The sequence below is a fragment of the Variovorax sp. RTB1 genome, assembly GCF_035018765.1.
Taxonomy (GTDB): Bacteria; Pseudomonadota; Gammaproteobacteria; order Burkholderiales; family Burkholderiaceae_C; genus Variovorax.
The window spans coordinates 1-167161 of sequence record NZ_JASJXG010000007.1 but is presented as its reverse complement, the minus strand read 5'-3'; the positions used below and the strand labels follow the sequence as shown (position 1 = coordinate 167161).

Annotated in this window: 148 protein-coding genes and 2 tRNA genes; 80 read left to right on the top strand and 70 right to left on the bottom strand. The window is 63.7% G+C overall.

The window, feature by feature from the left end:
- From QN397_RS07665 to QN397_RS07595, 15 genes are all read right to left on the bottom strand, one after another.
- Positions 1-1510: xanthine dehydrogenase family protein molybdopterin-binding subunit (locus QN397_RS07665; RefSeq protein ID WP_323500558.1), on the bottom strand; the 1510-nt coding region annotated here is incomplete at its 3' end.
- A gap of 4 nt (positions 1511-1514) precedes the next feature.
- On the bottom strand, positions 1515-2459 hold the full coding sequence (locus QN397_RS07660) for a xanthine dehydrogenase family protein subunit M (protein WP_323495461.1): 945 nt from the start codon (positions 2457-2459) through the stop codon (positions 1515-1517).
- A complete protein-coding gene (gene paoA / locus QN397_RS07655; protein ID WP_323495460.1) occupies positions 2456-3115 on the bottom strand; it encodes an aldehyde dehydrogenase iron-sulfur subunit PaoA in 660 nt (219 codons plus the stop codon). The genes QN397_RS07660 and paoA overlap by 4 nt, the downstream gene beginning before the upstream one ends.
- A 32-nt stretch (positions 3116-3147) precedes the next feature.
- On the bottom strand, positions 3148-3336 hold the full coding sequence (locus tag QN397_RS07650) for a hypothetical protein (RefSeq protein ID WP_323495459.1): 189 nt from the start codon (positions 3334-3336) through the stop codon (positions 3148-3150).
- Positions 3337-3520: 184 nt separating this feature from the next.
- Positions 3521-3613: transfer RNA gene (locus QN397_RS07645), tRNA-Sec, on the bottom strand.
- Between the two features lie 24 nt (positions 3614-3637).
- On the bottom strand, positions 3638-5647 hold the full coding sequence (gene selB / locus QN397_RS07640; protein WP_323495458.1) for a selenocysteine-specific translation elongation factor: 2010 nt from the start codon (positions 5645-5647) through the stop codon (positions 3638-3640).
- 16 nt (positions 5648-5663) lie between these two features.
- A complete protein-coding gene (locus tag QN397_RS07635) occupies positions 5664-6860 on the bottom strand; it encodes a ferritin-like domain-containing protein (RefSeq protein WP_323495457.1) in 1197 nt (398 codons plus the stop codon).
- The gene (locus QN397_RS07630; protein WP_323495456.1) at positions 6826-7689 is read right to left on the bottom strand and encodes a phosphate/phosphite/phosphonate ABC transporter substrate-binding protein; all 864 of its coding nucleotides are present in this window, start codon (positions 7687-7689) and stop codon (positions 6826-6828) included. The genes QN397_RS07635 and QN397_RS07630 overlap by 35 nt, the downstream gene beginning before the upstream one ends.
- Positions 7690-7718: 29 nt before the next feature.
- Positions 7719-8846, bottom strand: coding sequence for an acyl-CoA dehydrogenase family protein (locus QN397_RS07625; RefSeq protein WP_323500557.1), 1128 nt, complete (start codon positions 8844-8846; stop codon positions 7719-7721).
- Positions 8847-8871: 25 nt separating this feature from the next.
- Positions 8872-10332 carry an L-seryl-tRNA(Sec) selenium transferase gene (gene selA, locus QN397_RS07620; RefSeq protein ID WP_323495454.1) on the bottom strand — a complete coding sequence of 487 codons (1461 nt, stop codon included), beginning with the start codon at positions 10330-10332 and terminating at the stop codon, positions 8872-8874.
- The gene (gene fdhE / locus QN397_RS07615) at positions 10332-11381 is read right to left on the bottom strand and encodes a formate dehydrogenase accessory protein FdhE (protein ID WP_323495453.1); all 1050 of its coding nucleotides are present in this window, start codon (positions 11379-11381) and stop codon (positions 10332-10334) included. The genes selA and fdhE overlap by 1 nt, the downstream gene beginning before the upstream one ends.
- A gap of 13 nt (positions 11382-11394) precedes the next feature.
- The gene (locus QN397_RS07610; RefSeq protein ID WP_323500556.1) at positions 11395-12024 is read right to left on the bottom strand and encodes a formate dehydrogenase subunit gamma; all 630 of its coding nucleotides are present in this window, start codon (positions 12022-12024) and stop codon (positions 11395-11397) included.
- 10 nt (positions 12025-12034) lie between these two features.
- Positions 12035-13036, bottom strand: a complete 1002-nt coding sequence (gene fdxH / locus QN397_RS07605; RefSeq protein ID WP_323495451.1) for a formate dehydrogenase subunit beta — start codon at positions 13034-13036, stop codon at positions 12035-12037.
- 3 nt (positions 13037-13039) lie between these two features.
- Entirely contained in the window at positions 13040-16114 is a 3075-nt protein-coding gene (gene fdnG, locus QN397_RS07600) for a formate dehydrogenase-N subunit alpha (protein WP_323495450.1), read from the bottom strand.
- A gap of 93 nt (positions 16115-16207) precedes the next feature.
- Positions 16208-16519 carry a hypothetical protein gene (locus tag QN397_RS07595; protein WP_323495449.1) on the bottom strand — a complete coding sequence of 104 codons (312 nt, stop codon included), beginning with the start codon at positions 16517-16519 and terminating at the stop codon, positions 16208-16210.
- 103 nt (positions 16520-16622) lie between these two features.
- Between QN397_RS07595 and QN397_RS07590 the strand changes: the two genes are divergently transcribed.
- From QN397_RS07590 to QN397_RS07580, 3 genes are read left to right on the top strand one after another with little or no spacing between them, the layout of a single operon-like run.
- Complete coding sequence (locus QN397_RS07590) at positions 16623-19139, top strand: ABC transporter permease (protein WP_323500555.1); 2517 nt, start codon at positions 16623-16625, stop codon at positions 19137-19139.
- A gap of 43 nt (positions 19140-19182) precedes the next feature.
- Positions 19183-19608 carry a group II truncated hemoglobin gene (locus QN397_RS07585; protein WP_323495447.1) on the top strand — a complete coding sequence of 142 codons (426 nt, stop codon included), beginning with the start codon at positions 19183-19185 and terminating at the stop codon, positions 19606-19608.
- Positions 19609-19640: 32 nt separating this feature from the next.
- Positions 19641-20873 (top strand): NAD(P)/FAD-dependent oxidoreductase, encoded by a 1233-nt coding sequence (locus tag QN397_RS07580; protein ID WP_323495562.1) that lies wholly within the window; start codon positions 19641-19643, stop codon positions 20871-20873.
- Positions 20874-20893: 20 nt separating this feature from the next.
- Here QN397_RS07580 and QN397_RS07575 read toward each other — a convergent pair whose 3' ends face one another.
- Together QN397_RS07575 and radC are read right to left on the bottom strand one after the other, a co-directional pair.
- Positions 20894-21574, bottom strand: coding sequence for a Smr/MutS family protein (locus tag QN397_RS07575; protein WP_323495446.1), 681 nt, complete (start codon positions 21572-21574; stop codon positions 20894-20896).
- Positions 21574-22251 carry a RadC family protein gene (radC, locus tag QN397_RS07570; protein WP_323495445.1) on the bottom strand — a complete coding sequence of 226 codons (678 nt, stop codon included), beginning with the start codon at positions 22249-22251 and terminating at the stop codon, positions 21574-21576. The genes QN397_RS07575 and radC overlap by 1 nt, the downstream gene beginning before the upstream one ends.
- A 95-nt stretch (positions 22252-22346) precedes the next feature.
- Here radC and QN397_RS07565 point away from each other — a divergent pair, with 95 nt between their 5' ends.
- From QN397_RS07565 to mobV, 8 genes are all read left to right on the top strand, one after another.
- Positions 22347-22829 (top strand): FKBP-type peptidyl-prolyl cis-trans isomerase, encoded by a 483-nt coding sequence (locus QN397_RS07565; protein ID WP_323495561.1) that lies wholly within the window; start codon positions 22347-22349, stop codon positions 22827-22829.
- 5 nt (positions 22830-22834) lie between these two features.
- Entirely contained in the window at positions 22835-23800 is a 966-nt protein-coding gene (gene ispH / locus QN397_RS07560; RefSeq protein WP_323495560.1) for a 4-hydroxy-3-methylbut-2-enyl diphosphate reductase, read from the top strand.
- A gap of 11 nt (positions 23801-23811) precedes the next feature.
- Complete coding sequence (locus QN397_RS07555) at positions 23812-24759, top strand: threonine/serine dehydratase (RefSeq protein ID WP_323500559.1); 948 nt, start codon at positions 23812-23814, stop codon at positions 24757-24759.
- A 52-nt stretch (positions 24760-24811) separates the two neighbouring features.
- Positions 24812-26155, top strand: a complete 1344-nt coding sequence (gene serS / locus QN397_RS07550; protein ID WP_323495444.1) for a serine--tRNA ligase — start codon at positions 24812-24814, stop codon at positions 26153-26155.
- Positions 26156-26170: 15 nt separating this feature from the next.
- Positions 26171-26258, top strand: a tRNA-Ser gene (locus QN397_RS07545).
- A gap of 77 nt (positions 26259-26335) precedes the next feature.
- Positions 26336-27544, top strand: coding sequence for a phage integrase SAM-like domain-containing protein (locus tag QN397_RS07540; protein ID WP_323500554.1), 1209 nt, complete (start codon positions 26336-26338; stop codon positions 27542-27544).
- Between the two features lie 48 nt (positions 27545-27592).
- Entirely contained in the window at positions 27593-27913 is a 321-nt protein-coding gene (locus QN397_RS07535) for a hypothetical protein (RefSeq protein ID WP_323500553.1), read from the top strand.
- A gap of 274 nt (positions 27914-28187) precedes the next feature.
- Positions 28188-29186 (top strand): MobV family relaxase, encoded by a 999-nt coding sequence (gene mobV / locus QN397_RS07530; RefSeq protein WP_323500552.1) that lies wholly within the window; start codon positions 28188-28190, stop codon positions 29184-29186.
- Between the two features lie 1357 nt (positions 29187-30543).
- Here mobV and QN397_RS07525 read toward each other — a convergent pair.
- Positions 30544-30798 (bottom strand): hypothetical protein, encoded by a 255-nt coding sequence (locus tag QN397_RS07525; RefSeq protein WP_323500551.1) that lies wholly within the window; start codon positions 30796-30798, stop codon positions 30544-30546.
- A gap of 441 nt (positions 30799-31239) precedes the next feature.
- On the opposite strand from QN397_RS07525, the gene shkS reads away from it, so the two are divergent.
- The gene (gene shkS, locus QN397_RS07520) at positions 31240-32676 is read left to right on the top strand and encodes a surface-behavior sensor histidine kinase ShkS (protein WP_323495443.1); all 1437 of its coding nucleotides are present in this window, start codon (positions 31240-31242) and stop codon (positions 32674-32676) included.
- A 51-nt stretch (positions 32677-32727) separates the two neighbouring features.
- On the opposite strand, the gene QN397_RS07515 is transcribed toward shkS, so the two are convergent.
- The 8 genes from QN397_RS07515 to QN397_RS07480 form a co-directional block, all read right to left on the bottom strand.
- Positions 32728-33324 (bottom strand): LuxR C-terminal-related transcriptional regulator, encoded by a 597-nt coding sequence (locus QN397_RS07515; RefSeq protein WP_187054667.1) that lies wholly within the window; start codon positions 33322-33324, stop codon positions 32728-32730.
- Positions 33325-33392: 68 nt separating this feature from the next.
- Positions 33393-34736 (bottom strand): tryptophan--tRNA ligase, encoded by a 1344-nt coding sequence (locus QN397_RS07510; protein ID WP_323495442.1) that lies wholly within the window; start codon positions 34734-34736, stop codon positions 33393-33395.
- Between the two features lie 17 nt (positions 34737-34753).
- Positions 34754-35425 (bottom strand): site-2 protease family protein, encoded by a 672-nt coding sequence (locus QN397_RS07505; RefSeq protein ID WP_323495441.1) that lies wholly within the window; start codon positions 35423-35425, stop codon positions 34754-34756.
- A gap of 57 nt (positions 35426-35482) precedes the next feature.
- Positions 35483-36118 carry an L-threonylcarbamoyladenylate synthase gene (locus QN397_RS07500; RefSeq protein ID WP_187054670.1) on the bottom strand — a complete coding sequence of 212 codons (636 nt, stop codon included), beginning with the start codon at positions 36116-36118 and terminating at the stop codon, positions 35483-35485.
- A 59-nt stretch (positions 36119-36177) separates the two neighbouring features.
- Complete coding sequence (locus QN397_RS07495; protein ID WP_323495558.1) at positions 36178-37035, bottom strand: DMT family transporter; 858 nt, start codon at positions 37033-37035, stop codon at positions 36178-36180.
- A gap of 68 nt (positions 37036-37103) precedes the next feature.
- Entirely contained in the window at positions 37104-37958 is an 855-nt protein-coding gene (locus QN397_RS07490) for a 3',5'-nucleoside bisphosphate phosphatase (RefSeq protein ID WP_323495440.1), read from the bottom strand.
- Positions 37959-38013: 55 nt separating this feature from the next.
- Positions 38014-39075 (bottom strand): transporter, encoded by a 1062-nt coding sequence (locus QN397_RS07485; protein ID WP_323495439.1) that lies wholly within the window; start codon positions 39073-39075, stop codon positions 38014-38016.
- Positions 39072-40712: an inorganic phosphate transporter gene (locus QN397_RS07480; protein ID WP_323495438.1), complete on the bottom strand. Its 1641-nt coding sequence runs from the start codon at positions 40710-40712 to the stop codon at positions 39072-39074. Before QN397_RS07480 ends, QN397_RS07485 begins: the two co-directional genes overlap by 4 nt.
- Positions 40713-40821: 109 nt before the next feature.
- Here QN397_RS07480 and QN397_RS07475 point away from each other — a divergent pair, with 109 nt between their 5' ends.
- The 19 genes from QN397_RS07475 (at position 40822) to QN397_RS07385 (ending at position 60244) form a co-directional block, all read left to right on the top strand.
- Entirely contained in the window at positions 40822-41820 is a 999-nt protein-coding gene (locus tag QN397_RS07475) for a tripartite tricarboxylate transporter substrate binding protein (protein ID WP_323495437.1), read from the top strand.
- A 7-nt stretch (positions 41821-41827) separates the two neighbouring features.
- On the top strand, positions 41828-42229 hold the full coding sequence (locus QN397_RS07470; protein WP_323495436.1) for a hypothetical protein: 402 nt from the start codon (positions 41828-41830) through the stop codon (positions 42227-42229).
- A gap of 15 nt (positions 42230-42244) precedes the next feature.
- The gene (locus QN397_RS07465) at positions 42245-43231 is read left to right on the top strand and encodes a D-2-hydroxyacid dehydrogenase family protein (protein ID WP_323495435.1); all 987 of its coding nucleotides are present in this window, start codon (positions 42245-42247) and stop codon (positions 43229-43231) included.
- A gap of 30 nt (positions 43232-43261) precedes the next feature.
- Positions 43262-44344 carry a PHB depolymerase family esterase gene (locus tag QN397_RS07460; protein ID WP_323495434.1) on the top strand — a complete coding sequence of 361 codons (1083 nt, stop codon included), beginning with the start codon at positions 43262-43264 and terminating at the stop codon, positions 44342-44344.
- 109 nt (positions 44345-44453) lie between these two features.
- Entirely contained in the window at positions 44454-45722 is a 1269-nt protein-coding gene (gene urtA / locus QN397_RS07455; RefSeq protein ID WP_323495433.1) for an urea ABC transporter substrate-binding protein, read from the top strand.
- Positions 45723-45849: 127 nt separating this feature from the next.
- A complete protein-coding gene (gene urtB / locus QN397_RS07450) occupies positions 45850-47412 on the top strand; it encodes an urea ABC transporter permease subunit UrtB (RefSeq protein WP_323495557.1) in 1563 nt (520 codons plus the stop codon).
- A complete protein-coding gene (urtC, locus tag QN397_RS07445; RefSeq protein WP_323495432.1) occupies positions 47409-48587 on the top strand; it encodes an urea ABC transporter permease subunit UrtC in 1179 nt (392 codons plus the stop codon). The genes urtB and urtC overlap by 4 nt, the downstream gene beginning before the upstream one ends.
- Positions 48584-49459 (top strand): urea ABC transporter ATP-binding protein UrtD, encoded by an 876-nt coding sequence (urtD, locus tag QN397_RS07440; protein ID WP_323495431.1) that lies wholly within the window; start codon positions 48584-48586, stop codon positions 49457-49459. The genes urtC and urtD overlap by 4 nt, the downstream gene beginning before the upstream one ends.
- Before the next feature lie 13 nt (positions 49460-49472).
- The gene (urtE, locus tag QN397_RS07435; RefSeq protein ID WP_323500550.1) at positions 49473-50165 is read left to right on the top strand and encodes an urea ABC transporter ATP-binding subunit UrtE; all 693 of its coding nucleotides are present in this window, start codon (positions 49473-49475) and stop codon (positions 50163-50165) included.
- A gap of 122 nt (positions 50166-50287) precedes the next feature.
- A complete protein-coding gene (locus tag QN397_RS07430) occupies positions 50288-51502 on the top strand; it encodes an MFS transporter (RefSeq protein WP_323495556.1) in 1215 nt (404 codons plus the stop codon).
- Positions 51503-51664: 162 nt separating this feature from the next.
- A complete protein-coding gene (locus QN397_RS07425; protein ID WP_323495429.1) occupies positions 51665-52567 on the top strand; it encodes a prohibitin family protein in 903 nt (300 codons plus the stop codon).
- Positions 52568-52622: 55 nt separating this feature from the next.
- Positions 52623-53633: an aldo/keto reductase gene (locus tag QN397_RS07420; RefSeq protein ID WP_323495428.1), complete on the top strand. Its 1011-nt coding sequence runs from the start codon at positions 52623-52625 to the stop codon at positions 53631-53633.
- Positions 53634-53715: 82 nt separating this feature from the next.
- Positions 53716-54324 (top strand): chemotaxis protein CheB, encoded by a 609-nt coding sequence (locus tag QN397_RS07415; RefSeq protein ID WP_323495427.1) that lies wholly within the window; start codon positions 53716-53718, stop codon positions 54322-54324.
- Between the two features lie 349 nt (positions 54325-54673).
- Positions 54674-55357, top strand: a complete 684-nt coding sequence (locus QN397_RS07410) for an SDR family oxidoreductase (protein WP_323495426.1) — start codon at positions 54674-54676, stop codon at positions 55355-55357.
- Between the two features lie 183 nt (positions 55358-55540).
- Positions 55541-56581, top strand: a complete 1041-nt coding sequence (locus tag QN397_RS07405) for a VTT domain-containing protein (protein WP_323500549.1) — start codon at positions 55541-55543, stop codon at positions 56579-56581.
- Positions 56582-56602: 21 nt separating this feature from the next.
- Entirely contained in the window at positions 56603-57847 is a 1245-nt protein-coding gene (locus QN397_RS07400; protein WP_323495424.1) for an MFS transporter, read from the top strand.
- Between the two features lie 27 nt (positions 57848-57874).
- The gene (locus QN397_RS07395; RefSeq protein ID WP_323495423.1) at positions 57875-58198 is read left to right on the top strand and encodes a hypothetical protein; all 324 of its coding nucleotides are present in this window, start codon (positions 57875-57877) and stop codon (positions 58196-58198) included.
- 67 nt (positions 58199-58265) lie between these two features.
- Positions 58266-59522 (top strand): helix-turn-helix domain-containing protein, encoded by a 1257-nt coding sequence (locus tag QN397_RS07390; RefSeq protein WP_323495422.1) that lies wholly within the window; start codon positions 58266-58268, stop codon positions 59520-59522.
- 47 nt (positions 59523-59569) lie between these two features.
- A complete protein-coding gene (locus QN397_RS07385; RefSeq protein WP_323495421.1) occupies positions 59570-60244 on the top strand; it encodes a hypothetical protein in 675 nt (224 codons plus the stop codon).
- 31 nt (positions 60245-60275) lie between these two features.
- Here the strand turns inward: QN397_RS07385 and QN397_RS07380 are convergent, their stop codons facing one another.
- Positions 60276-61838 (bottom strand): long-chain fatty acid--CoA ligase, encoded by a 1563-nt coding sequence (locus QN397_RS07380; RefSeq protein WP_323500548.1) that lies wholly within the window; start codon positions 61836-61838, stop codon positions 60276-60278.
- Positions 61839-61936: 98 nt separating this feature from the next.
- Between QN397_RS07380 and QN397_RS07375 the strand changes: the two genes are divergently transcribed.
- A complete protein-coding gene (locus QN397_RS07375) occupies positions 61937-62551 on the top strand; it encodes a DUF938 domain-containing protein (RefSeq protein WP_323495419.1) in 615 nt (204 codons plus the stop codon).
- Between the two features lie 28 nt (positions 62552-62579).
- Positions 62580-62801 carry a hypothetical protein gene (locus tag QN397_RS07370; RefSeq protein ID WP_323495418.1) on the top strand — a complete coding sequence of 74 codons (222 nt, stop codon included), beginning with the start codon at positions 62580-62582 and terminating at the stop codon, positions 62799-62801.
- A gap of 19 nt (positions 62802-62820) precedes the next feature.
- Here the strand turns inward: QN397_RS07370 and katG are convergent, their stop codons facing one another.
- From katG to QN397_RS07350, 4 genes are all read right to left on the bottom strand, one after another.
- Positions 62821-65067 carry a catalase/peroxidase HPI gene (gene katG / locus QN397_RS07365; protein WP_323495417.1) on the bottom strand — a complete coding sequence of 749 codons (2247 nt, stop codon included), beginning with the start codon at positions 65065-65067 and terminating at the stop codon, positions 62821-62823.
- A gap of 74 nt (positions 65068-65141) precedes the next feature.
- The gene (locus QN397_RS07360) at positions 65142-66149 is read right to left on the bottom strand and encodes a succinylglutamate desuccinylase/aspartoacylase domain-containing protein (RefSeq protein ID WP_323495416.1); all 1008 of its coding nucleotides are present in this window, start codon (positions 66147-66149) and stop codon (positions 65142-65144) included.
- 69 nt (positions 66150-66218) lie between these two features.
- Positions 66219-66776: a hypothetical protein gene (locus QN397_RS07355; protein ID WP_323495415.1), complete on the bottom strand. Its 558-nt coding sequence runs from the start codon at positions 66774-66776 to the stop codon at positions 66219-66221.
- Entirely contained in the window at positions 66773-67741 is a 969-nt protein-coding gene (locus QN397_RS07350) for a DUF3829 domain-containing protein (protein ID WP_323495414.1), read from the bottom strand. Before QN397_RS07350 ends, QN397_RS07355 begins: the two co-directional genes overlap by 4 nt.
- Before the next feature lie 155 nt (positions 67742-67896).
- Between QN397_RS07350 and QN397_RS07345 the strand changes: the two genes are divergently transcribed.
- Entirely contained in the window at positions 67897-68661 is a 765-nt protein-coding gene (locus tag QN397_RS07345; protein WP_323495413.1) for a hypothetical protein, read from the top strand.
- A 77-nt stretch (positions 68662-68738) separates the two neighbouring features.
- Here the strand turns inward: QN397_RS07345 and QN397_RS07340 are convergent, their stop codons facing one another.
- Positions 68739-69569, bottom strand: coding sequence for an urease accessory protein UreD (locus QN397_RS07340; protein WP_323495412.1), 831 nt, complete (start codon positions 69567-69569; stop codon positions 68739-68741).
- Between the two features lie 28 nt (positions 69570-69597).
- Positions 69598-70113, bottom strand: a complete 516-nt coding sequence (locus QN397_RS07335) for a nucleoside deaminase (protein ID WP_323495411.1) — start codon at positions 70111-70113, stop codon at positions 69598-69600.
- 153 nt (positions 70114-70266) lie between these two features.
- Here QN397_RS07335 and QN397_RS07330 point away from each other — a divergent pair, with 153 nt between their 5' ends.
- Both QN397_RS07330 and QN397_RS07325 read left to right on the top strand, forming a co-directional pair.
- Positions 70267-70875, top strand: a complete 609-nt coding sequence (locus tag QN397_RS07330; protein WP_323495410.1) for a sulfite oxidase-like oxidoreductase — start codon at positions 70267-70269, stop codon at positions 70873-70875.
- Complete coding sequence (locus QN397_RS07325; RefSeq protein WP_323495409.1) at positions 70875-71630, top strand: ferredoxin reductase; 756 nt, start codon at positions 70875-70877, stop codon at positions 71628-71630. Before QN397_RS07330 ends, QN397_RS07325 begins: the two co-directional genes overlap by 1 nt.
- Positions 71631-71648: 18 nt before the next feature.
- Here QN397_RS07325 and QN397_RS07320 read toward each other — a convergent pair whose 3' ends face one another.
- The 8 genes from QN397_RS07320 to gcl form a co-directional block, all read right to left on the bottom strand.
- Positions 71649-72143: a nucleoside deaminase gene (locus QN397_RS07320; RefSeq protein ID WP_323495408.1), complete on the bottom strand. Its 495-nt coding sequence runs from the start codon at positions 72141-72143 to the stop codon at positions 71649-71651.
- A gap of 18 nt (positions 72144-72161) precedes the next feature.
- Positions 72162-72932 carry an ABC transporter permease gene (locus tag QN397_RS07315; protein WP_323495555.1) on the bottom strand — a complete coding sequence of 257 codons (771 nt, stop codon included), beginning with the start codon at positions 72930-72932 and terminating at the stop codon, positions 72162-72164.
- Positions 72932-73816 (bottom strand): ABC transporter ATP-binding protein, encoded by an 885-nt coding sequence (locus QN397_RS07310; RefSeq protein WP_416352133.1) that lies wholly within the window; start codon positions 73814-73816, stop codon positions 72932-72934. The genes QN397_RS07315 and QN397_RS07310 overlap by 1 nt, the downstream gene beginning before the upstream one ends.
- Positions 73813-74841, bottom strand: a complete 1029-nt coding sequence (locus QN397_RS07305) for an ABC transporter substrate-binding protein (RefSeq protein ID WP_323495407.1) — start codon at positions 74839-74841, stop codon at positions 73813-73815. Before QN397_RS07305 ends, QN397_RS07310 begins: the two co-directional genes overlap by 4 nt.
- Before the next feature lie 93 nt (positions 74842-74934).
- Positions 74935-77235: an NADP-dependent malic enzyme gene (locus tag QN397_RS07300; protein WP_323495406.1), complete on the bottom strand. Its 2301-nt coding sequence runs from the start codon at positions 77233-77235 to the stop codon at positions 74935-74937.
- A gap of 99 nt (positions 77236-77334) precedes the next feature.
- A complete protein-coding gene (locus QN397_RS07295) occupies positions 77335-78669 on the bottom strand; it encodes a cytosine deaminase (protein WP_323495405.1) in 1335 nt (444 codons plus the stop codon).
- Positions 78670-78752: 83 nt separating this feature from the next.
- Positions 78753-79589, bottom strand: coding sequence for a 2-hydroxy-3-oxopropionate reductase (locus tag QN397_RS07290; protein ID WP_323500547.1), 837 nt, complete (start codon positions 79587-79589; stop codon positions 78753-78755).
- A gap of 11 nt (positions 79590-79600) precedes the next feature.
- The gene (gene gcl / locus QN397_RS07285; RefSeq protein ID WP_323495403.1) at positions 79601-81394 is read right to left on the bottom strand and encodes a glyoxylate carboligase; all 1794 of its coding nucleotides are present in this window, start codon (positions 81392-81394) and stop codon (positions 79601-79603) included.
- A 119-nt stretch (positions 81395-81513) separates the two neighbouring features.
- Between gcl and QN397_RS07280 the strand changes: the two genes are divergently transcribed.
- Entirely contained in the window at positions 81514-82425 is a 912-nt protein-coding gene (locus tag QN397_RS07280) for a LysR family transcriptional regulator (protein WP_323495402.1), read from the top strand.
- A 325-nt stretch (positions 82426-82750) separates the two neighbouring features.
- Here the strand turns inward: QN397_RS07280 and QN397_RS07275 are convergent, their stop codons facing one another.
- The gene (locus QN397_RS07275; protein ID WP_323495401.1) at positions 82751-82975 is read right to left on the bottom strand and encodes a hypothetical protein; all 225 of its coding nucleotides are present in this window, start codon (positions 82973-82975) and stop codon (positions 82751-82753) included.
- Between the two features lie 113 nt (positions 82976-83088).
- Positions 83089-84162: an AI-2E family transporter gene (locus QN397_RS07270; protein ID WP_323495400.1), complete on the bottom strand. Its 1074-nt coding sequence runs from the start codon at positions 84160-84162 to the stop codon at positions 83089-83091.
- A 179-nt stretch (positions 84163-84341) separates the two neighbouring features.
- Between QN397_RS07270 and QN397_RS07265 the strand changes: the two genes are divergently transcribed.
- On the top strand, positions 84342-85154 hold the full coding sequence (locus QN397_RS07265) for a fumarylacetoacetate hydrolase family protein (protein ID WP_323495399.1): 813 nt from the start codon (positions 84342-84344) through the stop codon (positions 85152-85154).
- Positions 85155-85165: 11 nt separating this feature from the next.
- On the opposite strand, the gene QN397_RS07260 is transcribed toward QN397_RS07265, so the two are convergent.
- A complete protein-coding gene (locus QN397_RS07260) occupies positions 85166-86665 on the bottom strand; it encodes a nucleobase:cation symporter-2 family protein (RefSeq protein WP_323495398.1) in 1500 nt (499 codons plus the stop codon).
- Between the two features lie 248 nt (positions 86666-86913).
- Here QN397_RS07260 and QN397_RS07255 point away from each other — a divergent pair, with 248 nt between their 5' ends.
- Positions 86914-87231 carry a DUF3606 domain-containing protein gene (locus tag QN397_RS07255; RefSeq protein WP_323495397.1) on the top strand — a complete coding sequence of 106 codons (318 nt, stop codon included), beginning with the start codon at positions 86914-86916 and terminating at the stop codon, positions 87229-87231.
- Positions 87232-87274: 43 nt separating this feature from the next.
- Here the strand turns inward: QN397_RS07255 and QN397_RS07250 are convergent, their stop codons facing one another.
- The 5 genes from QN397_RS07250 to QN397_RS07230 form a co-directional block, all read right to left on the bottom strand.
- Entirely contained in the window at positions 87275-88885 is a 1611-nt protein-coding gene (locus QN397_RS07250) for a phospholipase D family protein (RefSeq protein ID WP_323500546.1), read from the bottom strand.
- Positions 88886-88948: 63 nt separating this feature from the next.
- Positions 88949-90181, bottom strand: coding sequence for a M20 family metallopeptidase (locus tag QN397_RS07245; RefSeq protein ID WP_323495395.1), 1233 nt, complete (start codon positions 90179-90181; stop codon positions 88949-88951).
- Between the two features lie 14 nt (positions 90182-90195).
- Complete coding sequence (gene uraD / locus QN397_RS07240) at positions 90196-91974, bottom strand: 2-oxo-4-hydroxy-4-carboxy-5-ureidoimidazoline decarboxylase (RefSeq protein WP_323495394.1); 1779 nt, start codon at positions 91972-91974, stop codon at positions 90196-90198.
- A 1-nt stretch (position 91975) separates the two neighbouring features.
- Positions 91976-92893, bottom strand: a complete 918-nt coding sequence (gene puuE / locus QN397_RS07235) for an allantoinase PuuE (protein ID WP_323495553.1) — start codon at positions 92891-92893, stop codon at positions 91976-91978.
- Between the two features lie 115 nt (positions 92894-93008).
- Positions 93009-93689: a GntR family transcriptional regulator gene (locus QN397_RS07230; RefSeq protein ID WP_416352132.1), complete on the bottom strand. Its 681-nt coding sequence runs from the start codon at positions 93687-93689 to the stop codon at positions 93009-93011.
- A gap of 80 nt (positions 93690-93769) precedes the next feature.
- Between QN397_RS07230 and uraH the strand changes: the two genes are divergently transcribed.
- Positions 93770-94120: a hydroxyisourate hydrolase gene (gene uraH / locus QN397_RS07225; protein ID WP_323495393.1), complete on the top strand. Its 351-nt coding sequence runs from the start codon at positions 93770-93772 to the stop codon at positions 94118-94120.
- Between the two features lie 27 nt (positions 94121-94147).
- Here uraH and QN397_RS07220 read toward each other — a convergent pair whose 3' ends face one another.
- Positions 94148-94642 carry a hypothetical protein gene (locus QN397_RS07220; protein ID WP_323495551.1) on the bottom strand — a complete coding sequence of 165 codons (495 nt, stop codon included), beginning with the start codon at positions 94640-94642 and terminating at the stop codon, positions 94148-94150.
- A 140-nt stretch (positions 94643-94782) separates the two neighbouring features.
- Here QN397_RS07220 and xdhC point away from each other — a divergent pair, with 140 nt between their 5' ends.
- Both xdhC and QN397_RS07210 read left to right on the top strand, forming a co-directional pair.
- Complete coding sequence (xdhC, locus tag QN397_RS07215) at positions 94783-95589, top strand: xanthine dehydrogenase accessory protein XdhC (RefSeq protein ID WP_323495392.1); 807 nt, start codon at positions 94783-94785, stop codon at positions 95587-95589.
- 185 nt (positions 95590-95774) lie between these two features.
- A complete protein-coding gene (locus QN397_RS07210) occupies positions 95775-96980 on the top strand; it encodes a urate hydroxylase PuuD (protein ID WP_323495391.1) in 1206 nt (401 codons plus the stop codon).
- A 111-nt stretch (positions 96981-97091) separates the two neighbouring features.
- Here the strand turns inward: QN397_RS07210 and QN397_RS07205 are convergent, their stop codons facing one another.
- The 8 genes from QN397_RS07205 to QN397_RS07170 form a co-directional block, all read right to left on the bottom strand.
- Positions 97092-98621, bottom strand: coding sequence for a malonyl-CoA synthase (locus QN397_RS07205; protein WP_323500545.1), 1530 nt, complete (start codon positions 98619-98621; stop codon positions 97092-97094).
- Between the two features lie 23 nt (positions 98622-98644).
- Positions 98645-100006, bottom strand: a complete 1362-nt coding sequence (locus QN397_RS07200; RefSeq protein ID WP_323495388.1) for a TRAP transporter large permease — start codon at positions 100004-100006, stop codon at positions 98645-98647.
- Positions 100003-100599, bottom strand: a complete 597-nt coding sequence (locus QN397_RS07195) for a TRAP transporter small permease (protein ID WP_416352131.1) — start codon at positions 100597-100599, stop codon at positions 100003-100005. The genes QN397_RS07200 and QN397_RS07195 overlap by 4 nt, the downstream gene beginning before the upstream one ends.
- On the bottom strand, positions 100596-101621 hold the full coding sequence (gene dctP / locus QN397_RS07190; RefSeq protein WP_416352130.1) for a TRAP transporter substrate-binding protein DctP: 1026 nt from the start codon (positions 101619-101621) through the stop codon (positions 100596-100598). The genes QN397_RS07195 and dctP overlap by 4 nt, the downstream gene beginning before the upstream one ends.
- Before the next feature lie 40 nt (positions 101622-101661).
- Entirely contained in the window at positions 101662-103113 is a 1452-nt protein-coding gene (locus QN397_RS07185; RefSeq protein ID WP_323495387.1) for a malonyl-CoA decarboxylase, read from the bottom strand.
- Positions 103110-103778 (bottom strand): GntR family transcriptional regulator, encoded by a 669-nt coding sequence (locus QN397_RS07180; protein ID WP_323495386.1) that lies wholly within the window; start codon positions 103776-103778, stop codon positions 103110-103112. Before QN397_RS07180 ends, QN397_RS07185 begins: the two co-directional genes overlap by 4 nt.
- A gap of 204 nt (positions 103779-103982) precedes the next feature.
- Positions 103983-104231, bottom strand: coding sequence for a hypothetical protein (locus QN397_RS07175; RefSeq protein WP_323495385.1), 249 nt, complete (start codon positions 104229-104231; stop codon positions 103983-103985).
- A 225-nt stretch (positions 104232-104456) separates the two neighbouring features.
- Positions 104457-105173: a GntR family transcriptional regulator gene (locus tag QN397_RS07170; protein WP_323495384.1), complete on the bottom strand. Its 717-nt coding sequence runs from the start codon at positions 105171-105173 to the stop codon at positions 104457-104459.
- A gap of 21 nt (positions 105174-105194) precedes the next feature.
- On the opposite strand from QN397_RS07170, the gene QN397_RS07165 reads away from it, so the two are divergent.
- The 4 genes from QN397_RS07165 to QN397_RS07150 all read left to right on the top strand — a co-directional run bounded on the left by QN397_RS07165 (position 105195) and on the right by QN397_RS07150 (position 109233).
- The gene (locus QN397_RS07165; protein WP_416352129.1) at positions 105195-106001 is read left to right on the top strand and encodes an enoyl-CoA hydratase/isomerase family protein; all 807 of its coding nucleotides are present in this window, start codon (positions 105195-105197) and stop codon (positions 105999-106001) included.
- 75 nt (positions 106002-106076) lie between these two features.
- Positions 106077-107462 (top strand): MFS transporter, encoded by a 1386-nt coding sequence (locus tag QN397_RS07160; protein WP_323500544.1) that lies wholly within the window; start codon positions 106077-106079, stop codon positions 107460-107462.
- A gap of 36 nt (positions 107463-107498) precedes the next feature.
- On the top strand, positions 107499-109004 hold the full coding sequence (locus QN397_RS07155) for an aldehyde dehydrogenase (protein ID WP_323495382.1): 1506 nt from the start codon (positions 107499-107501) through the stop codon (positions 109002-109004).
- Between the two features lie 40 nt (positions 109005-109044).
- Positions 109045-109233, top strand: a complete 189-nt coding sequence (locus QN397_RS07150; protein ID WP_323500543.1) for a hypothetical protein — start codon at positions 109045-109047, stop codon at positions 109231-109233.
- Positions 109234-109470: 237 nt separating this feature from the next.
- Here QN397_RS07150 and QN397_RS07145 read toward each other — a convergent pair whose 3' ends face one another.
- Positions 109471-110868: an 8-oxoguanine deaminase gene (locus QN397_RS07145; protein ID WP_323495380.1), complete on the bottom strand. Its 1398-nt coding sequence runs from the start codon at positions 110866-110868 to the stop codon at positions 109471-109473.
- 33 nt (positions 110869-110901) lie between these two features.
- On the opposite strand from QN397_RS07145, the gene QN397_RS07140 reads away from it, so the two are divergent.
- The 4 genes from QN397_RS07140 (at position 110902) to QN397_RS07125 (ending at position 114820) form a co-directional block, all read left to right on the top strand.
- Positions 110902-112248, top strand: coding sequence for a glycerate kinase (locus QN397_RS07140; protein WP_323495379.1), 1347 nt, complete (start codon positions 110902-110904; stop codon positions 112246-112248).
- Positions 112245-112736, top strand: a complete 492-nt coding sequence (locus QN397_RS07135) for a low molecular weight protein-tyrosine-phosphatase (RefSeq protein ID WP_187050900.1) — start codon at positions 112245-112247, stop codon at positions 112734-112736. Before QN397_RS07140 ends, QN397_RS07135 begins: the two co-directional genes overlap by 4 nt.
- A 98-nt stretch (positions 112737-112834) precedes the next feature.
- On the top strand, positions 112835-113656 hold the full coding sequence (locus QN397_RS07130; protein WP_323495378.1) for a class I SAM-dependent methyltransferase: 822 nt from the start codon (positions 112835-112837) through the stop codon (positions 113654-113656).
- 126 nt (positions 113657-113782) lie between these two features.
- Entirely contained in the window at positions 113783-114820 is a 1038-nt protein-coding gene (locus tag QN397_RS07125; protein WP_323495377.1) for a VWA domain-containing protein, read from the top strand.
- Between the two features lie 31 nt (positions 114821-114851).
- Here QN397_RS07125 and QN397_RS07120 read toward each other — a convergent pair whose 3' ends face one another.
- Genes QN397_RS07120 through QN397_RS07110 form a run of 3 tightly spaced genes read right to left on the bottom strand, consistent with a single transcriptional unit; the run spans position 114852 to position 117618 of the window.
- Complete coding sequence (locus QN397_RS07120) at positions 114852-115523, bottom strand: DUF1345 domain-containing protein (RefSeq protein ID WP_323495376.1); 672 nt, start codon at positions 115521-115523, stop codon at positions 114852-114854.
- Positions 115520-116938 (bottom strand): sensor histidine kinase, encoded by a 1419-nt coding sequence (locus QN397_RS07115; RefSeq protein WP_323495375.1) that lies wholly within the window; start codon positions 116936-116938, stop codon positions 115520-115522. The genes QN397_RS07120 and QN397_RS07115 overlap by 4 nt, the downstream gene beginning before the upstream one ends.
- On the bottom strand, positions 116935-117618 hold the full coding sequence (locus tag QN397_RS07110; protein ID WP_323500542.1) for a response regulator transcription factor: 684 nt from the start codon (positions 117616-117618) through the stop codon (positions 116935-116937). The genes QN397_RS07115 and QN397_RS07110 overlap by 4 nt, the downstream gene beginning before the upstream one ends.
- 90 nt (positions 117619-117708) lie before the next feature.
- Here QN397_RS07110 and QN397_RS07105 point away from each other — a divergent pair, with 90 nt between their 5' ends.
- The 3 genes from QN397_RS07105 to QN397_RS07095 are packed head-to-tail and all read left to right on the top strand — an operon-like array spanning position 117709 to position 123534.
- The gene (locus tag QN397_RS07105) at positions 117709-118935 is read left to right on the top strand and encodes an efflux RND transporter periplasmic adaptor subunit (RefSeq protein ID WP_323495373.1); all 1227 of its coding nucleotides are present in this window, start codon (positions 117709-117711) and stop codon (positions 118933-118935) included.
- Positions 118925-122116: a CusA/CzcA family heavy metal efflux RND transporter gene (locus QN397_RS07100; RefSeq protein WP_323495372.1), complete on the top strand. Its 3192-nt coding sequence runs from the start codon at positions 118925-118927 to the stop codon at positions 122114-122116. The genes QN397_RS07105 and QN397_RS07100 overlap by 11 nt, the downstream gene beginning before the upstream one ends.
- Positions 122113-123534 (top strand): efflux transporter outer membrane subunit, encoded by a 1422-nt coding sequence (locus tag QN397_RS07095; protein WP_323500541.1) that lies wholly within the window; start codon positions 122113-122115, stop codon positions 123532-123534. Before QN397_RS07100 ends, QN397_RS07095 begins: the two co-directional genes overlap by 4 nt.
- A gap of 75 nt (positions 123535-123609) precedes the next feature.
- Here QN397_RS07095 and QN397_RS07090 read toward each other — a convergent pair whose 3' ends face one another.
- The 3 genes from QN397_RS07090 to QN397_RS07080 are packed head-to-tail and all read right to left on the bottom strand — an operon-like array spanning position 123610 to position 126494.
- Positions 123610-124911, bottom strand: coding sequence for a TRAP transporter large permease (locus tag QN397_RS07090; protein ID WP_187050907.1), 1302 nt, complete (start codon positions 124909-124911; stop codon positions 123610-123612).
- Positions 124908-125456: a TRAP transporter small permease gene (locus QN397_RS07085; protein WP_261802234.1), complete on the bottom strand. Its 549-nt coding sequence runs from the start codon at positions 125454-125456 to the stop codon at positions 124908-124910. Before QN397_RS07085 ends, QN397_RS07090 begins: the two co-directional genes overlap by 4 nt.
- Before the next feature lie 3 nt (positions 125457-125459).
- Positions 125460-126494, bottom strand: a complete 1035-nt coding sequence (locus QN397_RS07080; protein ID WP_323495370.1) for a TRAP transporter substrate-binding protein — start codon at positions 126492-126494, stop codon at positions 125460-125462.
- Positions 126495-126654: 160 nt separating this feature from the next.
- Between QN397_RS07080 and QN397_RS07075 the strand changes: the two genes are divergently transcribed.
- The 3 genes from QN397_RS07075 to QN397_RS07065 all read left to right on the top strand — a co-directional run bounded on the left by QN397_RS07075 (position 126655) and on the right by QN397_RS07065 (position 131208).
- Positions 126655-127458 (top strand): SDR family NAD(P)-dependent oxidoreductase, encoded by an 804-nt coding sequence (locus QN397_RS07075; protein ID WP_416352136.1) that lies wholly within the window; start codon positions 126655-126657, stop codon positions 127456-127458.
- A gap of 170 nt (positions 127459-127628) precedes the next feature.
- Positions 127629-130064 (top strand): catalase, encoded by a 2436-nt coding sequence (locus tag QN397_RS07070; protein ID WP_323495368.1) that lies wholly within the window; start codon positions 127629-127631, stop codon positions 130062-130064.
- 163 nt (positions 130065-130227) lie between these two features.
- A complete protein-coding gene (locus tag QN397_RS07065) occupies positions 130228-131208 on the top strand; it encodes a PA2169 family four-helix-bundle protein (RefSeq protein ID WP_323495367.1) in 981 nt (326 codons plus the stop codon).
- 51 nt (positions 131209-131259) lie between these two features.
- On the opposite strand, the gene QN397_RS07060 is transcribed toward QN397_RS07065, so the two are convergent.
- Both QN397_RS07060 and QN397_RS07055 read right to left on the bottom strand, forming a co-directional pair.
- Complete coding sequence (locus QN397_RS07060; RefSeq protein ID WP_416352315.1) at positions 131260-132510, bottom strand: DUF2252 family protein; 1251 nt, start codon at positions 132508-132510, stop codon at positions 131260-131262.
- A 195-nt stretch (positions 132511-132705) separates the two neighbouring features.
- The gene (locus QN397_RS07055) at positions 132706-135219 is read right to left on the bottom strand and encodes an AI-2E family transporter (protein ID WP_323500539.1); all 2514 of its coding nucleotides are present in this window, start codon (positions 135217-135219) and stop codon (positions 132706-132708) included.
- 306 nt (positions 135220-135525) lie between these two features.
- Here QN397_RS07055 and QN397_RS07050 point away from each other — a divergent pair, with 306 nt between their 5' ends.
- Complete coding sequence (locus QN397_RS07050) at positions 135526-136827, top strand: phospholipase D-like domain-containing protein (RefSeq protein WP_323495364.1); 1302 nt, start codon at positions 135526-135528, stop codon at positions 136825-136827.
- 74 nt (positions 136828-136901) lie between these two features.
- Here the strand turns inward: QN397_RS07050 and QN397_RS07045 are convergent, their stop codons facing one another.
- Positions 136902-137159, bottom strand: coding sequence for a hypothetical protein (locus tag QN397_RS07045; protein ID WP_323500538.1), 258 nt, complete (start codon positions 137157-137159; stop codon positions 136902-136904).
- Positions 137160-137261: 102 nt separating this feature from the next.
- Positions 137262-138338, bottom strand: coding sequence for a LacI family DNA-binding transcriptional regulator (locus QN397_RS07040; RefSeq protein ID WP_323495362.1), 1077 nt, complete (start codon positions 138336-138338; stop codon positions 137262-137264).
- A 124-nt stretch (positions 138339-138462) separates the two neighbouring features.
- Between QN397_RS07040 and QN397_RS07035 the strand changes: the two genes are divergently transcribed.
- Genes QN397_RS07035 through QN397_RS07010 form a run of 6 tightly spaced genes read left to right on the top strand, consistent with a single transcriptional unit; the run spans position 138463 to position 145863 of the window.
- The gene (locus QN397_RS07035; RefSeq protein ID WP_323500537.1) at positions 138463-139482 is read left to right on the top strand and encodes a TRAP transporter substrate-binding protein; all 1020 of its coding nucleotides are present in this window, start codon (positions 138463-138465) and stop codon (positions 139480-139482) included.
- An 8-nt stretch (positions 139483-139490) separates the two neighbouring features.
- Entirely contained in the window at positions 139491-141389 is a 1899-nt protein-coding gene (locus QN397_RS07030; RefSeq protein ID WP_323500536.1) for a TRAP transporter large permease subunit, read from the top strand.
- 26 nt (positions 141390-141415) lie between these two features.
- Entirely contained in the window at positions 141416-141955 is a 540-nt protein-coding gene (locus QN397_RS07025) for a VOC family protein (protein WP_323500535.1), read from the top strand.
- 5 nt (positions 141956-141960) lie between these two features.
- Positions 141961-143232, top strand: coding sequence for a ribulose-bisphosphate carboxylase large subunit family protein (locus tag QN397_RS07020; protein ID WP_323500534.1), 1272 nt, complete (start codon positions 141961-141963; stop codon positions 143230-143232).
- 2 nt (positions 143233-143234) lie between these two features.
- Entirely contained in the window at positions 143235-144554 is a 1320-nt protein-coding gene (locus QN397_RS07015; RefSeq protein WP_323500533.1) for a four-carbon acid sugar kinase family protein, read from the top strand.
- A gap of 55 nt (positions 144555-144609) precedes the next feature.
- Positions 144610-145863 carry a divalent metal cation transporter gene (locus QN397_RS07010; RefSeq protein ID WP_323495357.1) on the top strand — a complete coding sequence of 418 codons (1254 nt, stop codon included), beginning with the start codon at positions 144610-144612 and terminating at the stop codon, positions 145861-145863.
- 227 nt (positions 145864-146090) lie between these two features.
- On the opposite strand, the gene QN397_RS07005 is transcribed toward QN397_RS07010, so the two are convergent.
- The gene (locus tag QN397_RS07005) at positions 146091-146552 is read right to left on the bottom strand and encodes a DUF4188 domain-containing protein (protein WP_315971413.1); all 462 of its coding nucleotides are present in this window, start codon (positions 146550-146552) and stop codon (positions 146091-146093) included.
- A 430-nt stretch (positions 146553-146982) separates the two neighbouring features.
- Between QN397_RS07005 and QN397_RS07000 the strand changes: the two genes are divergently transcribed.
- The 17 genes from QN397_RS07000 (at position 146983) to QN397_RS06920 (ending at position 167071) form a co-directional block, all read left to right on the top strand.
- Positions 146983-147426, top strand: a complete 444-nt coding sequence (locus QN397_RS07000) for a hypothetical protein (protein ID WP_323500532.1) — start codon at positions 146983-146985, stop codon at positions 147424-147426.
- A 106-nt stretch (positions 147427-147532) separates the two neighbouring features.
- A complete protein-coding gene (locus QN397_RS06995; protein WP_323495354.1) occupies positions 147533-147889 on the top strand; it encodes a DUF302 domain-containing protein in 357 nt (118 codons plus the stop codon).
- 229 nt (positions 147890-148118) lie between these two features.
- Positions 148119-149777: a xanthine dehydrogenase small subunit gene (gene xdhA, locus QN397_RS06990; protein WP_323500531.1), complete on the top strand. Its 1659-nt coding sequence runs from the start codon at positions 148119-148121 to the stop codon at positions 149775-149777.
- Complete coding sequence (gene xdhB, locus QN397_RS06985) at positions 149774-152221, top strand: xanthine dehydrogenase molybdopterin binding subunit (RefSeq protein ID WP_323500530.1); 2448 nt, start codon at positions 149774-149776, stop codon at positions 152219-152221. The genes xdhA and xdhB overlap by 4 nt, the downstream gene beginning before the upstream one ends.
- A gap of 81 nt (positions 152222-152302) precedes the next feature.
- Positions 152303-153304 (top strand): LysR family transcriptional regulator, encoded by a 1002-nt coding sequence (locus QN397_RS06980; protein ID WP_323495351.1) that lies wholly within the window; start codon positions 152303-152305, stop codon positions 153302-153304.
- Positions 153301-154875 (top strand): ABC transporter ATP-binding protein, encoded by a 1575-nt coding sequence (locus QN397_RS06975; protein WP_323500529.1) that lies wholly within the window; start codon positions 153301-153303, stop codon positions 154873-154875. The genes QN397_RS06980 and QN397_RS06975 overlap by 4 nt, the downstream gene beginning before the upstream one ends.
- Entirely contained in the window at positions 154868-156031 is a 1164-nt protein-coding gene (locus QN397_RS06970) for an ABC transporter permease (protein WP_187050919.1), read from the top strand. Before QN397_RS06975 ends, QN397_RS06970 begins: the two co-directional genes overlap by 8 nt.
- The gene (locus QN397_RS06965) at positions 156031-156951 is read left to right on the top strand and encodes an ABC transporter permease (protein ID WP_323500528.1); all 921 of its coding nucleotides are present in this window, start codon (positions 156031-156033) and stop codon (positions 156949-156951) included. Before QN397_RS06970 ends, QN397_RS06965 begins: the two co-directional genes overlap by 1 nt.
- 76 nt (positions 156952-157027) lie before the next feature.
- A complete protein-coding gene (locus QN397_RS06960; RefSeq protein ID WP_323500527.1) occupies positions 157028-158197 on the top strand; it encodes a BMP family ABC transporter substrate-binding protein in 1170 nt (389 codons plus the stop codon).
- A 142-nt stretch (positions 158198-158339) separates the two neighbouring features.
- Positions 158340-159014, top strand: coding sequence for a hypothetical protein (locus tag QN397_RS06955; RefSeq protein ID WP_323500526.1), 675 nt, complete (start codon positions 158340-158342; stop codon positions 159012-159014).
- 79 nt (positions 159015-159093) lie between these two features.
- Positions 159094-160290 carry an MFS transporter gene (locus QN397_RS06950; protein ID WP_323500525.1) on the top strand — a complete coding sequence of 399 codons (1197 nt, stop codon included), beginning with the start codon at positions 159094-159096 and terminating at the stop codon, positions 160288-160290.
- 46 nt (positions 160291-160336) lie between these two features.
- Positions 160337-161392 carry an adenosine deaminase gene (locus tag QN397_RS06945; protein WP_323500524.1) on the top strand — a complete coding sequence of 352 codons (1056 nt, stop codon included), beginning with the start codon at positions 160337-160339 and terminating at the stop codon, positions 161390-161392.
- A 124-nt stretch (positions 161393-161516) separates the two neighbouring features.
- A complete protein-coding gene (locus tag QN397_RS06940; protein WP_323500523.1) occupies positions 161517-162626 on the top strand; it encodes a BMP family ABC transporter substrate-binding protein in 1110 nt (369 codons plus the stop codon).
- An 81-nt stretch (positions 162627-162707) separates the two neighbouring features.
- Positions 162708-164657: an acyl-CoA synthetase gene (locus tag QN397_RS06935; protein ID WP_323500522.1), complete on the top strand. Its 1950-nt coding sequence runs from the start codon at positions 162708-162710 to the stop codon at positions 164655-164657.
- Between the two features lie 80 nt (positions 164658-164737).
- Positions 164738-166027, top strand: coding sequence for a guanine deaminase (gene guaD, locus QN397_RS06930; protein WP_323500521.1), 1290 nt, complete (start codon positions 164738-164740; stop codon positions 166025-166027).
- A gap of 68 nt (positions 166028-166095) precedes the next feature.
- Entirely contained in the window at positions 166096-166662 is a 567-nt protein-coding gene (gene dcd, locus QN397_RS06925) for a dCTP deaminase (RefSeq protein WP_187050927.1), read from the top strand.
- A 172-nt stretch (positions 166663-166834) separates the two neighbouring features.
- A complete protein-coding gene (locus tag QN397_RS06920; RefSeq protein ID WP_323500520.1) occupies positions 166835-167071 on the top strand; it encodes a hypothetical protein in 237 nt (78 codons plus the stop codon).
- Positions 167072-167161: the final 90 nt, after the last annotated feature.

Sequence of the window (167161 nt, the reverse complement as noted above, 5' to 3'; positions counted from 1 at the left end):
ACACCGGAAAGTCCGAGTCGCCCAGCCGCACCACCACCTGTTCGAGCGGGACGCCGAGCAGCTCCGCCGCAGTCTGCGCAATGACCGTGTAGCTGCCGGTGCCGATGTCCGTCATGTCGGTCGAGATCGTGACCACTCCCTTGCCGTCCAGCGACGCGCGCGCCGCCGAGTTCATGGTCATGTTGCCGCGGAACGCGCTGGCCATGCCCATGCCGACCAGCCATCGGCCGTCGCGCACCTGGCCCGGCGTGGCACGCCGTTGCTCCCAGCCGAAGCGCTGCGACCCGATGCGCAGGCAGCCAATGAGGTCGCGGTGCGAGAACGCACGGCCGGGCTTCTCGGGATCGACCTGGGTGTCGTTCGCGATGCGCAGCGCCACCGGGTCCATCTTCAGGCGCTCCGCCAGCTCGTCCATGGCGATTTCGAGCGCCATCAATCCAGGCGCCTCGCCAGGTGCGCGCATTGCGTTGCCTTCGGGCAAATCGAGCGTGGCGAGACGGTGGGATGTGATGCGGTTGTCAGCCGCGTAGAGTTGGCGCGTCTGCATCGCGGCGGTTTCGGGCTGACCGCCGGGCAGGTCACCGGACCAGCTCTCGTGCGAGATCGCGACCAGCTTGCCGTCGTTACCGGCGCCCAGCTGGATGCGCTGGATCGTCGCGGGGCGATGGGTCGTGTTGTTGGGAATTTGCGGACGCGCGAGCGCCACCTTGACCGGTCGGCCGGCCACGCGTGCCGCCAGCGCCGCCATGACGACGTCGCTGCGAATCCACAGCTTGGAGCCGAAGCCGCCACCGACATAGCTCGACACGACACGGACGTCCGCCGGCTGCAGGCCGAGCACTTCCGCCAAGTCGCGCCTCGCCCAGGCGATCATCTGATTCGAGGTCCACACCGTGAGCTTGCCCTCCTGCCAAGACGCGATGCTGGCGAACGGCTCCATCGCCGAGTGGCTCTGGTTGGGCGTGGTGTAAGTCTGGTCGACCTTCACGGGGGCGTTCGCGAAGGCCTCGGCGAAATTGCCGACGGCAGTGTCCGGCGGGTCGTCCATCTTCGGCTTCACGGCCGAGGCACGTTCTTTGGCCAGGTCGAAGCGGCCTTCGAGACGGTCGTACTCGACCACGATGAGCTGCGTGGCCGCTCTGGCCTGCTCGAACGTCGAGGCCACCACGATGGCCACCGCCTGATCGAAGTGATCGATCTCGGGCCCCGCCATCAGTTTGGCGGTGATGGCCTTGGCCTTGTTGACCTTGCCGGCGTTCTCATGGGTGACCACGGCGATCACGCCGGGTGCCGCGCGCGCGGCGCTGGTGTCGAGGCGCCGAATGCGCCCCTTGGCGATGGCAGCACCGAGGATGACGCCGTAAGCCTGGTTGGGCACCACGTCGTGCCGCTCATAGGCGTAGGGCGCGGTGCCGGTGGTTTTCAGTGGGCCGTCGATACGGTCGTACGGTTTACCGACCACCTTGAGACGGTCGATCGGATTGCGGGTCGCGGGTTGATCGAACTTCATGATTTCAACTCCTCGCTTCCGCCAGCACCGAAGCCAGCGTGCGTTCCACCAGCAGCGGCTTGAACGCGTTGTGTTCACTGGTGCGTGCGCCTGCGAGCGTGACGCGCGCAATCGACGCAGCATCGGCCTGCGACTCCGCTGCCTCGACGCGCCACGGCTTGGGTGCCAGACCGCCATAGGCGAAGCGCCCCCGCCCATCGGGCTGGACCACCGCCGCCACCGAGATCAGCGCAAACGCATACGACGCGCGATCGCGCACCTTGCGGTAAATGTGCTTGCCGCCCAACGGCGCCGGCAGCGTTACTGAGGTGATCATTTCGTCGCGCGCGAGGGTGTTTTCGACCTGTGGCGTGGTGCCGGGCAGGCGATAGAAATCGGCGATCGAAATCGCGCGTCGCGTGCCGTCGGCCAGCACCGTTTCCACCGAGGCGTCGAGCAGGCGCATGGCGACTGCCATGTCGCTCGGATGCGTTGCGATGCACTGGTCGCTGGTCGACAAGATCGCCAGGTTGCGATCGAAGCCGCCTATCGCAGAGCAGCCAGAGCCCGGCTGGCGCTTGTTGCAAGGCTTGGTCGTGTCGTAGAAATAGGGGCAGCGCGTGCGTTGCAGCAGGTTGCCTGCGGTCGTCGCCTTGTTGCGCAACTGGCCCGAGGCGCCTGACATCAAAGCGCGACTGAGCACGGCGTAGTCGGCACGCACGCGCGGGTGTGCAGCAAGGTCGGTGTTGCGTACGAGCGCGCCGATACGCAACCCGCCGCCTTGCATGTCTTCGACCTGGCCCAGGTTCAGGCGGTTGATGTCGATGAGGTGCGTCGGAGTTTCGATCTGCAGCTTCATCAGGTCGAGCAGGTTGGTGCCGCCTGCAATGAGCCTGGCGCCGGGCGTATTGGCCAGCGACGCGGCCGCACCGGCGGGCGTCGAGGCCCGCTCGAAAGTGAACTGCTTCATGCGGCGTCTCCGGCGACTTCCTGGATGGCGTCGAGGATGTTGGCGTAGGCGCCACAGCGGCAGATGTTGCCGCTCATGCGCTCGCGTATTTCTTCCGGCGTGGCCCGTTGAATGGCGCTGATGTCGACGCTCACGTGGCTCGGTATGCCGGCCTTGATTTCCTGCAGCGTGCCGACTGCAGAGCAGATCTGGCCCGGCGTGCAGTAGCCGCACTGGAAGCCGTCGTGCTTGATGAAAGCAGCCTGCATCGGGTGCAGCTTGCCGGGCGTTCCCAACCCTTCAATCGTTGTGATCTCGTCGCCGTCGTGCAGCGCGGCCAGCGTGAGGCAACTGTTGATGCGCCGACCATTGACCAGCACAGTGCAGGCACCGCATTGACCGTGGTCGCATCCTTTTTTGGAGCCGGTGAGATGGAGGTGTTCTCGCAGCGTGTCCAGCAAGGTGGTGCGGGTGTCGAGGTCGAGGGCGTGGCTCTGGCCGTTGACTTTGAGTTCGATGGGCATCATGGGCAGGGGTCCCGCGCCTTTGGGTGCAGATGTTTCGACCGTTTGCGCACGGCTTGCCGCAATGGGCAGCACTGCGCCAGCGGCAGTGGCCATGCCGCTCGCGAGTACGTCACGCCTGCGGACTTCGTAAGAGTCTGGTTGTATCGACATCGTGGGTTTGACGGATGGTTACCGGTCTGGTCTCAAGGCGCCTCTTCGGGCGCCTGGTGGGGAATGACGTCTTCGGGGCTGGGCGAGTTCTGTCCGCCTTCGGACTTCACGGTGCCCTCTTCGAGGTGCAGCTCAGCAATCTTTTCCTGGGCCTCGTGTCTCGCTTGCTCAAGCAGCGATTCGTTATCGAGCGCGTCGGGGGACGGTGATGTTGCAGTCATGGGGATTCCTTGCGTGGGGCAGGCAACTAGGTGCCCGAGGTATGGAAGTTGGAAGCGTTGCCGACCTTTTCGTCAGAACGATCCAAAGCACCTTGCCTCGGCACCGCGCCGTGCCGCGTCGGACTTGACGCCGAGCACTGGTGCTCCGGCAACAGGAGACGCTACCGTCTCGCTGGACCGAGGGCGGAAGGGAGAGGGAGTCGAACCCTCCCGGCGACGCGTGGCGCCACCCACCGGGTTTGAAGCCCGGCCGCCCCACCAGGGACGATTCCCTTCCATGTCTTGTTGCTCATGGAACGATTCATGTCGACGACGACGACGACGCAGCAGGCTTGCTGCTGCCCGACGCACCGAACATCACGGTATCGGGCCGCAGCAAATGCACATCCTTGACGCGTCGCGTATAGCCGACGCGGTCGAAAAATTCGAGCAGCTGTATCGCGCGCTTGCGACCGAGGCCGGTCGCGTCTCTGAAGCTTGCGGCTTGCAGCCCCTCCGGTAACGCGAGGCAGTCGCGTGCCAGTGCGGCCAGCCGCTCGATGGTCGCCGCTGGATAGTACAAGTCCTTGACCACCTGGAATGTCAGACCGCGCCGCGCCAGGCTGGCGAGGGTTTGGCGCACGACCGCATCCGATGCGCCGCAGCCTTTGGCGAGGTCGCGCACCCAGGCGGGATCGAAGCCGCCGTCTGCAAGCACGGGCAACAGCTTTTGGCCCAGCCGCTCTTCGGTGGCGCTGAGCACGGCCGCATGCGCGGGCAGATGCAGCCAGTGGCCGCTGCGTGCCAATGCGCCGTGGTCGAGCAGCGCTTCGATGGCGTGCAGCCACAACGCATCGCCGGTGCGTGGTGCGGCAAGTCGCTTGAGGCGGCGCGGGTCGGGGCCGACCTCTTCGGGCGATGTGGCGTGGAATTCTGCGAGGCGGTCGGTGATGCGCTGTTGCAGCGCAGCGAAGTGCGTGCCGGCGATGAGTGAGCCGGTGTTCAGAGCGCTTGCAGTCGATGCGCCGGCCAGCCGCACGGCATCGGCTGGCAACGGCAACGCCACATCTGGCTGCAGCGCGAGCGCACGCGTCACGCGGTCTGCATCGATGCCGAGTGGGGCGCTGGCGAGGAGCGCCGCCACGAGCGCGGCGCGCTCGTCCAGCGCCCACGCTGCCAGCGCGTGCAGGCGCTCCGGCGTTCGTCGATAGCGCACGGGCGCAAAGGGATCGAGCACGCGCACGCCTGCGATGGTTCGCACTGCGGATGCGTCGCGCAGCACGCCGCGGTCGCCGTGCCATGCGGTCATCGGTTCGCGCAGCACGAGTTGCGCGAGCGCGGTGTCGCCGGGTGCCAGCACATCGCGGTCGAGCAATGCGACCGAAGCCATCACGTCGCTGGTGCCGAGGTGCGTGTGCACGGTCGTGCCGGAGCGCAGTGCGTGCGCCTCGCCGGGCCACAACGTGAGCTGCACGTCGATGCGATCGGTGCTCAGCGCGATGCCGGGCGCGCACACCCACTGGCCGCGATGGACCTCTTCTTTGGCAACGCCGGCCAGCGCGAGGGCGCAACGCTGACCGACATGCGCGGACTCGGCTTGCTCGTTCTGCGCGTGGATGCCGCGCACGCGCACCTTGCGCTCGCCGGGGACGAGGATGAGTTCGTCGCCTATGTTTACCCGGCCTGCCATGACGGAGCCGGTGACGACGGTGCCAACGCCGGGGAGGGTGAAGGAGCGGTCTACTGCGAGGCGGAAGGCTTGGGCATCGTTGGATGCTTGCCCCCATTCCTGCCTTCGCCCGGGAAGGGAAGGAGCAAGACGGACTGCCTCCGCGACCAGGTGGTTGCGCAGGGCATCTATGCCTTCGCCGGTCGTTGCCGACAGCGCGAAGCCCGGCGCGCCTGCGAGCGAGGTGTCGGCGAGCAGGGCATCGATGTCGGCGCGCACCTGTGCCACGCGCACGTCGCGTTCGGCGGCATCGATGCGATCGATCTTCGTGATGACGACAGTCCCTCGTTGCAGGCCGAGCAACGCGACCACGGCCAGGTGCTCGCGCGTTTGCGGCATCACGCCGTCGTCGGCCGCCACCACCAGCAAGGCGTGGTCGACGCCGGTGGCGCCGGCCAGCATGGTGTGCAGCAGGCGCTCGTGGCCAGGCACGTCGACGAAGCCCAGGGACACGTCATCGGCAGTGCGCAGGTACGCGTAGCCCAGCTCGATAGAGATGCCGCGCCGCTTCTCTTCCGGCAGCCGGTCGGTGTCGACACCGGTGAGCGCGCGGACCAGCGTCGTCTTGCCGTGGTCGATGTGACCTGCGGTGCCGATGATCATGACGCGCGCCTGGCCATCACATGAAGTTGCGCGTGTGCATGTCAGCCAGGCGATCTGCTTCTGCACGCTCGAAGCCCAACCGCCCGAGCCGCGCACGCCGGCCGGCAGACATCTCGCGCTTGAGTTGCTGCACCGCCTCGTGCCCGCGCGCGATGGCCGGCACCGTGAGCTCGCCGGCGGCCAGCAGCACCAGCGCATCGAACACTTCTTCGTTCAGGCCTGCGGTATTGGCAAGCGCGTCGTAGCGCTGCTCGATCGCATTGCGCAAACGGAGCTGGTAGTCGGGCTCCTCGGCCAGCCGGTACTCCAAGTGCGCCATGCCGAAGGCCACGTGCCGCGCCTCGTCGCGCGCCGCCAGCCGGGCGATCTGCCGCGTCACCGGATCGGGCGCGTGCACATGCAGGAAGTTCAGCAGGTTGATGAAGCTGCCTTCACCGAGCACCGACAGCAGGAAGGTCGCGATCGAGAAATCCGGCGCCTCGAAGAGCGACTGCAAGCTGGCCTGGCCGCCCGCGGTCGACAACCCAGGCTTGCCGCCGCGCAAGGCCACGCGGCGCGTGAACACTTCGATGTGGCGCGCCTCGTCGGCGCACTGCAGCGCCAGCAGTTGCAGCACTTCGCGGTAGTGCGGATGGATCTGGCCGAGGTGCCGCGCCGGCACCAGCAGCGCGGCGTTCTCGTTTTCGATCAGGTACGTCATGACCTGCACCACGGCTGCTTCGACGGGGGGCGGCAGGTCGAACGGTGCGTCCCAATCGACGGCAGTGGCCGGATCCCATTGCGCTGCGGCGGCTTGCGCGTAGAGCGCGCCGGCGGTCTCTGCCCACAGCTCGTTGCGGCGATGCAGCGTGAAGGCGAAGGGCGGGCTACCGGCCTCGACCGTGGCTCCGCGTGCGGCCAGACCCCAGCCAGCGAGGGCGTCTTCGGCCGGCGCGTCGCTCGCAGACTGCGCGCCATGCCAGCGCCCTTCGGCGTGCGATGCGCGTGTCAACAGCGCCTGCGTTGCGCCGGACTCGCCCTTGTCGAAGCGCACGCCGTGCCCTTGCTGCCGGCACCATGCTTCCAGGTGAATGTCCCACGCCGGCGCCGTGCCTTGCACACGCAGTTCGCCGCTCGCAGGCACCTCGGCCAGCGCACGGCGGATGAGCAGCAGGGCGCCTTGTTCGAGCCCGAGCGACTCAATATCGATAGTCGGTGTTGAGGATGCGGCCATCTTGGCTGTAGAACTTTTCGTTGTCGACGGCGCGTTCGAGTTGTGCGTAGCCAGTGGTGCGGCCGGTGCGCCATTCGCGCAGGCCTTCGAGTTCGAGCAGCGGGCGCACCAGCGGATCGTCCCAGCGCATCGACAGCAGCAGCGTCACGAAGTGTTCGATCTGGCGTTCCGGCGCGCCGGGGCTGGTCGTGAAGTTGCAATGGTCGAAGGGCGCGGTGCTCGCGATGATGCGTGTGCTGCCGGCGGGCAGCGTGCCGTCGAGGCCGAAGGCCAGGTGGTTACCCGCGATGAGGCAGCACGCATCGACCTCGTGGGCCATCAACGCGCGTGCCGCATCCCGTTCGCCGCCGATGTGGTCGCCATGCTTGCCCCCGAGCACGTCGAAGATCCTGAGCGTGAAATCGTCGCGCTGGATCAGGCCTTCTTCGGTCCGCAGATGGTCCAGTGGAATGAGCGTGGCCTGGGGTGAATCGAGCGCGCCTGCGCCGATCGTCTTGTCGCGCAGGTCGGATGCTTTCTCGATGTCGCTGTCGGCGCGCACGACGATCACCGAGCGCAGGTCGATGTCGGTGTCGCGCATCGCGACCGACTTCACCTGCAGCCCCCTGCTGCGCGCGATGCGGTCGGCCCGCACCCACGCGAGCGGCGAGTTCCACGCGAGGTGGATCGAGCCATCGAACTGCGCCTCGACCTGTCGTTCGTAGTTCGAATACAGCACGTAGTCGAAGGGCAGGCCGTGCGCGATGAAGAAGGCCTTGAAGCCTTCCCAGATGGTGACGACCTTGGGCGCATAGGCGACTGCGCCCATCACCAGAGTTTGTTCTGACATGCGGTGTTCTTTCAGTAATTGGTCGATGTTCAGAACAGCGGCAGGCCGGTGATGGCCTTGCCGATGAAGTCGTACAGCACGTCGGATGTCGGCGCCATCACGCTCGATGCGCGTGCATCGCGGAACAGGCGTTCGATGCCGGCTTCCTTGCGAAAGGCGGCGCCACCGCACACGCGCATCGCGATGTCGGTCACTTCGAGCGCGGTCTCGGCGGCAGCGGCCTTGACTTCGAGCACGCGCAGCATGGTGTCGGCGCCGCCGGCACCGATGGCGGCCACCGTGTCGTCCAGCAGCGCCTGCGCCATGTCGGTCTTGATGCGGCCGCGTGCCAGGTAGGCGCGGATGGTCGGCAGGTCGGCCAGCGAGCTGTCGAGATGCAGGTGGCGCGTCTGGCTCACATGGCCGATGGCGCGCGACATGGCGCCTTCCATCAGGCCGACGGAGCACGCCGCGGCGAGCGAGGTGAACCACGGCAGCACGACGCCCATCATGGTGTCGAAACCCTTGCCGTCTTCGCCCAACTGATCGGTCGCCGCGACGCGGACGCCCTCGGCGGTGACAGGCGTCGAGGCGTTGCCGCGCAAGCCGAGTCCGTCGAACTTGAAGGGCTGGCTCAAGCCCTTTGCTTTGGCCTCGACGTACCAGAGCGTGCTGGCGCCTTCGGCCGCGAGCGGCTTGCTCGACCACACATAGCTGTCGGCTTCGAAGGCCGATGTGACCCAACTCTTGCGCGCGTCGAGCACCACAGCGTCGCCCTGGTCGCCACTGTCGAGCCGTGCGGTGCCGGTGGGCGCCCAGAAGTGGCTGCGCGAATCGGCTTCGGAGAAAGCCAGCGTGCTGAGATGCTTGCCCGCGGCGATGGCCTTGCGCACCGACTCGTTGCCCTGTTGCTCGATGACCGCCGTCGCGCAGTAGTGCATGCAGACGACCATCGCCGTCGAAGGGCAGGTCTGCGCGATGCGCGACACCATCTGCACTGCTTCTGCAAGGCCCTTGCCCATGCCACCCACGCTGGTCGCGGAGACGAGTCCGAGCAGGCCCGCACTGCCCAAAGCCCGGATCACCTCGCGCGGAAAGCGGCCCTCGGTGTCGGTGCGCTGGGCCAGTGGCGCCAGGGTGTCGGCGAGGATGGGGGTAAGCAGGTCGAGATGGGACATGGGATGAGTCAGGCGGAAGTGGGGTCTATTGCAGCCGCTCGCGCAGGGCGGGCAACTGGTCGACGAAGGGCGCGCTGTTTTCGAGGCACCGCAGGTCGAGCAACAGCCGATCATCTGCGATGCGGCCGATCACCGGCAGCGGCAGGCTGCGCAGCGCGGTCGCCAGCGCATCGAGCGCGGTGCCGATGCCTTTCTTCGACGTGCCCGCAGGTGCCAGCGCAAGACCGGCGGAAGGCAGGCGTTCGACCGGCAATGAGCCGGAACCGATCTGGCCGAGCAGTTCGACCACCTCGACGGTGAAGCGCGGGCTGACCGCGTCCGCCACCGCCCCTCGAACCGCATGCGCCAGTGCACGGATGGTGTCGGCCGGCCGCGTCAGCAGGCGCAGCGTCGGCAGGTCTTGTGCCAGCCGCTCTGGCCGCAGGTAGAGCATGAGAGTCGCTTCGAGCGCAGCCATCGGCAGCTTGCTCATGCGGAGCGCGCGCTTCATTGGGTACTTGCGGATGCGGCCGACAGCCTCTTTGCTGCCGACGATCAAGCCCGCCTGCGGACCACCGAGCAGCTTGTCGCCGGAGAAGGTGACGACATCGCAGCCGGCCGCCAGCATCTCTTGCGGCAACGGCTCGCGCGGCAAGCCGTAGTGCGCAAGATCGATGAGCGAGCCGCTGCCCAGATCGGTGGCGAGCGGCACGCCGCGCGCATGGGCGATGGGCGCCAGCACGGCTTCGTCGACTGTCGCGGTGAAGCCTTGCACCATGTAATTGCTGGTGTGCACCTTCATCACGAGTGCGGTGCGGTCGTTGATGGCGTGCTCGTAGTCGGCGGGATGGGTGCGGTTGGTGGTGCCGACCTCGACCATGCGCGCGCCGGCGCTCGCCATCACGTCCGGCATGCGAAAGGCGCCGCCGATCTCGACCAGCTCACCGCGCGAGACGATGACTTCGCTCCTGTCGGGCGTTGCGCCTGCCAGCGCCGCGATGGTCAGCAGCACGGCCGCCGCGTTGTTGTTGACGACCGTCGCAGCCTCTGCGCCGGTGATCGTGCAGAGCAGTTCCTCGACGATCGAATCGCGATCGCCACGGCCACCGGACGCCAGGTCGTATTCGAGATTGTTGGGAGACGTCATGAGCTTCAGCATGTGCTGCAGCGCTGCGTCGGCCAGCAGAGCACGACCGAAGTTGGTATGGATGACGATGCCGGTGAGATTGAGCACGGCCTGCATGCGCGGTGCGAGGCGTTTTCGCACGCGAGCGGTCAACGCATCGGCGACGGCTTCGGGCTTTACTGCATCTGCTTGCAACGTACCGGCAACTGCTTGCGCACGCAAACCATCCAGCAGCGCACGCGCTTCCTTCACCACCAGCGTGTGACCGTGTTCGCGGAGCAAAGCGCTTGCCGTGGCACCGCGCAACAGCAAGTCGACCGAGGGCAGATCCTGGGGCCTTGCCTTCGAGCCGTGGACCACGGACTCTTCGGGCGCGGCCATCAGCCGCCTCCGCCGTCGTGGTCTGGCGGACTCGGCTCAGGGTCGCCGAAGAGCAGCATCAGGTTGTGGCCGCTGCGCTCGAAACCGGCTTCGGACACAAGCAAGTCCAGCGCGACGCTGGCGAGGTCGTCGGCGACGGGTTCGACCTCGGGGTCTTTCTCCATCGAGACCTGCTTCAGGTAATGGCCGCAGGTGTCGCAGCACTCGGCCTTGACGGCGCCCGCTTTTGCGCCCGGCAACCCAGCGGTGGCCCGCGGCGCAGCGCCTTGTTCGACCGCCAGCTCCTGGTAATGGATGCCTTCGGTACTCTCGCAATGCGTGCACTTGATGCGAACGAAATGCCACTGCGTGCTGCACAACGAACAGTGCAGATAGCGAAAGCCGGAGTCTTCAGCGCCGATGCGCGTGATGCTCGTGGTCGGCACGCTGCCGCAGCACGGGCATTCGGTCGCGGGCTCGGTTTGGCCGAAGACGCGTTCGCCGTGCGTGTCGGCAGTCAGCATTGCCAGCTGTGCCCAGTACGTCTGCAGGCCGGCAGCGATCAACGGTGCCGTCGCCAGATCGAGCCCTAAGGTGATGCGACGCGACAAGTGATCGGCCTGGTGCTCGATCCAAGGGTCGGGGCTGGCGAGCAACCGGTCGACGGTGTCGCGCGCCGGCCCCGCGGTCAGTCGCTCTCTGAACACGCCGAGCAGCCGCCGCAGGCCATCTCGCCAAACCGGATCGCGCGGCCAGCCGAAGGCCGGCATCGGCGGCTTCAAGGCTTTGGCGGCGGCCTGGCAGGCTTCGGTATCCGGCAGTGCGACCGCCGGGTAGTTTTGCAGCACCTCGTGCTGTGCCGTTGCCAGGTCTGCGATGAAGATCAGGTACTCGCGCATCGGGTGCGACGCGGCGAGCTGACGCAGCCGAAGCTGCCGGTCAGAGAACAGATTGAGGCGCTCGGGCAGGCGCACGAACGGCATTTGCCGCCCGGCCTGCAAGGCGATTTCTTCAGCACTCAGAACCCGAATATTGCGAACAGGGGGAGCGTTGCCGGTATTGCTTGTCATCGGAGCCGATTATTCACGGCTTGTCAGTCCCGGTCATTTCGCGGTGCCACAGCGGGTGATTGAGCTTGGCCCACGCTTCGGTCACCGTGCCGCGCGTCATCGCCCGCATCGTGCCCTTGACCCAGATCGCTGCGTAGATGTGAGTGATGACCGACAGGATCAGCACGATGGCCGAGAACGCGTGCACCAGCACCGCGATGCGCCGCAGGGTGATCGGAAAGAAGCCGACGAACCAGGGGCTCCAGAAAATGAAGCCGGTGAGAAACAGCAGCACCAGGCTGACCCCGAAGGCCCAGAACACCAGCTTTTGCCCGGCGTTGTATTTCCCGACCGGCGGCATCTTGGACTTGTCGCCCTTCAACATGCTCGGCGCGTTCTTCATCCACTCGCCATCGACGCGATTCAGCACGTTGTCGCGCCACACCGTGAAGAACAGGAAGGCGAAGCCCAGGACCATCGCGACGCCCATGAACGGGTGCAGCACACGCGTCCACGGACCGCCGCCGAACAGTCCGCTCAGGAAGAACAGGCTGGGGTGAAAGAAGGCCAGCCCCGAGAGGGCTGCGGCGACGAACATCATCGCGACGAACCAATGGTTCAGCCGGGTCGAGTCCGGGTAGCGGCGCAGGTAGCGAATCGTCATGGCGTGCTCCTTATTCCACAGGCGGCACATCGGCGCGCGAAGACGGACCAGACCTTGCCAGCGCAATGCGTGCCGCATCGTTAGGCGGTGGCGGCGGCCCTTCGATGATCTCCACGTCACCGCTGGCGTCGCCGTCGATGCCGGCTTTTTCTTTCGGCTCGATCGGCCCGACCTTCATGTAGTGGAAGAAGCTGCCGACCACCGCGCCGGCCATCGCCAGCACCGCCAGTGGCTTGGCCACACCCTTCCACAACGAGACGAACGGGCTGATGTGCGGGTCTTTCGGCAGGCCGCTGTAAAGGCCCGGCCGGTCGGCATGCTGCAGCACATACATGACGTGCGTGCCACCCACGCCGGCCGGGTCGTATACGCCCGCGTTGGCAAAGCCGCGCTCCTTGAGGTCGACGATGCGCTCGTCCGCGTACTCGTGCATCGCTTCCTTGGTGCCGAAGTGAATCGCACCGGTCGGGCAGGCCTTGACGCACGCCGGCTCCAGGCCCACGCCCACGCGGTCGGAACACAACGAACACTTGTAGGCTTTGTTATCGCCCTTGCTTATGCGTGGCACGTCGAAAGGGCAGCCCGTGACGCAGTTGCCGCAGCCGACGCAATGCTCGCTGATGAAGTCGACGATGCCGTTGCTGTATTTGACGATCGCGCCCGGTGAAGGGCAGGACTTCAGGCAACCGGGGTCTTCGCAATGCATGCAGCCGTCCTTGCGGATCAGCCATTCGAGCTTGCCGGGTTCGGGCTCGACTTCGGCAAAGCGCATCACGGTCCACGAGGCGGGCGTCAGGTCGTTCGGGTTGTTATAGCTGCCGACGTTTTCACCGATCTCGTCGCGCAGATCGTTCCATTCCATGCACGCGACCTGACAGGCCTTGCAGCCGATGCAGGTCGATACGTCGATGAGCTTGGCAACCTCCATCACGGCCGGACGATGCCGCACGTCGGGCGAAGGTTGTGTAGTGGCCGAACGGGCCGCGATGTCCAGAGTTTGAAGTGAGGACATGGATTAAGCCTTCTCGATGTTCACGGTAAACGACTTGTACTCAGGCGTCTGCGTGTTGGCATCCCCCACGAACGGAGTCAGCGTATTGACCAGATAGCCCGGCTTGGCCAGACCCACGAAGCCCCAGTGGTTCGGCATACCGACCGTGTGCACGGTGCGTCCGTCGACTTGCAAGCCGGGAATGCGCTTGGTCACGAGTGCCACCGCCTTGATGAAGCCACGCTTGCTGCTGACCTTGACGACATCGCCGTTGGCAATACCCTTGTCCTTCGCCAGCTCCTCACCAATCTCGACGAACTGCTGCGGCTGGATGATGGCCGAGGTGCGGACGTGCTTGGTCCATTGCTGAAAGTGCTCTGTCAGGCGGTAGCTGGTTGCCACATACGGGAAGTCCTTCGGCACGCCGAGGCGTTCCAGGTCGCCCTTGAAGATGCGTGCCGCAGGGTTGGCGCGTGCCACCTTGCTGTTCGGATGCATCAGGTTGTTGACCAGCGGCGACTCGAAAGGTTCGTAGTGCTCGGGCAATGGACCCTCGGCCAGGCCGGTCGGGGCAAAGAGTCGAGCCACGCCTTCGGCATTCATGATGAACGGACGCACTGCGTCGACTGCAAGCGGATCGGCATCCGGACGAATGTCAGGAATGTCGGAGCCCGACCATTTCTTGCCGTCCCAGCTGATCAATCCGCGCTTGGCAATCCACGGCTTGCCGGTGGCTGGATCGGCCCCGGCCGCGTTGTACAAAATGCGCCGGTTGGCAGGCCATGCCCACGCCCAGTTCAGCGCCTGGCCGATGCCGTACGGGTCGGCGTTGTCGCGCCGCGCCATCTGGTTGCCGGCCTGCGTCCATGCACCGGAATAAATCCAGCAGCCGCTGGCGGTGCTGCCGTCGTCCCGCAGCAGTCCGAAGCCTGGAAGCTGCTCGCCAGCTTTGGCCAGCACCTTGGTGGAATCGGCCGGGTCCACGAGGTCGGTTAATGCCTTGCCGTTGTATTCCATCGCAACCTCTTGCGCGGAGGGGGCGGACGGAATCTTGTAGTTCCAGGTCAGGTTGACGATCGGGTCAGGGAAGGCACCGCCATCCTTGACATAGGCCTGCCGCAACTTGTTGTAGATGCCGGCCACGATGTCGAGGTCACCCTTCGCCTCGCCAGGTCCTTCGGCGCCTTTCAGGTGCCATTGAAGCCAGCGACTCGAATTCGTGAGCGACCCTTCTTCTTCGGCGAAGCAGTTCGCCGGCAGACGGAACACGGTGGTCTGGATCTCGGCCGTCTTGACATCGTTGAACTCGCCGTAGTTCTTCCAGAATTCGCTGGTTTCGGTAATCAGCGGATCGATCGTCACGAGGAACTTGAGCTTGGACAACCCCGCGATGATTTTTGTTTTGTCAGGCAAGGCGCCAACAGGGTTGAAGCCCTGACAGATGTACCCGTTGATCTTGCCCTGGCTCATCAATTCGAAAGCCTGCAACACGTCGTACAACTTATCGATCTTGGGCAGGTAGTGAAAAGCCCAGTCGTTCTGCGCTGTCGCGGCATTGCCCCACCACGCCTTTTGCATGCTGACGAAGAACTTGGGATAGTTCTGCCAGTAGCTCATCTGGTTCGGGCGCAAGGGCTTGAGTGAGCGGCTCTTGTAGTAGACGTCGAGTGTCTGCTCGGAGTCGCGTGCCAGCGACATGTAGCCCGGAAGCGAGTTCGACAGCAGGCCCAGATCGGTCAGGCCCTGGATGTTGCTGTGGCCACGCAGCGCATTCATGCCACCACCCGAGGCGCCGATGTTGCCCAGCAGCAGTTGCATGATGGCCGCGGTGCGGATCATCTGCGTGCCCTGGCTGTGCTGTGTCCAACCTAGCGCGTACAGCACCGTCATGGTCCTGTCGGTGGTGCTGGTGCTGGCGATGTACTCGCACACCTTCAGGAATTTGTCTTGCGGTGTACCGGTGATGCGGCTCACCAGTTCTGGCGTGTAGCGCGAGAAATGACGCTTCATGACCTGCAGCACGCACTGCGGGTCCTGCATGGTCATATCGACTTTCGCCATGCCGGTGTCGTCGAGTGCATAGCCCCACGACTTCGCATCGTAGGTGCGCTTTTCTGCGTTGTAGCCGCTGAAGATACCTTCCTCGAACTTGTAGTCCGGCCCAACGATGAACGGCGCGTTGGTGTAGTTGCGAACGTACTCGGTTTGAATCTTGTTGTTGCTCAACAGGAAGTTCAGCACACCGGCCAGAAACGCGATGTCCGAGCCGGCACGTACGGGTGCGTAGTAGTCGGCTACGGCGGCCGAGCGCGTGAAGCGCGGGTCGACCACCACCAGCTTTGCCTTGTTCTGTTTCTTGGCTTCAATGACCCACTTGAAACCGCAGGGATGCGCCTCCGCAGCGTTGCCACCCATGATCAGCACCACATCCGCATTCTGGATGTCTTGCCAATGGTTGGTCATTGCACCTCGTCCGAACGTCGGGGCCAGACTGGCCACCGTAGGTCCGTGTCAAACGCGTGCCTGGTTATCGAAGACGAGCATCCCCGTGGAGCGGAATGCTTTGTGCGTCAGGTACCCGGTTTCGTTGGACGAGGCCGATGCACACAGCATGCCGGTGGTGGTCCAGCGGTTGACGGTCTTGCCTTCGGCGTTGGTCGGCTGGAAGTTGGCGTCGCGATCGGCCTTCAGCAAAGTTGCAATTTGCTCGAAAGCGCTGTCCCAGCTGATGCGCTTCCATTCATTGCTGCCGGGTTCGCGCATCTCCGGATACTTAAGCCGACTGGGGCTGTGCACGAAGTCGAGCAGGCCCGCGCCCTTGGGGCACAGCGTGCCGCGGTTGACCGGGTGGTCCGGGTCGCCCTCGATATGCAGGATCGCCGGGATCACGTTCTTGGCCTTGTCGCCCAGGCTGTACATGATGATGCCGCAACCCACCGAGCAATACGGGCAGGTATTGCGCGTTTCGGTGGTGCGGGCCAGCTTGAAGTTGCGTGCCTCGGCCAGTGCGGCCGTCGGCGAAAAACCAAGGGCGACCAAGCTGGAACCGACCAGCCCGGCACTGCTGACACGGAAGAAGTGGCGGCGATTCATGTCCATGAGGCTGCCTTTTTGAACGGTGCGTTTTTCATCGGGGTTCTACTTATTCGAAAAGAGTTGGAAACGTAATCAGGGTCTGCGCAGTGGAGGATGTCACTTGGCCTTGCCATCTCCCCCGGTCGGCGCAGCAGCGCCGCCGTTACCCGAAGTGGCAGCCTGGCCAGATGTCATCCCGCCAATGGCGGTGCCGCCTTCGGACGGTCCTTTGTGTGGCGAGGTGGAATCGACTTTATCGCCCGATCCAGCAGGAACGATGCCGGCAGGGTATTCGCCGGAACGCGTGCTCCCCGAGGCGCTGGTCGGCAGCGGCGGCGTCGAAGGTTTCCTGTCGCAGGCGACCAAAGCCAGAAGCGCCACCAGACCCAGGGTCGTGGCGAATGCTTTGCAGAGATGACGTGGGCTCAAGCTTGACTCCTTTTCAAATTAGTCTAGCAATGGAACAAAGTCCTTGCACCGTGGCATCACCCTACAGACAAATTCCGCCGGCCACGTCGGCTATCGTCGCCAGATGAACGCTTCTTTTCGCCTTGGCTGGCGCACCCTCTGGCGCGATTTGCGCGCGGGCGAACTGCGCCTTTTGATCGTCGCCGTGCTGCTCGCGGTCGCGGCGCTCACCGCCGTCGGGTTCTTTGCCGATCGGCTCAAGGGTGGTTTGCAGCGCGATGCGCGGCAGTTGCTCGGCGGCGATGCGGTGCTGGCCAGCGACAACCCGACGCCACCCGCCTTCGTCGAGCGTGCAAAAGCGTTGGGCCTGCAAGCGGCCGGCACTTATGGCTTTCCGACCATGGCGCGCGCCAGCGATGGCCAAGGCGGCGCCAGCAAGCTGGTCGCGTTGAAAGCTGTCGAGGCCGGCTATCCGTTACGAGGCCGCCTGCAAACCTCGGTCACGGCCGAAGGCGCCGGCGAGCCGACACGTGACATCCCCGCACCCGGCGACGTGTGGGTCGATGCGTCGCTGCTTGAATCGCTCGGCTTGAAGGTCGGCGACATGATGTTGCTGGGCGACACGCAATTGAAGATCGCGCGCATCGTCGTGCTCGAGCCCGACCGGGGCGCCGGCTTCATGAGCTTCGCGCCGCGCGTGATGCTGAACCAGGCCGACGTCGCCCGCACCGGGCTCGTGCAGCCGGCCAGCCGCATCAACTACCGATTTGCCGTGGCGGGCGATGCGGCGGCGGTCAAGTCGTTCAGCGACTTCACCGACGCGACGTTGAAGAAGGGCGAGCTGCGTGGCGCACGGCTCGACTCGTTCGAAACTGGCCGGCCCGAAATGCGGCAGACACTCGACCGCGCCGAAAAGTTCCTGAACCTCGTGGCACTGCTTGCCGCGTTGCTGTCGGCCGTGGCCGTGGCGCTCGCGGCGCGCGGCTTCGCAGCCAGCCATCTCGACGACTGCGCCATGCTGCGGGTGCTCGGGCAGAGCCAGCGCACCATCGCCATGGCGTACGCATTCGAGTTTCTGATCATCGGTCTGGTGGCGAGCGGGCTCGGCGTTGCGATCGGCTTCGGCGTGCACTACGTCTTCGTCGCGCTGCTCGCCGGACTGGTCGATGCGTCGCTGCCGGCGGCCACGTTATGGCCCGTCGCTTTCGGCTTCGGCATGGGCTTGACTCTGCTGTTCGCCTTCGGCCTGCCCCCTGTGTTGCAGCTTGCCAAGGTGCCCCCGCTGCGGGTGATCCGGCGCGATGTCGGCGGCCTCAAGCCGGCGTCGATCGCAGTGCTCACCGTCGGCGTGCTGGGCTTCGCTGCGCTGCTGCTCGCCGCCAGCAGCGACATCAAGCTCGGGCTCATCGCAGTCGGCGGTTTTGCTGCAGCGGTCGCGTTGTTCGCGGCGTTTAGCTGGCTTGCGGTCAAGGTCTTGCGACGCAGTGTCAACGAGACCACGGCCCCACGCTGGCTGGTGCTGGCGACGCGGCAGATCTCGGCGCGCCCCGTGTACGCCGTGGTGCAGGTCAGTGCGCTGGCCGTCGGACTGCTCGCGCTCATCTTGCTGGTGCTGCTGCGCACCGACCTCGTCTCGAGCTGGCGCAAGGCAACGCCGCCCGATGCGCCCAACCGCTTCGTCATCAACGTGATGCCCGAGCAGAGCGACCCGTTCCAGAAGTCGCTGCGCGATGCGGGCGTGTCCAAGTTCGACTGGTACCCGATGATTCGCGGGCGCCTGATCGCGATCAACGACAAGCCGATCGCGCCCGACGACTATGCCGACGACCGCGCCAAGCGACTGGTCGATCGCGAGTTCAACCTCAGCAACAGCGCCGACGCACCGGCGCACAACACCATCACCTCCGGCAAGTGGACGCCCGATGCCAAGGGTGAGATCAGCGTCGAAGAAGGCCTGGCTGAAACGCTCGGGCTGAAGCTCGGCGACACCCTGCGCTTCGATGTCGGCGGCATCCCGAGCGATGCGCGCATCACCTCGCTGCGCAAGGTCGACTGGGGCTCGCTGCACGCCAACTTCTTCGTCATGTACACGGTCGCGACGCTGCCCGATGTGCCGGCGACTTACCTCGCCGCGTTCCGTGCGCCGCCGGTCAAGGGCTTCGACAACGCGTTGGTGCGCAGCTACCCCAACATCACCAACGTCGACATGAGCGCGACCATCGCGCAGGTGCAGCGCGTGCTCGACCAGGTCATCAGCGCGGTCGAGTTCTTGTTCGGCTTCACGTTGGCAGCCGGGCTCGTCGTGCTGTTCGCTGCGGTGACTGCGACGCGCGAAGAGCGGGCGCGCGAGTTCGCGGTGATGCGCGCGGTCGGTGCACGCGCCAGCTTGCTGCGGCAAGTGCAGCGGGCCGAGCTGATCGGCGTCGGCTTGCTGGCCGGACTGCTCGCCAGCATCGTGGCGTCGGCCATCGGGTGGGCGCTGGCGCGCTACGTCTTCGAGTTCACCTGGACCGCGTCGCCGCTGGTGCCGCTGGGCGGCGCGTTGACAGGTGCGGTGCTGGCGCTGGCGGCCGGTTGGTGGGGACTGCGCGAAGTGCTGCGTCGGCCGGTAGTGGAGACATTGCGCCGCGCGGCTGAATGACACCGTCGAACACCGTTAAACGGTGACGACGACAATCGGCCCCATGCAGATTGAAGAAAAACCCAAGTTCGACTCACCCTTCGAGTGGATCGGCGGTGAAGAAAAAGTTAAGGCGCTGGTCGACCGTTTCTACGACCTGATGGAGATCGAGCCCGCCTATGCAGTGCTGCGCGCGGTCCACGGCAACACGCTCGACAACGCGCGCCAGCGGCTCTTCTGGTTCCTGTGCGGATGGCTCGGCGGACCGCAGCATTACACCGACCGGTTCGGTAACCCGATGCTGCGTGCGCGGCACCTGCCGCAGAGCATCGGGGGCCACAGCATCGGCATCAAGGAGCGCGACCAGTGGCTCGCGTGCATGGACCAGGCGATGGGTGAGACGGGTGTCGACGAAGCGCTGCGGGAGCGGCTGCGCGACTCCTTTTTCAAGACCGCGGACTGGATGCGTAACAGGGGAGAGGCGGTGTGAGTGGCATGAACGAAATGAACAACGTGAACAAAATGAACGACATCGTGATCATCGGCGGCGGTCACGCGGCGGCGCAGCTGTGCGCTTCGCTGGTCGAGGCCGGGCAGGGCGCCCGTGTGCATCTGGTGTGCGAGGAGCCTTGCGAGCCGTATCACCGGCCGCCGTTGTCCAAGGCATTCCTGAAAAGCGCTGAAGAAACGACGCAGCCGCACAAGGCCGCTGACTGGTATCGCGAGGCGGGCATCACGTTGCATCTCGGCAATGAGGCCACGGCGATCGACCGCGCTGCGCACACCGTCACGCTGCGCTCAGGCGCCGTACTGCCGTGGGAACGACTGGTGCTCGCGACGGGCACGCGTGCGCGTCGTCTATCCGGCTTGCCCGATGGCCTTGCCAATGTCGCGACGCTGCGGGCGGCCGACGAGGCGCATCGCCTGCGCACGCAGCTCGCGTCGGCGCAGCACGTCATCGTGCTCGGCGGCGGCTTCATCGGACTCGAAGTGGCGGCCACTGCCAAGGCGATGGGCAAGACGGTCCGCGTTGTCGAAGCCGCGCCTCGGCTGATGGGCCGCGCCGTCTCGCCCGAGTTGTCGGCGCATGTGCTGGCGGTGCATCGCGCGGCCGACATCGACATCGTTTTGAACGCCAAGGTTGGCGGTTTCGAAATCTCTGGAGACCGCCTGCAGTCGATCGAGATCGATGGCGTCAAGGTGGCGGTCGACCTGCTGCTGCTCGGCATCGGTGCGGTGCCCGAAACCACCTTGGCCGAGGCGGCCGGACTGGAATGCGCCGACGGCATCGTGGTCGACGCGCACATGCAGACCAGCGACGCGGCGGTGCTGGCGATCGGCGACTGCACGCGCTTTCCGGACCGGCGCGCCGGCCGTGCGCTGCGGCTCGAATCGGTCGCCAACGCGAACGAGCAGGCACGCACCGCGGCCGCCACGCTCACTGGCGCGCCGCGGCCGCACGATGCGTTGCCGTGGTTCTGGTCGGAGCAGGGCGGAATGCGATTGCAGATGGTCGGGCTGGTGCCGGACGAGAGCACACCGGGTCAGGTTACGGTGCGGAGGCCAGGTCCAGGCGCTAACCCCAACGCCTTCTCGCTGTTCCATTACGTCGATGGCCAACTGGTGTGCGTCGAGTCGGCCAACGCGCCGGTCGATCACATGATGAGCCGCAAGCTGATGGAGGCGCAGCGCAACCCCGAGCCGGCGGCGGTGGCCGATGTGGCGGTGCCGTTGAAATCGCTTCTGGGTAGCTGACCGGCATTGCGCCGACAGCGCTACTGGCGTCCCACCGGCGCCAGCAGCACCACCAGCGCGCCGGCGCCGCCTTCGGCCGGCTTGGCCTGCACGAAGGCCAGCACCTCGATCTTCTGGATCAGCCAGCGCTGCGTCTTGGTCTTGAGAACCGGCATCTTGCCGGGCGAGCCAAGCCCTTTGCCATGCACGACGCGCACGCAACGGATCCCTTGACGGTGCGAGGTGCGGATGAAGGCGCCGAGCGCCTCACGCGCTTCGTCGCTTCGCAGTCCATGCAGGTCGCACTGTCGCTGGATCGCCCACTCGCCTGCACGCAGCTTGCGCGTGACGTCGGTACCGATGCCGGGGCGGCGAAAGCTCATCGCGTCGTCGACATCGAGCAGCGTGGTGACGTCGAATTCGTCGCTGATCGACTCGCGCATCACGCGTTGTTCGTCGAGCTGATGTTGGTATGGAATGGGCGCCGGTGGCTCGGGCGTTAGCACCACAGACGCTTTGCGCCGCAGCGGTTCGGTGGCGCCTATAGCGCGGCTGAACAGGTCTTTTTCCGCGGCGCGTTTTTTCTCGACAGCGAGTCGCAGCGCGTCGGCGGCGGCCTCGCGTTCACGCTCCGTCGCCAGCGTTTGCTGAATCTGCTTCAGATCGGCGAGTGAGCGCAGGCCCGCAGGTGATTTGCCGGAATCCGGTTTGACGCGTGCCATCAGATCAATCCTTTTTCTGCCATCGACAGGGTCTGGCCCGCCGCGACGATCACATGATCGAGCACGCGGACATCGACCAGCGCCAGCGCCGCTTTCAATGTCTGTGTTAGCGACTCGTCCGCGCGCGATGGCTCGACGCTGCCGCTCGGATGGTTGTGCGCCAGCACCACGGCCGCGGCGTGATGGTGCAGTGCGCGGATGACGACCTCGCGCGGGTAGACGCTGGTTTGCGTCAGCGTGCCGCGGAACAGTTCTTCGAGCGCGATCAACCGGTGTTGCGCGTCGAGGAACAACGCTGCGAAAACTTCATGTGGCCGCGATGCGATGTGCAGTTGCAGGTAGTGCTTGACGGCGTCCGGCGAGTCGAACACCGCCCGCTCTTTCAGCCGCTCGGCCATGGCGCGGCGCGCGAGTTCGAGCACGGCGGTGAGCTCGGCGCGCTTCGCCGGTCCACCGAGACCCTTGATCTTTTTCAGGTCGTCCAGGCTGGTGTTGAGCAGGCCGGCGAGGCCGCCGAAGGTGTCGAGCAGTTCCTGCGACAACTGGAGCACGTTCTTGCCGACCATGCCGGTGCGCAGCAGCAGCGCCAGCAATTCAACGTCGCCTAGCGCACCGGCGCCGCGAGCAAGCAGCTTCTCGCGCGGGCGGGCGTCGGCGGGGAGGTCCTTGAAGGCCATGCAGGCAGTCGGTGAGGGAATTGGGCGCGGAACTGGAGCCTGCGAGCCCGGCTCCCTAAAATGAGGGCCAGTTTATCGGGACACCCATTTTGTCTTTGCCTCCCACCGCCGTTTCTGCCGCCGCCCCCCACGTTACCGCGCCTGTCGTGAATGCGGGCTCGTTCCTCACCCTGCATTACCGGCTCGCCGGTCCGGCGGGCGACGTCATCAACACCTTCGCGGACAAACCAGCGACGCTGTCGCTCGGCAACGGCGAGCTGTCACCCGCGATGGAAGCACGGCTGATCGGACTTGAAGAAGGCGCGCATGACACCTTCCAGCTACCCGCCGGTGAAGCTTTCGGCGACCGCAATCTCGAGATGCAGCAGTGGGTCGCCAAGACGTTGCTCGCCAAAATGGGCGACCCCGACGAGCGCTATGCGGTCGGCGATGTGGTCCAGTTTCCGACGCCCGATGGCACCGGAAGCTACGCCGGTGCGGTGATCGAGTCGAACGCGACGGCGGTGCGCTTCGACTTCAACCATCCGCTGGCCGGACAGCCCGTGACCTTCGAAGTGCAGCTGATCGGCGTGCTGTGACCGAAGTGAAAACGCTCGACGAAATCGTGTTGGCCGAGCCACGCGGCTTTTGCGCAGGGGTCGACCGCGCCATCGAAATCGTGGAGCGCGCCCTGGCCAAGTTCGGTGCGCCGATCTATGTGCGCCACGAGATCGTGCACAACACCTACGTGGTGAACGAGCTCAAGTCGAAGGGCGCGATCTTCATCGAAGACCTGGCCGATGTGCCGCCGGGCTCGACGCTGGTGTTCAGCGCGCACGGTGTCAGCAAGGCGGTGCAGCAAGAGGCCCGCGCGCGGGGCTTCGACATCTTCGACGCGACCTGCCCGCTCGTCACCAAGGTGCACGTCGAGGTCGCCAAGCTCGCCAAGGAGGGCTACGAATTCATCATGATCGGCCACAAGGGGCATCCTGAAGTCGAGGGCACGATGGGCCAGCTCACGGGCGGCATCCATCTTGTCGAAGACGTCGCCGATGTGGCGACCGTGCGGCCGGCACAGAGCGAAAAACTGGCCGTCGTCACGCAGACGACCCTGAGCGTGGACGACGCGGCCGAGATCGCCGCCGCCGTACGCGCGCGCTTTCCGAAGGTGCGCGAGCCCAAGCAGCAGGACATCTGCTACGCGACGCAAAACCGGCAGGACGCGATCAAGATCATGAGCCCGCAAGTCGACTTGGTGATCGTCGTCGGCAGCCCGACCAGCTCGAACAGCAATCGGTTGCGCGAACTGGCGCAGCGCCTGGGCACCGAGAGCTACATGGTCGATTCGGCGGACGAACTTCAGCCCGCATGGTTCGAAGGCAAGAGTCGCATCGGGATCACGGCCGGCGCTTCTGCGCCGGAGATTCTGGTGACGGAAGTGATCGATCGCGTGAAGGCGCTCGGAGCGGTGTCGGTGCGCAAGATGGACGGGATCGTGGAGACGGTCAAGTTCCCGCTGCCGAAGGGGCTTCGGCTCGCTGGCCAATCTTCACCAGGGCATATCTCGTGAGCACGACAGCGATCGACTGGCGCCGCGAGATCGAAGACGCGGCGCAACGGCTGCACGCGCGTGCCGGGCACTTCCTGCTTCAGACCCCGCTGTGGAAACTGCCGGCTTCGGCCGTTGGCTTGGTAGCACCTGGTGCCGAGGTCTGGTTGAAGCTTGAACACCTGCAGGTCAGCGGCAGCTTCAAGGCGCGCGGCATGATGAACCGGCTGCTGGCCAACGACATTCCGGCCAGCGGCGTGGTGGTCGCATCGGGGGGTAACGCAGGCATCGCGACGGCGGCAGCAGCGCGTGCGTTGGGCGTGCGCTGTGAGGTGTTTTTGCCCGGTGTTTCGCCCGAAGCCAAGCGCGCCCGGTTGCGTGACTTGGGTGCGGAAGTGGTCGTGGTCGGCGAGATTTACCCGGATGCGCTGGCCGCCTGCATCGCGCGCCAAAAGGAAACCGGTGCGCTGTTGACCCACGCCTACGACCAACCCGAAGTGGTGGCCGGTGCCGGCACGCTGGGCCGCGAAATCGAAGCGCAGGGCGGCTTGCCCGATTCGGTTCTGGTGAGCGTCGGTGGCGGTGGGCTGATCGGCGGGCTGGCGGCCTGGTTCGAGCAGCGCAGCCGCGTGGTCGCGATCGAACCCGAACACGCGCCGACGCTGTTCCGTGCCCGTGAAGCCGGCGAGCCGGTCGATGTGGAAGTTGGCGGTATCGCTGCCGATTCGCTCGGTGCCAAGCGCATCGGCGCGCTGTCGTGGGACATCACGCAGCGCCAGGTACGCGATGCGCTGCTGCTGCCGGACGATGCGATTCGCGCGGCGCAGCGATGGATGTGGAAAGAGATGAAGCTGGCGGTCGAGCCGGCGGCGGCGTTGCCGCTGGCGGCGCTGCAAACCGGCGCATACCGTGTGCGCGACGGCGAAAGCGTCTGCCTGATCGTCTGCGGCGCCAATGTCGATCCGGCCACGCTGGCGTGACCGCGTGCGTCGGCTGACTTGAGCTGTGGTCGTCGCCACCTAAAATCGGTGGATGCTCGACATCACCCTGCTCCGCAAGGACCTCCCCTCGGTCGTTGCCCGACTCGAAACCCGCAAAGCCAATCAGACCTTTCTCGACGTTCATGCCTTCACAGCGCTGGAGGCTGAACGCAAGATCCTTCAGGTCCGAACCGAAGAGTTGCAGGCACGGCGCAATACGCTCAACAAGCAGATCGGCCCACTGAAAGCCAAGGGCGAATCTGTCGACGCATTGATGACCGAGGTCAATGCGCTCAAGGCCGAGCAAGAGGCGCAAGGCGGTCGCCTCGAAGCCATCCAGCCGGAACTGCAGGCGCTGTTGCTGGCAGTGCCCAACTTGCCGCATGCCAGCGTGCCGGTCGGCACCGACGAGCACGGCAATGTCGAAGTGCGTCGTTGGGCGCCGCAAGGCGGTGCCGGCGCCGCGGCCACGCGGCTCGGCTTCGAAGCGAAAGACCATGTCGACCTGGGTGAACCGCTCGGGCTCGACTTCGAGATGGGCACCAAGCTAGCTGGTTCGCGCTTCAGCGTGTTGAAAGGGCCGATCGCCCGGCTGCATCGCGCGCTCGCACAGTTCATGCTCGACATGCAGACAGAGAAACACGGCTACACGGAATGCTATGTGCCGTACATCGTCAACGCGGCATCGCTCAGCGGCACCGGCCAGTTGCCCAAGTTCGAAGGCGACCTCTTCGCCGCTAAAAAGGGCGGGCAAGACGGCGAGCCGGTGCCGGACAACCAGGCGCTCTACCTCATTCCTACCAGCGAAGTTCCGCTGACCAACTTCGTGCGCGACGAGGTCGTGGCCGAGTCGACGTTGCCGATCAAGCTGACCGCGCACTCGCCGTGCTTTCGCTCCGAAGCCGGCAGCGCCGGGCGCGACACGCGCGGCATGATCCGGCAGCACCAGTTCGACAAGGTCGAGATGGTGCAGATCACGCACCCCGATCGCAGCTACGAAGCGCTCGAAGCCATGACCGGCCATGCCGAGGCGGTGCTGCAGGCGCTGGAGTTGCCGTACCGCGTGGTGCTGTTGTGCACCGGCGACATGGGCTTTGGTTCCAGCAAGACCTACGACCTGGAAGTCTGGTTGCCGGCGCAGGACACGTACCGCGAGATCAGTTCGGTCTCCAACTGCGAAGCTTTTCAGGCGCGCCGATTGCAAGCGCGGTTCAAGAACGCGCAAGGCAAGAACGAACTCGTGCACACGCTCAACGGCTCTGGGCTTGCGGTCGGACGCACGCTGGTCGCGGTGCTCGAAAATCATCAGAACGCCGATGGGTCCATCACCGTGCCGCGAGCGTTGCATCCTTACCTCGGAGGGCTCGAAATGCTCCGAGCCTCTGCTAGAATCTGAGGCTCGACAGCGACCGGAGAGGTGGCAGAGTGGTCGAATGTACCTGACTCGAAATCAGGCGTACGGAAACGTACCGAGGGTTCGAATCCCTCCCTCTCCTCCAAACGCCCTAAGTCCATGATTTTTAAGGACTTTTAGCGAAAGCAGAATCGAGACTGGCAGCACTTCTGGTAACAGCCAGTGCTCAATCTTCCAGTCTACCTGCGGGGCAATACCTACTACCTTCACACCCGTGTGCTGGGTAAACAGGTCAAGAAATCCTTGGGAACCAGCGACAAGAAAACTGCCATGATGTTGGCGGGCCAACTTCTTGCGCAGATTTTTCCGATGGTCATTCGCCGATATGAAATTGATCTGCATCGCGGGGTCCTCAAGTCCGATGGACCCGAGGATCACGCCCGGATGCTCGTGGCACTGGAAACCTTGGGCAAGCTCAGTCCCCACGCCCCCAGCCCCCCCGGGGGCCCTTTAAAAGCAAGGGTGGGGCTACGCCTGCCTGAAGTCGTGGAGAAATTTTTCCAGCTTAAAAAGCAGTTGCGACCCGCCACAGTCCTTGCATATAAAAACACCTGCAATGAGTTCGCCGGGTTCATTAATAACCCGATGGTGGACGAAATTGACATCAGCGATGTCACCCGATACCAAGACCACCTGGCTAAATTCAACACAACACGGACCATCGACAACAAGATCGGCGTGCTGAATTCGGTGTTCAATTTCGCCAAAAAACAGGGTTATTATTTCAAGGACAACCCGGCGGCTGGCCGAAAGTTGATGACTAACCAGCAAAGAGCCAAGGGTGGTTTTGCCATTTTTGAGGTCGAAGACCTTCAAAAAGTCTTCGGCTCCGAGTTCCAGAACTGGAAGAAAAAAGATCCAGACTTCTATTATGTGTGTCTGCTGGCCTTGATTTCCGGTTGCCGGGTGTCTGAAATAACCAGCTTGCTGGCCGAGAATTTGAGGCTGACGCCCGTTCATCACATCAAAATTAAGGACTCAAAAACCCAGGCGGGCGTGCGAAGTGTGCCAATTCCCCAAATATTTATGGAAGAATTGCGAGAATTTTATAAACAAAAAACTGGAAAAGAGCAGATTTTTAAGTACAAGCTGCGACTTGGAAAAGGTTCAGGAACTGCGGTGGGGCAAAAATTCGGAAGACATTTGGACAAGATTGGAATTGAAAACGACCAGCTTGTGTTCCATTCCTTGCGAAAATTCTTCAACGATTTCTGCATGAAAAACGATATTGCCTTCGAGCCGAGGTGCCAAGTTATGGGCCACGAGATCGATAATGTGAACGTTGGAATTTACACAAATGAATTTTCGATAGAACAGTTGGAGAAAATTTTCCCGCCGGTGCAAAAGAAAATTTTGTCCCTGATCCCTTGACTTGACTTAATTTCGCTATATCTTAGGCTCTAAAAAAAGGAGCCAGATATGCTTGAAAATCTAAAAATAACCGATATGATAACGGCCGCCGAGCGGTCGAAACTTTGGTTGTTGTTGCAAAAAATATATTTCACAACTCACTCAGGGCAGATTTTGATGATTGAAGTAAACCAAGTTTTCTCCGTAGTGCTTAATATTTATGAACCAAAAGAGATGGATGATGTTGGTGTGCCAACAAAATTTCAGCCGATTATTCTCATAATGTATATTAATGGTGCAGTCGACAAGCTTCCGGCAACACCTGAGAATACTGCAATGGCACTTCAACTCCTCAAAGAGCTAAACACCAAAACGGGTTTAAAAAGATAAGAGTAACACCTGAGCAGATTAGACGAAAGCGGGAGCTTTCGCAAACGCTGGGCTTCAAGAAGGCCGAGCAGTAAAAAATTGAGCCATCGAAAGATGGCTTTTTTTTATGCTCGGAAGGCTGTTGGCTGTTTTGTAATTGTGCGAAGCACCGAACCCGAACGTAGTGAGGACCTTTTTCGTAGAAAAAGGTGTAGTGAGTTACACCTTTTTGGTGTAAGGCTTGAAAAGAGAGAAAAACACGCTTAAATAAAGAGAGCAAGAGTCAAGGGGTCCCATGCACAGCATAATAAGAACAAAAAAACACAAGTCAATAGCGAGCTTGAAAACCCGGGAAAATCACACCTATCGAAGAATAGACACACCCAACGCCGATCCAGAAAAGTCGAAGAAAAATAAATTGCTCTTTGGTCAAACTGATTATGCAACTGGGCTAGAAAATTTTCTCGACGACTACAAAAAAGAGAAACACATTCGAAAAGATGGAGTGCTGGCGGTCGAGTATTTGTTGACAGCCAGCCCGGAATTTTTTGATACCGGTCCAAAAAATGAGCGGGATGATCGACTAAAAAAATGGTGTGATTCTCAAATCGACTTCATGAAAAAGAAACACGGAGAAAAAAATATTCTCTGCATGTACCTTCACCTGGACGAAAAGACACCTCACATCGAAACCTTTGTTGTCCCAATCGACTCAAAAGGCAAACTGAATTGCAAGTATTTTCTAGGCGGCAAAAACAAACTCAGAGAACTTCAAACCGATTACGCCCTACACAATGCATCCTTTGACTTAAAACGCGGTCTGACAGGCTCCAAGGCAACTCATGTCCAAGTTCAGAAATTTTACGAGCAGATCAAGAGCAAATCAAAAGTCACGAACGATGATTTGATGAAGGCGGTCAAAATAGAAACTCCTTCAATCTCGGAAAGACTAGATCCGACGGTTTTTCTTGCAGTCCAACAGAAAAAAATCTTTGAGCGAATCACAAAATTATTCGCTGGTACTGTCTACGAAAACAAGTTGATAGCCCAAGCCAAGAAAATTCTTTGGGATTGGAAACGATCTGAGGACGACGCCCGAAAAGTCAAATACAAGCTTGAGATTGAAAAGGAAGTACTACAGGAAAAAATCAACAGGCAGGTAAAGTCTATATTGATGCTCGACTCTCTGAAAACTGAGAACAAGGATTTGCAAAAACACGTGAACAATATTGAGGTAGAAAATCAGTTGCTCAAAAATAAATTGTCGCCCAAACCCAAAACGCTTGACATTTAGCCTGAATCTGCGAATATAAAAAGGCAAGGATTGACGTACATTGCAAAATGACGACAACGAAAAAGCCACCTAACAAGGTGGCTTTTTTAATGGCATTGACAGAATCGGAATTTTTTAATTAACTATGAGTGTTGATAGGCAATCTACGTCGATCCTTGCAGATCCCCGGCTTTTGCCTATCCAGTAAGTTCTTCGGACTAGTTGGTAGAGTGGAAAGTCAGCAAAAACAAATTTATCCCACCTCTCAGAGCGCTGCAAGCCCAACACCCGAATAAAAGATTACAGACAAAAGGCCGCATACAAATAAACAAAAGTGCGGACCGAAGAGACTAAAGCGGTAACTGTGCGCAGTCTCACCCAAGCTAGAGCTAACGGGGCACAGGTGGTGTAAATACCATGAATAGCAAAAAGGCGAGAGATTTACCTTCTTTCCTCAGGCGTATGGCAACGGAGATTTAATAGCTCTGCAACCTACCAGAAAAGCCCCCAAATCCGTTTTTTAGCGGGTTAGGGTGAGCTATTCCAGGCTTCGGCCAGAAGACTGGAATAGCAAAGAGGGATATCGATCCTGAATTACAGCTAAATCTATGGGCGAAGCACTGATACTGCAAAGCAGTGGCTGTTAATGTAGCGAAGCGAAATAAATGGACGGCGGCCCAAAATTTGACTTTTTGAACTTCAGTTAATGAACCTTATTGCAACAAAACTAATATCGAAATCTATTGAGGCCGCATTTTTCGAGGCGGGTAAAATATACTTGGAAAATCCAGAAGCACTTGAGCAAATTAATGTGGCCTTATGCCGTGTCACATCTGATTTGCAAGGGCTAATTGACAATCAAAGTCACGAGGATGCAGAATATGTTGATTGTCTGCAATCCTCTTAAAGGCTCATTAATCAAGCCAGCTTTTTTGCATTTTTGTTTTTTATGCCTATAAATGTCAATAGGGTCTTGATTTTCTGGGTGGGAATTAAAACTTTACCTCTAACTCCAGATTTTCCAGCTTTTCGGTTAAAGCATTTAAATTACCATGGAGTGTCTGTGCTCGTTGGTCTGCATGGGATGCTGCCACTCCAGACATAGCTTCGTTGCTCACTGCTGTGGCAATATTTCTGTGGAGTTGTGCGGCTTGGAGCCGAAGCCCATTGACTATGTCATCTGACATTTTTTCTCGCTATGGCGTCGTATGGAACTTGACAAATCGATTTGTGCTAGTTTACTAAGAGCATGATTGAATTAATTCCAGTGCTCCTTCAGCAAGCCTCTTTTGCGCTGTGGGAGATTTACTTTTTAATCGCATTGCCCTTTTGCGTGGGCTTGTATTTGGGAATCGCATACGGAAAAATGAAATAACTGTCATTGGGCACCTGCCCATACCAACAGTATAATAAATGGCGCAAGGAACGCTAATATCCACCACACAAACATTCTTTTGGGCCCGAATGCTGATTCATGGACTTTTTGGCCAATCCAAGATCCGAGGAGCGAATAGATAACTATTCCTCCTATAAAATTCCAAGCGGGAATGTTTTGGAAGTATTCAAACCTATGCGCGATTAACCATGCGATTACGGCGCCCGCAAGCGATGCACCAAATGCAATACGGTTCATTCCTCGTCCTTCCTTCTTTGGATTCTTTCAAGATGCGCGCAAGCATGATATGCTACTGGTAGCAAGTGTGGTATCGAATCTGCTACCACTTTTCGTTAACCGTGTTGCCAAGTGGTTGATTATGCTGGAGATTTCGGGATATGAAAATCTATCCCTCCCTCTCCTCCAGCGATGGATTGCTAAAGCCCCGCCAGCCGGGGCTTTTTTGCGTCTGTTCTGCGGTTAAGAGTTGCGCCGGTGCGACGCTGTCGGGGAAACTTTCGGTGACAATGTAGGACCCCTCGACCGCCAACGGCAGGCAAGTCGCGAGGCGCACAGGTCGGGGAAACCTACAAGGCATGCGGGGTTCAGCTTGATTCGTGACTGCTTCGCTCTCTTTCAGGGGCCCCTTTGTCGAAGGGGCTTTTTTGTAGACCCCGCGGCGGGGTGCCATTCGGAAACATGAAGGGCAATTCTTCCTTCGCCGGCCTGGGCAATTCGTCCTTCGCCAGCCTCACGCCGGCGCCAGCCTCGGCCGATGAAGCAGAACCGTGGGTCCGCGGTGAGCTGATCCGAAGTTTGATGCGGGCATCCCGCGGCTCGCATTTTCTGGCTGCCGCACTGCTGCCTGCCATGATCGGGTTGAGCTGGGGCTACGTGCCGCTGTGGCAACTGATGGTGTGGCTGGCCATCGGGGTCGCCGCCACCTGCTGCCGCGTCTGGGGCGAACAGGTCTACACGCGCCGCTATGCCGATCGCGACTCCGACGGGCAGCAGCGGTTTGTCGAGAAATATCACTTTCTCTGGAGCATCAGCGCCTTTGCCTGGGGCCTGTCGATCCTGATCTTTTTCGAGCGCACGCCGCTCATCAACCAGTTCATGAGCTGGCTGATCGTGGCCGGGGTGGCGACGTTTCCGCTCAACGGGCTGGCACTGCACCCGCCATTGCTCAAGCGCTACGTCAACACGCTCTTCATCACGATGCTTGCAGCGGTGCTGTTCCGCGTCGTCGAGATGAATTTCGAGAAACCGCATTTCAACTACGGCTTTCTGTTGCTGCCGATGCTGCATTGGTGGCTGCTGCTGCGCGCCGGCCGGCGCATCCACGAGACGGCCCGCAACAGCTTCGAACTGCTCTTTCATAACCACATACTGATTGCCTCGCTGACCCAGCAACGGCAGGCCGCCGTGTCGGCCGTGGCCATGAAAAACCGTTTCCTGGCGAGCGCGGCGCACGACATGCGGCAGCCCGTGCTGGCGCTGTCTCTCTACGCCGACTGGCTCCGCAACGAGCCGGAGCTGGTGCAGGAGATCGCGCCGAAGATCGTCCGTGCCACGCATGCGGTCAACGCGCTGTTCGATTCGCTGTTCGACCTGGCGCGCATCGATTCCGGCCAGGTGCGGCTGCACATCGAGCGGGTCGATGTCGGCCAACTGCTGCACGACCTGGAGCTGCAGTACCGGCCGGTGGCAGAGGCCAAAGGCTTGAAGTTCCAAGTGCACATTGCCAAGGGCACGGTACTGACCGACCCCATTCGCGTGCGCCGGATGATCGGCAATCTGATTGCCAACGCCATCAAGTACACCGTCGAGGGGGGCGTGCTGCTGGCGTCGCGGCAAACACGCGACGGCCTCCGGGTCGAGGTGTGGGATACCGGCATCGGCATCGCGCGCGAACATCTGCGCGACGTGTTCCTGGAGTTCTACAAGGTGGCCGACCATGCCGGCACGTCCGATGGTTTCGGCCTCGGACTCGCCATCGTGGCTCGCCTGTCGCACGCGCTAGGCCATCCGGTGAGCGTGCGATCGCGGCTCGGACGCGGCAGCGTGTTTCGGGTTGCATTGCACGACGCCGATGAATCGCAGGCGCAATCCCGGGTCAGTTCTGCGGTCGGCTGATAAACCCCTGGTTGGGGGGTCCTGGAGTTAGCCGGAAGGCTAACCAGTCAATCAGCCGGACAGCAAACCGTTGGTCCGTGCGTAATGCAGCGCCTGCGTACGGCTCTTCACGCCGAGTCGCCGGAACAGACGCCACAGATGCACCTTGACGGTGTGTTCGCTGATTTCGAGCTCAGACGCGATGTCGCGATTGCTCATGCCCTTGTCGAGCATGGCGATGAGCTGCGTCTGGCGCTTCGACAACTTGCTGTTGGCGGCTGCCGCAGGCTCTTCGACATCCGAGTCGGCCATCAAGAGACCGCGCAGGGCGGCCGTCAATTCGGCGGAACTGGCTGACTTTTCGATGTACTGGTCGGCACCCGCTTCGATGCAGGCTTCTTCCATGTCTGCAGCAGGCGAGGCCGAGTACACGGCGATCGGCACATCCGGATAGGTCTGCTTGACCGCGATCACGCCGGAAACACCGGTCGTGTCGGGCAATTTGAGGTCGAGGCAAAACAGGCCGGGCGTACCGTGCTGCTTGACTGCGTTGGCGAGCTTGTCGAGGCGCTCGAGTTCCACGATGTTCTCGGCTGGCCGCAGGCGCCGCAGCACCATGACGATGGCGTCGCGCATCAAGGGGTGATCATCGATGACGTAAATGCTCATGTTTTGCTTTCGTTTGTGCGCAACTTATATATTGACTGTTGCTAGGCGCGCGAATCTCTCCCTTTACTTCAGCTCGCCTGACCGGCGAGTTCCTCCAGCGCAGCCATCACGGCGCGCCGCCCGTCATTGTCGACCGGTTCCAGCTGTTCTGCGAGCGCAGCGAGTGCTTCATTCGGTTGGTATTGCAGTGCCCCGATGGCGCGTCCGGCTTCTTGCGGCGACTGAAAGCCACGGCTTTGCAGCAGCGTGTCGTTGTGGGTATCGAGCAGCTTGAAATAAAAGAGTCCGTCGCGCTCGCGGTATTGCTTGAAGGTCGGCTTGCCCGTCTTGCCCGTCTTGCCACCCTTGCCGGCTTTCTTGCCGACACCCGCATCCTGACCGCCCAGGCTGGCAAGGCTGCGCAGCCCGACAGCGTGGCGCAGCGTCGCCATGAAAGGACGAGAAAGTTCGCGGGCCTTGTCGGCACCGATCAGCAAGGTGCGCTCGATTTGCGCGGGGTCATTCATCAACGCTTCGTAGCGCTCGCGAAGCGGCGTCAGTTCTCGGTCGATCCGCTCGAAGACCATTTGCTTGGCGTCGCCCCAGCCGATACCTTCGACGTAGGCCTTGCGCATTGCGGCTGTCTCGTCGGCAGTCGCGAACGCCTGAAAAATCTGGAACAGGGCCGAGCCCTCGGTCTCCTTCGGCTCGCCCGGCGCGCGCGAGTCGGTCACGATACCGCCGATGAGTTTTTGCAGCTGAGCTCGCGGCGAGAACAGCGGAATGGTGTTGTCGTAGCTCTTGCTCATCTTGCGGCCGTCGAGGCCGGGCAAGGTGGCAACCGCGTCGTCGACCTCGGCTTCGGGCAACACGAAATGCTCGCCGTACGAGTGATTGAAGCGCTGCGCGATGTCGCGCGCCATTTCGATGTGCTGGATCTGGTCGCGCCCAACCGGCACCTTGTGCGCATTGAACATCAATATGTCCGCGCCCATCAGCACCGGGTACATGAAGAGGCCCGCGGTGACGTCCGCATCCGGGTCTTCACCCTTGGCGATGTTTTTGTCGACGGACGCTTTGTACGCGTGCGCACGGTTCAGGATGCCTTTGCCGGTGACGCAGGTCAGCAGCCAGGTGAGTTCCGGAATCTCGGGGATGTCGGATTGGCGGTAGAAGACAACGCGCTCGGGGTCGAGCCCGCAGGCCAACCAGCTGGCAGCAATTTCAAGCGTCGAACGCTGGATGCGCGCCGGGTCATCGATCTTGATGAGGGCGTGGTAGTCCGCCATGAAATAAAAGCTCTGCACATCGGCGCGCTGGCTGAAGCGCACCGACGGCCGCACCAGGCCGGCGTAGTTGCCGAGATGCGGCGTGCCCGATGTGGTGATGCCGGTCAGAAACCGGGTTGCTTTGGGAGGTGTGGATGAAGCCATGTCGAATAGGGCTTGAGTCAACGCAGCAGTGCCGTCAGTGGCGAAATCAGCAGGTCGATGACGTGGTAGCCGACCGCCATGAGCGGGCTGAGCCAGTATTTGCTGACGACGCCTGCAAGCACGAGCGCCATCACGATGAAAAAGCCATAGGGTTCGATGCGCGCCAAAAACGCCTGGGCTTGTCCGCGCGGCAGCAGGCCGGCGAGCACGCGGCCACCATCGAGCGGCGGTAGCGGAAAAAGGTTGAAAGCACACATCACCAGATTGACGAGCACGCCGCCCTTCGCCATCTTGATGAAGAACGGCTCGCTGACACCGGTCGCGATGAGGCCGACGAAGACCAGCGCCCAGAGGATCGCCTGGATGAAGTTCGAGCCCGGCCCGGCGAGTGCGACCCAGATCATGTCGCGCTTGGGGTTGCGCAGATTGCCGAAGTTGACCGGCACCGGCTTGGCGTAGCCGAACAGGAACGCGCCCGAGGTCGCGAAGTACAGCATCAACGGCATCAGGATCGTGCCGATCGGGTCGATGTGCTTGAACGGGTTGAGGGTCACCCGGCCCATCACGTAGGCCGTGTTGTCGCCGAAGTGCCGGGCCACGTAGCCGTGGGCCGCCTCATGCACTGTGATCGCGAAGAGCACGGGCAACGCGTAGATGAGGATGCTTTGAATCAGGTTGGGAATGTCCACCGGTTCGATTGTCTCAGACGAAAGTGGGGAGGCTCTTCGTGACCGCCGGCAATCAGGTCACAACCCCAGCAGCGCGAGCGAGCCGCGGCCCATGCGGATCACGACCGGGTCGTCGCCGGTACCCATCGGCGTCAGGTCGACCACGGTGGTCGGCTCGGACGGGCAGGCGCCAGCGTCGATGACGGCGCCGAGCTGCTTTTCGAAGCGCTCGCGAATCGTCTGCGCGTCATTCAGCGCCTCGGTCTCGCCGGGGGGGATCAGCGTGGTCGCGAGCAGCGGCGCGCCGTGCAGCGTGAGCAGCTCGCTCAGCACCTTGTGATCCGGTACGCGCAGGCCGATGGTCTTGCGCTGCGGATGGCTGACGCGCCGCGGTACTTCCTTTGTCGCTTCGAGCAGAAAGGTATACGGGCCGGGTGTCGCCGCTTTCAACAGCCGGTACTGCTTGTTGTCGACGCGGGCGTAATGCGACACCTCGCTCAGGTCGCGACATAGCAGGGTGAGGTGGTGCTTCTCGTCGACCTGCCGGATGCGGCGCAACTGGTCGACCGCGTCCTTGTCGTCGAGGTGGCAGGCCAGCGCGTAGCTGGAGTCGGTCGGCACGGCGACGATTTCGCCGCGCGCGAGCAAAGCAACCGCCTGCTTCAGCAGTCGTTGTTGCGGGTTTTCAGGATGCACTTCAAAAAACTGGGCCATGGCAATCGATCAGGTTCGCGGGCTCGAGGTGAGCAGATTCAAAAACAGGTTGAGCAGGTTCAGCCCTCGGCAGGCTCGATGGGCAAGCGCCGCTCTTTGACGGTCAGCCAGGCGCCGGCCGCGCCGCATACAGCGATCAGCCCGATGCCCGCCAGCGACGCAATGTCCGGCACGTGCGAGAACATCAGCCAGCCGCCGAGCATCGCAAAGCCGATCTGTGCGTAGAGGTACGGGGTGAGCGTCGATGCGGCTGCGCGCTGGTACGCCAGGATGAGCAAAAAATGGCCGACCGTGCCCATGAACCCCATCAGGCACAGCAGCGCCCACCAGTGCCACGAGGGCAGCGCCGTCCAGACGAAGGGCAGGGCGCACGACGCGATCAGCGTGCCGACCCAGCCGGTATAGAAATGCATGGTGAGCGGATTCTCGGTCTGCGCCAGCTTGCTCGTCAGCAACTGGAACCATGCGTTGGTCAGCACCAGCCCCATCGGCAACAAGATCGCCCAGCTGAAGCTGCTGCCACCCGGGCGCAGGATGACCAGCGTGCCAAGGAAGCCGCCACATACCAGCGTCCAGCGCAGCGGAGACACACGCTCTTTGAAGATCGTGGCGGCCAGCAGTGTGATGACCAGCGGCGCGATCAACACGATGGAGGTGAACTCCGGCAGCGGCATGTAGCGCAGGCTGAAAAAAGCGAAAAGGCTGGTCGTCAGCAGCAAAGCGCCGCGCAGCACGTGGTACCTGGGGTGTGCCGTGGCCAGCAAGGATGTCCCATAGACCGGCAGCAACACAGCTGTCGTCGCGACCGCCTGGAAGGCATAGCGAAACCACACGCCCATGATGATCGGCACCGCGCCGACCGAAATCTTGGTGGCGGTGTCGAGCGTCGAAAAGCAGGCCACTGCCAAAACCACCATGCCAATACCGGCCAGGATGCGTTCGGATTCGAGATCGCGCGCGCCCCGCTCCGCTGGCTGCACCGCGCTCACTGAATGCGGTTTTCGAGCAGTTCCCAGACCGGCGTGAGTTTGCCGGGCAGCCAGGGGAGCTTGCCGAGGTCCATGTGACTTTCGTCGGGGCTATGGAAGTCGCTGCCGCGCGATGCCGCAAAGCCGAATTCAAGTGCCTTGTCGGCGTACTCGACGTACTCGGCCGGCGTGTGGCTCCCGGTAACGACCTCGATCGCCTTGCCGCCGTGCGCCTGGAATTCGAGGAATAGCGCGTACTCCTCGTTGGCGGTGAACTTGTAGCGACCCGGATGCGCGATCACAGCGATGCCCTTGGCGTCGGTGATCCAGCGGATCGCGTCCTTGAGCGTGGCCCAGCGGTGCGGCACGTAGCCCGGCTTGCCCTCGGTCAGGTATTTGCGAAAGACCTCGTAGGTGTCTTTGCAAACGCCGCTTTCGACCAGGAACCGCGCGAAGTGCGTGCGCGAAATCAATTCAGGGTTGCCGACGAAAGTGAGTGCGCCTTCGTAGGCACCCTTGATGCCGACCTTGGCCAGCCCCTCGGACATTTCCATGGCCCGCTTGCCGCGACCGCCGCGCGTGTCGTAAAGGCCCTGACTGATGGCGGCGTCGTCCGGGTCGAAGCCGAGCCCGACGATGTGCACCGTTTCATTCGCGAAGGTGACGGAGATCTCGGTGCCCGTCAGATAGCGCATGCCATTTTCGCGGGCCGCAGCAGCGGCGCGGTGCTGGCCGCCGACTTCGTCATGGTCGGTGAGCGCCCACAGCTCGACGCCGTTCGCCGCTGCGCGGGCAGCAAGGGCCTCCGGCGTCAATGTGCCGTCGGAAACCACGGAATGGCAATGCAGATCGGCGTTCAGGATGTTTTGCACGCTCTAATTTTATGCCTTGCATCCCGCACGCGCAGGACCTGCCGCAAACGCCCCGCTAGCGTCCCTTCTTCTTGCGGAAAGCCAGCCGCGCCGCCACCGCGGTGAAGCTCATGATGAGCGCCACCACGATCCAGAAGCCGTGCTTGTGTTCGGCCAGCGGAATGCCGCCGACGTTCATGCCGAAGAGGCCCGCCATGATGTTGATCGGCAGCGCCAGCACCGTGACCACCGTCAGCACGAAGAGGCTGCGGTTGTTGTCTTCATTGACGTTGGCGGCGATCTCCTCCTGCAGCAGCTTGATGCGCTCCTGCAGCGCCTGCATGTCGCGCAGTACGACCGAGAACTCTTCAGTCGAACCGCGCAGCTCCTGCGCATCGGCTTCGGCCATCCAGCTGGGCGGGTTCTGCAGCAAGCGGAAAAGCGCTGCCGGCTCGGGTGCGAGCAGGCGTTGCAGGCGCACCAGCATCCGGCGCAGCCCGCCGAGCCGCGCGCGCTTGTTGTCGAGACGCGCGGCCAGCAGGTCGTCCTCTATCGCGTCGATGCGCGATGTCGCGTCGCGCACGATGTGCACCAGCACGTCGGCCTGGGCACGCAGCAGGTGTTCGAGCATTTCGGTGCTCGACCGCGGCGCGTCGCCAGCGTTCACAGCCGTGCGCAGGGCATCGACCGAGCGCAGCGGCTGGGTGCGCGCCGTCACCACGAGCCGCGGGCCGACGCTGATCCACAGCGTGGAGATGTCCGACGGCTCGAAGCTGAACTCGAAGTGCACGTCGTTGATGACGGCGATGAGCGCATCGTCGGCGCGCTCGATGCGGGTCGACGGCAGGCCTTCGTGCAACGTCTCGAAGAAGGTGTCGGAGAGCTGCGCGTGCCGACGGAGCCAGCGCTCGGCCTGGGCATGGCTCAGGTTGAAGTGCAGCCAGAGATAACTTTTGTCGTGGCCTGCAATTCCGGCTGCATCCGTCTGGGCCAGGTAGGCGGCAGCCGCTGCAGAGTCGAGCGGGCGCACCGGCTGCGGTGCCTCGGCATCGAACAGATAGCCGCAGATCAGCCCGGCTTCGTCACCGCCATAGGACGCTGCGACCCCGCCATTCACCGCACCGCTCGCCGCGCTCAAAAGATGTGCGTGAAGAGCCAGTACAACGAGCCTGACAGCAGCATCGCCACCGGCAAGGTCAGCACCCACGCCATCGCCAAGTTACGCAGTGTCGACATCTGCAGGCCGGAGCCGTTGGCCACCATCGAACCCGCCACGCCGGAAGACAGCACGTGCGTGGTCGACACCGGCAGCCCGTACATGTCGGCGGCGCCGATGGTCACCATCGCGACCAGTTCGGCCGAAGCACCTTGCGCATAGCTCAGGTGCGTCTTGCCGATCTTCTCTCCGACGGTGACCACGATGCGCTTCCAGCCGATCATGGTGCCGAGGCCCAGAGCGATCGCGACGGCGACCTTGACCCACAGCGGAATGAACTTGGTGGCGTCGTCGATTTCCTTGCGAAACTCGCCAACCTTGGCCGTGGTGTCGGTATCGAAATGCGCCGCGTCGCTCTTGCCTAGATGGCGCAGCGCTTCCGACGCGAGGTACATGTCGTTTCGCACGTTGGCCACGGCCTCTGCCGGCACGCCAGCGAGCGAGCCGTGTTCCTTCACCTGCTGTGCGATGCTGCCGGCTGTCGCGCCGAGTGCAGGCACGACCGATGCATTGAACTCGCGTGTGCGCACGTAGGTCGACAGCACTTCGCGTGCCGCCGCAGGCCGCAGCGCAGGCAGCGATGCAACCGCCGATGCATTGCGGTTCAGCGCGCTTTGCGCGCTTTCTGCGACCGCGACGAAGCGTACCGTTTGATCTGTCGGCATCGAGCGATTGAGCGCGTACGCCATCGGCACCGTGCCGACGAGGATCAGCATGATCAGCCCCATGCCTTTTTGCCCATCATTGGAGCCGTGCGCGAACGACACGCCGGTGCAGGTAAGGATCAACAGACCGCGAATCCACCAGGGCGGAGGAGCCTCGCCGCGTGGCTCCTCGTAGAGTGCGCGGTTCTTGACGAAGGCGCGCAGCGCGAGCAACAGCAAGGCCGCGCAGCCGAAGCCGACGAGCGGCGACAGCAGCAGCGAATAGCCGATCTTCACGGCTTGCGGCCAGTCCACGCCACTGGTTCCGTCGCGCCCGTGCATCAGCGCATTGGCAACGCCGACACCGATGATCGAGCCGATCAACGTGTGCGAAGAAGACGCCGGCAAACCGAGCCACCAAGTGCCGAGGTTCCACATGATGGCGGCGATCAGCAGTGCGAACACCATCGCGAAGCCGGCGCCCGAGCCCACCTGCAGGATGAGCTCGACCGGCAGCAGCGAGATGATGCCGAAAGCCACCGCACCGCTCGATACCAGCACGCCCAGAAAATTGAAGAAGCCCGACCAGACGACTGCGAAATTCGGCGGTAACGAGTGCGTGTAGATCACCGTGGCTACTGCGTTGGCCGTGTCGTGAAAACCGTTGACGAACTCGAAGCCCAGCGCCACCAGCAGGGCGACACCAAGCAGGATGTACGGCACCCAGGTCGTGGTCTGTGCGCTGGCCGCGCGTACGTCGGTCGTCAGGCTCCACGCGGTGTACAAGAGCCCGGCGGCGAGCAAGCCCGCGAAGACGATCAGGGTGACCGGGCCGGGCTTGGCGTCGAGCTTTGGCCGTTGCGCCGGCTTCGGATGTACCGGAAGATTCGCGTCGGAAGCCGCAAGGGTGTTCATGGCGTTTTTTTTTGATGTTGGAGTAACCCCGCGCATCGTGGGCGCTGCCGATGACAGGCATGTGTCAGTTGTGGCAAGGTGGCGGTCGATCAAACAAGGGACTTTCCAAATGATTCAGCGCCGCGTATTCGCCACCGCCTTGCCGACATTCGCCGCCGCCGTTGCCGCCGCTGCGCTACTGCCCAGCCTTGCGCTGGCACAGGCGCCGCCCTGGCCCACCAAACAATCGATCAGGATCATTTCGCCCTATGCGCCGGGCGGCACCACCGACGTGCTGGCGCGTCTGCTCGCGCAGCCGCTGCAGCAAAAGCTGGGGCAGACCGTCATCGTCGAAAACAAGGGTGGTGCGGGCGGCAACGTCGGCACCGACTACGTCGCGAAGGCCGCGCCCGATGGCTACACGCTGCTGCTGGCCGCCAGCGGGCCGATCGTGATTTCGCCTTCGCTCTACGCGAAGATCCCGTACGACTCGATCAAGGACTTCACCTTCGTCGCGCCGATCGCCAACGCATCGTTCGTGGTGCTGGCCAATCCGGCGTCGGGTATCACGTCCATCAAGGACCTGATCGCGCGCGCCAAGAAGGGTGAAAAGATCAACTTCGCCTCGGCCGGCTCGGGCACGCCGCAGCACATCATCGGAGAGATGTTCAACCAGGCGGCCGGCATCAAGATGCAGCACATTCCCTACAAGGGCTCGGGCCCGGCGATGAACGATCTGCTGGCCGGCCAGGTGCCGATCTCGTTCGAGAACCCGGTGCCCGCCATGCCTCACGTCAAGGCTGGCAAGGTCAAGGTGCTGGCCAGCACCGGTGCGGTTCGGTCCGCGGCTTTCCCCGACATCCCGACCGTGGCCGAACTCGGCCTGCCGGGCTTCGATGCCAAGCCGTGGTACGGCCTCATGGCGCCGGCTGGCCTGGATCCGGCCATCGCGAAGAAGCTCAACGATGCGGTCCGTGAAGCGCTCTCCAGCACCGAGATGAAGGCCCGCCTTTTCACGCTCGGTGCCGAGCCGATGGCCATGACGACGCCGGAGTTCCAGGCCTTCGCGGAAAAGGATCGCGACAAGTGGACCAAGGTCGTGAAGACCTCAGGCGCCACGCCTGACTGACGCCTTGATGCCGGCGCTCACTGCCGTACAGATCGTTGCGATCGCTCTGCAGTACACGCCGCCCCATGCGGTGTGTGCTTGCGGTGCGCTGCACTGCCCCGGTTGGGAAAGCCTGCCCGCCACCTTCGACGCGTCTTTGCTGCGGCTCGTGGGACGGACCAACGATCGCGATCCGTACGACGAGCCGACGCTCGAAGAACACCATCCGCAAGGCACCCGCTACGACGCGGCCGATGCACCGATCGCGCTCGGCCACTTTCCCTACAACCGCTGCGAGGTCTGGCAGTGCGTTTGTTGCGGGCGACCATTGCTTCGCTACACCGAATACGGCGGCTACTACGTCGACCAGCGCATACGCGAGCTGATTGGCGCGCTCGTGGTCGACACCGCCGCCACCCAAGACCGATAGAGAACCAGAGACTTGATGCCGAACCGCCCCCTCATCGTGCTGCTCGACGATTGCGAACACGCCGCCCGACGGCTGGCCGACTGGAGCGCGATCGAGGCGTTGGCCGAACTGCGCATTTGCCATGCGCCGTTGCGCGGCGATGCGCTGCGCGAAGCCGTGCAAGACGCTGATTGCCTGCTGCTGATGCGCGACCGCACGCCCGTCGATGCGGCGCTGCTCGACGCCATGCCCAAGCTCAAGTACCTGGCCTTCACCGGCACGCGCAACAACGCGATCGACCTGGCTGCGCTGCAGCGACGCGGCGTGCCGGTGGGCTTTACCGAATGGGGTCCGTCCAAGGAGAGCACCTGCGAACTGACGTGGGCGCTCATCTTGGCGGCCATCAAGCGGCTGCCGCAAGCCGTGCAGGCCTTGCAAGGCGGGCAATGGCGCGATGGCGGCGTATTGGGCCAGGTGCTGCACGGCGAACGACTGGGCCTGGTCGGCCTCGGCGAGATCGGCGGTCGCGTCGCGCGCGTTGCCAAGGCTTTCGGCATGGACGTGGTGACCTGGAGCCCGCGCATGACGCCCGAACGCGCGGCCGAACAGGGCGTGCGTGCCGTGCCGCTCGACGAGCTCGTGCAAACGTCGAAGGTCGTGAGCCTGCATCTGGTGATGACCGACGCGACGCGACAGTTGTTCGATGCGGTGCGCTTCGCGCAGATGCGGCCCGATGCGATCTTCGTCAACACCTCGCGCGCGGGGCTGGCCGACGAATCCGCGCTGGTCGCCGCCTTGCAGGCCGGGCGACCGGGCGTTGCCGCACTCGACGTGTACGCGCGTGAGCCGCTGGATGCCGACCATCCGTTGCGCGCGTTGCCCAACGCGCTGTTGTCGCCGCACCTCGGCTTCGTTTCGCAGCCGGTTTTCGAACGGTTTTATGCGGACTTGGCCGAAGGCGTCCTGGCCTGGCTGCGCGGCGATGCGATCCCGCGTTGCATGCCGGGAACGTCTGGCGGCTGACAGCGTCATCTGAGCCGTGCACACTGCGCCATGGCCCGCCGCAGCTCCATCAGCTCCCTGACGTCTTCGCTTACGTCTTCATTCACGCGCGCCTATCAGCGCAACCTGCGCGCGCTCACCAAAGCCGCGCTCAAAGCAGGGACGAAGGCCACGATCAAGACCGGCAAGCGTGCGGTCAGCGAAGTGCAGCGCGCGGCAGTCAAGCAACTGAAGCCGCCACCCGGCAAGGGCGACTGGCTCGCCGGCATGGCGCTCGGCCCCGGCGGCGCGCGGCGCTATCACCTGTTTCGCCCATCGGACCTCGACCTCGCACCGGGCGAGAAGCTCCCACTGATGGTCATGCTGCATGGCTGCGGCCAGACCGGACGCGACTTCGCTGCCATTACTCGCATGAATGCGCTGGCCACCCGCCATCGCTTTCTCGTGCTCTACCCCGAGCAAGACAGGCTCCACCATCCGCAAGGCTGCTGGAACTGGTACGAGACCCGCTCGGGCAAGTCGGCCGCCGAAGCCGCAACGCTGATGGCGGCGGTCGATCAGGTCTGCGTGCTGTATGCGGCCGACCGCGCGCGCGTCGCGGTCGCTGGGCTCTCTGCCGGTGCCGGCATGGCGGCGCTGCTGGCCACGCACTATCCCGCGCGCTTTCAGGCGGTGGTCATGCACTCCGGCGTGGCGCCCGGTGCGGCGCGGTCGTCCGCAACGGCACTGGGCGCGATGCGCGGGCGGCACGTACCTCCCATGCCGGTCACGGCGGTCGGCAAGGCAATGGGCGCCGCCGCCGCGATGACGACGCTCCCGCCCTTGCTCATCCTGCACGGCGACCGCGATGTCGTCGTGTCTTCGAGCAATGCCGGCAGCGCCGCTGCGGTGTGGGCCGCAGCCACCGGTGCAGTGCCTGCCGCGTCACGCCGACTGCAGCGCGGGCGGCGGCATCCGATGCGCGTGACCGACTTCAAGCTGCGCGGCAAGACCAGCGTCACGTTGTGCGAGATCGCCGGCCTGGGTCACGCGTGGAGCGGTGGCGCTGCGCGCCTGGCCTTCAGCGACCCGGCGGGTCCGGATGCGACGCGGATGGCGTGGGCCTTTGCGGCGCGGCAGTTCGCCCGCGCCTGATCTCGTACGCCACCCGGCGTATTTGTAGGAGACGACCTCGTCAGCACACTCCGTCCATCGACAGCGAAGGTGCTGGCGACAAGTTCAATACAACCGGAGAAGGATGCACATGCAACGTCGTTTCACACTCAAGGCACTTACCGCCAGCGTCGCTTTCGCGGCACTGGGCGTGGCCCCTGCTTTCGCAGCCGACACCATCAAGGTCGGCATCCTGCACTCCCTTTCGGGCACGATGGCGATCTCCGAAACGGCGCTGAAGGACATGGCGCTGATGACGATCGAAGAGATCAACAAAAAGGGCGGCGTGATGGGCAAGCAGCTCGAGCCCGTGATCGTCGACCCGGCTTCCAACTGGCCGCTGTTCGCTGAAAAGACCAAGCAGCTGCTGGGTCAGGACAAGGTCGCCGTGATCTTCGGCTGCTGGACCTCGGTGTCGCGCAAGTCAGTGTTGCCGGTGATCGAAGAGCAGAACGGCCTCTTGTTCTACCCCGTGCAATACGAGGGCGAAGAGCTCTCCAAGAACGTGTTCTACACGGGTGCAGCGCCTAACCAGCAAGCCATTCCCGCTGTCGAGTATTTGATGAGCAAGGCCGGCGGCGGCGCCAAGCGCTTCGTGCTGCTGGGCACCGACTACGTCTACCCGCGCACCACCAACAAGATCCTGCGCGCCTTCCTGAAGAGCAAGGGTGTGAAGGACTCGGACATCGACGAGAAGTACACGCCGTTCGGCCACAGCGACTATCAAACCATCGTTGCCGACATCAAGAAGTTCTCTCAAGGCGGCAAGACGGCCGTGATCTCGACGATCAACGGTGACTCCAACGTGCCGTTCTATAAGGAACTCGGCAACGCCGGCCTGAAGGCCAAGGACGTGCCGGTCGTCGCCTTCTCGGTAGGCGAAGAAGAGCTGCGCGGCGTGGACACCAAGCCACTCGTCGGCCACCTTGCTGCATGGAACTACTTTATGTCGGTCAAGAACCCGACCAACACCGCCTGGATCAAGACGTGGAGCGACTACGCCAAGGCGAAGAAGCTGCCGGGTCAGATGGACAAGCCTTTGACCAACGATCCGATGGAAGCCACCTACGTCGGCATCAACATGTGGAAGCAGGCCGTCGAGAAGGCCAAGTCGACCGACACCGACAAGGTCATTGCCGCCATGGCCGGCCAGACCTTCAAGGCACCGGACGGCTTCACCGTCGAAATGGACCCGAAGAACCATCACCTGCACAAGCCGGTGTTCATCGGTGAAATCAAGGCCGACGGCCAGTTCGGTGTGGTGTGGAAAACGCCGGCGCCAGTCAAGGCGCAGCCCTGGAGCCCGTTCATCGAAGGCAACGACAAAAAGCCTGACCAACCAGCAGGGAAATCCTCTTAACTTTCGCTCGCCTCGTTCAAGTGACCTGTTTTGGGCTCGATCTTTTCTTGGGGGATCGGGCCCTGTTTTATTTGAGGATGATGTGAATACAGCCCCGCGCCGAATCTTGCATGCCGCTTTCGCCGCGCTGCTTCTGGTGTCCGCACATGCGCATGCATTGACCGCAGACGAAGCCAAGGCCATCGCCACCGGCGAGACCGAAGACCGCGTTGCCGCGCTCAACAAGGCCGTCGCCACTGCCGACGACAAGACGATTGCCTTCATCCAGGCGCTGACCGACGATGCCGTCAGGGTCACCGAAGACAAGGTCTTCGTGATGAAGGACCAGAACGGAGACGTAAAGGGCTACGACCCGGTCACCGGTGCCGAGCTCAAGGTGCCCGACACGGCCGAAGACGTGGTCAACAACAACCTGATGCGCGGCGCCCTCGACGCTGCGAAATCGATGCTCACCCTGATGAGCAGCAAGGACGAGGCGGTGCGCCTCGAAGCCGCCAACGCGCTGCTCAAAGATCCGGACGAGTCGCGTATTCCGATGGTCGAGAAGGTGCTGGCCGGCGAGACCAACACCGCCATCAAGGCCAAGCTCGAACTGGTGCGCGCGGCCTCGCTGCTCAACAGCGCCGATGCCGCCAAGCGCATCGCCGCTGCGGCCGCGTTGTCCGAAAGCAAGAACCCCGACACCAAGCTGCTGCTGAACGAACGCCTGACCGACGAGAGCGACCCGACCGTCAAGGCGGCGCTGCAAAAAGCCATTGCCAGCATCGACGGCGCGCTGGTGTGGGGCGACCGCATCAACGCAGTGTTCAGCGGCATCAGCCTCGGCTCGGTGCTGTTGCTGGCCGCACTCGGCCTTGCCATCACCTACGGCCTGATGGGCGTCATCAACATGGCCCACGGCGAGCTGATGATGATCGGCGCCTACGCCACCTACATGATGCAGGGGCTGTTTCAGCGCTACCTGCCGGAGTCGTGGTTCGGCGGCTATCTGGTCGCTGCGATCCCGGTTTCGTTTCTGGCGTCGGCGCTGGTCGGCGCCATCCTCGAACGCGGCGTCATTCGCTTCCTCTACGGCCGACCGCTCGAAACATTGCTCGCCACCTGGGGCATCAGCCTGATGCTGCAGCAGCTGGTGCGCACGCTGTTCGGCGCACAGAACGTCGGCGTCGAAAACCCCTCATGGATGAGCGGTGGCTTCACCATGCTCGGCAACGTCGCGCTGCCCTGGAACCGCATCTGCATCATCGTCTTCGCGGTACTGGTGTTGCTGGCGATGGGCTGGCTCATCGGCAAGACACGACTCGGTTTGTTCGTGCGCGGCGTTACGCAGAACCGACCGATCGCCTCGTGCATGGGCGTCAACACGGCGCGGATCGACACCTACGCGTTCGCGCTCGGTTCGGGCATCGCAGGACTGGCGGGCTGTGCGCTCAGTCAGATCGGCAACGTCGGTCCTGACCTCGGCCAAAGCTACATCGTCGACTCCTTCATGGTGGTCGTGATGGGTGGCGTCGGGCAACTGGCCGGCACGGTGTACGCGGCGCTCGGCCTCGGCATCCTGAACAAGTTCATCGAAGGCTGGGCCGGCGCGGTGCTCGCAAAGATATGCGTGCTCGTCTTCCTCATCATCTTCATCCAGAAGCGGCCCCAGGGCATCTTCGCGATCAAGGGCCGGAGTGCAGAAGCATGACCAATATCAGCAAAGTCAAACTCCCCGCCAAGGGCCCGCTGATGAGCGGCAAAGGCTGGACGATTTTCTTCATCGCGCTGATCGTTATTTGCGCGGTGGCACCGGTGCTCAACATCGTCGTGCCGGACGGCAGCCCGCTGCACATGAGCGATTACGCGGTGGCACTGGTCGGCAAGATCATGTGCTACGCGATCTGCGCGCTGGCGATGGATTTGGTCTGGGGATACACCGGCATCCTGTCGCTCGGGCACGGGCTGTTCTTTGCGCTCGGCGGCTACATGATGGGCATGTACCTGATGCGCCAGATCGGCCGCGACGGCAACTACAAGAGCGACCTGCCGGACTTCATGGTGTTCCTCGACTGGAAGGAACTGCCGTGGCACTGGACCTTCAGCGGCAGCTTTATCGCGACGCTGATCCTCATCGTGCTGGTGCCTGGTCTGATCGCGCTGGTGTTCGGCTTCTTCGCCTTCCGTTCGCGCATCAAGGGCGTGTACTTTTCGATCATTACGCAGGCGCTGACCTTCGCGGCACTGCTGCTCTTCTTTCGCAACGAGACGGGCTTCGGCGGCAACAACGGCTTCACCGACTTCAAGCGCATCCTGGGTATTCCGCTTGCCACGCAAGAGATGCGCATGACGATCTTCGCGCTCACCGGCATCACGTTGCTGCTGTTCTTTTTGTTCTCGAAGTGGCTCATCGGAAGCAAGTTCGGCCGTGTGCTGCAGGCCATTCGCGATGCCGAAACGCGCGTGATGTTCTCGGGCTACAACCCACTGCCCTACAAGCTCACCATCTGGGTCATCTCGGCCATCATGTGCGGCGTGGCGGGCGCGTTGTACGTGCCGCAGGTCGGCATCATCAACCCCGGTGAAATGAGCACGGCCAACTCGATCGAGATCGCCATCTGGGCCGCAGTGGGCGGCCGCGCGACGCTCATCGGGCCGATCATCGGCGCCTTCATCGTCAACGGCGCAAAGAGCTGGCTGACGGTCGCGTACCCGGAGTACTGGCTGTACTTCCTCGGCGCTATCTTCATTGCAGTGACGCTCTTCTTGCCGGACGGCATCGTCGGGTTGGTCAAGAAATTGTGGAAGCGCGACAACGCGCCGCCCGCTGCAAGGCTCGAAGCGCAACGCTCGCTCGCGGCTGAAACCGGAGGAGCAGGCGCATGACACCCGACTTGATGGAAGAAGGCGCGCAACGCGTCGCCAAGCTGCACGGCATCGACCACGGCTCGACGACCGAGTCAGGTGGCCGCGAGGCGGGCTACGGCCGCATCGGTACGCCGGGCGAAGTCGACGTCACCCACGGCCGCATCCTGTACCTCGAAGACGTCAGCGTGAGCTTCGACGGCTTCAAGGCGATCAACAAGCTGAGCCTGGACATCGCGCCCGGCGAGCTGCGCTGCATCATCGGCCCCAACGGCGCCGGCAAGACCACGATGATGGACATCATCACCGGCAAGACGCGCCCCGATTCGGGCACGGTGTTCTTTGGCAGCACCATCGACCTCCTGCGTCACAAGGAAGCCGACATCGCACAGCTCGGCATCGGTCGCAAGTTCCAGAAGCCGACGGTATTCGAGCATCTCACCGTGTTCGAGAACCTCGAGCTTGCGTTGAAGACCGACAAGGGCGTACGGCGCTCGATGTTCTTCAAACTCGACTCGACGCAGAGCGATCGGCTTGCTGAAATCCTGGAGACGATTCACTTGTCGGACAGCGTGTCGCGCATGGCGGGCAACCTGAGCCACGGACAAAAGCAGTGGCTCGAGATCGGCATGCTGTTGATGCAGGACCCGAAGCTGCTGCTGCTCGACGAGCCTGTCGCTGGCATGACGGATGAAGAAACGGCGCGCACCGCAGAGCTTTTTCTGACGCTTAAGGGCAAGCACTCCTTGATGGTGGTGGAGCACGACATGAGCTTCATCCGTACGATCTCCGAGATCGTCACTGTGCTGTGCGATGGCTCTGTACTGGCGCAGGGAACGCTGGACGAGGTGCAGGCGGATGAGCGGGTCATCGAGGTTTATCTTGGCCGCTGAAGAAAGAACAACCATGCTCACGGTCAAGAACATTCACCAGTACTACGGCGGTTCGCACATCCTGCGCGACGTGAGCTTCACGGCCACGCTCGGCAAGGTCACCGTACTGCTCGGCCGCAACGGCGTCGGCAAGACGACCTTGCTCAAGTCGTTGATTGGCCTGGTGCCGATCAAGAGCGGCAGCATCGAGTTCGACGGACAGGCGATCCAGAAGAAGACACCTTACGAGCGCGCGCGTTCGGGCATGGGCTTCGTGCCGCAAGGCCGCGAGATTTTTGCGCGGCTGACCGTCGAAGAAAACCTGCGCATGGGGCTGGCCTACAGGAGCGGCAGCACGCCGATTCCGCCTGAGCTGTACGAGCTTTTCCCCGTCCTCAAGCAGATGCTGCATCGGCGTGGCGGCGATCTTTCCGGTGGTCAGCAGCAGCAACTCGCCATCGCGCGGGCACTCGCACCGGGACCGAAGCTGCTCATCCTCGACGAGCCGACCGAGGGCATCCAGCCATCGATCATCAAGGACATCGGTCGTGTCATTCGCATGCTCGCCGACCGCGGCGACATGGCGATCGTGCTGTGCGAGCAGTACTACGACTTCGCGCAGGAGCTGGCCGACGACTACCTCGTGATGGAGCGCGGCGAAGTCATCGCGCGCGGTCTGGGCAAGGACATGGAAGCGCAGGGCGTTCGCCAGCTGGTTGCGATCTAGGGGGTGTCTCGGGCTTGGAAAGCGATTTAGGGGTTTACCCTAAAATCTGTTTTTGCCCGCGGGTCGCCGGGCCTTTCAAGGATCCGGTTTTGAACCCTCCCATCGCACCCTCTTCTGCTGCACTGGCCGAAGCGGCAACCACTGCACCGTCCAACGTCAACTTCGGCCGCGCCATGCTTGCGCTCGGCGTGGGCGGCTTCGCCATCGGCACGGGTGAATTCGTCATCATGGGTTTGTTGCCTGAAGTGGCAGCCGACATCGGGGTCAGCATTCCGCAAGCCGGACACGTCATCAGCGCCTATGCGTTGGGCGTCGTCATCGGTGCGCCGGTATTGGCAGTGATGGCTGCGGGCTGGCATCGCCGGGCGCTTCTCATCGCGCTGATGGCGGTGTTCGCAGCCGGCAACTTCGCCAGCGCGCTCGCGCCGGGTTATCTCTCGCTCAACCTGTTGCGCTTCGCTACAGGCCTGCCGCACGGAACCTACTTCGGCGTCGCGGCGCTGGTGGCCGCCGCACTTGCACCGCCCGATCGACGCGCGCGTGCAGTCGGTCTCGTGATGCTCGGGCTGACGGGTGCCACGCTGATCGGCGTGCCGATTGCGGCGTGGCTCGGGCAGGTCTTCGGCTGGCGCGCTGCCTTCGTCTTCGTCGGCGTGATCGCTTTGATCGCCATCGTGCTGCTGAACCGCGACATCCCCGACATCGCACCTAAAGCCGGTGCGAGCCCGTGGCGCGAACTCGGCGCACTCAAGCGCAAGCAAGTGTGGTTCACGCTCGGCATCGGTGCCATCGGCTTCGGCGGCATGTTCTCGGTGTTCAGCTACATCAAGCCGACGTTGATCGAAGTGGCGGGGTTGCCGCTGGCCGGCGTGCCCTTCGTGCTGGCGTTGTTCGGCCTGGGCATGGTGGCCGGCAACCTGGTGGGCGCGCGGCTTGCTGACAAGTCGTTGCTGCGCACCATCGGCGGTCTCTTGGTGTGGTCGGCGCTGGTGCTGGCGCTGTTCTCTTTTGCGGCGCACCACGTCGTCACCGCGGCCATCAACGTTTTCCTGCTGGGCACCATCGTCGCCATCGCACCGGCCTTGCAGATCCGGTTGATGGACGTGGCGGGTGACGCGCAGACGCTGGCGGCTGCGCTCAACCACTCGGCTTTCAACATGGCCAACGCCCTCGGCGCGTGGCTTGGCGGCGCGGCCATCAGCGCCGGCCTGGGCTGGACCTCGACCGGCTGGGTCGGCGTCTTGCTCGCATTCGCGGGCATGGGGGTGTTCGCGTGGTCGATCACCAGTGCGCGGGCCGATACGCGGATGGCGCTGGCCCGCCAGATGACACGCTGATTCCGCTGCTTCGATGGTGGCCCGCGGTGACTGGCCGCTTTTGGTTCCGTAGCGAAATGCGGCACAAATTCGCGGAACCTCGGCTTCGGCAGCGACTGAAGTGAAAAGTCTTGGGTACCTTCGCTGGTCACTCAAACAAAAGACTCAGGAGGAATTTCAGCCATGAATATCGACACCACGGGCATCCAGCGGAGCCATATCCGCAACTCGGTCTTCGCAGTCATCGCATTGGTCATGCTGGTCGCCTTCTGGCCACTTACGAGCGTGCCAACCGGTTACCGTGGCGTCATCACGGTCGGCGGCGCCATCAAGAGCCTGAAGGAAGAAGGGTACGTGCTGCTCTGGCCATGGGAAAAGAAGGTGGACTTCAACATTCGAGCCGAGCAGGCCGACGTCGAAAAGGCCGAAGGCAGCACGCTGGATACGCAACCGGTCAATGTCAGCCTGACCGTGCGCTATTCGATCAGCCTGGACCGCGTCACAGAGGTGTACGAAAAGTACAGCCATGACGGTAACTTGGCGAGCTATGTGCAGACTGCGACGGCCGAAGTGTTCAAGGCCGTCACCGCGCGCTACACGGCAACCGATCTGATCGCGAAGCGTTCCAGCGTCAGCAACGACATCAGCGCCCTGCTGCGCGACAAAATGAAAGTGTTCGGCGCGCAGATCATCAGCATCGACATGCGCAACTTCAGTTTCAGCCCGTCGTACATGGCGGCGATCAACGAGAAGGTCACGCAGGAACAATTGCGGCAGGCGGCGGACAACAAGCTCAAGACGGTGGAGTCCGAACAAAAGCAGAAGGTCGCGGTGGCCGAGGCCGAGGCTGACGCCGCGAGGAAAACAGCAGACGGCGAAGCCTATGCACAGCTCAAGATCGCGACGGCACAGGCGGACTCGCTGAAGATCCAGAACGCGGCACTGGCGCAAAACAAGGACGTGCTCGAACTTCGTCGAATCGAGGTCGAGTTGGAAAAGGCGCGCAAGTGGAACGGGGCGTTGCCCACGAGCATCTACGCCGGAGCGCCGATCCCGTTCTTGAATCTCGAAAAGTCTTCGAGGTAGTTCACTCACCTCGCTGCCGTCAGCGCGTTTCACCCGCCGTGTCTATCATGACCACATGAGCATCCCCACCACCCGACTCGGCCGCACCGGCCTCACCGTGTCGCGACTCGCGCTCGGCACCATGACCTTCGGCCTGCAGACCGACGAAGCGACGTCGTTTCGCATCCTCGACAAGGCGACCGAAGGTGGCATCAACTTTCTCGATACGGCCGACGTGTACCCGCTCGGCGGCACGGTCGAGACGGCAGGCCGCACCGAAGAGATCATCGGCCGCTGGCTGAACGCCAAGGGCAAAAGCCGGCGCAGCGAGTTCATCCTTGCGACCAAGGCGGCGAACAAGGTCGGACCCAATCCGTGGGACCAGGGCAACTCGCGCAAGCACCTGCTGGACGCGATCGACCTGTCGCTCAAGCGCCTGCAGACCGACCACGTCGACCTGTACCAGCTCCATCACAACGACCCGCACACGCCGCTCGACGAAAGCCTCGAAGCGCTCGACACCATCGTGCGGTCCGGCCGTGCGCGCTACATCGGCGTGTCGAACTTCCTTGCTTATCGGCTGGCGCGTGCCATCGGCCGGACCGAGCTGCACAAGCTCACCAAGCTGGTGTCGGTGCAGCCGCGCTACAGCCTGCTGTTTCGCGAGATCGAGCGCGAGTTGCTGCCGCTGGCGGACGAAGACGGCATCGGCGTCATTCCGTACAACCCACTGGCTGGCGGCATGCTGACGGGCAAGTACAAACCGGACTCGAAGCCCGAAGACCAAACGCGCTTCACGCTCGGCACGGCTGGCGCGATGTACCAGGACCGCTACTGGAACGACCGCAGCTTTGCGACGATCGCGCAGTTGCATGCGCTGGCCGACGAAGCCGGCGTGCCGTTGGCGACACTGGCGGTGGCATGGGTGATGGCCAATCCGCTCATCACCGCGCCGTTGCTCGGCGCCAGTCGGCCCGAGCAGCTCGACGCCACGCTGGCTGCGGCCGAGTACAAGCTCGACCCCGCACTCAAACTGAAACTGGACGAGCTGACAGCCGACTACCGCAAGGGCGATGCGCCAAGGTGACTGCGCTCCAGTGACAGGCTCCCGTTGACACGCCGGCGCGAGGCCGCAAAGAATAGTGAAGTTCTCCTTGGCGGGAGCCAGCATGCCTGTCGGTCGTGATCTCATCGTCATCGGCGGTTCAGTGGGCGGCTTGAGCGCACTGTGCCGCTTCGTGGTGCCATTGGCCGCCAACTTTCCTGCGGCCATCGTCGTGGCGATCTTCAACGGTCCGGGCGGCGGCGCTTCATCTGGCGCCGACAGCATGCAGCTTCCTGCAATCGTCGCCCAGCACACCCGCCTTTCGGTGCGCGACGCGGCCGATGGCGAGGAGTTTCATCCCGGCAATATCTATCTGGCGCCGCAGGGAAATCATCTGGTCGTTCTGCCCACCGGCCGCTTCGGCTTCGACGACGCGGCCGCCGTCGATTACCCGGCGCCCTCGGCCGACCCGCTGTTTCGCTCGGCGGCCGCGGCGTACGGGCGACGTGTGATCGGCATCGTGCTGAGCGGCACCGGAGACGATGGCTCGGATGGCCTGAAGGCGATTCATCGGGAAGGCGGCATCTGCATCGTCCAAAGCCCGTCGGATGCCACCGCGCGCGGCATGCCGACAAATGCCTTGTTGTCCAACCACACTGACTTTTGCGTGCTGCTTGACGAGATGCCCAAACTGCTGATGTCACTGGTGAGCCCGACGGGCCGCGCCGGCTGAAACTGTCAGAGCGGTCGGTTAACCGACAACTTCTGGCCGACGGTTGGACTTAACGAAACCGGCACGCAGGTCGAGATCGATGGCGACGTGCTGGTCCATGCGCCGCTCGAAACATCGTTGTTTCGCCGCGCCATGCCGAACCTGCTGCAGAACGCGATCGAGCATTCGCCGGCAGGCGCGTTGTTGGCCGTGACGCTGCGGGAAGCAGTAGATGGCGTCTGGATCCTGGTGTGGAATCCGGGTCAACGCATTGCCCGGAGAGGCCGTCGGTCTGCACTGCCTGTTCCGGGATCGCGCCGCGCTTTGGCGCTCACAATCACGCTTATCAACCTGTTTCGAAAAGACAAAAATGCCCGACACCCTGCTTGGCGGTTTGCGGATCCTGATAACGCAGGCGGACGACTTCATGGGGCCGACGTTGTGCGAAGTCCTGGCTGAGCACGGCGCGGACGTCATCGCGAGTCGGGAATCTTTGACCGACCCGACCGCGCCCGCCGCGGTCGTCACGGCCGCCGGACGCGTCGATGTGTTGATCGCGAATCTGGCCGTTCCGGCACCGTCCACCGAAGCGGTTTCCATCACCGACGACGAATGGCGCTCCACCTTTGCAGCGCTGGTCGATCCGCTGCCGCGGCTGGTGCGGGCCGTGCTGCCTTCGATGATCGAGCGCAAGTCGGGACGCATTCTCGTCATGGGCAGCGCGACGGCCTTGCGCGGAATGCGCCGCACGGCAACGTACGGCGCGGCCCGCGCGGCCCAGATCGGGTACGTCCTGAGTGCGGCCCTCGAGGCTGCTCAGCACAACGTGCAGATCAACGCGATTGCCCAGAATTTCGTGGAGAACCCGACGTACTACCCGGTCGATGTCCAGGCCAGGCCACGCTTTCAGGAGTTCATGAAGCGGGAGGTGCCGCTGGGCAGACTCGTCAGCGCGAGGGAGGACGCCGAGTTCGCCGCTTACCTGTGCAGCAAAGCGGCAGCGTGCTTCGTGGGACAGGTCTTTCCCGTTGCCGGAGGTTGGGCGATTCGCTGAAGCGCTGTCCCGATGCCATCTGGTCGCCCAGCTCGGGACCGAAGCCGAGGCCGCGGTGGCTGCCGCAGCAGCAAGCAATTTCCTTCGCGCTGAACGTTCTTCGCTTCTGCCGCAAAATCTTGGTGACATGCAGCGCTTTGTCCTCCTCCTCGATCACATCAGCGCGCGTGCGCGGGAGTTGCCATGGCGCAACTGATGACGCTCATGATCGAGAACGCGCTCGCCCTGATCTTCGGGGTCAGCCTGGCCGCACGTCTCGGCTTGCCGGTGCCGGCCGCGCCGGTGCTGGTGGTGGCCGGCGCACTGGTGTCCATCGGCCAGGTGTCGCTGCCCGGCGCGTTGCTGGTCGCCGTGCTCGGCAACCTGATCGGCGACGGGGCCTGGTTCTATGCGGGCCGTCGCTACGGTCATCGTTTCATGCGGCTGCTGTGCCGCATCTCGTTGTCGCCGGATTCATGCGTACGCCGCAGCGAATCGCTCATCACGCGCTGGGGCGGCTTGTCGCTGCTCGCGGCCAAGTTCGTGCCCGGCGTGTCGGTCGTGGCACCGCCGATGGCGGGTGCGCTCGGCATGTCGTCCTTGCGCTTCGTGCTGTTCGAAGTCGGTGCGGCATTGGTTTGGGCTGGCGTGTTTCTTGGTTTGGGCTACGCCTTTCGCGACAGTGTGCAAAGCGTGTTGAATGGCCTGGCCGATGCCGGCGGCGTGGCGACTCTCTTGGTGGTGGGCGCGGTGCTCGCGACACTGGCGGTTCGATACGGGCGACGGCGCCGTTTCATTCAACTGACCCGCATGCCGCGCATCTCGGTGAACGAGTTGTATGACTTGATGGGCACCGAAACGCCACCGCTGGTCATCGACGTGCGCGGCAACGCGAGCATTCAGATCGACCCGCGCCGCATTCCCGGCGCACTGCCCTTGAGCCTCAAGGACATCCAGCATCGCCGCACCGCGAATGCCTTCGACGGTGCGCGCGATGTAGTTCTCTATTGCGATTGCCCGAATGACGTGTCGGCTGCCCTGGCGGCGGGCGCGCTGGCCGCGCAAGGCGTGCCGCGCGCCCGGCCACTGGCGGGAGGACTCGATGCGTGGGTGGCGGGGGGCCGGCCGACGTCGTTGCACGCGACAGCGACGGTGGAGCGCAGGGCCGGTGCGCCGGACGCCACCGCAGGCGCCATTGCAGACGCTATCGCAGACGCCACGGCCTTGCCCGGCGTCAATCCCTGAAGCGCTCCAAGAAGCTCGCAAGTGCCCTTACCCGCGGCCCCGCTCGCCAAACCGTCGCAACCGTCGTTCGCCAGCTCTGCCGCACCCCAAGGACTCACCACCGGCCTGACCTTCGTCTTTGCCGTCGCCTGCGGTTTGTCCGTGGCCAACATCTACTACGCCCAGCCGCTGCTCGGTCCGATCTCCGCCAGCCTCGGCCTGCACGCGGGCCTGGCCGGGCTGATCATGACGTTGCTCCAGCTCGGCTACGGGAGCGGCCTGTTGTTGCTGGTGCCGTTGGCCGACGTCGTCGAAAACCGGCGCCTCATCGTCGGCATGCTGTCGGTGGCGGTGCTCGGCTTGCTCGGCATCGCGCTGTCCAATTCGGCTGTTACTTTTCTGGCGGCGTCGTTCGTGGTCGGCCTGTGCGCCGTGGCGGCGCAGGTGCTCGTTCCGTTTGCTTCGCACCTGGCGCCCGAGGCCACGCGTGGCAAGGTGGTCGGCAACATCATGGCGGGGCTGCTGGCCGGCATCATGCTGGCGCGGCCGTTTTCCAGCCTCGTTGCAGCGGGCTTCGGATGGCGCGCCGTGTTCTGGATTTCGGCCGTCGTCATGGCCGCGCTCATCGTCGTGTTGCGGCGCGCGCTGCCTGAGCGGCATCCGCACGGCTCCGTCGGCTACACGCGCACGATGGCATCGTTGCCGGGCATCGTGCGGCGCACGCCGCTGCTGCGCCGGCGTGCGTTCTATCAAGGGATGATGTTCGCGGCGTTCCAGACCTTCTGGACTGCCGTGCCGCTGGCCCTGGTGCACGAGTTCGGCATGGGGCAGGGCGGCATCGCCGCCTTCGCACTGGCCGGTGCCGCAGGTGCATTGGCCGCCCCATGGTCGGGCCGTCTGGCCGACCGCGGCTTGACGCGTCCGGCCACTGGCTGGGCCATCGCGGTGGGGCTGCTGTCGTTCGCAGTGGGCGCCGTGTCGGTGCACTACCACTCGCTCGCCGGCCTGGTGGCGGCCGGCGTGTTGCTCGACGTTGCCGTACAGCTGTGCCAGGTGTTGAGCATCCGCAGCATCTTCATGCTGGCGCCCGAATTGCGCGGCCGCCTGAACGGCCTCTTCATGACGTTCGTTTTCCTGTGTGCGGCCGTGGCGTCGGGCCTCGCAGCAGCGGTCTATGCCTTTCACGGCTGGACGGCGCTGTGCCTTCTGGGTGGCGGCTTCATCTTTGCGGCGGCGCTGTTGTACGCGACCGAATTTCGCAGTCGTCGGATGCTGGCGGCGGCTTGATCTGAGCGTCATACTGACGCCGTCCTGATGCGTGGCTGGAAGCCCGATCTTTGCCTGGTGAACCCGGACGACACCGCCGGCCCAGCGCTCGAGCGTCAACTCGCGGCCGCCAGCTACGACTGCGTAGTGATCGGCGGTGGCCTTCGCATTCCGCCTGAGAGCTTGCTGCTGTTCGAAGTGCTCGTCAACGCCGTCCACAGGGCGGCGCCGGGCGTGCCCATCGCGTTCAACACGCAGCCTCGGGATACTTGGCGATGCAGCGGCGCGCTGGTTGAAAGGCTGAGCCAGCGTTCCTCCGAGACGCATGACTGCAACCGCGACGCAGATCGGCACCGCGCATCGACGCCATGATGCGCAACATGCCGCTGATCGTCGAGGCCTTGGCAGCCAGCAGACCGGCGCGGCGTAATCTGTCGCCATGGATTCCCTGATCGCCGCCTCTGCGCGCTCACTCGCTGCCGGCGATGCGCTCGGCGCGCTCAAGCGGGTGGCCCTGCGCGACGACCCGCCTGCGCTGGCATTGCGCGGCATCGCGATGGCACAACTCGGCGAGCACCCCCGCGCCCGCGAACTGTTGCGACGCGCGGCGCGTGGCTTCGGCGCGCATGAAGAAGCGGCACGCGCTCGTTGCATCGTCGCCGAGGCGGAGGTGGCGCTGGCGATGCGCGACCTTGGCAGCTCTTTCCCGTCTCTGCGCTCGCTGGCCGCGGCGGCGACAACCCTGGAGGCGAGAGCCGATCGCGCCGATACGACCGATCTTGGCAACGCCCTGCAGGCACGCCTGATCGTGGCGCGCAGATTGCTGTTGCTCGGTCGTCTCGACGAGGCTGCGGATGCATTGTCACAGCTCGACGTGCGCGCTTTGCCGTCGCCTTTTGCGGCTGTCGCAGCGGTGGCAGAACTGACGGCGGCCGAGCTGGCGCTGCGTTCGCTGCGGGTGGCGCAGGCGCATGCGGCGCTCGGGCGCGCGCAAGAGGCGGCCGAGCGTGCCCGCGTGCCTGCGCTGATGGCCGAGGTCGCGGAGGCGCAAGCTGCGTTCGACCGTCCGGCCGCGCGGCGCGTTGTCGCCGGCATCGAACTGACACTGCGGCTCGACGAGGTCGCAGCGCTGTTCACCTCGAACGCCCTGGTGGTCGACGCCTGCCGTCGCGGACTGCAGGCGGGCGATGCGTGGCTGCCGCTGGCCAGCCGGCCGGTGCTGTTCGTGCTGCTGCGTGCGCTGGCTGAAGCATGGCCCGGAGAGGTGAACCGCGAAGCTCTGATCGCCGGCGCGTTTCGCATTCGGCGCCCCGACGAGACGCACCGCGCGCGGTTGCGGGTCGAGATCGGCCGTCTGCGTGCGCTGGTGAGCGCATCGGCGCAGATCGAGGCCACGGCGCGCGGCTTCGCGCTTCGACCACACGGAGCGCGCGACGTTGCCGTGCTGGCACCGCCCATCGATGGCGACCAGGCGTCGCTGGTGGCGTTGCTGTCCGATGGCGCGGCATGGTCGACGTCGGCACTTGCGCTGGCTTTGGGTGCCAGCCAACGCACCGTGCAGCGTGCGCTGGCCGAGCTCGAAGCCGAGGGCAGGGTGCGCGCCATCGGGCAGGCGCGGGCGCGCCGCTGGCTTGCGCCGCCGCTGACCGGATTCACGACGATCTTGTTACTCCCCGCTGCGCTGCGGATTCAATAGAGTTGTCTTCACGGCGCCGATTTCAGCGCGCTGAAAAGGAGTCGGACATGAATAGCAATGTGAGCAAAGAGAGACCGGCGGCCAAGGTTCGCCCGGCAGAAATCGTCCGTGAGTACGGGCCGTTCGCCGGGTCCGACAAGGTGCACGGCGTGACCCACGACGGCCACAACGTGTGGGCCGCCACCGGCGCCGTGCTGGTCGCCTTCGACCCATCGAACGGTGCCACCGCATGCACGCTCGACCGCCCCTGCGATGCCGGCACCGCGTTCGACGGCACGCATCTCTATCAAATCGCCGAGACGCGCATCGACAAGATCGACCCGAAGACGGGCGCGGTCGTGGCGTCGATCCCGGCGCCCGGCAGCGGCAGTGATTCAGGGCTCACCTGGGCCGAAGGCAGCCTGTGGGTCGGCCAGTACCGCGACCGCAAGATCCATCAGATCAATCCGGAAACGGGCGCGGTGATCCGATCGATCGAATCGAACCGCTTCGTCACCGGCGTGACTTGGGTGGATGGCGAACTCTGGCACGGTACCTGGGAAGCCGAGGAGAGCGAATTGCGCCGCATCGACCCGCAGAGCGGCACCGTGCTCGACCGTCTCGCGATGCCGAGCGGCACCGGTGTCAGCGGACTCGAGTCCGATGGCGCCGACCTCTTCTATTGCGGCGGCGGCGACAGCGGAAAGGTCCGCGCCGTGCGCCGCCCCAAAAGCTCGAGCTGACGCCGAGTACGGCGCCGTCGACGTCGCGCCGTCAATTCACTTCGCGAGTCCGGCCTTCCCAATAGGGCTTCCGTAGCTCTGTCTTCAAAATCTTCCCAGCGCCCGTCATCGGCAGCGCATCGCGAAACTCCGTGCTGCGCGGGCACTTGTAGCCGGCGATCAGTTGGCGGCAATGGTCCGCCAGTTGCTTTGTCGTCGCGCTGGCGCCCGGTTTGCACACCACCACCGCGTGCACCGACTCGCCCCACTCGTCGCTGGGAATGCCGATCACGGCGCATGCGGCCACAGCAGGGTGCTGGCTCAGGGCGTTCTCGACCTCGGCCGAGTACACGTTCTCGCCGCCGCTCACGATCATGTCCTTCATGCGGTCGACGATGTAGAGATAGCCGTCGTCGTCCATGCGGCCACCGTCGCCGGTATGCATCCAGCCATCGCGCAACGCGGCGGCGGTTTGCTCCGGTTTGTTCCAGTAGCCGAGCATCACGTTGGCACCACGCACCGCCACCTCGCCGACAGTGCCGCGCGGCACCTCGACGCCCAGCGGGTCGACGACGCGCACCTCGGTCGTGAGTGACGCGCGGCCGGCCGATCGCAGCAGGCCGGTCTTTGCCGCTTCGCTCTTGTGATCCGCAAAGCTGAGATACGTCGCGCAGGGTGACAGCTCGGTCATGCCATAGGCCTGGACGAAGTCGGCGCCGGGAAAGCGCTTCATTGCCCGCTGCAGCACGCCTTCGCTGATGACCGACCCGCCATAGCTCATCACCTGCACACTGCTCAGGTCGTACTGCGCCGCGTCCGGATGGTCGGTGGCCAGCTGGATCATGGTGGGCACGAGCATCAGGTGCGTCACGCGCTGCGCCTGGATGACCTGCAGCGTGCCCAGCGGCGTGAACATCGGGGCGATGATGAAGGTGCCGCCGGCGGCCGCATGGGCGAGCATCAGCGCCGCACAGGCGATGTGGAACATCGGCGCGATCAGCAAAGCGCGGCCGCTCGCTTCGGTGAGACCTTCGCCGAGTGCCGACAACGCGTTGGCACACAGGCTGTCGTGCGTGAGCATCACGCCTTTGGGAAATCCGGTGGTGCCCCCGGTGTACATCACGCCGGCGAGATCCTGGCCACTGCGAGCGGCGTCGGCCACAGGGGCGGCGGCCGCCACGATGGCTTCGTAGTCGAGCATGCCTTCGGGCGTCTCGCCATCGCCGACGTAGACCAGCGTCTGCAGCACCTTGCTTCTGCTGCGCAGATCGAGCCCCACCGCTTTGAACTGCTCATCGACCAGCAGGATGCGGGTTTCGCAATCGTCCAGCGAATAGGCGATCTCGGCTGCGCTCCATCGGATGTTGACCGGATTGACCGCACCGCCACCCCACCAGGTGCCGAAGTAGAACTCCAGATAACGGTCGGAGTTGAGACTCAGCATGCCGATTCGATCGCCGCGCGCCATGCCCAGTGCCTGCAGTGCACCCGCCAGTTTGGCGACGCGATCGGCGTACTGCGCGTAACTGTGTTGGCGTGGTCCGCAGATCGTTGCTGTCCGCCGGGGATGCTGCTGCACAGCGCGGTGCAGTCCTTGAGTGAGATACAGCGGCATGGGCTTCTCCTCGACAGTTTTTTGGTTTACCGGCGCGACGATATCGGCAAACGGCAGCGGCAATGCCTAGGCAGAACCCGTGCTGCAAGATGCCGCCCATGATCGAACTTCCCCACAGCCCCGCCGCCGACCGCAACAAGCAACCCATCCTCGATGCGCTGAGTCGGCTCCTGGGAGCGGGCGGCAATGCATTGGAGATTGCTTCCGGAACGGGCCAGCATGTCGCCGCATTCGCGTCGGCTCTGCGCCAATGGGTCTGGCAGCCCACTGACGTCGACGCCAACATGTTGCCCGCGCTGGCGAGCCGCATCGAGGACGCGGGGCTGCCCAATCTGCGACCGCCGCTTCTGCTCGACGTGACGGCGCCTCAGTGGCCGTCGCACGGCGCGGCCTTGACCAAAAGCTTCGACGCGATCTATTGCGCCAACATGTTGCACATCGCGCCGCCCGCCGCATGCGCCGGCCTCATGCGAGGGGCAGCGCGGCATCTGCTTTCCGGCGGAATGCTCATCACGTACGGTCCGTACTTCGACGAAAGCCCGCCGGCGCCGAGTAACCGAGCGTTCGATGAAAGCTTGCGTGCCCGCAATCCGCTCTGGGGAATCCGACGCTTGAAGGATGTCGCGGCAGAGGCCCAGCGCCACGGCCTCGTGTTGCGTGAGCGGCACGAGATGCCCGCGAACAATCTGCTGCTGGTCTTCGTGCTCGCGTGAGACCGAGGAGGTGCTTCAGAATGCGTACATGGACCAGCGATCGAACGATGTTGCAACCCTGACCGACTCGGCACTGGCAGAGGCCGCGTTCATGGAGCGACGCAAGGCCGCGCAAGGGAATTTCTACGCGCTGGAGCGCGCGCAGGAGTTGGAGAGCGAACTGCGCCGTCGCGCGGGCATCGTCAGCACTCTGGGCGCGCCGCTCGCGTTCGCGCGACCACGGCGGGCTCCGTGGTGGCGCTTCTGGTAACGCGATTGCGCGGCTGAGCTCAGACGATGTCGAAGCGATCCAGGTTCATCACCTTGGTCCATGCCGCCACGAAATCAGCGACGAACTTCTGCTTCCCGTCCGAGCTTCCGTAGACTTCGGCGACAGCGCGCAGCTGCGCGTTCGAGCCGAACACCAGATCCGCGCGCGTTCCAGTCCACTTGACTTCGCTCGTCTTGCGGTCGCGCCCTTCGAACTGCTCACCAGCACCGGCGACAGACTTCCACTCCGTACCCATGTCGAGCAGGTTGACAAAGAAGTCATTGCTCAACGTGCCCGGCTTGCTGGTGAGAACACCATGCTTTGAGTTTCCGGTATTGGCGCCGAGCACCCGCAGGCCACCGACGAGCACCGTCATTTCGGGCGCCGTAAGCATCAGCAACTGCGACCGGTCGATCAACATGGCTTCAGCGCTTACGCCCCAGCCTGCCTTCATGAAATTGCGGAAGCCATCGGCTACCGGTTCCAACTGAGCGAACGAATCCACATCGGTTTGCTCTTGCGTGGTGTCCATGCGCCCCGGCGTGAAGGGCACGACGACGCCGCCGCCTGCCGCTTGTTCCACGCCGACACCGCCGGCCAGCACGATCAGGTCGGCCACAGAGACCTTCTTGCCGCCGTTTTGGGCGCCGTTGAATTCGCTCTGGATGCCTTCGAGTGTTTTCAGAACCTTCGACAGCTGGTCTGGCTGGTTGACAGCCCAATCCTTCTGCGGGGCCAGTCGAATCCGTGCACCGTTCGCACCGCCGCGTTTGTCGGAGCCGCGGAAAGTCGAAGCCGACGCCCAGGCGGTAGAGACCAGCTGCGCGTTGGTCAAGCCCGATGCCGCGATCTTCTTCTTCAGGGTTTCGATGTCTTGTGCATCGACTACGGCGTGGTCGAGCGCAGGAATCGGGTCCTGCCAGATCAAGACTTCAGCCGGCACGTCGGAACCGAGGTAGCGAACGCGTGGTCCCATGTCGCGGTGCGTCAGCTTGAACCAGGCGCGGGCGAAGGCGTCGGCAAACTGGTCGGGGTTCGCGAGGAAACGACGCGAAATCTTTTCGTAGGCTGGGTCCGCGCGCATCGCGATGTCTGTGGTCAACATCATCGGAGACAGGCGCTTCGCAGGGTCGAATGCATGCGGGATCGTGCCGGCGCCGGCGCCGTTCTTAGGCGTCCACTGGTGCGCACCTGCTGGGCTCTTCGTCAGTTCCCATTCATATGCGAACAAGTTTTCGAAGTAGCTGTTGCTCCACTTCGTCGGTGTGGTCGACCAGGTGACTTCAAGGCCGCTGCTGATCGCATCGATGCCCTTGCCGGTGCGAAAGCTGCTCTTCCAGCCGAGTCCTTGTTCGTCGACGTGGGAGCCCTCGGGCTCGAATCCGACGTGCTCCGTGGGGCCTGCACCATGGGTCTTGCCGAAAGTGTGGCCGCCGGCGTTCAATGCCACGGTTTCCTCGTCGTTCATTGCCATGCGGCTGAACGTTTCGCGGATGTCATGGGCAGAGGCGGCCGGGTCGGGATTGCCGTCCGGGCCTTCGGGGTTGACGTAGATCAAGCCCATCTGCACCGCGCCGAGCGGCTGCTCGAGCACACGCGAGTGCGGTACTTCGCTGTTGTCGTCTGCGGGCAGGACACCGTGCGTCTTTTCGACGCCCGGCGAGCCCTGTGCATAGCGGATGTCGCCACCCAGCCACTTGGTTTCACGGCCCCAATACACGTCCTGATCGGGTTCCCACACGTCCACGCGGCCACCGGCGAAACCGAAGGTCTTGAACCCCATGCTCTCCAGCGCGACGTTGCCCGTGAGGATCATCAGATCGGCCCAGGAGATCTGGTTGCCGTATTTCTGCTTTATAGGCCAGAGCAGGCGACGCGCCTTGTCCAGATTGGCGTTGTCCGGCCAGCTGTTGATGGGCGAGAAACGTTGCTGACCGCGGGCTGCACCGCCACGACCATCGCCGATGCGGTAAGTGCCGGCGCTGTGCCATGCCATGCGGATGAAGAGGCCGCCGTAATGACCAAAATCGGCTGGCCACCAGTCCTGCGAATCGGTCATCAGAGCAGTGAGATCCGACTTCAGTGCGGTCAGGTCCAGCTTCTTGAATTCTTCGGCGTAGTTGAAGTCGGGTCCCAGCGGGTCTGACTTTGACGAGTGCTGATGCAGCAGATCCACGCGCAATTGATTCGGCCACCATTCACGGGTCGTCGTGCCGGCGCCGGTGGCCTGGTTGAAGGGACACTTCGCTTCGCTCTTTTCACTCATGGGGATGCTCCTGTGGTTTTCAGTACGGGTGGGGAGCAAATTCTGTCGCAGAAACTGGGCAGAAGCGAATAGGACTACCTAATGCCAGTGATAGCGGGCGGGTCCTGCGCCACGATGCGTCGCCGATGCGCAAAGCGAACTACCGTGACGCCGGCCCGTGCGTGCCGCAGCGAAGGCATGACCAACACGCAATCGTCATACGGCGTCAAGATTGGCTCGCCACCGTTGATGCCGATCACGGTGCCCGCTGCGGGGATCACCTCCAGCCCCTTCAAAGGCCTGACGAACTCGACCCCCCCGGCGCGTGCGACGACGCCACCGGTAACCTCCAAAATCCACGGCTTGGCCACGTCGGGCAGCCGCCATGTCGGCAGCATATTTTGAGCATCGGCTTCGTCGACGATGCCCGATGCCAGCAGAAAGCGCAGGCACTGATCCTGCGCCAGGTCGCGGCTTCGCAGGTCACCATGAAAACCGCATTCCACCAACAGCGAGCGGGCACCGGCGGCCACGCCGTCAGCACTGCCGAAGCGGCCATAGTCGCGCATGCGAACACCGTCTTTGTGCCCTGCGTCGACCACGATGTGCTCGGCGGCTTTCATCTGCACCGCAAGTTCGATGTTCGCGGGCTGAAGGCCGCTCAGCGTCAATGGCGGTCCAGGTTCATGCATCGAATGGAGGTCGAGCAACCAGTCGGCTTCGCGCACGAAAGGCTCGAGCGCTGCGGCCCGACGTCGCTCAATGGTCACAGGCTCCGCCAGGCGCTCGAGCGACCATTGGCGGTTCAGGTCTTCGTCCACGAAGCGCGATGCGTCGTGGTTTGCTGCGTCGAAGCGATCGAAGGCTGCGAGGTTGCACAACGCCAGTGTCAGCTGGCCGCGGCGCGGACGCACGCCGGCTTCAAGCAGCCCTTTCAGCGCCCAGGCGCCGCAAAGTTCGTTGCCATGCACCAGCGCCGAGATCATCACGTGCCGCCCCGGCGCACCACTGTCGAAGCGAAAGACGCCTTCGACGCCAGTGTTGCCGACGCGCCAAGGCGTGATGTCCGGAGCCGTTAGCGCGAAAGCGGTGATGTCTTGCATGCTGACTTGTCCTAGATATTGCGAACGGCACGATCTTGCAGCAAGTGGCCGACGCTCGGCCTCGGAGGCTTATGTCGCCATGTTTCTTTGAGCGCCCGACTGTGCCTTGCGAGCTTGGTAAACGGCCATCCCGATTCCGGCAACGCTCCCGGTGAGCGCCTGGACCGACAGCCCTTTGGTCGGTAAGAAAAGGTCGAGTGCGATCAAGCCGCTGCCCAGAACGCACGCCACCGCGACACGCCAGCGCGGTGCCGCAGCCCAGCCACCCAGCACGAAGCCGAGGTGGCTCAGGAGTGAGCCCAATGGCTGGAGCAAGTACACGAACGCCATATCCTCATCCCCGATGTGGAAGACGCCGATGAAGGCCCGCAAAAGCCAGGTTAGAGCGAGCAAGCCAAGCAACGCGAACGGAAGCACCGCGGCCCATCGCCCGATATCCGGCCAGGTTCGCATTCCCTTGAAGCCGCCGCTGTCGTCGATGCTGAGAAAGCTTGGCTTCTTTGTTGGCTTCGGGCTGGGCGACTCCGCGTTGCCCAGTTTCTTTTTGACTCGGACGAACAAGGCGACAACGACGGCGATCATCGCCAGGGAGACGAGAAGGGAGAGCGTATTTGGCATGTTGGTCAATGCCCGCATTGGTTGGACGCTTCAACCGTCTTGTTGCGCGCGTTGGACCATGCAGTGGCGGCTGGGGCGATTGCCTGACCGTCGCCGGCCTCGACGAGTCCCGCTAACGTGCGGGTCGCACCCATGAGCGAATCGACCGACGACTTGTACATCTCGCACACCGGGTCCCACGCAGGCTTGGCCTTGGCGTCGCGCTTCATCGTGCCGAGTTCTGCGTTGGCGAGGCTCAGTGCCTGCAGCGGCGCTGCGATGGCTGCGACTTGCGTCTTGTCGGACAGACCGGCTTTCACCGCGGTCGTGAGCTTGCGCACTTCGAGCGACACCTTGAGCTTGTGGAAGCGCACCGTGCCGGGCGTGAGCGAGGCCAACTCGGCCTCGTCGCGTTTGAGCGTTTGCTTTGAGAGGGCGATGCCGAACACGCTGGTCGCCTTGCCGGCAGCGATGAGCGCTGCCACGAACGGACCGTCCATCGCCCGCGCTTTGACACCCTTGTCGCTCAGGTATTCCTTGGTCTTCTCGTAGGTGTCGGCTTCTTTCAGCAGCGGGTTCAGTCTTTCGAGCGCGGCCTTGAGCGCCGTGGCTGGTTCGTCGAGTTCCGGCAGTGACTCGCTGATCGCCGTCGCCCGGTCGAAGGCCTGCAATGGCGCGTCGACATCGTTGCCAATTACCCGGTAACTGTCGAGCGGCGGATTTCCCTTGGCATTCATCTTCGGGTTGGACTGGCGATAGTCTTTGAGGATGTTGCCGAAGTCGTGCCATTGAAGCAGCTTGTTGTAGGCGACCACATAGGCGTTGAGTTTCTCGGCCTCTTGCTTTTCCGGCACCACGAGGCCGGCGAGTTTGGGTACAACGTCGGGCTTGCAGGCAGCGAGTGAAAGGGTGAGGGCAAGAGTCGCCGCGCCACAGGCGAGGCAGACACAAAGGCGCGCGGCGGAGGCGCGCGGTGATACCGACATGACCGTCATGAAATTCCTCCTGAATCTTTTTGTATGAGCCGGGGACTCTACACAGCGCACACCTGCTTTTGCCCATAGTCACGTGCCTTTGTCGACGGTTTCACAGAGAGCCTGTGCATCTGGTGTGCCTTTTGACTTTTGCTGCGCTCACTACACTGAACCCCATGCGCCAAGCCACCCACTTGCATCGCGATCCAACTCGCCTCACTTCCTATTTCCAGGGCGGCTCTGTGATGCGCAGCCGAAGCGTGAGCGACATCGTGTTGTCGGCCGTCCTCGATGTGCCTGCGCCTTCAGGGAGGTTGATGGCCGACTGGGAAAGAGAGGTCTCTGCGCGCCTGGGCCTCGAACCCGGTGATGTCGAGCCTTTGCCCTTGACGCGCGCACGTGCGCGCTGGCCGGACTACAAGTACTGCGTTCAGGCGGCATCGGACTGGACGCGTGCGATCGGACTCGAAGAGGTCATCGCCACCAGTGACATCGCGCTGATGGCGTGCCGCGGCGCGAGGTACCACCATGACGGCGCGCAATACGGTGGTGCCGCTTTCTGCAATCTCTTCCTGAGCGAGGACAAGGGGCTCGACGTGCACTTCCCGGTGAGCGGACATCGCATTCCGCTGGTCAGGGGCACGGTGCTGGTATTCGATACGGGCCAGCCGCACGCGGTGATCAGGCGCGACCGCGGCGGCTTCAATGCAGCCGATTTCGCATCCGATCTGGATTGCACTCAAGTCTTCCTGACATGGGAACTTCCGATCGAAAACATCGATGTCGCGCGCGCACTGGGAGTCGACTTCGACATCGAGCCTTCGATCGCGTCACGACTGGAGGAAGAGCAAGTCTGGTGGAACGACGCGCCAATGAGCGTATGCCCGGAATCCGGGACTTGTCAGTTGCCGATGGGCGTTGGCGGTGCGCATGGCAAGTGAAAGACATTGAACTGTTCCCACCGGCCGGCACCTGCACGACAAAAGCGGATGTGGCCACGGCGCAATATCGCAGCTATCTACATCGCCCAGATCCGGGGCGCCGCCGCGCGCAGTGCCCACACTTCCGCGCGCCACGCCAGCCACACCTGACGCAGCAACTGCATAGCCGGCTCCACAACCGGCGCCAGCACGCGCAGCACGATCACCTGCGGCTGCGGACTGGTCGTGCCGACCGATTCGCAGAGGCTGTGCGCATCGCTCAACGCGCGCGCAATGTCGAGCAAGGTATCGCGCCGTGCCTTCGGCATGGGGGACCCACTGATGAAAAAGAGCGACGCCATGCAGCGGTTGCCAGCCAATCCGATGGGGCTCTGGAGCAACCGCCGGTCGGCCGCGTCGATGCGCCCGCGCTCCAGCCATTTGCCGGGCACTTCGATGTGCTGCAGCAGCGTGCCGCGGTCGAAGGGCCGGTTGGCGTGCGGCAGGCCGAGGGCGGTCACGTCCCAGCCGATGAGTTCGGCGCCGGGTGCGGCATCGATGGTGATGTGGTTCTCGGCGCGGCAGCCGCTGTAGCAGATCGCCTCCAGCGGCAGCCATTCGAGGCGTGCCTCCGGTGCCAGCGTGAGGTGCGTTCGTTGCAAAGCCAACTCACCGTCGGAGCGATAGAAGCGCGATGCGCCGGGCGTCGTGATCAGGCCGTGACTGCCGCCTGCGACCTTGACGTCGATGTCGAGCGTGTCGCCGCCGACCAGTCCGCCGGGTGGGTGGACCAGCACGTTATGGCACACCGCATCGCCTTCGGGATACAGGCTCTGCAGGATGCGCAGTGGACCGTCGTGCCTGAAACGGGCGACGCTGCGGTTTTGTTCGTTCTGGTAGTCGAGATGAAGTCGGGCGTGCCAGGGCATGAGGTGAGTCTACGGGGCCGGCTTGCGGCTACGCCCCGTCCGCGCCCTCGTGCGCCGCAGCGGCATCGTGGATCAACGCGGGCCCGATGCATTCGATGGCATGCGGCGACGCGCTGAACACCGCGCGGCACGACATCGCGTTCATGCGCCGCTGGGCGCTGTCGCCGTGATACTTCTGCATGCGTGTCGCGTCGAGCCCGTACACCACGCGGCCGATGCCCGCCCAGAAGATGGCGCCCGCGCACATCACGCAGGGCTCGCCCGATGCGTAGAGGGTCGCGGCTGCCAGGTCGTCCCGCGTCACGCCGCGATCGGCCAGGGCGCGGATGGCGTTGAGTTCCGCGTGGCCTGTGAGGTCGCCGGTTTCAGCAATGTTGTTGAAGGCCTCGGCCAGCACCTCGTTGCCCGCCGAAACGATGACCGAACCATACGGCTGGTTGCCGCGGCGCCGGGCCGCATGCGACCATACGATCGCCTTGCGCAGATAGCGGCCATCGCGCTCGTCGAGCTCGTTTTCTTCAGGAAAAGCGGCGTTGGAATTCATGGTGTGTCTTTGTGCTTCCGGGCTCGGACACGCAGGACGCATGCCAATAGCCGGGCGTGCGTGTTGCATATCGGTGCACGGGAGCGCGAAGAGCGTTAGCCTTCCAAAAGAGAACGCCCATTTCAATTCAACCCAACACCGGACGTCATCGACATGGTTACACGCGGATTCACCGGGCGACGGCCCACGGCGGCCTTTGCCAACCGCTTGCCGCCGGGCCAGTTCGAGACGGATGACTTCCCGGTGTTGTCGAAGGGGCCGGCGCCTCGCATCGACATGGCTGCCTGGCGGTTCACTCTGAGCGACGGCCCGCGGCCTTTGAAGCGCTGGACCTGGGACGAGTTCATGGCGCTGCCTCGCACTGTGTGGCAAGGCGACATCCACTGCGTCACCACCTGGTCGAAATTCGACACCCGTTGGGAAGGCGTGACGATCGACGATTTGCTGACCGACGCCGGCATCGCGGCGCCCACGCCGTGGCTGCTTGCGCTGTCGCTCGACGACTACGACACCAACGTGCCGGCCGCCGATCTGCTCGGCGGGCGTGCCATGGTCGCAACGCATTTCGATGGCCAGCCGCTCGCGCCAGAGCATGGCGGCCCGGCGCGCTTGCTGGTGCCGCACCTGTACTTCTGGAAGAGCGCGAAGTGGATCAAGGGACTCAAGTTCACCGCGCGCGACGAAGCTGGATTCTGGGAACTGCGCGGCTATCACATATACGGCGATCCCTGGCGTCAGCAACGCTATTCGGACGATCCTTGATGGAAGCCAGCGAGCCGAAGGGCCCGTGGCGTGAGGCAAAAATACAGCGCATCGCGCCGCTCACGCCGCGCATCAAAAGCTTCTTTCTCGATGCGCCTTCGCTGGCGTCGCAACTGGCTTCGCACGGGGCGGGCCAACACCTCGATGTGCGACTGACTGCGCCCGGCGGCTACGCTGCACAACGCAGTTATTCGATCGCTTCGGCCCCCCGCGTGGGGCCCGTCGAACTCATCATCGAGAAGCTCGATAACGGTGAAGTCTCGCCTTTCTTCCACGATATCGCCGAGGTCGGCGACAGCATCGAAGTGCGCGGGCCGCTCGGCGGGCACTTCGTCTGGCGACCGGCCGATGGCGGGCCGCTGTTGTTGATCGCAGGCGGCTCAGGCATCGCGCCGTTGATGGCGATGGTGCGTGCGTGGGCTGCCGAGCCCACCACAACGCCGGTGCTGCTGCTCTGTTCCGCACGCACTGCGGCGGACCTTCCATTCCACGCCGAGTTGCTCGCACTCGAAGCGACGCGGCCCGGCTTCACTTTCGTCGCCGTGACCACGCGCGAGCGACCGCCGCGGCTGGTCGATCGGGGTCGACGGCTCGATGCCGGTGCAATAGCCGATGTGCTTGGCGACTGGAACAACGCACCGCGTCATGTGTTCGTCTGCGGCGCCAACCGGTTCGTCGAAGCGGTGGCCAACGGACTGGTCGATGCCGGCGTGCCGGCGACGCGAATCAAGACCGAGCGCTACGGCGGCGCTTGACGCCAATGCAGACGTGTCTCAGGTGCCGCGTTTGTCTTCATTGCGATCCCAGAAGCCGCGGTGCGTGGCGATCATTTCATCGGCCAGCACCGGCACCGGACCGATCACCTCGACCGCCTTCTGCCCGCTTGCGAACACCTCGCGGCACGGCAGGCTCAAGGTCGGGTTCTCGGGGTGGTCGCCGGTGAGCGCGAGCAGGTCGGCTTCTTCGGCGCCGTAGACGATGCGGCCGATGTTCGCCCAGTACGCGGTGCCCGCACACATCGCGCACGGCTCGAAGGTCGTGACCAGCGTGCACTGCCACAGGTAGTCAGCAGGCCAGTTCTGCGACGCGTGGCGCGCGAGCGTGGCCTCTGCATGATGGACAGTGTCGATGTTGCCCTGCTCGGCCAGTACCGTCTCGCCGTCGGGTGCGATGAGCACTGCCCCGAACGGGTGTCGGCCCATCGCCATGGCGCGTCGCGCGACTGCATCTGCCCGGCGCAACGCTTGCGCTATCTGTTCATCGGTCATTCGTTGATCACGTGTGGATCACTCATTCTGCGAGCCTCTGTGCGCCCAGCCGGTCGTGTGCTTTTCAATCACGCTGAAGAGCTCGTACATCGCCATCGCCATCGCGCCGACCACCATGAGGCCGGCAAAGGCCAGGCCCATCTGCATGGCCGAGCCGGCGGAGATCAGCAGGTAGCCTATGCCTTCGTTGGCGGCCGTCATCTCTGACACGGTGGTGCCGACGAAGGCCAGGGTGATTGCGACCTTGAGGGAAGCGAAGAAGTACGGCATGGAGCGCGGCAAGCCGATCTTGATCAGCACGTCCCAGCGCTTGGCGCCGAGCACGCGCAGCACGTCTTCCAGCTCTGGCTCCAGCGTCGCGAGGCCTGTCGCGATGTTGACCATGATCGGGAAGAAGCTGATCAAGAACGCGGTGAGGATGGCCGGCCCGGCACCGATGCCGAACCAAACGACAAGGATCGGCACGAAGGCCGCCTTGGGCAGCGCGTTGAAAGCCGTCATGAGCGGGTACATCGCCGCATACGCCAGTCGCGAGCTGCCGACCACGAAGCCGAGCAGCACGCCCACCACGATCGCCAGCCCGAAGCCCGCCATCGTGACCCAGTAAGTGCGCCACGCATGGCCAGCGATGATGAGCTTGAACTCCCAGAACTGCGTCCAGATGCGCCACGGGCTCGGAAAGATGAACTCCGACACGCCGAAGCCGTCGCAGATGATTTGCCACAGCACCAGAACCGCGACCAGAAGTAGCCACGGCGACCAGCGCTCGATCTCCTTGCTGTTCTTCATCATGGTGTCACCACCGTCGATGACTTGGCCGCGGCGCTGATGCCGGTATTGCCTGTACTTCCCCGTATAGCGCCGATGTGGCTGCGCAACTCGAGCACGATATCGGTGAACTCCTTGGTGTAGGTGAGTTCGAGTTCGCGTGGACGCGGCAATTCGATCTCGCGCTTGACGACGAAGCGGCCGGGGCTCTTGCTCATCACGTACACCGTGTCGGCCAGAAAAGCGGATTCGCGCAGGTCGTGCGTGACCAGGATCACGTTGAACTGCTGCTCGGTCCAGAGGTCGCGCAGGATGCACCAGAGCTCCTCACGCGTGAAGGCATCGAGCGCGCCGAAGGGCTCGTCGAGCAACAGCATCTTGGGTTCGTGAATGAGCGCTCGGCAGATGCTGGCGCGCTGCTGCATGCCGCCCGACAGCTGCCACGGAAACTTGTCTTCATAGCCCGCCAGCCCCACCTTCTGCAGCAGCTTGCGGGCGCGCTCGACGTACTCTTTTCGATTGCGCTTGAACGACGAGCGATAGGGCTCGACGATCTCCAGCGGCAGCAGCACGTTGTCGACCGTGGTGCGCCAGGGCAGCAGCGACGGCGCCTGAAACGCCATGCCCGAAATCTTGAGGGGCCCGGTGACCGGCGAACCGTCGATGCGGATGCGGCCCATCGACGGCATGCGCAGCCCAGTCGCGAGCTTCATGAAGGTCGATTTGCCGCAGCCCGAAGGCCCGACGATGGCGATGAACTCGCCACGCTTCACCTTGAGGTCGATGGCTTCGACCGCGAAGTGATTGGCGCGCAGCAGCTCTTCGTTGTAGGCGAGCCAGACGTCCTGGAAGTCGACGAAAGGGGCGTCCGGTCGGCCAATCGGACCCGCAGTGCCGGCCGTCACTTCTTCAGGACGTTGAGCTCGGCCGCGGTCGGCAGCAGCGTGCCGTTCCATACGGCATCGGGGCTCACGCGGGTCTTGGTATTGAAGGCGTCCGACACCTGCGATGCCATCAGTGCCATGCGGCCGGCGTTCACGTTGCCGAAGCCTTCGGCACGCGCGTCGGGCGTGTTGATGACAGTGTCGATGGCGAGTTGCAGGCGTCGCGTTTCGAGCTTGCTGTCGATGATGCCGTCCCGCGCCTTCACCGATTCGATCGCGACGGTCGGGCTCGCGATCACTTCCTTCATGCCCTTGGCAAAGGCCGCGAGAAACGCCTTCACCGCCGCCGGGTTTTCTTTCAGCAGCTTGGGGGATACGACGATGGCATTGCCATAGAGCTTCACCCCGTAGTCGGGATAGGGCAGCACCACCACGTCGGCCGCCTTGGCGCCGCGCGCTTCGAGGTTGAGCAGCGAGGTGAAGGTGAAGCCAGTGATCGCATCGATGTCGCCGCGCATGAGCATGGTCTCGCGCAGCGCCGGGTCCATGGTGGTCCATTGCACCGCGCCGATGTTGTTGGCCTTGGCGAAGATCGGAAAGGCGCGACGACCGGCGTCGAACACCGGCGCGCCGAGCTTCTTGCCCGTCAGGTCGGCGGGCTTGGTGATGCCGCTCTTCTTCAGCGCCATGACCGACGCCGGCGTGTTGTTGTAGACCATCATCACGGCGATCGGCTTGTTGGGCGCGTCGGGGTTGTTGGCATGGAATTCCATCAGCGCCGCCATGTCGGCAAAGCCCATGTCGTAAGCGCCTGAGGCCACACGCGTCACGGTGCCGCCGGAGCCATTGCCCGCATCGACCGCCACATCCAGCCCCGCCGCCTTGAAGTAGCCCTTGGCCGCCGGATGAAGAAAGAGCGCCGCCGGGCCTTCGAACCGCCAGTCGAGTTGAAACTTGATCGGCGTCATCGTCTGTGCGTCGGCGGCAAGGCCAAAGCTGAGCGCCGAGGCGGAGAGGAAGGTCTGGAGCAGTTGGCGTTTGTTCATTCTGGAATCCGATGAGTGATGCACCGGATTCAAGCAAAAACGGTGCCCGCACGCACTTGGTGCGAACCCGCTCGCGTCTTTTGCGTGGCGCGGCTACTTCTGGATATTGGCGTTTGCGACGGCGAGTGCCGTCATGTTCACCACACGCCGCACCGTGGCTGACGGCGTCAGCACATGCGCCGAGCGCGTTGCACCGAGCAGGATCGGGCCGACCGTGATGCCGTTGCCGCCGGTCATCTTCAACACGTTGAACAGGATGTTCGCGGCGTCGAGGTTCGGGCAGATCAGCAGGTTGGCCGAGCCGGTGAGGGTGCTATCGGGCATCGACTGGAAGCGCACTTCTTCAGACAGGGCGGCGTCGCCGTGCATCTCGCCGTCGCACTCGATGTCGGGTGCCATCTTGGCGAACAGGTCGCGGGCGATGCGCATCTTGCGGGCCGAGCCGCGCTCGGACGTGCCGAAGTTCGAATGCGACAAGAAGGCCACCTTGGGCGGGAGGCCGAAGCGGCGCACTTCTTCGGCGGCCATCATGGCGATCTGCGCCAGTGTCTCGGCGCTCGGGTCTTCATGCACATTGGTGTCGGCGATGAAGAGGGTGTGCTTTTCCAGGGTCAGCGCGTTCAGCGTAGCGAAGCCGGGTCCGCCGCGCTGCGTGCCGAGCAGCTGGCCGAGGATCTTCAAGTGGCTGTCGAAACGGCCGACCAGGCCGCACAACATCGCGTCGGCATCGCCCAGATGGACCATCAACGCGGCGATGGTCGTGTTGGAGCGGCGCACCATCGCCTTCGAGGCTTCCGGAGAGATGCCGCGGCGGCCCATGAGCTTGTGATACGCCTCCCAGTAGGTGCGAAAGCGCGGGTCGTTCTCGGGGTCGACGATGTCGACGTCCTTCTCCAGGTTCAGATGCAGCCCGGCCTTCTTGACACGCGCTTCGATGACCGCCGGCCGGCCGATCAGCACCGGCCGCGCCAGGCCTTCGTCGACTGCCAATTGCGCCGCGCGGAGCACGCGGTCGTCTTCGCCTTCTGCATAGGCCACGCGCTTGGCCTTCGCCAGCTTGGCTGCAGTGAACACCGGCCGCATGAACATGCCAGTCTGGTAGACGAACTGCGTGAGGTGCTGGCGATAGGCTTCCAGGTCTTCGATGGGGCGCAGTGCCACGCCCGACGCCTGCGCGGCCTTGGCGACGGCCGGTGCGATGCGCAGGATCAACCGCGAATCGAAGGGCTTCGGAATGATGTAGTCGGGCCCGAACACCAGCTCCTGCCCCGCATAGGCGGTCGCGACTTCTTCGCTGATGTCGGCCTTGGTCAGCTCGGCGATTTCGCGCACGCAGGCGAGCTTCATTTCTTCGGTGATCTTGCTGGCGCCGCAGTCCAGTGCGCCGCGAAAGATGTACGGAAAGCACAGCACGTTGTTGACCTGGTTCGGATAGTCCGAGCGGCCCGTTGCGATGATGCAGTCGGGCCGCACCGCCTTTGCCAGCTCGGGCCGGATCTCAGGCTCCGGGTTGGCCAGCGCCAGGATGATGGGCTGGCTGCCCATGCTCTTCACCATGTCCTGCGTGACCACGCCGGGCGCCGAGCAGCCGAGGAACACGTCGGCATTTTTCATGACGTCGGCCAGCGTGCGGGCTCCAGTGTCCTTTTGTGCGTAGCGCGACTTCGAATCGTCGAAACCACCGGCACGGCCCATGAAGATCAGGCCCTTCGAATCGACCGCGTAGATGTTGCTGTGCTTGGCACCCAGGCCGACCATCACGTCGAGGCAGGCGATGGCTGCCGCACCCGCACCGGACACCGCGATCTTCACGTCTTCGATCTTCTTGCCGACGAGTTCGAGCCCGTTGATGAGCGCCGCAGCGGAGATGATGGCGGTGCCATGCTGGTCGTCGTGGAACACCGGAATGTTCATGCGCTCGCGCAGCTTGCGCTCGATGTAGAAGCACTCGGGCGCCTTGATGTCCTCGAGGTTGATGCCGCCCAGCGTCGGCTCCAGTGCCGCGATGATGTCGACCAGCTTGTCGGGGTCGTTCTCGGCCAGCTCGATGTCGAACACGTCGATGCCCGCGAACTTCTTGAACAGGCAGGCCTTGCCTTCCATCACCGGCTTGCTGGCGAGTGGCCCGATGTTGCCCAGTCCCAGCACCGCGGTGCCGTTGGTCACCACGCCGACCAGGTTGCCGCGCGACGTATAGACGGCCGCCAGCGACGGGTCGGCCTGGATGTCGAGGCATGGGTATGCCACGCCGGGCGAGTAGGCCAGCGACAGGTCGCGCTGGTTCAGCAGCGGCTTGGTCGGCGTGATCGAGATCTTGCCGCGCACAGGGCTGCGGTGGTACTCGCGTGCGGCGTCGCGCAGTGCTTGTTCGGCGGGGGAAAGGTCGGCTGCCATGAAGTGTCTCCTGGTTCTTTGGGCGAAAGAAACAGGCTACTGCAAAGCATGGTTTCCATGTGTAGTGGAAATACCGTCAAGCCGGCGTCGACCCTGGCTTCAGAGGTGCACGATGTCGTCGAGAAGCCGGTAGTCGGGCAGCGAGGTGTCGATCGCCTTGCCGTCGCGGATCACGGTGCGGTCAAATTGCGTACGCGCCAGCATCTCGCAATAGTTGCGCGCCTTGAGCACGATCAGGTCGGCCGGCATGCCCACCTCGAGCGTGCCGCGGTCGATGCCCATGATGGCGGCCGGGGTGGCGGTCGCGGCCTTGATCCAGTCGTCCAGCGGATGGTCCAGATGCAGGATCTTCACGGCCTGCGTGAAGGTGTCGAGCATGTCGTGATCGCCGTAGGCATAGTACGGGTCGCGGCAGTTGTCGCCGGCCACCGCCACGCGCAAGCCGGCCGCCTTCATTTCGTGCAGCGTGGTCACGCCGCGCCAACGCGGCGTGCGCGCCGTCGGGCTGCGGTCTTGCAGGTACATGTTGACCGTCGGCAGGCTGACGATGTCGATGCCGGCATCGCGGCAGGCCGCGATCGTCTCTTCGATGAACTCGTCGGTCTGCAAGGCCAGCGCGGTGCAATGCCCGCACAGGATGCGGCCCGCAAAGTCCTTTTGCAACGCGGTGCGTGCCACGCGAATGAGCGTTCGCGAGCGCGGGTCGGTCGACTCGTCGACGTGCAGGTCCATGTCGAGTCCGCGTTCCATCGCCAGGGTGAACACGTTGGCCAGCGCCTCGTCGAGTTCTGCCGGCATCGGATCGTCGGGGTACTTGCCGAAGCGCGTGACGCAACCCAGGTTGCCCCCACTCTCGGCCACGATGTCGGCCAGCTGGCGGCCTTCGTCGGTCAGGAAAATGTCCATCGGCGCGATCGACGACACCTGCAGATCGATGCGGCCGGCCCAGCGCTCGCGCATTTCGCGCAGCACTGGAAACGAGATCGAAGACTGCGGTGCCAGCGAGTCGAGGTGCGTGCGGATCGCGACCACGCCCTTGGCATAGGCGGTCGACAAGCCGAACTCCATGCGACGCCGCACGTCTTCGGCGCTCCAGTGCGCCGAGCGGTCGGCCATCGTGGCCTTTGCAGCGCCGGCACCATCGCCGGTGGTGTTGGGCTGACGCGGCCAGATGTGTCCCTTGTCGAGGTGGGTGTGGCAGTCGACCATGCCCGGCAACACCATCGACGCATCGAGATCGGGGCCCAGTTCTGCGGGCAGCGTGCCGGCCGGCTCGATGGCGGCGATGCGACCGTTCTCGATCAACAGGTCAACGGCGACGAGGCCTTCAGAACGACGTGCCGGGAAGTCACCGTCGACCAGGCAACTCGGTGCGCTGAGCTGGCGCAGGGCATGGCGCGAATTCGCGGGCGGCTGGAAAAAAGAGTGGGTCATAGAAAATTCGTGATGTTTCCGAATTGGAAGCTCGAACCGTGCCAGCCCGCACGATGCGTCGACATCCACAGGTGAAAGCGTGGCTACAACGCGGCTTCCGGCGCGACCGCGTGTTGTGCCAACGCCTCCAAAGCCAGCACCAGCGCCGAGTGATCCGCTTGCGCGTGGCCGAGCGCGGCACACGCGTTCATGAGCTGTGCCGCACCTGCGGTCTGCGGCAAAGCCATGCCGAGGGAGCGTGCGCTCTGCATCGCGAGGTTCAGGTCCTTCTGGTGCAGCGCGATGCGAAAGCCCGGCGCGAAGGTGCGCTTGACCATCCGCTCGCCATGCACTTCCAGGATGCGCGACGCCGCGAAGCCGCCCATTAGCGCCTGTCGCACCTTGACCGGGTCGGCGCCGGCTTTCGATGCGAACACCAGCGCTTCGCCGACGGCGGCGATGTTCAGAGCCACGATGATCTGGTTGGCGACCTTGCAGACCTGGCCGTCGCCCGCGCCGCCGACCAGCGTCACATTCTTTCCCAAACGGTCGAGCAGCGGCCGGGCGCGCGCGAAGGCGGCCTCGTTGCCGCCGCACATGATCGTCAGGCTGGCCGCCCTGGCACCGACCTCGCCGCCGGAAACCGGCGCGTCGACATAGCCGCAACCGAGTGCCTCGATCTTCTTGGCAAAGCCCTTGGTGGCAATCGGGTCGATCGAGCTGCAGTCGATGACCAGCTTGCCCTTCGACAAGCCCGTCGCCACGCCGCCTTTGCCGAACAGCACCGTCTCGACATCGGGCGTGTCGGGCAGCATCAGGATGACGATGTTGGCCTGTCGCGCCACCTCGCTGGCCGCGCGGCACACCGTTGCTCTGGATGCGAAGGGCTCGGGTGCCTTGCTGCGTATGTGGACGAACAGGGTGTGGCCGGCCTCGAGCACGGTCTTTCTCCTCAATCCAGCATCGTCATGGCGAGCGATGTGGGTGCGTCTTCCATGCTCTCGACCAGCGGCTCGAACTCGTTAATGGCGTCGATTTCGGTGCCCATCGCGATGTTGGTCACGCGCTCCAGCATCACCTCGATCACCACCGGCACGCCAAACTCGGCCATCAGTTTTTCGGCCCGTTGAATGGCGGGCGCCATCTCTTCCTGCTTGCGCACGCGAATCCCCTTGCAGCCCAGGCCTTCGACCACTTTCATGTGGTCGACCCCATAGCTGGCCTCGATGCCCGCATCGGGCTCGGCGTTGATGTTGTCGAATGCCAGCTGCACGCAGTAGTCCATCTCGAAGCCGCGCTGGCTCTGCCGGATCAAGCCGAGGTAGCTGTTGTTGACGACGATGTGGATGTACGGCAGCTTGAACTGCGCGCCCACGGCGAGCTCTTCGATCATGAACTGGAAGTCGTAGTCACCGGAGAGCGCGACGATCTTTCGTGTCGGGTCGGCGGCCCGCACGCCTAACGCGGCCGGGATGGTCCAGCCCAGCGGGCCGGCCTGTCCGCAGTTGATCCAGTGGCGCGCGTTGTACACGTGCAGAAACTGCGCGGCGGCGATCTGCGAGAGTCCGATGGTGCTGACGTAGCAGGTGTCGTTGCCAAAGCTGTTGTTCATGCACTGGTACACGCGCTGAGGCTTCATCGGAACGTCGGCAAAGTTGGTCTTTCGCAGCATCGTCTTCTTGCGGTTGCGGCACTCGCCGGCCCATTTCGCACGGTCGGGCAACTGGCCGCTGGCCTTCATCTGCTCCGCCACTTCGACGAATTGCTGCAACGCCAGCTTGGCGTCCGACACGATCCCGAAGTCGGGCGTGAAGACGCGGCCGATCTGCGTCGGCTCGATGTCGACGTGCACGAAGGTGCGGCCCTTGGTATAGACGTCGACCGAGCCCGTGTGCCGGTTGGCCCAGCGGTTGCCTATGCCCAGCACGAAGTCGCTCGCCAGCATCGTGGCATTGCCGTAGCGGTGGCTGGTCTGCAGGCCGCACATGCCGGCCATCAGCGAATGGTCGTCGGGGATCGCGCCCCAGCCCATGAGCGTTGGGATCACCGGCACCCCGGTCGCTTCTGCGAAGCGCACCAACAGCTCCGATGCGTCGGCGTTGATGATGCCGCCGCCGGCCACGATCAACGGCCGCTCGGCGGCGTTCAGCATCGCGATCGCCTTTCTGATCTGCGCTTGCGTTGCAGCCGGCTTGTATGGCACCAGCGGCTGGTAGGTGTCGATGTCGAACTCGATGGTGGCCATCTGCACGTCGAACGGCAGGTCGATCAGCACCGGACCGGGTCGACCCGAGCGCATCAGATGGAAAGCCTGTTGAAAGACCTGCGGCATCTGGCCGGGCTCGCGCACCGTGACCGACCACTTGGTCACCGGTTTGCTGATCGACTCGATATCGACCGCCTGGAAGTCTTCCTTGTAGAGCCGTGCGCGCGGCGCCTGGCCGGTGATGCAGAGGATGGGGATCGAATCGGCCCAGGCCGAGTAGAGGCCGGTGATCATGTCGGTGCCGGCCGGGCCCGAAGTGCCGATGCACACGCCGATGTTGCCGGCGACGGCCCGCGTGTAGCCCTCCGCCATGTGCGATGCGCCTTCGACATGGCGCGCGAGAATGTGCGCGATGGTGCCTCGCCTTCGCAACGCCGAATACAGTGGGTTGATGGCGGCGCCGGGCACGCCGAAAGCCTGCGTCACGCCTTCTTTTTCCATCACCAGGACAGCGGCCTGGGCTGCGGTCATCTTTGTCATGTCGTTGTCTCCTCGGGTTCTGTCAGTGCCTCGACTTTAGGAAGACGCGACGTTTCGCAGAAGACGGCGTGGCACCATAAAACCTATTCCGTCACGGAATAAATGGCTAGCATCACTGGATGGACAGACTGTTGGCAATGGAGATGTTCGTGCGCGTGGTCGAGACCGGTAGCTTCTCGAAGGCAGCGCGCGAATTCAACACCACGCAACCCACCGTGACCAAGCAGATCGCAGCGACCGAGGCGCGACTGAAGGTGCGTTTGCTGAACCGAAACACGCGGGGTGTCGGCCTCACCGAACCTGGTGCGCTGTACTACGAAAAGTGCAAGAGCATCGTGCGCGATGCCGAAGAGGCCGACAGCCTCGTGCAGCTGCGACAAGGGCAGGCGCAGGGCTTGTTGCGCATCGGTACCTCGGTCGCTTTCGGCCGTCGCGTCGTCGTGCCGATGGCGCTCGACTACATGCGGCGCAACCCGCAGGTGCAACTCGACCTCAGTTTCGAAGACCGCTATGTCGATCTCATCGCCCAGGGAGTCGACGTCGCGATCCGCATGGGCCGCCTGGCCGACTCGTCGCTGGGCGCGCGCTTTCTCGGCACCAATCCGTGGGTCATGGTGGCGTCACCGGCGTACCTTAAGAAGCACGGCATGCCCAAGCGTGCGCAAGACCTGAGCGGCCATGCGGCGTTGATCTACAGCAGCGTGGTGGGCGACGACGTCTGGCGCATGAACACGCCCAAAGGCGATGCCATCACCGTGCCAGTGTCGGGTCGCTTCAGGTCCAACAACGTGTCGGCCGTGCTGGCCGCGGCGCGCGACGGCATGGGCATCGCGCTGATGCCGCGCTATGTCGCGGGCGAATCGTTGCAGTCGGCCAAGGTGCGAGAAGTGCTCGCCGACCACGCGCTGCCCGAGCAGGAGATGCACGCAGTGTTTCCGTCGCCCAAACTGGTGCCGGGCAAGGTGTCGAGCTTTATTGCCTTCTTACAGGGGCGGTTTGGCGCGGGGTGGTGGACGGCGCGTATTGCATAGAGACCTGCTTCCGCCCGACAGGGCCTTCGCGAGAAGATCGATGACCGACTGTGCATTCAATGTTCGGTACCGAACCGACTGCCGGATGCGGCTTTTGTACCTTGAAAGTGCTCGGGGTAATGTGCTTCACAACACCGGTTACAAAGGCGCTCCACGAAAGGGGTCAGATGATTCAACCTGGATTTGCAACACATGCTCCTGGCTGGGATCGCTTCTTTCGCTTTGTCGGGAGTGACCGTGACGCAGGGGTCTATGTCTGCCCTCACTGCGGCCTGAAGATCTATTCGGAGCGCGCGGCGACGCTGCCGGTTGCAACCGAGCGCACTCACCGCGCCTGGTGCGGCGGCGTGCAACCGAAGCGGCGGCCGAACTTCTCGTCGTGTTCTATCTGCGCGGCCGGGCAATGGATGACGGCCCGTTCCAGGCCACCGTCCACGCGGCGCGGCAACGGCTGGTCAACGGGGAGTCGCCAGTGCTGGACGCTGCGTTGCGACGCGACATCGCCGCGCAGGCTGATCGCACGGATGTCCAGGCGAATGTTCTGAGGCAAGTCGCCACCGTTGCCTCATGGCGGAACTTCGGATAGTTCTGGCGTTCTGGCGCTTCAACCTCGACGCAGGCGCTGCACGGGAGGCCTGAAGTGCCTCGTGCGCGCACTCGTGCCTAGTGCGACCCCGTGGTCTTCTCGTCGTTCTCGTTGGAGAGCGCGAAAAGATCCCACGCCGCCATGAACAGTGCCGCGATCACGGGCCCGATCACGAAGCCATTGATGCCGAAGAGCGCGATGCCGCCGATGGTCGACATCAGGACGACGTAGTCGGGCATCTGCGTGTCCTTGCCGACCAGCAACGGCCGAAGGATGTTGTCGACCAGTCCGATGACGAACACGCCGACGAAGATCAGCACACCGCCTTGCAGCAAATGTCCTGTGGCCAAAAAGTAGAGGGCAACCGGTCCCCAGATCAGTGCTGCGCCCACGGCCGGCAGCAGCGACAAGAACGCCATCAGTACGGCCCAAAGCAGTGCGCCCTGAACGCCCAGAAAGAAGAAGGTGAGGCCGCCGATGGTGCCCTGCGCAATCGCCACTGCCACGTTGCCCTTGATGGTGGCGCGGATGACGGTGGTGAACTTGTTGAGCAGGTAGTGCGTGTGCGGCTTGGCGAGCGGCAATGCGTCGCGAACCGTCTTCGACAATGGCGCGCCATCGCGCAGCAGGAAGAAAAGCAGGTACAGCATCACGAAGAAGCTCACCAGGAAGTCGAAGGTGTTTTGCCCGATGGTTAACGCCTTGCCCGCGACCAGCTGACTGCCTTCTGCCGCACCGGCCGTGATCCGCGCCTCCCATGCGGCCATGTCGCCGAGGTTGAAGCGCTCGAGCAGGTTCAGCAGCCACTGCGGCAACGCGGACAGGATCTGCTGAAAGTAGTTGGCGAAATTGATCTGGCCCGAACGGATATTCTGCGAAACCAGCGCCACCTCTTGGACCAGCGAGACGCCGACCAATGCCAACGGCAGGATCACGATGAAGAGGCAAATGGTGAGCGTCGCCAGCGCCGCCAGCGTGCGCCGCCTGGGCATCTTTCGGAGCAGCAGCTTGTAGAGCGGCGTGAACAAGATGGCGAGGGCCACGCCCCACATCACCGCGCCGAAGAAAGGCATCAACACCCAGATGAAGGCGGCTGTGACGGCGAGCAGAAGCGCCAGGAACACGCCGCGCTGGAGTTGAGGGGAATTCATATGGCTCGGACTTTAGCCGAGCAGCAGCCGTAACGTGTCGGCTGAGGCGCCTTGCAGACACTCAGGGCGATTACCGATTTCAGTGGGGGCGCCCCGTCGTAGGCTGAGATCGAATCACCCCCCAAAAGGGAAGATCTGCAAGGACATCGATCTTGACGACCCGAAAGACAACCAACGACATGACACACGAAAAAGCCCAACCCTCCCGCCGCAGAGCCTTGCTGCAACTCGGAACCGCAGTCGGCGCCAGTGCCCTTGCAGGCTGTGCGACTTCCACCACATCAGGCGCGGCTAGCGGCAAGCCGAAGTTCCAGGTGATCGGCAGCACGGTCCCGCTCATGGGCAGCGACGAGGTGTTTCCGGTGCGGCGCGTCTACTGCATCGGCCGCAACTATGCTGCGCACGCGGTCGAGCGCGGTTCCGACCCGACACGCGAGCCGCCGTTCTTCTTTCAAAAACCGAACGACGCGGTGCAATTGGTGCCGCGTGGCGTGACTGTCGATCACCCGTATCCGCCAGTCACGAAGAACTACCACTACGAAGTCGAACTCGTGGCGGCGCTGCACAAAGGCGGCCGCAACATCCGGCCGGAGCAGGCGCTCGACTGCGTCTATGCCTATGCCGTCGGGCTCGACATGACGCGGCGCGATCTGCAGAACGCGATGGCGGCAGAAAAGAAGCCGTGGGAGATCGGCAAGTCGTTCGACCACTCGGCCGTGGTCAGCCACCTGCATCCGGTGAGCCAGACCGGGCACTTCACCAAGGGCGCGATTTCGCTGAAGGTGAATGGGCAGGTCAAGCAGTCGAGTGACCTGTCGAAAATGATCTGGAGCGTGGCCGAACAGATCGCCAACCTGTCGATCTACAACGAGCTGTTTCCCGGCGACATCATCTATTCGGGCACGCCGGAGAACGTCGGCCCGGTCGTCGTCGGCGATGTGATGACGGGGCACATCGACGGGCTCTACGACATCAACGTGAAGGTGGTCTGAGCGCTGGTGCGCTAGTGCGCCTCGGCCTGCCGCGCCGCGTTGACGATCGCCTCTTCGTCGTGCGTGGTCCCGTTCAGAAACAGGTTCAACAGCACCGCTGCGATCGACGTCAGCAGGATGCCCGACTCGATCAGCGAGTGGATGCTGTGCGGCATCCACTGCTTGAAGTTGGGCGCAATGAGCGGGATCATGCCGACGCCGATCGACACCGCGACGATCATCGCGTTGTGTCGGTTGGTCTTGAAGTCGACGCCCGACAAAATGCGGATGCCGGTGGCAGCGACCATGCCGAACATCACCAGGCCGGCCCCGCCCAGCACCACGGTGGGCAGTGATTCCACCAGCGCCGCCATCTTGGGCAACAGCCCCAGCACGATGAGGATTACGCCGCCCGCCACGCAGACGAAGCGGCTCTTTACGCCCGTGACGGCGACCAGCCCGACGTTTTGCGAGAAGCTGGTGTACGGAAAGGTATTGAAAATGCCGCCGATCAGCGTGCCCAAACCGTCGGTGCGCAGGCCGCGCGCCAGGTCTTGCTGGCTGATCTTGCGGTCGGTCATTTCACCCAGCGCCAGGAACATGCCGGTCGATTCGATCATCACCACGATCATCACGAGCGTCATGGTGAAGATCAAAAACGGATCGAACTGCGGCATGCCGAAGTGGAACGGCAGCACCACGTCGACCCACGCCGCCTTGCCCACCTTTTCAAAGGTCATGATGCCCATGGCCGTCGCGACGACGGCACCGATCACGATGCCCAGCAGCACCGAGATGTTGGCGATGAAGCCCTTGGCGAACTTGACGATGAGCAGAATCGAGACCAACACCAGCGCCGCGATGCCGACCCCCGTGAGGTCGGCGTACCTGGGGTTGGGCACCGTCGGCAGCAGGGCCAGGCCCTTGGGTATCGGCGGGATCGCGGAGCCGGGCGAGGTGACGTCGGCCAGCCACTTGGCGTAGGCCGGGTCGACGACCGTCGGCGCGGTCGGGCCGAACGGGTTGCCGAAGATCCAGTTGATGCCGACGCGCATCAGGCTGATGCCGATGACCGCGATGATGGTGCCGGTGACCACCGGCGGAAAGAACCTCAGCATTCGGCTCACCAGCGGGGCGATCAGTATGGAGATGATGCCGGCGCCGATGATCGAGCCGAACAGCAATTGCGCTCCGGACTGGCCCGGGTTGGTACTGGCGATGGCGACCATCGGTGCCACCGACGCAAAGGTCACGCCCATCATCACCGGCAGCTTGACGCCGAACCACTGCGTCGCACCGAGCGACTGAATCAAGGTGGCGATGCCGCAGCAGAACAAGTCGGCCGAGATCAGCAGCGCGACCTCTTCAGGGCTGAGCTTGAGCGCGCGGCCGACGATGAGCGGCACCGCGACGGCGCCCGCATACATGACCAGCACGTGCTGCAGGCCCAGGGCAGCTAGCTTGCCCGCTGGGAGGTGTTGGTCCACGGGATGAACGGCCGGGTGAGCCGCTTGCAAAAGTGAATCCGTCATGCCATGTTTCCTGTTCACCAAGTTGTACGCGAAACTGTATACAAAGTATCGGACTGGCTGAATAGCGAGAAACCCGCACGCTCTGCGGCGCCGGGTTCGTTTTGCAGCGTCGCCGAGGCGGGGTTGCAAGCTTCACGCCAGCCGGTGGCCGCGGGGCCGCCGTAGGACTTGGCGCTAGGCCACGATGTCATCGTGATCCGAAGACTCCCCGGGTCCGTAGACCAGGGACACACAGTCTCAAGGCCCTCATGGACATCCCGAACAAAGCTTGCCTGTTGAAACAATTTCAGTCGCTGTCCGCCTCTGTGCAGGCGCCACACCCGTGCTCACCCGAACTCGGGCTTCTCTCCTTCGAGCTTGCCGATGTAGACCGCAAGTGGGTGGCGCTGGACGATCCGGTGACTGCCCAGTCCTGGATTGCACAACTGGGATGCACGCATTTGGAACTCGAGGCGGCGGTCCATGCTGTCGGCCACTCCTCAAGGCAGGTCAGCAGTTACCTTGCCCAGATGAGCGGCGACAGGCAGCCGCACCACCCAGCGGACGCGTATCAGGCGGTCCCGTGACGCTTCAGCTGGCGCACGCCCAGCACGCGCGCGTCCGGCCTGATCACAGCTCCTTCTCCGGGATGAACGGCCCGATCAGGCGCAGCCAGAGGCGCTGCCACGTCGTTGTTTCAGGCGGTACGTCGTAGACGACCTGCGTGCCGTCTTCGTTTTTTTCGAGCCACTCGACTTTCTGGCCATCGGTGCTCAAGCGCAATTCGTAAGAACTGCCGGCGTCGCCGAAATCGTCGAGTTGTCGGGCCATCTCCGCGCTGTCGATGATCATTCCGAGTTCGGTGTTGAGCTCAGCCGACCGCGGATCGAGGTTCATCGAACCCAGGAACACCTCCTTTTGGTCGACGATGGCGTTCTTCATGTGCAATGCGCCCGTGCGGCTGCCGAAAATGCCGAGCTTGTGGCGCTTGACGCTGAGCGAGGGGCTCAGCTCCCACACCTTCACGCCTGCCTGCAGGAGCGTTTTAACGTGTGCCTCGTAGCCCACGTAAACCCACGCCTCGTCGGTCGAAGCGAGTGAGTTGGTGATGAGCTCGACACCCAGTCCGGCCCTGCGTGCGCCGACCAGGCTGGCCACCGCGCTGTCGCTCGGGACGAAGTAGGGCGACACCATCTTGATGTTGTTGTGAGCGGTCATGAACCAGCCGATGACCGCTTCGATCACCGTTCCCTTGATCGAGTGGTGCGTCTCGTTGAAGCCTTCGGTCTTAGTGACCGGATCGAACACGACTCGCGCTTTTGCCAGCAGCAGCGGGCTCAACGTCCCGCGCGCCAGTTCGAACGGAAGGTTCAGCATGGGAACGAGTTCGAGCGGCAACAGGCTCGGCTCGCCATCCGTCGGATCGCGCGGCCTGCCGTCGACGGGAATCTCGCTCGCCCGCGGCGGCGCGGCACTGCCTGTGTCGCGCTCGAAGGCCTGCTGGAGCTGGACGCGAGTCGCATCGCTGCGGGCAATGCTCTGCACTGGAAATACCACTTCGCTGTTCCAGTACACGTCGAACGCATGCGACAGGTCGCGCACCATCGGACCGGCGACGAAGGTGTCCATGTCGATGAAGTTGCTGCCGGCGGCGTTGGTCACGTATTCGTCGGCCATGTTCCGGCCGCCCGCCACGGCCGCGACGTTGTCGGCGATGAAGAGCTTGTTGTGCATGCGCCGGTTGACGCGGGCGAAGTCGAAGCCGGAACGTATGTAGCGCGTGACGTCGCTGCCGCGTCCGGCCGGGAACGGATTGAACAGGCGGACCTCGACGTTCGGATAACTGGCCAGGCCCAGCAGGAGTTCGTCTTCCCCCGCGGTGTACAGGTCGTCGATCAGCAACCGAACGCGGACGCCTCGTGCGGCTGCATCGCGCAATGCTCGCATCAGTGCGCGGCCGGTGTTGTCGCCTTGCAGCAGGTAGTACTGGACGTCGACGCTGCGGGTCGCAAGCCGGGTCAGCTCGATGCGTGTCGCGAAGGAATTGGGACCGTACGGTTGCAACCGGAAGCCGGAGCGGTCGTCACCAGGCGCTGCCGGCAGCACCTTCTGCGTGATGGCGGCGAGCGGTGTCTGCGCGTAGTCGACGATGGCGGCCGTTGCAGCCGGGCGAGGCAGCGATGGCAGACCGGCACACGCGCCCAATGCGGCGGTTATGCACAACGGCAACGCAATGCGCATGAGGTGAGCGAACCGTGCAAGCCACCGGGAGAACGTTCCGCGGTGTGCACGCACGTCTGCCCTTCAGGCCAGCAAATCTGCCAGCGTCCGCGCGATCACCTTGGTGGCCCGACGCAGGTCTTCGAGCAGCACCCGCTCGTCGTTGCGTTTGGCGTGCGACTCGAGCACGGTACGCGGGCCGGCGCCGTAGATCACGCCCGGGATGCCGGCCTCGGCGTAGAGCCGTACGTCGGTGTAGAGAGGCGTTCCCATCGCCTTGATCGGTTCGCCGAAGATGGCTACGCCGTGCTTCTGGATCGCGTCGACCAGCGGCTTGTTGCCGGGCAGCGGGCGCATCGAATTCGCGAGCAGCAGGCGTTTGATGCCAACGGTGATTCCAGTGGATTCTGCTGCCGCATCGGCAATTACTTTGCGGATGGTGGCCTCGACGTCGACCGGGTTCTCTTCCGGGATCATGCGGCGGTCGAGCTTGAAGACGACCTTGCCGGGCACCACGTTGGTGTTGGTGCCGCCTTCGATGCGGCCGACGTTGAGGTAAGGGTGCGTGATGCCCTCGACCTTGGACGTCACCTTTTTATAGAGCGCGTTCTGCGCATAGAGAGCATTCAGGATTTTGGTCGCGCCCTGCAATGCGTCGATGCCGGTGTCAGGAATCGCGGCGTGTGCCATCTTGCCGTGCACCGTTACTTCCATCTGCAGGCAGCCGTTGTGCGCGGTGACCACTTCGTAGCTGAAGCCAGCAGCGATCATCAGGTCGGGCTTTGTCAGGCCGTTCTTCAGCAGCCAGCCCGGGCCGAGAAGGCCACCGAATTCCTCGTCGTAGGTGAAGTGCAATTCGACGGTGCCCTTGCTCGGCCTGGCGACGGCTTCGAGCGCGCGCGTTGCGAAGGTGAAGCTGGCGAAGTCGCTCTTGCTCACCGCCGTCGCGCGGCCGTAGATGCTGCCGTCGTCTACCTCGCCACCGTAGGGGTCGTGCGTCCAGCCTTCGCCGGGCGGCACCACGTCGCCGTGCGCATTGAGTGCGACCGTGAGGCCTTCGCCTGCGGCGCCGTACTGTCGCCGCACGATCAGGTTGGTGATCGATTCAAGTCCGTAGTCCGCGACCTCCTGCGCCGGCACCGGATGCTTCTCCGCCTCGAAGCCGAAGTCCTTCAGCAATTCAGCAGTGCGCTCCGCATGCGGCGCGTTGTTGCCCGGTGGCGTGTCGGTCGGCACGCGCACCAGCTGCTGCAGAAATTTCACTTCGTCGTCGAAGTGCGCATCGATCCAGGCGTCGAGCCTTGCGTAGTCGGTCATTAGGTTGTCGGGGTTCAGTGCGTCTGTTCCAGCGCCAGGTTGTCGAGCAGAAGCGAGAAGGCTTCGACCGCCAGCTGGATGTCGTCGTTGGTGCTCGATTCGAGCGGGTTGTGGCTGATGCCCGAGTTGATCCCGCGCACGAAGAGCATCGCTTGCGGCATGACTTCGTGCAGCTTCATCGCATCGTGGCCGGCACCGCTGGGCATGCGGAACAGTGGAATGCCAAGCGCGTCGACCGCCTTCTCCCAACGCTGCTGCCATTGCGCATCGCTCGGCGCGGCGGCGGCGCGCATCGTTTCTTCGAGCGTGTAGCGCACCGCGCGGCGCGCGCAGATGTCCTTCAAGGCAGCCAGCACATCATCGACCACCGCATCGCGCTGCGTGTTGTTCGGCGCGCGAATGTCGAGGCTGAACTTGCAGCTGCCGGGTACGACATTGATGGAGCCGTTGGGCACCTGCAGCATGCCGACCGTGGCAACAGAATCGCCATCTTTGCCGGCGCGTTGTTCCGCGAACAGGATGAGTTCCGACACCGCTGCGCCTGCATCGCGGCGCCGGCCCATCGGCGTGGTGCCGGCGTGGCTCGCCATGCCGATCACTTCGCCGACGTAGCGCACGCTGCCGTTGATCGATGTCACGATGCCGAGCGGCAAGTCGAGCTCGTTCAGCACCGGGCCTTGCTCGATGTGGACCTCGACGAAGCCCAGGTATTTCTTCGGGTCGCGCTGGATCTTCGGGATGTCTTCGGGGTTCAGCCCGGCGTGCGCCATCGCATTGCGCATGGTCACGCCATCGGCATCCTGCTGATCGAGCCAGGCTGGATTGAAGTGCCCGATGAGCGCGCCCGATCCCAGAAAGGTCGCCTTGTAGCGCTGGCCTTCTTCTTCGGCAAAGCCGACGACTTCGAAGGCGAAGGGCAGGCGGCGGTTCAGCTTCTTGAGTTCGCGCACGCAGGCCATCGGCACGAAGATGCCAAGCCGTCCGTCGTACTTTCCGCCATTGCGCACGGTGTCGTAATGCGAACCTGTGATCAGCGCTTTCGCATCGGTTGTCGTCGCCTCGTAGCGGCCGACCACGTTGCCGACCGCGTCGATCCCGACGGTGTCGAAGCCGCAATCGCGCATGCCCTGCGCGAGCTGCGCGGCGCAGGCGCGGTGCGCGTCGGTGAGGTAGGTGACGGTGAGCTGGTCGAGTTCGGCATAGCCCGGATCGGAGTGCACCGACAGCGCCTCCTGCCAGTCCCACACATCGTTGCCGAGCGTCGGTACGTGGGCGAACTTGTCGCCGAGCCGAATCTCGGCGATGCGATGGATGTTGCGCAGCGCCTCGCCCTGTTCGAACGACGGATGGTGATGCACGCGCCGCTCGAAGGTGTCGATGATCTCGCGCTTGGAGAGGCCCGTGCCGCGCGGTCCTCGCACGGCCAGGATGAACGGAAAGCCGAACTTCTGGCCGTAGCTGGCATTGAGTCGGCGGATGTGCGCCAGTTCTTCGCCCGTGCAGTTCGTGAGTCCGGCCTTGCCTTGCTCGTGGGTCGATTCGGCGGTGAGCGTGTTGCTCTCCATCTGCTTGCCGGCGAGCTCCGGATGCAGGCGGATCAGCGCAAGCTGCTGCTCTGCGGTGGCACCGGTCACGGCCTGCGCCATCGCGTGCTTCAGGTGCTGCAGCGAGCGGAAGGGCCGCGCTTGCAATGCCTTCTCTGCCACCCAGGGCGAGTGCTCGTAGATGCCGTCGAGCAATGCAACGGCTTGTGCCGGCGGGGCGGCGTTCAACTGGTCGATGGTGAGGGCCATGTCAGGCTTCGATGGCCGTGGGAACGAAGGGATGCACCTGCTTCCAGTGCCGCGCAATATCGATGCGTCGGCAAATCCATACGCGCTCGTGACCTTGCACGTAGTCCAGAAAACGCTTGAGCGAGCCGATGCGGCCGGGCTTGCCGAGCACGCGGCAATGCATGCCGATGCTCATCATCTTCGGTGCTTCCTCGCCTTCGGCATAGAGCGCATCGAAGCTGTCTTTCAGGTAGTTGAAGAAGTGGTCGCCGGTGTTGAAGCCTTGCGCTTGCACGAAGCGCATGTCGTTGCAATCGAGCGAGTAAGGCACGACGAGATGCGGCACCACGCTGCCATCGGTTTTGGTCACCTGCGCATAGAACGGCAGATCGTCTCCGTAGTAGTCGCTGTCGTACTCGTAGCTGCCCTGGTCGACGACAAGACGGCGCGTGTTGGGGCTGTCGCGGCCGGTGTACCAGCCGACCGGCCATTGCCCGCCCGTCATGTCGCGGATCACCTGGGTTCCGATGTCGATGTGACGCTTCTCTGTGGCGATCGGCAGGTTCTGGTAATGAATCCAGCGCAGTCCGTGGTTGGCGATTTCGTAGCCGTTCTTCATGAAGGTGTCGAGCAACTCGGGGTAGCGCTGCAGCGCCATGCCGACGCCGAATACCGTCAGCGGCAGGCCACGCGATTCGAACTCGCGCAGGATGCGCCAGACACCGGCGCGCGAGCCGTACTCGTACATCGACTCCATCGTCATGTGGCGGTTTTCGTAGGCTTGCGCGGTGACGAGTTCCGACAGAAATGTTTCCGAGGTCGGGTCGCCGTGCAGCGGATTGTTCTCGCCGCCTTCTTCGTAGTTCAAAACGAATTGCAGCGCGATCTTCGCCTGGCCGGGCCATTGCGCGTGCGGCGGGTTGCGGCCATAGCCGACCATGTCGCGCGGATAGATCTCGGGCGGGCGGTCTGGTTCGTTGTCCTGGCGTTTGTCTTGCCGTTTGTCTTGCCGTTTGTCTTGGGTGGGGGTCATGCGTGGCTCCGGTGGCGGGGTCTCAGGACAGCGCCAGGGTGATGTCGTGGGTCGGAACTTTCCGGTCGAAAACGAGATGGGCCTCGACGTGTTCCAGGTGCTCTGCCATGAGGCGTACGGCACGCTCTTCGTCCTTGGCGGCGAGCGCTTTCACGATGTCGGCATGCTCGTCGTTGGAATGCTCGGCAGCGCTGGTGGTCTGGTACATCAGCGTAATGAGGGCGCAGCGCGAGATCAGTTCGCCCAGCATTTGCGCCAGCACCTTGTTGCCCATGAGCTCGGCCATGCGCACATGAAAGTCGCCGAGCAGCTCGGTGCGACCGGAGACGTCTTCACCCGCCACCGCGGCTTTTTCAAGTGCGACATGCTCGCGCAGGGCCTTGATCTTGGCAGGCGTCACGGTCTGCACGAACTCGCGCGTCATCGCGGTTTCCAGCATGCGACGCACCGCGAACACCTGGCGAGCCTCGTCGACGGCCGGCGCCGCGACGAACGCGCCGCGTGCCGGCTCCAGGCGGATCAGCCGATTTTGCGAAAGCTGGAACAAAGCCTGCCTCACCAGGGTGCGAGAGACGCCGAAGTGGTCGGCCAGTTTTTGTTCGGCGAGCTTGCTGCCGGGCTGCAGACGGTGCTCCACTATGGCTTTGGTAAGCGCATCGACAATGGCGCGAGTGCTCGACAGGGTGGCGGGGGCAGCGTCCATGTTTTTGATGATAGACCCAAAGTCAGTAACTGTATACACTTTTGTCCACCGAATGAAGCGACACAAATGAAGGGGCACTTATGGGCTTGAGCACACACGTACTGGACACGATGCATGGCGGCCCTGCTGCCGGCATGTCCGTCGCGCTGTACACCACCGAGGGCGACACCGCCACGCTGGTGCGGCGCTTCACCCTCAATGCCGATGGCCGCAGCGATGGCCCGCTTTACGACAACGACACCATCAAGGTCGGCACCTACCGGCTGGTGTTTGACGTGGCGGGCTACTTCAAGACGCTCGGGGTGAAGTTGCCCGAGCCCAACTTCCTGAACCGCGTGTCGCTCGACTTCGGCGTGGCGCACACCGACCAGCACTACCACGTGCCGTTGCTGGTCAGCCCCTGGGCCTACTCGACCTACCGCGGTTCCTGATCGATGACGCCGATGCGCCTGTGGCGTCTAGAGCTGTCCTTCGGTGAGCGTGTCGAGCTGGAAATGGCCGCCGCGATCCCACAGCCAGGTGTCGGTCCAGGTGACCTTGCCGATGCGCGTGGCCGCCGGAAAAGGCGAAGCCTCCAGCACCGTGCGTTCGATCTCGGCGATCACCTCGGGCGCATGGTTCGGCGCGCGCATCCAGTGCATCGAGAGCACCTTGCCGTTGGTGTCGAGGTTGACCTGCAGCGTGCCGACCGCATAGAGCATCGGCGGCATCTTGCCGTCGTAGATGCGGTCCTTGTTGCCGTCGTAGATGTGGCGTGCGGCGTCCTTGCGATAGTCGCGCGGTGTCGCAGCGACGGAAGGGCGGGGGATCTTTCCTGCCGTGTTGTCCGCGGCGGCGCGACTCAGCTGGCCCGGCACCGGCGAAGTGATGGGCGCGGTCGGGCTGGTGCTGCCGCAGCCGGCAAGCCAGATGGCTCCGACGAGGGCAGTTGCGAACCCAAGATTGCGGGACATCGCCCGACGCAAAAGAGTGGGCAGGCCGGATGGCAAGAAGGACGGCAAGAGAGACTGAAAGTTCATCGGCAGATTTATACCGTGAGCGGGATGACAGGCGCTGACGACGGTTCGACCATTGGCAACCGGAGGTTTCCGTTTTGATCGGCGCCGTCGACGAACTGCTGGCGCGCCTCGCGCACGAAAACGCGGTGTTGGTGCGCGTGACATCGACGCAAGGTTCGGCCCCTCGCGAGGCCGGCACCTGGATGGCGGTGTGGGCGAATGGCCTCACCGGCACCATCGGCGGTGGGCAACTCGAGTTCCAGGCGACCGAAGAAGCGCGCGCCGTGCTGGCCGGCGCGCCGCCCATCGACGGCGTGCGCCGCTACCCGCTCGGTCCGAGCCTGGGCCAATGCTGTGGCGGCGTCATGTTCCTGTCGTACCAGGCGATCGGCGCACGCGATGCGCCAGCGCTCAAGCGGGAATTGGTCGCGCACCTGCCGCCGGTCGCGCTGTTCGGCGGCGGCCATGTCGGCGCCGCGCTCGGGCGGCTGCTCGCGACGCTGCCGTTTTCAGTGCGCTGGATCGACAGCCGCGATGGCGTGTTCCCCGCGGCGCTGCCGGCGCAGATCGACGCCGAGCATTCGGAGCCGGTGCAGGACGCCGTGGCCCAACTCGCGCCCCAGTCGCGCGTGCTCATCATGAGCTTCAGCCATGCCGAAGACCTCGACATCCTCATCGCCTGCCTCAAGCGCCTGAGGGCGCGCGACGACCTGCCGTACATCGGCCTGATCGGCAGCAAGACGAAGTGGGCGACCTTCCGGCACCGACTTGAAGCACGTGGTTTCACCGAAGCCGAGATGAGCCGCGTCACCTGCCCGATCGGTACGCCCGGCATTCACGGCAAGGAGCCGGAGGTCATTGCGGTCGCGGTGGCGGCACAGTTGTTGCAATTCATGGGCTGACCCTCTCGGACGCTCGAAGACGGTTCAAAAAACAGCCCAAAGGCACCTTAAAAGTGTATACACTTCGGTTTACAACAAGCCGCAGCGGAGCGAGTTCCCCTCAAGGAACGGCGTTCGCGGCACTTTCTCTGCTTACAGTGCCCGCGGTGGTGAGCAGGCCAGAACCATTCCGGGGTTGAGCGCAAATGGAAAGTTATTACCTCGACTGGGCCAACCTGCTGCTGCGTTGGGCCCACGTCATCACCGCCATTGCATGGATCGGTGCTTCGTTCTACTTCGTGATGCTGGACAACAGCCTCGAAAAGCCGCAAGACAAGGAATCGCTCGACAAGGGCGTCGGCGGCGAGCAATGGGCGGTGCACGGCGGCGGCTTCTACAACATGCAGAAGTACGGCCTGGCGCCCAAGGTGCTACCGGACCATCTGCACTGGTCGTATTGGGAGAGCTATTCGACGTGGCTTACCGGCTTTGCGCTCTTCACCATGTCGTACCTCTGGAATGCCAGCACGTACCTCATCGACAAGAGCAAGATGGACTGGCAACCCGGTGCCGCCATCGGTGTCGCGCTGGCGTTCTTCGTCGTGTTCTGGATGGTCTACGACAGCATCTGCCAGTTGTTCGGCAAGGGCAAGCACGGCGACACGGTCGTCGGCTTGCTGATCGCGCTTTTCATCGCTTTTGCTACCTGGCTGGCATGCCATTGGTTCGCGGGCCGAGCGGCCTTTTTGCTGGTCGGCGCCATGATGGCCACGACCATGAGCGGCAACGTGTTCTTCTGGATCATTCCCGGCCAGCGCAAGAACGTGCAGGCGCTGCGCGAGGGTCGGCCGGTCGACCCCACGCACGGCGTGCGCGGCAAACAGCGCAGCGTGCACAACACCTACTTCACGCTGCCGGTGCTGTTCGCGATGCTGAGCAACCACTACAGCTTCACCTACACCCACAAATACAACTGGATCGTGCTGCTGCTCATCATGCTGGGCGGCGCGGCCATTCGACAGTTCTTCGTGGTGCGACACCGTTTCAAGTTGGGCAATGCCCGCAACCCGATCGCGTATGCGATGGTCGGCATCTTGGTGCTCGGGCTGACGATCGTCTGGATGAAGCCCGAACCCACTCCTGCGCCGCCGCCCGGCGCGGTGGTGCAGGCTGTCAGCTTCGGTGACGTGCAGAAGGTGCTCGAACAGCGCTGCTACATGTGCCACGGCGCCGCGATGCAGATGAAGAACGTCCGGCTCGACTCACCCGATCAGGTGGCCCTGCACGCGCAGGCGGTGTACCAGCAGGCAGTGGTGACCAAGATCATGCCGATGAACAACGCGACCGGCATCACCGATGCGGAGCGGGCGCTGATCGGGCGCTGGTTCGAGGCGGGGGCCAAAACCCAGTAAGGCCTGGCCCGGCGAGTCCCGGTCGGATCGAGCAGCGCAGCAGCGCGGTAATGCGGTAGCGCGGTAATGCGGTAGCGCAGCCGCCAGAGACGGTCCGCGCCCCTCGTGGCTTCAGGCAAACAGTGCTGCGTACTGTTCCCGCAGCAGCTTCTTCTGCACCTTGCCCATGGCATTGCGTGGCAATTCGCCGACGACGAAGCACTGCTTCGGTATCTTGAAGTTGGCCAGCTTCGACTTCAACTCGGCCAGGATCTTTTGCGGATCGGGCGCCGTGCCCGGCTTGGCAATCACCAGTGCCACACCCACTTCGCCGAAGTCCTTGTGGGGCACGCCAACCACGGCGCTTTCGGCCACGCCGGGCATCTCGTTGATGGTGCCCTCGATCTCGGCCGGATACACGTTGTAGCCGCCGCTGATGATCAAATCCTTGCTGCGGCCGACGATGGTGACGTAGCCACGCGCATCCACAACGCCGACGTCGCCGGTCTTGAAGAATCCGTCGTCGGTGAATTCCTCTTGGGTCTTCTCGGGCATGCGCCAGTAGCCGGCGAAGACGTTCGGGCCCTGGACCTCGATGCCGCCGATCTCTCCCGCCGTCAGCGACTCGTGACCCTCGCCGCGTACCCGCAGCGACACACCTGGCAAGGGGAAGCCGACCGTGCCGCCGCGCCGCTCATCGCCGTGCGGTTCTTCATACGGGTTGGACGTCAGCATGGCGGTCTCGCTCATGCCGTAGCGCTCCAGGATCGTTTGGCCGGTGCGTTCTTTCCACTCGTTGAAGGTCTCGATCAGCAGCGGCGCCGAACCGGCGACGAAGAGCCGCATGTTTCTGCAGGCCTCGCGCGTCAGGCCGGGCTCGGCCAACAGGCGCACATACAACGTCGGAACGCCCATGAAGACCGTCGCTTCGGGCAGCTTGCTGACCACCCGCTTGGGGTCGAACTTCGCCAGCCAGATCATCTTGCTGCCGTTGATCAGCGCGCCATGCAATGCCACGAAAAGCCCATGGACGTGAAAGATCGGCAGCGCGTGAATCAGCACGTCGCCGGGCTTCCAGCCCCAGTATTTTTTCAGCACCCGCGCATTGCTCAGCAGGTTGCCGTGCGACAGCATCGCGCCCTTGCTGCGGCCGGTGGTGCCGCTGGTGTAGAGGATCGCGGCCAGGTCATCGGTCTTCTTGACTGCGACCTGGTGCCGGTCGCTGCAGTGCGCGGCGCGCTCCAGCCAGGTGCCGCTGCGGTCGTCACCCAGCGTGAAGACGTGCGGCACACCGGCCTCGGCGGCGAGCTCGCCGACCCAGCCGACATTCTGCGGGCTGCACACCACGACACTCGGCTCGGCATTGCCGATGAAATACGCCATTTCTCCGCGCTGGTAGGCCGTGTTCAGCGGCAGGAAGACATAGCCGGCGCGCAGCGTCGCCAGGTAGAGCAATGCCGCTTCAACGGATTTTTCGACCTGTACTGCAACGCGTGCGCCCTTCGGCAGCTTGAGCGACGCCAGCAGGTTGGCCATCATCGCGGTGGCCCGTTCGATGTCCTGCCACGTGTAGTTCAGCGGGTGCTCGGTCTCGATGGCAACGCCGGCAAGGTCAGCTGGAAATGCCGCGCGCAAGGCTGAAAAAATATTGTCGTTTTGCATGGCTCGAATCATTGGGAAGGCAATCAGGACTTGGCTGCGATGGCACCCATCACGGCATCCGGTAGCGCGGTGGCGATGCCGGGGAACACGCAGATCAGCACCACCGCCAGCAGCATCAACAGCACGAACGGCAGCACGCCCCAGATGATTTCGTTAAGGGGAATATCGGGCGCGATGTTCTTGATGACAAAGATGTTCAAGCCCACCGGCGGATGAATCAGCCCGGTCTCCATCACGATGGTCATCAGCACGCCGAACCAGATCAGGTCGAAGCCGGCAGCTTTCAGCGGCGGCAGAATGATCGGCGCCGTCATCAGGATGATGCTGACAGGCGGCAAAAAGAAACCCAGCAAGATCACCATCACCAGGACGGTGGCCAGCAGCACCCAGCGCGACAGGTGCATGCCGACCACCCACTCGGCCGTCGACTGGCTGATGTGCAGGTAGCTCATCACGTAAGAGAACAGCAGCGACATGCCGATGATCAGCATCAGCATCGACGACTCCTTGAGCGTGGCGGTGAGGATCGGTGCCACGTCGCGCGGCCGCCAGACGCCGTAGATCACGGCGATCAGCAGCAGCGCCAGCACAGCCCCCAGCCCGGCTGTCTCGCTCGGCGTGGCGAAGCCGCCGTACAGGGCGACCATCACGCCGATCAGCAGCAGCACGAAAGGGACGACACGCGGCAGCATCTCGAACTTCTGCCGCGTGCTGAAGGTCTCGTGCTCCAGCAGCGCCGACGCCGTGCCCGAGCGCGTGTACTCGGCCTCGGCCAGACGGTATTCCTTGCGATAACGCAGCACCGCATAGATCGCGAACAACGACACCAGCAACACCCCTGGAAAGATGCCCGCCAGGAACAGTCGGCCCAGCGATTGTTCGGCCGCCACGGCGTAGAGAATCATCGTCACCGAAGGCGGCAAGAGGATGCCCAGCGTGCCGCCCGCAGCGATGATGCCGGCGGCAAAGCCGGGCGAATAACCGCGCCGGCGCATTTCCGGAATGCCCGCGCTGCCGATGGCCGAGCAGGTCGCCGGGCTGGAGCCGGCCATCGCTGCGAACAGCGCACAGGCGAACACGTTGGCAATGCCCAGACCGCCGGGGATGCGGCCCATCCAGACATGCATCGCGGCATACAGGTCCTGGCCCGCGCGCGATCTGCCGATGGCGGCGCCTTTCAGAATGAACAGCGGAATCGACAGCAGCGTGACGCTGGCCATTTCTTCATAGACGTTTTGCGTGACCGTGTTGAGGGCCGACGCAGGCATGAACAGGTACATGAACAGCACGGCGACGCTGCCCAGCGCGAAAGAAATCGGCGCGCCCGAGAACATGAACAGCAGCGTCATGCCGCCGAAAAACAGCCCTATGGCGAGCATGCTCATGACACCGCTCCGCCCGCCGGCTGGGTCAGTGCGTTGAGGCGGGCACTGAACTGCACCAGCAGTTGCAGGCCGAGCAGGGTCATGCCCACGGCCATGATGCCGTAGGGAATCGTCAACGGCGGCGCCCACGACGAGGACGTGGTCTGTTGCTCGACCCACGCCTCATGAAACAGCGCCCATGACTTCCAGGCGAAAAACGTACAGAACAGCAGGCTCATCAAATCGACCAGCATCAGGCGCCACTTGTCGAGGGATTGGGGCAGCCAGCCGGCCACGGCTTCGATGCCGATATGGCCACGCAGCGACTGCACGTAGGCCGCGCACAGAAAGGTGGCCGCGACGAGGCAGAACACCGCCGCCTCGTCCTGCCAGTCGGTCGAGGCCTGCATGACATAGCGCGAGACCACGCTGTAGGTCAGCACCAGCGCGGCCAGCAACAGGGTCACCATGCCCAGCATGACCATCGCCCGATTGACCCACAGCAGCGCGCGAGCCAACGGTTGCAACGCACGCGGCGTGAACGGATCGATCTGAACAGCGACACGTGGCAATGCCGTGCCGTCGACGGCAGGCGGAATGAACTCGTGGCTCATGCCAGTTTCTGGGCTGCCTTGAGCAGCGCCGCGCAGGACTCGTTTCTGTCGCTGAAATCCTTCCAGGCGGTGGCGCGAGCGATGGTCTGCCATTTCTTCAGCGTGGCTTCGTCCATGTCGACCACCGCCGCGCCGGCCTTGGCGTAGACATCGGCCGCGATCTTGTCGTCGGCACGGGCCGCGTCGCGTCCGAAGATTTCCATTTCGGCGCCGACCGCCATCACCACATCCTGCTGCGCCTTGGGCAGCTTGCCGAACACCTCTTTCGAAATCATCAGTGGCTCCAGCATGAACCAGTAGGTTTTGTCGCGGCCCGAGGTCAGGTGCTTGGCGATCTCTTCGAGCTTGAACGAGATGAAGCTGGTGCTCGACGTCATGGCCGCGTCCATCGCGCCGGTCTGCATCGACGCGTAGATTTCATTGGAGGGCAAGGTAATGACCGCGGCGCCGGCTTGCTTCAGCATCATGTCCATCTCGCGGCTGCCGCCGCGCACCTTCAGGCCCTTGGCGTCGTCGGGCGTGAGCAGTGCGCGGGTGCGACTGGCGACGCCGCCGGCTTGCCAGACCCAACTGACGATGAGGATGCCCTTGTCGTCCAGCACCTTTGCCAGCAGCTTGCCGACCTCGGCGGTCTTCCACGCGGCCGCCTGCTCGTAGCTCGGCACAAGCGCCGGCATCAGACCGATGTTGGTCTCGGCCACCTCGCCACCGGCGTACGACAGCGGAACCAGGCTCATGTCGAGTGCGCCCTTGCGCATGGAAGAGAACTGGGCGTTGGTCTTCATCAGCGACGAGCCGGCATAGACCGATGACTTCAATGCACCGTTGGTCCGCTTCTCGACTTCAGCCGCAAAGCGGCGACAGAGCCGGTCGCGAAAGTCGCCCTCCGTCAAGGTGCCACCCGGAAACTGGTGCGAGATTTTCAGGCTGCTGCCGCCCGCCTGTGCAAACGAGTTGCCAGCCATTGAACCCAGTGCCGTAGCACCAGCGGTATTCAGAAAGTCGCGTCGTGTGAAAGTCATGTTTGTCTCCTGTCTTACTGTGAAATAAACCAAGCGCGCGTCACATATACAAACCTTCGACCTCGCTGGAAGCCGGGATTTGACCCTGAGCGAGCATGGCGCGGTGCTTGTCCAGGCGTTTCAGGTCGTAGAGGTAATTCACCATCAGTCCGTACGACTGCTTCATGCCTTTGACCGACGGATCGCCGGCCCAGTTCAGGCGTTCGACGCGTGCGCCGTTGCCCAGGTGGAACCGGGCCACTGCGTCCAGCGGCTTGCCATCGAGCATCGCGCGACCGAGGTATTCGGCGGCACACCGCAGCAGCATCTGGCGCACCGGAGAACGAGCGTCCAGTGCCGGCGCAGCGTCAGCGGCGGCCAGGAAGTGATTCGCCAGCGGCGGCTCGAAACCCACAGCGCGGCCGAGTGTCGCCCGTGTTTTTACATCCAGCTTGTCGATCATGGCGCCGGCATTTTTGGCCAGCCAGCTGCGAAAACCGGGAATTGGCGACAGCGTGGCGAACGCCTTCAGCTTGGGGAATTCTTCCTTCAGCGTCTCCGCCACCCGCTTGATCAGCGAGTCGCCAAAACTCACGCCGCGCAAGCCTGCCTGCGTGTTGCTGATCGAATAAAAAATAGCGGTGGTGGCCTTGCTCAGATCGGTGGTGTCGGCCGACTCGTCCAGCAGCGGCGTGATGCTGTCGGTCATGCGGTCGACCAATGCTACTTCGACAAAAATCAGCGGATCGTCCGGCAGGCGCGGATGAAAAAAGCCGTAGCAGCGGCGGTCCGAGTCGAGCCGGTTCTTGACGTCGGCCCAGCTCTTGATGTCGTGCACCGCCTCGTAGCGGATCAGCTTTTCGATCAGCGATGCCGGCGAGTCCCAGCTGATACGGCGCAGCTCCAGAAAGCCCACGTCGAACCAGGTCGAGAACATGTATTCCATCTCGACATCCAGCGCCTGCAGCCGCTTGTCGGACTTGAGGTGCGGCAACAGGTCGGCGCGCAGGTCGACCAGAAAACGGATGCCTTCCGGAAACACGCTGAAGCGCTGCAGCAGACGCCGGCGCGGTGACACGGTGGCACGGCGATAGCGCACTTCTGCGACAGCCTCGTCGGGCGTGCCGACTGCACGGGCGAACTGCGCCTGGGCCAGCTGCGTTTTCTGCGAGTCGGCGACGAACTGCTCGCTCATCAGCAGCCACATGTCGCGTCGCTCGTCCTGCGTGGCGCCGGCGTACCAGCCGGCCACGCCGTGAGCGCGGCGTCCGCCTTCGACTTCGCTGACTTGCGGATCGACGATGGCCTTCAACTCCTGCAGCGTGCGGCGCAACACGCGCGGCGACAGCGCCTCTTCTTTCTGTCGCAAGGTAGCCGCCAGGCGTTCACGCGTACTGCGGGCCGGAGCCGGTGCCGGCATCGCCGCATCTGCAGCGGCCGTCGGCGTTTTCGCTGTCTTCTTGTCACCGCCAAGGCGCGACACGTTGCGGTTGAGCCAGTCCGCTGCGGTCACGATGCAAACCTCGATCGTTGGCTGCGGGCCAGCTCACGCAGCGCGTCGCGTTGCCGCGTCAGGTGGGTTCGCATGGCGGCATCCGCACCTTCGCTGTCGCGGCTTTTAAGCGCTGCGAACACCGTCATGTGCTCCGACAAACTCTGCGCCATCCGGCCCGGTGCGCCCAATGATTGAAGCCGCGACAGCTTGAGGATCTTGCGCAGATCGGCGATGGCTTGCGCCAGCCAGCGGTTGTCTGCCAAAGCGATGATCGCCTCGTGGATGGCGAAGTTGGTCGCGTAGTAGTCCTGTATGCGGCCGGCCTGCGCATGCTCGCTCAGCCGCTCGTGCAGCACAGCGAGGTCGACCAGATCGGCATCGCTGGCATTGCGGGCCGCCTCGTAAGCGCAGCGCCCTTCCAGCAGCGCGATGACCGGGAATATCTCGTCGAGGTCCTGCTCGGTGACTTCACTGACGAAGCAGCCGCGACGCGGTTCATGGCGCAGCAGGCCTTCCGAGGTCAGCACCTTCAAGGCCTCGCGCAGGGGCGTACGCGAAATGTTCAGCCGTTCACAGAGTGCGACTTCATCGAGAAAGCTGCCGGGCGCTAGCGCGCCGGCAAAGATCTGCTCGCGCAAGGTGCTGGCAACTTCTTCGTGAAGGGAGCTCTGGACGAGACGCATGGCGGGTGGGACTCCGGTGTAGTGCGGCCGAGACATTGAGGCTGCACACGGAGGAACGGTAGCAGGTTGGTTGGCACGCCGGTCTCGGTAATTACCCATAATTACGAGTAATTATTAGAGCGGACTTGCGCTCGCTTTGTGGGTGTCACGTTGTTTTGGCGGCGGCAGGTCTCTCGGGGCACACCCTCGTTTGAAGCTGATTGCTTATTCGGGTAGGTCTCTGCCCGCGCGGCCATAGGCGCGCAGCAATGCAGGCCACAGCGATTTTCTTTTTGGCTTGTCGGGGCTCATCGCCTCATCCATCAGTTTCTCAAGATGACCTATGGCTGCTTTCCCTCCAAGGTCACCCAATGCCTCGATAGCACCACTTGCGATGAGCAGGTCTGGGCCATCCGCATGGGCTCTGAGGTGCACCGCCAACTCCGTTTTGGTCGTCGCGTTCAACATCTTCATTCGTACTCCGTAATTTATCTACCCGACTCCACATTTGCATCATTCTTCATTGCTGTGTGGATCAGTCCGGCCAAGCTGACGTCGCGTTTGCGAGCCCCTGCCCGCCGAGCGGCACGGGTTGCCTTTGAGCAGTCTGAAACCAACAACCCATGAAGGCTTCGACAGATTGCCAGACCGAGAAGCGGTTCAGATGCGCGGATCCGGGGAGATGGTCCGGTACACCTGTTAGCCGAGCACGTCCTTTGCGGCCTTGCATGCATTGGCCAACTGCTCACGCATCAGATCGACACAGGCCAAGTCGCCGCGAACCAATGCATTGCGGATCTTCACCGTCTGTGCGAACGATGCTGCCATTCGTCCCTCGCGCGACATTGCAATGCGGCGAAGCCGGCGCACCGGGCCTAGCAAACTGTCGTGAGTGCGATGCAGCACGCTGTTGTCGGCAAGTGACATGACCGTTGCGTAGAAGTCGTCCAGTTCGCGCACGTAGGCGATCGGGTCGGCCGCATCGACCTTCAATCGCATCGTGTCGACCGCCTGGTTCAAGCGCGCACGACCAATGTCATTGATGTTTTGCGCAGCGAGCGCGACTGCAACTCCCTCGAGCGCTGCGCGCACCGTGTAGATCTCGTCGACGTCGCGCACCGTCACCTCGCGAACGAAGACGCCAACGCGGGGGACGATCGTCACCAACCCTTCCCTTTCAAGCTGTGCAAAAGCTTCTCGCACAGGGGTACGGCTGACGCCAAGTTGCTTGGCAAGCTGAATTTCCAGCAACCGGCTTCCCGGGGCGAGCAGATTGCCGACGATGGCCTCTCGCAATGTTGGAACGACAACTGCATCGCTGAGCGCATCCGGTGCTGAAACCTCACGACGAGGCGTCGCGTGATACCGCGTCGCGATTGCCACCAGCTGTTCGTCGGTAGTCAGTCGACTGGTCATGAAGGGCAAGGGAATGTCCACATGGACATCGGTTCAACGTGTGTATACAGTGTATTCACTGAATTCTCTTGGCCGTTAAAGCCGTCAATTATGCAGAACACCTCCTCCTCCGCCCCCGTTTCCATCCAGGAGGCGGACGGCGTCCTGACCTTCACTCTCGACAACCCGTCCGCTGGCAATGAGGTCACCGGGGCAATGTTTGAGGCGATGCTCGGCGCACTTGCACAGCAAGCAGCGCAACCTACGGCGCGGGTGCTCAGACTCCGGGCAAATGGCACAACCTTCTGCACCGGCCGGGAACGTTCCGGCCGGGATGCCGCATCGATTCACGCCGAAGTGTCTCGGCTGATTGCACTCAAAAAGGCGCTGCGCGGCACCTCGCTCATCACCATCGCAGAAGTCCAGGGAGATGCGCACGGATTTGGCCTCGGTATCGCCATCCTCTGCGATTTCACGCTCGTGTCCAGCTCGGCAACCCTCGCGTTCCCGGAAATGCGCAAGGGCCTGCCGCCAGCCGCGATCATGGCCTACCTCGGGCGCTACAGCCTGCCTAAGGCATGCTTTCCACTGGTCCTTTTCGGCGATGCGTTCACGCCTGCGCAAGCACTTGAAGCCGGTTTCGTTACCCGCGTCTGTGCACCTGATGCATTGACCTCCGATGCAGAGACCATCGTCAATCGAATCCTGTCCTTGGATGCAGATGGCGCGCGTCAATGCAAGGGGTTCTTTCAACAAGCTGAGGAGGGCACGCTTGAGCAGAACTTCAACTTGGCCACCGAGACGCTGGTTGTCCGCAGCCTTCGTCTGATGGACCAAGCCCGCAAGTGATTTAGACCGCGCAGACCGCGCAATTGCGGTCCTAGATCGTCTGTCCCGATTCCCACTACAAAAGCTGGAGACACCATGTCCGTCAACGCAGGCGCCCGACTCGATCGACTACCGCTGTCCCAATTTCACCGCAGGATCATGCGGCTGATCGGCATTGGCATGTTCTTCGACGGCTTCGACATCTACATCGCGTCGACGGTGCTCGGCACGACGCTCAAAAGTGGCTTCTCGACCATGGGGCAGAACGCCTTGTTCGTGTCGATAACCTTTCTCGGAATGATGCTCGGCTCGTTTGGCACCGGCTTTTTGGGGGACCGATTCGGACGGCGCTTTACCTATCAGGCCAATCTCGCGTTGTTCGGGATCGCCTCGCTGGCGTCCGCGTTTGCACCGACCATGGCTTTCCTCATCGTCTGCCGATTTTTCATGGGCTTGGGGCTGGGGGCCGAGAACGTTGTTGGCTACTCGACGCTTGCCGAATTCGTGCCACCGGCGGCGCGCGGTCGACTGCAAGGGTGGATGGCCACTTTCGTCGTGACCGGCCTTCCGGTGAGTGCGTTGCTTGGTCTGTTGCTGGTGCCGAGTTTCGGTTGGCGAGTGATGTTCGTGGTGGGTGGACTGGGTGCGTTGGTGGTTTGGTACTTGCGCAAGTCGCTCCCCGAATCGCCGCGGTGGCTCGAGTCGGTTGGCCGCAGCGCAGAGGCCGAAGCGCTGATGACATCGATCGAAAAGGAAGTATCGGCGGAGAAAGGCGCGCTGAGCGCACCGTCCGCCGCTCCGACAGTCGCCGTGTCGCGTTCGTTTTCCACCCTCATGACCCGCCAGATGCTCGTGCGACTGTTCGTCGGATCGGTGGTTCTGGTCGTTATCAACACGTTGCTCTACGGGTTCGTGACCTGGCTGCCCACTTTCTTCGTGAGCGAAGGCATGACCATCGCGAAGTCGCTCGGTTTTGCGCTCTTGATGTCGTTTGGTGCACCGGTCGGCGCGAGCATCGGAGCGCTCACTGCAGACCGCTGGGGACGCAAGCCCATGATCATCGGTGCGTCTGCGATCGCTGCCATTTTCGGCGCGATCTATCCCTTCGTGCGTGACCCGGTCCTCTTGCCGATCGTCGGTCTTTTGCTGGTCATTCCGATCTATGTGCTGGTCGCGCTGCTATTTGGCATGTACGTGCCCGAACTCTTTCCGACCGAGGTCCGCCTCCGCGCATCGGGCATCTGCAACACCTTCGGTCGAGGAGCGACCATCGGCACCCCGTTTCTCGTGGTCTCGCTCTACTCTCAATACGGAGTCCTCGGCGTTCTCACGATGATGATTGCACTGCTCGCGATCCAGATTCTCGTTGTCGCGTTTCTCGGCATCGAATCAAGCCGCCGCGCGCTCGAAGAGGTCAGCGCAGTCTCCACCGACCCGGCTTCGGCGCAACGCCCAGGCGGTTTGCCCAAAGCGTCCCTTTGAACTTACGAACACTGACATCTCACGAAGGACTCGCTTGTGACCGACACCACCCTGCACCACGCCAAACTTTTTATCAACGGCGAGTTCGTCGATGCTGCTTCGGCTGCAACGATGCCGATCGTCGACCCCTCGACGGGCAGGTCAATTGGCGCACTCGCCGCTGCCGGTGAGGTCGATGTCGACCGCGCCGTGCTCGCCGCGCAACGGACCTTTGACGAAGGTGTGTGGCGAGACAAGTCGGTCCATCACCGCGCCAAAGTGCTCAACAAGTTTGCCGACCTCTTCGAAGCCGACATCGAAGCGTTCTTCCGTTTGGAGACGCTCGGCAACGGACGGCCCATCAGCGAGACGCGTGCGCAGATCGCGCGGCTGCCGCAGTTCTACCGCTACTTTGCCGCACTGGCGTTGACGCGTCGCACCGATGTCATTCCGGTCGAAGGTGACTATCTTTGCTACACGCAGCGCGTGCCGCTGGGCGTCGTCGCGCTGATGACCTCGTTCAACCATCCATTGATGATCTTGTCCAAGAGCCTGGCTCCGGCGCTGGCGACTGGTAACAGCGTGGTCATCAAGCCGTCGGAGCAGACACCGCTGACGACCGTTCGGCTCGTTGCCTTGCTCAAGGAAGCAGGCGTACCGGACGGTGTGGTGAACGTCGTGAACGGCGAAGGCCGGGTGGCGGGTGCAGCGTTGGCCAGCCATCCCAAGGTGAAGAAGATCGTCTTCACCGGCGGTACCGACGTGGGCCGCGGAATTGGCGAAGCGGCAGCTCGCAACTTCGCGTTGACAACGCTGGAACTCGGCGGCAAGGGCGCCGTCATCATGTTCGACGACCTCGACATTGACCGTGCAGTAAACGGAGCGGCATTTGCTGCGTTCATCGGAGCGGGGCAAACCTGCGTTTGTGGCGCACGCATTCTCGTGCAACGCAGCATGTACCCCAAGTTCCTTGAAAAGTTCAAGACAAAGGTCGAGTCGATCCGCGTGGGGGATCCCGCCGATCCGCGAACACAACTCGGCCCCGTCATCTCCGAACGATCGCGAGCACGTGTGCTCGCCATGCTGGACCGAGCGGTCAATGCGGGCGCCAAGGTGCTCGCAGGCGGTCAAGTGGCGACCGGTGCGGGGGCCGGCTTCTATATCCAAGCAACCGCACTGTATGACGTCGACCCCGATTCGGAAATTGGTCAGGAAGAAGTGTTTGGTCCTGTCACGGTGGTCATGCCGTTCGACGACGAGGCCGATGCATTGCGCATCGCGAACGGCACGCGGTTCGGGCTGGCTGCTTCCATCTGGACGAACGACGTGGCACGTGCGCACCGCGTTGCGAACAAGCTGACGTTCGGCATCCTGTGGATCAACGATCACCACCGGCTGGACCCGGCCTCGCCGTGGGGTGGTTTCAAGCAAAGCGGCGTGGGCCGCGAGACGGGTATCGAGTCCTATGACCAGTTCACCGAGCCGAAGGCAATTACCGTCAACACCAGCGGGGTGACGGTCGATTGGTACAAGGATGACGGCCAGGCCAAGCGCTTGAACTGATTGCAAGCGACGGGCGTCTCACGCCTGGCGTCTCATGCCGATGCGGCTGGCTCGAGAATTCCTCGACACTGCACGACAGTCGCTGCGGGAGGCCAACTTCGCGGGTACGCGCCTTTGTCTGGTGCTGTGCCTGGTCGGCGCGGGTGATCTGGTGCGCGCTGCCGCCGAGCTGCACGAGCTGAGGCGGTTGGAGCCCGATATGGTGGCTGCGCGCCTGGGAGGCAGGTGACTGGCTGGTGACGCTGAAGTGCGTCAGCGCGAGATCGCTTTCCTTGATGCGGCCAATTGTCAAGCGACCCCGTGAGGGGAGTGTTCGCGCGAGGCACCATGCCGAGCCGGGGGCCATCCGCGGACGGCCGTCGTCCCCTGAGCGCGCGCGGATTTCTCGGCATCAGCATCACGATGCCTCAAAGACTTCGAAGCGAGCACTAGATCCAGGGTCGTCTTCCAGACCCGCGACGCTCTGTCATCCGCCCGCCAGCGCAAGCACCATCGCCAGCCTGTTGTGCCGCTCGACCAGCGGTCCTGCGTCCACTGTCACCAACTGCCCCTCGCGTACCACCACACGTCCGTTCACCACCGTGTATGCGGCTTGCGGACTCGCGCACAACAGCAGGCTGGCGACCGGGTCGTGCACCGCGCCACCGGCGAAGGCGACGGTGTTCAGGTCGAACAGCGCCAGGTCCGCACTCATGCCCGGAGCGAGATGACCGATGTCCGGGCGCCCCAGCACTTCGGCGCCGCCGCGGGTGGCAATCGCCAGCGCATCGCGCGCCGTCATTTCGGCCGGACCGTGATCGCAACCGAAGGGTTCCAGCGAGCGCCCGACGCGTGCCAGCAGCAGCGCCTGACGCGCCTCGTTGACCATGTGCGCGCCATCGTTGCTGGCACTGCCGTCGACACCCAGTCCGACCGGCACACCTGCATCCAGCATCCGGCGGACAGGTGCGATGCCCGATGCCAACCGCATGTTGCTGCACGGGCAATGCGCCACGCCGGTCTTCGTCTTTGCGAACAGCGCAATGCCTTCTGCATCGAGCTTCACGCAGTGCGCGTGCCATACGTCGTGGCCGAGCCAGCCCAGGTCTTGTGCGTACTCGGTCGGCGTGCAGTTGAACTTCTCGCGGCTGTAGGCGATGTCATGGTCGTTTTCGGCGAGGTGCGTGTGCAGCCGAACGCCCTGGCCCTTGAAGGAGCGCGCGAGCAGTGCCGATTCGCGCATCAGGTCGCGGCTCACGCTGAAGGGCGAGCAAGGCGCCACGGCCACGTTGGTCATCGCGCCGTGCGACGCATCGTGAAAGGTTTCGATCAGCCGCTGCGTGTCTTTCAGGATATCGGCTTCGCGCTCGACCACGCTGTCGGGCGGCAGGCCGCCTTGCGATGCGCCGACGCTCATGCTGCCGCGCGTCGCGACGAAGCGCATGCCGATGTCACGCGCCGCCTCGATGCTGTCGTCGAGCCGCACGCCATTGGGATAGATGTACAGATGGTCGCTGCTGGTGGTGCAGCCTGAAAGCAGAAGTTCGGCCATCGCGATCTGCGTCGACACCCGCACCATCTCCGGCGTGAGACCGGCCCAGATCGGATACAGACCGCGCAGCCACGAGAACAGTTCGGCATCCTGCACGGCGGGAATGGCGCGCGTCAGCGACTGGACCATGTGGTGGTGCGTGTTGATCAGTCCCGGCACCACCAGATGGCCGCGCGCATCGATGACTTCGTCCGCCGTTTGCGGCAGCTGGTCGGCCGGGCCGATGGCCTCGACGACGTGGTCGCGCAGCAGCACCGAGGCGTTGCGCAGCTCTTTTCTCGCGTCGTCGAAGGTGGCCACGCAGTCGGCATTGCGGATCAGCAGAGTGGTCATGGCGGGCGAGAATAGAGGGTGGAGACAACACAAATGATCGCATCGAAACCTCTCGCTGAACTGGCCGATCCGCAGATGGAACCGCGTCGCTTTCTCGAACAGCTTTATCGCATTGCCGTGCAGCGCGCCTTGCCGCTGGCCAGCATGGGCGCCTACCTGCCCAAGCCGCCCGATCCCGCCAAGGGCCGCACGCTGGTCATCGGTGCCGGCAAGGCCGGTGGCTCGATGGCGCAGGCGCTCGAAGCGCTGTGGCCGGCCGACGCGCCCATGTCGGGCCTGGTCGTCACGCGCTACGGCCACGTTCCACCGCGGCCTGAAGGATTGAAGCAGCGCGTCGAACTGGTCGAGGCGTCGCATCCGGTGCCGGACGAGGCCGGCATGAAGGCCGCCGAACGCATCCTCGCGCTGACCGAAGGCTTGACTGCCGACGACCTCGTGCTTTGCCTGATCTCCGGCGGCGGCTCGTCGGTGCTGACACTGCCGGCCGAAGGCATGACGCTGGCGGACAAGCAGCGCGTGAACCAGCAACTTCTCGACAGTGGCGCTCACATCGGCGAGATGAACTGCGTGCGCAAGCACCTGTCTCGCGTGAAAGGCGGGCGGCTCGCCGCAGCTTGCGCGCCGGCACGGGTCGTCACGCTGACGATCAGCGATGTGCCCGGCGACGACATGGGCATCATCGCCAGCGGACCGACCGTCCCCGACGACACGACCTGCGCGCAGGCCTTGGCGATCCTCGACCGCTACAAGATCGACATTCCGCCGGCCGTGCGCGCCGGCCTCGAAAGCGGTGCGCTGGAAACGCCGAAGCCGGGCGATGCCGTGTTCAAGGGTCACACCGCACACCTGATCGCGACGCCGCAGCAATCGCTCGAAGCCGCCGCGGTTGCGGCGCGTGCGGCCGGCATCGAGGCATACATCCTGAGCGACGAGATGGAAGGCGAATCGCGCGAAGTCGGCAAGGTGCATGGCGCGCTGGCGCGTGCGGTGGCGCAGCGCGGCCAGCCGTTCGCCAAGCCGTGCGTGATCTTGTCGGGCGGTGAAACCACCGTCACCATCCGGCCGCGCCAGCCCGGTCAACCCAAAGGCCGTGGCGGCCGCGCCGGAGAGTTCTGCATGGGCCTGGCCGGTGCGTTGATGGGCCAGGCCAACGTGTGGGCACTGGCCGCCGACACCGACGGCATCGACGGCGTCGAAGACAACGCCGGTGCCTTCGTCACGCCCGACACGCTGGCGCGTGCGGAGGCAAGGGGTCTCAAGCTGGCACCGCATCTCGACCGCAACGATGCCTACGGTTACTTCGACGCCATCGGCGATCTGCTCGTCACCGGGCCGACACACACCAACGTCAACGACTTCAGGGCGCTGCTGATCCTGTGACAACCGAAACGTCGCCATCGGTGCTGTTCGTGTGCACCGGCAACATCTGCCGCTCGCCGACCGCGCATGCGCTGCTCGTGCACAAGGCGCAGGAAGCCGGTTTTGCGGTGCGCGTCGACAGCGCCGCCGTCTCAGACGAAGAGCGGGGCAATCCGGCCGACCGACGCTCCGTTGCCGAAGCCAAACGCCGCGGCATCGCGATGCCCGATCACCGTGCGCGGCAGATCACTGCAAAAGACTTCGACAGTTTCGATCACGTTGTCGGCATGACGCGCGCGCACGCTGCGGCGCTGCGCCGCATTGCGCCGGTGCACGCCAGCAAGGTGGCTTTGATGATGGACTTTGCAGGGGCGCAAGATCGCGACGTGCCCGACCCCTGGTACGGCGACCAGGCCGCTTTCATTGAAGCCTTCGACATGATCGAGGAGGGCGTCGACGGGTTGTTGGCGCGGCTGCGCCATTTGGCCGACGGGGGTGCTGCCGGTTAGGGCTGTACGCGTTGCGTCGCCTGCTTGCGGCGCGGTCCTTGCGCCCGTCCGCCCACTGCGGAGAATCATCCAACGTCACCACAAACCGAGGAACCGATATGGCGATCACGACAGTCAAGTCCGGTGAGACATGGGCTGCAGGCGACCTCTACGAAAGCTACGTCGGCCGATGGAGCCGCGCTGTAGCGCAGGCGTTCCTGCCCTGGCTCGACGTGCCCGCAAGCTCGCGCTGGCTCGACGTCGGATGCGGCACCGGCGCACTCACCGAATCCATCCTCGCGCATTCGCACCCGGCTGCGGTGGTGGGCGTCGATCTGTCACCGGACTTCATCGCGTATGCACGCGCCCACGTCGCCAGCCCGCTCGCCACATTCGAAGTCGGCAATGCACAGATCCTGGCGCTTCAAGGGCCGCGGTTCGATGCGGCGGTGTCTGCGCTGGTTCTCAATTTCTTGCCGGAGCCCGGCCTTGCGGTGCGGGCGATGGCGGGCAGGGTCCATCCCGGCGGGCGGGTCGCGGCCTACGTGTGGGACTACCGGGGGCAAATGGAGCTCATGCGGTACTTCTGGGATGCCGCCATCGCCCTCGACCCAGCCGCCGGCGCACTCGACGAGGGATTGCGCTTCCCGCTGTGCCAACCGGATCCGTTGCAGGCGCTGTTCGCCGATGCGGGGCTGGTTGACGTCGACGTGCGCGCGCTCGACGTACCAACCGTGTTCCGCGACTTCGACGACTACTGGAGTCCGTTCCTGGCCGGAAACTTTCCAGCGCCAGCCTATGCGATGTCGCTGGGCGGAGAGGCCCGCTTGGCGTTGGGTGAGCGGCTTCGTTCGACGCTGCCCGCAGCGGCGGACGGATCCATTGCGCTGGTCGCGCGCGCCTGGGCGGTGCGAGGCACAGTGCACAGCACGGCGACCTGAGGCGAATGTGTTCGGGAACGAATATTGCACCGCTCGCTGATTGCGAAATGAGTCACTCGCAGGCAGGATATTGATGCACTGCGGGGAAGTTTTGCTGTCCCGCTTTTCTGGTGTCACGCGCCGCCCATGTTCTTCCTCTGGCCTCAGTACCTCTGGTTTTTGCCGGCGCTTGCACTGCTGCCGGTGGCTTATGTATGGCTGCAGCGGCGTCGGGGCAGCGCGGCTTTGCGCTACAGCAGCCTGGGTGTCGTCCGCGCGGCTGCATCGGGCCGCGCTTGGCGGCGGCACCTGCCGCCTGCACTGCTTTTGCTGGCCTGCGTCGGGTTGCTTTTCGCTGCGGCGCGCCCGGTGGCGCGCGTGCCGCTGCCATGGGCCCGGTCGTCGATCCTGCTGGCCATCGACGTGTCGCTCAGCATGCGTGTCACCGACGTCAAACCGAGCCGCATCGTGGCGGCGCAAGAGGCCGCCAAGTTGTTCCTGCGGGAACTGCCGAAAAATATCGAAGTCGGGCTCATCACCTTCGCCGGCAGCAGCACGGTCACCCAGCGTGCGACGCTCGACCGCGAGTCCGTTGCCGCCAGCATCGATGCCTTCCAGATGCAGCTCGGCACGGCCATTGGCGATGCCATCGTGGTGAGTCTGGCGGAGCTGTTCCCCGATGACGGCATCGATCTCGCAGAGATGACATTCGGCAGCAGACCGCAGGGCCGCGGTCTCGACGACAAGGCCAAAACGCCGCCCAAGCAGGTCACGCCCGTGGCGCCGGGCTCGTACGGTTCCGCAGCGATCATCCTGCTGAGCGATGGCCGTCGAACCTCGGGCATCGACACGCTGGCGGCCGCCAAGATGGCCGCCGATCGTGGCGTTCGCATCTACGTGGTGGGTCTGGGAACGGTGGACGGCGACATATCGACACCCGACGGGATGGCGATCTACATGAAGCTGGACGAACCGACGTTGCGCGAAGTGGCGCGCATGACCGGTGGCGAATACTTTCACGCCGGCACCGCAGAGACGCTGCGCACCGTCTACCAGAACCTGGGCTCGCGCGTGGTGGTGCTGAAGCGCGAGACAGAACTCACCGGCTTGGTGACACTGTTCTCTGCGGTAATTGCGATCGCAGCCGCCGCGCTGTCCATGCTCTGGTTCGGGCGATTCACCTGAAAGCTGCCGAGGCGCCCGGTGCCGCGAAAGTTCAGAACAGACTCGCGCCGATGTTGATCAAGAGGGCGAGCACGGTCGTATTGAACAGGTAGGCCAAGATGCAATGCACCGAGCCGATGCGACGCATCATCTTGGAGACGAATGACACGTCGGCCGTCTGGCCCGAGGTGCCGATGACGGCGGCAAAGTAGAAGAAGTCCCCATAGTCCGGCTCGTCGTCCTCTGGAAAGCTCAAGCCTGGTTTGCGTCCGTCGGATTGCGCCGCGTAATAGTCGTGCGCATAGTGCAGCGCGAACATGATCTGGGTGAATGTCCAGGAAGACACGACCGTCAGTGCCGCGAGTCCGATATGCGCGACCTTCGCTGTACCGTGCATGTCCTTGACCACCGTGAGTTCGCCGCCGATGGCAGCAAGACTCGCAATGGCAGAGATCACGACCAGGGTCAGAATCACGAACTGCCCTTCGTCCTGTGCCCTTGCCCGGTAGCGCATGTGTTCGCGGGACGACCGGGTCATCATGCTGACCGCAAGAAAGACATAGAGCATCGCACCCGTGTTCCATGCGATCAGCAATCGGGTGACCAGATGCGCTTCGAGCCGTGCGGGGAACAGCACACCCACCAGGATTGCGGTGAGCGTGGCGACGAGCAGGCGGGGCCGGGCCCGCAATTGCCGGTAAATGCGGTTGTGTCGAAGTTTCATCGCGCTGAAGAAAAGCCATGGAGGGAATGGGTCGGAAAGTGCAACTCGAACCGGGCACCGCCCAGCGCCGAGCTCTGCACCACCAGGCGCCCGGCATGAGCTTTCGCGATCTCGCGAACGATCGCCAGGCCAAGGCCGCTGCCTTCGGCCTCGACGCTGTTACCACGTTGGAATCGCTGGGTGATGCGTTCGCGGTCGGCAGGCTCGATGCCCGGCCCACTGTCGTCCACCGCGATGAACGCGTGGCCTGTGCCAACGGACACGCTGACGTTCACGCGGGCGCCAGACACGCAGTACTTCAGCGCGTTGTCCAGAAGGTTGTTGACGGCCTCGCGGACAAGCGCTGCATCGACCATCACCCAGGCGTGGTCCGAAGCGTCGTCGAAGCCGAAGTCGAGTCCCGCCGACAACGCGCGGAAGACCCACTCGCGCGACGCCTCGAAAGCCAGCACTCTCAAGTCGACGCGGTCCCGGCTCGCGTCGCTTTGCGCTTCCGGCTCTGCGCGGGAAAGCAGCAGCAATTGATTGGCCAGTCGCACCGCGCGCTGCGCTGATTGCTGCAGTTCGACGACCGATATCCGCATCACCGGAAGACTCTCGCTGCGCAAGGCCTGCTCGGCCTGCAATTTCAGCGCGGTCAGAGGGGTTCGAAGCTGGTGCGCGGCGTTGGCGATGAACGCGCGCTGTGCCTGGCCTGCCAGTTCGAGGCGACCGATCACCGCATTCAATGCTTCGATCAAAGGGCGCAATTCGGCCGGGAGGCCGTTCTCAGGCACCGGTTGCAAGCTTCGGTGGCTCATGTCGCGCAATGCGTTGCCGAGCGACAGGATGTTGCGGGTCTGAAAAAAGATCACGCGGTGCAGTACCCAGCCTGCGAGCAACAGCAACACCAACTGCGGAATCCATACGGCCAGCAGAATCTCGCCCGCAAGGTGGCGACGTTTGCGCGTGGTCTCTCCGACCATCACCGAGACCTGTTCGCCCGCACTGGCGAGCGGCACGTCGACGATGGCCCAGCGCATGGCGTGGCCGCCCAGGTCCGCATCGAACAGGCGCGCATTGCGAAACACTTCCGGCGCCTCAGGCTCTCGCGGCGCTTCTGACACTCCGGCGATGTAGCCGCTGCGCGAACCGACCACGCGATACACGGTCTGGTCTTCGTCGTCCCACTGGAACATGGCCTCGGCAGAGCGCGGCAGGTCGAGTCCGGCGCGCGGGCCGATCTGTCGCACCGCCTGTGCCAGGCTGTTGGCCGAGTCGTAGAGCCAGCGGTCGAACACCTCGTGCACGTAGTAGCGCGTGATGCCGTAAGAGAGCGCGCCGCTGAGCAGGAAGAGCGCTGCCATGCGCCAAAGCAAACGTGTTTCCAGGCGCCGCTGCAGGCTGTCGTCGGGGCTCCGGGTGGGCGCTCTCACGCCACGCTCGCCAAACGGCGCAGCAGGTAGCCGAAGCCACGCACCGTCACGATCTCGACATCGTGGCCGGCGATCTTCTGGCGGATGCGGTGCAGGTAGACCTCGATGGTCTTGCCGGCCACGTCGCCATGAAAAGCCATCAGCGTTTCAGTCAGCTGGGCTTTGGTGACCACGCGGTCGACGTTGCCCATCAGGCGCTGCAGCAGCTGGAACTCGCGCGGCGTGAGGCTCAGTGGTACGCCGTCCAGGCTGATGCGTGCGGCATCGGACATCAGGCATAGCGCGCCGGCGGACAACCGCTGCGCCTGTGGATGGCCGCCGCGCCGCAGCACGGCCTGGATGCGTGCGTCGAGTTCGGCCATGTCGAAAGGCTTGACCACATAGTCGTCTGCGCCGGCACGCAGCCCACCGACGCGCTGGTGCTGCTCGTCGCGTGCGGTCAGCACGATGACAGGCAGCGAGTTGCCGGCTTCGCGGATCTGCCGCAGCACGTCGCTGCCGTCCATGTCCGGCAACCCCATGTCGAGCATTACCAAGGCCGGCAGGTCGCGCCGCATGCTCACGAGCGCCTGCGCGCCGTTGTGCGCCTTCAGCACTCGGTAGCCTCGATGCTGCAGCTCGCGGCCCAGCAGCTCCGCAATTTGAAGGTCGTCTTCGACGATAAGAATCAGGGCGTCCACTGCGCGACTCTAGGCGATGCGGCCGTTATCTATTTTTAAACCACGACCCTTAGGCTGCGCCCCTCTCCGGCTTCGTGGCAGCGCCCCTCAATGAATATCTCGCGTCGATCTGCACATGCCGGCTGGCGGACGCTCACCGTCCTTTTGCTCGTGCTGGCAGTGGGCATTGGCATTGGTACGGAAGTCGCGCGCCACAAGGCGGTGCTGGATGCAGGAACAGCGTCCGCCCCCAGCCCAGCCGTTGCAGCGGCGGCCACGACCGCCCCGTCGGGATCCGGTTTGCTGCGCTATGCCCGCGACGCACCCGAGCTCGCATCGATCCGCATCACGCCGGTCGAGGCTGTGCCACTGCCGGCGCTGCCGCCGGCCAATGCCCACCTGGCCTATGACGAAGACGTGACGGCCAGGGTCAGCTCGCCGGTCGCGGGTCGCGTGGTTCGTCTGATGGTCCAGGCCGGTGACCGCGTGCGGCGTGGCGCCGCGCTGGCTGAACTTGACTCGCCCGACCTGGCGTCGGCCCAGTCCGACCTGGCCAAGGCGAAAGCCGACGAGGCGCACAAGCGGCAGAGCGTCGAGCGCACCCGGGCGCTGGCCGAAACCGAAACCGGTTCGCGCAAGGACAACGAGGCGGCCGAGGCCGATTTGCAGCAGGCCGTCGCAGAGACCCGTCGCGCTGCCCAGCGGATGAACAACCTGGCAACGGCAACGGCAACGGCAACGGCAACGGTCAGCGGTTCAGGTCGCTTCGTGCTCCGGGCGCCGATCGACGGCGTGGTGGTCGACCGGCAGATCAACGCCGGCATGGAAGTGCGCCCCGATCTGGCCAACCCGCTGTTCGTCATCACCGACACGGCAAAACTCTGGGCCTTGGCAGACGTGTCCGAAACGGCCTTGAATGCGGTGCACGCGGGGCAGCCGGTGGAACTCGAGGTCGATGCCTGGCCCGGCCAGCGTTTTGCCGGCGTGGTGCGCCACGTGGGCGCCGCGCTCGATGCCGCATCGCGTCGCCTGCAGGTGCGTTGCGAGATCGCCAACGCCGACGGCCGGCTCCGAGCAGAGATGTTCTCGCGCGTGGCTTTTCTCTCCGACACGCAGGCGACGGCAATTCGGGTACCGAACGGCAGCCTGGTGCTCAACGGTATGCAGAACTTCGTCATCGTGGAGCAGGAGCCGGGCGTTTTCGCGCGGCGGCCGGTGCAACTCCGCTGGAGTGGGCCTGACACCACCTATCTGTCCGCAGGCCTGCACGCCGGTGATCGGATCGTGTCCGAAGGCGCGCTCTTGCTGGCGTCCGAGTTTCCTGCCCATGCTGAATAAGTTCGTTCGCTTCGTGTTGGCCCAGCCGGTCTTCGTGCTGGTGATGACGGTGGCGTTGGCCGCCTTCGGCATCAATGCGGTCCTGCACTTGCCGATCGAGGCCTTTCCCGACGTGCAGGATGTGCAAGTCCAGATCATCACTCTGAGCGCCGGCTCCGCGCCGGAAGAGGTCGAGCGAACGCTGACGCTGCCGATCGAGCGCGAGATGACCGGTGTGCCGGGCGAGACCCAGTTGCGCTCGGTCTCCATGACCGGTCTGTCGGTGGTCACGCTGACCTTTGCAGATGGCACCGACAACTACTTCGCGCGCTCGCAAGTGCTGGAACATCTGGGCAACGTGACGCTGCCCACGGGTGTGCAGCCAACGCTCGCGCCACTCACCACCGCCGTCGGCGAGGTACTGCGCTATGTCGTGCAGGCGCCGCCGGACATGGCCGAGAACGACGTGCGTGCGCTGCAGGATTGGGTCGTACGCCCGGCCCTGCGCATGGTGCCGGGCGTGGCCGACGTGGCGAGCTTTGGCGGCACGGTCAAGGAGTACCAGGTGCTGGTGGACCCGGCACGGCTCAAGCGTTTCGGCGTGACCCTGGACCAGGTCGCGCTGGCCCTGACCAACAACAGCGCGAACGTCGGTGGCGGGGTGCTGCGCCGAGGCGACGAGGCGCTGGTCGTGCGCAGTATCGGACTGGTCGATTCGCTCGCCAGCATCGGCCAGGTGATCGTGCAGGCCAAGCAAGGCCGCACCGTGCTGGTGTCTGACATCGCCCAGGTGGAACTCGGCCACAAGCCGAGGTCGGGCATCGTCGCCTACGACGATCACGACAGCGTCGTCGAGGGCGTCGTGAGCATGACCAAGGGTCAAAACGCCGCCGTGGTGGTGGCGGGTGTCGAACAGGCCATGGCGGCGCTGGCGCCGCGCCTGCCGCGAGGCGTGACCTTGCCGGTGGTCTACACGCGGACCGACTTGATCCACCAGACGGTCGACACGGTGGTCGAAAACCTGGTGACCGGCGCCTTGCTTGTGATCGTCATCCTGGTCGTGTTCCTGCGCAACTGGCGTGCCGCGGTCATCGTCGCGACGGTGATCCCGCTGTCGCTGCTGTTCGCTTTCATCATGCTCGACCTGCGCGGCATACCGGCCAATCTGATCTCGCTCGGCGCTGTCGATTTCGGCATCATCATCGACAGCGCCGTCGTGCTGGTGGAGGCATTGATGGTCCGGCTCGCCCTGGACCGGAGCCTCTCGGTGACGGCGCCAGCGCACACGCCTTCGAGGCCCGGCGCCGCCGACCAGAAGGCGCTTACCTTTCATTCGCGGCTGCGGGTGTTGCGCGAAACCGTGGTGGACCTGGGCCGGCCGATCCTCTTCTCCAAGGGGATCATCATCATCGCGTTCCTGCCGATCTTCACCTTCCAGCGGGTCGAAGGAAAGATCTTCGCGCCCGTGGCTTTCACACTGACCTTCGCGTTGCTCGGCGCGCTCGTGCTGACCGTCACGCTGGTACCGACGCTGCTGCGTTTTGCCATGCGCGGCGCCAACATGGCCGAGCGGCGCAGCCAGTGGATGGAGCATCTGCAGTCGGGCTACCAGCGCCTGCTCTTGTGGGGTGGTGTGCGGCGCGTCATCGTCTTCACCCTGTCGCTGATGGTGCTGGGCGTGACGCTGTTGCTGGCGCCGCTGCTCGGCAGCGAGTTCTTGCCCAAGCTGGACGAAGGCAACATCTGGCTGGCCATCACCTTGCCGACCTCGACCGCCATCGACACCACCAAGCAGGTGGAGCGCAAGGTGCGTGCGGTGCTGCGCAGCTATCCGGAAGTGCGCCGGGTCATCACGCAGGTCGGGCGACCCGACGACGGCACCGATGCCAAGGGACCGAACAACCTGGAAATTCTGGCCGACCTGGTGCCGCGCAGCCAGTGGCACTTTGCCGACAAGCAGGCGCTGGTGGAAGACATGACTCGCCGCCTCAAAGCGCTGCCTGGCGTGCCGACCAATTTTTCGCAAGTGATCGAAGACAACGTCGAGGAGTCGTTGTCCGGCGTCAAGGGCGAGATCGCCGTCAAGATCTACGGGCCCGACCTGCAGGTGCTGGAAAAGAAGAGCGATCAGATCGCCGCCGTGCTGCGCGGATTGCGCGGGGCGGCCGACGTCGCAGCGATCCGCATCGGCGGCCAGAGCGAAGTCGACATCCAGGTCGACCGGCGGCGGCTCGCGCGGCTGGGCATCAGCGTAGCGGACGTCAACACGGTCATCGGCAGCGCGCTGGGCGACGTGGCGGTGAACAGCTTCTACGAGGGCGACCGGCGCTTCGACGTGACGATGCAAGTTGCGAAAGGCGCGCGCGCATCGATCGACGACATCGGAGCATTGCAGGTCAACCTGCCCGACGGCGCCGGCACCGTGTCACTCGACCAGGTCGCGCACATCGCATTGCGTCAGGGCGCCTCGCGGGTGAGCCGCGAAGGCGGCGAGCGCAATGCGTCGGTCAAAGCCAATCTGCTCGGGCGTGACCAGGGCAGCTTCATCGCCGAGGCGCAGCAGGCGGTGGCGGCACAGGTCGTGTTGCCGCCGGGCTACCGCATCACCTGGGGCGGCCAGTTCGAGAACCAGCAGCGCGCCGTCAAGCGGCTCGCCGTGATCGTGCCGATCAGCGCACTGCTGATTTTCTCGCTGCTGTTCTGGGCTTTCGGCTCGGTCCGGTACGCCTGCCTGGTGCTGGTGCTGGTGCCGTTCACCCTGATCGGCGGCATTGCCGGCCTGGCGATCGCGGGGCTTCACTTCTCGGTGTCGGCGGCGGTCGGCTTCATCGCGGTGGCCGGGATATCGGTGCAGAACGGCGTGATCATGGTGGAGCACATTGCCGACAACCTCGATGCGTCGGTCTCGCTTTTCGAGAATGCGGTGGCGGGCGCCGTCGCCCGGTTGCGCCCGATTCTGATGACGGCGCTGATGGCCGGCCTAGGCCTGTTGCCAGCGGCGTTGTCGCATGGCATCGGCTCCGAAACGCAGCGCCCGTTCGCCGTGGTGATCGTCGGCGGCGTGGTGTCGGCCACGCTGTTCACGCTGCTGTTGCTGCCATTGCTCTATCCGATCTTCGCGGGTGGCAAGCAGAAACGGCAAGAGGATTTCGAACCCGCTGTCGTTCCTGCTCCGGCTCCCGTTATTCCGGGCACACCATGATGTTCCTTCGAGATGGGTTTGCAGCGGTCTCGTTGGCGCTGGTCGCCGGCTGCGCTGTCGGCCCCGACTTCGTTGCGCCTCCAACACCGGCGCCGCCGGGCTACACCGCCGCGCCGGTTGCCGTGGTCACCCGCGGCACCGACATTCCGGCGCTGTGGTGGGAGCTTTTTCAGTCGCCCGCGCTGAGCCGACTGGTGGCGCGCGCGCTGTCGAACAACCCCGGGATCGAATCGGCCCAGGCCGCACTGAAGGCTGCGCGTGAAAACGCCGAAGCGCAGCGCGGCGCCTTCTTTCCGCAGGTCGGCGTGACAACGATGTCGAGCCGGCAGTCCTCGTCCACCACGCTGTCGTCGCCGCTAAATGACAACCGCTACATCTTCAACCTGCACACGCCGCAGCTGAACATCGCCTACACGCCCGATGTCTTCGGTGGCAATCGGCGACTGCTCGAATCGCAGCAGGCGCAGGCCGACGCGCAGCAATTTTTATACGAGGCCACGCGCCTGACGCTGGCCGCCAACGTCGTCTTGGCTGCCGTCACCGAGGCATCGATTCGCGGACAGATCGCCGCCGCGAACGACACCGTGCAGCTGCAGCAACGCCAACTTCTGCTGCTGCAGCGGCAACGAAAACTGGGTGCCATCGGCATCGCAGACACCGCCGCCCAGGAAAGTCTGCTGGCGCAGACCCAGGGCGCGATGCTGCTGCTTGAAAAACAACTCGCGCTGCAACGCAACCAGTTGTCGACCCTGCTCGGTCTGCGGCCCGACGAGGCACTGCCAGAGCGTTTCGAGCTGGCCGACCTCGTGCTGCCCAAAGCGCTGCCTTTGAGCCTGCCGTCGCAACTGGCCGACCAGCGCCCGGATGTGCGCGCGGCGCTGGCGCAACTGCAGTCGGCCAGTGCGCAGATCGGGGTCGCCGTGGCCGCCCGTTTGCCGGCCATCACGCTCACCGCGAACGCCGGTTCGACCGCGCTGACGGTGGGCAGCCTGTTCGGACCCGGCACCGGCTTCTGGGCACTGGGCGCAGGACTCGTGCAACCGCTGTTCGATGGCGGCACGCTGCTTCACCGCCAACGCGCTGCCGAGGCGACCTATGAAGAGGCCAGGGCGCAGTACCGGGGTGTGGTGATCGGCGCCTTCCAGAGCGTTGCCGATGCGCTCCAGGCACTCGACCATGACACGCGGATGGTCGATGCGGCCGCGCAGGGCGAGGAGGCTGCCGCGCGGTCGTTGCGGGCTGCGCAACACCGCTTCAATACGGGTGACACCGGCTTGTTCGAAGTGCTCGGTGCCCAGTTGATCGAGAGCCAGGCCAAGAGCACGGCGGTGCAGGCGCGCGCGAGTCGCTATGCAGACACCGTCGCGCTGCTGCAGGCGCTCGGTGGTGGCTGGTGGAATCAGCCGGTCCCGCACTAGCGTCCTGAACCCTGGCGTCTTGAACGCTACCGTCTCGAACCGCGCTGCAGCACAGCGCGGCCCCGTTCATCCCCGTCAGCCCATGCGCGTGGGCAGCCAGAGCGCGATGATCGGGAACGCGATGAGGATCACCAGCCGCAGCATGTCGGTCACGATGAAGGGCAGCACGCCCTTGAAGATGGTCGTGAAGCTCACCTCTTTCACCACGCTCTTGATGACGAAGACGTTCATGCCCACCGGCGGATGAATCAGCCCGAGTTCGACCGTCATGACGATGATGACGCCGAACCAGATCGGATCGAAGCCCAGGTGCACGATCACCGGATAGATGATCGGCACCGTCAGGATGATCATCGCCATGGCGTCCATCAGGCAGCCGAGCACGAGGTACATCAGCATGATGAGCGCCAGCACCCCATAGCGGCCGATGCCCAGCCCGGTAAGAAACTCGGTCAGCTTTTGCGGGCTCTGCGTGATGGTCAGAAAGTAGCCGAAGAGCAGGGCGCCGATCAGCACAGTGAACACCGCTGCCGAGGTCCGCGTGGCCGAGAGCAAGGCCTCGCGAATCTTCGGCCCGTCGAGCTTGCCGCGTACCAGGCCGAGGATGAAGGCGCCGCTCGCGCCCACGCCGCCCGCCTCGGTCGGCGTGAAGAAGCCACCGTAGAGCCCGCCGATCACGAAGATGAAAAGCACCAGCGGCGCCCACACGTTCTTCAGGTCGACCAGGCGTTCCGACCAGGGTTTGTTCTCGCCGGCCGGCAGCCAGTCGGGCCGTACCTTGACGATGATCGCGATGGTGATGACGTACATCAGCATCGCCAGCAGGCCGGGGATGATGCCGGCCATGAAGAGCTTGCCGATGTCTTGCTGCGTCAGGATGGCGTAGACCGCGAGCACCGTCGACGGCGGCAGGATGGCGCCGAGCGTGCCGCCCGCGGCGATCACCCCGGTCGAAAACGACTGCGGGTAATTGAAGCGCCGCATCTCCGGATAGGCCACGGCAGAGAAAGTCGCCGCGGTGGCGACTGACGAGCCGCAAATGGCCGCGAAGCCGCCGCAGGCCAGCACGGTGGCCACGCCGAGTCCGCCCCGCAGGTGGCCGATCATCGAGTTGGCTGCCTTGAAGAGTTCGCGGCTCACGCCCGACACCGACACCAGCGCCCCCATCAGCATGAACATGGGGATGACGCCGAAGGTGTAGTCGGTGACGGTGCGCATCGAGGTCTGGCCGACCAGCTTGAGCGCGGGCATCGGCCCGACGATCCACGCATAGCCGGTGACACCGACCAGCCCCATCGCCATGCCCACGGGCACGCGCAGCAGCATCAGCGCGAAGAGCGCGACGAAACCCAATACCGCTATCGCATCGGCGCTCATTCGTCTGCTCTCTGTTCAGGCTTGACTTCGTCCAGCTGCTCGGGGTGAAAGATAAGGCGATAGGTGCGGATGCCGATCAGCAGCACCGCGCAGACATCGCCGAACCAGGCGACCGCATAGAACGGCCAGGTCGGGATGTTCATGTCGTAGGTCTGCACGTTGTCGACGTAAGTGCCGCGCACCTTGTCGAACAGCATGGCGGTCTGCACCGCCACCACGAACAGCAAGACCAGCGTCGCGAAGACGTCGATCGCGCGCTTCATGCGCGGCCCGGCGGTCGACCACACCAGGTCGACCGTGATGTGGCTGCCGCGGTAGCTGGTCGCCGCGATGCCCCAGAAGATCAGGATGCCGAGAAACATCCGGCCGAAGTCGTAGGCATCGGGAATCGAGGTGTTGAAGAACTTGCGCAACACCACCGCGATGAAGATGTTCAGCGCAACCAGGCCGACGAAGATGGCTGCCAGCCATTCGATGCCGTTGATCATCCGGTCCATCACGCCGACCCGGCGCTTCTGGCCGGCCACAGGAGACACCGAATCCATCGACTACAGCGCCGCCTTGTTCTTTGCGAGACTGGCCTTGAGGCCGTCCATCACCGCTTTCGGATCCTGGCCGGCCTTCTTGACGGCCTCGCCCCACTGCACTTCTCCCGGCGCCGTCGCCTTGCGCCATGCATCGAGTTGCTCGGGCGTCAGCTTGTAGATCTCGTGGCCGGCTTGCGCGGCGATCTTGGCGTGTCCGGCAAACTCGAAGTCGGCCCACGGTGCGGCGACGCGCTCGGCCCATTCGCTGGTGCAGTGGTCGTCGATGACCTTTTTCTGGGCCGCCGACATGCTCTCGTATTTGTCCTTGTTCATGCCCCAGACGAAGGGCGTGACGTAGAGCGGCACATCCATGTGAAAGCTCACGACCTTGTCGATGCCGAAGAGGCCGATCGAGCCCCACGGAAAGGTGATGGCATCGGCCACGCCGCGCTCCAGCATGTCGCGCGATTCGGGCGCCGAGGCCTGCACGTTGGTGCCGCCGAGGGCCGTCACCATCTGGCCGATGGTGCTGGTGGCGGGCCGGATCTTCATGCCCTTGATGTCGGTGGGCAGCGTGATCTTCTTGCGCGCATGAAAGGTGCCGGGGTCGTGCACGAAGGCGAAGCAGAACTTGATGTCCTTCATTTCCTTGGCGGCGTACGGCCGGTACCACTCGTCGATGGCGGCGCTGCCACTCTTGCCGTTGGCGAACAGGAACGGCAGCGACGCGCCGGCCATGATCGGGAAGCGGCCGGGCTGGTAACCCGGGTTGATGTAGGCGAGGTCGGCGATGCCGTCGCGCGCCATGTCGTAGTGGTCGAACGCCTTGCCCAGTTGTTCCGAGGGGAAGAGCGTCGCGGTGATGCTGCCGTTGGACGCCTTCTTGATGTCGTCGGCCCAGGCCTGCAAGGAAGGGTTGAGCGGATGCTGCGCCGGCACCCAGCTCGACATCTTGAGGTTGACCGGCTTGTCTTGCGCGTGTGCGGGCAGGGCGGCGGTCAACGCTGCGGCCAGCGCGAGCAGGGCCGCGGGGAAACCAATGCGGGAAGTCTTCATTTCTTTGTCTCCTTGGATGTCGGAATCTGGGGGTGTTCGGATCGAATTCAGTTATGTTTTATAAGAACTGTGCGCTGCCGCCTATTCACGTTTTCCTTGGGTCGCCCGCTTGGGTAACCTATTGCCGAGTCAACTAAAACTGGAGCACAACTTGTCTGCAATCGAAACTTCCACCTCTTCGCCGTCCACAGCGCCAGTCGCTGTCGTGACCGGCGCAGCACGCGGCATCGGCCTGGCCGTTGCCAACTGGTTTCTCGCCCAGGGCCATCGGGTCGCGCTGCTCGATATCGACAAGACGACGCTTGCAACTGCAGCGGCCGGACTCGCGAATGACGCGGATGTGCTCGCATTGAGTTGCGATGTCTCCGATCCGGACCAGGTTCAGACGGCCATAGACAAGGTCGTCGCGCGCTTCGGCCGCATCGATGCACTGGTCAACAACGCCGGCGTGGCGGCATTCAAACCGATTGGCGAACACACCTTCAAGGATTGGCGCACCGTCATGGCCACGAATCTCGATGGCGCGTTCCTGTGCTCGCAGGCTTGCGTGCCGGTGATGCTCAAGACGGGCGGCGGCGCGATCGTCAACATCGCATCGATTTCAGGTCTACGGGCGAGCACCTTGCGCGCGGCCTATGGCACGAGCAAGGCAGCGCTCATCCACCTCACCAAACAGCAGGCGGCCGAGCTCGGAACAGTCGGCATCCGCGCCAACGCCGTCGCACCCGGACCGGTCGAAACCGAAATGGCCAAACTGGTGCACACGCCAGCGATTCGCGCCGACTATCACGATGCCATTCCGCTCGGTCGCTATGGAACGATGGAAGAGATCGCCGCGGTCACCGGCTTTCTTTGCAGCCCCGCGGCGAGCTACGTCAACGGTCAGGTCATCGCCGTCGATGGCGGTTTCGAGGCATCGGGTGTGGGCATTCCGACTCTGCGCAAAGACGCCGCGCAGCCGTAAATTCAGAAATAGTTCGGCATAGCTTTGGCAAGCCGCTGGGGCTGCGCGTGCGTAAGACTGCCGGGAATTTCTGACAGGTCGGGACAAGCCCGAGGACTACAAAAGTGAGAAGGAGCGGGCCGTAGCTTGACGCTCCCATTTCAACTCACTGCCACGCCCGGTTGACTGCCATGCCCAAAAAACCCAGCATTCCTCCCGCAGAACGCGACGCCACGCACGCGGCCGCTCGCAACACGGACAGCGGTCCCGCCCAGCCAGCACCACCTGCCGCAGGCAAGGGCGATTTGCCGACGCAAAAGTCGATCGACACGCAGGCGATGGCCAGCGCCATGCCCTCCAATCCGAACAAGTCATCGGAGTACGGCGAGGTGAATGCGCTCAATACGCCCAAGGGTGCCACTGTCGAGGCGCCCTCGCGTCTTCCAGCAGCCAGTACGCTGAGTGAGCAAAACTTCTCCGACAAGGTCGGCACCGCAGCGCGTGAGGGTGTCAATGCAACCATCGACACGCTCGACCGCGTGCGCGTCGACTCGAGCGGTCAGATGTTGACGACCAACCAGGGTGTCCCGGTCGCGGACAACCAAAACTCGCTCAAGGCCGGCGCGCGCGGCCCCGCCTTGCTGGAAGACTTCATCCTTCGCGAGAAGATCACGCATTTCGACCACGAGCGCATTCCCGAGCGGATCGTGCATGCACGTGGTTCGGGCGCACATGGCTTTTTCGAATGCTATGAACCCCTGACCAAGTACACCAAAGCCGCACCGTTCAAGGAAGCCGGCAAAGTGACGCCTGTCTTCGTCCGTTTCTCGACCGTCGCCGGCGAGCGTGGCTCCAAGGACACGGCGCGCGATGTCCGCGGCTTCGCGGTCAAGTTCTATACCGACGAAGGCAACTGGGACTTGGTTGGCAACAACATGCCGGTTTTCTTTATCCAGGATGCGATCAAGTTCCCCGACTTGATTCATGCCGTGAAGCCGGAGCCGCACAACCAGATGCCGCAGGCCGCCAGTGCGCACGACACGTTTTGGGACTTCGCGTCTCTGATGCCCGAATCGACGCACATGCTGATGTGGCAGATGTCCGACCGTGCAATCCCACGCAGCTACCGGATGATGCAGGGCTTTGGCGTGCATACCTTCCGGCTGGTCAATGAAGCGGGCGAGTCTGTGCTCGTGAAATTCCATTGGCAACCCAAGCTCGGAACACATTCGATGGTCTGGGAAGAAGCAGTAAAGGTCTCTGGCGCGGACCCGGACTTTCATCGCCGTGACCTGTGGGAAGCCATCGAGGCCGGCGAGTACCCGGAGTGGGAATTGGGTCTGCAGATCTTCACGGAAGAGCAGGCAGAAAAGTTCAGCTTCGACATACTCGATGCGACCAAGCTCATCCCCGAAGAGTTGGTGCCAGTTCAATTGGTCGGCCGGATGGTACTCAACCGCAACCCGGACAACTTCTTCGCCGAGACTGAGCAGGTTGCGTTCTGCACGGCTCATATCGTGCCCGGACTCGACTTCACCAATGATCCATTGTTGGCCGGTCGTATCCACTCCTATGTCGATACGCAAATCAGTCGACTGGGTGGGCCGAACTTTCATGAGTTGCCCATCAACGCGCCGATCGCTCAGGTGCACAACAACCAGCGGGACGGCATGCACCGCCAGGCGATCAACCGCGGCCGCGTGGCGTATGAGCCCAACTCGCTGGCCGGCGGATGCCCGTTTCAGGCCGGTGCCGCCCAGGGATTCACCAGTGTGGCGCGACGACTCGATGCAAAGGAGAGCGCAGACAAGGTCCGCATCAAGCCCGAGAAGTTTGCCGACCACTACACGCAGGCCAAGCTGTTCTTCGAAAGCCAGACCGAAGCGGAAAAGGCGCACATCGGCAATGCATTCCGATTCGAGTTGTCCAAAGTGACAGTGCCGGCCATTCGCGAACGCGTGGTCGCCAGCCTGCTCAATGCGGCGCCCGATCTCGCGGCACGCATCGCACAAGATCTCGGCATGGAGTTGCCTGCGCCACTGCCCAAGGCATTGGAAGTGCCGGCGGTGCCTGAAGTGGAAACGTCCCCGGCGCTGTCGCTCATGGCTCGCTCTGGTGACGGTGGCATTCGCACACGCAAGATCGCGATCCTGGTAGCCAACGGAGTCGAAGGCGCCTCACTCGGAAAGCTGGTCTCGGCCCTGGTCGCGGCGGGCGCGGTTCCGCGTTTGGTCGCGAGGCGACTCGGCACCTATGTCGGCATCGGCGGGGAGAAGTTCGCTGCCGACGCGACAATGGAAAATTCGCCCGGCTTCCTGTTCGACGCACTCGTGCTTCCGGACGGCGCGGCTGCAGTAGAAGCCCTTGACGCTGATGCGCATACGCTTGAGTTCGTGCGTGCTACCTATTGGCACTGCAAACCGATCCTGGCCTTTGGCGCATCCGATGCGTTGCTCGCGGAGGCACAAATTCCGATGACGCTGCCCGACGGATCAGCGGACGCGGGTCTTCTGCTCGCGGATGTTGGCAGTGCCGATTCCGCGATCGCGGAGTTCATCGCTGCAGTGGGATCATCACGGCAGTACGCACGGGAGAACGATCGACCGAAAGCGGCAGTGGTCGCCTGAGCGGCATGTGCTTGCTGACCGGCGCGAGCTGCATCGACAGGCCTACGACATCGGTCTGAATCCGATGACATCGGCCTGTCCCTTGCCCATGAATATTCGCCTCTTGCCTCTTCATTCGAAGAGGTCCAACCCAGCTTGCAAAGCAGGCGCTGAAGGAGATGACATGGCAACAGACAATGGCGAAATCGGTGTGGGTGAACCCAATCGTGACCCCATCACCGGCGCACCCGGCGCGCATCCGGTCGGCACTGGCGTCGGCGCAACGGGCGGTGCGTTGGCAGGCGCAGCGGCGGGTTCGCTCGCGGGCCCTGTCGGGACAGTGATCGGCCTGGTGGCCGGTGCCGTCGTCGGTGGCCTCGGTGGCAAGGCCGTGGCCGAAGGTGTGAACCCGACGCAAGAAGATGCGTACTGGCGCGAGAACTACGAAAAGGAAAGCTACTACACGGCAGGCCGCAGCTATGACGACTACGGCCCGGCTTACGAGATGGGCTGGTCTGGCAGGGCGCAACGTGGAGCCGACTTCGACGCTGTCGAGCCGGCGATGGCGAGCGAGTGGGCGGCGACGCGTGCTGGCCGGTCGAGCCTCGACTGGCCGTCGGCACGACCTGCCGTGCAGGCCGCGTGGGACCGTGCAGACGACACCTACTACGGCAAGCAGGCCAACGGCAGTGACATCGTCAATCACGAAGATTTGTCCAACGACGACGTGGTCGATGTGCTCAACGATCTGCTCGAGAACGCACGCGATGGCGAGTATGGTTTTCGCACTTGCGCGGAGCAGGTGGAGACAGCCAATGCGAAGCAACTTTTTGCAAGCCGCGCTGAAGGTTGCCGCCAGGCGGGTGACGAACTCGTCGCGCTGATTCGCGCCTATGGCGGTGAGCCGGCATCGGGTGGTACGGCCGCCGGTGCCCTGCATCGCGGCTGGGTACAGGTCAAGGGCAGCATGGGTGCCGACAGCGAACTGTCGATCCTCGAGTCTTGCGAGCGCGGCGAAGACTCAGGCATTGCGCGTTACAGGAAGGCACTCAAGCAAAGCTTGCCTGCGGATGTGCGCGCGGTCGTTCAGAAGCAGGCAGACGGCGCCCAGCGCAATCATGATCAGATTCGTGATCTGAGGAATGCGGCGCGCGAGCGTGCCTGAAGCCATGGCCGGGTTGCTTATGAATGGCAACCCGGCTGTCCGCGCAGACCTTCAGCGCGGCGCCGCAGTCGACGTTGCAAGGGCATATCGTCGGCAATGGTCGAGATACCCTTTTTCATGTGAGGCGACGAGCTCCACTACGCTGGTCCATAGCCAAGGTGGCGCGTCAATCACCTTAGAGTGACTCGACACAAGCTCCTTGCGCCACGCCTTTCGCGTGGCTTCGTCCATCTGCCTTGCGTGTGAGGCACCGACCACGCGAGCAAGGTAATACGCCGCCGTCATGGCTTCATCCACAGTCAGCTGGGAAAATTCCAGTTTCAAGTCTTGTGGCAGCAGTTCGCGCACGAACACCGAACGGCGCAATACGCGATCCGCGTGCATGCGACTCCCGAGAAACGGTGACATCGCCTTTGCGCCCGCTACAACACGGTTTGCATTGTCAGGGGGCATAAGACCTTCGTCCCGGTCATGCGGAGCGACTGCAGTGATCGCTTCCTTGATGTCCAGTAGACAAAAGTCGCGGCCTTGGGCGGTGTCGCGTCCAACGTCGACGAGCACGGCATAGCGAAGTCGACCGAGCGAGCTGCACCCTTTCATCCAGTACGCAACGTCGAGCATGCGCACCTCTGCTGCATTGTCACGATGACTGAGGCGCGTTACGAGGCTGTGGACCTCTGCACCATGGACGAGCCGCTGAACGCTTTCTCGCTCCGCTTCCGACACTGGCCAGAAACGCTTGCCGAGAGGAATCTTTCGGGTCGCGCCTTCGATCCGTTCCCTGGCGAGGTGACGCCAGGTGCGCTGCTTTGCTTCGCGCATTGCCTGCGCCACGGTCAATGGTTTGAGCAGAGGTCGAGATACCTTGCGCGGCGCAAAAGCATCTGTGTACCCGAGGCTCAGCTGCTCGATCATCCGCGCCGTGACGACGCCCGGCAGATCCGAGCCACGCGCTGCAGAGGCCAATGAAAGTCCCAACCGAACGAGGTCGTGTGCCGGATTGCCGACGACTGTCTGATCGAAGTCGCGGATCTCGATGGCGAGATCGCCATGGACGTCGGCCACCGGTCCAACATTGCCGATATGGCAGTCCCCGCAAATCCAGACCGAGGGGCCTTCAGGCAGAGCGACGCGTTCGACGGAGTCGAGCCAGTCGTAGAACCGCGCGGTATTGCCGCGAACATAGGCATGCGCGGAGCGCGCCATCTTGGCGTTGCGTGCTGCCACGAGGATGGGCAGACGTTGATCGGGCACCGGCGCGCGCACTGATGCATCCGAAGCGTGATTCTTCAAAGTAGGCATGTTGTTTTGGATATCGCCTGAGGGAACGCGGCGCCATATGGCGCTCACGTATCGGGAACACGCAATCTATCCATGACACACGCCGTTGCTGTAGGTCGGCGCATGCACCGTATGTCGTCCTGCTGTCGAGGCGGGAAGGCGATCGATGGCGATCAACGGCGCACTTGCGGGTGCACCGTTTCTTGGCCTTGCGCGCTATGCCGCCGGTATCGGCTGTCCCAAAGTCGCGCCCAAAGCGCCCTGTGCTGGCGTTGACGGCGGCACCGCATCGCCCCACTGCACGACACTTGCGCGCAGCGCGTCCATCAGGTCATCTGCCATCGCCTCGAGCAGGCGAACCTCGCGCTGGTTGAGCGCATGCGGCTCGGTGTCCAGCAGGCAGAGAGTGCCGAGCACTTGGCCTCCAATGTCGCGCAGCGACGCACCGGCGTAGAAGCGAAGCCCCTTCGATTGCAGCGCCGGATTGCCGGCAAAGCGCAGGTCTCTGGCAACGTCTGGCACGACCAGCGTTTGTGCGTTGGCGACGACGTGGCCGCACATCGAGGATGAGCGGGGCATGTGCATGTCGTCGGCACGCACCCGCGCAGCGGCTTCGGCGCTGCGCAGACTGCCGAATGCACCCCTGACCTGTTGCGAGTCATCGTCGATGAACGACACCATGGCCATCGGCACATCGAAGATATCGGCCGCGCGCTTGGAGGCTGCATCGAAGAGGGGCTGCGCCCGTACGTCCAAAGCGCCGCTCGCATGCAATGCCATGATTCGCTGTGCGTCTGCTTCGGGCACGACCGCCTCCATGAAGCCTTCGCTGAGTTGCGCCCCCATCAATGCGGTGATGCGCACCGCCGCCTCGCCGATCGACGTGACCACGGCATCGGCACCGAGCGACTTGCACGCTTCTTCGCCGAGCAGCTCGGCTGGGGCGTTCCACAGGCCGAGCACGATCTGCACGTCGGGCCAGCGCCGCTTGAGGCGTCTGCAAAAGTGTCTGGCCTGCACCCTCGGTTCAGGACTTAAATAAGACAGGCAGACGACCTGCGCCCCATCGAGCGCCAGGCCGGCGATGTAGTCTGCGTTGACCGTTCCCGCAGGGCGGTGCGCGGCGGGGTAATTTTCAAGCGACAGCGCGTGGGCGAGCATGCGCGCGGCCAGGCTATCGACCTCCCACTTGCCACCGATGCACACCACCCGTGCACCATCGGGCGCTTCCGGCGCCGGTTGCTGCTCGAGCAGGTCGTCGATGACGGCGTCCATGCCTATTACGACGCGGTGCCGATGCTCGGCCGTGGCAACGCTTGCGTGGTCGCTCGACGCCATGCGCAAGACAGGCAGGCCGACTTCGCCGTAGAAGCCGATGACGTTGCCGTCGATCACCTGCTCGTTAGCCAGTTCGCTGGCTTCCTCGACATCGCCGGCAATGAGCCGTTGATAGATGCGGGTGGGTGTGTCCAGGGCCGGCTGGCTGCCCAGCAGCACATCGAGAAAACGCAAGCGCGGAAGGTGCCGCCCGATCACCAGCAGGCACACGGTGAGCGGCGTCGACATGATCAGCCCGACCGGACCCCACAACGCAGTCCAGAAGGTGGCCGACACCATCAGCGACATTGCCGACAACCCGGTGCTCGCGCCGTAGAGCCAGGGTTCGATCACGTTGTTGCTGAGCATCTCCAGCGCGGCGATGAGGCCGATGGTCCAGAGCACCATGCTCCAACCCGGGTCGACCGCGAAAGCCAGCGTCAGCGGGAAAACTGCCGAGATCATCGGGCCGACGTAGGGCACGAAGCGCATCACCGCCGCCACGGCGCCCCAGAGCATTGCGCCGGGCACACCGATAAACCAGAGCCCCACGGCCATCGGCACGCCATAACTCAGGTTGACGATGAGCTGCATGGTGAGGTACTTGCTGATGCGCTGGCCGGCCTCGTCCATCGCATCGGTCGACCGGTGCAGGCTGCCGCCCCAGAGCCGCAACAACCTGTCTCTCAAGTCGAGGCGGTCCAGCAGGATCAACACGACGAAGACCAGAACGATGCCGGCATTCGCAAGCGGACCGCTGGCAACCTCCAGCCAGTTGAGCGCCTGCTGAAACGCGGAGGGCGGTCGCTCTGTCAGCTGCACGCGCTGCGGCTGCGGCTGCGGCTGCGGCGGCGTCGCACTGCCCTTCGTCGGCGCGGTACCCGGCGCCGTGCTGGCCGATGTACCGGACGGTGCAGCGGGAGAGGTCTGATCCACCTCGTTCTTGAAGGTGTCGAAGGTCTTGACCACACCGTCGAACATGCCGGGGCGGTTGGCGCTTTCGCGAAGATCGCGCAGCTTCGTCTTGATGTTGCTTTGGTATGTCGGCAGCTCTGCACTCAACGTGCTCACCTGGCTTCCGAGAAACACGCCGGCCAGGCCGACCATGCCCAGGGCGAAGATCACTACGACGATGACTGCAGCCGCACGAGGCATGCCCCAACGTTTCAGCCGCATGACGAGGGGGTCGAGCACGAAGCCGAGCAGGAACGCGAGCGCCAGCGGAATCAGGATTTCGCGGCCGAAGTACAGCGCGGCGATGATCATGGCTCCGGTAACGAGGCCGATCATCAATTTGAGTTCAGGGATCACCGTCGCCAACGTCGACAGTGCGCTGCCGGAAGGCGCCAGCGGCGACAAGCCCGAAGCGGCGCCTTCTTCACGATGGCTTCCTGCGAAGTCTTGGTTGCTCACTGCGCGCCTTCAGTTTCTGAAGCGGGCACTTTCTAGCGACGCGATGTAACGCGGAGTCGTCCAGCCACGCGACCGTTGGTAGTCCGCCCGCCCGAGTGCATGCGATTGCCTGAGACAGCAGCGGCGTGCCGCAAGCCGCTAGGGTGGGATCAGAACAGTCCTGTATCGAGGATTCGGATTCGTCCTGCACCTGAATGCGCAGACTGCCTGCCAGCGCAATTTCAAGGCGCGGCACGCTACCGGGCTTAAAGTAAAAACGAAGGAGATAACCGTGAACGTCACCGATAAATTCGTGCGCTACCGTCTATGAAGCCTTCGTCCTCGCGTGTCGGCACCATCGCGTCGACAGTCGTTCTGACAGTGGCTGCAATGCTGCTGGCACTCAACTTCACCAGCGGCGAGAAAAAGCTCGACGAGCAGATCAAGCGGGAGTATTCGCTACACGATGCGCAATATCAGCGTGCGCTCGGCGTGCTGCTCGGCCCGCCGATTCTTGATGGCAACCGCTTCGAGGCGCTCTACAACGGTGACCGCATCTTTCCGCCCATGCTGCAGGCCATCCACAGCGCGCAGAAAAGCATCACCTTCGAGACTTACATCTACTGGTCGGGCGACATCGGCAAAGCCTTCGCCGATGCGCTCACCGAACGCGCCAGGGCGGGCATCAAGGTTCATGTGTTGCTCGACTGGGTCGGCAGTGCAAAGATCGATGAGAGTTTCCTAAAGGACATGGGGGCGGCTGGCGTGCAGATCCGCAAGTTCCATCAACCGAGCTGGTATGACATCGCACGCATGAACAACCGGACGCACCGCAAGTTGCTGGTGGTCGATGGCCGCACAGGCTTTACCGGCGGCGTCGGCATCGCTCCCGAATGGACCGGCAACGCGCAAGACGCGGAACATTGGCGCGACTCGCATTTCAAGGTCGAAGGTCCGGTGGTCGCGCAGATGCAGGCAGTGTTCATGGACAACTGGATCAAGGCGTCTGGCGACGTGCTCCATGGGGAAACTTACTTCCCTGCGCTCGCCCCCCTGGGGCCTGCAGTGCCGTCGGGCACCGGTCGGGCGCAGGTGTTCAGCAGTTCGCCCTCGGGCGGCAGCGAAAGCATGCACCTCATGTACCTGTTGTCGATCGCGGCGGCAGCGAAGAATATCGACCTGTCCAGCGCGTACTTCGTGCCGGACGACCTCACCGTCGGCGCGCTGGTCGCCGCGATGCAACGCGGTGTTCGCGTGCGCATCATCGTGCCGGGGCCGATCATCGATTCGCAGTCAGCACGCGGGGCATCGCGTGCAAGCTGGGGTCCGCTGCTCGAAGCCGGCGCCGAAATCAGCGAGTATCAGCCGACGATGTTCCACGTCAAGGTGTTCACGGTAGACGGCCTGCTGTCTTCGGTCGGCTCGACGAACTTCGACAACCGCTCTTTCAGGCTCAACGACGAGGCCAATCTCAATATTTACGACACAGCCTTCGCCGCAGCGCAGACGACTCAATTCGAGGAGGACTTGACGCATTCGAAGCGCGTCACGCTCCAGGCCTGGCGCGACCGGCCGTTGCGGGAAAAGGCGTGGGAGCACATTGCGTCGTTGTTGTCATCGCAGTTGTGAGGGCGACGCTTTCAGCGAAGGCCTCGGATGCTTTGTCAGGCAGCGACCTGATGGCGTTGCTCAGGCCAGGACGTTCAGGCCTGTCTCGTCAATTCGCTGCCCACTGGGGAACGCCAGAACAACATGCGCCGCCAAAACGGCACCGCCACAGCGTCCAGTGTGCCGAAGCCCGTGCCACCTTTCGCGTTCGCCCGCCGCCGGCTCTCTGTTTCGTAAAGGTGTGCCAGGCTGAACGCCTTCTTGTTCCCGTGCAAAGCCTCGCGCCGCCAGATGATGGCTTTGACCTGGACTTCGTCGTCGGTCAGCTCGGTCAGATTGGTTTGCAAGTTCATAAAATATTGTCTCTGACCGATAAGAAGACTCGCACGCCGTCAATCAGACCGTTTGCAATCGAGCGAACAATTTCACGTTCCTATGCTCGGTGCGGTATGTCACTAAGGCAGGTTTTCCCGAAAGATCACTTGGCTTCGGGTCGACTCGATTCCGCTCAGCGCATCGCGGCGATCACGCAGGTTGCTGAAGATGCGCACGCAGTTCATCAGCGTGGTTTGCGGGCTTTGAGTGATGACAGCGTCGAGGCTGCCGTCGATTAGCAATGCGCGCGTATCCGGCGTGAGCCCGTGGCCCACGAACACGACCTTGTGGTCGCGCCCGGCTTCTTTCAGCGCGCGGGCCACGCCGTCCGACGCACCGCCGATGTTGTAGATGCCGCCGAGGTCCGGATGCTGAGCGAGCAGGGCGCGGGTCTGCCGATAGTTCTTTTCGGCGTCGTCCTGACCCTCGCGCAGGTCCACCACCTCCAGCCGCTTGAAGAGTTCGTCGATCACGTGCTGAAAGCCGGCCTCGCGCTCTTCGTGTGCACGGTAGCTGCGGCTGCCGGCAATGAGCGCGACCTTGGCGGTGGTGCGCGCGCCGATAAAGCGGCCGATGAGATAGCCGGCGGTGCGGCCGGCTGCGCGATTGTCCAGGCCGATGTAGGCCGCACGCGCCGAGTTGGAAAGGTCGGAGATCAGCGTGATGACCGGCACGCCTTGCTGCGCCAGCGTGTTGACGGCCTCGCGCACGGCCGCATGTTCGAGCGCCATCATGGCGATGCCGTCGCTGCGCTTGCCGTGCCGCAACAGGGCGGCGGCAAGCGCCTGCGGATTGAAGCCTTCGATGAACTCGGCGCGGCAGGTGACGTTGAACGGTGCCCAGTGCTCCTGCGAGTAGCCGACCATGTCGCCCAGCATGCGGATGAAGCGGTTGGTGCCCGCGGGCAGCAGGAACGACAGGCGCAGCGGCGGTGGCGCCAGCGCCGCGTAGAGCGCGGTCTCCGGCAGGTAGTCGAGCGCACCGGCCGCCTTGAGCACGCGCTGCGCAGTGGCGTCGCGCACGCCGGAGCGACGGTTGAGCACACGGTCGACGGTGGCGGTCGACACGTTCGCGGCGCGCGCGATGTCGGCCACGCTGGCGCGCGTCGTCGAAGGCCCGCCCGGCGGTGGCGGTGGCGCTTTCGGGTTAACCCTCATACATCAAAAACCATCAGTGCGTTGATTTGACCGAGCGGAGTATGCCCTCTAAGGTTCGTCTGCGCTGATGGATCGATGACGCATCGATGCATGAAATCGCATCAGAACCATTCCGGAGACACGCATGCAAAAAATCACCCGTCGCGGCGCGCTGCGCACGCTTTCAGCCCTGCCCGCCGCAAGCATCGTGACGGCGATTCCGCGCATCGCGCATGCTGCCGAGTTCTCGTACAAATACGGCAACAACCTGCCGCTGAGCCATCCGCTGAACGTGCGGTCGCAGGAAGCCGCCGACCGCATCGCCAAGGAAACCGACGGCCGGGTCGAGATCAAGATCTTCCCCAACAACCAGCTCGGCGGCGACACCGACATGCTGGCGCAGGTGCGCTCCGGCGGCATCGAGTTCTTCACCCCGTCCGCCCTGGTCATCGCGACGCTGGTGCCAGTCGCTGCCATCAACGCGGTCGGCTTCGCGTTCTCCGACTACAGCCAGGTCTGGGGTGCGATGGACGGCAAGCTCGGCGCCCATGTGCGCGACGCCATCTCCAAGTCGCGCCTCTACGCTTTCGAAAAGATGTGGGACAACGGCTTCCGGCAGACCACCAGCAGCAAAGCGCCGATCACCGCCGCCAAGGACATGGACGGCCTGAAGATCCGCGTGCCGGTGAGCCCGCTGTCGATCTCGATGTTCAAGGGCCTCGGCGCATCGCCTGCCAGCCTGCAGTTCAGCGAGGTGTACTCCGCGCTGCAGACCAAGATCGTCGATGCGCAAGAGAACCCGCTGCCGATCATCCAGGTCGCCAAGTTGTACGAGGTGCAAAAATTCTGCTCGCTCACCAACCACATCTGGGACGGCTACTGGTTCATCGCCAACGGTCGCGCGTGGGAAGCCTTGCCGGCCGACCTCAAGACCATCGTGGCGCGCGCCATCAACGAGGCGGGGCTGAAGCAGCGTGACGACATCAAGAAGCTGAACGAATCGGTCGTCGGCGACCTCGAGGCCAAGGGCCTCACCATCAACCGGCCGGCCGCCGAAACCTTCCGTGCCAAGCTGCGCGAATCGGGCTTTTACGGCGAGTGGAAAGGCCGCTTCGGCCCCGAAGCCTGGGCCCTGCTCGAAGGCACGGTGGGCAAGCTGGCCTGAAGAGGAGCATGAGCTTGAACGTAAGCACGATCGCTGCCATTCCGGACATCGCCGTCGCGTCGTTCGGCAATGCGCTGAGCCCTTGGGGCAAGCGCGTCGACGGCTGGCTCGGCTACGTCGTCGAGAGCATCGCGGCGCTGCTGGTGCTGGCCGAGATCTTCGTGCTGGCGGCCGGCGTCACCGCGCGCTATGTCTTTCATTCGCCGCTGGTCTGGTCGGACGAACTGGCGTCGATCCTGTTCCTCTGGCTGTCGATGCTCGGTGCCGTCGTGGCACTGCGCCGCGGTGAGCACATGCGCATGACCGCGCTGGTCGACAAGCTCACGCCTCCGCGGCGCGCCGTGCTGGACGCCTTCGCCATTGCGGCGTCCCTCGCATTTTTGGCACTCGTGCTTTGGCCGGCATTCGACTACGCGCATGAAGAATCTTTCATCGTCACGCCTGCGCTTGAAATCAGCAATGCCTGGCGCGCCGGCGCGCTACCGACCGGCATCGCATTGATGATCGTGGTCGCGCTGCTGCGCATGCTTCGGATCTGCGATGTGCGCCAGATCGCGACGACGCTGATCGGCACCGCCGTGGTGGTGGGCTTGTTCTGGGCGGCCGGTCCGTTGCTGGCACCGCTCGGCAAGTTCAACCTCGTCATCTTCTTCGTCGGCGTAGTGGCGGTCACCGTGTTCTCCGGCGTGCCGATCGCGTTTTCTTTCGCGCTGGCCACCTTCGGCTACCTCGCTCTGACCACGCGCACACCGTTGCTCGTGGTGGTCGGCCGTCTAGACGAAGGCATGTCGCACCTCATCCTGCTGGCAGTGCCGCTGTTCATCTTTCTGGGCGCGCTGATAGAGATGACGGGCATGGCGCGCGCCATGATCCAGTTCCTCGCGAGCATGCTGGGCCGGGTGCGCGGCGGCCTTTCGTATGTACTCATCGGCGCGATGTACCTCGTGTCGGGCATCTCGGGCTCCAAGGTTGCCGACATGGCCGCCATCGCGCCCGTGCTGTTCCCCGAAATGAAGAAGCGCGGCGCCAAGCCGGGCGACCTGGTGGCGCTGCTTGCAACCACCGGAGCGCAGACCGAAACCATTCCGCCATCGATCGTGCTCATCACCATCGGCTCGGTTACCGGCATCTCGATCGCAGCGTTGTTCACCGGCGGCTTGCTGCCGGCCGTAGTCCTGGGTGCGGCGCTCTGCACTGTGGTCTGGTGGCGCTATCGGCATGAAGATTTGAGCGGCGTCGAGCAGCACAGCAAGCGACAGATCGCGCGTCTCCTCGCGGTCGCGTTGCCGGCGGTGCTGCTGCCTTTCGTGATCCGTGCGGCGGTGGTCGAAGGCGTGGCGACAGCGACGGAAGTGTCGACCATCGGCATCGTCTATTCGGTCGTGGTGGGGCTTGCGATCTATCGGCAGTTCGACTGGAAGCGGCTGCGGCCGATGCTTGTCGAAACGGCCTCGCTGTCGGGCGCCATCATCTTCATCGTCGGTTGCGCCACGGCCATGGCGTGGGGGCTCACGCAGTCGGGCTTCTCGCAGGATCTCGCGAAGTGGATGGCCGCGATTCCCGGTGGCAGCTACGGCTTTCTCGCGATCTCGATCGTCGCCTTCATCGTGTTGGGCAGCGTGCTCGAAGGCATCCCGGCCATCGTGCTGTTCGGGCCGTTGCTGTTCCCCATCGCCAAGGCCGCCGGCGTGCACGAGGTGCACTACGCGATGGTCGTCATCTTCGCGATGGGCATCGGCCTCTTCGCGCCGCCCTTCGGCGTCGGCTACTACGGCGCCTGCGCTGTGAGCAAGGTCGATCCGGGCGACGGCATCAAGTACATCGGCGGCTACATCGTCGCGTTGCTGGTCGGCCTGATTCTGGTGGCCGCATTCCCCTGGTTTTCCATCGGCTTTTTGAAGAACTGAAGCCAGACATTTTCACGGAGCATGCAATGAGTCGATTCCTCGGCGAAATTCGCCAACTGGGCTATGTCGTGCACGACATCGAGGCAGCCATGGACTACTGGAGCGGCACGCTCGGTGTCGGCCCCTGGTACTACAACCCGAAGGTGCCTATCGTCAACTACGAGTATCGCGGCGAGTCGCATCAGCCGCACAACTCGGTGGCACTCGCCAACTCGGGCTATGTGCAGGTCGAGTTGATCCAGACCCGCAATGACGTACCGTCGATGTACCGCGACTTTTTGCAGGCCGGCCGCACCGGGCTGCAGCACGTCGCCTACTGGACGGCTGACTACGACGCCGACCTCGCACGCCTTACCGCGCAAGGTTTCAAGCCGGTGATGAGCGGTGAAGTGGGCGAGCGCGGTCGCTTTATCTACTTCGATACCGAGTTCCATCCGGGCACGGTGATTGAGCTGTCGGAAGTCGCCGGACCCAAGGGAAAGATGTTCGACCTGATTCGCGAATCGTCGGTCGGCTGGGACGGCAGCGACCCGGTGCGGCCCTTCCCCGATCTGAGCAAGCTTTGATGGTCATGCCCGGTTCAGATCGCATCCACGCGAGCTACCTGGTCGAGACGCCGCTGGCGCCCGAGGCGGTGGCCGAAGTGATGGCGGGCGAGCAATCGTGCGGCACCTTCACCCGGGTCGAAGGCGAAACGGATGCTTTGCGGAAGCGAGCCCGTGCGACGGTCGAGTCCATCGAAGAGCTGGAATCGGTTGATACGCCTTCGCTACCCAACGCGTTGCTGGAGCGCAAAAAAACGCGCGGGCCATGGCGGCGCGCTACGGTGCATCTGTCCTTCCCGGTTGCCAACATCGGCGCGAATTTGCCGACGCTGGCGGCCTCCGTCGCTGGCAATCTGTACGACCTGGGCGAAGTGACCGGAATGCGGCTGGAGACGATGCACGTGCCCGCCGCGTACCGTGCGCGCTTCGACCTGCCGTCGCTCGGCATCGCCGGCACGCGTCGCGTCGCCGGTGTCGCGACGGGCGCCTTGGTCGGCACCATCATCAAACCCAACGTCGGCTTTTCGGCGGCGGAGACGGCCGAACTTGTCGGCCGTTTGTGCGCGGCCGGCGTCGATTTCATCAAGGACGACGAGGTCAGTGCCGACCCCGACCATGCGCCGCTGGCCGAGCGCGTGCCCGCCGTGATGGCGGTCGTGCGCGCGCACCAGCAGCGCACGGGCAAGCACGTGATGGTGGCCTTCAACATCACCGACGAAACCGATGCGATGCGGCGCCACGCCGACTTGGTGGAGCGCGAAGGCGGATCGTGCGTGATGGCGAGCCTCAACTGGTGCGGCTTCTCCGCCATTCAGACGTTGCGGCGCCATACGCGCCTCGCGGTGCACGGGCACCGCAACGGCTTCGGCGCGATGTCGCGGCATCCTTCGTTGGGCATCGGCTTCCAGGCTTATCAGACGCTGTGGCGGCTGGCCGGCGTCGACCACATGCATGTGCATGGTCTGCAAGGCAAGTTTGCGCAGGCCGATGCGGAAGTCATCTCCTCTGCGTACGACTGCTTTACACCCTTGGCAGAGGGCATCGACGATGCGGTGATGCCGGCGTTCTCGTCCGGTCAATGGGCCGGCACCGTGCCTGCGACCTGGGCTGCCATCGGTCGCGACGATCTGTTGTTCATGTCGGGCGGCGGCATCCTCGCGCATCCGGGCGGGGCCGCTGCCGGCGTGACGAGCATTCGGCAGGCATGGGCGGCTGTGCGCGCTGGAGTGCCGCTGGCCGAGGCGGCAGTCGATGCGCCGGAGCTGGCGCAAGCGCTGGCATTTTTCGGGCGTACTTGACCATGTCGTCAGTGGCGTTGCAGATCGCGCCGCACATCGCGTTTTACGGCGACGACTTCACCGGCGCCACCGATGCGCTGGGCACCGCGACGCGTGCCGGCTTACGCACACTGCTCTTTCTGTCCGTACCCGACGAAGCTCGCATGCACCGGGTCGGTGAACTCGATTGCGTCGGCATCGCCGGCGCGGCGCGATCCATGTCGCCCGAAGAGATGCGCGCAGAGCTGGCACCCGTCTCGCGTTGGTTCGAAAGCCTCGGCGCCTCGGTGCTGCACTACAAGTGCTGCTCGACCTTCGACAGCGCGCCGGAGGTCGGCAGCATTGGCGTCGCGGTCGACGTGTTGCGGCCCGCCGTCTCGCAGCATTGGGTCGCGGTGGTCGGTGGCCAGCCCGAGCTGCGGCGCTACTGCGTCTTCGGCAATCTGTTCGCTGCGGCCGGCCATGGCGGCGAGGTACAACGGATCGACCGGCATCCGACCATGAGTCGACATCCTGTCACCCCGATGTACGAGGCCGATTTGCGTCAGCACCTTGCGCTGCAGGGATTAGACGGACTGCGCTCGCTGGCTTATCCGGCGTATGCCGAGGGCGCCGAGGCTGTGCATACCTCGATTGAGGCGATGGTGTCGGAAAGGGCGAGTGGCGTGCTGTTCGATGTCGCTCGGCAGGAAGACCTTGCAACGCTCGGCGAAGCACTGTCTTTGAGTTGCAGGTTTGGGCAGTCGATGCTGGTCGTCGGGCCGAGCAGCGTGTTGCAAGCCTTCGCATCGCAGCATGCAACGCCGATCGCCACCTTATCGCGTGTGGCGCCAGCGCAAGGCTCGGTGCTGGTGCTCGCCGGCAGTCTGTCGCCAGTGACCGCGAAGCAGGTCGCAGCCGCAACGTCCTACGAAAAGGTCTGGCTCGACCCGGTGGCGCTCGCCGCTGCCGAGCCTGCTCACCTCGACACTGTCGCTGCCCAACTGTGCGGCCTGCTCGCCGCAGGGCACAACGTGCTGGCCTGTACCGCGTCCCCGGCGACCGGTGTCGATGCCGGCCTCTCCGCACGCGCATTGGCCCACGCCGGCGGCGCCTTGCTCGCGCGGGTGCTCGGTGCCACGCCCGTGCGCCGCGTCGGCGTTGCGGGCGGTGACACATCGAGCCATGCGGTGCAAGCACTCGATGCTTGGGGTCTGTCGTACATCGCCGCGTTGTCATCCGGCGCCCCACTGTGCCGCGTCCACAGCGATGAACCAACACTCGACGGTATCGAGCTCATGCTCAAGGGCGGCCAGATGGGCGACGACGACGTGTTCGAACGGCTGGTGCACGGCACGCGCTGAGCGCCCACTCTCCGCTGGTCATCGCCCGGTCAGGGCCCGGTGCCATGATCCGCAGGTGAAAAAGTACATCCCCTCTTTCTTGCGCCACGTCGGCCCCGGTGTCATCACCGGTGCGGCCGACGACGACCCGTCGGGCATCGCGACGTACACGCAGGCGGGTGCGCAGTTCGGCACGGGGCTGCTGTGGACGGTGTTTCTTTCGCTGCCTTTCATGATCGCCATCCAGCTGGTGTCGGCCCGCATCGGTCGCGTCACCGGCAAGGGCGTCGCGGCCAATTTGCGGCAGCATTTGCCAGCGCCATTGCTGCTGGGACTGGTCGGCTTGCTGGTGGTGGCTAACACCATCAACATCGCGGCCGACGTCGCGGCGATGGGCGAGTCGCTCAAGCTCGTCATCGGCGGCTCGGCGCACTTTCATTCGCTGATGTTCGGGGTGATCACGGTGCTGCTGCAAGTCTTCGTGCCTTACAGAAAGCTGGCGCATGTACTCAAGTGGCTGACGTTGACGCTCTTCGCATACGTCGCCACAGTGTTGGCGGTGCACGTCGACTGGGGCCGGGTCTTGTATGACCTGGTGGTGCCCAAGCTGCAGTTCGACGGCGGCTACTGGATGATGATCGTCGCGCTGCTCGGCACCACGATTTCGCCCTATCTGTTCTTCTGGCAGGCCTCGCAAGAAGTAGAGGAACTCGGACTGAAGGGTGGACAACGCGGCACCGACGAAGAGGTCTTGCACGACCTGGCCCGCGTCAAGCAGGACACCTGGATCGGCATGACCTTCTCCAACATCATCGCGTTCTTCGTGATGGTGGTGGGTGCGTCGGTGCTCTACGCCGGCGGGGTGCACGACATCACATCGGCCGCGCAAGCCGCGGAGGCATTGCGCCCGCTGGCCGGCGACTTCGCCTTCTGGCTTTTTGCCGGCGGCATCATCGCCACCGGCTTGCTGGCGGTGCCGGTGCTCGCGTCATCAGCTGCTTATGCTGTCGCCGAGGCGTTTGGATGGGAAGAGGGGCTGGAGCGGCACTGGCGCGAGGCCAAGCAGTTCTACGGGATCATTACCGTGGCGACGCTGGTCGGCACGGCCCTCGGCTTCACGCCGATCGACCCGATGAAGGCGCTTTACTGGAGCGCGGTCATCAACGGCGTGGTGGCGGTGCCGATCATGGCGGCGATGATGGTGCTGACGACACGCGCCGATGTCATGGGCCGATTCACCTCAGGCCGCAAGACGCGGTGGCTCGGGTGGGGTGGAACTGCGCTGATGGGATTCGCGGCGTTGATGATGGGTTGGGATCTGGTGCATTGACGGTGCCATGCGTCGGCTGCGCCTTCACCGTGGAGGCGACGCCCGCTGAGAAGCTTGCCGGCAAAGCGCCAACGAACATCAAAGCTCACTCGACAAAGGTCGTCGGCAAGCGCGGCAGGACCACAAGCCAAGCCAAGCCGGCGTTGAGAGCAACGTAAATGGTGACCGCGCCAACAATCTTCTTGTCGTATTTCGTGGAGTGGTTCGGAATGTTTGCTTCTGGCCCGTCAAACGTCTTTCCCCGCAGCATTCAGTCTGCCAGAGGCTGTCTGTCTTCCCCCTGTCGCCGCCCTTAGATTGCCTGCGCGACCTAGGCCGAAAGCCGGCATGTTGACGTACACGTTTTCGTAGCTTCCCGAAGTCGCAGAGTAGGTTTCATGCCAAATTCCGACCGATCCATCCGTTCCGATGGTCTTGTTGAAGGCTTTCCACGCGGGGAGATGCTCGGCGGTTCGCAACTTCGCATAAGCCATGAGCTGTTCCATCGACCGCCAGTACTGAACCATGATCGTCGTGCGCGCGAACCACATCTCGGCATGGATAAAGCCGAGCTCCGGCTGACGATGAAGCTCGACGAGCATGCGAGGCATCGCGCGGATCACCGGGAGCCACTTGTGAATCTTAAGAGGTGCATTGATCCGCACGCCGATCATGAACACAACGAAGTCACCTTCCAGGTCTGCGGTCATCCGTTCACATCGAATCATGATGTTTTCTCAGGGGTCATGTAGCGATTCTCGCGTCGTCGAGCGCTTTACTGTGAAGCTGCTTTCTCTTTCGAACGACGTGTAGCGCGAGCCCAGTTGGTGACAACTCTGTAGCAGCGACATCGCGTTCGGAGAGGTATTTCATTGAAGACGAAGAGCTGCTTCTGGCCAGACCCCGCCACATCCGACAAGACGGCAATGACCCATCGCCCTTGTATCGAGACTTCGTGTCCACGTATTGAGATGTCATCGCGCAACTTCTTGATCCTGCTCAAGTGTCCCCTCGCAGTCGCTTCATAGAATTTTTGAAGTTATTTGCGTTCCTCATGCAGCGGTCTCGCTGACCCGCCAAAAATCCCATTCGTCCCTCGCTCACTTGGTCCGAACAGGACCCACACCCCAGGAGTTCAACATGACCCCCGTTCGTACCCTCGTTGCACTGTCCGCTGCCGTACTCGCAAGCGCCTGCGCAAGCCCTGGCTCGGTCAATGCACCGCCGCCTTCGTCCAACGTTGCGGACACCGGCGCGGCCGCATCCATGACCCCGATGGAACCCCGCATGAAGGCGATGCAGGAGATGCACCAGAAGATGATGAACGCCAAGACCCCCGAGGAGCGCAGCGCGCTGATGGCCGATCACATGAAGGCCATGCGGGGCGGCATGAGCATGATGAAGGGCATGAGCGCTATGGATGGCAAAGGGTCCATGGAGGGCATGGGCGCGATGGCCGATACCAAGGGCATGCCGGCCGACATGGCCAAACATCACAAGACGATGGAACAGCGCATGACCACGATGCAAATGATGATGGAATTGATGATGGACCGGATGCCGCCGGCGTCCATGAAGCAGTGAACCGACCATGAATCACCCACCACCGGTCTCGGTCTCTCCGAAGGGTCCCAGCTACGGTTTCAACTGCAGGCTGGAAGGTCTGACCTTTCCGCAGGCAATCGCGACAGTGACCGACGCGCTGAAGGCAGAAGGCTTCGGCATCCTGACCGACATCGATGTGCAGGCCACGATGAAGGCCAAGCTCGGAATAGACGGGCGGCCATACCGGATTCTCGGCGCCTGCAATCCGCCGTTGGCGCATCGCGCACTTCTCGCCGAGCCCGACATCGGCTTGCTGCTGCCGTGTAACGTGGTCGTGCGCGAAGCGGAAGATGGCGGTTTTGTCGTCGGGTTCATGGACCCCGTCGCGGTGCTGCAAATGGCCACTGATCCCGAGATTGGCCGCGTCGCACGCGAGGTGCGCCAGAGGCTGGACCGAGTACGGTCGGCGTTGATTGACCGGGACACTGCCGCGAAATCGTGAAGGCGTGGACAGGCCGCTAGCCTCAAACTTTTTCGAGCTCTGTCCGAACCCCCCGCCGCCTTGGCGCAACAATTGCTCGTTGTTCAACGTAAACCTCAGGGTTTCCCCGCAGGCCCAATACCGTTGAGCACATACCGAATATGGTCGAGACGATATAAGTCGCGCGGCAGAGGCCGGTAACTTCCGGCTTTGGTCCCAACGTCACACGCACAACGAGCTGCCAACGAGCATGAGCATCCAGAGTTCCACCCAACCGATCCGGTTCTTTCACCGCGGCAAAGTCGTCGAAGTGAGCGGCGCGCATCCGACGCGATCGGTGCTCGACTGGCTGCGCGAAGACGCCCGCTGCACCGGCACCAAGGAAGGCTGCAACGAAGGCGATTGCGGTGCATGCACCGTGGTGATCGGCGAGCTGGCCGGCGCGGGGAATGCGTCGGGCGAGGGCGCGGTGGGCGGCCTGAACTTGCAGACCGTCAACGCCTGCATCCAGTTCCTGCCGACGCTGCACGGCAAGGCGCTCTTCACGGTCGAAGATCTGAAGGCCCAGTGCGAGATGAAGCGCGACCCGGCGCAGCATGAAAAGCACGCGGTGCGGCAGTTGCACCCGGTGCAGCAGGCGATGGTCGACTGCCATGGTTCGCAATGCGGCTTTTGTACGCCCGGCTTCGTGATGTCGCTCTGGTCGACCTATGAGCACCACCAGGCTGGCGGCACCCAGCCGACGCGCCAGCAACTGGCCGACGACCTGTCGGGCAACCTGTGCCGCTGCACCGGCTACCGGCCGATTCTCGATGCCGGCCAGCGCATGTTTGACTTGCCGGCGGTGCGGCTCGATACGGCGCCCGCTGTCGCCGCGTTGTCGAGCCTGCAGCGCGAAACCACCTTCACTTACGCAGCGCCGTGGACAGGCAACCTGGCAGGCGCCGCCACCGCTTCCGGCACGACGCTCCCGCGCATCGACCGCTACCACGCCCCCAAAACGCTCGACGAACTGGCGACGTTGCGCGAGCAACACCCGAAGGCGCAATTGCTCGCCGGCTCGACCGACGTCGGCCTGTGGGTCAACAAGCAGTTTCGCGACTTGGGCGACATCATCTACGTCGGCGATGTCGGTGCGATGAAGGTCGTCGAGGAGCGCGGCGACACGCTCTACATCGGCGCCGGCGCCTCGCTCGAATCAGCCTACGGCGCACTCGCGCAACGCGTGCCCGCGCTCACCGACGTGTGGCTTCGCTTCGCGTCGCCGCCGATCCGCCATGCCGGCACCATGGGCGGCAACGTGGCCAATGGCTCGCCCATCGGCGACTCGCCGCCGGTGCTGATGGCGCTCGATGCCGACATCGAACTGCGCCGCGGTGAACACGTCCGCTGGATGCCACTCTCGGAGTTCTACATCGACTACATGAAGAACCACCTGCAGCCGGGCGAGTTCGTGCAGGGCCTGGTCGTGCCACTGGCTGCGATGCGGCGGCAGGTGCGCGTCTACAAGATCAGCAAGCGCTTCGATTGCGACATCTCTGCCTTGTGTGCCGGCTTCGCGATCGAGCTCGATGGGGACATCGTCAAGGAAGTGCGGCTTGCTTTCGGCGGCATGGCCGCGACGGTGAAACGCGCGGCGCAGGCAGAAGCTGCCCTCGTCGGCAAGCCGTGGTCGCAGGCCAGCGTCAAGGCGGCAAAGCTCGCCCTGGCGCAAGACTTCCAGCCGCTGTCGGACATGCGGGCTTCGGCCGCATACCGCCTGCAAGTCGCGCAGAACCTGATCCAGCGGCTGTGGCTCGAAACCCGTACGCAGAATGCGTTGCCGATCGAGGCGACGAGCGTGTGGAGCGCGATGCCGCACATCACCGCGGTCGCCGCTGGCACCAATGTTCAGGGAGCCGTCGCATGAACAAGCCCATCGACGCCGCGCTCCTGCAGCCGGCCGAGGCCTTCGCCGATTACCTCAAGAACACAGCGGCCCGCATCGACAAAGTCGCAGAAGCCAAGGCGCAGGACGACGGCGCCCGCGTCGGCATCAGCCGGCCGCACGAGTCGGCTCATCTGCATGTCGCAGGCGAGGCAACCTACATCGACGACATTCCGGAACTGGCCGGCACGCTGCATTGCGCGCTGGGCCTGTCTCCCGTCGCCAACGGTCGGCTGACCTCCGTGTCGCTCGACGCCATCCGCGCCATGCCCGGCGTGGTGGACGTGCTGACGGCCAACGACATCCCAGGCACCAACGATTGCGGCTCGATCGTTCACGACGACCCGATCCTGTGCGCCATCGAAAAGCACGACGATGGATCTTCGTGGGGCGACATCCGCTACATCGGCCAGCCGGTGTTCGCGGTCATCGCCGAAACGCGAGATGCGGCGCGCCGTGCTGCTGCGCGCGCCAAAGACGCGCTGATCATCGAAGCCGTGCCGCCCGTGCTCACGCCGCAAGACGCGCACGCAAGGGGCCAGTACGTCGTGCCGCCGATACACGTCATCCGCGAAACGAACAACGGTGGCGCACGCGGCGCCATCGACCGCGCGCCGCACAAGCTCAAGGCGACGCTCGACGTCGGCGGTCAGGAGCAGTTCTATCTGGAAGGGCAAATCAGCTACGCCATCCCCAAAGAGGGCGGCGCGATGCATGTGTACTGCTCGACGCAGCACCCGAGCGAAATGCAGCACCTGGTGGCGCACGCGTTGCATCTGCATGCAAATGAAGTGCATGTCGAGTGCCGGCGCATGGGCGGCGGTTTCGGCGGCAAGGAATCGCAGTCGGCCATCTTCGCGTGCGTGGCGTCGGTTGCGGCGCACAAGCTGCAGAGGCCGGTCAAATTGCGGCTTGACCGCGACGACGACTTCATGATCACCGGTCGACGCCACTGCTTCTGGTACGAGTACGAAGTCGGCTACGACGACGAAGGCCGAGTGCTCGGCGTCGAGATCACGATGGTGTCGCGTGCCGGCCACTCCGCCGATCTGTCGGGTCCGGTGATGACGCGTGCGCTGTGCCACTTCGACAACGCCTACTGGTTGCCCGACGTGGCCATGCACGGCTTCTCCGGCAAGACCAACACGCAGAGCAACACGGCCTTTCGCGGCTTCGGCGGGCCGCAAGGCGCCATCGCGATCGAGAACATCCTCGACACGGTGGCGCGCAAGCTGGACCGCGATCCGCTCGACGTACGTCGCATCAACTTCTACGGCAAGACCGAAAACAACGTCACGCCCTACAAGCAGGTGGTGACCGACAACATCATTCACGAGCTGGTCGCGCAGCTCGAAGAAAGCAGCGACTACCGTGCCCGTCGCGCCGAGATCGCGGGCTTTAACAGCAAGAGCGAAGTGCTCAAGCGCGGCATCGCGCTGGCGCCGCTGAAGTTCGGTATTTCCTTCAACGTGAAGCACTTCAACCAGGCCGGCGCGCTGGTCCATGTGTACACCGACGGCTCGATCCTGGTGAACCACGGCGGCACCGAGATGGGCCAGGGCCTGAACACCAAGGTCGCGCAGGTCGTCGCACACGAGTTGGGTGTCAACTGCGAGAGCGTGCGCGCGACCGCGACCGACACCACCAAGGTCGCCAACACGTCCGCCACCGCAGCATCGACCGGCGCCGACCTGAACGGCAAGGCGGCGCAAGACGCGGCGCGGCAGATTCGCGAACGGCTGGCGGTGTGCGCTGCGGCGCGCCACGGCGGTGATCCAAAAGACGTGCGCTTTGCCAACGACAAGGTCGAGGTCAATGGCCGTACGCTGTCTTTCGCGACCGTCGTCGGCGAGGCGTACCTGGACCGCGTGCAGTTGTGGTCCGACGGCTTCTACGCCACGCCCGGCCTCAGTTGGGACAAGGAGAAGATGGAAGGCCGACCGTTTTTCTATTACGCCTACGGCGCCGCCGTGAGCGAGGTGATCGTCGACACGCTGACCGGCGAATGGAAGCTGCTGCGCGCCGACATCCTGCACGACGCGGGCAAGTCGTTGAACCCGGCCATCGACATTGGCCAGATCGAGGGCGCCTTCATTCAGGGCATGGGCTGGCTCACCACCGAAGAACTGGTATGGCATCCGCAGAGCGGCAAGCTGACCACGCACGCCCCCAGCACCTACAAGATCCCGACGGCCAACGATTGCCCGCCGGTCTTCAACGTCAAGCTGTTCGAAGGCGACAACTTCGAAGACTCGATCCACCGCAGCAAAGCGGTTGGCGAGCCGCCGTTGCTGCTGCCTTTTTCGGTGTTCTTCGCGATTCGCGATGCGGTGTCGGCGGTGGCCGATCACAAGGTCGATCCGCCGTTGCGGTCGCCCGCCACCAGCGAGGCGATCCTGGCCGCGATCACTGCCGTTCAAGCCTAGCCAGCCGTAGACTTCGCGGCATGTTTAGACCCAACGCCATGCTCGAGTCGGCCCCTCTTTTTGCTGTGGGAGCGAGCAATCGTGCGTGACCAGGCGCTTTTCGACAAGATCGATCTTCACTTGATCCGCGTGCTTCATACCGTGCTGACCGACCGCAGCGTTTCACGTGCCGCCATTCGCCTGGGCATGTACCAGCCGGCCGTCTCCGCAGCCCTCAAGCGACTGCGCGACCTGTCAGGCGATCCGCTGCTGGTGCGCTCTGGCTCCGGCATGGTTCCGACCGATGCGGGCCTGCGAATGATCGAGCCTGCCGCCGCCATCCTGCGCGCCGCCGAGGTGTTGTTCACCGATGCACGCGGCTTCGATCCGCGCACCGCCACAAGCACCTTTCGCATCGCCGCCAGCGACTACCTCGACCCGCTTTTTCTGCCGATGCTGGTGGCGCAGATCAAGAGCCAGGCGCCGATGTGCCGCATCGAGATCCATCCGCTGTCGCCGGACTCCAACTACCACGGTCACCTGTCGCTCGGCCACGTCGACCTGGTCATCGGCAACTGGCTGAAGCCGCCGGAAGACCTGCACATGGCGCGGCTCTTCGGTGATGAGATCGTCTCGCTCATCAACAAGGATCACCCTGCCGCGCGGCGCGGCTGGGACGTCGACACCTGGCTCGCTGCAGAGCACATTGCGCCGACGCCGATGCACCCCGGCGCGCGCGGCATCATCGACCAGATGCTCGATGCGCTGAAGCTCGAACGCAATATCACCGCGCGCTGCGCCCACTTCAGTTTGATCCCCGACATGGTGGCATCGAGCTTGCTGGTACTGACCACCGGACGTCAGTACTGCGAACGCTTCATTCCGCGCCTGCCGGTGAAGATCGTCGAGTGCCCGATGACGCTGCCGCGCCTCATGTACTACCAGCTGTGGCACGAGCGAACGCACTCGTCGAGCTCGGCGCGCTGGCTGCGCGAGACCACCAAGTCGGTCGCCGCGTCGTTGCGGCCGCCGCCTGGTTCCGGTGTCGTCGCAGCCGACAAAAAGAATCCTTCGACAACCCCCACGAGCCCCACCAAGGTATGACGACCTCCAGACTCCAACTTGCGCACATCACCAAGCGCTACCCGGCGGTGGTGGCCAATAGCGACGTGTCGCTGGTGGTGCAGCCCGGTGAAACCCATGCAGTGCTGGGCGAAAACGGCGCCGGCAAATCGACGCTGATGAAGATCATCTACGGCTCGGTCAAGCCCGACGAAGGCACCGTCATGTTCAACGGCCAGATGGTGAACGTACGCAACCCGCAGGAGGCGAGGGCGCTTGGCATCAGCATGGTGTTCCAGCACTTCAGTTTGTTTGACACGCTGACCGTGGCGGAGAACGTGTGGCTGGGTTTGGACAAAAGCCTGAGGCTGGCCGAAGTGACCCAGCGCATCACCGCCAAGGCGAGCGAATACGGCTTGGATATCGACCCGGTGCGGCCGGTGCACACGCTCTCGGTCGGCGAAATGCAGCGCGTCGAAATCATCCGCGCACTGCTGACCGACCCCAAGCTGCTGATCCTCGACGAGCCGACCTCGGTGCTGACGCCGCAGGCCGTGGTCAAGCTCTTCGTCGTGCTCAAAAAGCTCGCGTCAGAAGGCTGCAGCATCCTGTACATCAGCCACAAGCTGCACGAGATTCGCGAGCTTTGCACCGCCTGCACGGTGCTGCGCGGCGGCAAGGTCACGGGCGTCTGCAACCCGCAGAACGAAACCAATGAATCGCTCTCGCGCTTGATGATCGGCGCCGAGCCACCGCCGTTGCAGCATCGCGCGGTGAAGGCCGGCGCGGTGGCGCTCAAGGTCGATGCGCTGACGCTGGCACGCGACGACCAGTTTGGTGTCGACCTCGATGCGGTGTCGCTCGAAGTACGTGCCGGCGAAGTGGTCGGCATCGCCGGCGTATCGGGCAACGGGCAACGTGAATTGCTCTATGCGCTGTCGGGCGAAGACGTGCGCGCCGAGGCCTCGATGATCCAGGTATTCGGCCAGCCCGCCGCTCACATGCGGCCTCGCAAGCGCCGTGCACTCGGCCTGCATTTCGTGCCCGAAGAGCGGTTGGGCCGCGGCGCCGTACCGACGCTAGGCCTTGCGCACAACCTGCTGCTGACGCGCAGCAACGCGGTCGGCAAGACAGGATGGATTCACACCAAGGCGCTCGACCGTCACGCGGCAGAAATCATCAAGCGCTTCAACGTCAAGGCCGGTGGACCGAGCTCGGCAGCGAAGTCGCTGTCGGGCGGCAACCTGCAGAAGTTCATCGTCGGCCGCGAGATCGATGCCAACCCGAAAATCTTCATCGTGTCGCAGCCGACCTGGGGTGTCGATGTCGGTGCCGCGGCGCTGATTCGCGGCGAGATCCTGGCGCTGCGCGATGCCGGCTGCGCTGTGCTGGTGGTGAGCGAAGAGCTTGACGAGCTGTTCGAGATCAGCGACCGTTTGTACGTGATTGCCAAGGGCAAGTTGTCGCCTTCGGTCGACCGCGCCGCTGCCACCGTGCCGCGCATCGGCGAGTGGATGAGCGGACTCTGGGACGCCAACGAGAACGCAGCGAGCGGCGCGACAGCCGCGGATACAGGTGCCGATACAGCCGCCAAGGAGATGTCTCATGTTTAAGCTGGAACCGCGCCCGCAGCTCTCGCGCTTCTGGAGCTACGGCTCGCCCATCCTGGCGCTGCTCATCACCGTGCTCATCGGCATGGTGCTGTTCGCAGCGCTCGGCAAAGATCCGGTCAAGGGCCTGCTGGTATTTTTCTACGAGCCCGTCAAGAGCTGGTACGCCATCGGCGAGTTGATGGTCAAGGCGACGCCGCTGCTCATCATCGCGCTGGGGCTTGCCGTGTGCTTTCGCGCCAACGTATGGAACATCGGCGCTGAAGGGCAGTTCGTGTTCGGTGCGGTGGCTGCAGGAGGCATGGCCTTGCTGGCCGACAAGACAACCGGCCCGTGGATCGTGCCGGCCATCCTGGTCGCGGGCGTGCTCGGTGGCATGTTCTGGGCCGCCATCGTCGCGTGGCTGCGCGACAAGTTCAACGCCAACGAAATCCTGGTGAGCCTGATGCTGGTTTACGTGGCCGTGCTGCTGCTCGGCTACATGGTGGCCGGCCCGTGGAAAGACCCGGGCGGCTACAACTTTCCGCAGAGCAAGACCTTCGAGGCGGTGACGCAGATTCCGCGGCTGATGAAGGGCTCGCGCGTCAGCATCGGCTTGATCATCGCGCTGGTCGGCGTCGGTGTGCTGTGGGTATTCCTGTTCCGCACGCGGGCCGGCTTCGCACAGCAGGTCGGTGGCTTGGCGCCTGCCGCTGCCCGCTATGCGGGCTTCTCGGCACGCCGCGCCGTGTGGATCGCGCTGCTGACGTCCGGTGGTGCCGCCGGGCTCGCTGGCGCGCTCGAAGTCGCGGGCCCGATCGGCCAGCTCACGCCTTACGTGCCGGCCGGCTATGGATTCGCCGCCATCATCGTGGCCTTCGTCGGGCGGCTGCATCCGGTCGGTATGGTGTTCTCGGCGCTGCTGATGAGCATGTTCTATATCGGCGGCGAACTGGCGCAGTCACGGCTCGGTTTGCCCAAGTCGCTGACGGGTGTGTTCCAGGGACTGCTGTTGTTCACGCTGCTGGCCTGCGACACGCTGATCGCCTACCGCATCCGGCGCAAGCTGGCAGTCAAGGCGGTGGCTGTCCGGCCGACGAGTGCGGGCACTTCGTCGCTGCAAGCCAGCACGCCCCTTACCGCGCAGATGCCGCAAGCCACGCCGGAAGGAGCGATCTGATGGAATCGTATGCATTGCTGCTGGGCTCCACGCTCAGCGCCGGCACCATCCTCGCGCTCGCTGCGCTGGGGCTGCTCATCAACGAGAAAGCGGGCATCGTCAACCTCGGCGCCGAGGGGATGATGCTGTGCGCGGCCATCGCCGGCTTCGCTGCGGCGGTGACCACGGGCAACGCGTGGCTCGGGTTTCTGGCGGGCATGGCGGCCGGCGCCGTGCTGGCGGCGATCTTCGGCGTGCTGGTGATCTGGCTGAACACCAACCAGTACGCGACCGGTCTGGCGTTGAGCCTTTTCGGCGTGGGGTTCTCGGCCTTTGCCGGCATCGGCTTCGTGCAGGCCAAGCTGCCCGAGACCATTTCCTACGCGATCCCGGTGCTTGGCGACATCCCGCTGATCGGGCCTGCGCTGTTCCGTCATCACCCGCTGGTGTACTTCGCGATCGCGCTGACTTTCGGGTTGATATGGTTTCTGTATCGCACGCGCTCGGGTCTGGTGCTGCGCTCGGTCGGCGAGTCGCCGGAGTCGTCGCATGCGCTGGGCTATCCGGTCCGCCGCATCCGTTTCGCGGCGGTGGTCGTCGGCGGCGCGTTGTGCGGCCTGGCGGGCGCGTATCTGTCGATCGTCTACACCGGCCTTTGGGTCGAAGGGATGGTGGCGGGCAAGGGCTGGATCGCGCTGGCGCTCACCACCTTCGCCACGTGGCGACCGATTCGGGTGCTGCTCGGCGCCTATCTTTTCGGTGGTGTCTCGATGCTCGGATTCCACTTTCAGAGCATCGGCATCGACGTGCCGAGCCAGTTCCTGAGCATGCTGCAATACATCGCGCCGATCGTGGTGCTGGCCATCATCTCGCGCAACCCGGCGTTCATCCGCATCAACATGCCGGCGTCGATCGGGAAGCCGTTTTACCCCGGCTCATAATCGCGTTTTTTCGTGTTTCCCGTCGGTCGTTTCTGTCCTTAGTTTTTGCCAACCTGTCCTTTGAGGATTTATCCAAATGAATGATCTGAACAAGCGCTCCCTGCTCAAGCTCGCTGCTGTCACGGCGGTGGCTTCGGCCGTCCTCATCGGCTGCGGCAAGAAAGAAGAAGCGCCCGCTGCCGCTGCACCTGCTGCGCCGGCACCGACCGCTGCAGCACCGGCGGCAGCACCTGCCGCGCCGCTCAATATCGCCTTTGCCTATGTCGGCCCGGTTGGTGACGGGGGCTGGTCTTTTGCGCACGACAACGGACGCAAGGCCCTGGAGAAGGAATACGGCGACAAGATCAAGACGACCTTCGTCGAGAGCGTGCCTGAATCGGCCGATGCCGAGCGCGTGTTCCGCGACATGGTCGGGCAGGGCAACAAGCTGATCTTCGGCACCACCTTCGGCTACATGGAGCCGATGCTGAAGGTCGCCGCCGACAACAAGGAAGTGAAGTTCGAGCATGCCACCGGCTACAAGACGGCCGAGAACATGCGCACCTACGACAGCCGCACCTACGAAGGCGCCTACATGGCCGGCATCATCGCCGGCGGCATGACCAAGACCAACCAGCTCGGCGTGGTCGGCTCTGTGCCGATTCCTGAAGTGCTGCGCAACATCAACAGCTTCACGCTGGGTGCGCAGTCGGTCAACCCGAAGATCACGACCAAGGTGGTGTGGGTCAACGAATGGTTCAGCCCGCCGAAGGAGACCGAAGCCGCCACCGCGCTCATCAACGGCGGCGCCGACGTGTTGTTCCAGAACACCGACTCGCCCGCCGTGCTGAAGACCGCGCAGGAAAAAGGCAAGCGCGCCTTCGGCTGGGATTCGGACATGACCGCCTACGGCCCCAAGGCCCACCTGGCATCGGCCGTCATCAACTGGGGTCCGTACTACATCAAGGCCACCAAGGACGCGCTGGATGGCAAGTGGGCGACCGGCCAGAGCTGGTGGGGCGTGAAGGAAGGCGCCATCGACATCGTGTCGATCGCCGACGACGTGCCGGCCGACATCAAGACCAAAGTCGAGACCGTGAAGGCCGGCCTGAAGGACGGCAGCTATTCGATCTGGAAGGGCCCGATCGTCGGCCAGGACGGCAAGGAACTGATCGCTGCGGGCGCTGTGGCCGACGACAAGTTCTTGTCGGGCGTGAACTTCTACGTCAAGGGCGTGGACGGCAAGGTGCCCGGCGATAAGAAGTAGAACGAGAGCTCGCCCCCAGGTTGCTGCGCACTTCGTGTCGCAGCGCCCACCCCCTGACCGGGGGCGACACCAGTGGCCCGGCGAAGCCGGTTCCACGGTGTCCCTGGAAGGGCCGCGGGGTGCTTCAGAATGAAGAGTCGCCTTGGGTGGCCCTTTTTCTTTTTTGCGGTTTCGTTTGTCTCATCCCCTAGTTTCCGAAGACGCCACGGCTTTTCTGAAGCGCGGGATCGACACGTCGATCTCAGGCCTTCGCAACAAGAAAGTCAGTGATGCGTCCTGTCAGACAATGGTTTCTAGGCATCACATTTTCTTGATGGCGTTTGCCGCGGTCATCGTTTTGCCAGCCTTCGCTGCCAAGCCATCGCCTGCTTTTGTCGAAGTCCGGCCAGACGGGTTCCGCACAGTTTTCGCAACGACGTTGCTTGATCAGCACGATCGCGTCATTGCCCAATATGCCGATGCATTCGGCGCTTTGCGGTGCTGCGTCCGGCTTCGAAGCAAGAAACTGCTGTCAAGACGGGATGTCGCCGATGAGTTGCATGGACGGCGCGTGAGGGCATATGCGCTCGCGCCGTCGACGGACAAAGGTGCGAAGCCTTTCGTCGGTGGTGCGGTCGTGTTCCGTGGTTATCCCGGTCCACAGGAAAAAGCGATGCTGGCTGGTAATGCCGACAAGTCTCTGCCGGAGGTCTGCCTGAGCAGCGAAGGGGCCCATCTCATGCAGTTTGCCGATGGCAAGGCAAAGGCGCATCTCTACATGCACTTCGACTACACGGTCGATCCGACTTGCGCTCCGGGGCTGTTCGAGAAGAAATAGCTCGCCCCCAGGTTGGACGCGGGGTGCTTCAGAATGAAGGGTCGCTTTGGGTGGCCCTTTTTCTTTTTTGCGGTTTCGTTTGTCTCATCCCCCAGTTTCCGAAGACGCCACGGCTTTCCTGAAGCGCGGAACGCCTGCTTATCGTCGAGCGACCTTCGCGATCTTCTGCGCCGGCCTGTCGACCTTCGCTTCGATCTACTGCGTTCAGCCTTTGCTGCCGCTGTTCGCGAGCCACTTCGGCGTGTCGGCGGCCAACAGCAGCCTGACGCTGTCGCTGACCACTTTGTGTCTTGCGCTGTGCATGCTGGTTGCGGGTTCGCTGGCCGAAGCACTGGGGCGAAAGCCGGTGATGCTGGTCGCGCTCGGGGTGTCGGGCGTGCTCGGGCTGGCCTGTGCTTTCGTCGATTCGTGGCCGCTGCTGCTGGTGTTGCGTGCGCTGGTCGGCGTTGCGTTGAGCGGGCTGCCTGCTTTGGCGATGGCCTACGTGGGGGAAGAGTTCGATCCGTCGTCGCTGTCGTCGGCGATGGGGCTCTACATCAGCGGCAACGTGCTCGGCGGGCTGGCCGGGCGGTTGCTCTCGGGCGGACTCGCCGACCTCGGTGGCTGGCCCTTGGCGATGGGCGGGATCGCGACGCTGAGCCTGGCATCGCTGGTTATCTTCGCGTGGCTGCTGCCGCCTTCGCGCCACTTCAGGCCGCAACCTTTGTCGCTGCGTGGGCTGACCGGCAACTTCGCGATGCATCTCAGAACACCTGCACTGCGCACCGCCTTCGCGCTCGCTTTTCTGTTGATGGGCAGCTTCGTCGCGGTCTTCAACTACATCGGCTTTCGCCTGGCGTTGCCGCCGTTCGGCCTGTCGTCCACGGTCATCGGTCTGCTCTTTACCGTCTACCTGCTCGGCAGCTACAGCGCGAGCAAGGCGGGGTCGATGGTGGACCGCATCGGGGCGCGCCGCGTGGTGCAGATAGGCATCGGTTTGATGCTGCTCGGAATCGGCGCGCTGGCGACAACGTGGCTGCCGGTCGTGGTGGTCGGGCTTGCTTTGCTCACGGTTGGATTTTTTGCCGCGCATGCGGTGGCCAGTGGCCAGATCGGCCAGCGCGCGCACAGCGCAAAGGCACAGGCCGCGTCGCTGTATTTGTGCGCGTATTACCTCGGCTCAGGGGTGCTCGGCTACGCTGGTGGCGCGCTGTGGCAGCACGCGGGATGGGGCGCGCTGATGGCGGGGGTGGCGATTTCAGTGCTCATCGCCGCTGCCTTGACCCGCCGTTGGTAACCGCGGTGCGGCACACTTGCCGAAGAATCATTTCAGGAGTGCCCAGATGACACCCACGACCACGATCGACTTCTCCAAAATCGCATCCGACCGCCTGCCCGAATTGCTCTGCGCGATGCCAAAGGCGGAGCTGCACATGCACATCGAAGGCTCGCTCGAACCCGAGCTGATCTTCGCGCTGGCGCAGCGCAACAAGGTGTCGATTCCGTATGCCGATGTCGAGGCTTTGCGGCGCGCCTATGCCTTCACCAATCTGCAGAGTTTTCTGGACATCTACTACGCCGGCGCGAGCGTCCTCATCACCGAGCAGGACTTCTACGACATGGCCTGGGCCTACCTGCAGCGCGCCGCGGCCGACAACGTGGTGCACACGGAGATGTTCTTCGATCCGCAGACGCACACCGCGCGCGGCATTCACGTCAAGACGGTCATCGACGGACTGCATCGCGCCTGTGTCGACGCCGAAGCACAGCTCGATGTCAGCGCATCGCTCATCCTTTGCTTTTTGCGCCACCTGAGCGAAGAAGATGCGTTCGAAACGCTGTCGCAAGCACTGCCATATCGCGACCAGTTCATCGGTATCGGGCTCGATTCCGGTGAGGTCGGCAATCCGCCCGAGAAGTTCGCACGGGTGTTCGCGCGCTGCCGCGAGTTGGGCTTTCACCTGGTCGCGCATGCCGGTGAAGAAGGGCCGCCGGAGTATGTGTGGAGTGCGCTCGACGTGCTCAAGGTCGAGCGCGTCGACCACGGCGTGCAGAGTTCCAAAGACCCCGCGCTGATGGCGCGACTCGCGCGTGATCGCATCCCGCTCACCGTGTGCCCCCTGTCGAATCTCAAGCTCTGCGTGTTCCCCGTTCTGGCCGACCACAACCTCGGTGCGCTGCTCGATGCCGGCCTGGTCGCGACCGTCAACTCCGACGACCCGGCGTACTTCGGCGGCTACATGAACGAAAACCTTTTGCAGACCTTCGCTGCGACCGGGCTCACCGCGCAGCAGGCGTGGCAGCTGGCGGCCAACAGCTTCGAAGGCAGCTTCATCGATGACACCGCGAAGGCGCGCCACATCGATCGGCTCAACGAGGTTTTCGCGCGCTTCACCTGAGCTCTTGATCTTTCGGCGGCCCTCGGGCTGGCCGATGCTTTGCCGGCGGATGGGACAATCCGCGTGCGCAGCCGTTGCTCCAGGCCGCGCACTCTTCTATTTCGGGGCCATGTTGAGGAACACCATGTACAAAAACCTTGTGGCTGCGCTCGCGGCTGCCTGTTGCTTTTTATCTCCCGTCTTTTCTCCCGCGTTGGCCCAGACGGCCAAGCCCGCTGCATCAGGCGATCCGCTCAAGGTCGCCTTCGTCTACGTCGCGCCGCTCACCGACACTGGCTGGGTCCATCAGCACGACCAGGGCCGCAGAGCGATGGAGATCGCGCTCGGCAGCAAGGTCAAGACAAGCTACGTCGAGAACGTAGCCGAAGGGGCCGACGCGGAACGCGTGATTCGCGACCTGGCGATGCAAGGCAACAAGCTCATCTTCACCCCGAGCTTCGGCTACATGGAGCCGACGCTGAAGGTCGCCAAAGACTTCCCTGACGTCAAGTTCGAGTCGATCACAGGCTACAAGACCGCACCCAACGTTGCGACCGCCAACGCGCGCTACTACGAGGGCCGCTACCTGGCGGGCATCGCGGCCGGCCGGATGACAAAGACGCATGTGGCCGGCTACGTGGCCGGATTCCCCATTCCTGAAGTGCTGCAGGGCATCAACGCCTTCACGCTCGGCATGCGTTCGGTCGACCCGACGGCGCGCGTCAAGGTCGTGTGGCTCGACGTCTGGTTCGACCCGTCGAAGGAACGCGACGCGGCCATGACGCTCTTCAACCAGGACGTCGACGTGATCGCCTTCCACACCGGCTCTTCCGCCGTGATGGCGGCAGCGCAAGAGCGCGGCAAGCTGGCCATCGGCTATCACTCCGACATGCGCAAGGTCGGGCCCGACGCCCAACTCGTCGCGGTGACGCACGAATGGGGCGGCTATTACACGCAGCGCGCCCGCGCCGTGCTCGATGGCAGCTGGAAAAGCGGCGATGTCTGGGGCGGCGTGAAGGAGGGCATGGTCCACGTCGGCGACTTCGGCTCCAAGGTGCCCAAAGCCGTGCAGGACGAGGTGCTGGCACGGCAGCGCGACATCGCCTCCGGCAAGCTGGTGCCGTTCCATGCGGTCGCCGACGTGCGCGACAACGAGGGCAACGTTGTCATCGCCAAGGGCATGAGCCTGAGCGATGCGCAGATCCTCCAGATGAAGTGGCTGGTCGAGGGCGTGCAGGGGCGGGTCGCGCACTGACATCGCGCACCGACATCGGAGACAGGCAGGCGGTGAGGGCGCGCGTACGATCGCCCGAAAGCGTTTTCAGGAGATAGAACCATGTCAGCCGTGCCACCTGCTGCACCCGCCACAGCACCTCAGGCGTTCACCGCCGCGTTCCCGATTCGTTCGCTTGACGATGTCCGACGGCTCGAAGAAACGCCGCTTGAAAAGGCGCTCACCGTTCGCAGCACCTACGAGCTTTTCTGCAACGTCGCGCGCGCTCATGGAGAGCGCCCCGCGCTTACTTTTCTACGCACCGGCGACCCGGAAGACGCACCCATCCGTTGGACCTATGCCGAGCTGATGCGCGGCATCCATCAAACGGCCAATCTGTTGCACACGCTGGGCGTCGGTCCGCAGGATGCGGTCGCCGTGTTGCTGCCCGGTTGCCTCGACTATCACCTCGCGTTGTGGGGCGGCGAGGCGGCCGGCATCGTGCAGCCGCTGAACCCGCTGCTGACCGACGAAAAGCTGGTGTCGCTGATGCGGGCGGCCGGTGCCAAGGTGCTGATCGCTTACGGCTCGGACGATGAGTCGGGCATGTGGTCGAAGGCCATGCGGCTGCGCAGTCAGGTGCCGACGCTGACGATGGTGTTGCGCGTGGCGCCGCACGACGAGCCTGCGGATGCGGTGATCGACTTGCCGGAAGGCGTCGGCGATTTCAGTTCGCTGCGCGCGCAGCAGCCCGACGATCGGCTGGTGAGCGGGCGCGACATCGCACCCGAAGACATCGCCGCGTACTTCCACACCGGCGGCACCACCGGCGCGCCCAAGCTCGCGCGGCACAGCCACGGCGCGCAGGTCTTCACCGCCTGGGCCTGCGTCCAGCTGACCGGTGTCACGCACACCGACGTCACCATCAACGGCTATCCGCTGTTCCATGTCGCGGGCGTGCTGCCGGCCTCGCTGGCGTCGCTGTCGGCGGGTGTCGAGTCGATCATTCCGACGACCTCGTTGTTGCGCAACAAGACGGTGCTGGCCAACTACTGGCGGCTTGTCGACAAGTACCGGCCGACTTCGCTGTCGGCGGTGCCGACGGTGCTGGCCGCACTCGCCAACGTGCCGTTGAACGGTGCCGATCTTTCGTCGATTCGTTACTGCCGCACTGGAGCCGCAGTGCTGGCGCCGGAACTGGCGGCGCGCTTCAAGCGGCTGTTCGGCCTGCATGTGCACGAGAGCCTCGGCATGACGGAAATGGCCGGCATCTCGACCATCACGCCGCCGGGCGTCGAAGGGCAGGCCGGCTGCGTTGGCTTCAGGCTGCCCTATTCGCAGATGCGTATCGTGTCGCTCGACGATCAAGGCGGTGCCAGCGACCGTGACGTGGCGCCGGGCGAGCACGGCATGGTGCTGTTCAAGTCGCCGAATCTGTTCTCGGGCTTCCTCGATCCGGCCGACACGGCCAAGGCCTTCACCGGCGACGGCTGGCTGGCAACCGGCGACCTCGGCTGGCTCGACGATCAGGGCCGGCTCAACCTCACCGGCCGCTCGAAAGACCTGATCATCCGCAGCGGCCACAACATCGATCCGAAGACCATCGAAGACGCGCTGGGCGCACATCCCGCGGTGCAGTTGTGTGCGGCAGTGGGCGCGCCCGACGCGTATGCGGGCGAGCTGCCGGTGGCCTATGCGACGTTGGTGCCGGGCGCGCAGGTGACCGAGGCGGAACTGCTGGCTTTCACTTCGGCCGGCGTCGACGAAGCGCCTGCGCGGCCCAAGTCGGTGACCATCATCGAACACATGCCGATGACCAACGTCGGCAAGATCTACAAGCCGGAACTGCGTGGCCTGGCAGGGCAGCAGGTCGCAAGTGCGCTGGTGGACGCGGTCTGCACCGGCCTGGGGCTCGGCGCGATGGTACGGCCGGCGGTGCGCATCGAAGGTGAAACCGGCGTCGCGGTGCTGATCGATGCGTCGGCCGCCGGCACGCATGCGGACGCATTGCAGGCGCAATTGCAGGAGGCGCTGGGACGGCTGCCGATCAAGACGCGCGTCGCGCTGGTCTGAGCGCGCTGGGTTGGCGCTCGTATAGCCCCCATACGTGCACGGAAATTGCGGCGTGCCCTCCTGGCCTTACCCTCAAGCCCATGCACGCGTACCGAGCCTCCCTTCTGCGATTTGACTCTTCCGGCAAGCCGCTCTTCGACGAAGACGGCCTGCTGGTCGTCGGCCCCGATCCACGCGGGCGGCAGATCGTCGTGGCGGCAGGTGCCTTCAATTCGATCCATTCGCAGTACGCCCACGTGCCGGTGACGCACTGGCCGGGTCGCATCCTGGCGCCGGGCTTCATCGATATGCACGTGCATTTTCCGCAGACCGACATCATCGGCGCGCCATCGGAAGGCTTGCTGCCGTGGCTCGAGAACTACACCTTCCCTGCGGAGGCGCGCTTTGCCGACCCGGCACATTCGATCGAAGTGGCCGAGTTCTTTCTCGACGAGATGCTGCGCAACGGCGTGACCACCTCGCTCACTTTCGCGACCTCGCACGTGCAGTCGGTCGATTCGTTTTTCGAAGCGGCACAGCGGCGCAGCCTGCGCATGATCACCGGCAAGGTGCTGCAAGATCGTCACTCGCCCGACGGCGTGCGCGACGACACCGAGCAGAGTCTGATCGACACCGAATCGCTCATCTGCAAATGGCACAACGTCGACCGGCTGGGTTACGCGATCACCCCGCGTTTTGCACCGACCAGCACCGACGCGCAACTTCGTGGTGCCGGCGAACTGGCCGCGAAGTACCCCGACACCTGGATTCACTCACACGTCGCCGAGAACAAGGACGAGGTGAAGTGGGCGCGCGAGCTGTTTCCCAAGGCGCGCTCGTATCTCGACGTGTACACGGGCTTCGGGCTGATGCGCGAGCGCGCGGTGTATGCGCACTGCATTCACTTCGACGATGACGACCGCCGCCTGATGCGCGAGACCGGCGCGGCCACGGCGGTGAGCCCGACCAGCAATTTGTTCCTCGGCAGCGGCTTCTTCGACTTCGAGGGTGCCGACCGCATCGACTACCACTACGGCCTGGCCAGCGATGTCGGGGGCGGCACCAGCTTCAGCCCGTTCCACACCATGATGGCGGCTTATTACGTCGGGCGCGAAGGGCAGACCAAGCCCGGCATCAGCATCGCGCCGTCGGAACTGTGGTGGCGCCATACCGGTGGCGCGGCACTCGCGCTCGGGCTCGATGGCGTCGCGGGCAATCTGCAGCCAGGCTGCGAGGCCGACTTCATCGTGCTGAACCCGAAGGCGACGCCCCTGCTCGCGCGCAAGAGCGGTTTGGCGGCGAATCTCGAAGAGTTGCTTTTTTCGATGATCGTGCTCGGCGACGACCGGCTCATCGAGCGGACGGTGATCTCGCAGGCGAGCGGCAGCTGACGCGTCTCGCATCGAGGATGTCGCAGGCCGGCTCCTTAGAATGACGCTCCGAGGAAGGACCCCCTGAGATGACCATCAAGAGCGACAAATGGATTCGGCGCATGGCCGAGCAGACCGGCATGATTGAACCCTTCGAGCCGGGCCAGGTGCGCGAGCGCGAAGGCAACAAGATCATCAGCTACGGCACGTCGAGTTATGGCTACGACATTCGCTGCGCGCCCGAGTTCAAGGTGTTCACGAACATCCACAGCACGGTGGTCGACCCCAAGAATTTCGATGAGAAGAGCTTTGTCGACATGGACGGCGACTTCTGCATCATTCCGCCGAACAGCTTCGCCCTGGCGCGTACCGTCGAGTACTTTCGCATCCCGCGCAACGTGCTCACCATCTGCCTTGGCAAGAGCACTTATGCGCGCTGCGGAATCATCGTCAACGTGACGCCTTTCGAGCCCGAATGGGAAGGCTATGTGACGCTCGAGTTCAGCAACACGACACCGTTGCCGGCCAAGATCTACGCGGGCGAAGGCTGCGCGCAGGTGCTGTTCTTCGAGAGCGACGAAGTTTGCGAAACCAGCTACAAGGACCGCGGCGGGAAGTACCAGGGCCAGCGCGGCGTCACTCTGCCTAAAGCCTGAAGCCTCAGGGGCGCCGAGCAGGGCGGCTTGCGCCTCTGGCCGATGTCCTGGAGCCGATGTCGTACTTCGGTCCGGTCCTACACCGCATCGCGCCCGGCTCCCCCACCTTGTTTCCTGGGCGTTCCCCACTATCCGTTCCAGACTCGTGCAGCCAGCACGACCAGGAATCGATATGACTCAATGGATCGCCGAACTCTCGCCGCTGCGTAAATTGCTGATGGCCGCATTGGTCGCCATAGTTTGCGCACAGGCTGTCGCCATGACCATGCTGGTGCGCTCGCAAGTGCAAAAGGCCGAGATGCGCGAAGCTGCGGAGGCTTCCAGTCGCGGAGTCGTTGCAACGCGCCTGGACTCCAATCCGGCGGCTAACGCTCGCACGATGTCGGTCGGTTACGTCGCACCCCGTTAAGCCGGTACCATCACATGAAAGCCGGCCGTTGCCGGTGAGGAGAGTCTCATGAAGTGGGAAGGCAACGAGCAGTCGGACAACGTCGAAGAC

Excerpts from the sequence above, each read along its gene's own strand:
- paoA (WP_323495460.1), bottom strand. The coding sequence starts at position 3,115 with ATGTCGATACAACCAGACTCTTACGAAGTCCGCAGGCGTGACGTACTC.
- QN397_RS07410 (WP_323495426.1), top strand. The coding sequence starts at position 54,674 with ATGCCCGACACCCTGCTTGGCGGTTTGCGGATCCTGATAACGCAGGCG.
- QN397_RS07005 (WP_315971413.1), bottom strand. The coding sequence starts at position 146,552 with ATGACCGCAGACCTGGAAGGTGACTTCGTTGTGTTCATGATCGGCGTG.
- QN397_RS07270 (WP_323495400.1), bottom strand. The coding sequence starts at position 84,162 with ATGAATTCCCCTCAACTCCAGCGCGGCGTGTTCCTGGCGCTTCTGCTC.
- QN397_RS07255 (WP_323495397.1), top strand. The coding sequence starts at position 86,914 with ATGGACATCCCGAACAAAGCTTGCCTGTTGAAACAATTTCAGTCGCTG.
- QN397_RS07350 (WP_323495414.1), bottom strand. The coding sequence starts at position 67,741 with ATGACGGTCATGTCGGTATCACCGCGCGCCTCCGCCGCGCGCCTTTGT.
- urtA (WP_323495433.1), top strand. The coding sequence starts at position 44,454 with ATGCAACGTCGTTTCACACTCAAGGCACTTACCGCCAGCGTCGCTTTC.
- QN397_RS07580 (WP_323495562.1), top strand. The coding sequence starts at position 19,641 with ATGAACGACATCGTGATCATCGGCGGCGGTCACGCGGCGGCGCAGCTG.
- QN397_RS06960 (WP_323500527.1), top strand. The coding sequence starts at position 157,028 with ATGAATGATCTGAACAAGCGCTCCCTGCTCAAGCTCGCTGCTGTCACG.
- QN397_RS07065 (WP_323495367.1), top strand. The coding sequence starts at position 130,228 with ATGGCAACAGACAATGGCGAAATCGGTGTGGGTGAACCCAATCGTGAC.
- QN397_RS07630 (WP_323495456.1), bottom strand. The coding sequence starts at position 7,689 with ATGTCAGAACAAACTCTGGTGATGGGCGCAGTCGCCTATGCGCCCAAG.
- selB (WP_323495458.1), bottom strand. The coding sequence starts at position 5,647 with ATGATCATCGGCACCGCAGGTCACATCGACCACGGCAAGACGACGCTG.
- QN397_RS07265 (WP_323495399.1), top strand. The coding sequence starts at position 84,342 with ATGACACACGAAAAAGCCCAACCCTCCCGCCGCAGAGCCTTGCTGCAA.
- urtC (WP_323495432.1), top strand. The coding sequence starts at position 47,409 with ATGACCAATATCAGCAAAGTCAAACTCCCCGCCAAGGGCCCGCTGATG.
- QN397_RS06920 (WP_323500520.1), top strand. The coding sequence starts at position 166,835 with ATGACTCAATGGATCGCCGAACTCTCGCCGCTGCGTAAATTGCTGATG.
- QN397_RS07195 (WP_416352131.1), bottom strand. The coding sequence starts at position 100,599 with ATGAGCCACGAGTTCATTCCGCCTGCCGTCGACGGCACGGCATTGCCA.
- QN397_RS07460 (WP_323495434.1), top strand. The coding sequence starts at position 43,262 with ATGGCCCGCCGCAGCTCCATCAGCTCCCTGACGTCTTCGCTTACGTCT.
- QN397_RS07325 (WP_323495409.1), top strand. The coding sequence starts at position 70,875 with ATGGAAGCCAGCGAGCCGAAGGGCCCGTGGCGTGAGGCAAAAATACAG.
- QN397_RS07315 (WP_323495555.1), bottom strand. The coding sequence starts at position 72,932 with ATGAAGAACAGCAAGGAGATCGAGCGCTGGTCGCCGTGGCTACTTCTG.
- QN397_RS07175 (WP_323495385.1), bottom strand. The coding sequence starts at position 104,231 with ATGAAGATGTTGAACGCGACGACCAAAACGGAGTTGGCGGTGCACCTC.
- QN397_RS06940 (WP_323500523.1), top strand. The coding sequence starts at position 161,517 with ATGTACAAAAACCTTGTGGCTGCGCTCGCGGCTGCCTGTTGCTTTTTA.
- QN397_RS07465 (WP_323495435.1), top strand. The coding sequence starts at position 42,245 with ATGCCGAACCGCCCCCTCATCGTGCTGCTCGACGATTGCGAACACGCC.
- QN397_RS07050 (WP_323495364.1), top strand. The coding sequence starts at position 135,526 with ATGAAGCCTTCGTCCTCGCGTGTCGGCACCATCGCGTCGACAGTCGTT.
- QN397_RS07100 (WP_323495372.1), top strand. The coding sequence starts at position 118,925 with ATGCTGAATAAGTTCGTTCGCTTCGTGTTGGCCCAGCCGGTCTTCGTG.
- uraH (WP_323495393.1), top strand. The coding sequence starts at position 93,770 with ATGGGCTTGAGCACACACGTACTGGACACGATGCATGGCGGCCCTGCT.
- serS (WP_323495444.1), top strand. The coding sequence starts at position 24,812 with ATGCTCGACATCACCCTGCTCCGCAAGGACCTCCCCTCGGTCGTTGCC.
- QN397_RS07405 (WP_323500549.1), top strand. The coding sequence starts at position 55,541 with ATGGCGCAACTGATGACGCTCATGATCGAGAACGCGCTCGCCCTGATC.
- QN397_RS07575 (WP_323495446.1), bottom strand. The coding sequence starts at position 21,574 with ATGGCACGCGTCAAACCGGATTCCGGCAAATCACCTGCGGGCCTGCGC.
- QN397_RS07320 (WP_323495408.1), bottom strand. The coding sequence starts at position 72,143 with ATGACCGATGAACAGATAGCGCAAGCGTTGCGCCGGGCAGATGCAGTC.
- QN397_RS07345 (WP_323495413.1), top strand. The coding sequence starts at position 67,897 with ATGCGCCAAGCCACCCACTTGCATCGCGATCCAACTCGCCTCACTTCC.
- QN397_RS06975 (WP_323500529.1), top strand. The coding sequence starts at position 153,301 with ATGACGACCTCCAGACTCCAACTTGCGCACATCACCAAGCGCTACCCG.
- uraD (WP_323495394.1), bottom strand. The coding sequence starts at position 91,974 with ATGGCCCTCACCATCGACCAGTTGAACGCCGCCCCGCCGGCACAAGCC.
- QN397_RS07280 (WP_323495402.1), top strand. The coding sequence starts at position 81,514 with ATGGACAGACTGTTGGCAATGGAGATGTTCGTGCGCGTGGTCGAGACC.
- QN397_RS07245 (WP_323495395.1), bottom strand. The coding sequence starts at position 90,181 with ATGACCGACTACGCAAGGCTCGACGCCTGGATCGATGCGCACTTCGAC.
- urtD (WP_323495431.1), top strand. The coding sequence starts at position 48,584 with ATGACACCCGACTTGATGGAAGAAGGCGCGCAACGCGTCGCCAAGCTG.
- QN397_RS07510 (WP_323495442.1), bottom strand. The coding sequence starts at position 34,736 with ATGGCTTCATCCACACCTCCCAAAGCAACCCGGTTTCTGACCGGCATC.
- QN397_RS07015 (WP_323500533.1), top strand. The coding sequence starts at position 143,235 with ATGTCGTCAGTGGCGTTGCAGATCGCGCCGCACATCGCGTTTTACGGC.
- xdhA (WP_323500531.1), top strand. The coding sequence starts at position 148,119 with ATGAGCATCCAGAGTTCCACCCAACCGATCCGGTTCTTTCACCGCGGC.
- QN397_RS07105 (WP_323495373.1), top strand. The coding sequence starts at position 117,709 with ATGAATATCTCGCGTCGATCTGCACATGCCGGCTGGCGGACGCTCACC.
- QN397_RS07300 (WP_323495406.1), bottom strand. The coding sequence starts at position 77,235 with ATGGCAGCCGACCTTTCCCCCGCCGAACAAGCACTGCGCGACGCCGCA.
- QN397_RS06965 (WP_323500528.1), top strand. The coding sequence starts at position 156,031 with ATGGAATCGTATGCATTGCTGCTGGGCTCCACGCTCAGCGCCGGCACC.
- dctP (WP_416352130.1), bottom strand. The coding sequence starts at position 101,621 with ATGACTTTCACACGACGCGACTTTCTGAATACCGCTGGTGCTACGGCA.
- QN397_RS07095 (WP_323500541.1), top strand. The coding sequence starts at position 122,113 with ATGATGTTCCTTCGAGATGGGTTTGCAGCGGTCTCGTTGGCGCTGGTC.
- QN397_RS07495 (WP_323495558.1), bottom strand. The coding sequence starts at position 37,035 with ATGGTGGTTTTGGCAGTGGCCTGCTTTTCGACGCTCGACACCGCCACC.
- QN397_RS07140 (WP_323495379.1), top strand. The coding sequence starts at position 110,902 with ATGATCGCATCGAAACCTCTCGCTGAACTGGCCGATCCGCAGATGGAA.
- QN397_RS07425 (WP_323495429.1), top strand. The coding sequence starts at position 51,665 with ATGAATATCGACACCACGGGCATCCAGCGGAGCCATATCCGCAACTCG.
- shkS (WP_323495443.1), top strand. The coding sequence starts at position 31,240 with ATGAAGGGCAATTCTTCCTTCGCCGGCCTGGGCAATTCGTCCTTCGCC.
- QN397_RS07385 (WP_323495421.1), top strand. The coding sequence starts at position 59,570 with ATGAATAGCAATGTGAGCAAAGAGAGACCGGCGGCCAAGGTTCGCCCG.
- QN397_RS07305 (WP_323495407.1), bottom strand. The coding sequence starts at position 74,841 with ATGAACAAACGCCAACTGCTCCAGACCTTCCTCTCCGCCTCGGCGCTC.
- QN397_RS07590 (WP_323500555.1), top strand. The coding sequence starts at position 16,623 with ATGAACGCTTCTTTTCGCCTTGGCTGGCGCACCCTCTGGCGCGATTTG.
- urtE (WP_323500550.1), top strand. The coding sequence starts at position 49,473 with ATGCTCACGGTCAAGAACATTCACCAGTACTACGGCGGTTCGCACATC.
- QN397_RS07380 (WP_323500548.1), bottom strand. The coding sequence starts at position 61,838 with ATGCCGCTGTATCTCACTCAAGGACTGCACCGCGCTGTGCAGCAGCAT.
- fdhE (WP_323495453.1), bottom strand. The coding sequence starts at position 11,381 with ATGACAAGCAATACCGGCAACGCTCCCCCTGTTCGCAATATTCGGGTT.
- radC (WP_323495445.1), bottom strand. The coding sequence starts at position 22,251 with ATGGCCTTCAAGGACCTCCCCGCCGACGCCCGCCCGCGCGAGAAGCTG.
- QN397_RS07360 (WP_323495416.1), bottom strand. The coding sequence starts at position 66,149 with ATGCAAGACATCACCGCTTTCGCGCTAACGGCTCCGGACATCACGCCT.
- QN397_RS07210 (WP_323495391.1), top strand. The coding sequence starts at position 95,775 with ATGGAAAGTTATTACCTCGACTGGGCCAACCTGCTGCTGCGTTGGGCC.
- QN397_RS07165 (WP_416352129.1), top strand. The coding sequence starts at position 105,195 with ATGGACATCGGTTCAACGTGTGTATACAGTGTATTCACTGAATTCTCT.
- QN397_RS06935 (WP_323500522.1), top strand. The coding sequence starts at position 162,708 with ATGTCAGCCGTGCCACCTGCTGCACCCGCCACAGCACCTCAGGCGTTC.
- QN397_RS07180 (WP_323495386.1), bottom strand. The coding sequence starts at position 103,778 with ATGCGTCTCGTCCAGAGCTCCCTTCACGAAGAAGTTGCCAGCACCTTG.
- QN397_RS07020 (WP_323500534.1), top strand. The coding sequence starts at position 141,961 with ATGCCCGGTTCAGATCGCATCCACGCGAGCTACCTGGTCGAGACGCCG.
- QN397_RS07500 (WP_187054670.1), bottom strand. The coding sequence starts at position 36,118 with ATGGCCCAGTTTTTTGAAGTGCATCCTGAAAACCCGCAACAACGACTG.
- QN397_RS07480 (WP_323495438.1), bottom strand. The coding sequence starts at position 40,712 with ATGAACACCCTTGCGGCTTCCGACGCGAATCTTCCGGTACATCCGAAG.
- QN397_RS07610 (WP_323500556.1), bottom strand. The coding sequence starts at position 12,024 with ATGACGATTCGCTACCTGCGCCGCTACCCGGACTCGACCCGGCTGAAC.
- QN397_RS06970 (WP_187050919.1), top strand. The coding sequence starts at position 154,868 with ATGTTTAAGCTGGAACCGCGCCCGCAGCTCTCGCGCTTCTGGAGCTAC.
- QN397_RS07045 (WP_323500538.1), bottom strand. The coding sequence starts at position 137,159 with ATGAACTTGCAAACCAATCTGACCGAGCTGACCGACGACGAAGTCCAG.
- QN397_RS07125 (WP_323495377.1), top strand. The coding sequence starts at position 113,783 with ATGTTCTTCCTCTGGCCTCAGTACCTCTGGTTTTTGCCGGCGCTTGCA.
- QN397_RS07040 (WP_323495362.1), bottom strand. The coding sequence starts at position 138,338 with ATGAGGGTTAACCCGAAAGCGCCACCGCCACCGCCGGGCGGGCCTTCG.
- QN397_RS07535 (WP_323500553.1), top strand. The coding sequence starts at position 27,593 with ATGCTTGAAAATCTAAAAATAACCGATATGATAACGGCCGCCGAGCGG.
- QN397_RS07395 (WP_323495423.1), top strand. The coding sequence starts at position 57,875 with ATGCGTGGCTGGAAGCCCGATCTTTGCCTGGTGAACCCGGACGACACC.
- QN397_RS07160 (WP_323500544.1), top strand. The coding sequence starts at position 106,077 with ATGTCCGTCAACGCAGGCGCCCGACTCGATCGACTACCGCTGTCCCAA.
- QN397_RS07170 (WP_323495384.1), bottom strand. The coding sequence starts at position 105,173 with ATGACCAGTCGACTGACTACCGACGAACAGCTGGTGGCAATCGCGACG.
- QN397_RS07205 (WP_323500545.1), bottom strand. The coding sequence starts at position 98,621 with ATGCAAAACGACAATATTTTTTCAGCCTTGCGCGCGGCATTTCCAGCT.
- QN397_RS07390 (WP_323495422.1), top strand. The coding sequence starts at position 58,266 with ATGGATTCCCTGATCGCCGCCTCTGCGCGCTCACTCGCTGCCGGCGAT.
- QN397_RS07150 (WP_323500543.1), top strand. The coding sequence starts at position 109,045 with ATGCGGCTGGCTCGAGAATTCCTCGACACTGCACGACAGTCGCTGCGG.
- QN397_RS07085 (WP_261802234.1), bottom strand. The coding sequence starts at position 125,456 with ATGGATTCGGTGTCTCCTGTGGCCGGCCAGAAGCGCCGGGTCGGCGTG.
- QN397_RS07070 (WP_323495368.1), top strand. The coding sequence starts at position 127,629 with ATGCCCAAAAAACCCAGCATTCCTCCCGCAGAACGCGACGCCACGCAC.
- QN397_RS07475 (WP_323495437.1), top strand. The coding sequence starts at position 40,822 with ATGATTCAGCGCCGCGTATTCGCCACCGCCTTGCCGACATTCGCCGCC.
- QN397_RS07470 (WP_323495436.1), top strand. The coding sequence starts at position 41,828 with ATGCCGGCGCTCACTGCCGTACAGATCGTTGCGATCGCTCTGCAGTAC.
- QN397_RS07035 (WP_323500537.1), top strand. The coding sequence starts at position 138,463 with ATGCAAAAAATCACCCGTCGCGGCGCGCTGCGCACGCTTTCAGCCCTG.
- QN397_RS07120 (WP_323495376.1), bottom strand. The coding sequence starts at position 115,523 with ATGAAACTTCGACACAACCGCATTTACCGGCAATTGCGGGCCCGGCCC.
- QN397_RS07340 (WP_323495412.1), bottom strand. The coding sequence starts at position 69,569 with ATGCCCTGGCACGCCCGACTTCATCTCGACTACCAGAACGAACAAAAC.
- QN397_RS07260 (WP_323495398.1), bottom strand. The coding sequence starts at position 86,665 with ATGACGGATTCACTTTTGCAAGCGGCTCACCCGGCCGTTCATCCCGTG.
- QN397_RS07370 (WP_323495418.1), top strand. The coding sequence starts at position 62,580 with ATGGACCAGCGATCGAACGATGTTGCAACCCTGACCGACTCGGCACTG.
- QN397_RS07585 (WP_323495447.1), top strand. The coding sequence starts at position 19,183 with ATGCAGATTGAAGAAAAACCCAAGTTCGACTCACCCTTCGAGTGGATC.
- QN397_RS07330 (WP_323495410.1), top strand. The coding sequence starts at position 70,267 with ATGGTTACACGCGGATTCACCGGGCGACGGCCCACGGCGGCCTTTGCC.
- QN397_RS06945 (WP_323500524.1), top strand. The coding sequence starts at position 160,337 with ATGACACCCACGACCACGATCGACTTCTCCAAAATCGCATCCGACCGC.
- fdxH (WP_323495451.1), bottom strand. The coding sequence starts at position 13,036 with ATGTCCTCACTTCAAACTCTGGACATCGCGGCCCGTTCGGCCACTACA.
- xdhB (WP_323500530.1), top strand. The coding sequence starts at position 149,774 with ATGAACAAGCCCATCGACGCCGCGCTCCTGCAGCCGGCCGAGGCCTTC.
- dcd (WP_187050927.1), top strand. The coding sequence starts at position 166,096 with ATGACCATCAAGAGCGACAAATGGATTCGGCGCATGGCCGAGCAGACC.
- QN397_RS07250 (WP_323500546.1), bottom strand. The coding sequence starts at position 88,885 with ATGCGCATTGCGTTGCCGTTGTGCATAACCGCCGCATTGGGCGCGTGT.
- QN397_RS07420 (WP_323495428.1), top strand. The coding sequence starts at position 52,623 with ATGAGCATCCCCACCACCCGACTCGGCCGCACCGGCCTCACCGTGTCG.
- QN397_RS07090 (WP_187050907.1), bottom strand. The coding sequence starts at position 124,911 with ATGAGCGCCGATGCGATAGCGGTATTGGGTTTCGTCGCGCTCTTCGCG.
- QN397_RS07635 (WP_323495457.1), bottom strand. The coding sequence starts at position 6,860 with ATGGCCGCATCCTCAACACCGACTATCGATATTGAGTCGCTCGGGCTC.
- QN397_RS07130 (WP_323495378.1), top strand. The coding sequence starts at position 112,835 with ATGGCGATCACGACAGTCAAGTCCGGTGAGACATGGGCTGCAGGCGAC.
- QN397_RS07295 (WP_323495405.1), bottom strand. The coding sequence starts at position 78,669 with ATGACCCACTCTTTTTTCCAGCCGCCCGCGAATTCGCGCCATGCCCTG.
- QN397_RS07220 (WP_323495551.1), bottom strand. The coding sequence starts at position 94,642 with ATGTCCCGCAATCTTGGGTTCGCAACTGCCCTCGTCGGAGCCATCTGG.
- QN397_RS07025 (WP_323500535.1), top strand. The coding sequence starts at position 141,416 with ATGAGTCGATTCCTCGGCGAAATTCGCCAACTGGGCTATGTCGTGCAC.
- selA (WP_323495454.1), bottom strand. The coding sequence starts at position 10,332 with ATGGCCGCGCCCGAAGAGTCCGTGGTCCACGGCTCGAAGGCAAGGCCC.
- mobV (WP_323500552.1), top strand. The coding sequence starts at position 28,188 with ATGCACAGCATAATAAGAACAAAAAAACACAAGTCAATAGCGAGCTTG.
- QN397_RS07525 (WP_323500551.1), bottom strand. The coding sequence starts at position 30,798 with ATGAACCGTATTGCATTTGGTGCATCGCTTGCGGGCGCCGTAATCGCA.
- QN397_RS07625 (WP_323500557.1), bottom strand. The coding sequence starts at position 8,846 with ATGTCCCATCTCGACCTGCTTACCCCCATCCTCGCCGACACCCTGGCG.
- QN397_RS07660 (WP_323495461.1), bottom strand. The coding sequence starts at position 2,459 with ATGAAGCAGTTCACTTTCGAGCGGGCCTCGACGCCCGCCGGTGCGGCC.
- QN397_RS07415 (WP_323495427.1), top strand. The coding sequence starts at position 53,716 with ATGCCTGTCGGTCGTGATCTCATCGTCATCGGCGGTTCAGTGGGCGGC.
- QN397_RS07000 (WP_323500532.1), top strand. The coding sequence starts at position 146,983 with ATGACCCCCGTTCGTACCCTCGTTGCACTGTCCGCTGCCGTACTCGCA.
- katG (WP_323495417.1), bottom strand. The coding sequence starts at position 65,067 with ATGAGTGAAAAGAGCGAAGCGAAGTGTCCCTTCAACCAGGCCACCGGC.
- QN397_RS07230 (WP_416352132.1), bottom strand. The coding sequence starts at position 93,689 with ATGGACGCTGCCCCCGCCACCCTGTCGAGCACTCGCGCCATTGTCGAT.
- puuE (WP_323495553.1), bottom strand. The coding sequence starts at position 92,893 with ATGGTCGGCTATGGCCGCAACCCGCCGCACGCGCAATGGCCCGGCCAG.
- QN397_RS07650 (WP_323495459.1), bottom strand. The coding sequence starts at position 3,336 with ATGACTGCAACATCACCGTCCCCCGACGCGCTCGATAACGAATCGCTG.
- QN397_RS07375 (WP_323495419.1), top strand. The coding sequence starts at position 61,937 with ATGATCGAACTTCCCCACAGCCCCGCCGCCGACCGCAACAAGCAACCC.
- QN397_RS07030 (WP_323500536.1), top strand. The coding sequence starts at position 139,491 with ATGAGCTTGAACGTAAGCACGATCGCTGCCATTCCGGACATCGCCGTC.
- QN397_RS07515 (WP_187054667.1), bottom strand. The coding sequence starts at position 33,324 with ATGAGCATTTACGTCATCGATGATCACCCCTTGATGCGCGACGCCATC.
- QN397_RS07145 (WP_323495380.1), bottom strand. The coding sequence starts at position 110,868 with ATGACCACTCTGCTGATCCGCAATGCCGACTGCGTGGCCACCTTCGAC.
- guaD (WP_323500521.1), top strand. The coding sequence starts at position 164,738 with ATGCACGCGTACCGAGCCTCCCTTCTGCGATTTGACTCTTCCGGCAAG.
- QN397_RS07335 (WP_323495411.1), bottom strand. The coding sequence starts at position 70,113 with ATGAATTCCAACGCCGCTTTTCCTGAAGAAAACGAGCTCGACGAGCGC.
- gcl (WP_323495403.1), bottom strand. The coding sequence starts at position 81,394 with ATGACAAAGATGACCGCAGCCCAGGCCGCTGTCCTGGTGATGGAAAAA.
- QN397_RS07060 (WP_416352315.1), bottom strand. The coding sequence starts at position 132,510 with ATGCCTACTTTGAAGAATCACGCTTCGGATGCATCAGTGCGCGCGCCG.
- QN397_RS07200 (WP_323495388.1), bottom strand. The coding sequence starts at position 100,006 with ATGAGCATGCTCGCCATAGGGCTGTTTTTCGGCGGCATGACGCTGCTG.
- QN397_RS07080 (WP_323495370.1), bottom strand. The coding sequence starts at position 126,494 with ATGAAGACTTCCCGCATTGGTTTCCCCGCGGCCCTGCTCGCGCTGGCC.